The sequence below is a fragment of the Clostridium hydrogenum genome, assembly GCF_021432385.1.
Taxonomy (GTDB): domain Bacteria; phylum Bacillota; class Clostridia; order Clostridiales; family Clostridiaceae; genus Clostridium_S; species Clostridium_S hydrogenum.
The window spans coordinates 887,501-1,118,186 of record NZ_JAEACT010000002.1 but is presented as its reverse complement, the minus strand read 5'-3'; the positions used below and the strand labels follow the sequence as shown (position 1 = coordinate 1,118,186).

General features: G+C 29.6%; 193 protein-coding genes, 6 tRNA genes, 2 rRNA genes, 2 pseudogenes, 7 riboswitches and 4 other annotated features (1 of these 214 only partly in view). Of the genes and pseudogenes, 47 read left to right on the top strand and 156 right to left on the bottom strand.

The genetic code is table 11. The annotated features are described in order from the left end of the window. Positions 1-150: 150 nt before the first annotated feature. From galU to ytxC, 21 genes are all read right to left on the bottom strand, one after another. Positions 151-1,053, bottom strand: a complete 903-nt coding sequence (gene galU / locus CUEA01_RS04965) for a UTP--glucose-1-phosphate uridylyltransferase GalU (RefSeq protein ID WP_234119206.1) — start codon at positions 1,051-1,053, stop codon at positions 151-153. 80 nt (positions 1,054-1,133) lie between these two features. Next, complete coding sequence (locus CUEA01_RS04960; RefSeq protein ID WP_234119196.1) at positions 1,134-2,207, bottom strand: tetratricopeptide repeat protein; 1,074 nt, start codon at positions 2,205-2,207, stop codon at positions 1,134-1,136. 364 nt (positions 2,208-2,571) lie between these two features. Beyond that, positions 2,572-4,302, bottom strand: coding sequence for a phospho-sugar mutase (locus tag CUEA01_RS04955; RefSeq protein ID WP_234119193.1), 1,731 nt, complete (start codon positions 4,300-4,302; stop codon positions 2,572-2,574). A 149-nt stretch (positions 4,303-4,451) separates the two neighbouring features. Continuing rightward, entirely contained in the window at positions 4,452-5,069 is a 618-nt protein-coding gene (locus CUEA01_RS04950; RefSeq protein WP_234119190.1) for a 50S ribosomal protein L25, read from the bottom strand. A gap of 405 nt (positions 5,070-5,474) precedes the next feature. Continuing rightward, positions 5,475-5,930, bottom strand: a complete 456-nt coding sequence (locus CUEA01_RS04945; protein WP_234119181.1) for a DUF523 domain-containing protein — start codon at positions 5,928-5,930, stop codon at positions 5,475-5,477. A gap of 34 nt (positions 5,931-5,964) precedes the next feature. After that, on the bottom strand, positions 5,965-8,328 hold the full coding sequence (locus tag CUEA01_RS04940; protein WP_234119180.1) for an endonuclease MutS2: 2,364 nt from the start codon (positions 8,326-8,328) through the stop codon (positions 5,965-5,967). A 1-nt stretch (position 8,329) separates the two neighbouring features. Continuing rightward, entirely contained in the window at positions 8,330-10,684 is a 2,355-nt protein-coding gene (locus CUEA01_RS04935; RefSeq protein WP_234119178.1) for a DUF3656 domain-containing U32 family peptidase, read from the bottom strand. Between the two features lie 787 nt (positions 10,685-11,471). Then, the gene (locus CUEA01_RS04930) at positions 11,472-12,260 is read right to left on the bottom strand and encodes a hypothetical protein (RefSeq protein WP_234119176.1); all 789 of its coding nucleotides are present in this window, start codon (positions 12,258-12,260) and stop codon (positions 11,472-11,474) included. 109 nt (positions 12,261-12,369) lie between these two features. Continuing rightward, positions 12,370-13,113, bottom strand: coding sequence for a glycosyltransferase (locus CUEA01_RS04925; RefSeq protein WP_234119174.1), 744 nt, complete (start codon positions 13,111-13,113; stop codon positions 12,370-12,372). A gap of 138 nt (positions 13,114-13,251) precedes the next feature. After that, positions 13,252-13,530 carry a DUF3343 domain-containing protein gene (locus CUEA01_RS04920; protein WP_234119172.1) on the bottom strand — a complete coding sequence of 93 codons (279 nt, stop codon included), beginning with the start codon at positions 13,528-13,530 and terminating at the stop codon, positions 13,252-13,254. 82 nt (positions 13,531-13,612) lie between these two features. Next, positions 13,613-14,698 carry a hypothetical protein gene (locus tag CUEA01_RS04915; RefSeq protein ID WP_234119170.1) on the bottom strand — a complete coding sequence of 362 codons (1,086 nt, stop codon included), beginning with the start codon at positions 14,696-14,698 and terminating at the stop codon, positions 13,613-13,615. Positions 14,699-14,710: 12 nt separating this feature from the next. Continuing rightward, positions 14,711-15,853 carry an aminotransferase class V-fold PLP-dependent enzyme gene (locus CUEA01_RS04910; protein ID WP_234119168.1) on the bottom strand — a complete coding sequence of 381 codons (1,143 nt, stop codon included), beginning with the start codon at positions 15,851-15,853 and terminating at the stop codon, positions 14,711-14,713. Positions 15,854-15,958: 105 nt separating this feature from the next. Continuing rightward, complete coding sequence (gene zapA, locus CUEA01_RS04905; RefSeq protein WP_234119160.1) at positions 15,959-16,615, bottom strand: cell division protein ZapA; 657 nt, start codon at positions 16,613-16,615, stop codon at positions 15,959-15,961. A gap of 472 nt (positions 16,616-17,087) precedes the next feature. Then, positions 17,088-19,466 carry a phenylalanine--tRNA ligase subunit beta gene (gene pheT / locus CUEA01_RS04900; RefSeq protein WP_234119152.1) on the bottom strand — a complete coding sequence of 793 codons (2,379 nt, stop codon included), beginning with the start codon at positions 19,464-19,466 and terminating at the stop codon, positions 17,088-17,090. A 13-nt stretch (positions 19,467-19,479) separates the two neighbouring features. Then, the gene (gene pheS / locus CUEA01_RS04895) at positions 19,480-20,499 is read right to left on the bottom strand and encodes a phenylalanine--tRNA ligase subunit alpha (RefSeq protein WP_234119149.1); all 1,020 of its coding nucleotides are present in this window, start codon (positions 20,497-20,499) and stop codon (positions 19,480-19,482) included. Between the two features lie 49 nt (positions 20,500-20,548). Continuing rightward, positions 20,549-20,804, bottom strand: a binding site (T-box leader). Between the two features lie 47 nt (positions 20,805-20,851). Continuing rightward, positions 20,852-21,640 carry a TrmH family RNA methyltransferase gene (locus CUEA01_RS04890; RefSeq protein ID WP_234119147.1) on the bottom strand — a complete coding sequence of 263 codons (789 nt, stop codon included), beginning with the start codon at positions 21,638-21,640 and terminating at the stop codon, positions 20,852-20,854. A 213-nt stretch (positions 21,641-21,853) separates the two neighbouring features. Beyond that, entirely contained in the window at positions 21,854-22,213 is a 360-nt protein-coding gene (gene rplT / locus CUEA01_RS04885) for a 50S ribosomal protein L20 (protein ID WP_234119145.1), read from the bottom strand. A gap of 30 nt (positions 22,214-22,243) precedes the next feature. Continuing rightward, positions 22,244-22,441: a 50S ribosomal protein L35 gene (gene rpmI, locus CUEA01_RS04880; protein ID WP_234119143.1), complete on the bottom strand. Its 198-nt coding sequence runs from the start codon at positions 22,439-22,441 to the stop codon at positions 22,244-22,246. A gap of 18 nt (positions 22,442-22,459) precedes the next feature. Beyond that, entirely contained in the window at positions 22,460-22,987 is a 528-nt protein-coding gene (gene infC, locus CUEA01_RS04875; RefSeq protein ID WP_234119141.1) for a translation initiation factor IF-3, read from the bottom strand. 31 nt (positions 22,988-23,018) lie between these two features. Continuing rightward, positions 23,019-23,139 (bottom strand) — a sequence feature (ribosomal protein L20 leader region). A 38-nt stretch (positions 23,140-23,177) separates the two neighbouring features. Further along, entirely contained in the window at positions 23,178-25,091 is a 1,914-nt protein-coding gene (gene thrS / locus CUEA01_RS04870; RefSeq protein ID WP_234119132.1) for a threonine--tRNA ligase, read from the bottom strand. Positions 25,092-25,346: 255 nt separating this feature from the next. Next, positions 25,347-25,576: a binding site (T-box leader), on the bottom strand. 61 nt (positions 25,577-25,637) lie between these two features. Further along, positions 25,638-26,495, bottom strand: coding sequence for a putative sporulation protein YtxC (ytxC, locus tag CUEA01_RS04865; protein ID WP_234119128.1), 858 nt, complete (start codon positions 26,493-26,495; stop codon positions 25,638-25,640). A 325-nt stretch (positions 26,496-26,820) separates the two neighbouring features. Here ytxC and CUEA01_RS04860 point away from each other — a divergent pair, with 325 nt between their 5' ends. Further along, a complete protein-coding gene (locus CUEA01_RS04860; protein WP_234119123.1) occupies positions 26,821-27,519 on the top strand; it encodes a DUF6873 family GME fold protein in 699 nt (232 codons plus the stop codon). Positions 27,520-27,949: 430 nt separating this feature from the next. Here CUEA01_RS04860 and CUEA01_RS04855 read toward each other — a convergent pair whose 3' ends face one another. The 25 genes from CUEA01_RS04855 to CUEA01_RS04740 all read right to left on the bottom strand — a co-directional run bounded on the left by CUEA01_RS04855 (position 27,950) and on the right by CUEA01_RS04740 (position 44,858). Continuing rightward, complete coding sequence (locus CUEA01_RS04855; protein WP_234119122.1) at positions 27,950-28,141, bottom strand: alpha/beta-type small acid-soluble spore protein; 192 nt, start codon at positions 28,139-28,141, stop codon at positions 27,950-27,952. Between the two features lie 299 nt (positions 28,142-28,440). Continuing rightward, complete coding sequence (locus CUEA01_RS04850) at positions 28,441-28,641, bottom strand: hypothetical protein (protein WP_234119121.1); 201 nt, start codon at positions 28,639-28,641, stop codon at positions 28,441-28,443. A 701-nt stretch (positions 28,642-29,342) separates the two neighbouring features. Beyond that, positions 29,343-29,627: a hypothetical protein gene (locus CUEA01_RS04845; RefSeq protein ID WP_234119119.1), complete on the bottom strand. Its 285-nt coding sequence runs from the start codon at positions 29,625-29,627 to the stop codon at positions 29,343-29,345. A 177-nt stretch (positions 29,628-29,804) separates the two neighbouring features. Beyond that, complete coding sequence (locus CUEA01_RS24870) at positions 29,805-30,152, bottom strand: thioesterase II family protein (protein ID WP_329603986.1); 348 nt, start codon at positions 30,150-30,152, stop codon at positions 29,805-29,807. A 31-nt stretch (positions 30,153-30,183) separates the two neighbouring features. Then, positions 30,184-30,498, bottom strand: coding sequence for a thioesterase II family protein (locus tag CUEA01_RS24865; protein ID WP_268906141.1), 315 nt, complete (start codon positions 30,496-30,498; stop codon positions 30,184-30,186). Positions 30,499-30,514: 16 nt separating this feature from the next. Then, positions 30,515-31,216, bottom strand: coding sequence for a 4'-phosphopantetheinyl transferase family protein (locus CUEA01_RS04835; RefSeq protein ID WP_234119117.1), 702 nt, complete (start codon positions 31,214-31,216; stop codon positions 30,515-30,517). Between the two features lie 251 nt (positions 31,217-31,467). Continuing rightward, complete coding sequence (locus CUEA01_RS04830; RefSeq protein WP_234119110.1) at positions 31,468-31,872, bottom strand: acetyl-CoA carboxylase biotin carboxyl carrier protein; 405 nt, start codon at positions 31,870-31,872, stop codon at positions 31,468-31,470. Positions 31,873-32,498: 626 nt separating this feature from the next. Beyond that, on the bottom strand, positions 32,499-33,194 hold the full coding sequence (gene rsgA / locus CUEA01_RS04825) for a ribosome small subunit-dependent GTPase A (protein ID WP_234119108.1): 696 nt from the start codon (positions 33,192-33,194) through the stop codon (positions 32,499-32,501). Between the two features lie 8 nt (positions 33,195-33,202). Continuing rightward, the gene (locus CUEA01_RS04820) at positions 33,203-33,598 is read right to left on the bottom strand and encodes a ribosome small subunit-dependent GTPase A (protein WP_234119107.1); all 396 of its coding nucleotides are present in this window, start codon (positions 33,596-33,598) and stop codon (positions 33,203-33,205) included. Between the two features lie 25 nt (positions 33,599-33,623). Next, a complete protein-coding gene (locus tag CUEA01_RS04815; protein ID WP_234119106.1) occupies positions 33,624-34,430 on the bottom strand; it encodes a GNAT family N-acetyltransferase in 807 nt (268 codons plus the stop codon). Between the two features lie 345 nt (positions 34,431-34,775). Further along, on the bottom strand, positions 34,776-36,140 hold the full coding sequence (locus CUEA01_RS04810) for a thioesterase domain-containing protein (protein WP_329603985.1): 1,365 nt from the start codon (positions 36,138-36,140) through the stop codon (positions 34,776-34,778). 111 nt (positions 36,141-36,251) lie between these two features. Beyond that, a tRNA-Cys gene (locus CUEA01_RS04805) sits at positions 36,252-36,325 on the bottom strand. A gap of 6 nt (positions 36,326-36,331) precedes the next feature. Further along, positions 36,332-36,406 (bottom strand) — tRNA-Gly (locus tag CUEA01_RS04800). 13 nt (positions 36,407-36,419) lie between these two features. Continuing rightward, positions 36,420-36,495, bottom strand: a tRNA-Phe gene (locus CUEA01_RS04795). 15 nt (positions 36,496-36,510) lie between these two features. Next, positions 36,511-36,587, bottom strand: a tRNA-Asp gene (locus CUEA01_RS04790). Positions 36,588-36,594: 7 nt separating this feature from the next. After that, positions 36,595-36,670 (bottom strand) — tRNA-Val (locus CUEA01_RS04785). 76 nt (positions 36,671-36,746) lie between these two features. Further along, positions 36,747-37,643, bottom strand: coding sequence for an Hsp33 family molecular chaperone HslO (hslO, locus tag CUEA01_RS04780; RefSeq protein WP_234119099.1), 897 nt, complete (start codon positions 37,641-37,643; stop codon positions 36,747-36,749). Positions 37,644-37,663: 20 nt separating this feature from the next. After that, entirely contained in the window at positions 37,664-38,404 is a 741-nt protein-coding gene (locus CUEA01_RS04775; RefSeq protein WP_234119097.1) for a class I SAM-dependent DNA methyltransferase, read from the bottom strand. A gap of 117 nt (positions 38,405-38,521) precedes the next feature. Next, complete coding sequence (locus CUEA01_RS04770; protein ID WP_234119095.1) at positions 38,522-38,791, bottom strand: small, acid-soluble spore protein, alpha/beta type; 270 nt, start codon at positions 38,789-38,791, stop codon at positions 38,522-38,524. Positions 38,792-38,986: 195 nt separating this feature from the next. Next, positions 38,987-39,193 carry a hypothetical protein gene (locus CUEA01_RS04765; RefSeq protein ID WP_234119092.1) on the bottom strand — a complete coding sequence of 69 codons (207 nt, stop codon included), beginning with the start codon at positions 39,191-39,193 and terminating at the stop codon, positions 38,987-38,989. Positions 39,194-39,247: 54 nt separating this feature from the next. Next, positions 39,248-40,213, bottom strand: a complete 966-nt coding sequence (locus tag CUEA01_RS04760) for an ABC transporter ATP-binding protein (RefSeq protein ID WP_234119090.1) — start codon at positions 40,211-40,213, stop codon at positions 39,248-39,250. Continuing rightward, positions 40,214-41,191 carry an ABC transporter ATP-binding protein gene (locus CUEA01_RS04755; RefSeq protein WP_234119069.1) on the bottom strand — a complete coding sequence of 326 codons (978 nt, stop codon included), beginning with the start codon at positions 41,189-41,191 and terminating at the stop codon, positions 40,214-40,216. Positions 41,192-41,203: 12 nt separating this feature from the next. Continuing rightward, entirely contained in the window at positions 41,204-42,118 is a 915-nt protein-coding gene (gene opp4C / locus CUEA01_RS04750) for an oligopeptide ABC transporter permease (RefSeq protein WP_234119067.1), read from the bottom strand. A 12-nt stretch (positions 42,119-42,130) separates the two neighbouring features. Then, entirely contained in the window at positions 42,131-43,093 is a 963-nt protein-coding gene (locus CUEA01_RS04745; protein WP_234119065.1) for an ABC transporter permease, read from the bottom strand. A 55-nt stretch (positions 43,094-43,148) separates the two neighbouring features. Next, entirely contained in the window at positions 43,149-44,858 is a 1,710-nt protein-coding gene (locus CUEA01_RS04740; RefSeq protein ID WP_234119064.1) for an ABC transporter substrate-binding protein, read from the bottom strand. Positions 44,859-45,565: 707 nt separating this feature from the next. Between CUEA01_RS04740 and dapA the strand changes: the two genes are divergently transcribed. Together dapA and dapB are read left to right on the top strand one after the other, a co-directional pair. Continuing rightward, complete coding sequence (dapA, locus tag CUEA01_RS04735; protein WP_234119063.1) at positions 45,566-46,444, top strand: 4-hydroxy-tetrahydrodipicolinate synthase; 879 nt, start codon at positions 45,566-45,568, stop codon at positions 46,442-46,444. 24 nt (positions 46,445-46,468) lie between these two features. Then, on the top strand, positions 46,469-47,227 hold the full coding sequence (gene dapB, locus CUEA01_RS04730) for a 4-hydroxy-tetrahydrodipicolinate reductase (RefSeq protein ID WP_234119061.1): 759 nt from the start codon (positions 46,469-46,471) through the stop codon (positions 47,225-47,227). A 444-nt stretch (positions 47,228-47,671) separates the two neighbouring features. On the opposite strand, the gene CUEA01_RS04725 is transcribed toward dapB, so the two are convergent. The 6 genes from CUEA01_RS04725 to CUEA01_RS04700 form a co-directional block, all read right to left on the bottom strand. After that, positions 47,672-49,282: a peptide ABC transporter substrate-binding protein gene (locus tag CUEA01_RS04725; RefSeq protein ID WP_234119059.1), complete on the bottom strand. Its 1,611-nt coding sequence runs from the start codon at positions 49,280-49,282 to the stop codon at positions 47,672-47,674. A 635-nt stretch (positions 49,283-49,917) separates the two neighbouring features. Continuing rightward, positions 49,918-51,072, bottom strand: a complete 1,155-nt coding sequence (locus CUEA01_RS04720) for a pyridoxal phosphate-dependent aminotransferase (RefSeq protein ID WP_234119057.1) — start codon at positions 51,070-51,072, stop codon at positions 49,918-49,920. 10 nt (positions 51,073-51,082) lie between these two features. Further along, entirely contained in the window at positions 51,083-51,622 is a 540-nt protein-coding gene (locus tag CUEA01_RS04715) for a cob(I)yrinic acid a,c-diamide adenosyltransferase (protein WP_234119050.1), read from the bottom strand. A gap of 281 nt (positions 51,623-51,903) precedes the next feature. After that, entirely contained in the window at positions 51,904-52,293 is a 390-nt protein-coding gene (locus CUEA01_RS04710; protein WP_234119048.1) for a hypothetical protein, read from the bottom strand. 176 nt (positions 52,294-52,469) lie between these two features. Next, the gene (locus tag CUEA01_RS04705) at positions 52,470-53,759 is read right to left on the bottom strand and encodes a radical SAM/SPASM domain-containing protein (protein WP_234119046.1); all 1,290 of its coding nucleotides are present in this window, start codon (positions 53,757-53,759) and stop codon (positions 52,470-52,472) included. Between the two features lie 92 nt (positions 53,760-53,851). Then, entirely contained in the window at positions 53,852-53,989 is a 138-nt protein-coding gene (locus CUEA01_RS04700) for a hypothetical protein (protein ID WP_234119044.1), read from the bottom strand. A gap of 568 nt (positions 53,990-54,557) precedes the next feature. On the opposite strand from CUEA01_RS04700, the gene dapD reads away from it, so the two are divergent. Then, positions 54,558-55,268, top strand: a complete 711-nt coding sequence (dapD, locus tag CUEA01_RS04695) for a 2,3,4,5-tetrahydropyridine-2,6-dicarboxylate N-acetyltransferase (protein ID WP_234119042.1) — start codon at positions 54,558-54,560, stop codon at positions 55,266-55,268. Between the two features lie 879 nt (positions 55,269-56,147). Here dapD and CUEA01_RS04690 read toward each other — a convergent pair. After that, positions 56,148-56,831, bottom strand: a complete 684-nt coding sequence (locus CUEA01_RS04690) for a single-stranded DNA-binding protein (RefSeq protein ID WP_234119040.1) — start codon at positions 56,829-56,831, stop codon at positions 56,148-56,150. A 95-nt stretch (positions 56,832-56,926) separates the two neighbouring features. Beyond that, entirely contained in the window at positions 56,927-57,700 is a 774-nt protein-coding gene (pdaB, locus tag CUEA01_RS04685) for a polysaccharide deacetylase family sporulation protein PdaB (RefSeq protein WP_234119038.1), read from the bottom strand. 133 nt (positions 57,701-57,833) lie between these two features. Here pdaB and CUEA01_RS04680 point away from each other — a divergent pair, with 133 nt between their 5' ends. Together CUEA01_RS04680 and CUEA01_RS04675 are read left to right on the top strand one after the other, a co-directional pair. After that, positions 57,834-58,031 carry a hypothetical protein gene (locus tag CUEA01_RS04680; RefSeq protein ID WP_234119030.1) on the top strand — a complete coding sequence of 66 codons (198 nt, stop codon included), beginning with the start codon at positions 57,834-57,836 and terminating at the stop codon, positions 58,029-58,031. A gap of 149 nt (positions 58,032-58,180) precedes the next feature. Next, entirely contained in the window at positions 58,181-58,708 is a 528-nt protein-coding gene (locus tag CUEA01_RS04675) for a DUF4364 family protein (protein ID WP_234119028.1), read from the top strand. On the opposite strand, the gene CUEA01_RS04670 is transcribed toward CUEA01_RS04675, so the two are convergent. Further along, a complete protein-coding gene (locus tag CUEA01_RS04670; RefSeq protein WP_234119026.1) occupies positions 58,698-59,594 on the bottom strand; it encodes a YncE family protein in 897 nt (298 codons plus the stop codon). The two genes, CUEA01_RS04675 and CUEA01_RS04670, sit on opposite strands and share 11 nt — an antisense overlap. Positions 59,595-59,736: 142 nt before the next feature. Here CUEA01_RS04670 and CUEA01_RS04665 point away from each other — a divergent pair, with 142 nt between their 5' ends. Then, complete coding sequence (locus CUEA01_RS04665) at positions 59,737-59,976, top strand: TIGR03905 family TSCPD domain-containing protein (protein ID WP_234119024.1); 240 nt, start codon at positions 59,737-59,739, stop codon at positions 59,974-59,976. A 387-nt stretch (positions 59,977-60,363) separates the two neighbouring features. Continuing rightward, entirely contained in the window at positions 60,364-60,729 is a 366-nt protein-coding gene (locus CUEA01_RS04660; RefSeq protein WP_234119022.1) for a hypothetical protein, read from the top strand. A 234-nt stretch (positions 60,730-60,963) separates the two neighbouring features. On the opposite strand, the gene CUEA01_RS04655 is transcribed toward CUEA01_RS04660, so the two are convergent. Both CUEA01_RS04655 and argB read right to left on the bottom strand, forming a co-directional pair. After that, on the bottom strand, positions 60,964-62,124 hold the full coding sequence (locus CUEA01_RS04655; RefSeq protein ID WP_234119020.1) for an aspartate aminotransferase family protein: 1,161 nt from the start codon (positions 62,122-62,124) through the stop codon (positions 60,964-60,966). Beyond that, the gene (argB, locus tag CUEA01_RS04650; protein ID WP_234119018.1) at positions 62,106-62,993 is read right to left on the bottom strand and encodes an acetylglutamate kinase; all 888 of its coding nucleotides are present in this window, start codon (positions 62,991-62,993) and stop codon (positions 62,106-62,108) included. The genes CUEA01_RS04655 and argB overlap by 19 nt, the downstream gene beginning before the upstream one ends. A 196-nt stretch (positions 62,994-63,189) precedes the next feature. Here argB and argC point away from each other — a divergent pair, with 196 nt between their 5' ends. Then, positions 63,190-64,227, top strand: coding sequence for an N-acetyl-gamma-glutamyl-phosphate reductase (gene argC / locus CUEA01_RS04645; protein ID WP_234119010.1), 1,038 nt, complete (start codon positions 63,190-63,192; stop codon positions 64,225-64,227). Between the two features lie 25 nt (positions 64,228-64,252). Continuing rightward, complete coding sequence (gene argJ, locus CUEA01_RS04640) at positions 64,253-65,467, top strand: bifunctional glutamate N-acetyltransferase/amino-acid acetyltransferase ArgJ (RefSeq protein ID WP_234122123.1); 1,215 nt, start codon at positions 64,253-64,255, stop codon at positions 65,465-65,467. 254 nt (positions 65,468-65,721) lie between these two features. On the opposite strand, the gene CUEA01_RS04635 is transcribed toward argJ, so the two are convergent. The 3 genes from CUEA01_RS04635 to CUEA01_RS04625 form a co-directional block, all read right to left on the bottom strand. After that, complete coding sequence (locus CUEA01_RS04635) at positions 65,722-73,155, bottom strand: non-ribosomal peptide synthetase (protein ID WP_234119009.1); 7,434 nt, start codon at positions 73,153-73,155, stop codon at positions 65,722-65,724. 327 nt (positions 73,156-73,482) lie between these two features. Further along, positions 73,483-75,231, bottom strand: a complete 1,749-nt coding sequence (locus tag CUEA01_RS04630) for an ABC transporter ATP-binding protein (RefSeq protein WP_234119006.1) — start codon at positions 75,229-75,231, stop codon at positions 73,483-73,485. Next, positions 75,218-76,969 carry an ABC transporter ATP-binding protein gene (locus CUEA01_RS04625; protein WP_234119004.1) on the bottom strand — a complete coding sequence of 584 codons (1,752 nt, stop codon included), beginning with the start codon at positions 76,967-76,969 and terminating at the stop codon, positions 75,218-75,220. The genes CUEA01_RS04630 and CUEA01_RS04625 overlap by 14 nt, the downstream gene beginning before the upstream one ends. A gap of 235 nt (positions 76,970-77,204) precedes the next feature. Between CUEA01_RS04625 and CUEA01_RS04620 the strand changes: the two genes are divergently transcribed. Then, positions 77,205-78,098 carry a LysR family transcriptional regulator gene (locus CUEA01_RS04620; RefSeq protein ID WP_234119002.1) on the top strand — a complete coding sequence of 298 codons (894 nt, stop codon included), beginning with the start codon at positions 77,205-77,207 and terminating at the stop codon, positions 78,096-78,098. A 687-nt stretch (positions 78,099-78,785) separates the two neighbouring features. Here the strand turns inward: CUEA01_RS04620 and CUEA01_RS04615 are convergent. The 4 genes from CUEA01_RS04615 to CUEA01_RS04600 all read right to left on the bottom strand — a co-directional run bounded on the left by CUEA01_RS04615 (position 78,786) and on the right by CUEA01_RS04600 (position 85,627). Further along, positions 78,786-79,619, bottom strand: coding sequence for a polysaccharide deacetylase family protein (locus tag CUEA01_RS04615; RefSeq protein WP_234118983.1), 834 nt, complete (start codon positions 79,617-79,619; stop codon positions 78,786-78,788). Positions 79,620-79,750: 131 nt separating this feature from the next. Next, a complete protein-coding gene (locus tag CUEA01_RS04610; protein WP_234118981.1) occupies positions 79,751-80,641 on the bottom strand; it encodes a polysaccharide deacetylase family protein in 891 nt (296 codons plus the stop codon). A 184-nt stretch (positions 80,642-80,825) separates the two neighbouring features. After that, a complete protein-coding gene (locus CUEA01_RS25100; protein ID WP_329603965.1) occupies positions 80,826-82,895 on the bottom strand; it encodes a glutamate ligase domain-containing protein in 2,070 nt (689 codons plus the stop codon). A gap of 89 nt (positions 82,896-82,984) precedes the next feature. Beyond that, positions 82,985-85,627 carry a valine--tRNA ligase gene (locus CUEA01_RS04600; RefSeq protein WP_234118979.1) on the bottom strand — a complete coding sequence of 881 codons (2,643 nt, stop codon included), beginning with the start codon at positions 85,625-85,627 and terminating at the stop codon, positions 82,985-82,987. A gap of 771 nt (positions 85,628-86,398) precedes the next feature. On the opposite strand from CUEA01_RS04600, the gene CUEA01_RS04595 reads away from it, so the two are divergent. Beyond that, the gene (locus tag CUEA01_RS04595; RefSeq protein ID WP_234118971.1) at positions 86,399-86,935 is read left to right on the top strand and encodes an RIO2 family protein; all 537 of its coding nucleotides are present in this window, start codon (positions 86,399-86,401) and stop codon (positions 86,933-86,935) included. A gap of 280 nt (positions 86,936-87,215) precedes the next feature. On the opposite strand, the pseudogene CUEA01_RS04590 reads toward CUEA01_RS04595, so the two are convergent. The 4 genes and pseudogenes from CUEA01_RS04590 to CUEA01_RS04575 form a co-directional block, all read right to left on the bottom strand. Next, positions 87,216-87,626: pseudogene (locus CUEA01_RS04590) on the bottom strand (carboxylesterase family protein); the annotation flags it as partial. Positions 87,627-87,781: 155 nt separating this feature from the next. After that, the gene (proS, locus tag CUEA01_RS04585) at positions 87,782-89,224 is read right to left on the bottom strand and encodes a proline--tRNA ligase (RefSeq protein WP_234118970.1); all 1,443 of its coding nucleotides are present in this window, start codon (positions 89,222-89,224) and stop codon (positions 87,782-87,784) included. A 118-nt stretch (positions 89,225-89,342) separates the two neighbouring features. After that, positions 89,343-89,560 (bottom strand) — a binding site (T-box leader). A 36-nt stretch (positions 89,561-89,596) separates the two neighbouring features. Then, a complete protein-coding gene (locus tag CUEA01_RS04580) occupies positions 89,597-90,427 on the bottom strand; it encodes a GNAT family N-acetyltransferase (protein WP_234118961.1) in 831 nt (276 codons plus the stop codon). A gap of 278 nt (positions 90,428-90,705) precedes the next feature. After that, the gene (locus CUEA01_RS04575; RefSeq protein ID WP_234118959.1) at positions 90,706-94,989 is read right to left on the bottom strand and encodes a 2-hydroxyacyl-CoA dehydratase; all 4,284 of its coding nucleotides are present in this window, start codon (positions 94,987-94,989) and stop codon (positions 90,706-90,708) included. A gap of 351 nt (positions 94,990-95,340) precedes the next feature. Here CUEA01_RS04575 and CUEA01_RS04570 point away from each other — a divergent pair, with 351 nt between their 5' ends. Continuing rightward, positions 95,341-95,697 carry a tetratricopeptide repeat protein gene (locus CUEA01_RS04570; protein WP_234118957.1) on the top strand — a complete coding sequence of 119 codons (357 nt, stop codon included), beginning with the start codon at positions 95,341-95,343 and terminating at the stop codon, positions 95,695-95,697. Positions 95,698-96,178: 481 nt separating this feature from the next. Here CUEA01_RS04570 and CUEA01_RS04565 read toward each other — a convergent pair whose 3' ends face one another. The 6 genes from CUEA01_RS04565 to CUEA01_RS04540 form a co-directional block, all read right to left on the bottom strand. Next, a complete protein-coding gene (locus CUEA01_RS04565; RefSeq protein ID WP_234118949.1) occupies positions 96,179-97,375 on the bottom strand; it encodes a transglutaminase-like domain-containing protein in 1,197 nt (398 codons plus the stop codon). Between the two features lie 79 nt (positions 97,376-97,454). Beyond that, positions 97,455-98,105 carry a recombination regulator RecX gene (gene recX / locus CUEA01_RS04560; RefSeq protein WP_234118947.1) on the bottom strand — a complete coding sequence of 217 codons (651 nt, stop codon included), beginning with the start codon at positions 98,103-98,105 and terminating at the stop codon, positions 97,455-97,457. Between the two features lies 1 nt (position 98,106). Next, positions 98,107-99,357 carry a M16 family metallopeptidase gene (locus CUEA01_RS04555; RefSeq protein ID WP_234118945.1) on the bottom strand — a complete coding sequence of 417 codons (1,251 nt, stop codon included), beginning with the start codon at positions 99,355-99,357 and terminating at the stop codon, positions 98,107-98,109. 107 nt (positions 99,358-99,464) lie between these two features. Beyond that, on the bottom strand, positions 99,465-100,424 hold the full coding sequence (locus CUEA01_RS04550) for a restriction endonuclease (RefSeq protein ID WP_234118943.1): 960 nt from the start codon (positions 100,422-100,424) through the stop codon (positions 99,465-99,467). A gap of 98 nt (positions 100,425-100,522) precedes the next feature. After that, on the bottom strand, positions 100,523-102,106 hold the full coding sequence (locus CUEA01_RS04545; protein ID WP_234118930.1) for a glycoside hydrolase family 57 protein: 1,584 nt from the start codon (positions 102,104-102,106) through the stop codon (positions 100,523-100,525). Between the two features lie 129 nt (positions 102,107-102,235). Continuing rightward, positions 102,236-102,745 (bottom strand): DUF4912 domain-containing protein, encoded by a 510-nt coding sequence (locus CUEA01_RS04540; RefSeq protein WP_234118922.1) that lies wholly within the window; start codon positions 102,743-102,745, stop codon positions 102,236-102,238. A gap of 311 nt (positions 102,746-103,056) precedes the next feature. Between CUEA01_RS04540 and CUEA01_RS04535 the strand changes: the two genes are divergently transcribed. Together CUEA01_RS04535 and CUEA01_RS04530 are read left to right on the top strand one after the other, a co-directional pair. Continuing rightward, positions 103,057-103,752, top strand: a complete 696-nt coding sequence (locus CUEA01_RS04535) for a L,D-transpeptidase family protein (RefSeq protein ID WP_234118920.1) — start codon at positions 103,057-103,059, stop codon at positions 103,750-103,752. Positions 103,753-103,936: 184 nt separating this feature from the next. Further along, positions 103,937-105,271: an IS4 family transposase gene (locus CUEA01_RS04530; RefSeq protein WP_234118918.1), complete on the top strand. Its 1,335-nt coding sequence runs from the start codon at positions 103,937-103,939 to the stop codon at positions 105,269-105,271. A 570-nt stretch (positions 105,272-105,841) separates the two neighbouring features. Here CUEA01_RS04530 and CUEA01_RS04525 read toward each other — a convergent pair. Together CUEA01_RS04525 and CUEA01_RS04520 are read right to left on the bottom strand one after the other, a co-directional pair. Continuing rightward, positions 105,842-106,447, bottom strand: a complete 606-nt coding sequence (locus CUEA01_RS04525; RefSeq protein WP_234118916.1) for a retron system putative HNH endonuclease — start codon at positions 106,445-106,447, stop codon at positions 105,842-105,844. Beyond that, positions 106,434-107,588 (bottom strand): AAA family ATPase, encoded by a 1,155-nt coding sequence (locus CUEA01_RS04520; protein ID WP_234118914.1) that lies wholly within the window; start codon positions 107,586-107,588, stop codon positions 106,434-106,436. The genes CUEA01_RS04525 and CUEA01_RS04520 overlap by 14 nt, the downstream gene beginning before the upstream one ends. A gap of 616 nt (positions 107,589-108,204) precedes the next feature. Here CUEA01_RS04520 and CUEA01_RS04515 point away from each other — a divergent pair. The 6 genes from CUEA01_RS04515 to greA all read left to right on the top strand — a co-directional run bounded on the left by CUEA01_RS04515 (position 108,205) and on the right by greA (position 113,696). After that, the gene (locus tag CUEA01_RS04515; protein ID WP_234118911.1) at positions 108,205-109,062 is read left to right on the top strand and encodes a patatin-like phospholipase family protein; all 858 of its coding nucleotides are present in this window, start codon (positions 108,205-108,207) and stop codon (positions 109,060-109,062) included. A 96-nt stretch (positions 109,063-109,158) separates the two neighbouring features. Further along, a complete protein-coding gene (locus tag CUEA01_RS04510) occupies positions 109,159-110,082 on the top strand; it encodes an acyl-CoA dehydratase activase-related protein (protein ID WP_234118909.1) in 924 nt (307 codons plus the stop codon). Continuing rightward, positions 110,054-111,151, top strand: a complete 1,098-nt coding sequence (locus CUEA01_RS04505) for a 2-hydroxyglutaryl-CoA dehydratase (RefSeq protein WP_234118907.1) — start codon at positions 110,054-110,056, stop codon at positions 111,149-111,151. Before CUEA01_RS04510 ends, CUEA01_RS04505 begins: the two co-directional genes overlap by 29 nt. Further along, entirely contained in the window at positions 111,132-112,091 is a 960-nt protein-coding gene (locus CUEA01_RS04500) for an acyl-CoA dehydratase activase (RefSeq protein WP_234118905.1), read from the top strand. The genes CUEA01_RS04505 and CUEA01_RS04500 overlap by 20 nt, the downstream gene beginning before the upstream one ends. Positions 112,092-112,290: 199 nt before the next feature. Continuing rightward, positions 112,291-113,070: a PilZ domain-containing protein gene (locus CUEA01_RS04495; RefSeq protein WP_234118903.1), complete on the top strand. Its 780-nt coding sequence runs from the start codon at positions 112,291-112,293 to the stop codon at positions 113,068-113,070. Between the two features lie 161 nt (positions 113,071-113,231). Next, positions 113,232-113,696 (top strand): transcription elongation factor GreA, encoded by a 465-nt coding sequence (greA, locus tag CUEA01_RS04490; protein ID WP_234118901.1) that lies wholly within the window; start codon positions 113,232-113,234, stop codon positions 113,694-113,696. A gap of 117 nt (positions 113,697-113,813) precedes the next feature. Here greA and CUEA01_RS04485 read toward each other — a convergent pair whose 3' ends face one another. Both CUEA01_RS04485 and CUEA01_RS04480 read right to left on the bottom strand, forming a co-directional pair. Next, on the bottom strand, positions 113,814-115,694 hold the full coding sequence (locus CUEA01_RS04485; protein WP_234118899.1) for an LTA synthase family protein: 1,881 nt from the start codon (positions 115,692-115,694) through the stop codon (positions 113,814-113,816). An 84-nt stretch (positions 115,695-115,778) separates the two neighbouring features. Beyond that, positions 115,779-116,846, bottom strand: coding sequence for an AI-2E family transporter (locus tag CUEA01_RS04480; RefSeq protein WP_234118897.1), 1,068 nt, complete (start codon positions 116,844-116,846; stop codon positions 115,779-115,781). A 189-nt stretch (positions 116,847-117,035) separates the two neighbouring features. On the opposite strand from CUEA01_RS04480, the gene CUEA01_RS04475 reads away from it, so the two are divergent. Next, positions 117,036-118,346, top strand: a complete 1,311-nt coding sequence (locus CUEA01_RS04475) for a S1C family serine protease (RefSeq protein WP_234118894.1) — start codon at positions 117,036-117,038, stop codon at positions 118,344-118,346. A gap of 56 nt (positions 118,347-118,402) precedes the next feature. Here CUEA01_RS04475 and CUEA01_RS04470 read toward each other — a convergent pair whose 3' ends face one another. Genes CUEA01_RS04470 through CUEA01_RS04460 form a run of 3 tightly spaced genes read right to left on the bottom strand, consistent with a single transcriptional unit; the run spans position 118,403 to position 121,788 of the window. After that, on the bottom strand, positions 118,403-119,902 hold the full coding sequence (locus CUEA01_RS04470) for a HAMP domain-containing sensor histidine kinase (RefSeq protein WP_234118892.1): 1,500 nt from the start codon (positions 119,900-119,902) through the stop codon (positions 118,403-118,405). Continuing rightward, positions 119,899-120,570 (bottom strand): response regulator transcription factor, encoded by a 672-nt coding sequence (locus tag CUEA01_RS04465; protein ID WP_234118884.1) that lies wholly within the window; start codon positions 120,568-120,570, stop codon positions 119,899-119,901. Before CUEA01_RS04465 ends, CUEA01_RS04470 begins: the two co-directional genes overlap by 4 nt. A gap of 15 nt (positions 120,571-120,585) precedes the next feature. After that, positions 120,586-121,788, bottom strand: coding sequence for a YibE/F family protein (locus tag CUEA01_RS04460; RefSeq protein WP_407929244.1), 1,203 nt, complete (start codon positions 121,786-121,788; stop codon positions 120,586-120,588). Between the two features lie 250 nt (positions 121,789-122,038). Here CUEA01_RS04460 and CUEA01_RS04455 point away from each other — a divergent pair, with 250 nt between their 5' ends. After that, the gene (locus tag CUEA01_RS04455; protein WP_234118880.1) at positions 122,039-122,641 is read left to right on the top strand and encodes a flavin reductase family protein; all 603 of its coding nucleotides are present in this window, start codon (positions 122,039-122,041) and stop codon (positions 122,639-122,641) included. Between the two features lie 23 nt (positions 122,642-122,664). Here the strand turns inward: CUEA01_RS04455 and CUEA01_RS04450 are convergent, their stop codons facing one another. The 4 genes from CUEA01_RS04450 to CUEA01_RS04435 all read right to left on the bottom strand — a co-directional run bounded on the left by CUEA01_RS04450 (position 122,665) and on the right by CUEA01_RS04435 (position 126,674). Continuing rightward, complete coding sequence (locus CUEA01_RS04450; protein ID WP_234118878.1) at positions 122,665-123,039, bottom strand: phage holin family protein; 375 nt, start codon at positions 123,037-123,039, stop codon at positions 122,665-122,667. A gap of 127 nt (positions 123,040-123,166) precedes the next feature. Then, complete coding sequence (locus CUEA01_RS04445) at positions 123,167-124,678, bottom strand: glycosyltransferase family 4 protein (protein WP_234118870.1); 1,512 nt, start codon at positions 124,676-124,678, stop codon at positions 123,167-123,169. Between the two features lie 618 nt (positions 124,679-125,296). Continuing rightward, on the bottom strand, positions 125,297-126,238 hold the full coding sequence (locus tag CUEA01_RS04440) for an SPFH domain-containing protein (RefSeq protein ID WP_234118864.1): 942 nt from the start codon (positions 126,236-126,238) through the stop codon (positions 125,297-125,299). Positions 126,239-126,251: 13 nt separating this feature from the next. Further along, a complete protein-coding gene (locus tag CUEA01_RS04435; protein WP_234118863.1) occupies positions 126,252-126,674 on the bottom strand; it encodes an NfeD family protein in 423 nt (140 codons plus the stop codon). A 324-nt stretch (positions 126,675-126,998) separates the two neighbouring features. Between CUEA01_RS04435 and CUEA01_RS04430 the strand changes: the two genes are divergently transcribed. Further along, positions 126,999-128,909, top strand: a complete 1,911-nt coding sequence (locus CUEA01_RS04430; RefSeq protein ID WP_234118862.1) for an NAD(+) synthase — start codon at positions 126,999-127,001, stop codon at positions 128,907-128,909. A 140-nt stretch (positions 128,910-129,049) separates the two neighbouring features. On the opposite strand, the gene CUEA01_RS04425 is transcribed toward CUEA01_RS04430, so the two are convergent. Next, entirely contained in the window at positions 129,050-129,472 is a 423-nt protein-coding gene (locus CUEA01_RS04425) for a YaaR family protein (RefSeq protein ID WP_234118854.1), read from the bottom strand. Between the two features lie 459 nt (positions 129,473-129,931). Between CUEA01_RS04425 and CUEA01_RS04420 the strand changes: the two genes are divergently transcribed. Both CUEA01_RS04420 and CUEA01_RS04415 read left to right on the top strand, forming a co-directional pair. Further along, on the top strand, positions 129,932-132,877 hold the full coding sequence (locus CUEA01_RS04420; protein WP_234118852.1) for a vitamin B12-dependent ribonucleotide reductase: 2,946 nt from the start codon (positions 129,932-129,934) through the stop codon (positions 132,875-132,877). A gap of 392 nt (positions 132,878-133,269) precedes the next feature. Next, positions 133,270-134,109, top strand: coding sequence for a Cof-type HAD-IIB family hydrolase (locus CUEA01_RS04415; RefSeq protein ID WP_234118843.1), 840 nt, complete (start codon positions 133,270-133,272; stop codon positions 134,107-134,109). Positions 134,110-134,372: 263 nt separating this feature from the next. Here CUEA01_RS04415 and CUEA01_RS04410 read toward each other — a convergent pair whose 3' ends face one another. Then, positions 134,373-134,918: a TetR/AcrR family transcriptional regulator gene (locus CUEA01_RS04410; protein WP_234118841.1), complete on the bottom strand. Its 546-nt coding sequence runs from the start codon at positions 134,916-134,918 to the stop codon at positions 134,373-134,375. Positions 134,919-135,209: 291 nt separating this feature from the next. Here CUEA01_RS04410 and CUEA01_RS04405 point away from each other — a divergent pair, with 291 nt between their 5' ends. Both CUEA01_RS04405 and CUEA01_RS04400 read left to right on the top strand, forming a co-directional pair. Further along, a complete protein-coding gene (locus CUEA01_RS04405) occupies positions 135,210-136,847 on the top strand; it encodes a M56 family metallopeptidase (RefSeq protein ID WP_234118839.1) in 1,638 nt (545 codons plus the stop codon). 214 nt (positions 136,848-137,061) lie between these two features. Next, positions 137,062-137,236: riboswitch (Lysine riboswitch) on the top strand. A gap of 253 nt (positions 137,237-137,489) precedes the next feature. Next, positions 137,490-138,968 (top strand): amino acid permease, encoded by a 1,479-nt coding sequence (locus CUEA01_RS04400; RefSeq protein ID WP_234118830.1) that lies wholly within the window; start codon positions 137,490-137,492, stop codon positions 138,966-138,968. A gap of 112 nt (positions 138,969-139,080) precedes the next feature. Here CUEA01_RS04400 and CUEA01_RS04395 read toward each other — a convergent pair whose 3' ends face one another. After that, the gene (locus tag CUEA01_RS04395; RefSeq protein ID WP_234118828.1) at positions 139,081-139,464 is read right to left on the bottom strand and encodes a hypothetical protein; all 384 of its coding nucleotides are present in this window, start codon (positions 139,462-139,464) and stop codon (positions 139,081-139,083) included. A gap of 13 nt (positions 139,465-139,477) precedes the next feature. Further along, a complete protein-coding gene (locus tag CUEA01_RS04390; protein ID WP_234118826.1) occupies positions 139,478-140,923 on the bottom strand; it encodes an arginine--tRNA ligase in 1,446 nt (481 codons plus the stop codon). Positions 140,924-141,121: 198 nt separating this feature from the next. Here CUEA01_RS04390 and CUEA01_RS04385 point away from each other — a divergent pair, with 198 nt between their 5' ends. Next, a complete protein-coding gene (locus CUEA01_RS04385; RefSeq protein ID WP_234118824.1) occupies positions 141,122-142,270 on the top strand; it encodes an FtsW/RodA/SpoVE family cell cycle protein in 1,149 nt (382 codons plus the stop codon). Between the two features lie 114 nt (positions 142,271-142,384). Here the strand turns inward: CUEA01_RS04385 and CUEA01_RS04380 are convergent, their stop codons facing one another. Further along, on the bottom strand, positions 142,385-142,537 hold the full coding sequence (locus tag CUEA01_RS04380) for a DUF5412 family protein (protein WP_234118822.1): 153 nt from the start codon (positions 142,535-142,537) through the stop codon (positions 142,385-142,387). Positions 142,538-142,664: 127 nt separating this feature from the next. Here CUEA01_RS04380 and CUEA01_RS04375 point away from each other — a divergent pair, with 127 nt between their 5' ends. Then, positions 142,665-143,390, top strand: coding sequence for a TerC family protein (locus tag CUEA01_RS04375; protein ID WP_234118821.1), 726 nt, complete (start codon positions 142,665-142,667; stop codon positions 143,388-143,390). A 201-nt stretch (positions 143,391-143,591) separates the two neighbouring features. Further along, the gene (gene pyk, locus CUEA01_RS04370) at positions 143,592-145,010 is read left to right on the top strand and encodes a pyruvate kinase (protein WP_234118819.1); all 1,419 of its coding nucleotides are present in this window, start codon (positions 143,592-143,594) and stop codon (positions 145,008-145,010) included. 104 nt (positions 145,011-145,114) lie between these two features. Here the strand turns inward: pyk and CUEA01_RS04365 are convergent, their stop codons facing one another. Continuing rightward, on the bottom strand, positions 145,115-145,282 hold the full coding sequence (locus tag CUEA01_RS04365) for a hypothetical protein (protein ID WP_234118802.1): 168 nt from the start codon (positions 145,280-145,282) through the stop codon (positions 145,115-145,117). A 138-nt stretch (positions 145,283-145,420) separates the two neighbouring features. Then, positions 145,421-145,582 carry a hypothetical protein gene (locus CUEA01_RS04360; RefSeq protein WP_234118800.1) on the bottom strand — a complete coding sequence of 54 codons (162 nt, stop codon included), beginning with the start codon at positions 145,580-145,582 and terminating at the stop codon, positions 145,421-145,423. Between the two features lie 128 nt (positions 145,583-145,710). Here CUEA01_RS04360 and CUEA01_RS04355 point away from each other — a divergent pair, with 128 nt between their 5' ends. Next, positions 145,711-145,884: a hypothetical protein gene (locus CUEA01_RS04355; protein WP_234118798.1), complete on the top strand. Its 174-nt coding sequence runs from the start codon at positions 145,711-145,713 to the stop codon at positions 145,882-145,884. Between the two features lie 29 nt (positions 145,885-145,913). Here CUEA01_RS04355 and CUEA01_RS04350 read toward each other — a convergent pair whose 3' ends face one another. The 5 genes from CUEA01_RS04350 to CUEA01_RS04330 all read right to left on the bottom strand — a co-directional run bounded on the left by CUEA01_RS04350 (position 145,914) and on the right by CUEA01_RS04330 (position 151,980). Then, positions 145,914-146,336 (bottom strand): HNH endonuclease, encoded by a 423-nt coding sequence (locus CUEA01_RS04350; protein WP_234118796.1) that lies wholly within the window; start codon positions 146,334-146,336, stop codon positions 145,914-145,916. Positions 146,337-146,452: 116 nt separating this feature from the next. Continuing rightward, on the bottom strand, positions 146,453-147,025 hold the full coding sequence (locus CUEA01_RS04345) for a hypothetical protein (protein ID WP_234118793.1): 573 nt from the start codon (positions 147,023-147,025) through the stop codon (positions 146,453-146,455). Between the two features lie 165 nt (positions 147,026-147,190). Then, positions 147,191-147,802, bottom strand: coding sequence for a histidine phosphatase family protein (locus tag CUEA01_RS04340; RefSeq protein ID WP_234118784.1), 612 nt, complete (start codon positions 147,800-147,802; stop codon positions 147,191-147,193). A gap of 26 nt (positions 147,803-147,828) precedes the next feature. Next, positions 147,829-150,399, bottom strand: a complete 2,571-nt coding sequence (gene mgtA, locus CUEA01_RS04335) for a magnesium-translocating P-type ATPase (RefSeq protein ID WP_407929243.1) — start codon at positions 150,397-150,399, stop codon at positions 147,829-147,831. A gap of 527 nt (positions 150,400-150,926) precedes the next feature. After that, positions 150,927-151,117: riboswitch (M-box (ykoK) riboswitch) on the bottom strand. A 53-nt stretch (positions 151,118-151,170) separates the two neighbouring features. Then, positions 151,171-151,980 (bottom strand): hypothetical protein, encoded by an 810-nt coding sequence (locus CUEA01_RS04330; protein WP_234122121.1) that lies wholly within the window; start codon positions 151,978-151,980, stop codon positions 151,171-151,173. Positions 151,981-152,214: 234 nt separating this feature from the next. Next, a riboswitch (ZMP/ZTP riboswitch) is annotated at positions 152,215-152,295 on the top strand. Between the two features lie 62 nt (positions 152,296-152,357). Between CUEA01_RS04330 and CUEA01_RS04325 the strand changes: the two genes are divergently transcribed. Further along, positions 152,358-153,536, top strand: coding sequence for a phosphoribosylaminoimidazolecarboxamide formyltransferase (locus CUEA01_RS04325; protein ID WP_234118779.1), 1,179 nt, complete (start codon positions 152,358-152,360; stop codon positions 153,534-153,536). Between the two features lie 294 nt (positions 153,537-153,830). On the opposite strand, the gene CUEA01_RS04320 is transcribed toward CUEA01_RS04325, so the two are convergent. Both CUEA01_RS04320 and CUEA01_RS04315 read right to left on the bottom strand, forming a co-directional pair. Beyond that, entirely contained in the window at positions 153,831-154,571 is a 741-nt protein-coding gene (locus CUEA01_RS04320; protein WP_234118776.1) for a CBS domain-containing protein, read from the bottom strand. A 21-nt stretch (positions 154,572-154,592) separates the two neighbouring features. Beyond that, positions 154,593-155,471 (bottom strand): GNAT family N-acetyltransferase, encoded by an 879-nt coding sequence (locus tag CUEA01_RS04315; protein WP_234118767.1) that lies wholly within the window; start codon positions 155,469-155,471, stop codon positions 154,593-154,595. 408 nt (positions 155,472-155,879) lie between these two features. Here CUEA01_RS04315 and CUEA01_RS04310 point away from each other — a divergent pair, with 408 nt between their 5' ends. Continuing rightward, entirely contained in the window at positions 155,880-156,284 is a 405-nt protein-coding gene (locus CUEA01_RS04310; RefSeq protein WP_234118758.1) for an AbrB/MazE/SpoVT family DNA-binding domain-containing protein, read from the top strand. A 438-nt stretch (positions 156,285-156,722) separates the two neighbouring features. Here the strand turns inward: CUEA01_RS04310 and CUEA01_RS04305 are convergent, their stop codons facing one another. Further along, a complete protein-coding gene (locus tag CUEA01_RS04305; protein ID WP_234118756.1) occupies positions 156,723-157,508 on the bottom strand; it encodes an amidohydrolase family protein in 786 nt (261 codons plus the stop codon). A gap of 313 nt (positions 157,509-157,821) precedes the next feature. Here CUEA01_RS04305 and CUEA01_RS04300 point away from each other — a divergent pair, with 313 nt between their 5' ends. Continuing rightward, positions 157,822-158,157 carry a winged helix-turn-helix transcriptional regulator gene (locus CUEA01_RS04300; RefSeq protein ID WP_234118754.1) on the top strand — a complete coding sequence of 112 codons (336 nt, stop codon included), beginning with the start codon at positions 157,822-157,824 and terminating at the stop codon, positions 158,155-158,157. Between the two features lie 412 nt (positions 158,158-158,569). Here CUEA01_RS04300 and CUEA01_RS04295 read toward each other — a convergent pair whose 3' ends face one another. From CUEA01_RS04295 to CUEA01_RS04275, 4 genes are all read right to left on the bottom strand, one after another. Continuing rightward, a complete protein-coding gene (locus CUEA01_RS04295) occupies positions 158,570-159,433 on the bottom strand; it encodes a Cof-type HAD-IIB family hydrolase (protein ID WP_234118752.1) in 864 nt (287 codons plus the stop codon). A 10-nt stretch (positions 159,434-159,443) separates the two neighbouring features. Beyond that, on the bottom strand, positions 159,444-160,634 hold the full coding sequence (locus CUEA01_RS04290; protein WP_329603964.1) for an MBL fold metallo-hydrolase: 1,191 nt from the start codon (positions 160,632-160,634) through the stop codon (positions 159,444-159,446). Between the two features lie 145 nt (positions 160,635-160,779). After that, positions 160,780-161,127 carry a NifB/NifX family molybdenum-iron cluster-binding protein gene (locus tag CUEA01_RS04280; protein ID WP_234118750.1) on the bottom strand — a complete coding sequence of 116 codons (348 nt, stop codon included), beginning with the start codon at positions 161,125-161,127 and terminating at the stop codon, positions 160,780-160,782. Then, positions 161,108-161,596, bottom strand: coding sequence for a DUF134 domain-containing protein (locus CUEA01_RS04275; RefSeq protein ID WP_234118748.1), 489 nt, complete (start codon positions 161,594-161,596; stop codon positions 161,108-161,110). Before CUEA01_RS04275 ends, CUEA01_RS04280 begins: the two co-directional genes overlap by 20 nt. A gap of 153 nt (positions 161,597-161,749) precedes the next feature. On the opposite strand from CUEA01_RS04275, the gene CUEA01_RS04270 reads away from it, so the two are divergent. Next, positions 161,750-162,208 carry a GNAT family N-acetyltransferase gene (locus CUEA01_RS04270; protein WP_234118745.1) on the top strand — a complete coding sequence of 153 codons (459 nt, stop codon included), beginning with the start codon at positions 161,750-161,752 and terminating at the stop codon, positions 162,206-162,208. Positions 162,209-162,671: 463 nt separating this feature from the next. Here the strand turns inward: CUEA01_RS04270 and CUEA01_RS04265 are convergent, their stop codons facing one another. The 7 genes from CUEA01_RS04265 to CUEA01_RS04235 all read right to left on the bottom strand — a co-directional run bounded on the left by CUEA01_RS04265 (position 162,672) and on the right by CUEA01_RS04235 (position 166,731). Continuing rightward, positions 162,672-163,028 carry a protease inhibitor I42 family protein gene (locus CUEA01_RS04265; protein WP_234118737.1) on the bottom strand — a complete coding sequence of 119 codons (357 nt, stop codon included), beginning with the start codon at positions 163,026-163,028 and terminating at the stop codon, positions 162,672-162,674. Positions 163,029-163,111: 83 nt separating this feature from the next. Further along, positions 163,112-163,462: a VOC family protein gene (locus tag CUEA01_RS04260; protein WP_234118729.1), complete on the bottom strand. Its 351-nt coding sequence runs from the start codon at positions 163,460-163,462 to the stop codon at positions 163,112-163,114. A gap of 1 nt (position 163,463) precedes the next feature. After that, positions 163,464-163,706 (bottom strand): zinc ribbon domain-containing protein, encoded by a 243-nt coding sequence (locus tag CUEA01_RS04255; RefSeq protein WP_234118727.1) that lies wholly within the window; start codon positions 163,704-163,706, stop codon positions 163,464-163,466. 297 nt (positions 163,707-164,003) lie between these two features. Then, positions 164,004-164,393, bottom strand: a complete 390-nt coding sequence (locus tag CUEA01_RS04250) for a bacteriohemerythrin (RefSeq protein ID WP_234118724.1) — start codon at positions 164,391-164,393, stop codon at positions 164,004-164,006. 145 nt (positions 164,394-164,538) lie between these two features. Next, complete coding sequence (locus CUEA01_RS04245; RefSeq protein ID WP_234118721.1) at positions 164,539-165,135, bottom strand: TetR/AcrR family transcriptional regulator; 597 nt, start codon at positions 165,133-165,135, stop codon at positions 164,539-164,541. Positions 165,136-165,215: 80 nt separating this feature from the next. After that, complete coding sequence (locus CUEA01_RS04240) at positions 165,216-166,289, bottom strand: AI-2E family transporter (protein ID WP_234118719.1); 1,074 nt, start codon at positions 166,287-166,289, stop codon at positions 165,216-165,218. Between the two features lie 28 nt (positions 166,290-166,317). Next, positions 166,318-166,731: an Lrp/AsnC family transcriptional regulator gene (locus tag CUEA01_RS04235; RefSeq protein ID WP_234118717.1), complete on the bottom strand. Its 414-nt coding sequence runs from the start codon at positions 166,729-166,731 to the stop codon at positions 166,318-166,320. Positions 166,732-166,839: 108 nt separating this feature from the next. Between CUEA01_RS04235 and CUEA01_RS04230 the strand changes: the two genes are divergently transcribed. Continuing rightward, the gene (locus CUEA01_RS04230) at positions 166,840-167,592 is read left to right on the top strand and encodes an MBL fold metallo-hydrolase (protein WP_234118715.1); all 753 of its coding nucleotides are present in this window, start codon (positions 166,840-166,842) and stop codon (positions 167,590-167,592) included. 167 nt (positions 167,593-167,759) lie between these two features. Here CUEA01_RS04230 and CUEA01_RS04225 read toward each other — a convergent pair whose 3' ends face one another. From CUEA01_RS04225 to CUEA01_RS04175, 11 genes and pseudogenes are all read right to left on the bottom strand, one after another. After that, entirely contained in the window at positions 167,760-169,430 is a 1,671-nt protein-coding gene (locus CUEA01_RS04225) for an AAA family ATPase (protein WP_234118707.1), read from the bottom strand. A 262-nt stretch (positions 169,431-169,692) separates the two neighbouring features. Next, positions 169,693-171,312, bottom strand: a complete 1,620-nt coding sequence (locus CUEA01_RS04220; RefSeq protein ID WP_234118705.1) for a putative polysaccharide biosynthesis protein — start codon at positions 171,310-171,312, stop codon at positions 169,693-169,695. A 13-nt stretch (positions 171,313-171,325) separates the two neighbouring features. Then, entirely contained in the window at positions 171,326-172,279 is a 954-nt protein-coding gene (locus CUEA01_RS04215; protein WP_234118703.1) for an RluA family pseudouridine synthase, read from the bottom strand. A gap of 73 nt (positions 172,280-172,352) precedes the next feature. Beyond that, a complete protein-coding gene (locus CUEA01_RS04210) occupies positions 172,353-173,534 on the bottom strand; it encodes a M20 metallopeptidase family protein (protein ID WP_234118701.1) in 1,182 nt (393 codons plus the stop codon). A gap of 2 nt (positions 173,535-173,536) precedes the next feature. Next, complete coding sequence (locus CUEA01_RS04205; protein ID WP_234118698.1) at positions 173,537-175,630, bottom strand: cell division protein FtsA; 2,094 nt, start codon at positions 175,628-175,630, stop codon at positions 173,537-173,539. 304 nt (positions 175,631-175,934) lie between these two features. Continuing rightward, entirely contained in the window at positions 175,935-176,129 is a 195-nt protein-coding gene (locus CUEA01_RS04200) for a hypothetical protein (RefSeq protein WP_234118696.1), read from the bottom strand. A gap of 27 nt (positions 176,130-176,156) precedes the next feature. After that, positions 176,157-177,824: an Mbeg1-like protein gene (locus CUEA01_RS04195; protein WP_234118694.1), complete on the bottom strand. Its 1,668-nt coding sequence runs from the start codon at positions 177,822-177,824 to the stop codon at positions 176,157-176,159. Positions 177,825-177,842: 18 nt separating this feature from the next. Then, positions 177,843-178,601: a hypothetical protein gene (locus CUEA01_RS04190; RefSeq protein ID WP_234118693.1), complete on the bottom strand. Its 759-nt coding sequence runs from the start codon at positions 178,599-178,601 to the stop codon at positions 177,843-177,845. A gap of 414 nt (positions 178,602-179,015) precedes the next feature. Then, positions 179,016-180,179 carry a DUF5050 domain-containing protein gene (locus CUEA01_RS04185; protein ID WP_234118691.1) on the bottom strand — a complete coding sequence of 388 codons (1,164 nt, stop codon included), beginning with the start codon at positions 180,177-180,179 and terminating at the stop codon, positions 179,016-179,018. Between the two features lie 95 nt (positions 180,180-180,274). Beyond that, the gene (locus tag CUEA01_RS04180) at positions 180,275-182,275 is read right to left on the bottom strand and encodes an ATP-dependent helicase (RefSeq protein ID WP_234118690.1); all 2,001 of its coding nucleotides are present in this window, start codon (positions 182,273-182,275) and stop codon (positions 180,275-180,277) included. A gap of 515 nt (positions 182,276-182,790) precedes the next feature. Next, positions 182,791-183,426: pseudogene (locus CUEA01_RS04175) on the bottom strand (alpha/beta fold hydrolase); the annotation flags it as partial. Positions 183,427-183,611: 185 nt separating this feature from the next. Here CUEA01_RS04175 and CUEA01_RS04170 point away from each other — a divergent pair. Continuing rightward, complete coding sequence (locus tag CUEA01_RS04170; RefSeq protein WP_234118687.1) at positions 183,612-184,901, top strand: lactate racemase domain-containing protein; 1,290 nt, start codon at positions 183,612-183,614, stop codon at positions 184,899-184,901. Positions 184,902-185,075: 174 nt separating this feature from the next. Then, positions 185,076-186,554: a nicotinate phosphoribosyltransferase gene (locus CUEA01_RS04165; RefSeq protein ID WP_234118679.1), complete on the top strand. Its 1,479-nt coding sequence runs from the start codon at positions 185,076-185,078 to the stop codon at positions 186,552-186,554. Between the two features lie 157 nt (positions 186,555-186,711). Here CUEA01_RS04165 and CUEA01_RS04160 read toward each other — a convergent pair whose 3' ends face one another. The 13 genes from CUEA01_RS04160 to CUEA01_RS04100 all read right to left on the bottom strand — a co-directional run bounded on the left by CUEA01_RS04160 (position 186,712) and on the right by CUEA01_RS04100 (position 201,941). Then, the gene (locus CUEA01_RS04160) at positions 186,712-187,794 is read right to left on the bottom strand and encodes a HAMP domain-containing sensor histidine kinase (RefSeq protein WP_234118676.1); all 1,083 of its coding nucleotides are present in this window, start codon (positions 187,792-187,794) and stop codon (positions 186,712-186,714) included. A 21-nt stretch (positions 187,795-187,815) separates the two neighbouring features. After that, positions 187,816-188,484, bottom strand: a complete 669-nt coding sequence (locus CUEA01_RS04155; protein ID WP_234118674.1) for a response regulator transcription factor — start codon at positions 188,482-188,484, stop codon at positions 187,816-187,818. 16 nt (positions 188,485-188,500) lie between these two features. Further along, complete coding sequence (locus CUEA01_RS04150) at positions 188,501-189,187, bottom strand: ABC transporter ATP-binding protein (RefSeq protein ID WP_234118665.1); 687 nt, start codon at positions 189,185-189,187, stop codon at positions 188,501-188,503. Between the two features lies 1 nt (position 189,188). Next, entirely contained in the window at positions 189,189-190,271 is a 1,083-nt protein-coding gene (locus CUEA01_RS04145) for an ABC transporter permease (protein ID WP_234118663.1), read from the bottom strand. Positions 190,272-190,433: 162 nt separating this feature from the next. Next, positions 190,434-191,213: a folate family ECF transporter S component gene (locus tag CUEA01_RS04140; RefSeq protein WP_234118661.1), complete on the bottom strand. Its 780-nt coding sequence runs from the start codon at positions 191,211-191,213 to the stop codon at positions 190,434-190,436. A 78-nt stretch (positions 191,214-191,291) separates the two neighbouring features. Then, a riboswitch (THF riboswitch) is annotated at positions 191,292-191,388 on the bottom strand. Positions 191,389-191,503: 115 nt separating this feature from the next. Further along, positions 191,504-192,994, bottom strand: a complete 1,491-nt coding sequence (gene thrC / locus CUEA01_RS04135) for a threonine synthase (protein WP_234118659.1) — start codon at positions 192,992-192,994, stop codon at positions 191,504-191,506. Between the two features lie 15 nt (positions 192,995-193,009). Next, complete coding sequence (locus CUEA01_RS04130; RefSeq protein WP_234118657.1) at positions 193,010-194,299, bottom strand: homoserine dehydrogenase; 1,290 nt, start codon at positions 194,297-194,299, stop codon at positions 193,010-193,012. 609 nt (positions 194,300-194,908) lie between these two features. Next, the gene (gene ndk / locus CUEA01_RS04125) at positions 194,909-195,358 is read right to left on the bottom strand and encodes a nucleoside-diphosphate kinase (protein WP_234118655.1); all 450 of its coding nucleotides are present in this window, start codon (positions 195,356-195,358) and stop codon (positions 194,909-194,911) included. Between the two features lie 755 nt (positions 195,359-196,113). Continuing rightward, positions 196,114-196,812: a DUF4430 domain-containing protein gene (locus tag CUEA01_RS04120; RefSeq protein WP_234118647.1), complete on the bottom strand. Its 699-nt coding sequence runs from the start codon at positions 196,810-196,812 to the stop codon at positions 196,114-196,116. A gap of 30 nt (positions 196,813-196,842) precedes the next feature. Beyond that, positions 196,843-198,765: a DUF4430 domain-containing protein gene (locus tag CUEA01_RS04115; protein ID WP_234118645.1), complete on the bottom strand. Its 1,923-nt coding sequence runs from the start codon at positions 198,763-198,765 to the stop codon at positions 196,843-196,845. A gap of 11 nt (positions 198,766-198,776) precedes the next feature. Next, positions 198,777-199,460 carry an ECF transporter S component gene (locus CUEA01_RS04110; RefSeq protein ID WP_234118643.1) on the bottom strand — a complete coding sequence of 228 codons (684 nt, stop codon included), beginning with the start codon at positions 199,458-199,460 and terminating at the stop codon, positions 198,777-198,779. Beyond that, positions 199,441-201,081, bottom strand: a complete 1,641-nt coding sequence (locus CUEA01_RS04105; RefSeq protein WP_234118640.1) for an ABC transporter ATP-binding protein — start codon at positions 201,079-201,081, stop codon at positions 199,441-199,443. The genes CUEA01_RS04110 and CUEA01_RS04105 overlap by 20 nt, the downstream gene beginning before the upstream one ends. After that, positions 201,081-201,941 carry an energy-coupling factor transporter transmembrane component T family protein gene (locus tag CUEA01_RS04100; protein ID WP_234118637.1) on the bottom strand — a complete coding sequence of 287 codons (861 nt, stop codon included), beginning with the start codon at positions 201,939-201,941 and terminating at the stop codon, positions 201,081-201,083. Before CUEA01_RS04100 ends, CUEA01_RS04105 begins: the two co-directional genes overlap by 1 nt. 179 nt (positions 201,942-202,120) lie before the next feature. Then, a riboswitch (cobalamin riboswitch) is annotated at positions 202,121-202,309 on the bottom strand. Between the two features lie 122 nt (positions 202,310-202,431). On the opposite strand from CUEA01_RS04100, the gene CUEA01_RS04095 reads away from it, so the two are divergent. The 4 genes from CUEA01_RS04095 to CUEA01_RS04080 all read left to right on the top strand — a co-directional run bounded on the left by CUEA01_RS04095 (position 202,432) and on the right by CUEA01_RS04080 (position 206,154). After that, positions 202,432-202,929 carry a hypothetical protein gene (locus CUEA01_RS04095; RefSeq protein ID WP_234118635.1) on the top strand — a complete coding sequence of 166 codons (498 nt, stop codon included), beginning with the start codon at positions 202,432-202,434 and terminating at the stop codon, positions 202,927-202,929. Between the two features lie 205 nt (positions 202,930-203,134). Then, positions 203,135-204,178 carry a PocR ligand-binding domain-containing protein gene (locus tag CUEA01_RS04090; protein WP_234118632.1) on the top strand — a complete coding sequence of 348 codons (1,044 nt, stop codon included), beginning with the start codon at positions 203,135-203,137 and terminating at the stop codon, positions 204,176-204,178. A gap of 122 nt (positions 204,179-204,300) precedes the next feature. Continuing rightward, positions 204,301-204,645: a hypothetical protein gene (locus CUEA01_RS04085; RefSeq protein WP_234118630.1), complete on the top strand. Its 345-nt coding sequence runs from the start codon at positions 204,301-204,303 to the stop codon at positions 204,643-204,645. Positions 204,646-204,852: 207 nt separating this feature from the next. Then, positions 204,853-206,154, top strand: a complete 1,302-nt coding sequence (locus tag CUEA01_RS04080; RefSeq protein ID WP_234118628.1) for a D-alanyl-D-alanine carboxypeptidase family protein — start codon at positions 204,853-204,855, stop codon at positions 206,152-206,154. 359 nt (positions 206,155-206,513) lie between these two features. Here the strand turns inward: CUEA01_RS04080 and CUEA01_RS04075 are convergent, their stop codons facing one another. The 10 genes from CUEA01_RS04075 to CUEA01_RS04030 form a co-directional block, all read right to left on the bottom strand. Further along, the gene (locus CUEA01_RS04075; protein ID WP_234118620.1) at positions 206,514-207,551 is read right to left on the bottom strand and encodes an alpha/beta hydrolase family protein; all 1,038 of its coding nucleotides are present in this window, start codon (positions 207,549-207,551) and stop codon (positions 206,514-206,516) included. A gap of 59 nt (positions 207,552-207,610) precedes the next feature. Continuing rightward, positions 207,611-208,240, bottom strand: coding sequence for a DUF488 family protein (locus CUEA01_RS04070; RefSeq protein ID WP_234118618.1), 630 nt, complete (start codon positions 208,238-208,240; stop codon positions 207,611-207,613). 175 nt (positions 208,241-208,415) lie between these two features. Next, complete coding sequence (locus tag CUEA01_RS04065; protein WP_234118616.1) at positions 208,416-209,087, bottom strand: ribonuclease H-like domain-containing protein; 672 nt, start codon at positions 209,085-209,087, stop codon at positions 208,416-208,418. 521 nt (positions 209,088-209,608) lie between these two features. After that, complete coding sequence (locus tag CUEA01_RS04060; protein WP_234118614.1) at positions 209,609-210,424, bottom strand: MetQ/NlpA family ABC transporter substrate-binding protein; 816 nt, start codon at positions 210,422-210,424, stop codon at positions 209,609-209,611. A 17-nt stretch (positions 210,425-210,441) separates the two neighbouring features. Beyond that, entirely contained in the window at positions 210,442-211,083 is a 642-nt protein-coding gene (locus CUEA01_RS04055; protein WP_234122119.1) for a methionine ABC transporter permease, read from the bottom strand. Positions 211,084-211,085: 2 nt separating this feature from the next. After that, positions 211,086-212,048, bottom strand: a complete 963-nt coding sequence (locus CUEA01_RS04050) for a methionine ABC transporter ATP-binding protein (RefSeq protein WP_234118605.1) — start codon at positions 212,046-212,048, stop codon at positions 211,086-211,088. Positions 212,049-212,174: 126 nt separating this feature from the next. After that, a riboswitch (SAM riboswitch) is annotated at positions 212,175-212,283 on the bottom strand. Between the two features lie 194 nt (positions 212,284-212,477). Beyond that, positions 212,478-212,873 carry a PilZ domain-containing protein gene (locus CUEA01_RS04045; protein WP_234118603.1) on the bottom strand — a complete coding sequence of 132 codons (396 nt, stop codon included), beginning with the start codon at positions 212,871-212,873 and terminating at the stop codon, positions 212,478-212,480. A gap of 108 nt (positions 212,874-212,981) precedes the next feature. Further along, a complete protein-coding gene (pflA, locus tag CUEA01_RS04040) occupies positions 212,982-213,695 on the bottom strand; it encodes a pyruvate formate-lyase-activating protein (RefSeq protein ID WP_234118601.1) in 714 nt (237 codons plus the stop codon). 12 nt (positions 213,696-213,707) lie between these two features. Beyond that, positions 213,708-215,939, bottom strand: a complete 2,232-nt coding sequence (pflB, locus tag CUEA01_RS04035; RefSeq protein WP_234118598.1) for a formate C-acetyltransferase — start codon at positions 215,937-215,939, stop codon at positions 213,708-213,710. A 101-nt stretch (positions 215,940-216,040) separates the two neighbouring features. Continuing rightward, positions 216,041-216,119: riboswitch (ZMP/ZTP riboswitch) on the bottom strand. 72 nt (positions 216,120-216,191) lie between these two features. Next, positions 216,192-216,989, bottom strand: a complete 798-nt coding sequence (locus tag CUEA01_RS04030; RefSeq protein ID WP_234118589.1) for a ribonuclease H-like domain-containing protein — start codon at positions 216,987-216,989, stop codon at positions 216,192-216,194. 164 nt (positions 216,990-217,153) lie between these two features. On the opposite strand from CUEA01_RS04030, the gene CUEA01_RS04025 reads away from it, so the two are divergent. The 3 genes from CUEA01_RS04025 (at position 217,154) to CUEA01_RS04015 (ending at position 218,686) form a co-directional block, all read left to right on the top strand. After that, a complete protein-coding gene (locus CUEA01_RS04025; RefSeq protein WP_234118586.1) occupies positions 217,154-217,618 on the top strand; it encodes an Lrp/AsnC ligand binding domain-containing protein in 465 nt (154 codons plus the stop codon). A 73-nt stretch (positions 217,619-217,691) separates the two neighbouring features. Next, complete coding sequence (locus CUEA01_RS04020; protein ID WP_234118577.1) at positions 217,692-217,901, top strand: DUF378 domain-containing protein; 210 nt, start codon at positions 217,692-217,694, stop codon at positions 217,899-217,901. Between the two features lie 266 nt (positions 217,902-218,167). Beyond that, a complete protein-coding gene (locus tag CUEA01_RS04015) occupies positions 218,168-218,686 on the top strand; it encodes a hypothetical protein (protein ID WP_234118575.1) in 519 nt (172 codons plus the stop codon). Positions 218,687-218,949: 263 nt separating this feature from the next. Here the strand turns inward: CUEA01_RS04015 and CUEA01_RS04010 are convergent, their stop codons facing one another. From CUEA01_RS04010 to CUEA01_RS03980, 7 genes are all read right to left on the bottom strand, one after another. Beyond that, positions 218,950-220,683 carry a phosphoenolpyruvate carboxykinase (ATP) gene (locus CUEA01_RS04010; protein WP_234118567.1) on the bottom strand — a complete coding sequence of 578 codons (1,734 nt, stop codon included), beginning with the start codon at positions 220,681-220,683 and terminating at the stop codon, positions 218,950-218,952. Positions 220,684-220,894: 211 nt separating this feature from the next. Then, positions 220,895-222,208, bottom strand: a complete 1,314-nt coding sequence (gene argH, locus CUEA01_RS04005; protein WP_234118565.1) for an argininosuccinate lyase — start codon at positions 222,206-222,208, stop codon at positions 220,895-220,897. Further along, entirely contained in the window at positions 222,208-223,410 is a 1,203-nt protein-coding gene (locus CUEA01_RS04000) for an argininosuccinate synthase (RefSeq protein WP_234118561.1), read from the bottom strand. Before CUEA01_RS04000 ends, argH begins: the two co-directional genes overlap by 1 nt. A 320-nt stretch (positions 223,411-223,730) precedes the next feature. Beyond that, on the bottom strand, positions 223,731-224,738 hold the full coding sequence (locus CUEA01_RS03995) for an isocitrate dehydrogenase (NAD(+)) (RefSeq protein WP_234118558.1): 1,008 nt from the start codon (positions 224,736-224,738) through the stop codon (positions 223,731-223,733). Positions 224,739-224,861: 123 nt separating this feature from the next. After that, a complete protein-coding gene (locus tag CUEA01_RS03990) occupies positions 224,862-226,790 on the bottom strand; it encodes an aconitate hydratase (protein ID WP_234118550.1) in 1,929 nt (642 codons plus the stop codon). A 68-nt stretch (positions 226,791-226,858) separates the two neighbouring features. Continuing rightward, a complete protein-coding gene (locus tag CUEA01_RS03985; protein WP_234118537.1) occupies positions 226,859-228,214 on the bottom strand; it encodes a 2-isopropylmalate synthase in 1,356 nt (451 codons plus the stop codon). 296 nt (positions 228,215-228,510) lie between these two features. Continuing rightward, complete coding sequence (locus CUEA01_RS03980) at positions 228,511-228,957, bottom strand: hypothetical protein (RefSeq protein ID WP_234118535.1); 447 nt, start codon at positions 228,955-228,957, stop codon at positions 228,511-228,513. A 138-nt stretch (positions 228,958-229,095) separates the two neighbouring features. Between CUEA01_RS03980 and CUEA01_RS03975 the strand changes: the two genes are divergently transcribed. Then, on the top strand, positions 229,096-229,368 hold the full coding sequence (locus tag CUEA01_RS03975) for a hypothetical protein (protein ID WP_234118533.1): 273 nt from the start codon (positions 229,096-229,098) through the stop codon (positions 229,366-229,368). Between the two features lie 47 nt (positions 229,369-229,415). Here the strand turns inward: CUEA01_RS03975 and CUEA01_RS03970 are convergent, their stop codons facing one another. The 4 genes from CUEA01_RS03970 to CUEA01_RS03955 form a co-directional block, all read right to left on the bottom strand. Continuing rightward, entirely contained in the window at positions 229,416-230,144 is a 729-nt protein-coding gene (locus CUEA01_RS03970; RefSeq protein WP_234118531.1) for a lysophospholipid acyltransferase family protein, read from the bottom strand. Between the two features lie 43 nt (positions 230,145-230,187). Continuing rightward, a tRNA-Asn gene (locus CUEA01_RS03965) sits at positions 230,188-230,262 on the bottom strand. A gap of 7 nt (positions 230,263-230,269) precedes the next feature. Beyond that, positions 230,270-230,386, bottom strand: a 5S ribosomal RNA gene (gene rrf / locus CUEA01_RS03960). Positions 230,387-230,463: 77 nt separating this feature from the next. After that, a 23S ribosomal RNA gene (locus CUEA01_RS03955) occupies positions 230,464-230,686 on the bottom strand; it runs 2,684 nt beyond the window's last position.

Here is a 230,686-nt window from a genome sequence, read left to right as displayed (position 1 = left end):
AATAAAGTATTATTCTATATCTCAAATTATGCTATTATGTATTTTTATTACATCTTATGTTTCACAGTTTAGGATGCATAATTTACAAAGAAGGATGATTTACCTTAGCAAAGCTAAAGATAAATCATCCTTCTTTGTAAATTGTAATTACTATTTAATTTTTTCTTCAAAAAGTTTTTTAAATCTTTCCTGAGTCTTTAAATTATTCAAATAGTCAGCAAAAGTTTGTTTAAGATCATCTCTCTTTAAAGCATATTCAACTGTTGCCTCCAAGAATCCTAATTTATCACCCACATCGTATCTTCTTCCTTCAAAAACATAAGCATACATAGCTTCTGATAGCATTAGATTCTTTAATGCATCTGTAAGTTGAATTTCACCGCCTTTTCCAGGTTTCGTATTTTCTAGTATTGGAAATATTTCAGGTGTTATGATATATCTACCTAAAATAGCTATATCAGAAGGTGCTTCTTCTACCTTTGGTTTTTCTACTAAATCTTTTACTTTATATACATTGTTATCAATGTGCATGGCATTTATTATTCCATATTTATATACATCTTCATGATTTACTTTTTGTACACCTAATATACTAGTTTTATATTCATCATAACAATCAATTAGCTGCTTTAAACATGGCTTTTTAGCATCAACAACATCATCACCAAGCATAACTGCAAATGGCTCATTTCCAACAAAAGTTTTTGCACAACTTATTGCATGTCCAAGCCCCTTTGGTTCCTTTTGTCTTATGTAATAAATTTGAGCCATATTTGATATATCCTTTACCAACTTTAAAAGACTTTCCTTACCATGACTTTCAAGTTCATTTTCAAGTTCCACAGATTTATCAAAATGATCTTCTATTGCTCTCTTATTTCTTCCTGTTATTATAAGTATTTCTTCTATTCCTGAAGCTACTGCTTCCTCTATAATATATTGTATTGTTGGCTTATCAACTATTGGAAGCATTTCTTTTGGTTGTGCTTTAGTAGCTGGTAAAAACCTTGTTCCCAAACCTGCAGCTGGTATAATAGCCTTTTTTACTTTCATAATGTAAACTCCCTTCGATTCTTATAACTCATTTTTACATTTATACTAAATATTATAACACCATTATGGATTAATAAACTTTACTTTTCAAATACATTTTTTAACTTAATAACTATTTCATCATTAGAATCCATTTTCTTCGCAATCTCATAATGTAACTTAGCTTGAGTAATATCTCCTTTATTTAAATAGCACATTATAAGATTAGTACATATTTCTATAGATTTTGTCACTTCAAATGCTTTTCTCATATATTGAATAGCCTTATCATATTCATTAATTGCTGCATAATTTATACCAAGCTCATTAAACACTTCTACAACATTACTATCTAATGCCATTGCTTCATTTAAATAGTATATAGCTTTTTCATGATTTCCAATTATTCTATAATTCATACCTATATAATAATTTAAAATAGCATCGTCTTCAAATTCATCTAATAAACTAACAAATAATTTTAGCGATTCCTTTGGTTCATCATAAATTATAGCTTTAGCTTTTTCATAACTTCTTATAAAACCAATAGAATTTTTAAATTCACTTATTTTATTAGTTGCCTCACCACCATATTCAATATATGTGTTAATACAATACCAAGCACCTTCAAAATCTTTATTTTCATTTTTAATATAAGCTTCATATAAATATGGATTAGCATAATTCTTAAGCTTTTTAGCTTTCTCAATTATAACCAATTCCTCTTCTTGAAACTCACTCTTTTTCTCTCTAATAGTTTCACTAAGCATCATAATTTTATCAAAGTTTTCTTCTGTGCCTTCAATTTCAATAAGACCTTTAAGCATAATATAAGCATCTTCATAAGTTTTATTTTTTATTTCATCAACTATTATACCTTTTACATATTTCATAAATTCTGCTTTATTATTATTTAATATCTTTAAATAAATATTGTTAAACTTAAATGAAGAATCGCCTCCAAGTACATAAAACATACCTTCAACAAAAAATGATAATGGTATGTCCTTAAACTTTTCTCCACTTTTAACCTTATCTATAACTCTTTCTGCCCTTAATGGTAAATATATATTTTCTGATACTTCAACTTTAAAAATATTATATATACTTTCTTTTTTAAACTCTAAAAAAATTAATTTTGATACTTTTTCCTTAAATTCTTCTGATATACTCATATTCCACCACCAATAATTTTTCATTTATTTTCATTCGTGCACTAAAAATATTGAGAAACATTAAATCAGAGTAGAGAGTAGAGAGTAAAGAGTAGAGTGATGGATGATTTTCTTTCGTTTTACTCCAGAAAATCTAAAAACTTATTTTTGATTGCTTACGCAATCAATCGTACTATGAAATGTTGCTCAGCGAAGCTGATCAACATTTAAGTTTAAGATTTACCTGACGCAAGAAAAGGTAAATCATCCTTCACTCTACTCTCTACTCTTTACTCTCTACTCTAAATAATGGTTCGCAATATTTAAAAATACGACTTACTTAATTATTCATGCAACAGTCATATTTAATTATACCATACAAATGTTATTTGCTAGCTTCATCTATAATCTTCATAATAGCTTCTGAAAATTGAGTACTTCTTTCTTCAGCATTTTGGACACTGCTTCCTACAACAGCAGTATATATCTTCATCTTAGGTTCTGTACCTGAAGGTCTAACAACAAACCATGAACCATCTTCAAGAACAAATTTAAGAACATTAGATACTGGAAGTTTTATTTCCTTTTCGCAATTCTTAGCAATATCTTTTTCAATTCTTAGCTTATAATCAAATTTTTTAGCAACTTTAATACCATCAATTGTTTCCAAAGATGCATTTCTAAGATATTCTATTGCATTTTTTATTTTTTCTTGTCCTTCTTTTCCTTTAAGCTCTCTTGAAATTAAACTTTCTTTATAGAAACCATACTTTTTATACAAATCGTTAAGAGCATCAAACAAATTCATTCCTTTTTTCTTATAGTATAATGCCATTTCACAAACAAGCACCGCACCAATTACCGCATCTTTATCTCTTACAAATGTTCCTGCAAGGCAACCATAACTTTCTTCAAATCCAAACAAGTATGTGTTAGAACCTGTTTCTTCAAACTCTTTTATTTTTTCTCCAATATACTTAAAGCCAGTTAGTACATCTATAAGTTCTACTCCGTAATCTTCTGCAATTCTTGCAGCCAATTCTGATGTAACTATTGTTTTAATTACAGCCCCATTTTGTGGCAGTTCATTTAGCTCCTTTAAAGAAGAAACTATGTAATGTGTTAATAATGATCCCGTTTGATTTCCTGTTAAAACTTTATATTCTCCATTTGCATCCTTAGCAACAACTCCCAATCTATCACAATCGGGATCTGTTCCGAAAATAACATCTGGATTAACACTTTTAGCCATTTCAAGTGCAATATTAAAAACAGATGGCTGTTCTGGATTTGGATATGGAGCTGTTGGAAAATTACCATCTGGTAATTCTTGTTCTTTAACTACAGATACATTAGTATACCCTAACTCACTTAAAGCTCTTCTTACTGGAATATTTCCTGATCCATGTATAGGTGTATATATTATCTTTAAGTCCTTAGCATTTTCTTTGACTAATTCTTTTCTAATAGTAAGACTTTTAACCTTTTCTATATAGACCTTATCTACATCTTCGCCTATAATTACTAAAAGGCCATTATTTTTTGCTTCCTCAAGTTCCATTGTTTTGACATCTGAAAAATCTTTCAAAGCTTCTATACAAGAAAGTATTTCTGCTGCCCCTTCATCTGTAACTTGATTTCCTGCATCATTATAAACCTTATATCCATTGTATTGTTTTGGATTATGTGAAGCAGTAACAACCACTCCTGCCTTACTACCTAAATGCCTTACCGTAAAGGATAACATAGGAGTTGGTCTTAAAGATTCAAAAAGATAAGTTTTAATACCATTAGCACACAATACACTTGCTGTAGTATCAGAAAATTCCTTAGACATTATTCTTGAATCATATGCTATACTTACAGAAATTTCTCCTTTATAGTGTTTATTAAGATAATCTGCAAGTCCCTGAGTTGCCTTTCCAATGGTATATATGTTCATTCTATTGCTTCCTATACCTATTACTCCTCTTAGACCACCTGTTCCAAACTCTAAATCTTTATAAAATCTATCCTCAATTTCATTTTCATCCTTAATATCTCTTAATTCTTTTTTTGCACTTTCATCAATGTACTGTGAATTAAGCCATAACTCGTATTTGTCTCTATAATTCATGATATCACTCCCTAAATATTAGTTTGATACCATTATTATACTATAAAAAAATAGTTTTTAAATTGTTTTTTTTTAAATTCTTAAATTTTGTATGAAAATAAAAAAATAGTTAATAAACCTTTAGCGTTTGTAATACCTTCTTACATGCTTTAACCTTTATTGTTTGAATCTTCTTTAGTATCTTTCTCAACATCCTCTTCAATCTTCTCTTCAGCAGCACCGTTCCACGAATCCGTAATATTTACAAGTACAGCTTCTAAATCATCTACAATTGTTATTTCTTTTGCAAATTCAATATCACATACTCTTAAGTTCTCTCCAGCATTCATTGGTGAAATATCAATGCTAATATTTTCCGGTAAATTAGCACCTTGGCATTTCACTTTTATACTATTTTTAAATTTTTGAGCAATATAACCTTTAGCTTTTATTATATCTGTACCATCAAATACCACTGGAATTTCACTTATTATCTTGCTATTGTCATTTATATCTTCAAGATCTATGTGCATTAGCTTATTTGATACAGGTTCTCTCTGTATTTCCTTAATTAAAGTTTTATGATTTTGACCATTTATATTTACATTTAAAAAACCATATTGACCATTTTGAGATATTCTTTTGCTCAATTCCTTTGCATCAATATCAATCATTATATTAGGTTCATTTTTTCCATATACTATGCCTGGTACTTTACCATGCTTTCTTTCCCTTTTACCACTGCAACTTCCATGATTATTTCTAATTTCTGCTTTTAAATTTTCCATTTTAAACCCTCCTTATTTGTTTATTATTAACAATTAAATTTTGTTTTATACATAAAAATAAAAAATATGCTGTGCAATAACTAATTAACTGCACAGCATATTTTTTTAAGTAACCTATTTAAAACATTAAAATTGCAAATAAGGAGTTTATCCTGACAAATTACAATTTATCGAGGAGAAACTAAAGTACAAAGTACAGAGTACAAAGTACAATGAAGGACGATTTTTCTCCGTTAACACTACGAAAAACCTGAAAACTTATTTTTTTATTGCTACGCAATCACGCGATGTATGGCACTCAGCGAAGCTGATGACATTTAAGTTTAAGATTTGCCTGAGCAGCGCGAAAGGTAAATCATCATTCTTTGTACTCTGTACTTTGTACTTTGTACTCTGGTTTCAGTCCTACAAATCTTCTTCCGTAATCACTTCAACACCATTTTGTATAAGTAATTCAGCAGTAACTCCATTTCCTTCAACTTTATTGCCGCTAAATGTACCATCATAAATAATTCCGCAACCACAGGATGGACTCTTAGCTTTCAATATAGCCTTTGTGATTCCCTCCATTTTTACAATATTTAAAACTTCATGTGCTCCTCTTAAAAATGCCTCCGTATTATCTTCCCCATTTTTATTCATAACCTTAGCTTTTCCTAAAAGAACATCTTTTCCAGCTCCATTAACGATTTCTGCTGCCGCTCTTGGAGTTGAAAGTCCACCAAGCTGCTCCGGACAAACCGGAAGCAAAATTGATGATTTAAAAAGAGCTTTAACTTTTTCATCAGCATTGCTATCTCCAGAATACCTACAATTGACACCACATAAACAAGCTGAAACCAATATAGTATTTTCTCCCATTTCTTGCAACCTTTCTATAGATATCTATAATATATTATTTAAGCTCTACAACAGTAACTCCAGTTCCACCTTCACCATAATTTCCAAGCCTACAACTTTTTACATGAGGATGTCTTTTCAACATATCTGTTATACTGTTTCTAAGAACACCAGTGCCTTTACCATGTATAACTGTAACTGTATTTAAACCTGCCATACTTGCCTCATCAAGATATTTATCTACGGCATACATAGCATTTTCCGAATCCATACCTCTTAAATCAACTGAACTTGCAACTGATCTTAAATTTAATTTTGCCTCTCTCTTCTTTATAGCTTTAGCCTTCTTATCAGTTTCACCTTTACCCTCTCTAAGGTCCTCAAGCTTAACACTTATCTTCATAATTCCAGCTTGAATTTGAACTTCTCCCTTACTATCTGGATCTGAAATAACAGTTCCTTTCATATTTAAAGATGGTATAAATACTTCCTGACCTTGAAAAACTTTTTTTAATCCTTCACCCTTAGGCTTATCCTCTTTAACCAATTTACTTTCAGCATTTTCAAGTTTTTCTCTAAGCATTCTTCTCGATTCTTCAAGTTCTCTTCTAGCTTCGGAGGAATATCCTAACTTTTCTAGTTCACGCATATCCCTTAAAATTTGATCTGCTTCTGACTTAGCCTCAGAAATAATTCTCTTAGCTTCTCTTCTGCCTTCCATCAGTGCTTTTTCTCTAGTATCTTTAATTGAATATAGCTTATCTTCATATTTTCTCTTAAACTCTTCTGCCTCTGCTTTAAATATTTCAGTTTTTCTTGAATTTTCTTCTGCCTTCATAGTTCTATCTTGGAGGTTTTGTATTAAATCCTCAAACTTAAGTGTGTCCTTTGCTATTCCTTCTTTTGCAGTTTCAATTATATAATCCGCAAGACCTAATCTTCTTGAAATTTCAAAGGCATTTGACTTACCAGGTATCCCCATTAAAAGTTTATATGTAGGTCTTAAAGTTTCAACATCGAATTCAACAGATGCATTTTCAACACCTTCCGATTTTAGTGCATATGCCTTTAATTCGCTGTAATGTGTAGTTGCAATTAATTTGCTCCCTCTTTTTTTAAGATCTTCAAGTATTGCTACTGCAAGTGCTGCTCCTTCAGTTGGGTCAGTTCCAGCTCCAAGTTCATCAAATAAAACTAAAGATGTAAAATCTGCATTATTTATTATTTCAACAATATTTTTCATATGTGAGGAAAATGTAGATAAACTTTGCTCTATACTCTGTTCATCACCAATATCAGCATAAACCTCTTCAAAGAAACTTACTATGGAGTTTTCTCTAGCCGGTATCATAATTCCACTTAAAGCCATGAGTTCAAGAAGTCCCACTGTTTTTAACGTTACAGTTTTTCCTCCTGTATTAGGTCCTGTTATAACAACAGAATTAAATTCTCTTCCTAAATATATACTTAAAGGTACTACCTTCATGGGATCAATAAGCGGATGTCTTCCATCAACAATATCTATAATTCCCTTGTCATTTATATGTGGTGCAGTTGCATTTATACTGCTTGCATACTTTGCCTTTGCAAATATAAAATCAAGTTCTGTTACTATTCTTTCATTATTTTTAACAGTAACGATGCTGCCATAGATTTTGCTTGAAAGTTCTCTTAAAATCCTTTCTATTTCTGCTTTTTCTTTAAGCATAAGCTCTTTTATTTCATTATTTAAATTAACAAGTCCCATAGGTTCAATGAAAAGCGTAGCTCCACTGGCACTTTGATCATGAACAAGTCCCGGAACCTGAGCCTTATGTTCTGCCTTTACTGGTATCACATATCTATCATTTCTTATAGTATATAAATTTTCTTGAAGATAAGCTGCATTACTTCTAATCATGGCATTAACCTTATCTTTTACAGATGCATTTTTACTTTTTAATGATTTTCTTATATTATATAAAGTATTACTTGCCATATCTGCAATTTCATTTTCATCTATTATTGCTTTAAAAACAGCATCCTCTATACCTTTAAGCGGCACTATTCCCTGACAAATATCTTCAATTACTCTGTGCTCTTCTTCATTTTCCTTACGGCTTATATATTCATTAAACCTTCTAGCACATCTGAGCATGTTAGCTATTCTAACAAGTTGAACCGGCATAAGCGAAAATCCCTTTTCAGCTAAACCTACAGCTTCTCTTACATCATAAGCTCCCTCAAAAGGAGGTGCTCCCTTTTTCATTAAAAGCTCAAGTGCTTCTTTAGTCTCTTCCATATGCTCTTTTACTTCATGCAAATTTCCATATGGCTTTAGCTCATCAACCAATTCTTTAGAAGCATTGGTCTGAGTAAATTCCTTTATTATTTCTTTTATCTTATTGTATTCTAACACTCTAAGTGATTTTTCATTCAATTTATTCAACTCCTCTTTTATAACTTCCCCTTGTATATTCATTTAAATTAGCTTCGATTTCACCTTTTTTTATCATCTCTAATACTTTTACAACTTCGTCTTTATCTTCATCTATAAAATCTATTCTATAAGAATCTATACCTATATCTTTTATTTCATCAATTTTATCAATTAAATTTACTGGAATCGGGTTATATATATGACTTCTGCAATACCTATCTGTAATTACATCAAAACATACTCCCATTCTATCTTTCAACACATATTTTCCTTTAAGACAAGCATTATTACATTTGCTTTTTGATGATTTTCCTCCAAAAACACTTCCTACAGGGCAATACTCACTTACCATAGTCTCAATTTTACCATATATAAGCATTTGAGTTTTAATACATTTATTTTCATTAAGCTTTTTTATTTCATTTCTAGTAAGCTCAGTACTTAATGCACAGCCTACTAAATCTTTTTTATAAAATTCAAGAGCCAAACTATTAAATACATTTATTTTGTAGTCTCCTATTATAGGAAGCTTTCCACTAAATTCGCTTAAAATTCCGGCATTAGCTGTAACAATACCTTTTAATTTATCTAAATTTTTATTTATAATTGAAACAACAGCATTGAATTCTTCCTTTATAATGTTAGGAACTTTTAAATATACATTAACATCCTTATTAAAATTAATTTCATCAAGCAACGAACCTGAATTTTTAAAGAAAGCATCTAAAATAATATTATTAAATCCCATCGAAATACAAGTATCAAATTGTTCTATTGTACAAACATTAACCATAAATAAAGGGAGATTACCTTTTATTTGTTCAGACTTTACACAAGGTTTTAAAACATTAGTAGCTTTTCTTTTATATTTTTCTATTAAAATTTTTTCAAGCTTTAGTGCCGCTTCTCTTCTTGCGAGATTAATCTCAGATATTGGCATAAATCCATCTTCAAAAGCTTCAAATACTATTTCTTTAATCTCAAAAGGTGTATTTCCCATTTTATTTAAATTATCTTCTATTTTATCCTTTGAAATAGGCTTTTTCAATGCTTTTTGCACAACTTCGCCAAAAACCTCTACTTCAATTCCTTCTGGTCCTCTTAAATTTAAGTAAAGTGGCTTTGAAACCTTGAAGTTAACCTTCATTTTTACCTTTAGCTTTCTTTTAAACTCTTCTTCATAAGTTTCTTTTAGCCTCTTCAATAATTTTTCATCTGCAGTTTTATAAATATAGTCTCCTCTTTTATAAAATACAGGATAAATCTTAACCTTATCGCCTTTTAATGCAGTTGATACTTCTTCGTTGTTCTTTATAATTTTGCTTATAAGCGCACCTTTTTCAAAAGCTCTTACTCCATCCTTTAAACTTAAATCTGTTTCTAATAAAATACTATTATCCTTTAAAACCTTACCTACATATATACCAGTATTTTTAGGAAAATTATAGGCCATCATATCCTTTCCTACATTTCCAATAAGATATGCCTTGGCAAAACCTTCCCTATTAAATAATTTTAAAAGTTTCTTATTTTCAGCTTCAACATCATACTTTTTAGAAGATGCCGCTGAATCTAACGCTTTTCTGTAAGCTTCAACTACTCCAGCTACATATTCTGGTCTTTTCATTCTTCCTTCTATTTTTAACGAACTTACCCCTGACGCCACTATATCAGGTATTATATCTATGGTACATGTATCTTTTGTACTCAAGAAATATCCATTAGCACTTTCAGAAGTAGACGTATTTATCATAGTATATGGAAGCCTGCATGGCTGTGCACATCTTCCACGATTACCACTTCTTCCTCCAATAACAGAACTCATAAGACATTGTCCAGAATAGCATACGCAAAGCGCACCATGAATAAACATTTCCGTTTCTATATTTAAATTTTTAGATATATACTCAATTTCCTTTAAGCTCAATTCTCTAGATAATACAACTCTCTTGTACCCTAAATTTTTATAATATAGAGCTCCTTTCGCATTATGTATTGTCATTTGTGTTGAACCATGCACCTCAATACCTGGAAAATTACTTAATACATACTTTGCAACGCCTACATCTTGAATTATAAGTGCATCCACACCTATTTTATATAAAAATTTTATATAGCTATATATATCATTTAATTCATTTTCTTTTATTAAGATATTAACTGCCACATGAACTTTCACTCCATATATATGACAATAATCAACTACTTTTTCTAAATCCTCATCAGTAAAATTTGAAGCATATGCTCTTGCTGAAAATCTACTGCCACCTAAATATATTGCATCTGCACCACTTTGTACTGCTGCCCTTGCACTTTCTATACTTCCTGCTGGTGCTAATAGTTCGATTTTTTTCATGGAATCCTCCTAAGTATCTTTATTTACATACACATTTTATTATACATAATCTACAAATTAATACAACTAAGGCATATTAAAAAAAATAATAATTCCAAATTGAGAGATGGTTTTGAGTAATACAAGGAACTATAACTCGTTAATACTGGTTGTCTTAGCGTGTTATGGTGACGAAGTATTACACAAAACTAGCCAAAAGTTGGACTTGTTATTTTCTTTAATATGCCTAAGGCAAGACAAAAATATAAATCACAATTTGTAGAGCAGAGTACAGATGACGGAGTACAGAGTACAGTGAATGATGATTTACCTTTCGCTTTGCTTAGGTAAATCTTAAACTTAATGTTGTCAGCTTCGCTGAGCACCATGTATGGCGAGATTGCGTAGCAATAAAAAAATAAGTTTTCAGATTTTTCGCAGTGCTAACGGAGAAAAATCATCCTTCGTTGTACTCTGTACTCTGGTTCAAATTGTAATTTAGCAGAATGAATTTAGCATTAACAATTTCAATCTTCCAGATTATCTATCTATACTCATTTTTATGTATTATCCTAAAATTCCGTAGGTAGGCTAATATTTTTTCATAATTCATTTTTTCGAAATGGAGCACTAGAAATTAATTATAACTAGTTAAGAATCTTAATGGACTTACGTCCAAACCTCAGGGATGGGTTCTTTCCTTAAACAACTGTAAATGCAAAGTAAGAGCATTTTGGGACAATTTAAATAGCATCTTAGATTTATTGATGTTATTTAATGTTCCATAATACTCTTACTTCGCAATGTTTTACTCTTCTTTATCTAAATCTTCTTCTAAGTACTCCTTTTCACATGGATCATCATCGTCATCATCGTCATCATTTCTAAAGAAATCTTCTTTTTGAGGTGGATCAAATATATCAAATGGGAATTTTAAATTATTGAAATATTCACATGGATCGTCGGAAATTTCTTCACATTTCTTAGGTTTACAGAATCCACTAGAAGGAACAGTTAAATTTACAAGTCTAAATAATTTTATAATAGTAAATAATCCTATAGTAACATTAACCGAATTTGGAACAGGTGGATTATCTCCACTAGTAATAGGTATTGTATATCCAAGTGTTGCATCCAAAGGATAAGCATTTGCTTCTACTAATACAAAAGGTGCTACCTGCAAATTACCTAAACCACTAGCAAAATCAGTGAAAACATTAACATTTGAACCTGTTGAACCAAATAAACTTACTTTTTTATTAAATACACTTCTTGCAGCAAGAGTACTTATAATTGCACCACTTGACCCTCTAAATTCCAAGGTATAACTAAATGAAAATTTTAATTCAATATCATAATACCCTCTTCTAAGTAAGTTTGGAGTTTTATTTACCAAAATAATATTTGATATACTAAAGCTATTAGGAGCTATTGTAACTGCTGCTGTTGCATTAGGTGGATTAACTGGCACCTCTGGAGTTACTGTAGTATCATATGATAACTTTTCAATACAATCTTGTTGCCTACATTGATCATATACCTTATTAGCAATAATGCATTCTTCTTTTGTCTTATCTGTATAAGAACACTTTGCCATTATATTTTCCCTCCCTACATAGGTTTATAGAAAACATGTTCATAACATGATATTTAACCTTATATTCATATAATATGACATACAAAAAAATATGTGATTAAATTTACTTCTATACATTTATGGTTTTTAAAATATCTTTACAATGCATATTGCTAGATATATTGCCTAACTTTCTAGAATCTATTTTCCAGGTATGGTCTTTTAACTCTTTATGTTTTATATATACATAGTTATATCTGTTTCCAGAATATATGTTGATATTTTGTTTTGCACAATCTTTTAAAAAATTTGCATCTTCTGCCACGTTTAATTTTCTAAATTTAACTTTTTTAAATACTCTTTTTTTAAAAAATAAAGTTGAACCTGCAACATACGGACTGTATTTATTACTTTCATTAGGATACATAATACCAAGTGAATTATATTTCTCATAGTATATAAAATACGATGTTTTTCCAATAATGTCTGTATCTATATATTCAAAGGTATTCATAGAATCTGTCACATAATTTTCTCCATAGTAATCATCATCATCCATTTTAGCTAAAAAATCATACTTTGATATTGTGACACCATAATTCAAACATTCTCCAAGCGTTAAACTTTGATCTAGCTGCTTAACTCTAATGTTTTTATACTCTTTTGCAATTTTTAAATAATTGTCCAAATTTAGATTATTGTTATTTAATATTATTATCATTTCTTTATTCTTATAATTACATCTACCATAATTATTAAATATATTATAAATATACTTAATTTTAATTGTTGGAACTATTATTGAAACGCCTTTTTGATTTGAATTTTTAAATTTTTTTCTAACTTCTTCAACATGCTTTTTTTCATTCTCCATTTTAAACATCATCTTAATCACTTTTTTTAATTATTTTCATTATATTATATGAATTAACTTCCAAATATTAAAACAATTTATGAAAAATAGATTGTCACACTAATAATAATTTAAAATTAGTGTGACAATCTCTAAATGTTAAGAAACCTTATTATAATGCTTTTTTCCGCCAGATACTTCTATCTTATAAATACCTCTTATTTTTATTGAATCTTCTTTTATTTCATTTATAACAGTATCCATATATTGTTCTTTAAATTTTATGCTGTGTGTACATGAAGTTGAAATAGAACATGGAGTTTGAACTATTTTTGAAATTACTCCTTTTGTACTTAGCTTTCCATACACATAAATTGCATGGTTTTGAGATTTAAAAACAGCTAAATATTCATTTTCTAAAGCTTTTGTTGTACCCAATATATCAACCCCTTATTGCAAAAGCTGTGACGCTAAAAAATTATTCAACCGTAATTCTTAAAAACTACGCATGAAATAATTACTAGTTCACCAGCCCCAGTGATCTTCTAACCCATATCCATTCTTTTAATATATTTACATCACCTAAGGTCTTCAATATATTAATATGCTTTTGACCTACTAATGTATATACTATTTTTACACCATTTTTATATAAATCATTTAATATAGTATAATATACACTTTTTATATACATCACGCTCTGTTGCCTATCTTCTTCCAAATACAATTTTAAGTAACATTTTTCATTCTTTATGTTAATTTTGGCATAAAACTTACCATTATTAGTAGAAAATTTATACAAATCACCTACATCAGATTTCTCCTTAAAACGTTCAGGAACCATTTTAAACATTGGAACAAACTTACTACTTACATGTCCTTTTAAATTCTTCTCATACTCATTTGCTCCCCTTATTTTATTTTCAATATTGAATTTTATATTGTAATTTTTGTACAACTCGCTATATCCTAAACTTCTAAATTGTTCCATATACTTGCCATCTATTATTCTATCGATATTATTAACCTCATATTTCTTCGAAATCCCTATTATTTCATTTTCCATATCAGAATATAATTTTTTATATTTATTATCTACAAAATCTATATAATGTATAAAAGTGTAAACAGGCACCTTCCTCTTACTTTCTTCTATACTTATTAATGCAGAACCATAATTTTTCCCATCATGAACCATTCTAAGAACATATGTCTTATCACTCAAAATTACATTCATCAAATCCGAATTAAGGTTAGGTATGCTTTTTAGATATTTTTCTTTTTCATCGACCTTTTCCAAAACCTCACACCCAGATTTTAGACTTTTATTTGTATTAACCTCCTGTGGTTCTTCAAGTTGCTTATCTTTTGAGGTTTCTTTTGGTGCTGCTTTTGGAGTTGATTTTTTAGCTTCATTATATTTTCTACCATATACTTCAATTGCCTTACCAAAAAGCTTTATAAACTCCTTACCAAGTGTATAATTTTCTATCATATTATTCTCTAAATTTTTCTTATAAAATTCCAAAGAAAGTTCAACAATCTCTTCATAGGTCATACCTTTTTCTTTTGAATACTCCCTTGCCCAATTTTCAATATTACTCATCCTATTACCACCTTATATATTAATACTGTGTATTTCTTCTACAGCCCTTACTAAAGCTTCAATATCTTCAGGTGTATTAAAGTATCCTGGGCTAATTCTTACAGTTCCTTTATTTTGAGTGCCTATTATGTCATGCACTAATGGTGCACAGTGATACCCATTTCGAACTTCTATTCCCCTCGAATTTAACATGGCACTAACATCAGAACTATCCTTTCCTGAAATATTAAATGAAACCACTGCCCCCCTATTTCTCATATCTTTTCTACCATATATAGTTATATATTCTCTTGAATTAAATTCTTTTAAAAGCTGCTCTGTAAGTTCCATCTCATGCTTCCTTATGTTGTTAATTCCAGTTTTCTCTATAAAATTTATTCCCTCACACAAACCTGCAATTCCCGGAGTATTTAAAGTTCCACTTTCAAATTTATCTGGAAGAAACTCTGGCTGTTCCATTGAATAAGAATTACTTCCTGTGCCTCCACTTTTAAACTCTGAAACTTTAAGGTCTTCTCTTATATATAGTGCTCCCGTTCCCTGTGGTCCTAAAAGGCCCTTATGCCCAGGAAATGCCAAAATATCAATATGCTCTTTATTTACATCAATATCTAGTACTCCAGCACTTTGAGATGCATCCACCATATATATAATTCCTTTTTTATTTGCCACTTCACCTATTGCTTCTATATCTTGAATGCTTCCCGTTACATTTGATATATGGTTTACAACAATCATTTTAGTATTTGACCTAATTTCTTTTTCAATATCTTTCGTATTTACAAATCCGTCTTTATCCGCTTTAACAATACTGCACTTTACCCCTTTTCCCTTTAAATAACTTATTGGCCTTAATACAGAGTTATGTTCCATTACAGTAGTAATTACATGGTCTCCCTTTTTTAAAATACCTTTTATTCCAATATTCAATCCTTCTGTGGCACTGCATGTAAAAACAATATTAAATAAATTAGGTATATTAAAAAGTTTTGCAATTTTTTCTCTAGTATCTGTTACTTTACGTGATGCTTTGATTGTCATATCGTAAGATCCTCTTCCTGGATTGGCTGCATAGTTTCTCATACAATCCATAACCGCAGCATACACAGCTTCTGGCTTTGGAAAAGTAGTTGCTGCATTATCAAGATATATCATATATTAAACCACCTATAAATAACTATTCATTTTATTCTATGAAAAATACTTTTCAAATATAGCCAAATAAAAAAAAACCTATCCGATTTTAGAATAGGTTTTTAACTATTTACTTTTTTTACTTTCATTTTTCAAAACTTCTACAAGCTGCTTTTTCGATTTGGCCACTTCTATTTGATTTTCAAAATATTTATTTTCAAGATCAATTATTTTATACTTTAAACTATGCATATTAAACTTTAATTCTTTATTTTCATCTTTGCTTTTATTATATAACTCTCTGTATTTTTTTACTTCTGTTTCCATTATAGAAAGTTGCTCCATTAGCTCTTCAACCTGCTCACTACTATCTGTTTTTGAACTTGAAGCCTCTTCAACTTTTGCTAGTAATTCCTGTTTTTCATTTTCAGCTTTTAACAATTTTTCGTTTACATTTTTATTTTGAATTTCACTTTCTTTCTTTATTTCCTCAATCTTCTTTTGCAAAATTTCAATTTGTGATCTTACATTATTTTCTTCATTTTTCATTCTTTCAAGCTTGTCCACAAGTTCATCATTTTCAATCCCCGTTTTAAACATATCATCAGCAACATTTAATGCAGTTAAAATTGCCGCATCAGCAGTGCTTAGCTTTTCATTATTTTCAAGTATATTTTTTATTTTTTTATCAACATAATTTCCAACAGTTCTCAAATACTCCTCTTTCTCGTCTCCCTTTAAGTTATATTCAATACCATTTATTTTTATAGTGATAACATTCATCTAATAACACCTTCAATTCCACATATAGTTAATTATTTTATAATACCTTATCATTATTTCCAAAACTATATATTTGAAAAGTCTTTTATTATATTTTATCACATAATTACATATTATAAAATATAAATTTATGTACTGCACAATCGTGTTATTACAATACTTAAAAAATACGAACATTTATTTAGAGTACAGTTGACAGAGTACAGAGTACAGTGAAGGATGATTTTCTTCCGCTTTGCTACAGAAAATCTTAAAACTTATTTTTTGATTGCTTACGCAATCGCTATATTATCAATGTTGTTCAGCGAAGCTGACAACATATAAGTTTAAGATTTACCTAACGTAAGGGAAGGTAAATCATCCTTAACTGTACTCTGTCATCTGTACTCTGTACTCTGATTTAATTGGTTCGCAATAATTTTAAGTTATAAAGATTTGAAAAACAATCTTACTCTAAAATATGTTAATTTACCTATCTCAGTTCAGCACCAAGAACATGTTCAAGTGTTTTAACTATTTTATTGTGTGCTTTTTCAACATCCTTATCTACCAATGTTTTATTTTCATCTCTGTATGTTATTGAATAAGCTACGCTCTTTTTACCAATTGGTACTTGCACACCTTGATATACATCGAATAACTTAAAGCTCTCAAGTATGCTTCCACCTTGTCTTTTTATTATATCTTCGATTTGTTGTACTAAAATCCCTTCATCCACAAGCACAGCCATATCTCTTGTTACTGCAGGGAATTTTGGAATTGGCTTATACTTTCTTATTATTGAAGCATTTTCTATAAGCTCATCTAAGTTTAACTCCGCTATATAACAATTTTTTTCTACACCATAATTTTCGCTTACATCTGGATGAATTTCACCAATTATACCTAGTACATGATTTTTCAACTTAATTGAAGCTGTTTTTCCTGGATGGAAAGTCGGATTTTCACTTTCTCTTTCATAAGTTACCCCACTTATTCCAAGCACTTCAAGCAAGTTTTCCACAATACCTTTTAAATTAAAATAATCTACTTCTCCATACATTCCTATGGTTACAATATTTTTTTCTTCTGGTATTTTATTTTCATCTTCAGTAGGAAGGTATACTTTTCCTATTTCAAATAAGTCTGCATATTCATTATTTCTAGTATAGTTTCTCTGAAGAGATTCCATCATTGAATGAATTGTTGTAGTTCTCATTACACTAAAATCTTCACCTAATGGATTTCTTATCTTTACTACATTTCTTAAAGGACTACCTTCTTCAAGTAAAAGTTTATCAAAAACTTTAGGACTTATAAAAGAATAACTTATTGATTCATTAAGTCCATTTGCAAGAAGCACTTCTATAACTGTATCCTTTATTACTTGCTTTCTACTCTTACCCATTCTAATGCTAGGTGATTTTATTGTAGTAGATGGAATGTTGTTATAGCCATATATTCTAGCAATTTCTTCAGCTACATCTTCTCTTATATTTATATCGCCTCTAAAAGTAGGTGATAATACTTTTAAAGTATCTCCATTTATTTCTGTTGTAAGTTCTAATCTATCTAAGCAGTCCTTCATTTCATCCTTTGAAAGATTTGTTCCAAGGAAAGAATTTATCCATCTAGCATCAGCTTCAACATAGTGAATATCCTTTTTCTCTGGATATACGTCTATAACACCTAAAGCAACATCTCCTGCCTTTAACTCTTCAATTAAGTTGCAGGCTCTATTTAATGCTTCTTCTGCTAAATTAGGATCTAAATCTTTTTCAAACCTTCCAGAAGCTTCAGTTCTAAGTGCTAATTTTTGTGAAGTTACCCTTATATTTGTTCCATCAAAATTTGCAGATTCAAATACAATTTCAGTAGTATCTTCTTTAACCTCTGAATTTAAGCCTCCCATTATTCCAGCAAGTGCAATATTCTTATCCCCATCTTTTATCATAAGAACATCTTCATTTAAAGTTCTTTCTGTTTCATCAAGGGTTACAAATTTTTCTCCTGCCTTAGCTCTTTCAACAACTATTTTATTTGAACTTATCATTCTTCTGTCATAGGCATGCATTGGCTGACCATATTCAAGCATTACAAAATTTGTAATATCAACTATGTTATTAATAGGTCTAACTCCTGCAAGGGTAAGTCTTTCTTGAAGCCAAGCAGGTGATTCAGCAATTTTAATATTTTTAACTATTCTAGCAATGTATCTTTTACAAAGTGAATCTTTTACTTCAACACTTATTTCATCTTTGATATTTGAACTTTCATCTTCTTTAAAACCTAAAGTTGGCTTTTTATATTTTAAATTTAAAGTTGCTGCTGTCTCTCTTGCTATACCAATTACACTTAAGCAATCTGCTCTATTCGATGTAATTTCAAAATCAATAACAGGATTATCAAGTCCAAGAACTTCTTTAATATCTCTGCCTATTGGAGTATCTTTATCTAAAATCATAAGTCCATGAACAGGATTTTCTTCTGTTATTCCAAGCTCTTCGCTAGAGCACATCATTCCATTGGATAATATCCCTCTTAATTTACCTTTTTTTATTTTAACGTCACCTGGAAGTGTCGAACCATGAAGGGCTACAGGTACTATGTCTCCTTCTTTCATGTTATTTGCTCCTGTAACAATTTGTACTGGTTCTTCTTTTCCAACCTCAACCTCACATACAACAAGTTTCTCTGCATCTGGATGAGGTTCTATCTTTAATAATTTACCTGTAACAACATTTTGTATTTCATCTCCACTTGTTATTACTTCTTCAACCTTTGAACCAGAAAGAGTTAATCTATCCCCAAGTTCTATTGCATTTATATCAACTTTTACATAATCATTTAACCATTTGAAAGGTACTTTCATTTTTCATCCTCCTCTAGAATTGTTTTAAAAATCTCATATCACTTTCATATAACTGTCTAATATCATCTATACCGTATTTAAGCATAACCATTCTATCAAGTCCAAAACCAAAAGCAAAACCGCTATATACTTCAGGATCAATTCCAGCATTTCTTAAAACATCTGGATGAACCATACCACAACCAAGAAGTTCAATCCAACCTTCACCCTTACAAACTTTGCAGCCCTTTCCTCCACACGCAAAACAAGTAACATCCATTTCTGCCGAAGGTTCTGTAAATGGGAAATGATGTGGTCTAAATTTTGTTTTAACATTTTCTCCATACATTTTTTTAGTATACATTTCAAGAGTTCCCTTTAAATCTGAAAAAGTAATTCCCTTATCTACAACCAAGCCTTCTACCTGATAGAATATTGGTGAATGTGTTGCATCTGCTGCATCTGATCTATAAACCTTTCCAGGTGAAATCATCTTTATTGGTGGTTTTTGATTTAGCATTGTTCTAACCTGAACTGGCGAAGTTTGAGTTCTTAAAACTATGTTGTCATTTATGTAGAAGGTATCCTGCTCTCCTCTTGCTGGGTGATTTTTAGGTATATTAAGCATTTCAAAATTATACTTATCATATTCAACCTCAGGACCCTCTTCAATTACAAATCCCATATCCATAAATATGTCTTCAATAGCCTTTAATGTCAAATCTGTTGGATGTCTGTGACCTATGTTTCTTTTCTTTCCAGGCATTGATATGTCTATAACTTCACTTTTAAGCTTCTTTTCTTTTTCTGCATCTTTAATTTTATTTCCAGCTTCATTTATAAGATTTTCTAGATTTTGTCTAATCTCATTAGCAATCTTTCCAATAGCTGGTCTTTCTTCTGCTGATAAACTTCCCATACCTCTTAATATTTGTGTAAGTTCACCTTTTTTTCCGAGGTACTTTACTCTTAAGTTTTCAATTTCTGCTTTGTCAACACCCTTTTTTAAGTCTTCTAATGCATTTTTTCTTATTTCCTCTAACTTTTCTTTCATAGAATGTTTCTCCCTTCCTCTTTATAAAATAAAAAATTCCGCCCCTAATAAAAGGGACGGAATTGAATCCGCGGTACCACCCAAATTGGATAAACCCACTTGTTTTTTAACGGAATTACCGCTATTTATTACTAAATACAATAAAATTCATAAAACTACGCGTCTTACAACCTTCAATATATATCTTTCACAAATAGAACTCCAGAGTGAACTTCAACTTAAAAATCACTTGAAAAAGCTCTCAGTCTATGACTTTTTCTCCCTTAAAGCTATTTTATGTCTACTCTCTCCATCAAAGTCTTTATTAATTAACTTGTAATAAATATTATATCACTAATTTAAATAATTTCAACTATATATTTTTTCTTTGCCTTACTGCTTCAAACATCATTATTGATGCTGCCACACCAACATTTAGTGACTCAGCATCTCCAGGCATTGGTATTTTTACACTTGTATCTCCAAGTTCAAATATTTCTTTACTTATTCCGTTTCCTTCATTACCAACAGCTATAATCACTTTTCCTTTTAAATCTGCATCATAAAAATTATATTTAGTATCCAAGGAACTAGTTATTATTTTAAAACCATCTTTCTTTAAAGAATTTAAGATTTTAAAATTTTCATCTTCAAATATAATTGGAATTTTAAATATGGAACCCATAGTTGCTCTTAAAGTCTTATCATTATAAACATCCACAGTACCTTTAGTTACTATTACCCCTAAAGCACCTGCTGCATTTGCAGTTCTTATTATAGTTCCAATATTTCCTGGATCTTGCACTTTATCTACAAGCATATAAAAGCCATCTGTTGAAGTTACACTATGATTTTTATATCTAACTACAGCTGCTATACCTTGTGGCGTTTCAGTACTGCATATAGGATTAAATAACGTATCTGTGAGTTTATAAACTTTTGTGCTACTTTTTATAAGATTCTGAAATCCTGATTTTTCGTACTTTTCTTGCTGGCTTTCAGATACAAAAACATATGCTATTTCAAAATCTGATTTAAGCGCTTCTTCTACAAATCTAAAACCCTCAGCTAAAAAACTCCTACTTAAATCTCTATATTTTTTTTCTTTTAATTTTTTTACTTCTTTTATTACATTATTATCTTTACTTTTTATCAATTCCATATTATACAATCCTCTACAAATAAAATATGCAGCCTAAAGGCTGCATTTTTTATATCAGGCATCTTAAAGAAAATAATAAGTCCAACTTTCAGCTATTTTTGCGCAATACGTCGTCAATATAACACGCTAAGACAACCAGTATTAACGTATTACATTTCCTTGCATTCCACAAAACTATCTCTCAATTTAGACTTATTATTTTTTTAATATACCTTAAGCGTTAATTTGCTTTTTTGCTATTTCAACTAATTCTGAAAAAGCTTTAGGATCATTTATAGCTATCTCTGAAAGCATTTTTCTATTCATTTCAATTCCAGCTAATTTGATTCCATTTATGAATTTTGAATAAGAAAGACCATTTGTTCTTGTTGCAGCGTTTATTCTAGCAATCCAAAGCTTTCTGAAATCTCTCTTTTTTAATCTTCTTCCAACATAAGCATTTCTAAGTGCTCTTATAACAGTTTCATTTGCTGTCTTGAATAACTTACTTTTTCCACCATAGTATCCTTTAGCAAGTTTTAATACTTTTTTATGATATTTACGAGCATTAACCGCTCTCTTAACTCTAGCCATTTTTTAGTAAACCTCCTTAAACCTTTCCTATTATAGGTATGGTAACAATTTTTTCATTGTTTTTTCTTGTGTCTCTGATACATAAGATGTACTTCTTAGGTTTCTCTTAGTTTTTGCACTCTTCTTAGTCAATATATGACTTTTAAAAGCATTAGCTCTTTTTAATTTTCCAGTTCCAGTCAACTTAAATCTTTTAGCAGCTGACTTTTTTGTCTTCATTTTTGGCATAATGTGATTCCTCCTATTTTACGCTTTTTTAGGTCCTAATATCATTATCATATTTCTACCTTCTAATTTTGCTGGTTTTTCAATAATACAAACATCTTCAACTTTTTTAAAGAAATTTTCGAGAATTTTATTTCCCTTAAAAGCATAATCAGCTTCTCTTCCTCTAAAACGAACTGTAACTTTTACTTTATCTCCAGCCTTTAAAAATTTAGAGGCATTATTAGCTTTAATTTCAATATCATGCTCTTCAATTGTTGGACTTAATCTTATTTCCTTAATGCTGACTACCTTTTGATTCTTTTTATTTTCTTTTTCCTTTTTAGTTTGCTCATATACAAACTTACCAAAGTCCATTATTCTGCAAACTGGAGGAACTGCAGTAGGAGATATAGCAACTAAATCTAATTCTTTTTCCTCTGCCATTCTTAAAGCATCACGTGTAGGTATAACTCCTAATTGTGAGCCATCGTCACCTATTACTCTAATTTCCTTTTCTCTTATATCTTCATTTACAAGAAAATTTTTATTCTTACTTATGACTTTCACCTCCGAAAAATATGTAACTATTTAATATCAACATTGAAAATAAAAACAGGACGGTTAAGCCGTCCTGTAATAAACTAAAGCAATTTACTTTAAATCCATTAACCTCACTAGCAATGCTGTAAGGTGAGAAACGGCTGTTTCTTCTTTAAACCTTATTTAGTATAACACTAATATAATACTTTGTCAAATATTATAATGAATTTATTTTTTGATTTACTTCAGCATCAATTCTGAATACAAAATCGTCTAAATTCATTGCTCCAAGATCCCCTTCTTTTCTGCTTCTAACAGCTATAGTACCTTCTTGCATTTCTTTTTCACCAATTACAAGCATGTATGGGATTTTCTTAAGCTGAGCTTCTCTAATCTTATAGCCTATTTTTTCATTTCTTATATCTTTTTCAACTCTTATTCCAGCTTCTCTTAACTGCTTTTCTATTTTATCTACATACTCTAGCTGACCATCAGTTATATTCATAACTTTAACCTGTACTGGTGCAAGCCAAGTTGGAAATGCTCCAGCATAATGCTCTATTAATATTCCTATAAATCTTTCTATACTACCAAATACAACTCTATGAACCATAACTGGTCTATGTTTTTCTCCATCTGCGCCAACATAATTTAAGTCAAATCTTTCTGGCATTTGGAAATCAAGTTGTATAGTTCCGCACTGCCAAGTTCTTCCTATGCAATCTTTAAGATGGAAATCAATCTTAGGACCATAAAATGCTCCATCTCCTTCATTTACCTTATAATCTAAGCCTGCAGCTTTAAGTGCATTTATAAGTCCATTTGTAGCTGCTTCCCAGTCTTCATCGCTTCCCATAGAATCTTCAGGTCTTGTAGAAAGCTCAACATAGTATTCAAAACCAAATACCTTGTAGAAAGAATCTATAAGCTTTATTACACCTAATATTTCTTCTGTAATTTGCTCCTTAGTCATAAATATATGTGCATCATCCTGAGTAAAACATCTTACTCTCATAAGTCCATGAAGTGCACCTGACTTTTCATGTCTATGAACAAGTCCAAGTTCACCAAGTCTTATAGGGAATTCTCTATATGAATGAATATTATCTTTATATACAAGTATTGATCCTGGACAATTCATTGGTTTTATTGCATAATCAGCATCATCTATTTTAGTAAAGTACATATTTTCTTTATAATGATCCCAGTGACCAGATTTATGCCAAAGTTCCTCATTTAAAATTATAGGTGTTCTAATTTCATCATAACCTGCTTTTGCGTGAACTTCTCTCCAATAATTTTCAAGAATATTTCTTAAAACCATGCCCTTTGGATGGAAGAATGGGAAACCTGGACCTTCTTCATGTATGCTAAATAAATCAAGTTGTTTTCCTATTTTTCTATGGTCTCTTTTTTTTGCTTCTTCAAGCATATTAATATATGCATCTAAGTCTTCTTTTTTAGTAAATGCAGTTGCATAAATTCTTTGAAGCATTTTATTTTTTTCATTTCCTCTCCAGTATGCACCAGCAACTGAAAGAAGTTTTATAACTTTAACTTTTCCTGTTGATTCAACATGTGGACCTGCACAAAGATCAGTAAAGTCATCTTGTTTATAAAATGAAATTACAGCATCTTCTGGTAAATCTTTTATAAGCTCTACCTTGTATGGTTCATTTTTTTCTTCCATGAATTTTATAGCTTCTGCCCTTGGAAGCTCAAATCTTTCAAGTTTTATATTTTGTTTTATTATTTTGTTCATTTCTTTTTCTATTTTAGGGAACATATCTTCTGTGATTGAAAAATCAGCATCAAAATCGTAATAAAATCCATCATCTATTGCTGGTCCTATAGCAAGCTTAACCTCTGGATAAAGTCTTTTTACAGCTTGCGCAAGTATATGTGAACCTGTATGTCTTAAAGTCCATCTTCCATCTTCATCTTCGAAAGTTAATACTTCAAATTTACAATCTTTATCAATGGTTGTCATAAGTTCGTCTCTTTCGCCATTAATTTTTACTGAAATTGCTTTTTTATAAAGGCTAGAACTTATTGCTTTTGTAACTTCAGCAGCAGTAATAGGATTTTCAAATTCCATTACTTTACCATCTTTAAGTGTTACTTTAATCATTTATAACTCCTCCTAATTCTAAAGATATACATATGTGAAACTTGAAATTTATTTGTACCAAAATGCTGGCTCCTAGGCATTATGCTAAATATAAATTTGATAGTTTCACTATAAGTGGATGTGAAAAATTTCTTATAGGTTTACTATGCTGCATATAAAGCCTTATTACCGGCTCATAAAAAGAATACCTATATTTTTCACATGCTCCTATATATTATAAAATATAATTTTTAGCAAAAAAATAAAGCCTATCCCTAATGGGACGAGCTTAACCGTGTTTCCACCCAAATTAAAGGTATAGCAAATATACTAGCTAATCACCTTTCACTCAATTCTATAACGCAGAAATGCGGAGATGTCTACTATAAATTCAACACTCAACTCAAAGGTGGTTTTCAACAGTTTCAATTAAAGAAATCTTTCAGCTAATGATTTCTATCTCTTTTAATATCCTCCTGCTTACTCTTCCTTATCACAGTCTTCGTTTATTGATTCTTATTATATGACAAATAATTAATTAAGTCAATAAGTTATTACGACTATTTTTTACATATCGCAAAAAGCTACTTTACTTTCAAATACTTTTTCAATGGTTTCAATAAGCTCTTTATTTTTAAAGTTATCTCTACTATGGATTATTATTTTTTTTGGTGAAAGTGTAATTAACCCACTTATAAGAATATCATCAATACTTACAGCCCCTGTAGTCTTTACATCACATAATCCTTCTATAATTTTATTTTCTATATCTTTTCCGTATTTGTCTTTCAACAAGTAGTTTCCATATTTATCTACATAAATGTTTAATTCATCTATTTTACTTTCTTGAATATCTACAAAATACTTTAATAATTTTATGAACTCATCATATTCTTTTTCTACCATATAATTTTCTACAATTTTATCTATAATAACATCAAATTCATTTTCAATTTCTTTAGTTCTAAATGTTACAAATCCATTTATATTAATTTCGTGATTTTCTTTTATACAATCATTTATTTTTTGTATAATTTGATTTTTTCTATTAATAAAATAAATACCATTATCATTTACAGGTATATCTTTCAACATAGTTTGTATGCAATTGTGCTTAACATCTTTAATTTCATCATCACCTAAGAAAAAATACGTACTTTTCAACTTATTCTCTAATTTTTTACTACAAAATTCAGTTGCAGTATATTTATATAGCACCTCACTTAAATAGTAATAAAATTTATTTTCAATATTTTCATTATAATCCTCATCTCTACATATGACATTTACAAAATGAATATTATTATCGATACTTTCTGACATTCCCATGCGTATATTATTTTTTTCAAAATTGCAAACAATACTATTTATATTATTTATAATACTATCTGATTTATTACCACATACTATAGTTTCAAGAAGCACTTCTAATCACTCCTTTCCCAATATTAGTATGTGTATTAAAATCAAGTCTATGCAAATAATTTATTTTTATATTATAATAAAAGCAATTCACAGTTCACAATGCACAATTCACGATTAAGGATGATTTTCTTCCATTTCACTACAGAAAATCTAAAACTTATAGCTGACATAAATTTAAGAAAAAAACTATTTGTTCGTTCAGCCAGCTAAACATAACATTGTATTTTTATATAATTATAGATTTATCTGACGAAAGGAAGATAAATCAACCTTCATTGTGCATTGTGAACTGTGAATTGTGAATTGATAAAGGGTTGGTGATATTTTGAATAATGTTATTGTAGATTACAGAATAAGCAGCGGTGAAAAACTTATATTAGAGCAAAATGGATACAATGTTATTTTAACTTCTCCCTGCAATAATTTATATACAGCTATATGCGGACATCCTGATGTACTTATATGTATTATTGACAAAAACACAATATTAGTACATAAAGATACTCCTGTAGATTTTATAGAAAAACTAAAAAACTTAAATATAAAGGTTATTAAATCTAAAAATTCTCTTAATGAAAAATATCCTTTTGACATAATACTTAATGCAGTAAATTTAAAAAATACTTTTATTCACAATTTAAAGTTTACAGATGAATTTTTATATAATGAAATTTCTAAGAAGTTATTGATTAATGTAAATCAAGGCTACACAAAATGTTCAACCGCTGTAATTTCAGAAAATGCAATTATAACTAGTGATTCAGGGATAGCTGCTGCTGCAAAAGAGAATAAAATTGATGTATTGTTTTTACCTTACGGTGACATAGAACTCAATGGGTTTGAATATGGCTTTATTGGAGGCACCTGCGGTCTTTTAGATAACAATACTATAGCTTTTTATGGAAATCTTGAATACTATAAATTTGGAAAAGAAGTTTTAACCTTTATAAAAAAATATAATTTAACTCCACTTTATTTAAGGGAAGGTAAGTTAGTAGATAGAGGTAGTATACTGTTTTTTTAATCTATAGATATACCAGTCGGAACAACAAAATTACAAATACCGAATGTATCCTGCTAAACTATAACTTGTAGCGCAGAGTACAGATGACGGAGTACAGAGTACAGTGAATGATGGTTTACCTTTCGCTCTGCTTAGGTAAATCTTAAACTTAATGTTGTCATCTTCGCTGATCACCATGTATGGTGCCATTGCGTAAGCAATAAAAAATAAGTTTTTAGATTTTTCTACGCTCGCGGAGAAAAATCATCCTCCATTGTACTCTGTACTCCGTACTCTGATTTAAACCCTAATTTAACATGATGAATTTGATATTAGCAATTTTAATCTTCAAATTGCTTATTTATATAAAAGAAACCACCAATATTAATTAAAATCATAATATTGGTGATTTCTTATTAACCTTTTTTATTCAGTTGATTTTAGAATCGGATTACTTTAGGCCGTCTTCATAACTTTGAACCATTTTTTTAACCATTTGACCACCAACTGAACCATTTTCTCTTGAAGTAAGATCTCCATTGTAACCTGCTTTTAAGCTAACTCCGACTTCTCTTGCAGCTTCCATCTTAAATTTGTTTAATCCCTCTCTTGCTTCTGGTACTAAGTTACTATTTCTTGACATAGCCAATTCCTCCTCTTAATTAATATTTGTAATTTTCATTACGATATAAGTTTGCTCTTTTTTAAGAAAAATACGCTATTAAATTAAATGAAATTTATCCAAGCTATGGCTATGTACCAATATTTTTCATATAATTATAGTTAATATAAAAATTTATTAAATTCATTATCAACATATTCAGCATTACTAGTTTGTTTTTTGCAATGTTGTTCTCTATTTCTATCAAATATACCATTTATGTATTAAAATTAATTTTTTAATACCATCTTTGAACCGTAAACACTATCAATTCTTAATATTCAATTAGTATTCGAAAGCTGTTCAGTATATTTTGATATTGTTGCATCTAACAAATCACTATAATGATTTGTACAATTTGTATTCCATGCTTCTAAAAATATTCCCACTGTTTCACAATATTCACCAGCAAATGCTACATCAAATTTTTTATTTATTTCTTTAGTTATTTCACAATCAATTACGATAAGCGGTGGTTCCACCACTTACTGCTTTTTCTTCAAATAATTTAAAAATCAATTTATTCTTAGGATAACTGCCATATGTTAAATTAAACTCATTTAAAAATTCTGTTTTTCTATCTTTAATAGATACTTAATTTCATCTATTCTCACATCTAATCTATCTATAGAACAATTTAGTAGATTAATAAAATGTGAACTATACATCAAATTTTCACCCTAATCACATTTTTGAAGATTATAAATAATTTTAAACTGTATTAATTCTTCGTTTTTCACGAATGAAAATGTAATATTACTATTTATATGATTCAAAACACTTTCATCATATATGTTATTTCATAAACAAAATAAATCAAATTCAATGTCTGTTGATTCTGTTTTTAGCACTCCTATATCATTTAGAATTTTTTTACATTTATCAAGCATTCCTTAAATGTCACTGCATTATCTATATTGTCACTTAAAGCAACTACAAAATTCTCCTTGTTACTAACAATATTTTTGTATATTGGTGAACCAATTATAATGTCTCTACTGTTTTCATATCTATAAGCAAGGCATTTTAAGGCTGTAATCAGTATTATATACAAGAGAGTTCATTATTTTTACTTACCTTCATTTAGTTTTATTATTATAATACTCTATATTATTATTATTTATATGCACAGCTATATTAGGTTTGAGTCTTGATATATAAAAGGTCTTTCTTTTTTCTAAATCTAAAAAATCTTCTTTAAAAATTCCGCACATCTCTTATTTAAACATTTATCCAATGCTTGACTAGAAATAATTATTTCTATTTTTGCACTAACCTTTATACTTAAGATATCAGGTGTATTATTCGCAACTTCTGCATCCATAAAACCACATAGACAGATGAATTTCAATGCTCCAATTTTGCCTTTTCTTTTTACAAAGCTAGATTTTCTTGCCATTTCTTCAATTTTTTCTTTTGAAAAACATTTTTCAAGTTCATTTGCGAAAAGCCTTATATTTTCATCCAATTGTTTTCTTTTATCATTTGTAAATTACCTCAACAATGTGTTTTTAATTTTTTTGAAATAATAATATTTTTACATATAATGTGCTATATTTTCATAGGATTTTCTTAACTTGATGGCTATGTAGCTACACCAATATTATATTATATTTTATATTAAATCTCTCTTTAATATAGTCTACTATTTATTCAGTGTATTATTTATCAATTTTGTTATATTTTCAACATTGCTATTTATAAAAAAATGATTACCTTCAAAATTATAAATTTTAAAACCTTTACCTCCATGCTTTTTCCAAGCTAGTATTTCTTCAAAAGTATTATCATCCTGTTCTCCATTTAAAATCGAAATATCACATTCTATTTTAACTTTTCTTTCTTCATAAATATAATTTTCTAAAATTTTAAAATCACTTCGAAGGATTGGGAGAAATAATTGAAGTAATTCTTTATTTTCTATTACTTCTTTTGGTGTACCACCTAAATCAATAATTTCTTTTATAAAATCGCTATCTGATAACTTGTATATATTTTTCTTTTTTCTAACAATGCTCGGTGCTCTATACCCTGAAAAAAAAAATATGTTTAGGTTTTCTTAGCTTCTCACTAATTACTTTATAATATAATTCATAAGCTAAAATACTTCCCATGCTATGTCCATAAATAGCATAATCATCATTCATTATCCTTTCCTTAATCCATTTAAATATATCATTTATTGCCTCATCTAAAGTTTCATAAAAAGTCTCATTATATCTTTTTCCTCTTCCTTTAAGCTCTATTGGTATAAGCTGTATGGAAGGGCTTAGATAATCTTTCCATTTATAATATATAGCTTCTGATCCTCCCGCATATGGCAAACAAAATAATATCATTAGCATAACTCTCCTTTTAATTTGAGATTATTTTAAAATAGATATTAATTAATCTATTTTGATCTATCATTATTATATCATCCGAAATCTCCTTATTTAATGAGCATACAGCAATCTTGTAATTTAAATTTATATCAAATTTCTTAAATATATATTCATTATATTGATTATCAGCGCTCACTTTAATATTCTCATATTTATCTATATCGATAGAAAATGATTTTAAAGGTATTGATAATCCTTGTCCACAGCATTTAATATAACTTTCCTTCAATGTCCATATTTCATAAAACTTGCTTAAGCGAATATTTGAATTATTTCTATTAATATAATCGAATTCCATTTCAGTAAAAAAGCTTTTAGCTATATCTCTATACTCAATATGCTTTACTTCTTCAACATCAATTCCAATAGGTTTATTATCAATACCACATAATACAATATTCCCTGAATGGGATATGTTGAAATTAAATTTAGGGTAATACTCCATATACGGTTTACCATATTGATTTTTCTTAAAACTTATATGATTGTTACTTATATTTAGTTCCTGTATAATTATCGTTCTTATCAATATTTTCCAAATTAATGTTCTAATCTTATCCTTTTTATTTATAAACTTTTCGATTTTGCACTTTTTCTCTAAATCAAAAGTTAATTTTAGCTTATTTAAATTTTCTTCACTAATATCTAAAATTTTCACAGCATAAATTTTCATAAATCTCCTCATTGTACATTTCTGTCTTTTAATGCATCTTTCTTTTAAGATATTTGATTACTTATTATAATCTTCATTGAAAGATTTCTTTTATAATTTTCTGTCTAAAATTTCATTATATTCTACAAATTCAAGAAATTAAACATGATTATTGTATCTATTACTCTTACTTAGCATTTTATCCTCACCACTTTACTACTATGTATATGTACCTTATCATTGTTGTCCATCAATTCGTGTATAAATCAATTTTAATATGCTATTATCATTATCTTTTTGCCATAGTCAATCAAATCATTATTCTTAACACATATATCACTTATTATCCCTGAATACTCTGATATAATATCAATTGTAATATTTAGATATTCAATTTCACACAATATATCATCACATTTTACTTTCATCCCTATATAACCAAAAGGTTCAAGTGTTTCCTTATGTAATAATTTTACAACTCCAACATACTTTGATGTAATCTGATGATATATGAAAGTTTCTTTTGAGCATGAAATTTCATGAATTGCAATATTTTTATTAACTATATTATTACGTTTAACCATTTTAATTTTCATCTCATTATCTTTATATTCAAAATACGATATATTAAATTTACATACTTTTTCTATAATTTTTTCAATTTCATAAAAATCCATTTATAAATATCACCCTGCATATAAAAAAACATATATAATTATTTTACCCTTTCCATTAATCTGGTTTCAAACCAAAATTACCATTATTATTTACAACATAAAATTTATATTTATTATAAATTAATTTTATTACCATATCCTTATTTTTCTATAATGATTTACTTACTTTGATTCATTATTTAAATCAAATAAGTATAACCTTTTGCATAGATATTGCACATAATAAAACGTGACCTATAGCATATTTCTGTTAATAATAGAGTAAAATACAGATGAGTAATAAGCTATTTACCAAAGAAAAATCAAGAATACTATCTAAAAATGAATATGTTAAGAATGTAAGTATGAACGGCATTTCTTATATTTATAAATTTTAAACCAATTAGTACATTATACTAGTCCAAAATTTCAAAAATTAGCCAAAGGGCAATTACTGTCTAGATACAGTAATTGCTAGGATAATATCCCTCAAGAATATTTATGTAATATAAATTTTTGTAGTAAATTATTAGTTCATGCACCAATTTTTCTAAAATTATTCTGTGTTAAAATGATTTTAGAAGCTGCAATATCAATAATGCTTATTATAATTAATACTAAGCTATTTAATGAAAACTAATTTTCTTTTATCGATTACTACGTATCTTGGAGATTAATTTTTCTCTTTTAGTTAACGCTTTCTCCCTCTGATTTATTCGATTACTTAAATACTCCACTTCTACTTTCATCTTCAAATAATTATCATATCGATCCTTACTCAAAGTTCCATCCTGCAATGCTTTTTTAATAGCACAATCCGGCTCCTTATTATGCCTGCAATCATTAAACTTGCATTGACCTTCAAGCTTTTTTATATCATCAAATTCTATATTCAATTCATCTTGATCAAGCCATATCTGAAACTCACGCATTCCTGGTGTATCAATTATTATGCCACCTTCTGGCAATAATATTAATTCTCGATGTGTAGTAGTATGCTTACCTTTACTGTCTTTTTCTCTTACTTCTGCTGTCATTAATTTATTGCTTCTTAAAAGACAATTACTAATAGTAGATTTTCCTACCCCTGAAGAGCCAAATAATCCGATTGTTATACCACTATTAATATAGTGACGCAACTCTTGAATCCCCTCATTTTTAAGCGCACTAATGCAATGAACACTAACTCCAGGACTAATTTTCTGAATTTCACTTAATTTCTCATTTAAATCTGTGCACAAATCAATCTTATTTAAAACGACAACAGGCATTGCCCCACTATTCCATCCAACAGTCAAATATCTTTCCATTCTTTTTACACTATAATTATTATCAAGAGACATAACAAAAATTAAACATCTATATTTGCTGCAATAACTTGTTCCTCAGTCGTTCCTCCAATAATCATCTTCCTTCCATTTATATCTATTACCTTTCTTCCACCTGAAATTGGAGCCTTTCTAGTTAGACTACTCCTTCTAGGTAAAACACTATAAATTATCGCATCCTTACACTCATTTGCCAATTTTATTGCCACCCAATCTCCAACAGCAGGGAAATCACTTATACTTTTAGCATTATATCTAAGCTTACCTGAAACCTCTGCTATAACTTCCCCTTTTTTGCATTGAATATAATAATATCGTTTTTCCTGTCTAACAACTCTGGCATGCATGTATCCTTTTCTTTTTAGCCCTTTAAATTCATGTTCAAACTTGTCATCCCAACCATAATCTACTAAGCCCACTATATCTACCCCATATTCCTAAAAACTAATGAAATTTTATAAACACTACTTTGTAATCCCATGACTTCTGAAAATTATTTTTTTCTGCCACTTTAACTGATGGTATATTATTACTCCATGAATCCCAGTATGGAGTAATATGGAAGGCTAAACATTCCTTTAAGAATTCATTTGAAACTATGGTTGCTACACCTTTTCCTTCATGCTCTTCAATAGTCTCAATACCTATCCCACAGTAACTTTTGCTTACATATTCTGCTGTACACCAACTTATTATACTTCTATCCATTATTGCACAATATCCAAAACCGTTGCTAATAAAATTAGCTAACGATCCCCACATTCCTGTTACTTCATCTATAAGACAATTAAGATTTCCTAATGAGGCATTTTTTAACACATCGTTATCTATCTTTTTAACTACTATATTATCAACTTTTTTTACCACTGGAATATCATTTAAATCTTGTTTAAATAAAACTCTATCATATAAATTACAATCAAATTCCTTTAAACCTTCTAATAATTCCTTTTTCCATCCTTCTGAATAATAATAAATTTTAACTACTCCTAGTTCCTTTCTCCTGCTTTCACTTAAACAATTTTCTTTGAAAAAGTTTATTGCTTCTTTATACTTATCCTTATCCTCTACCTCACCTCCAAAATAAACACAATGTCCCTCACAAATTAAAAATATTGATATATTCTCAACATCATCAACAAATACTTGTGCTGGCGTATAACCTTCAACTATAGAATCAAACACAAAACTATGTGCATATAATTTATATATATCTTTCAATTTATATTTATTATTCTTCAATTCTCTCAAAATTTTCTCACTCCTCTAAAATTTTACATATCAATTTCTTTCCTAATTATAAGCTAAATATAACCAATTTTCAACAGAACCATATTAATCTTCACAACAAACATGTAAAAATACTCAAGCAATAGAATTTTTTCAATTAACTTGAAATATATAATGTTGTCAAAATTGGTTTAGTATTTTAGTTCACCAATTACAGTGTTAATCAGTTCAATGTAAAGTTGGGTACAAAGTCCCCAACTTATGCATTTTAATATAATTTTCAAATAAATATTATACTAAGTTAATTTTTAACAAAACAATACTTTCAATTACTATTATCATAAGCAAATGTTACTGTGATTATAGTTATAAAAGTTTATTAATACTATCCGCAATATATTCTACATTACCTTTTTTCATTATTGTATAATGATTGCCAGGTACTTTATTAATAATAAGATCATTTTCAAAGTAATTATTCCATTTACGTGAACTAATCTTCGATTCTTCTGCCTTATATAAAACAACTTGCTTTTTAACCTTATTTCGCGGTTTATATGCGTTTGATGCACTAATTAATTTCCTAATTATATTAATATTGATTGCTAATTGATCTAGTTCAAGTTCTTCAAAGTATGGTATTATATTTACTAACTCACTAGGCAATTTTAATATAATTTTACTTATCTCTTCCTTAGATAAATCATTTATAGCAATATCCCACTTCTCTTCTATAGTAGATTTAGCAGATATTCTTTCCTGAATCTTTTTATTATCAATAAAATTAATAAAATTCAACTTATCCTTATCTAAAGAAAGATCTTCTTTCAACATTTTATTATAATTCGTTGACTTTGAATTAATATATGAATCTATTAATAGAAAGTTTTTTATTTGTTCATTGTTTTTCTCTAACTGAAGAACCATTTCAAAGGCTATTATTCCTCCTAAACTCCAACCAGCAATATTATAACCACCATTTGGTTGAATATTTTTTATAATATTTATATATCTTTCTGCAATTCCTTCAATTGTCAAATTATTATGAATGTAAATCATTTCTTTATCAACTTTAATTCCCCAACATTTAATGTTGCTTTTTAGTTTTGACGACAAATCTATATATCCACCTACATCAGCACTCCCATCGTGTATAATAAATAAATTCTTTTCTTCTTCTTTTAAACAATCATCTGCTTTTTTAAGCAATATGATATTGTCCTCTCTTACTTTATTAACTGTATCATCCTTAGTTTTTTCTATACAAACCGCTAATTCTTTTAGTGTTTGATTATTGAATATATTCTTTATAGCTGATTCAATATTAAACTCTTTATTTATCCTTGACAAAAGTTTTATCGCTTTTAAGGAATGTCCTCCTAATTCAAAAAAGTTATCATTAATTCCTATATTAGTTACTCCTAATACATCCTCCCATATTCCTACAAGCTTCTCTTCTACTTCATTCCTTGCTACTTCGTATTCTGCTCCTGTATTAATCTTACCTTCTGGCTCTAGTAAGGACTTTCTGTCCAGCTTACCATTTGGTGTTAGCGGCATACTTTCCAGCTTTATAAAAAATGCTGGTATCATATAGTCTGGTAGTGTCTTCTTCAAGTTTTTCCTAAGTTCTCTTACACTATATTCACTTTCTCCTACATAATATGCACACAGATACTTATTTCCTTCTTCTCCTTTATCTAACACGACTGCTTCCTTTATGCCTTCTATTCTAATTATATAAGGTTATACTGTAAATCAACACAAATATTTTAAACATTAAAAAAAGAAGCCTACCTGTTAACCCTCTTACAAGTTACAGTTAAGCTTCTTTTAATAATTTGGAGGCGCCACCCAGATTTGAACTGGGGGTAAAGGTTTTGCAGACCTCTGCCTTACCACTTGGCTATAGCGCCATAATATGGAGCGGAAGACGAGATTCGAACTCGCGACGTTCACCTTGGCAAGGTGACGCTCTACCACTGAGCCACTCCCGCATTAAATTAAAAATGGTGGCCAAACCAGGAATCGAACCAGGGACACGAGGATTTTCAGTCCTCTGCTCTACCGACTGAGCTATCTGGCCATTTTACATTTTATTTGGCGACTTGGAAGGGGATCGAACCCTCGACCTCTGGCGTGACAGGCCAGCACTCTAACCAGCTGAGCTACCAAGCCGCAATTGTGGTGGGCACTACAGGGCTCGAACCTGTGACCCTCTGCTTGTAAGGCAGATGCTCTCCCAGCTGAGCTAAGCGCCCACAATTACCCTCGCAATTATTTAATCGCTAGGACAATTAGTATTATATATCACATCTACTTCTGTGTCAATATTTTTTATTTATTTATTTCCTTCTTTTTCTCAATTAATGAACCTATATCCTCATGAGTGAAAACATACTTTTTATTGCAGAAATTGCATACCATTTCTTCATCTTTACCTTCTTCGTATATTTCAGTTAAATCTTTCAAACTTATACTCATAAATGCTCTTTCAACTCTTTCTCTTGAGCAATCACATTTATATGTAGGTACAAGACTATCCTCAAATATTTTTAAATCCATACCCTCAAAAATAAATTCTAATATTTCTGAAATACTCATACCTTTACTTATCAATTCAGTTATAGAAGGTATTTCTTGAAGTCTATATGTTATTAAATCTGCTGCCAGTTCATCTGCACCTGGCATCATTTGAATTACAAATCCACCTGCAGCTTTAATTGATAAGTCAGTATCCACAAGAACTCCAAGTCCAACTGCTGAAGGTGTTTGTTCTGACACTGTATAATAATATGCAATATCGTCGCCTATTTCTCCAGTATAAATAGGAACCTGTCCAACATAGGGTTCTCTAAGCCCCATGTCTCTTATAACATTTAGACTGCCTTGCTTTCCAATTATACCTGATACATCTAATTTTCCTTTACTATTAAGTGGTAAATCAGCATTTGGATTTCCTATAAATCCTTTAACATGAGCATCTGCATAAGATGTTATTGTTATTCCATTTGCAATTCCGCCACCATTAATTTTTAATGTAAGTGAATCCTTCTCACCTTTTAACATGGCACCCATAAGTGCTCCTGCTGTTAACATTCTTCCATATGCAGCTGCTGCAGTTGGCGCACATTTATGCATAGCTACAGCTTCATTTACAAGCTCTGTAGTTATTGCTGCAATAATTCTAACCTCTCCATTTTTTGCAACTGCTCTAACTAACTTATCAGACATTTAAATCAACCTCCACTTAACTAATTCTTTTTAACTATATAGGTTATTCTCTCTGTTTCAGCTTTCACTGGCGTTTCTTCGTAGCAATCTATTTTATTAAGTACTGTAAAGCCTAATTCTTTTAAATAGCTTTCTAATATTTCCTCAGTATATGCTCTTTCTGTATGTTCTTCATCAAATCTTTCATAAAGTTCGCCTCTTCTTATAAAGAACATCAAGTACATGTTCACTATATCATCTTCAAGTGTATTTTCCCAAACATATACTACATCTTCATCATCATAGTCAAATATATTGTTTCCAATAACCTCAGTAAGTTTATAATATGAATTTATATCGAATATAAATATACCATCATCTTTAAGAATATCCCTAACCTTACTAAAATAATTTTTTAAATTTTCCTCATTTGTTATATAATTTGTCGAATCAAGGCAGCATGTAACCAAATCAAATTGTTTATTTATATTTAGTTTTGAAATATCTTGACATACAAATTTTGCTTTTAGACCTTTTTCTCTAAATTTTTCTTCTGCTTCACAAAGCATCTCATCTGATATATCAACTGCCCAAGTATTTTTAAATAACCTGCATATCTTCTCTGTTAAATTTCCAGTTCCACAAGCAAGGTCTATATAATCATTAAACTTAACATTATTTCTAACACAAGAAGAATATATGTACCTACCCCACTTTTCATAATCTATATCGGGTCTTATAAGATTATCATAAATATGCGCAAATTCTCTATAATGTTCCATTGAATCACCTTTTCGTAATAATTTAATTTATAACTTTAAAATATCCATTATATATAATATAGGATTTACACATATTAATCAAATATAAAAGCTAAATATGTAATATATTAATTAATTTTACTTAGATGAAATTCTTTTATCATCTTTAAGTATTTCTTCATTTTTAGGAATATTTAAATCCTTTTTTATTTTAGTCATTATTCCGCCTATTCTTCCAGTTTCCTCTGCTGTAAGAGATCCCCATCCCAATTTATTTACTTTATCTTTTAAGCCAAGTTCTTCAGCAATTTCATATTTCATTTTTTCCCTTTGTCTTTCTAACTCTGTAAGCTCCTTATTAGACTTTATTTTTGACTTTATAACTTTCTTTAGTGGTGTTTTCCCCATGACTTATCCCTCCAAAATAATATATTAATGTATATACCGTTTCAACTACCAAAATCAATTTGCAGCATAATGCTTAAATATTACCATTTTTATACAAATTAATTTTGAAGTTTCAAGCGGTTTATCTCTAACCATATATTATTTTTTGCACGAACTCAAATTTTATTCTAAAAAAATAAATTCTCTTTCGAGAATTTATTTAAACCACACCTTCGTTATAAATAATAATAAAAGAAAAATAATAACACCTATCATAGCAAAAATTGGCATAAAGACTTGGAAACCAGCTATAATTAAGGCAACAACATCACTATTGCTTATATCAAAATCCTGTTTTTTTACTTTTTTTCTTCGGCAAAAAAAACTTTTTTTAGCCTTACAGTCATTTTTAATTTCATCCATTATTCTTCCTCCTTATTTATACAAAAGTGTAGTACATATAATTTTCCGCATTAATTATACTAAATGACATGCTACAAAGTGTCCACTTGATGCTTCCTTATATTGAGGTATCTCTTCGCTGCACCTTTTAGTTGCATAAGCACATCTAGTATGGAACTTGCATCCTGAAGGAGGATTAGAAGCACTAGGTATATCACCTTTAAGCACAATTCTATTTTTCTTATACGTTGGATCCGGTACAGGTACTGCTGAAAGAAGTGCTTTAGTATATGGATGAATTGGATTTGAATAAAACTCATCCTTACTTGCAAATTCTACAAGCGATCCTAAATACATTACACCAACCTTAGTGCTTATATGCTTAACAACACTCAAATCATGGGAAATAAATAAATATGAGAAACCTTTTTTCTCTTGCAAATCACATAGCAAATTTACTATTTGAGCTTGTATAGATACATCAAGTGCAGAAACAGGTTCATCTGCAACAATAAAATCTGGATTTAATGCAAGTGCCCTTGCAATACCAATTCTTTGTCTTTGACCACCAGAAAATTCATGAGAATATCTTGAAATATGGTAAGGTGCAAGACCACATTGTGCCATAGTTTCAAGGACCATTTCATTTACATTTTGTTTTGTTGCAATTTTATGATCAATTAACGCTTCTCCAATTAAATCTCCTACAGTCATTCTTGGGTCCAGTGAGCTATATGGATCTTGGAATATTATTTGCATCTTAGGTCTTGTTTCCTTTAGTTCTCTTTTTTTCAATGCAAATATGTCTTTATTTTCAAATATTACTTTTCCGTCTGTTTTTTCGTGGAGTCTTAAAATTGTCCTTCCCATAGTGCTCTTTCCACATCCGGATTCTCCAACAATTCCTAGAGTTTCTCCTTTTTTTAATTCGAAGGAAACATCATCTACCGCTTTAACGTTACCTATTACTTTTTGAAAAACTCCTCCTCTTATAGGAAAATACTTTTTCAAATTTTCAACCTTTAAAATCGTCTCAGCCATCTATTTTCCCTCCTCATAAAGCCAGCAAGCAACTCTGTGAACTTCATTTACTTGTATTAAATGTGGTTGATCCTTAGTACACTTATCAATACGTTTTTCACATCTTTCACAGAAGTAACAATTTTCAGGCATTCCAATAGGATTTGGCACCTGACCAGGTATTGAGTATAATCTATCAATTTTATCATTTATTTTAGGTTTTGATTTAAGTAAACCTACAGTATATGGATGAAGCGGATTTTTAAACAATTCAAGTACTGGTGCCTCTTCAATTACCTTACCTGCATACATTACAACTACATAGTCTGCCATTTCTGCAACAACACCCAAATCATGAGTTATAAGCATTATAGCAGTTCCTAATTTTTCCTTAAGATCTCTCATAAGGTCAAGAATTTGAGCCTGAATTGTAACATCTAATGCTGTTGTAGGTTCATCAGCCAAAAGAAGCTTTGGATTACATGAAATTGCCATAGCAATCATAGCACGTTGCCTCATTCCACCACTTAGTTCATGTGGATATGCATCTACTATCTGCTCCGGTCTTGGTATTCCTACCATTTTCAAAGTATCTACTGCTATTTTTCTTGCTTCTTCTTTAGATATTTTTCTATGAAGAATTAAAGATTCAGAAATTTGATTACCAATAGTGAAAACAGGATTTAATGATGTCATTGGCTCCTGAAATATAATAGATATCTCATTTCCTCTTATTTTTCTAATTTCATCTTCTGATAGTTTAATCATATCTTTACCATCATATATTATTTCACCAGAAATAATTTTTCCAGGAGGATTTGGTATTAATCTTAAAAGAGACATTGCTGTTACACTTTTGCCACAACCCGATTCACCAACTATACAAACAGTTTCTCCCTCTTTAATTTTAAAGCTTACATCATTAACGGCTTTAACAACTCCAGCTTCTGTGTAAAAATATGTTTTTAGATTTTTAAATTCAACTAAATCTTTTGCCATACTTCCATCCTCCTACTTCTTTAGCTTTGGATCTAATGCATCTCTAAGACCATCACCAAGTATGTTTATTGCAACAACAGTTAAAAGTATAAGTAAACCAGGTGGTATCCAAAGCCATGGATAATGCTGCATAGTATACGAATCATTTACAGCTTGTATCATATTTCCCCAAGAAGCCGCTGGCGGCATAACTCCAAGTCCCAAATAACTAAGTGAAGATTCGTACAAAATATTGGAACCTATTCCAAGAGTAGCTGTAACTATTATTGTAGGTACTGTATTTGGTAATAAATGCTTAAACATTTTTCTTGAATCTGAAAGTCCAAGTGCTTCAGAAGCTTGCATATATTCTTGTTCTCTTAAAGACAATACTTCACCACGAACAAGACGGCAAAGTGACGGCCAGCTCAAAAATCCTATTATAAGCATCAAAAATCCTATTCTATCTTGAGGTGGCACTTTCAAGTCTGAAAGTATCGCACCTAAAACAATTAATATAGGGAAAGTTGGTACGCATAAAATAATATCAACTATTCTCATTAAAATTGAATCAACTATTCCACCGTAATATCCAGCTACTACTCCGAGTATACTTCCTATAACTACCTCTACAATTACAGAAACTACACCAACAGCAATAGATATTCTTCCTCCATACATTAATCTAGTAAGTACATCTCTACCAAGATTATCTGTACCCATTAAATGTTGAAGCGAAGGACCTGCTTTGGGATTTGCAAAATCAAGTGCCTCTTGAGTATATCCAGTTAAAAACGGTCCTACTAGTGTAAATAAAATCATAACTATCAATACAACTAATCCAGACATAGCTAACTTGTTTTTCTTTAATCTATTCCAAATAAGCCTTTTAGGGCTTACAGCCTTTTCTTTTTTAATATCTTTTTTAACATCAACTTTAGCTTCCATAAGTCCACCTCCTTATTTAAGTCTAACTCTAGGGTCAACTAATGCATAACAAACATCTGCCAATAAATTTCCTAGAAGTGTCAATACTGCTAACAGCATATTTATACCCATTAAAAGTGGATAATCTCTAGCATATATTGCATCCATAGTTATTTTTCCTATACCTGGCCATCCAAATATCTGTTCTGTAATTATGGCACCACCAAATAAACCTGCAATTGACATACCTATTAATGTAACAATAGGTATCATACCATTTCTAAGGGCATGTCTATAAATAACGACCTTTTCATTTAAACCTTTTGAACGAGCTGTTCTAACATAATCTTGTCTTATAACTTCAAGCATACTTGTTCTTACATACCTAACAAAACCTGCTATACTTGCAAAAGTAAGAACTAAGCAAGGAAGAAACATGTGATGTAGCACATCAATAAATTTAGCAATACCAGTTGCTGTGCTTCCAGTATTGACCATTCCTGATACTGGGAACCATTGAAGTCCTGCAGCAAAATAATTTATAAGCAACAATCCAAAAAAGAAGGTTGGTATTGATATACCTACTAAAGCAAATAGTGTAAAAAATGAATCAAAAAATGAGTATTGTTTAGTAGCTGATAAAACTCCTATTGGTATAGCCAAAACTATTGACAATATAAATGATACCAATTGAAGATAAAAAGAATTCCACAAATAAGTGTTTATAACCGTAGTAACCGGTTGTGTAAACTTATAGGAGTTTCCTAGGTTTCCAGTAACAGCATTTCTAAGCCAAATTAAATATTGAACTACTTTAGGCTTGTCAAGACCATATAAATGTCTTATTTGTTCTTGTTTAGCTGCTGTCATATGTGGACTAATCATGCCTGATACAAAATCGCCAGGTGAAATTGCAAAAATCATAAAAATCAAAAAAGAAACTCCAATTAGCACCGGAATCATTTGCAGCAATCTTCTCGTTATGTACTGTCTCATTAAATTTCCTCCATTTCTAAAATTATGCCTAGCATAAAGCTAGGCATTTAATAAACTATTTAATTTCTGCTTTCCATAATGAATATGAGAAATCTTTAAATGCTGACATATCAAGACCAGTAATTCTTGAACTTACAGGCCATGCAACTTTAACTTGAGCCATGAATATATAAGCCGCATCGTCATTTAATTTTTTCATAACATCTTTATCTATATTATTTCTCTTTGTTAAATCTATTGTTTTTAACGCTTTTGCTATTTCGCTATCAACATCTGAATTTGAGTAATGAACATAGTTTTGAGGTCCTTTACTTCCAAATAGTCCTGATTGATCTGGATCTCCTGTTAAGCCCCAAGCGCCACAATACATTTCAAAGTCGCTTTTTTTAACTTTATCATACATTGTATTTGAATCCATAGTTTCAGGAATTAATTTTACTCCAATTTTCTGCCAATCTGTCTTAGCAACTGGAACTAATGCATCAGCCAAAGCATGTGGTGTTCTTTGATAGAAATGGATTTCTAACTTCTTTCCATCCTTTTCTCTTATTCCATCTGAACCTTTTTTCCAACCAGCTTCATCTAAAAGTTTGTTTGCTTTAGCTACATTATATTCATATTTATTTACATCTGAATTGTAGATAGCTGAAACTGTAGATGTTGGTTCATTAGATACATCAGCATACTTGCCATATACAGTGTTTATAATTTGACTTCTTTGAAGTCCATAAGTAAGTGCCTGACGTACTCTCTTATCTTTGAACATAGGATTTTGAAGATTCATTCCTATATAGCTATATCCATTATCAGGGAATAAAGTTGTATTAACAAAACCTAAATCTTGAACTTGAGACATAATTTCTGGATTAGGTGCTTGAATATAATCTATATCTGTATCTCCAGTTTTAAGTTCCTGTAATCTGTTATCATCTGTTGTAAACTTAAATATAAGATTTTTAGTTTTTACTTTACCTCTCCAGTAATCATCATTAGCTACAAGATCTGCTTCTTGTCCTGATTTGAAAGCTGTTAGCTTGTATGGACCACTTCCAATTGGATTACTAAGCATTTTTTCAACTGAAGATGTATTTCCTGGTGTATATCCTTTTCCATAATAATTTTTATCCATAAGCTGTAGGCTACCAAGTGAAATTAATGCTGATGAATTAGGAGCATCTAAAGTTATTTCTAATGTATCTTTATCTACTACTTTAATACCTGATATACTGCTTGCTGTTCCATTGTGGAAAGCATCATAGCCTTTAATTCCGCAACTTGATAAATCACTTGGGCCATCGTAACTCTTATCAGCTATAACTTCAGCACAAAATTCTGCATCTGACACAGTTACAGGATCGCCATTTGTGTACTTAACTCCATCTTTTAATTTAAATGTATAAGTTAAGCCATCTTTTGAAACGCTATAAGTTGCTAAACCATTAATAGGTTGACCTTTGTCATCAACGTCTAAAAGAGAATCAAATATTTGATTGTTAATATAGGTATCATATTGGTTATCTTGATAAAGTGGATTAAATTTACCTTCTGCTGCCATTTCTCCAACAACTATTGTATCTTTTCTGTTTTTAGCTTGTGCTGGTACTTTACTTGGATCAGTAGCTTTAATCACCTGAACATTACTATTTGTTAAATTTTCCTTTTTTTCTGGTTTAGTGCTTGAGTTAGTTGATGATCCACATGCAGTTAATACTACTGAAGTAGCCATTACAGCTGCAAGTGCAGAAACTAATTGTCTTTTTTTCATTGTTTTTCCCCCTTAATATTGTATAAATTCCTGTTACCTAAAGCATAGCAATTTTACTTTAATTAAGCTTAGCGATTTTAATTTAAAATTAACTTAAAGATATTAAGTTGCATTTGCATTTATTCGAAAAACTAAATCAAAAATGTGGGCTTGCTTTTTATTTATGATTCATCTTACCACTTTTTTTTTTTCCGGTCAACCCATTATTTACACATACAACCGTTTTCAAGCTTCCATTATTTTTGTGAATTTTCTTTATATTGAATAAAAACACTTTTATAACCTTTACTTAATTTTATTTTTTTCTTTTCATATATGTTTATTTGGTAAATTATTTTTAACCGAACATTTATAATTACTTAGCTTGGCAATGTATTTTTCTTTTCTAATTTCACCGTTGCATTTGTAACTTTTTAATCTTTTTATGATTTTAGTAATAATTATAAATTTCATTGTATAAATATTACTAAAAAATTTTTTTATTTTTTTTAAAGTTTTATTTTTTTTATGCACTTAATTTATTAATCTATTAACATTATGATAAATATTTCAAACAATGTTTATTTTTCATCACTTTAACGTGCTAAATTATACTGATATCCTAGCAAAAAATTTATATATTTTTTTATGGAAGCGTTATATAATATTATAGGTAAGTAATTATAATATTACCTAAATAGAAAGCTTTATTAAGGAGTGAAATTCATATGTGTATTTTTAAAGGCTCCGCTGTTGCCATAATTACACCTTTCAATGATTTGGGTGTAGATTTTGACAAACTAAAATTCCTTCTAGAGTGGCATATAGAAAACAAAACTGATGCTATAGTAATATGTGGTACAACTGGAGAAGCTTCCACAATGTCTTTAGATGAGAAAAAAGAAACAATAAAATTTACTGTAGATGTAGTAAAAAAAAGAATACCAGTTATAGCTGGTACAGGAAGTAATAACACTGCTGATACAATAAAAATGAGTATGTGGGCTGAAAGTATTGGTGTTGATGGAATCTTAGTTATAACGCCATATTACAATAAAACTACTCAAAAAGGTTTAATAGAACATTTTAAAGCTATAGACGAAAGTGTCAATATCCCAATTATATTATATAATGTTCCAGGAAGAACAGGATTAAACTTGCTCCCTGAAACTTTGTATAAATTGCAAGATTCAAAAAACATTAAAGCAATCAAAGAAGCCAGTGGAAATATTAGCCAAATTGCAAAAATCAAGGCACTTTGCAAAGATAGATTTGACATATATTCTGGTAATGATGATCAAATAATACCTATACTATCTTTAGGTGGTATTGGTGTAATATCTGTACTTGCAAATATAATTCCAGAAACCATTCATAATATTTGTTATTTATATATGAAAGGTAAAACTGAGGCTGCTTTAAAACTTCAACTTGATTCCCTTTCCTTAATAAACACTTTATTTATAGAAGTAAACCCTATACCCATAAAAACTGCTATGAACTTGCTTAACATGAAGGTTGGTCCATTAAGATTACCACTATGTGATATGGAAGAAAAAAATTTAAATACTTTGAAGCTAGAATTAAAGAAATATGGTTTACTTTAATTTATATATAATGGAGGTACTTTTATGATAAAAATTTTACTTAATGGCTGTGGCGGTAAAATGGGCACTGCCGTAACAAACTCTGCTGAAGCCCAAAATAATATAACAATTGCCGCTGGTGTAGACAAAACATCAAAGACTAATTTTAATTATCCGGTTTTTAAAAGTATTAGTGAGGTTAATATACCTTGTGATGTAATACTTGACTTTTCAAGACCAGATGCCTTAGATGAACTTCTAGATTATTCTGATAAAAATAATCTTCCCATTGTAATATGCACAACTGGTTATTCTAAGGAGGAACTCAATAAAATTAATGAATTTAGCAAAACTCATGCTATTTTCCGCTCTGCAAATATGTCTATTGGTATTAATGCAGTTAATATTATACTAAAAGAATTAAGCCAATTATTATACGACAATTATGATATAGAGATAATAGAAAAACATCACAATCAAAAAGTAGACTCACCAAGTGGAACAGCGCTTTTACTTGCTGATACTATTAAAGATTCTATAAAAAGTGAAACTATATCATATATTAATGGTAGAAGCGGAATAAGCCCTAAAAAACACAATGAAATAGGAATCCATGCAGTTAGAGGTGGCAGCATTGTTGGAGAACACGAAGTTTTGTTTGCTGGTATTGGCGAAACAATAGAAATTAAGCATACTGCAATTTCAAGAGAGGTTTTTGCAGTTGGCGCTCTTAAAGCATGTGCTTTTATGGCAGATAAGAAAACTGGACTTTATGATATGAATAATGTTCTAAGCACAAAATAAAAATATTGCGGAGCAAAGTGTAGTGCAAAATCAAAGAACCTTTGGCAGGCGTAGAAAAATGATGTTAGTGAATAGCGGCTCAAAATCCTAAATAAAATTAATAAAACTAAGCGGCGAATTTTTTAAAGCTTAAGAGCTTTCGATAACTCGCCAAAAGATGTTCAAACAATCTAAAGCTCTAAAGCTTTAAAAAATTTTCCACTAAGTTTTATACAATTTTATTTAGAAATTTTTTCGCCACTATTCCCTAACATCATTTTTTTCCTACACCTACCAAAGGTTCTTTGATTAATCCACTACATCTTTGTTTCACAATATATAATTATTTTCCAACTCAAAACAGTAAGTATAACAATTTAAAAACTATTTCTTTGCACTATAACAAAATTCCGTAGGCACTAAGGAATTTTTTTCCTTAACCCATGTGCATTGCAAATTTTCTAATTACTCGCTTTTAAATGCTTCCTTAAAATAAGTCACTCCAAACTCAGTAGTATAAGCCCCTTTTACATTTTGCTTTTGTGCAACAACTATACTAGGTTCACATATTGGTATTATAGGCATATCGTTCATAAATATCTCTTGCGCCATCTTCATTTTGCTGAATTTATTATATTGTATATTTTCATCTTTTGCTTCTTTTATCAAATTATTATAAGCTTCACTATTATATCCTCCGATGTTACTACCCCTTCCTGTTACAAAGGAATCTAAAAATATAATTGGATCTAAGTAATCCGCATCAACTTCAAAGGCAACTAATGTATAATTTTTATTTGCAAGTTCACTAGTAAATGTATTATTATCATAACCTTTAGTTTCTAATTCTATATTTAAATTTTTTTTAAGCATACTTTTTATTTCTTCTGCCAATATTTTATTTTTCTCTTCATTTAAATAAATCAATTTTATTTTAGGAAAGTCTTTACCATTTTCATATCCTGCTTCCGAAAGTAATTTCTTTGCTTTTTCTAAGTCTCCAGTTGAACTATAATATCCACTGTTAAAAGCCTTTCCTTCATTATCTTTAATGGCCGATGGGATAATACTAGTTGCTGGCACTTCTTCATCAGATAATATATTCTCTGTGATAATTTTTCTATTAAGTGAAATACTTATTGCATTTCTCACCTTAGAATCTGAAATTGCTTTTATATCTTTATTTTGAGAATTTCCGTTTAAATTAAAGGCATAAAAGTACACTCCCAATGTTTTATAAACCTTTACCTCTTCCTTTTTAACTTCTTCTGGAGGCGAAGCTATTATATCTAATTTATCACTATTATACTTTTTATAATATTTTTGTGAATCAGTTTCAAATGTAAACTTTATCTTTTTTAATTTAACCTTTTTTCTATCCACATAATTTGAATTTTTTACAAGTTGAATATACTCCTTTTTCTTCCACTCTTTTAGCATAAATGGTCCATTTCCTATACATGTTTTATCACTAGTTGCCCAATTGCTATTTCCTTGAACTAAATCTGATCTAACAGGCATACAAATTTGTGATGCCGTTAATATTAAGAAATTTGGCATAGGTTTTTCTAATGTAACGCTTAAAGTAGAATCATCTATAGCTTTAACTCCAACTTCATTATCACTTACACTTCCGTTATTATATGCCTCTCCATTTTTTAGGCAATACAATTTATAAGCATTCTTTAATCCTAAATTTTTATTTAAAATTCTTTTCCAGGCATATTCAAAATCATATGCCTTAACTTGTTTTCCATCTGACCATTTTGCATCTTTCTTTAGAAAAAAAGTATATTTAGTTCCATCACTGGATACATTCCATTTTTCTGCCACTCCAACCACAGGCTTACTCTTATCATTTAATGTTGTAAGCCCTTCAAAAATATTTCCTATTATTGTTTTTCCACTGCTTGTAGTATTTACTGCTGGATCTAAATTTTCTGGTTCTTCAATTATGTTGTAGTTTAAATTTTGATCAACTTTCTTAGTTTTTGTTTGGCTCTTACATCCTACTGCTGTTAAAACAAAGATTAGTATTAATGCACACGCAAAAACCTTAGTCCTATTATTATCCATGAGTAGCACCTTCTTTAAAACAGTATGAGACTACCGCACTAATAGAACCATAAAAACAGAGTAGAGAGTAAAGAGTAAAGAGTAGAGTGAAGGATGATTTACCTTCCTCTCGTCAGGTAAATCTTAGAACTTAGATATTTCAAACTACTCTCTGCTCTAAATAAGGGTTCATATTTTTTTATATTTGAGTATGAAATAACTTTTAGTGCGACATCCCCATTAATTCATTACTTATATTTCCCCAAATATATTTTTTAATGTAAATCTTATCGAAAAAAATGGCTATGCTTTAAATATTCTGCACTGTCCCAAAATTCCGTAGGCACACTAATATTTTTGATTAACTGATTTTTTTGAAATGGATCATTAAAAATTAATTATAAATGATCAAGAATCTTAATGTACTTACGTCCAAACCTCTGGTATGGGTTCTTTCATTAAACTACTGTATAATGCGAAGTAAGTGTATTGCAGGATGATTTAAATAAAATTTTATAAATCTTAGGCAAAAAACTTTAAAAGCCTTAGATGTTTCAATTGTCTGAGCAGCTTTTCAGCGAGTTATTGAAACTTCTTAGGCTTTTAAAGTTTTTTACCTTAGATTTATTAATTTTATTTAATATCCTGCGATACACTTACTTCGCATTTATCCACTTTCTTATTCTATTCATACTTTCTTCAAGTTCTTCCATACTGCATGCATATGATATTCTAGTAAAGCCTTCACCATTATTTCCAAAAGCTGAGCCTGGAACCATAGCAACCTTTCCTTCCACAAGAAGGCTTTCACAAAATTCTTCACTCTTCATACCAAATTTTTTTATGCTAGGAAATATATAAAATGCACCCTTGGGTAAACTAACTTCAAAACCTATATCTTTAAGTTCTTTATAAACAAAATCTCTTCTTTTTTTAAATTCTTCTTTCATATATGCTGCATCAGGGAGGCTATATTTTAGTCCATCTAAAGCACCGTATTGCGCAATTGATGCTGCACACGTTGTGGTATACTGATGGGTTTTTAATATAGCATTAATATATGGCTCATCAGCACATACATAACCAACTCTCAGACCAGTCATTGAGAAAATCTTTGAAAAGCCACTTACAATAATAACTTTACTTCTTATATCTTCACATTGAGCTAATGAATAGTATTTATCTGCATAACATAATTCACTATATATTTCATCTGAAACAACTATTATATCATTTTCCTTAATGATTTTATGTAATTTTTCTTTTCCTTCCTTATCAAGAATTGCTCCTGTAGGATTTGATGGATATGTAACAACCATTACTTTAGGTTTTTCGTTTTTAATTATGCTCTCTAGTGCTTCAAAATCTATACTAAAATCATTGCCTGTTAGATTATAATATATAGCTTTTCCGCCCAAAAGTTTGGTACAACTTTCATATGCAGGAAATGCTGGATTTGGAATTAAAACTTTATCTCCACTATTAATTAAAGCTGCAAATACATCAAAAATGCCTTCAGTACCACCAACAGTTATGCATATTTCATCCTTATCATAATTAATTTGGAATCTTTTAAGATACTTACTTATTTCATTTCTAAGTTCCACTAATCCCGCATTTGAGGTGTATTGCGTTTTATTTTCGTTAATTGCAGCTATCATTGCTTCTTTAACCTTAGCTGGAACAGGAAAATCTGGTTGTCCTAATGTTAAAGAAATTGCACCTTCGACTTCCGCAACCTTATTTGAGAATTTTCTTATTCCTGAGATTTCTATATTTTGAACTCCATTAGATAATTTACTATTTAACATTTTATACCTCCTAATATTCTATACCTTTTCTCGCTGGAATACCTTTTTCAAAATAATGCTTTATGGGTTTCATTTCTGTAACAAGATCAGCTTTAGAAAGAATTTTTTCAGGAACATTTCTTCCTGTTAAAATAAGCTCCATATTACTTGGTTTTATCTCAATTAAATTTAATATATCATCTTCTTCTAAAATTTTATTACTAAGTACTCCCATAATTTCATCTAAAATGAGTATATCACATTTATTATTTTTTTCTGCATCTATACAAAAATCAATAGCTTCTTTAATTTCTTTTTTTAGTTCTAATTTTTCTTCTTCATTTAAATTCCAAAAAAAATCTCTCTTTTTTTCAAATCTATATATCTTAAAATAAGGCTCAAGCTTTTTTACACTTTCTAATTCCCCTGTAAAATCACCTTTTAAAAACTGAACCATATACACTTTCATTCCATTTCCCGCTGCCCTCATTCCAAGGCCTAATGCAGCAGTCGTTTTCCCTTTTCCATTACCAGTATAAATCTCAACATAGCCCTTACTAATTTTACTCATGTTAAATCCCCTTTACTTATCATTATATTTATATACATAATACAATCGCTTAAACTTAGTGTCAATGATTAATCATACTTAGAGTTTACCTATTTTTAAAAAAAGATTAATTAATTTTATTCCATTTATAACAAATTATAATAAAAATTTAAAGATATCTACTTATTAATAATACAAAGACAGTAAGTATTCTTGAGTCATAATACAAAATCCAGTTATTGCATTTATCATATTTTCAAAATAACAAACATAATAAAGATACGTAGCATTCACATTTAACACTACGTATCTTTTATAGTAGAATAAGTTTTAACTTTTGATAATATAAATCCAATGAAATATAATAATATTTCTATTTTAACAAACAAATTACTATGTTTAAAACATTTTATGGGATTTTTATGTTCTATAGTTACATATTTATATTTATTTTTTTTATAAATTCTTGCGGAATATCCAACCTTAGAATAGACAATCCATATTGAAATATTTTTGTATCCTAATATACTACATGCTTTTATAAAAGCTAATTCAAACTCTCTATCACCATGCGAAAACTCCAATTTTTTCCTATTCCCTACATGAGTATGAATAATTACTGGATATAAATTATTTTTAATACAGTACTTTATTAAAGCTAATTGTTTTAGTTTGTCAATATCAACTGACATCTTCTTAATATTTGATAAGTTTGATTCAAATACCTTGAATATGTTTATGTTATCTAAGTTATCTTCTTTAGCTAAGGCTAGGAAGGCAACTTCATGTGATTCAAAATTATTTGAGTTTTTATTAATATGTTGCTCTATACTTTCATTAATTAATATTTTCGTATTATCACCTCAGTTTAAAACTTATTTAAAGGTAACAAATCTTTTAAGTTGGAATGCTCTAAAAAGTTTACAATTTCTAAAATTATATCTTCCATAAATTTCCTATAAGTCTCACATATACTTATATCATTTGCTTTCGAAGAATTTAAAGATAAATTTCCAGGACATTTTGAACATATGTTTCTAGCATTACAATCATCACATTTATTAATATTATCCAATTTATTTTTAACCGATTTAAATTTAGAAGAAAAAAAAATATTATCATCACTTACATTTCCCATGTAATAATCGTTGTTTAATACAAACATATGGCATGGATACATATCACCATTTTGAAAAAATGTAATGGCATTAAAACCCGCATTACAATATCTTGAAATGTTACTTTTTTTAAGTAATTTAATCAAGACTCCAATTTTTTCAACAGATATGTTTTTATTATTTTTAAAATCATCTATAATATCTTTTAAATCCAATTTTGTTAAAGTATCTTTTTTTCCTTCATCAGCAATAATAATCATCTCAACATTAAACTGCTGTTTAAAAAAATTTCTAAGCCATTCTTTTGTATAACCCAGTTTTTTATGTTCATCAGTATAAGTACATTCAATTGCATTAATGTTTCCTCCATATGCCCTAAGTAAATCAATATTATTTTTAACTTGCTTAAAAGTACTGAAATTTTTATTTTTTGCTATTCTTAATCTATCATTAATTTCTTCTGGTCCATCTAAACTTACCGTTATACTAATATTATATTTTTTTATATAATCAATAAATTCTATTGGTAGCATTGTAAAATTACTTACCATTGTAAATTCATTGACTTTTTTAAATTTTTGTCTTATCCTATCGCAAATATGCATTATTACTTTATATGCTTGAAGTGGTTCTCCACCAAAAAATTGTACTGAATTAATTTCATCAATATCTAAAGCCAATTTATCTATAATATCGTCTGCTGTTTTTGTAGACATTGTGCCCACAGGTTGATTATATGTACCACCATTCGCATAACAATACTTGCAATTGAGATTGCAGGAATTAGTAACCATAAATTGTAGTTTGCTTATTTTTTTATTATCTACAAAATCAAATAGATAATTGCTTTTTTCATTATTTTTTTTAAAATTTTTCTTTAAAAAACCAAGTGTATCTTCTGAAATACAATTGCTTTTAATTTCTTCTTTTATTTGTTCTGCAATTTTAGGAGCAACTTTTATCAGCGAAAAGTTAGGAACATTATATATTGCACCTATACTTTCATTAAAACTTATCACATAATCACTTATATTATACATTTAAAACGTCTCCTAACTATACAATTTCATATTATGCAAAAATTCCCATACCTCAAAAAGATATGAGAACTTTTATTTTTCCAGTTTTAAAACTATAGTGTACAACCTACTAGACCTAGATGACCATTAGCTAAATGATCTTTCATTTCCTCTAAGGCTTTCATATCTTCTTCTGATATTACTATCTCCTCAGCAACAATTTCTCCTTTTTCCTTTGCTATATTTTTCATACTTTTCACCACCAATCTAATATTATCTTTAATTATAGATCAATATATATTTTAACAACATTTATATTGTTAATATATATTTTATCACTATTTGTGTTATTCGTATATTTTAACAATATTTATATTGTTAGTGATAATTATACTGATATTTTGTTGTATTGTCAATTAAAGTATACTTTTTTATTAAAATATATAAAAAATATATACTTTTTTTTAAAAAATTGATTTATATTAAACCAAATATCCCTAGCGAATAGAACAATTTATGCTGTATCAAGTATTCATTTTATAAAGTTTCTTACATTTAAATTTTATTTATTATAGTCGAACTATATTGTTTTTCAATTACTATTAGTTTTTATTAAAAACTTTGTATTTTTATAAAACTTTATTTAATATATATTAGGTTTTATGGTAAAATAATAGTGTTATTTGTAGGAGCATGTGAAAAACCTAGATATTCTTTTTTATGGGCCGCTCATGAAACTTCACGTGCGGTATAATAAAACCTATAGAATACCTTTTTTCACATCCTCCTGTACATATTTATAATTTAGGAGGTTTTTCAATGAATTACGATTTAACAAATCCATATGAAATAGCAAAATATATAAAAGATGCAAAAAAAGCAACTCCATTAAAAGTTTACGTAAATGGTGATTTAAGCAATGTTACATTAAACGATGTTGACTGCTTTGGTTCAAATGATTTTTATGTAATTTTCGGCGAAAGTGATAAAATATCTAATTTCCTTGAAGGGAACAAAGATAAAATAAAGAAATTTAAAATAGAACAAGATAGAAGGAATTCTGCAATACCACTTATCGACTTAACTAAAATAAATGCTAGAATTGAACCTGGTGCTATTATAAGAGATAAAGTGCTTATTGGTGAAAATGCTGTAGTAATGATGGGTGCTGTAATTAACATAGGCGCTGAAATTGGCGAAGGTGCCATGATTGATATGAACGCTGTTGTAGGTGCAAGAGGCAAAGTTGGTAAAAGGTCCCACGTTGGTGCTGGAGCTGTAATTGCTGGAGTTTTAGAGCCACCTAGTAAGTCACCTTGCGAAATTGGTGACGATGTTTTAATTGGTGCAAATTCAGTTATACTTGAGGGTGTTAAAATTGGTGATAAATCAGTTATAGCAGCTGGTTCAGTTGTTGTTGACGATGTACCTTCAGGCGTTGTTGTTGCTGGAACACCTGCAAAAATAATAAAAGTTGTAGATGACCAAACCAAAGACAAAACAAAAATAATGGATGATTTAAGAAAGTAATATTATTGTGGAACATTAAATAAAGGTCATAAATCTAAGAGGTTAATTATTAAAATCCTAAGAAGTTTCAATAACTCGCTAGTCGCTCAGACAAATTGAAACTTCTAAGTACACATGCTAGAGGTTTGGGCTTTAGCCCATGTAGGTTCCTTAACCATAGTGTACTAATTTTTAATGAAATATGCAATAAATTATGCATACTATTAAAGCCTCTAATATTTATTGACCTTTATTTAAATCGTTCCACAACAATATTACTTTCTTTAACCGTGGGTTTAAGGAAAAAATTTTAGTCCCTACGGAATTTTGGGATACTACATAAACATATTACTTTCAATAACAGTAGCAGTGCAATAAAAAAATAAGTTTTAAGGGGCTGTCGCAATAAGCTTATTTAATACGCAATTTAAAATTATTGCGAACCTTTATTCAGAGTACAGAGTACAGATGACAGAGTACAGTTAAGGATGATTTACCTTTCCTTACGTCAGGTAAATCTTAAACTTAAATGTTGTCAGCTTCGCTGAACAACATTAATAATACAGCGATTGCGTAAGCAATAAAAAAATAAGTTATAAGATTTTCTGTAGCTTTGCTACAGAAAATCATCCTTCACTGTACTCTGTACTCTGTCAACTGTACTCTGAATAAAGGTTCGTAATATTTAAAACTTGTGTATAAAATACTTTTTGTGCGACAACCCCATCGTTCTTTGTACTTTGTACTCTGCATAAATCTTTAATTTAAAAAATGCTTTTCCAAGTTAACATCATAAAAAATAGCCTACTAAGCATAAACCATTTTTCACAGTGCACAAAGAAAAGCATTACTTCATCGTTTAATCGATTTTTCCCAATATTTCATTTTGTTTAAGTTTTTTTAAATAGCATTTTTGCTTTGTGTCTCTTCAGTATCCATTTCAATTTCTTCAACTTTATCGTTTTCTTTTGAAACCTTTTCCATCTTTGAGATTGACACTTCATAAGCTATTTTTTTAATTGCCTCAGCCTCAGAAACTTTTTTCTCATATTCTCTGCTCTGTAATCTACCCCATATTCTTATATTATCTCCAACAGTTAAAGTTTCACAAAATCTGGAATTCCTACCCCATGCTATTGTGGGTATGTAGTCAGATTTATTGTAAGCTCTATTAACTGCTAAAAGCATATCTGATATTTCCCTACCAAATGGTGTAGTTCTATAAACTGGCCTTTTGCAGATATATCCATCTAAAAATATCTGATTTGGGTTCTTACTTCTTTCGGTACAAGGCTGAATATTTCTTGTAAATACTGTAAGTATAAGTCTATTAGCTCCATCTACAAATTTATTATATGATCTAAGCTGCCCCTCTACTATTATTTCCTTTCCAACCGACAAATCGAGTCCAGTAATTAATCTTTCGGATACAGTGACAAATAACCTATCCTTTGCATCACTTAGCCTTTGAACATCAAGGTAAAAGTTATAAAAACCTTCTCCATACATTTCATGACTAAACTCAAGTTTTGTGGCAATAATTCCCTCTAAATACAATTTGTTATTTAACATTAAGTTGTCCATTATAACCCTTCTTTCCCTTAGTATTTAAATCTATCCCCTAAATATAAATTAAATTTAAACTTCTTTTCCATTATAATACAATTTTAAGTCATATTTCAATAGTTATTTTTTATTTGTTTTCCATTATAATCAATATGGAAGTTATCTTTATATAGTAATTCTGAAACTTTAACGAATTTATATCCCTCCTCCTTTAACTTTTTAATTATTTTAACTAAATTTTCAGGCGTATATTTGGCATTGTTGTGAAAAAGCAATATGGAACCAGGTTTCACGTTTTTAATTACTCTATTAAATTCAGTTTCCGCACCTCTTTCTTGCCAATCAACACTATCTACATCCCATTGTATACATTTGTGATTTGTGCTTTCTACTGCTTCGATTACTGAATTATTATAAGACCCAGAAGGGCACCTAAATAACTCTACCTTTTTTCCTGTAAGCTTAAATATCTCATCATCTGCCATTGTAATATCTTTTACAATTTGACTTTTTGACATTCTTGTCATATCTGGATGCCTATAAGAATGATTTCCTATTTCATTTCCACGCTTTGCAATTTCTTTTGTTTCTTCCGGATAATCTTCACACCACCTCCCTATAAGGAAAAATGTTGCCTTTATATTATTCTTATCAAGTATATCTAAAATTTTTGATGTATTATCTTTTCCCCAACTAGAATCAAAAGTTATAGCTATACTCTTACTATTGGTGTCAACACTATATATTGGCAACTTTTTATTGTTTCCTAAAAATACTCCTAAATTACTATTATAAATATAAAAAAATGCTGCAATACTACAAATAGCAACTAAAATCAAAAAAAATATTTTTTTAATTTTAAGCTTAGTAGTTAAAATTATATGCACTAGCTTACCTCCAATATAAAATTTATTCTTCAAAATTAAATATATGAATAAATATATTGTTTTAGTAAAAACTAATTTATAGAAATTTTAATTATTTAACAGCTGAAATAAATAATTAGGGGAGGAATATTTTATGGCAAATGAAAAAATATCATATACAAATATAAATGGTCATAATCAGGAATTTGCATCCGAAAATCTATGTATGTCAAATAAGTTCCACTCAAGGGAAGTTAAAATTCAAAAATCAAAACTTCAAAAATATAAAGAAGATAATTTTATTGGAAATGAAAAAGGCGCGAAAATACCTATAAAGCACAAATTAAGCTAATTTAGGATTTTGGATTCTTTAAACCATAATATAAAATTTAATAATTTATTATAAAAAGCACCTATTAAGTGGTGCTTTTTATGGTATAATAAATATTGTTAATATAAAAATGGAAACTCTCCATTCACATTAGTTAAGGGGGAAAAAGGATGTTTGAAGACACTTTAGAACTAGCTGAGAACAAACTTCTTTTACTTTATATACTTAATGAATTAAAATTTCCTATTTCAAAAAACCAGCTTACAGAAATAATTCTTGAAAATAATTTTATGAACTATTTTATTCTTCAACAGTATATTTTGGAGTTGATTTCTTCAAATTTTGTTGAGTCTGTAGAGCAAGATGGTAAAAATAGGATTTCTATAACAGCTTCAGGTATAAAAGTATTAAACTTATTTTCAAATAGGCTTATGGATGATAAAAAATCACTTGTTGACAAATATATAAATGTAAATATGAACAATATTAAAAACGCAATAAGCATAACAGCAGATTATACAATAGAAAATAAAAATAGCTATATTGTTAATTTAAAGGCTAAAGAAAGTGATATAACTCTAATAGAAGTAAAATTAAATGTAGTTTCAAATAAACAAGCAAGGGAATTATGCGCAAAATGGAAAAACTCTTCTTCTGATTTATATACAAAAATAATAAGCCTGCTAACTAAAGATTAATTTTCCGAAACAGCAACATGCCTGTAGGTTCTTTTCCTATAGGTATTATTTTTTTTGTATTTGTCTTAATATCGAAACATATAAAATTATTGTTATAATTATCTCCTATATACAATTTTCCCTTATCCTCAATAATTCCCCTCAGCATTCCGCCAATGTATATTCTCTCTATTTCCTTTAGTTCCTTTAAACTTACTATACTAACAGTGCCATCCCCAAAATTTGATACAAAGCATAAATCTTTATCATAAAATATATCTATCGGCCACTTTCCCAAACTTATTTTAGATATGCATGATTTGCTTTTAAGGGAAATTATGTTTATACTCCCATTTAAATCAGTTCCTATATTGCTTTCACAGACAATCACACTTTCTCCATCATCAGTAAAAATGGATTTAGTTGGATATTCTCCTACTTTTATGTTATATATATCCTCTGTATTTTCACCATTAAAAACTGTTATATTTGAATTAATTATATTAGTAACAACAAAGTAGTTAGTTTTACTGTTAAAATCAATGCTGTGAGGCATATACCTGCATGGAATAAGTTCTTCTATAACTTCATTTAAAAGGTTGTACTTTACTATGCTATTTGAATCACCACATATCGCATATGCACTATCCTTAAAAGTTCTAACATCATTGCAATTCATCCCAATAAAATAATTTTTGCATACTTTCCTTTCTTTTAAATTAATTAATGACAAAGTATTACTATAATTATTAGCAGTAATTAGCTTATCTTTGTATTTGCATATACCGTGGGGACCTATTCTTTCATATCCCCCCTTCATGTTAATTTTATAAATCTCCCTCAAATTCTCCAACTCAACAACTGATATATCATCAGATCCACAATTACATATACAAATTAAGCTCACAATTTTTTCACATCCTCTTAGCGTAATTTCACTATTATAATATGAAAGGTATTAACATAGTGCTATAAATAATCTTGACAATATTTATTTTTTTACTGTATATTTATCTATAGAACATAAGCTAGAAAGGATGATACTTATTATGCATATTTTTAAACCCACTGGAGTTTGCGCAAAAGAAATTCATTTTGACGTAGTTGACAATAAGCTTGTCAATGTTAGTTTTGTTGGTGGATGCTCTGGAAATACACAAGGAATATCTAAATTAGTTGAAGGTATGGATGTAGACGAAGTTATTAAAAGATTAAAAGGTGTTAACTGCGGAGGAAAAGGAACATCATGTCCTGACCAACTTGCAAAAGCATTAGAGGAAGCAAAGTAGTAGTGTTTCGTGACATTAAATAAATTCAATAAATCTAAGGGGGATATTTTAAAAATCCTAAGAAATTTTAATAACTCACTATCGTTCAAACAATTAAAATTTCTAAGTCTTTTTAAAATATCCCCCTAAGATTTATAAGAATTTCTTTAAATCGTCACTTCAACACTACTACTTTGCTTCTACGTGAATTAAGGAATATTTTCCTCCGTGCCTACGGAATTTTGGTGTACATGAATATCTAGTTGCCTAATGTATAGGAACAAAAACATAGCCAAATAAAAAGTAAATATCTGTTTATCTAAATTTCACTGTATAAAATATTGAAATCACTATAAGATTTGTATATAATTTACCATATAAAGTAGTGAAAATCGGAGGTTTTAATATATGAAAAGGCCTAGTTGGATAACATTCATTGGATACTTCTACATTTTTGGGGCAATTGCATTAATCTTAACATTAGGAGTAAAACAAGATATTGATATTAATTTACGATTTGGGGTTCCATTTTTACCTGAAACGGCAGTAAGAATAGTTATTTCATTATTTTCAATAATTATGGCTTATGGATATCTTAACTTAAAAAAATGGGGATATTGGACTATGCTTATATATTCATCGCTATTCTTAATTATTAGTATAAAACAGGCTAATATTTATCATAGTCAACTCTTTATAGGCAATGCGGTATTTTCCGCACTAGTTATAGCCTACACATTTAGAAACCGCCATAGCTTTTATAGTACTATATAGATAAAGATAAACCTCTGTGACTTTTAATAGTTGAACTGGGTTTTCTATAGAGATAAAATGCTTGAAACATTAAAATTACAATTTATCATGATAGATTTGAAATTTTCAATTTTATTTTTATATTACCTATCTATAGGAGGATGTGAAAAAAGGTATTCTGTAGGTTTTACTATACCACACATGAAGCCTCATGAGCGGCTCGTAAAAAAGAATACCTATATTTTTCACATGCTCCTATAAAGAAGCTATAACTTTTTCAAATATTTCAAGTGCCTTATCTATTTCGTATAGATTTACGTTTAAAGGTGGTAAAAATCTTATTGTATCTTTTCCTGCGGTTATTAAAAGAAGCTTATTTTCAAAACATTTATTTATAACGGCTTTTATATCACATTTTAAGGGTGTTCCTATTAGAAGCCCCATTCCTCTAACTTCTTTAATAACTTCATATTTTTCTTTTAAAGCATTCAGCTTCGTAAACATATACTTACTTTTTTCTTCTACATTTTGTAAAACTCCATTATTGATAAGTTCATTTAAGACAGCAAGTGAAACACCAGCTGCAAGTGGATTTCCTCCATATGTATTGCCATGATCACCTGGCTCAAATACATCTGCCCTTTCATTGGCAAGCATAGCACCTATTGGAAATCCACCACCTAAAGCTTTTGCTATACATACTATGTCTGGTACAACACCAAATTTCTTATACGCAAAAAGGCTTCCCGTTCTTCCTATTCCACATTGAACTTCATCGAAAATCAAAAGCGCATCATTTTTATCACATAATTCACGAAGGAGTTTTAAATATTCTTTATCGGCTGGTATAATTCCTCCCTCTCCTTGTATGGGTTCAATTATAACTGCACAAGTTTTGTTACTTATTTTACTTTTTATATCATTTTCATCATTAAAGTTAACACTTACTACATCGGGAATAAGTGGTTTAAAAGTTTCTTGATACTTAGGCTGCCCTGTAACTGATAACGCTCCTAATGTTCTTCCATGGAAAGAATTATTCATATATATAATTTGCTTTTTATCTTCTCCGTGTATTGCTCCATATTTTCTAGCAAGCTTTATACCTGCTTCAATACCCTCTGTACCACTATTACATAAAAAAACTTTACTGTGATCACTATTTTTACACAATATCTCACTTAGTTTCATTGCATTTTCGTTCCAATAATAATTAGATATATGCATAAGCTTGCTACTTTGCTCTTGCACAGCTTTTACTATTGCTGGATGACAGTGTCCTAGACAATTTACTGCAACACCAGAAACAAAATCAAGATACTCTTCACCTTGTGTATCATAAAGTTTTGTACCAATACCCTTTTCAAAAACAATATTAAATCTTCCGTAAGTGTTCATTAAATAACTTTCTGACATTTTTCTTCCTCCTTATCATAAATGGTAGTTCCACTATAATCTAATAAATCATTAATTAAACAATGTTCATTTCTTCCATCTATAAGATGAACATTTTGTGTTCCATTTAATATAGCTTTAACACAGCACTCCATTTTAGGAATCATTCCACCTGATATAATTCCTTCCTTTATATAGTAATCTATGTCATTTATACTCAAATTATGAATTAAACTGCTAGGATCCTTAATGTCTTTATATACACCTGCAACATCAGTTAATATTATAAGTTTTTCAGCATTTAAAGCAGAACTTATAAATGAAGCTGCATAATCAGCATTTATATTATATATATTTCCATTATCATCACATCCTATAGGTGAAATAACTGGAACCTGACCATTTTTAATTAAACTTACAATAAAAGTTTCATTTATATTTACAACATCTCCAACATAGCCTATATCAATTTTCTCATCATTCTTATAAACATACTTTTTACAAGCTTGTATTATTTTATTATCAACGCCGCTTAATCCAACAGCTTTTACATCATTCAAATTTAAATTTAATGAAAGACTTTTGTTTATTTTGCCAGATAAAACCATTTGAACTATTTCCATTACTTTTTCATCCGTAACTCTTAGTCCCTCAATAAAATTGCTCTTTACTCCAGAAATTTCAAGCCATTTTGATATTTCTGGTCCACCACCATGTACTATAACTAGATTAATACCTATATTTCTAAGTGCTTTTACATCCTCTATAAAAGCATTTTCTGCTTCCTTATTTTTCATTATACTTCCACCATATTTAATTACAAATGTCTTACCCTTAAAAGCTTTAAGTTCCCCTAAAGGCTCCTCTAATTCATTTTCAATATTTTTCATATAACAACACCAACCTTAATTTTATTGTCGCGTATAATTATACACATTTTTAGCTAAGTTTTCAATAAATTTTGTGAATTTTATTGAATATTTAATCATTGTTATGTATAATGTTAATTGCATCAAATTTTCTTAATTTTGATTGCAAATTTAAAAATTATAATTGATTAAAATAAAAACTGGAGTGATGACGAAGATGATAAAAGCAGGCATTATGGGGTCAACAGGATATGCTGGAGCTGTTCTCACACAATTATTAATAAACCATCCCAATGTAGAAATAATTTTTCTAGCATCTCACAGCTATGCTAATAATACCTTTAACTCAATATACAGTAATCTAAAAGGTATAACAACACAAATATGCATAGGTGATGATGATGTAGAACTTAATTTAAATAAAATTGATATACTCTTTATGGCTTTGCCTTCAGGTGCAACCTTTTCCATAACACAAAAAGCCATAGATTTAGGTGTTAAGGTAATTGATTTAGGCGCCGACTATAGATTAAAATCAAAAGAAGTATATGAACAGTGGTATAAAATTAAACACGGCTGTACTGATTTACTTCCTAAAGCTGTTTATGGATTGCCAGAGCTCTATAAAAATGACATTAAAGCTTCTAATTTAATTGCAAACCCTGGTTGTTATCCAACAGCATCTTCCCTAGCTCTTATCCCTTTATTAAAATATGATTTAATAGAAAAAAGTTCCATAATAATTGACGCAAAATCTGGTGTAACTGGTGCAGGAAGAAAGGCTTCAACAAATAATCTATATGTTGAATGTAATGATAGTATAAAAGCTTATGGAGTTGCTTCACATAGACATACTCCTGAAATTGAACAAACTCTATCTGATGTTGCAAAAGAGGAAATAAATTTAATATTTACTCCTCACTTAGTTCCAATGAATAGAGGTATTCTAGCTACCTGCTATGCAAATTTAAGTAACAAAGTTAATATTGAAGATGTATACAAAATATATAGAGATTTCTATAAAGATAAACCTTTTATAAGAGTAATAGATGAACTTCCAGAAACAAGGTGGGTTAAAGGTTCAAATTATTGCGATATAGCAATAAGAATAGATAAAAGGACTAATAAAATTATTGTTCTGTCTGCTATTGATAACCTTATGAAGGGTGCTGCAAGTCAAGCAGTTCAAAATATGAATATAATGTATGATTTAGATGAAACTACAGGTATTAATATGATTCCAATGTTTCCATAAAAAATATATGAAAGAAGGAAGTATGATGAAATTTTTTTATGATAAATCCATAACTGATGTACCATTTTTTAAAGCTGCTGGAATACACAGTGGTTTAAAAAGAAAAAGAAATGATTTATGTGTAATATACAGCGAAAAGCCTTGTGTTTCTGCTGCAACCTTTACAACAAACAAAGTAAAAGCTGCTCCTGTTCTTTTAGATATGGAACATATAAAATCAAGCAAAACCTATGCTATTGTTGTAAACAGCGGCAATGCTAATGCCTGCACAGGTGATGACGGATATAAAAAAGCTCTTGAAATGGCTAGTACTACAGCACAATTTTTAAATTTAGAAACTAATGAGGTGCTTGTATGCTCCACTGGAGTTATTGGTGTTCCTCTTCCTATGGATATTGTTATACCTGGAATAAAAAAAGCTTGTAGTGAGCTTTCTCACGAAGGTGGAAATGAAGCTGCAAAAGCAATAATGACTACCGATACCATAGAGAAAAAAGTAGCTGTAGAATTTGAACTTGATGGAAAAACGGCCATTATAAGTGCTATGGCAAAAGGTTCAGGAATGATTCATCCAAATATGGGTACAATGCTTTCCTTTATAGCTTCAAATGTAAATATAAGTAAAGAAATGTTAAATAAAGCTTTAAAGGAAAGTGTAGAAGACTCTTATAACATGATTTCTGTTGATGGAGACACAAGTACCAATGATACTGTAATTGTGCTTGCTAATGGTTCTCTTATGAACAAAACTATTTCTGAGGAAAATGATGATTACAAAATCTTTAAAAAAGCACTTCATCATTTAAATATAGAACTTTCAAAAATGATTGCAAAGGATGGAGAAGGCGCTACAAAATTAATTGAAACAAAAGTTTTTAATGCCTGCTCTCTAAAAGATGCTAAACTAAGTGCAAAGGAAGTAATAAAATCAAGTCTCGTAAAAACAGCTATATTTGGAAGTGATCCTAACTGGGGTAGAATAATTTGTGCACTTGGATACAGTGGTGCAGCTTTAGATCCGTCAAAGGTTGATATATCATTTTCAAACTCTGTAGGCACAGTAGCTACTTGTGTTAAAGGCGCCTCTGTAGAATTTGATAGAGACCTTGCAGTTAAAATCCTTAGTGAAAATTCTGTTACAATTATTATTGACCTAAATGATGGAAATTTTAATGCTACAGCTTGGGGCTGTGACTTGACTTATGAATACGTGAAAATCAACGGGTGCTACACAACTTAAATCAGAGTACAGATGACAGATGACAGAGTACAGTTAAGGTTGATTTACCTTTCCTTACGTCAGGTAAATCTTAAACTTATATGTCGTCCAGCTTCGCTAAACAACATTAAGTCTATGATTGTGTAAGCAATCATAGACTTAAGTTTTAAGATTTTCTGTAGCTTTGCTACAGAAAATCATCCTTCACTGTACTCTGTACTCTGTCAGTTGTACTCTGAATAAGGGTTTGCATTTTTTAAGATTTATCTCATTACTTATATAAAATTAACTTTCTTGCAGTGTTCTATCATTTTATTCATAGATTTTAAATTCAATTCTGGCCACTGAAATCCTAATTTCGAAAGTATTTTTTCTGTTTTTTCACATACATTTATAACTGAATGATTTTCCACCTTCAGGCTTCCTTCCAACATTTGTGAATGTACTAAAAAATTATCAATATACCCTCTTAACTCAGCTTTATTATAATTATAATATATATAATCTAAAAAATCCTCAAAAGGAACTAATTTAATATCCATATTTAGCTTTCTAAGTAGCTTATCCATTAAAATTAAATCTACATAATTAGGATTAAATATGTGATATATTTCATTATTTAATTCACACCTATTATATAATAAAGTAATGGCCTTACTTACATAATCAACAAATGAAAAATCAATTTTAAAATCCATCTTAGGCATTCTTCCTAATTTTATATATGACTTCACCATTTCATAAAATCCATTTTCACCTATATTCTTTTGAAAAATTCCTGTTTCAGAATTAAACACAATATTTCCAACTCTAAATATATTAGTATTAATTTTATTATTTCTTGCCTGTAATATAAGTTTTTCTGCCATTACCTTGGTTTTCAAATAATAATTTTCGATATTATCATTCACTATATTATCATATTCGCTGAATAACAAATTCTCATTTTCGCTCTTGCCTAAACCAATACTAATAGTTGAAATATGGTTTAGAGCTTTATTACGAATATAGCCTGCAAATTCTATTATCCTCTTAACACCTAGTACATTTATATCATAAAATTCTTTATATTTACCATAGTGCTTTACATTAGCAGCAGAATTAATAATACATTCCACCTCTCTAGCTAAAGTCTCATAAACCTCTTTTTCTAAGCCGAACTTTTCAACGGTCAAATCACCATTTAAAATTTTAATATTTTTTAAATGCTGCTCACATATATTTTCTTTAAAATAAAATTCATAATTTTTTATTAACCTTTCCTTTGCTTCTTCTTTACTATTTCCCCTTACAATTAAATAAATAATCTTGTCATCTTGCTTCAATAATTCACGCAATATATGAATTCCTAAATAACCTGTTGCCCCTGTTAAAAGTATTTTATTATATTTTATTTCTTTTTTTACATTAATTTCATCATATAACCTATTTAAAATTTTATATTGATTCATGCCATAACAAATTTTTTCATTATCTAAATCCTTAGTTAATGCTGCTTCTTTTAAGAAATCTATTTTATGTTTTAAATTATTTTTATTAAATTTTAATTTTTTAGCTAAGCTTGCCACAGTTTTATTTTCAAATATATCATTAATTGTTATTTCAAAATCAATAATTAATTTAGACACTATTTTAATTGCTTTAATTGAATCACCGCCTAAATCAAAGAAATCATCATTTATTCCTATTTTTTCAACTCCAAGTACAAGTTGCCATACTTCAACTAAACTTTTTTCAATATCACTTCTTGGTGCCTCGTATTCTTCTCTTGCTATTTGCTTCATATCTATTGGTGGAAGTGCTTTTCTATTTATCTTTTCATTTGAAGTTAGCGGCATTTTTTCTATTTCTACAAAATATGCTGGTATCATATAATCTGGCAAGCTTTTCAATAGTTCTTGCTTCAATTCTTTAACACTAAATACTTTATTCTTAACCACATATGCACATATACACTTATTTCCATTTACATCTTCTCTTGCTACTACTGCTGCTTCCTTCACTTCTTTTAACTTAAGAAGCTGAGTTTCTATTTCTCCAAGCTCTATTCTAAAGCCTCTTACCTTTACTTGATTATCCTTTCTGCCTATATATTCAATATTTCCATCTGGCAGCCATCTTACTAAATCTCCTGTTTTGTACATTCTTTTTCCTATCGCAAAGGGATTATCTACAAACTTTTCTCTCGTAAGTTCTGGTTTATTTAAATATCCTCTTGCAAGCCCAATTCCTGAAATACATAATTCACCTGCAACACCTATTGGCTGTAAATTATTATTGTTATCTAAAACATATAATTTTGCATTTGCTATTGGTTTGCCTATTGGTATATTACAATACTCCTTCTTTACCTCAAATGCAGTTGCTAAAACTGTACATTCAGTAGGCCCATAGCAATTTATTATTTCATATTTATTTTTAATAAAACATTTTAATTTATCTCCAGCTACTATAATTCTTCTAAGAGACTTATTTCCCAATTTCATAAACAACTCACAAAATTGTGTAGGTAAAAATCCAATAGTTATTTTATTTTTTTCATAATATTCATTCAACCTAATAAGCTCTAATCTAATTTCTTCTGGTATTATATATAAAGCAGCTCCAGAAATTAAATATGGAAAAATTTCTTCAACAGAAGCATCAAAACTGTTAGATGCATACATTGCTGCCCTGTCACTTGAAGTAACTAAATGATATTTATTATGCCATAAAGCTACATTTACTAATGATTCGTGCTCAATTAATACGCCTTTAGGTTTTCCAGTTGTTCCTGAGGTATATATTACATACGCCAAATTTTTAGGAGTACTTATTCTTTTTAAATTACTTCCATCACCGACAAATAAGTCTCCATCTTCTAAATTAATTTCTGTACCTTTAAATTTAACTTTACTCTTTAAATAATCTTTTGTAAGTAATATACTTGTTCCGCTATCTTCAAGCATGTATTTAATTCTTTCCTCAGGATAATTTGGATCTACAGGCAAATATGCTCCACCCGATTTTAATATTGCAACAATACCTATTATTAGTTCAATGGACTTTTCCATCATTATACCAACTATATCATCTGCTTTTACACCTTTTTCTCTTAGTATCCTAGCAAGTTTATTTGACTTTTCATTTAATTCTTCATAAGTTATACTATTATTTCTATATACAACTACTGTATTTTGTGGAGTTCTTTTTACCTGTTCCTCAAATAAATCAACTATTGTTTTAAGTCTTGGATATTCTTCTTTTGCGTTATTAAAATCTATTAATAGCTGCCTTTTTTCATATTCAGAAATTATATTTACTTCTGATAGCTTTACTTCAAGATTTTCTGCAATTGCTTTTAATATGTTTACATAATGCTCTGCTAGTCTCTCTATAGTTTCCTTTTTAAAAAGTTTTGTACAATATTCAAAATTAAATTTTATTTCTCCTTCTTCCTTTTTTGCAATCAAACTAAAATCAAATTTTGACGTTTTTGTTTCAAAAGCATATGGTTTAAACTCTAATCCTTCTACCTTTACACCTTCGATATTCATATTTTCCAAAACAAACACTACATCAAACAATGGATTTCTAGCATTATCTCTAGGTATGTTTAAATTACTTACCAATTCTTCAAATTGATACTCCTCATTTTCAAATGCACCTAAGGCAGTTTCTCTAATTTCAAATAAAAATTCTTTAAAAGTTTTTTCTCCTTTAGGATAATTTCTCATTGCAACAGTATTAACAAACATTCCCATAAGGTTCTTTAAATCAGGATGTGTTCTACCTGCTACTGGCGTTCCAACAATTATATCCTCTTGCCCTGTATATCTAAATAATAAAACATTATAAGCTGCAAATAGAAGCATATATAAAGTTACTCCATTATCCTTTATAACTTTAGTTAATTTCTCGGTTAATTGTTTTTCTATTTTAAACCTTACGTTGTTTCCCTCAAAGCTTTTACAATTTAATCTTTTATAATCTGTTTGTAAATTAAGTACAGGTATTTCTTCTTTAAATTTGCTAAGCCAATATTTCTTTTGTTCTTGAATAACTTCAGTTTTCATTAAGTTTCTTTGCCACTCAGAAAAATCCTTATAATGTATATTTAAAGCTTGTAATTTTCCATCCAAATATAGGGTACTAAATTCTTTTTCAAAAACCCCCATTGACATTCCATCAAATATTATATGATGAGTATCTAGTATTAATATTTGCCTTTCATCAGAAATTTTTATAACCCCACCTCTTAAAAGTGGTGCTTTATTAAGTTCAAAAGGCTTTATAAATTCATTTGCTATAGCTTGTACTTCGTCTTCTTTAGCATTTTTATAGGCAATTTTAAATTCTACTTGCTCATATATTTTTTGTACCGGTTCTCCATCTATCAGTGCAAAATATGTTCTAAAAGAATCATGCCTTTTTATAATTTCCTTTAAAACCTTTTCAAGTTTATTTAAATCTAGCTTTCCTTTAACTTCCCATAGCATTGGAATATTATATGTCACTCCAACATTATTAAATTGACTTACAAGGTACATTCTCTTTTGAGCGGAAGAAACAGGATAATATTCCTTTTTTTCTATAGCTTTAATTGGTGTATATATATTTTTCTTAGCATTGCTAATATATTCATAAAGACTCTTTATAGTTGAATTTTTAAACATATACTTTAATGGTATGTCTATATTAAACTGTTTGTTTATTCTATATTTAAGGGCGGCAACCTTTAATGAATCTCCTCCATGTTTAAAGAAATCATCATTTATTCCTATTTTATTTACATTTAATAGGCTTTTCCAAAGTTTAAATAATTCTTTTTCAACATCATTTCTTGGCGCTTCATATTTTATTTCTGTACTTATACTATTCTCAGGTTTTGGAAGCAGTTTTTTATTTATCTTCCCATTTGTCGTTAGTGGCATTTGTTCCATTTGTATAAAATATGTTGGAAGCATGTAATCTGGCAGCTTGTCCGCTAATTCTTCTTTTAAGTCTTTAATATGAAACTTATCTTCTATAACTACATATGCACATACATATTTATTTCCGTTTTCATCCTGCCTTGCTAATACTGCTGCTTCCTTCACTTTATCTAATTTTAAAATTTGAGTTTCTATTTCACCTAATTCTATTCTAAACCCTCTTATCTTTACCTGATTATCTATTCTTCCTATATATTCTATATTTCCATTGGGCAGCCATCTAGCTAAATCTCCTGTCTTATACATTCTTTTTCCATCTTCAAAAGGGCTTTCCACAAATTTTTCTCTTGTAAGCTCTAATCTATTTAAATAGCCTCTTGCAAGTCCATCTCCAGAAATGCAAATTTCCCCTGTTACCCCTATAGGCTGCAAATTATTATATTTATCAACAATATATATTTTTGTATTTGCTATTGGTTTTCCAATTGGAATATTCTCATATTCATCATCAACAGTAAATGCCGCTACCAAAACTGTTGTCTCTGTAGGTCCATAGCAATTTGTCGTGCTGTAATTATTCTTAAAAAAAGATTTTAGTTTTTCTCCACCTGTCATAAGATGTTTAAGTGAATTATTTTTTAGTTTCATAAACATTTCGCAAAACTGTGTAGGTAAGAAGCTATTAGTTATGCAATTTTCCTCATAATATTTATTTAGTTTAATCAGATCTAACCTAATGCTGTCAGGTATTATATATAAAGTTGCTCCTGATAATAAATATGGAAAAGTTTCACCAATTGAAGCATCAAAACTATTAGATGCATACATTGATGCTCTATCCTTTGAGGTAACTGAATAATAATTTTTATGCCAAAAAACCATGTTAACTAGAGCTCTATGTTCAATTAATACTCCTTTTGGAACACCTGTTGTTCCTGAGGTATATATTACATATGCAAGATTATTTGAAGTAGTTATATTATTAAGATTTGATGAATCTTCTTTATAAAACTCGTCACCTTTTAAATCAAGCATTACACCGGAAAACTTTATTTCAGCTGCTAAGTTACCCTTACTAATTAATATTTTAGCTTTGCTATCTTCTAATATATATTCAATTCTCCTTTTAGGGTAATTAGGATCTATTGGTAAGTAAGCTCCTCCAGACTTTAATATTGCCATCATACCTACTATAAGTTCTATAGATTTTTCAACCATTATGCCTACAATATTCTCCGCTCCTATACCTTTTTTTCTCAATACTCGTGCAAGTTTATTTGCCTTATTATTTAATTCCTCATAAGTTATACTAGAACTTTTAAATACAACAGCTGTATTTTGAGGTGTTTTTTCTACCTGCTCCTCAAACAACTTAACTATTGTTTTATTTCTTGGATATTCCATTTTAGTGTTATTAAACTCATACATAATCTTTTTCATTTCAACTTTTGTTAATATACTTATTTTTAAAAGAGCTTTATATGGATTTTCAATAGTTTCATATAATAAATGTTCAAAATCCGCAATTACATTTTCAATAGGAAAATTTTTATCAAACATATCAATTTGATAATCGAAATCTATATTTACAGCCTCTTCACCTTTAAAATCGCTCACAAAAATTGTCAAAGCATTTTTTTCACATTGGTGTGTAAGTAATTTATATTCAGTCTTACAATTTGAAAACTGATATGAATAATCATGTTTTAAGTATGAAAACGCTATATCAAATAAACTTTTTTCATATTTTCTTCCATTGTCACTTTTTCTAACCGAACATTTTAAAGGAAATCTTTCATACTCATAGCATTCTACTAATTCTTTCTTCATCTTAACCATAAATTCCACAAAATTTAATCTTTGGTCAATTTTCACTTCAAATGGCAAAACATTTGAAAAAATTCCTACAGTAGCTTTTTCCTTATCATCTTTTCTATTTAAAACAGGTACTCCAATTGCAAATTCATCTTTTCCATAAACTTTTGAAAAATATATAAATACTGTTCCTAAAATAAAGTGAAACGCAGAACAACCATTTTCCTTGCTAAACTTTTCTATTTTATCATAAATGGAACGTTTTATAATCAAAGTCTTCTTAGAACTAACCAAATTACCCTTTAGTTTCTTAGGCATAATACTTTCTGGCAAACTTTCTAATTTTTTATTCCAAAATATTTCATCTCTTTTACAAGCTTTGGAACTCAAATATTCCTTATTTTTAAAAACAAAGTCTTTGTAATGGTATAATTTTTTTTCAATTTCTATTTCTCCAGCTAAAAGTTTATTGTAGATTTCAATTATCCTTTTATGAATAAGGGAAATTGACCATCCGTCTGTAATGATATGATGAAACTTTGTGAACCAATAATATAAATTTTTATTGACTTTTATTAATTGAAATTGAAAAAGGATATCGTTTTCTTTGAAGGGTTTTGTCATCTCTCGTTGCAACCATTTAAGAGAATATTCTATGGAATTGCTTTGGTTTGAGAAATCATGAAATGGAAGTTTATAATCAATATTTACTATATATTTCTGAATAGGCTCTTCACTAGTATCATCTATTATTGTTCTTAAGGCGTCTGCTTCTTTTATTAAAAAATTAACTGCTTTTTCTAAAATATCTAACTTTATTTCACCACTTATTTTCATATAACCACCAATATTAAATAATGAACTATCTGGATGCACTTTTTGTTCTAACCAAATATTTTTTTGATATTCAGTAAGTTCACATTTATCTACTTGTTTTAAATCCTTAATGTCATTTAACACCATAATTGCCTTCTTTCTCAAATTACTTTCATCATAATATTATCACGTCAACTTTTTTGTTTCAAACAAGATTGATTTGTAATATAGTTAACACAAATGACTTATTTTTACTTTTCATAAGAAGTAGCCTAAGTTATTATGTTAAATATAAGAAATTATATTATGAATTTTAGTAATCTAATTAAGTTTAATTATGAATAAATTTTTTCAACTGATGTATAAAAAATAAAGCGGTATACGAGTATTTAAAATTTCGAGCTACTCATATACCACTTTATTTTTAATGCAACTGCTCAATACTATTTTGCACTACACTTAGTTCGCAATGTTTAAAATTTGTGTATAAAATTAAACTGCTTCTTCCGAATTCTTAAATTGGCTTTCATAAAGCTTAGCATAAACCCCACCTTTATTTAAGAGTTCCTCATGATTTCCTCTTTCAACAATTTCTCCATTGTTCATTACTAAGATTACATCAGCGTCACGTATAGTTGAAAGCCTGTGAGCTATAACAAAGCTTGTTCTACCTTTCATAATCGATAAAAATGCACTTTGTATTTTTGCTTCTGTTCTAGTATCAACACTGCTGGTTGCCTCATCAAGTATTAGCATTGGAGGCTTTATAAGCATAACTCTTGCTATAGTGAGTAACTGCTTTTGACCTTCTGAAAGATTTGCACCTGATTCTGTAATAACTGTATCATAGCCATCTGGTAGCTTTTCAATATAGCTGTCAATATAGGCTTCTTTTGCTGCAGTTTCAATTTCTTCCTGCGTAGCATCTAACTTTCCATAAGCTATGTTTTCTCTTATGGTACCTTCAAAGAGCCAGGTATCTTGAAGTACCATTCCAAATAAACCTCTAAGATTCTCCCTTTTAATTTCATATATATTAGTACCATCAATTAATATCTTACCATTAGTTATATCGTAAAATCTCATAAGTAAATTTACCATAGTAGTTTTACCTGCACCTGTAGGTCCAACAATAGCAATAGTACTTCCTTTTTTTATGTCTGCATTAAAGTTATTAATTAGTGGTACCTCTTTTACATATGAGAAAGATACATCATGAAAGCTTATATTTCCTTCACAATTAGTGATTTCTTTTGTTTTATCAATATCTTCTAGTTCTGGAGTTTCATCTATTATTGCAAATACTCTTTCAGCAGATGCAATTGCAGCCTGAAGCTGGGTTGCCACACTAGTTACGTTATTTATTGGCTGCGAAAATTGAGTTGCATATGTCAAAAAACTTGATATTGTACCTACACTAAGTCCAGTCAAAACTGAAAGTAAGCCTCCAACAACACCAACTAAAGCAAAGGTAACATTATTTACGTATCTAGTTGCTGGATTTGTTAAAGATGAATAAAATTGTGCTTGTTGTCCACATTTATAAAGCCTTGAATTAATCTCGTTAAATTTTTCTTCAGCACGTTTTTCATATCCAAATACCTTTACTACCTTCTGACTTCCAATAATCTCCTCAGCATATCCATTTAATTCTCCTACAGTTCTTTGCTGTTCCTTAAACATTTTATTTGATCTCTTTGTTATAAAAGAAGCAATTAAAAAGCATAAAGGTGTCATAACAACTATAACTAAAGTTATTTTTATACTTAAAGTAAACATTAAAACAAGTGAACTTACTATAGTTACAATTCCAGGGAAAAATTGAGTTATTCCTTGAAATAAACCATCTGAAATAGCATCTATGTCATTTGTAAGCCTACTCATTATATCTCCATGGGGATTTCTATCAAAATAGCTAAGTGGAAGAGTACTAATTTTTTCAAACGCTTCATTTCTTATGTCCTTAACAGTTCCAAAGGCTATGATATTTGCTATAACTGTGAATATCCAAGTAAACAATGAACTAATAACATATACAACGGCTAAAATCATTATTATTTTTGATAAAGTACCAAATTCAACTTTACCTTCTCCAACAATCTTATTTATGCCCTTTCCTACAATAAAAGGCATAAAAGCTGCGAGTACATTACTGATAAGTGCACAAATAAGTGACACGACTAAGTATAATTTATACTTTCCAATATATTTTACTAATCTAAAAAAACTATTCTTCTTCATCGCGATCACTCTCCTTTGAAAGCTGAGAATTATAAATTTCCTTATATACATTGCAGCTTCTCATCAATTCTCTGTGGTTTCCGATTCCTGAAATTTTTCCATTATCTAAAACTATTATTTTATCTGATGCCTTAATTGTACTTATTCTTTGGCTTACCATAATAACTGTCATTCCTTTTGTACTTCTCTTAAGATCTGACCTAAGTGCAGCATCAGTAGCATAATCCAAGGCACTTAAGCTATCATCCATAATTAGTATTTCTGGTTTACGTACAAGTGCTCTTGCTATAGCAAGTCTTTGCTTTTGTCCTCCTGATACATTTACACCGCCTTGAGAAATTTTTGTATCATATTTTGTTGGAAATCTCTCTATAAATTCTGATGCTTTCGCTATGTTAGCTGCCCATTTAACTTCTTCCATAGTTGCATCTTCTTTTCCCCATCTTATATTTTCTGCAATTGTTCCAGAAAACAAAATTGACTTTTGTGGTACTACACCTATTTTATTTCCTATTTCTTCTTTAGGATATTCTCTAACATCAATTCCATTTATTAATACTTTTCCTTCAGTTGCATCATATAGTCTTGGAATTAAATTTATAAGAGTTGTTTTTCCAGAACCGGTACTACCTATTATTCCAACAGTTTCCCCCTTTTCTATTTCAAAAGAAAAATTAGATATGGAGCTCTTCTTAGCATTTTTATATGCAAAAGATACATTTTCAAATTTTATTAAAGCTGTTTTTTGTTTTGATATGTTATCTACCGCTAAATTTTCATTGTATTCTATGCTTGATTTTGTATCAAAAATTTCATTTACACGTACACCACTTGCAGAAGCTTTTGTAAAGGTAACAATAAGATTTGCAACAATAATAAGTGCAGATAAAACTGAGTTGGTATAATTTATAAATGCAATTATTTTTCCATTTGTAAGTAAACCATTATTTACTCTAATAGCTCCAAACCATAATATAAATAAAATAGAAAAATTCATTATCACACTAGTAATTGGATTCATTAATGCTGATATTTTTCCTACACGAACTGAAGTATTTGTTTGAATTTCATTTGATTTTTGAAATCTTTCTTTTTCATATTGTACCATTGAAAATGCTCTTATAACCCTTATTCCAGATAAATTTTCTCTAAGTATTAATGCTAATTTATCCAACCTTTTTTGAACAGTTTTGTAAAGTGGAAGTGTCCTTGACATAATTAAGTATAAAACAATTGCAAATATAGGTATAGATACAATCAATATTATTGCAAGTTTTACATCAAGAAATAATGCCATTGTAACTCCGCCTATGCATAAAAAAGGCACTCTTATAGCAAGTCTCATAAACATAGCTAAGGCTAGTTGCAGCTGATTTACATCGTTTGTAACACGATTAATAAGTGAAGCCGTTCCATATTCATCTATTTCATTATATGATAAAGTACCTATCTTTTTAAATAACTCCCTTCTCAAAATTGTTCCAAAACCTTGAGATGCTATAGATGAAAAATACTGACAAGTAAATGCTGAAGCAACCCCTAGTGTCGCTATAAGAAGCATTATTCCACCTATTTCTAATATGTAAGATGTACTTCTAATTTTTATTCCCTTGTCCACAATTAAAATCATAATTGTAGGCAACAATATTTCAAATATTGCCTCAAATAATTTAAATATCGGTGCTAAAATAACTTGTTTCTTATATGGTTTTACAAATCTTAGTACTAATTTAACCAAATTGTAACCTCCTCAAAATGCGATTTTTGTTGAATATATTTCTAATTTCATTTATTATTATAACAAAGACAAATGTATATTAAAAATACATAATATATATAGCTTATATACTTTTTTTATATAGATATACCATTTCAACTACCAAAATCAATTTGCATCATAATGCCAAGAAAACGTCATTTTGATACAAATTAATTTTGAAGTTTCAAGTGGTTTATCTCTAGAAGGAGACCTTATGGATATTAAACAATTAAAGTATTTTTACACAATAGCGGAAGAAGGCCAAATAACTAATGCTGCAAAAAAACTTCACATTGCACAGCCACCTTTAAGCTATCAGTTAAAAAGCCTTGAAAATGAACTAGGTGTAAAGCTTGCTGAAAGAGGAAGTCGCAGCATAAAATTAACAGATGCCGGGCTTATGCTCTATAACCGAGCAAAACAAATACTAAGTTTGACCGAAACTACTATAAGTGAATTAAAGGATTTTAAAAATGGAACCCACGGAACACTTTCTATAGGAACAGTTTCTTCTTCAGGAGCCGCCCTTTTAACTAGTAGGCTTAATACCTTTCATAACAAATATCCCTTCATAAACTTTGAAATACGTGAAGGAAATACATATGAATTACTGGATTTATTAAATAAGGGTATCATTGAAATAGGAATAGTTAGAACTCCATTTAATCCAACAGCTATAAACTGTATTTACTTACCCAAAGAACCTATGGTTGCAGCAATGATTAAAGATTTAAATTGGACTGATAATAAAATTATTAATATTAAAGAATTAGCAGACAAGCCTTTGATTTTTTATAAAAGATTTGAAAAACTCATATATGAAGCATGTCAAAATGCCGACTTTGAACCAAATATATTTTGCAAAAATGAAGATGCAAGAACTTCGCTGCTGTGGGCAAATGCTGGACTTGGAATAGCCATTGTTCCAAAATCTTCATTAAAACTTATAGGAGCTTCCGATTTAATTTATAAAGAAATTGATAATAAAGCCCTATCAACTCAAATAGCTGCAATATGGATTAAAAATGGATATATCTCTTCTGCTGCCAAAAATTTTTTAGACACTTTTTCAAAGGACTATATTTTAAATGAGGAATTATTTAAATAAAAGGCTATGTTTTAAATATTGTGAACAAAGGTGTAGTGCAAAACCAAATAACAAGGGACAGGTACATTAAAAATAATGTGGTATACGAGTATCTCGAAATCTTAAATAAAATTAATAAATCTAAGTGGCAAATTTTCTGAAAACTTAAGAACTTTCAATAACTCGCTGAGAAGAAGCTCAAACAATTGAAAGTTCTAAAGTTTTCAAAAAATTCCCCACTAAGGTTTATACAACTTTATTTTAAATATTTCTTCGACACTCGTATACCACATCATTTTTTTAATGCACCTGTCCCTTGTTATTTTGATACTTGTACCACACCTTTATTTCCAATGTTTAAATAAGTTCGTATTACAAAGTTTAGATGCAGGAACTTTTGGCAGTTGAACTAGTTTAAATAGATATTAAAAACTTACCCAAACAATGGTGTAGTACAAAAACTTAAATAATAAGTGGGAGCTCTGCATAAAAAAATGATGTGAGGAATAGCGTTGAAGAAACATTTAAATAAAATTTTGCGATTTAGTCTCTTAGATTTATTAATTTTATTTAAGGTTTCAAGATGCTATTAATCACATCATTTTTATGCAGAACTCCCACTTATTATTTTGTTTTGCACTACACCTTTGTTCGCAATAATTTTAAATTACGTATTAAATAAGCTTATTGCGACAACCACTCATTTTTTTATACAAGTTTTCCAAAAGTAAATCCTTGCGATTTCAAATATTGTATTATTGCTGGCAGGGCTTGTACAGTTGTTGTTTTAGCTGGAGCATCATGCATTAATATCAATACTTTATTTTTTCCTTGAACATCTCTTTCTACATGGTTAATCAATGCATCCACTGGTACAAAAGGATGTTCTGCATCGCCATTAAGGGCATTCCAATTTACAAATCTATATCCTGCAGCCGCTACAGCCGCCCTAAAAGGTTCTAGCCTATTTCCCCAAGAACCTCCTGGGAACCTCATGAATTTAGGTATGTATTTATCTCCAAGTATAGATTTTAATACTGTATCACATCTATTTGTATCTTCTAAAAATGCTTCAGGCGATTCCCTGTAATTTAAAAAATGGCTATAAGTATGATTAGCAACAGATTGACCATCAGCTACTTCTAATTTTGCAAGTTCTGGATACCTCTCAGCATTTTTACCTATTAAAAAAAACGTTGCTTTTATATTATTTTGATCAAGAATATTTAATATTTTCTTTGTATTATTTATCGATGGACCATCATCAAAAGTTAAATATGCTATTTTATTGGGATTGCTTCTTTGAAGTTCCCACGGGAAAACTTCCCCAGGCTTACAAGCTTCTATATTGCAATCATTAACACTACTCATAACAACTTTTTTTATTTTATTCTTTTTAATGACAACTTTTTTATGTTTCTTAATATGAATATTGGAAGCACTAACATTAGCCTTCTTAACATAATTGCTTTCAAATATACAAATAGCACATATACTAATTACCACTATAGTAGCAATTAAAATACTTTTTCTCTTTCTCATCTTCAATGTTTTTTTTATTTTTGTCAATAGTTTCACCTTCTATAATATTTATTACAATTAATATTATAACAAAGTAAAAAAACTATTAAAAATACATAATAAGTATCTGAGACATATATTATATGTATGTCTCACTTTTTTAATACCCCAAAAGTATATCCTTGACTTCTCAAATATTGTATTATTTCTGGAAGTGCTTGAACAGTAGTTGTTTTAGCAGCAGCGTCATGCATTAAAATAACGACAACATTTTTCCCATATGATTCCTTTTTTACGTTACTTGTCAAATAATTTACAGGTTCAAGATATCTATCCGCATCTCCTGTAAGTACATTCCAATTTATAAATCTATAGCCGTCATTTTCTACAGCTTGTTTATAAGGCTCCATGGTTCTTTTAAGGCTAGGCGTATTCTCATATAAGCCACCTGGGAATCTCATAAATTTAGGTATATATTTATCTCCCAATATATTTTTTAAAATCTTATCACATTTTTCTATTTCACCTATAAATTCTTCTGGCGTATACCTTTTATAATTTAGAGGATGGCTATATGTGTGGTTAGCAACAGAATTTCCCTCTGCAACCTCCTCTTTAACAAGTTCTGGATACCTTTCGGCATTTTGCCCAATTAAAAAGAAAGTTGCATTTATATTATTTTCTTTTAGTATATTTAATATCTTACGTGTATTAATGGATGGACCATCATCAATAGTTAAATATGCTATTTTTTTTGTACTATTTTTTTGATTTTCCCACGGTTCAACAAAACCTGGTTTGGCATCTGCAAGCTTGTACACTTCCATTCCTTTTGCAACATTATCTTTTTCCTCAGGTTTCACCTTCGTTTTTACGATTTTTTTTATTTTATTAATTGGGTTAGTTGCATTAACTCTTGAATTCTTGCTATAGTACTTACCAAATTCAAAAGAACCATACCAAAAAATTAATGCACTCATACAAATTAAAATAATAGCTATAATTCCTTTTCTTCCCAACAATGCCTCTTTTACACCTTTCAATAATTTCACCTTCTATACAATTTAGATAAGCATACACCTACATATAAGTATATTACTTTATAACAATATAATACATATGTTCAAACTTATTACAATATAATTACATAATTAAGTTACACACAAATAAGTATGGTTAATATAAGACATATTAACCATACTTAAGGCATCTTAAAATAAGATAAAATTAAATCTTTGTATATGAATTCACCATATAAATTAATTTAACTACAGGCAAGTCTCCCTTATTAAGTTCTCTTAAGATAGATTCACCGTTGCAACTTTCTATTAACTCAAGTATACTCCATTCATTCAAAGGCTTTAAAACATCTACTACACCTTTTTTATCACTTGGTATTATGTAGTTTATTATTTCTTTTTTCTCATTATTATCATCTATAATTTGGGATTTATATTCATTCATAAGTTTAAGCGCTTTTTCAAATGCCATATTTTTTTGCGAACTATTATACTTTCCCCAAATAAGTAATAACATAGCTCTTATTATTTTGTTCTTTTCATTTATATTTTCAATGATAGAAAAGTCTCTATCTTCTTTACATATCCTATATAAATATAGCACCTTTAGTCCAGGACTAAATTCATTCCAGTCTTTAACAATAGTATTGTAATCAAGTTTCCATAGCATTTCCAGTTTGTCATATATATCAATATTTTTAAACATTTCTTCTTTAATACAACTTTTTAATACATTTATATCACTTTCATTTTTCGCTAGTTTTACCTTCATTGCTTGTAATCTTCCATTTTTGAAGTTTACACCTTCTTCAAAGCTGACTGCTCTACCTTGAACAAGCTCCCTTACATTACAATGAATGTGATTCTTATTAAAGTACAAATCCTCTTTATCTTTTCTAACTATAAATCCAAAATCATTAAACTTTTTTATTTTAGGATTATATCCACCAAACCATTTTATAATACCAACTTCTCTAGGTTCTTCATATGTGATGATTTTTCTCATATAACCTATCATATATAATGAGCCGCATACCAAAATCATATCTTCATTTTCATAATAACTTACAGCTTTTTCATAAGCTTTTTTGTAGTCCTCTTCACTTTCACAATTACTATTATATTGCTTAATTATATCGCATAATTCTTCAGAAGTTTCAGCTCTATCATTTTTAGGCGAAACTGTTATAATTTTATATGCTTCAGGTGCTATTTCCCGAACCATATTATTAATTTCTTTATCTGCAAGTATTCCAAGTATTAATATAATTCTTTTAAACTTAAAATACGTATGTATGCTCTTTTTAAGTTTAACTATACCATCAATGTTGTGCGCACCGTCAATAACAACAAGAGGACTACTTTTAAGTATTTCAAGCCTTCCCTTCCACTTTACCTTCATCAGAGCATTTTCTATATTTGTGACTTTAATATTAATTCCAAAATCCATTAATTTTTCCGCCGCATATATTGCAACTGCAGAATTTAATAACTGATGTATTCCAAGTAAAGATAGATTAAGTTTATATTCATTCCTTAATGTCTTTACAGAAATTTTTTGAAAATATTCGCCATTAATTTGCACATTTCCTATGTATTTAGCGCATTCATTTGATACTTCTATAAGTTCTGCGCTTCTATTCTTTGCAACTTCCTTAATGACCTCATAAGCATCTTCAACCTGTGGATATAAAATAACCGGAGCCTTATCCTTAATAATACCAGATTTTTCGTAAGCTATTTTATCAATTGTGTCACCAAGTATCTTCATATGATCATAGCTTATAGATGTTATTACACTTAGTATTGGAGTTATAACATTTGTTGCATCAAATCTCCCACCAAGTCCAACTTCAATTACTGCATAATCAACTTTCTCCATATAAAAATAAAGAAAAGCTGCACAGGTTACAATTTCGAATTCTGTTGGATACTCTATTCCACTATCTTTAACCTTTTCTGCCGCTTCTTTAACCTTTTCAATAACTACACATAGTTTTTCCTTTGGTATGTTTTGTCTATTTATTTGAATTCTTTCTTCGAATTCTTCTATATAAGGCGATGTATACATTCCAACTTTATATCCTGCTTCTGTAAGTATTTCCGATATCATAGCTGTTGTAGATCCTTTACCATTAGTACCCGCTATATGTATACATTTTAGTTTTTTATGAGGATTATCTAGTATTTCCAAAAGTTTTTCTATTCTTGAAAGTCCCAAAATACTTCCAAATCTTAAAGTACCGTGTATATAGTTCATTGTGTCTTCATAATTCAAGAAAATCACCCACCAAAAATTATATAGTATAGATAGGCTAGCCTATCTATACTATATTGTAATAAATATACCTTAAAATATCAATGCATTTACAAGCTTTTTATTCTTTCTTCTACAGCATCTAACATCTTTTGGTACTTTTCTCCTTTAGCTTTTTCTTCTGCTACTACTGCTTCTGGTGCTTTAGCTACAAATCCTTTATTTGATAATTTCTTATTAACTCTTTCAATTTCACTTACTAATTTTTCTTTTTCCTTATTAAGTCTTTCAATTTCTTTTTCTCTATCAATAAGATCAAAAAGAGGTAAGAAAAGTTCGCCACCTTTTGTAACAGTTGATACTGCATTTTCTGGGACTTCTTCCTTTGAACTTATAAATACAACTTCAGAAGCTGAAGCCAATTTTTCAAAATAATTTTGTCCAGCTTCAAAGGCCGACTTGCTTTCCTTTGCTGAAAGTATTAACAATTTAGCTTTCTTAGAAGGTGGTACATTCATTTCCGCTCTTACATTTCTAAGTGACTTAATTGCCTCAATAATGTAATTCATTGATTCTTCAGCTACTTCATCATGAAGTTTTTCATCATATTCTGGCCATTTTGAAATGCTTATAGATTCACATTCTCCTTCAAGATGCTGATATATTTCCTCGGTAATATATGGCATAACAGGATGAAGAAGCTTTAAGCCTATAGTTAAAACATCATAAAGTACATTGAAGGCAACTCCTTTTGCCTTTTCGTCCTCACCATACATAACTGGTTTTACAAGTTCAATATACCAATCGCAGAATTCTGTCCACATAAAATCATAAACCTTTTGTGAAGCTATTCCAAGTTCAAATTTATCTATATTTTCAGTTACTTCCTTTGCAAGAGTATTTGCCCTTGAAATTATCCATTTATCTACTAAGCTGTATTCCTTACAGTCCTTATATTTTTCCATTATACCTTTGTCTAAGTTCATTAATACAAATCTAGAAGCATTCCAAATCTTATTTGCAAAGTTTCTCGCTGCTTCAACTTTTTCAGTCTTATATCTTATGTCATTTCCTGCAGAGTTTCCAACTATAAGAGTAAATCTAAGTGCATCTGCACCAAATTCATCTATAACATCTAATGGATCAACACCATTTCCAAGAGATTTTGACATCTTTCTTCCTTCTGCATCTCTAACTAATCCATGTATATATACATGTTCAAATGGTGTTTCTTTCATATTGTGAATTCCTGAAAATACCATTCTCGCTACCCAGAAGAAAATAATATCATACCCTGTAACAAGTGTATTCGTTGGGTAAAAATACTCTAAATCCTCAGTTTTATCAGGCCATCCAAGCGTTGAGAAAGGCCATAAAGCTGAACTAAACCAAGTATCAAGAACATCCTTATCCTGTTCTAGATTTTTGCTTTTACATTTACTGCATTCTACAGGTGGTTCAACTGATACTGTTATTTCACCGCAATCTTTGCAATACCATACTGGAATTCTATGTCCCCACCAAAGCTGCCTTGATATACACCAATCTTGGATATTCTCCATCCAATTGTAATAAATTTTATCAAATCTTTCTGGCACAAATTTAGTCTTTTTACTTCTTACAGCTTCTATTGCTGGCTCTGCAAGTGATTTCATTTTTACATACCACTGCTTAGAAATCATAGGCTCAACTACACTTCCGCATCTATCATGTGTACCTACATTATGAACATGCTCTTTTACTTTTACAAGCAAGCCTTGCTCTTTAAGATCTTCTACTATTAATTTTCTAGCCTCATATCTATCAAGTCCTGAATATTTTCCATAACCATCTGCTATAGTTCCGTCATTATTTAAAATTACTATTTCAGGTAAGTTATGTCTCTTTCCAACCTGGTAATCATTTGGATCATGTGCTGGTGTTATTTTAACTGCACCAGTACCAAATTCCATATCAACATATTCATCTGCAACTATTGGTATTTTTCTACCTACAAGAGGAAGTATAAGCATTTTTCCAACTAGATGAGAATATCTTTCATCCTTAGGATTAACTGCAACTGCTGTATCACCAAGGAGTGTTTCTGGTCTTGTTGTTGCAATTTCAAGTGCTTCACTGCTTCCTTCAACAGGATAATTTATATGCCAAAAATGACCATTTTGCTCTTCATACTCTATTTCTGCATCAGATAAAGCTGTTTGACATTTTGGACACCAGTTAGTAATTCTATTTCCTTGATATATAAGACCTTCATTATATAGCTTTACAAATACAGTTCTTACTGCTTTATTTAATTTTTCATCCATAGTAAAGCTTTCTCTTGTAAAATCTGCAGAAACTCCCATTTTCTTAAGCTGAGTTCTTATTCTATCTCTATATTTATCAGACCATTCCCAAACTTTTTCAAGGAAAGCTTCTCTTCCCATTTCCTTCTTTTTTAAGCCATCTTTTAAAAGTTCTTTTTCAACCTTTACTTCTGTAGCTATACTTGCATGATCTTCTCCAGGAAGCCATAAAGTACAATAGCCCTGCATCCTTTTTGTTCTAATTAAAAAATCCTGAAGTGCATTATCAAGTGCATGACCTAAATGCAACTGTCCAGTTATATTTGGAGGAGGCATTATTATTGTATATGGCTTTTTGCTCTTATCTATCTCAGGAGTAAAAAACTTTCCATTCTCCCAAAAGTCATATATCCTATTTTCAAATTCTTTTGGATTATAAGTTTTTGCTATATTTTTTGAATCATCCATTGTTTAACTCTTCCCTTCGTACTTAATTTTATTGCATTAAATGAAATTGCAGAGAGTATCGAACTCTCTGCAATTTAGATGCATTTCTGACAAAATCACTTAAAAAAGCACAGTAATCCATAAAAGGACGACTGTGCGCGATTCCACCTTTGTTCCTGTAACTTAAAAGTAAACAAGCTCTCAATAAATAACGGTCAGAAAACCGCTTCCACCTACTCATACATAATAAAACCAAATTGCAAATAATATTGATTTGAAAATCTATTTTTTTCACATATAGCAAAGTTTTATACAAGTTCAGCAGAAGTGCTCCAAAGCTACCTTCAAAGTATTTCACACGGAAAACCTTTCAGCCTGTAAATTTTCCTCTCTAGTTGTTTCCTACTTTTACTCCTCTTCATCAAAGCATACATATAATCTTGTATTTTATATTATAACCAATTTTTTGATTATGTCAATAGAAAAAAGAGTAACACTTATGCCCTTTTCTATATATTCTAATATTAAGGCAAACCTTAATTATAAAGGCAGAGTACGGAGTACAGAGTACAAAGTACAGTGAAGGTTGATTTTTCTCCGCTATCGCTGCAAAAAATCTTAAACTTAATTCTTGCGCATGGTATAAAACATAGTGTTCAGCACAGCTGATACTATTAAGTTCTAAGATTTACCTGAGAGAAACGAAAGGTAAATCCACCTTCACTGTACTCTGTACTCTGTCATCTGTACTCTGATATAGTATTACCTCAGAGTAAAAAGAAGGTGTAGAAATTGAAAGAAAAAGGTGAACACAATAATACTATAATAAAGCTTGATAACTGTATTTTTTTAGGCAAAGGTCACAGCGGCAGTGTATATTTAATGCCAGACGGCAGAGCTCTAAAAATATTTAAAGATCCAGATACCTGCAAAGAAGAGTATAGAACTCTTGAGAGGCTTAAAAATGGTCCATATTTCCCACAGCCTTTGGAATTTCACAATCACTATATGATAAGAGAATATATTAGTGGAAAAAATATAAAAACTTATATAAAAGAAAATGGTTTTTCTTACGAATTGGCTTTAAAAATTATAAATTTTTTAGATTATATTATAAAAAGTGGCTTTAAAAAAATTGATGTTAGATTTGCACATATTTTCCTTGAAAACAATGGATCTTTTAGAGTTATTGATCCTAGAAATTCTTACACAAGAAAAAAGTCATATCCAAACCATCTCATCGGAGACTTAAAAGATGAAAAATTGTTGCATGACTTTTTTAAGGTTCTGGAAGATGAAAGACCTGATTTATATAAAAAGTGGAAGTAGGGAAAGTAATAGTATTAAAGAAACATTAAATAAAATCCATAAATCTAAGTGGCTAATTCTGAAAAGCCTAAGAACTTTCAATAACTCGCTATCGCTCAGACAATTGAAAGTTCTAAGTCTTTTCAGAATTATCCACTAAGATTTATTGGATTTTATTTAAATTGTTTCTTCAACACTATTACTCTCCCTATATGTACTAAAGGTAAAATTTCCTCCGTGCCTACGGAAATTTGGTTTGGGGCTAATGTTTTCAATTCACAATGTATGAGAAAATTGTGTATCATTTTTCATTCAAAATATATTGTAGATTTTTCTTTCTTTTCTGATTTAGAAGCCATTTAAAAAGTTCTGGTTCCTCATACGCTGTGGTGCAGACTTCATGTCCTGCACCTTTATACACTTTAAATATTATATTGGGATTAGATGTTTTTAAACGGTCAACTATTCTTTTAGACTCCTCAAATTGCACTACAGTATCACTATCTCCATGTGCGACCCAGATTGGAGTATCTTTTAATTTAAGGGCTTTTTCAGGGGATATTGCACCTCCACTTATTGGAACTATCGCCGCAAACCTTTCAGTATTCAATATAGCAAAATTCCACGCACCATAGCCTCCCAGGCTATAACCTGTCAAATATACTCTTTCACTATCTATATTATAATTAGCCTCTACTTCATCCAGTAACTCTTTTAATACATTTGTATTCTAATTATAAATCATTTGCAAATTGCATATAGCTTTTATGACTATTAGTACAAAGTATATAACCATTTGCTATATGTCCACCATATAATTTTTGTAATTCATTAGATACATTACTCTTCCTAAAACAGGAATATATGTTAATATGCTTTGCCAAAGTAAACCATGGTTTTGGCCTTTTTACCGCAGCACACACATTTGCTATCAATATTTTCTTGATCAAATGGAATACATCTAGAAGTTAATCCTGTAACTTCCTTAATCTTATCTTCACATTCTCTTTCACCACACCACATAGCTTTAGTGAAGCCTGATTTATTTTCAGCATTATCTTTAAGTTCATCAATTGTTCTAGCAACGAAAGTTCTTTCTTCCATATTTTTTAACGCTTTTTCATATAAACTATTATGGATTTCATCAAGTACAGCTAAAATCCTATCCTTTAAATTATCTAAATTAACCATTTCTTTTTCTCTAGTATCTCTTCTAACTAGAACTACTTGGTTATTTTCTATATCCTTTGGTCCAATTTCAATTCTAACAGGAATTCCCTTCATTTCATATTCATTAAACTTCCAACCTGGCATTTTATCAGAATCATCTAATTTAATTCTCACAATACAATCAAGCATATTTTTTATTTCATTAGCTTTTGAAAGTACTCCTTCCTTATGTTGTGCAATTGGAACAATAACTGCTTGAATTGGTGCTACCTTTGGTGGTAATACTAAACCGCTATCATCTCCATGGACCATTATAATGGCTCCAATTAATCTAGTCGTAACCCCCCATGATGTCTGATAAACATATTGTAATTGTGAGTTTTTATCTAGATATTTTATATTAAATGCTTTAGCAAACCCATCTCCAAAATTATGAGATGTTCCACTTTGAAGTGCCTTTCCATCGTGCATTAGGCTTTCAATTGTATAAGTTGCTTTTGCTCCTGCAAACTTCTCTTTTTCAGTCTTTTGCCCTTTTATAACTGGAATTGCTAAATATTTTTCTAGCATATCCGCATATACATTTAACATATCTATAGTTTCTTTCTCTGCTTCCTCTGCTGTTGCATGAGCCGTATGTCCCTCTTGCCATAAAAATTCAGAAGTTCTCAAAAATGGTCTAGTTGTTTTTTCCCATCTAACTACTGAACACCATTGATTATATTTTTTAGGTAAATCATTATAACTTTGAATGATCTTAGAATAATGTTCACAAAATAATGTTTCTGAAGTTGGTCTTACTACTAACCTTTCAGCAAGATCTTCTCCACCTGCCCTAGTAACATAGGCAACCTCTGGTGAAAAACCCTCTACATGATCTTTTTCTCTTTGTAATAATGATTCTGGTATAAACATTGGCATATATACATTTTCATGTCCAGTTTGCTTAATTTTATTATCCAGGTATCTTTGAATATTTTCCCATATTGCATATCCATAAGGCCTAATAATCATACATCCCTTAACACTTGAATAATCAATAAGTTCTGCCTTCTTTACAATATCCGTATACCACTGTGCAAAATCTTCATCTATAGCTGTTATAGCCTCAACAAATTTTTTATTATTATTTTTTCCCATACTTTTCTTCCTTTCTTCACTATTAATTAAATATAATAAGATTTCAGTGGACATCCAGCCCCCTGAAACTTCGCTGCACTTCTATCGAAGTCACGTAAAAAAACACCAAGAAAAATCCACAAGGGACCTTTCTTGGCGTTACCACCCTAATTATTATAAAATACATTCCATAATTCTATAATCTCTCTTTATCTATAACAGGAATACCTGCTGCAGCCTACTACTATTTCGGTGCAGAACTCCAAGGCTGGTTCAGTATAAATTTCTAGGAATTTTCATCAACCATTCCCTTTCTAAAAGAAATATATACATACTACTCCTTTTCACAGTAAATAATCTTTTTGTTAATATTACAACAACTATTCTTGCCTGTCAAGCATTAGGCATATTAAAATCAAAAGCTATTTGTGTGAGTCTACCACATTCAACAAATCCAACATTTTTATATGCCTTATTTGATGCCGGATTAGCTAAATCTGTATAAAGAACAGGCAATCTATTCTCATCAAGTATAATTCTGCAAATTTCTGCAACAATTACTGCTCCAAATCCCTTTCCTCTCATATCGGGTCTTGTATATACTGCATTTATCCTAGCATTGCGCTTTGAGCGGTGTGCAATATTTGCCATTGAGATTATTCCATCATCATTACACCAAACATATAAGTTTCCATTTTCAATGTAGCATTTTGCATTTTGGATTTGCTCATCTGGTGTAGTTGTTTTGCCAAAACAGTCGTAAATAAATCCTGATAAAAATTGTGAAATAATCTTAACATCCTCCAATGCAGCTTTCCTAAGAAATCCACTTAATGGCTTTGGTTCTATAACTTTTTGACATTGAAATGACTCCATTTGCAATACAACGGAATATTTTATGTTTTTAACTCTAGAATAATGTTCTGCTAATTCAATTGCAATATCAGGTTTTGCTATAAAAACTAGCCTATCTGCATCCTTATAAAGTTCAGCAAAATCATTTTTTAACTCTTCCTTATCATACTTTGTAATTTGATTATCTGTCCATACCCATGCTGGAAATTGAAGAGCAGATTGTGCAATTATCATGCTTTTATTTTTATTTGTAAATAAATATGGCACTTCACTTTCTCTTATTAACTGGATTAAATTAAACTGTACTTCATCATTAACAAATGGTTTTGAATCAAGAGTATTATCTTGTCCACAAAATTTAATTAACAAATTAAACACCCCGCAAATATAGATAAGCAATTTGAAAAGTTAAAATTGCTTTTACCAAGTTCATCCTGTTAAATTACAATTTGAAAAGCAGAGTACAGTGAAGGATGATTTACCTTCCGCTTTGCTTAGGTAAATCTTAAACTTAATGTTGTCAGCTTCGCTGAGCACCATATATGGCGCGATTGCGCAGCAATAAAAAAATAAGTTTTTAGATTTTTCTACGCTCGCGTAGAAAAATCATCCTTCACTGTACTCTGTACTCTGTACTCTGTATTTATTTATCTTTCCGCTATTTTAGCCGATGCAACTTCATCCTTTGAAATTTGAATATTCTTATCTTCATCGCCTTCAATATTCTTAAATGCTGTAGATAACATTAACTTGATTCTATTAAGCTGGTTTACTTCACTGGCACCAGGGTCAAAATCAATTGGTGATATGTTTGCCTTTGGATATCTTCTTTTTAACTCTCTAATCATACCTTTTCCTGTAACATGATTTGGAAGACATGCAAAAGGCTGCATGCATACAACATTTTCAGTACCACTTTCTATAAGTTCTACCATTTCAGCTGTTAAGAACCATCCTTCACCCGTTTGATTTCCAAGTGAAACAATGTCTGACACACCTTTAGCCAATTCTTGAATAGATTTAGGTGCTTCAAATCTATTACTTTCATCTAACGCCTTTTTCATAGGCTTTCTAAACCATTCTATAGCTTTTATTAAAACGTCACCCACAAATTTAGCTTTTCTAGGTGTTCCTAAGTATTTATTTTTAAAGGTCTCATTATATGCACAATAAAGTACAAAATCCATAAGATCTGGAGCAACCGCTTCTGCACCTTCATTTTCTAAGGTTTCAATTATATTGTTATTTGCAGTCGGATGGAACTTAACAAGTATCTCACCCACAATACCAACCTTAGGCTTAACCTCATTAGTTAGTTCTAACTTATCAAATTCTCTAACTATATTGTATACATTATTTTTAAAGCTTTTTACTTTTGTATTTCTACTGTCTTCTTTACATACTTGCACCCATTTTTCATAAAGTTCATTAGCAGATCCTTTTACTTTTTCATAAGGTCTAACTTTATAAAGCACTCGCATAAATAAATCTCCATAAAGTATTGCCTTTATAGCTTTAATTCCTGTTGCCATAGTATAATTAATTCCAGGGTTTTTTTCTATTTTTTGAGCACTTATAGCAATTACAGGCACATTTGAAAAACCTGCATCTTCAATAGCTTTTCTGATAAAACCAATATAATTTGTTGCTCTACATCCTCCACCTGTTTGAGATATAAGGAGTGATGTATTATTAAGATCATATTTCCCTGATTTTAATGCCTCTATCATCTGCCCAACTACGATTATAGATGGATAACATGCATCATTATTTACATATTTTAAGCCTTCATCAACACATTTTCTATCAACAGAAGGTAAAACGACTAAATTATATCCTTCACTTTTAAGTGCTTGTTCAAGAAATTGAAAATGTATTGGTGACATTTGAGGACAAAGCACAGTATGATTTTTCTTCATCTCTTTTGTAAATACTATTCTCTTAGATTTACCTACTATTCTTTTAGGCTTTACATTATTTTTATCTCTTTCTTGCATAGCAGCCTTAAGTGAACGTATTCTAATTCTTACTGCGCCTAAATTATTTCCCTCATCAATTTTTATAAGCGTGTATATCTTGCCAAACCTATCAAGAATTTCTTCAACTTGATCGGTTGTTACAGCATCTAAGCCACAACCAAAGGAATTCAGTTGAATAAGCTCAAGATTATCTTCTTTTGCTATAAAGCTTGCCGCTGCATAAAGTCTAGAATGATACACCCACTGATCTACTACCCTAAGAGGTCTTTCAACTTCCCCTAAGTGTGCCACTGAATCTTCTGTAAGCACTGCCATTCCATAGCTAGTTATAAGTTCTGGAATACCATGATTTATTTCTGGATCTATGTGATAAGGTCTTCCAGAAAGAACTATTCCTTTTCTCCCTGTTTCCTTTAAATAACTTAAAACTTCTTCACCTTTTTTTCTAATATCCGCTCTAGCGCTTTCTTGTTCATCCCAAGCTTTATCTACAGCATTATTTATTTCATTTTTTGACACTCCAAATTCAATAAGTTCCTCTAAAAGTCTTGTTTTTAGCTTCTCCTTATTATCTAAAGCAACAAATGGATTTTTAAAAATTATATTCTCATTTCTTAACTCATCAATATTATTTTTTAACACCTCTGAATAAGAAGTAACAATAGGACAATTGTAATGATTATTCGCTCCCGCTTGTTCCTTCTTTTCATATGGAACGCAAGGGTAAAATATAAACTTTATTCCATTTTTAAGCAAACTCATTATATGTCCATGACTTAATTTAGCAGGATAACAAACAGATTCTGAAGGTATTGTCTCCATTCCTAATTCATAAACCTTTTTAGCAGATCTTGGGGAAAGTTGTACCCTAAATCCAAGCTCCGTAAAGAAAGTATGCCAAAATGGATAGTTTTCATAAATATTTAAAACTCTTGGTATTCCAACTACACCTCTTTTAGGCTCTTTTAAAGGCGTATATCCAAATATCCTCTTATATTTATAATCGTAAAGGTTTGGTATGTCATTCTTTTTTATGTCATTTCCAGCTCCACGTTCACATCTATTTCCTGTTATAAACTTTCTTCCATCAGAAAATTCATTAACTGTAAGTAAGCAATTATTTGCACATTTTCCGCATCTTCTCATGTCTACTTTTGTATTAAATTTTTCAAGCTCTTCTTCCTTTAAAAGAGTTGTAGCCTCTCCTTCAGTATACCTTGCTTTAGCTATTATTGCTGCACCAAAAGCACCCATAAGCCCTGCAATATCAGGTCTTACTGCTTCTCTTTCTGAAACAAATTCAAAACTTCTAAGAACAGCATCATTATAGAAAGTTCCACCTTGAACAATTACTTTTTTGCCTAACTCTTCTGGGTTTCTAACTTTAATAACCTTAAACAAAGCATTTTTTATTATAGAATAAGACAATCCTGCAGATATATCTCCAACTTTTGCGCCTTCCTTTTGCGCCTGCTTAACTCTTGAATTCATAAATACTGTACATCTTGAACCTAAATCAACTGGATTCTTAGAGTCAATTGCAGATTTGGCAAATTCCTCAACAGTCATATTTAAAGACTTTGCAAAAGTTTCTAAGAATGATCCACAACCTGATGAACACGCCTCATTTAAAGTAACAGCACTTATAACTCCATCTTTTATCCTCATGCATTTCATATCTTGTCCACCAATATCAAGTATGAAATCTACACCTGGGAGAAAAAATTCCGCTGCTTTAGAATGTGCAACAGTTTCAACCTCACCAATATCTATGCGCAATGCCGCTTTTATTAATCCTTCTCCATACCCAGTAGCTGCACTTTTAACTATGTGTGCACCTTTAGGCATCTTTCCATATAAATCTTTTAGTATCTTTATTGTACAATTAAGAGGACTTCCTTCATTACTCCCATAATAAGAATATAAAAGTTCCCCTGCTTCCGATATAAGTGCGGCTTTTGTAGTTGTTGAACCAGCATCTATACCAAGAAAACAATTTCCCTCATAATCTTCAAGGCTTCCCCTCTTAACTTTATTATTATCATGTCGCTTTTTGAACTCATCATAGTCTGCTTTATCCTTAAATAGTGGTTTTAATCTATCAACTTCATGTGTTTCTGCAGTACTTAACTTTAAAAGTCTCTTTTTTATTTCCTTGAAGCTGACTACTTGTTCATTTTTAGAAGATAAAGCTGCTCCAATAGCAACAAAAAGCTGTGAATTTTTAGGAAAAACTATTTCTTCTCCTTTTAAATTCAAGGTTTCAATAAATCTCTGCCTTAGCTCAGATAAGAAATATAAAGGGCCTCCTAAAAAAGCAACATTCCCTTTTATAGGCATTCCACAGGCAAGTCCACTTATGGTTTGATTGACTACAGCTTGAAATATGGATGCTGCTATATCTTCTCTTGCAGCTCCTTCATTTAAAAGTGGTTGTACATCAGTTTTTGCAAAAACTCCACATCTTGCAGCTATTGGATATATGCATTTGTGTGACTTTGCGAGCTCATTTAAACCTAAAGCATCCGTTTTAAGTAGTGTTGCCATTTGATCTATAAATGCCCCAGTACCACCTGCACAAGTTCCATTCATTCTCTGCTCAACATTTCCATTAAAATATGTTATTTTGGCATCTTCACCGCCAAGTTCAATTGCAACATCAGTCTCAGGAATAATCCTTTGTACAGTTTCAGTACATGCTATAACTTCTTGTATAAATGTTACATTTAGCCAGCTTGAAACAGACAATCCTCCTGAACCAGTAACCATAACTGTTACATCTTCATCTTTAAACTTATCGTAAGCTTCTGTTATGAGCTGTACAATTGTAGACTTTATATCAGAAAAATGCCTTTGATATTTACTATATAAAATATTTTCTTCATTATCTAATAATACAATTTTGACAGTAGTTGAGCCTACATCTAATCCCAAATTTAATATTTTCTTCATAGTTACCTTCCTATCAAATATTTTTATAAGGTTATCAGCTTAAATTTAAGTATGATACCCTTTTATAAATTCCGCAACAGAAATATTACACCAAATATGCAATATATAGTATATTGATTTCATGCTTACTACTTTATATTGTATATATTAATATTTCGATTCTATAAACATACTAATTATAACATATAATTTTATAAAATAACAAGATAATAATTAAAATCAACAAATAGAGATTCTTTATAAATACTACCTATTTAAATTATATTTTCTTGTTTTTTATTTTTTGTATATTATTACATATATTGGTTATAAATTAAATATACATTTATTTTATATGTAAGGAGGAATTAGATGTTGTATTTTGACAAGGCAACAGAATATTACAATAAAAAAGATTATAAAAAAGCTCTTGAACTTTATGGAAAATCTATTGAAATGAAAGAAAACGAAGCAACAGCAATGTATAATGCAGGCGTTTGCTTTATAAAATTAAAAAATTATACTAATGCAATTTCTTTAATTAAAGCAGCTATTGAAAGAAAACAAGATAGTAAATACTATTTTAATTTAGGCTATTGCTATGCTATGCTCTCTCATAATAAAAAAGCTTTGATGTATTTTAATACAGCTTGGGCACTTGACAATGACGACAAAGAATGTGAAAAAGCTATAAAAATACTTACTGATAAATTAAAGGTAGAAAAATAAAAGAAATTATATAATATAGAGTACAAAGTACAGCGAAGCTGAACAACATTTTAGTTTAAGATTTACCTGACGTAAGTTTATTAATACACAAAGTTTTATTCCACTACTATTGATAGTACTTCTACTAAGTTAAAGAACCTAAATGGGCTTACGCACAAACCCCTAGCAAGTGTATCCTTCATTGTACCCTGCTTTAGTTAATTCTCAATAATTTAAAAACTATTTTCTTGCACTACACCAAAATTCCGTAGGCACGTAGGAATTTTTTCCTTAAACCCATGTGTATTGTGAAATAAGTGTGTTGCAGGATGATTTAAATAAAATTATATAAATCTTAGGTAAAAAACTTTAAAAGACTTAGATGTTTCAATTGTCTGAGCATCTTTCCAGCGAGTTATTGAAACTTCTTAGGCTTTTAAAGTTTTTCACCTTAGATTTATTAATTTTATTTAATATCCTGCGATACACTTACTTCACAATATTACCACTCCCCTATTACCTTGTCGTCCTTATGATCTAAAGAAAACATTTTTCTATTAAAATAATCTCCGCCTTTTGCAAAGGTAGTATCTACATTTATCCATGTATTCAAATCTGGTATATATACTTGATTCCATGCATGACTTACCCATGATACACCATTGAAGCCTTCTCCCGTAACAAGCCTCACCTTAATATTATTTGCCCTCGCCATAGCTACATAAAGGCATGAATAATCAAAACATATTCCCTTTCTTGTATCAAAAGTCGGAATAGCTCCAGATTTAACATTGTAGTTATCATTAAGCACTAAATTTGCTTTATCATAATCATAAGCTATATTACTCCCTATCCAATTATATATTTTTCTAGCTTTATTTTCAGTTCCATTTTCGTTAGCCACAAGATTTCTTGCAAAATTATCAATTTCACTATTTGATTTTACACCATCATCTAAAGTTACTCCATTATAATAAACAATTGTATTGTTATTAACATTTTCACTGGCACCTTGATTGCCTTTTTGAATTGTATTATTGTTTTGTTTTACAACAATCTTAAATGAATTATCTATAATCTTAGGTAATCTTTTTGCAAGATTTGAATTGGTTACAGGAATAACTATTTGCTTGCACAAGTAATTATATGTCTTTGAAGTCTTAAGATAATTATCAAATTGTTTATTTATATTTAACATTGAAGCTATATTAAATATAAACAAAACAGTGATTAAGTAACAGATAGCCCTTGGAAGTTGAACAAATGCCCCCAAAATTCTTTTAATAATATTACTTTTATTAGAAAGCATTCCTTCCATACCATCGAAAATTTTAAAAAATGTTATTCTATTTATAAAGTTCAATATAATTTTAATAATTGAGTATGTTACATAAATAATTATTGGAATAACTATAAAATAAATAACCATAGGATTTTTATCTATAAAACTATAAATATTTTCCGGTAACTTATGAATAAGCTTATTCACATTTTGATTTAATACAATTAATTTACCATATCTTACACCAATAAATAGTGCTAATAAAAAAGATATACTATTAACTATTCCTTGCGAATCCCTTTTTAGGTCATAGGATGAAAACTTATATAAAAATCCTTTAATTAAAGGATACATAAAGCATAAAACTATGAAAATTGTTACGGGATTTGCCATAAAGAAAATCATCTCCTTACTCATTTATAGATAAACCATTTCAACTATTAAAATTCATGTGCATCATAATGCCCAGAAGATGGCATTTTGGTACAAATTAATTTTAAGTTTCAAGGTAGTTTATCTTTAATAAATCATTTAATACTGGTTTTATTTCCTCCCACAAATAGCCTTTCCTAAGCAAATAATCACAAGTTTTCTTTTTTACTTTTAGCTTATCATCTTCTTTTTTACTTAGAATTTCGTACTTTTTTCTTGCAAGTTCCATTAATGTATTAGAATATTGTTGCTTATCTATATTAACCTCATTAAGTTCTTTTTCAATCAAGTCTTCCCTTATGCCTTTTTTCATTAAATTATATTTAATTTTATTTTTTCCATCTTTTTTTATCTTCTCTTTAACATAACACTTAATATATTTATTATCATTGACAAAATCATATTTTTTAAGGAAATTTATTGCTTTATCAATTAAATTTTCTTCAAAACCTTTTTGCCTAAGTTTAATTTCCACTTCTTTTTCCGTTTTTAGAGTTCTTTCAATAATTTTAAGTGCAGTTTCCTTGCAATATATATAATTATCATCGCTAACAACATCTTTTATCTCATCCATGTCAACTAGTTTATTCTTTTTTAGTCCATGCGAATAAACTAGCTCCATGCTGCATGAAAAGGAATATTCTTCATCAATGTACACATTAACCCTATCTTTTTTATTTTTCTGAACTTCTATTTTAGTTATAACTCCCTGCACTTTAATCACTTTCCTTTGGAATCATTATATGAATTGTCGGATCATTTAAAACTTTCTTTGCAATGGTTATTATATCTTCAACTTTTATAATATCAACATTTTTTATGTCTTCTAAAAATTCATAAATATTTCTCCCATCGATGCATTGATGAATTACATAGTTGCCCAAATCCGTTGTATCTTCTATTGTTGAGATAACCGCTGTCTTTAAGACTTTTTTCATAAGAATAATTGAATTATTGTCTAAAAAATTCTTCTTACTTTTTAAATTGCTAATACAATTATTTATACATTCAATGGCTAAATTAACATTTTTCTTTTTAACTGAGGTATATATATACATAGTTTTCGCACATTCAGCTGTGTTAATCTCGGAATAGACATCATATGCCAGTCCTTTATTTTCCCTTATTTCCCTAAACAAAATGCTATTTGCACTCTCTCCAAATTTATAGTTAAGTATCTTAATTGCCATTTCTTCAATTCTTGTTAGGTTATAAAAAGTAAACATATATGTTATAGTACTTTGCTCTAAATCATTTTTATAAGAAAATTTTTTTAAAGGCAGATTTTTTTCAGTAACAATCTGTTTTTTCACTATAACTTTTTTATTCCAATCCTCAAAACATTTCTTAATTTTTAAAAATACCTCTTCATGATCAAGGCTTGAAACCAGTACTAAACAGGAATTATTAGGGGCATAATATTTATTATAAAAATCAATTAAGTCTTTATTTGAAAATCTCTTTATATTAGTCTCACTACCTATAGTATCATACTTAAGCGGTCCTTTTGAAAAACCTATTTCATGAACCTTTGCAAAACTGTAATCCTCAATATCATCTTTAATACTTCTAATCTCGGCTAAAATAACTTCCTTTTCCTTTTGAAACTCCTCTTCATCAAAAACAGCATTTCTAATCATATCTGAAATGAGCTTAAGTCCAAGATCCATTTCTTCTTTTAAAGCTGTAATACTGTATACCGTACAATCATAATCTGTATATGCATTATACTCCCCACCAAGAGATTCAAAAGCCTCATTTAACTTCTCATTGCTCATAGTTTTTGTTCCCTTAAAAAGCATATGTTCTATAAAATGCGAAATACCTTTTTCATGAACTTCTTCATATATAGAACCTATTTTAACTCCAACATGCAGAGAAAACAATTCGGTATTTTTTTTTATTGAAATTATTTCAAGTCCATTTTCTAGTTTGAATTTTTTTGAATCAAAAATATCATTATTCATTAATTTCTTCCTCCCAGCACATTAAAATTATACATTAAAACAAACAAAAAAGCACGCTATAAACATCATATAACGCACTTTTTATTTATCCTAATGTGTTACTTACTTTAAATATAAACTCTTTTTAAAGAAAGCGCTTTTTTTACTTCATCGCTCATTTTATCATAACATTCAAATAGCTTTTTTACTATATCATTAATTGATAAAAAAGCAACATAATATTTTTCACTAATTTCATTTCTAATCTGCAAACTTATAGGACTGTTTGATATAACTACATACTTTCTTATGTTATCATTATAACTAGAAAAAAGATCAAGTACATTTTGGCTTGTCTTAGTTTCATTGTCCTTAAGGCAACAAACTCTTATTATAGTCTTTGTAAGAGCAAGTTCATCTTCACTTATTATTAAATAAGAATTTTCTTCACTATTATCATAATTAGCGCTTACCTTGTAATTAAGACAAGTTAACATTTCCTTTACAAGTTGCTTAAATTTGTGCTCATCCATTTTTAAAAGCATATCTTTAACACACTCTGTAACGGAATTATAAATTTCTTTTCCCTTATCTAAGGCTTCTTTTACATTTCCATTACTTATAAGTAATCTCTCTATTTCTGAATCACAGTTAAACACCCTGAAAACAACAGAGTTTTGATTTAATGAATCTTTAAGCTCTTTAGATACAAAGTTCTCATTTATACGTTTATCAACCCATTTAATTCTAAGTGTATGAGCCTGTCCTGCATATAAATTTGGATTGTATTCATATCCTGATGCTACAATTCCTATGTAGTATTGACCAGTAACATTATTATATGTTATTATTCTATCGCCATTTTCTATTTCTCTAGAAAATCTCCAAACTTGACTTTCAATCTGAATTCTTATTCCTGGCATTTCTTTACTGTACACTTCATCACATCTAATTAGAAGTTTGTCCTTTGTTTCATAATCTAATGCATTTCCAATTTCATTCCATCCAATCGTAACCACAGCATTTTTAACCCAAAAATCTATTAGCATTTCTCCAGACTTATCATTGATCATCCACCAATTAGCCACTAAAATCCCTCCCAAATATCTCAAACGGTGCTGATTCTATTCTTTATTTAATATAAGCTTATACATGACTTTTAAGCACATATAAGCTTATGATAAAACTACTTTTTACAATAATTTCTGTAATTTACATTAGGGAAAATATTATCTATTTGCTCTATTTTCTCAAGTAGCTTTGATTCAATAGTGTTCTTAGTAATATTATCATAAATACTCATAAACCTATTCACATGAGTATTTACTCTTTTGACAGCATATTCAACTGTTGTATTATTCTTTATAATAAAAGGCCAATCTGAAGACTCCGCTAACATCAATTCTCTTGCAGCTTGATTTAACGCCCTTTCTTGAAGCTCACTTGGCTTAGTATACGTATTTGCAAGTCTTGTCATTATCTCTTCACATCTATGCAAATCCCGATATATCCAATGATTTGATGAGTTTATCCACACAGAATAATCTCCATTCTCGCCCCAACTTGATGGATTTGGGGTACAACACTGAACAATAGGATTTTGTATTAAATATTCAGATGGCGTTGTAAGTTCATATGATGTCCATTCTTCCGCACTTTTCCTTATAAAGGCATTTATAAATTCAGGTCCTTCAAACCACCAATGACCATACAATTCAGCATCATAAGGACAAGTAATAATTGGCGGTCTATCCATATGACTTGATATTTCGTTAATTTGCTTAGTCCTACACTCAGCAAAATGGGTCCCATGCTTTAAAACCTTTTCCATTGCTTCATCCCTGTTGTAAATCTCTTTGTGCTCAGTATTACCTGTTATCTTATAATATTTAAAACCCGTATCTATTCTTATACCTGCTGCATTTATATATGGCTTAATATAATCCATTGGCAGCGTATAACCTATATCTCTGTAGAATTCCCTATAACTAAAATCTCCAGGATACCCCATAAAATTACTCCAAACTTGATAAGACGATTCTATGTCTCTTCCAAAGGTACAAACACCATTTGGAAGCGCTATTGGAGCATTTGTACCATACTTAGGTTTAGGTGATGAATAGAGTACAGCCTTACTTTCAGAAATAAAATATTTTATTCCATATTCCTTCAAAACACTATCAAGCGAATAACTATATGCACACTCTGGAAGCCATATTCCATTTGGTGCATGACCCATAGTATCAATATATGATTCTACTCCTGTAGCTATTTGAGCTCGCACGGCCTCTGGATTTATTGAAATTAATGGAAGTAGTGCATGTGTTGCTGAACATGTTATTACTTCAAGACATCCAAGCTTATCAAACTTCTTAAAAGCATTCATTAAATTATTTTCATAACTTTTATATGTTTTTAGTAATCCATTAAATTTATCGTTATAAAACTGTGCTACTTTACTTTCATCGTAATTGTTTTTTGTTCTTATTAATTCTTTTTCAGAAAGTTCTATGGATTTTGTTAAGTACTCCATATATCTTTCATTAAGATATTCATCTTGAAGCATCGCCATTAAGGGTGGTGTTATAGACATTGTCATCCTAAATTTTATTTTGTCTTTGATAAGGCCATCAAAAACATTTATAAGCGGTATATAACATTCGCTCATTGCCTCAAATAGCCATCTTTCTTCAAGTGCATCATTAATTTCTGGATGCCTAATAAATGGCATATGACCGTGAAGTACAAAAGCTACATATCCTTTTTTCATTATTTTATTCCCCCTAGTAAGTTTACTTAAACCCTGATGATGAACAAACTGATAAATCATGATACTGCTTTAGTGTTTCTTGTATTTTTCTATCAAAATATTCACTATGATATTTATAAGAACATATAATTAAATTTGGATATTCTCTAATTTTTTTTTTCCCTCAGCGAAAGGATACGGCTTAGGTTCTTTATGAACATTTGGATTATTTGATTTTTCATCACATTTTGGCAGCATACTATTAGGTGCAAGGAAATCCGTTGAAACATCAACATAATAAACTGCTGAATCACTTGACTGATTTTCTCTAGGAGTTGTTACTGTATTAGAAACAGCTAGACATACAAAAGTATCATCTGTAAGTACTCTTCCAATCTTTACAAACAAATCCATATCATCTTTATCCATATGTATGTACCAATTATCTGCAAAAGCATCAATATAAATCATTTTCACCTCAGATGCAATTCCATTTGAAACCATACAAACCTTTAAAACAGGTTTAGAATTTCTCCATTCATTTTCCCCATATCTATCTTGAAATTCTTTTATGGAAATTGGCGAAATATTAAAATAACAAAATACATTGTGTGCGTTTTGTACCAATAATACTATTGAAGATTTATCATCATTTAACATATTTTCACCCCTATACAAATTTTAAAGATACTTATCATTTAATATGCCTAAAATCTCTCAGGAACACAGAAATTGTGCGAAAACAAATATGATTTATTAATTAAAATTATATAATAAACGAACTAGTTACTTAATATAGTTATTATACCGTAAAATTACAAAGGTGTCACGAATAATTTACATCTATACTTTAAAAACACTCATTTCTTCATCAGCTTATTAATATACTATATTAACCGAAGTCGGAGTACAAAGAATGAGGATTTTATTTTAGTCGTCTTAAAGAACTTTATAAGGGGGAAATATACAAAATGTCGCGTTTTAAAAAAATAGTTACAGTATTAATTATAATTCTAATTATTGAAATAATTTTAATATTTTATTTTTATAAAACAAGGGATCATTCTCTTTCAAGCTATGACCATAATAAGAAAATCACAATTTTAGTTGACATAACTGCAAATCAACTTGCTGTATTCCAAGATGATAAATTACTTAAAACCTATACTGTTGCCAGCGGAAAAGCTTCAACTCCATCACCAATTGGCACTTGGACTATAATATCTAAGGATACTTGGGGCGAGGGATTTGGAGGAAGGTGGATGGGATTTAATGTCCCCTGGGGAAAATACGGTATACATGGAACCCTTTACCCCACTTCTATTGGATGGAGTTCTTCACATGGATGCATTAGAATGCACAACGATGATGTTAAACAATTATATAAAATAACTCCCATAGGAACAAAAGTAATAGTAACTGGAAGTCCATACACCAATTTTAGTTCTAATTTGAGAATTTTAAAACCAGGTATGAGAGGCACAGATGTATTTGAACTTCAAGAAATTTTAAAATCTAAAGGATACTACGCAGGAAATCCCGATGGAATTTACGGTGAAGGTATGAAATACTATGTACATAAGTTTCAAAAGGAAAACCACCTTTATGTTAGTGACACAATTTATACTTCATTTTATAAAAAACTTGGGTTGAAACCGGTGGACTAGAAAGCAGAGTACAGATGACAGTGTACAGTGTACAGTGTACAGTGAAGGATACACTTACTAGGGGTTTGGGCTTACAATGTCCTCAACTTAAGAAAAAAATTTGGATTTTATAAAAATCCAAATTTTTTTTATTTTTAAATATATTTTTATATGTTATATTTAAAGCAAAAAGGAGCTTCTTCTGATGGTAAAAAAACTTGAGAGAATTATGCTAAGCTTTAAAGAAATAAAAACAGGAGAAACTAAGAAAATAGGTCAGTTAAAAAAACAAGCATTTACGAGAAATAGAAAACTAAATTTTGAGGATTTAATGAAATATATCATATGCAGGAAAGGATTAACTACAACTATGGAAATTAATAATTATTATAAAAGTATTGGTAAGAAAGAAGATGCTGTTACAAAACAGGCATTCTGCAAACAAAGATTAAACTTAAATCCAGAAGTATTTATTTATTTAAATAAAAACCATATTAAGCGTGTATATGATGATCCTAATTATAAATTGTATAAAGGTTATATAATAACTGCCATTGATGGTACTGTGTTAGAAATACCGAACACAGAAGAACTGAGGCAAACCTATGGATATTTAAACCCCAATAAAGAGGATGTAAGAAAAATGGCTCGTGCTAGGGCATCTGGTATTTATGACATTGAAAATAATATAATGATTGATGCAATTATTGAAAAATATAAAACCTCTGAAAGAGTTTTAGCAGGAGCTAATATTTACAATGCATTAGAAACATTGGGATATGATAGAAAAATTATTACCGTTTTTGATAGAGGATATTTTTCTACAGAAATGTTAATGTTTTTATTAGAGTGTCCTATTAAATTTCTATTTAGACTTCAAGGAAATACTTTTAATAAGGAAAGAAATTCTATGCAAAGTGATGATGAAATTGTTCAATTTAAAACAAATGGTAATAGATTAGCTTATATATCAGATAAAGCTCTTAAGCAAAAGGCTTCTATGCTCAAAGAAGTTCCATTAAGAATGGTTAAGATCAAGCTAAATACAGGTGAATACGAATATTTGGTTACAAATATTCTAAAAGAAGAATTTAATACAGAAGAAATAGGTGTTTTGTATTCAAAACGTTGGGGGATTGAAACAGCTTATGACATAATTAAAAATAAGCTTCATATTGAAAATATTTCAGGTAAAAAGCCAATAATAGTTGAACAGGATTTTTATGCTCAAATGTTGTTATTTAACTTGATTCAGGATTTCAAAAATGATGCTAACTATATTGTAGATGAAAGCAAAAATAAAGAAGGAAAATTAAAATATTGCTATAATGTCAATATGAATATATTAGTCGGCAAATTTAGAGAATATATAATTAAGATGGTTATAGAAGAGGACACGGCAAAACAAGAAGCTATGCAAACAGATATGATGAATGAAATTACAAAAAATTTAGTTCCAATTAGACCTGGAAGAAGTAATCCTCATATAAAATATAAAGGTAGAAATAGGTATATGCAAAATCATAAACCTAATAGCTAAAAAACAAGAAAATTAATATGTAAAAATAATCCATTTAATTTAAACAACTAAATGGATTATTTGTGTTATAATCTTTTAATAAAATAATCTTTTAATGAAATTCCATATTACTTCAATTTGTTGTAAGCTTCCTTAAGTTGATGACATTGTTTGGGCTTAAGCCCATGTAGGTTCTTTAACTTGGTAGATGCACTGTCACTAGTAATGCAATAAAACTTTGTATATTAATAATCTTTGCTACGAAAAATCTTAAAACTTATTTTGATTGCTTACGCAATCGTAACATAAATGTTATCAGCAGAACTGATAACATTTATGTTTAAGATTTACATGACGTAAGGGAAGTTAAATCAAGCTTCGTTGTGCTCTGTCATCTGTACTCTGATTTAATGCTTCGCAATAATTTTAAATTGCAGTAAACAATTTTTAGTTTAGCAACCTAACTTAATTTTGCTAATTTATTTGAAAATAAGCATACCCTTGTTCATATACGGCCGAAACTAAATAATTCTCAATACTTTCTTCTAAATTTATTTCTTTAGGTAACATCCCCCCCTCTCCCATCAAATCTTACAGCTCCATGTATTGTTTAATTAAGCTTGGAAAATTGTGACCATCATTTAAAAAGAACTGCAAGTATTCATCGTACTCCTCATAATTTTCTCTATAAACTTCTAAGATATCGATTAAGGCTTTTCTAGCTTCTTTTAACTCATAACTGTTTAAGTTTAAAATATCAATTGTATAATTTGCCTTTATATATTCCTTGCTATTTTCATCATTATTTTTGGATACTATTTCACCATTCGCAATGCTATAATAAAAATAATTGTTAGGATTGTCTATAACCGGATTTATAAGTTTATCATCATAATTATTCTTTTTATAAATTCCACAGCTATTTTTTTCATTACAAGAAACTATAATATTATCGTAGGATTGAAATTCTTTTGGAAACAAATCTCTTGGTTTTATATGCTCTATATGACCATCATCGTTTGTATATATCCTTTTTTCACAATAAGGACAATATTCTTCTTGTTCAAGAACTAATATATTTTCTTTAATTTTATTTCTAATATTGTCTTTATCATATTCTTTCCACGATTTAGGATTATATTTTTTCTTGTATTCTAATAAAAAGTTAGGTTCTTGTTCTTTGCTAACCTTGAGCATTCTTTTTTCTCCTAACCGATATATCCAATCTTATTCTCATAATATCTTTATCTAAATCTCCTAAATACGTTCTTAAATAATCAAATAAACTTTTAAATTCTTCTGTGTCATATAAGTTTTTATTTAAAAGCTCATATACCTTATTTAATTTATCAGTAATATCTGAATTTCTTAAACTATCTAATTTCATAGTTGAGCTTAAAATGTCACCTATATTTTTTCCATAAGTTTCACTTAAATTATTATTGTCAACTAGCTTAATACTGCCATTTTCTTTTGACATCACCCTAAGTTCAGATGCTTTTATGTTTCCTATAACATGCGGTGAATGAGTTGCTATAATTAATTGATTATTAACTCCTATACTTTTATATACATCAATTATCTTTCTTTGCCACTCAGGATGAAGTGATATTTCCGGTTCATCAATTAATATTATTGAGTTATTAACTTCTAAAAACTTTAGTGACAATGCCCTTAAAAACAATTGTTTTTCTCCTGATGATAAACCTGTAATATCAAATTCCTTACCTGAGCTATTTCTAAATATAGGTTTGGTTTCATTGGTCTCTGATAGCCCTACTAATTTGACATCTAATTTCATAATAGAAAATATACCATTTATATCCTCACAAACCTTGTCTATAACCTCACCTATAGTTTTATTTCTGTTTCTAAATATTTCTTTATTTATTTTTGTTGCTATAAATGATGGTATATTTTGAGTCATATTTTGATCAACTATATTTTGAAAATGTGGTGTGAAATTTAAAGTATTATCAACCTTATTAATCTTTTCAAAATTAATTTCTGTTGGCATATATACAACCTTAAATTCATTGGAACCACATACTGGTTCAAAAGCAAGAACTTTTGGATTTAATTTTCCGATTTCATTATTTTCTAACTTAACAGTTACTGTATATAATAATCTATCCAATTCCACTTTATCATTTTCCAATTCATTACATTTATCTATGTCAAATGAATCATAAATGCTTTTTAATAAAGTAGTCTTACCAGAACCATTTTCACCGATAACAACAATGGTATCTAATATGTTTCCGTTTTTATCTTTAAAATCTATCTCTAAATTATTAAATATTTCATGATTGGTAAATTTAATTTTTTCTAGTTTCAATTTATTCACCTCTTTCAAAGCTAAACTGTTTGAAACCTCAAGATTAATTTATACCAAAATGATCCCTTCAAACGTTATGGTGCAAATTAATTTCTGATAGTTGAAACAGTATCTCCTTTATATTCATTTTATCATATAAATCTAATTTAGAATTATCAATTTTCGTTTTCAATTCTAACATAGCTTTTTCAAGTAATATTTTTCTTCAAGTAGTGCATCTCTAAATCTTACCTTTTTATGATATAATTATATATAACAAAACTTTTAGAATAAAGATTAGAGCATATGAACTATTATCATACATGTGATTCAGCTAAGATGATAATATTTAAGTTTAGTTGTATATCTATAAGATTATTTAATACATAACTTAAAATTATTGCGAACAAATTAAACCAGAGTACAGATGATAGAGTACAGTTAAGGTTGACTTACCTTCCCTACGTCAGGTAAATCTTAAACTTAACTATTGTCAGCTTCGCTGACAATAGTAATGCCGCAATTGCATAAGCAATCAAAATAAATTTTTAGATTTTTCGCAGCGTTAGCTGAGAAAAATCATCCTTAACTGTACTCTGTCATCTGTACTCTAAATAGAATGTACGAGGTGATTATTTTGAATAATATTGGACTTGTTTTAGAAGGCGGGGGCATGCGCGGGGTTTATACAGGAGGCGTACTTGATTTTTTTATGGACAAAAACTTATATTTTCCGTACGTTATAGGCGTATCTATGGGCGCTTGTAGTGGTGCCTCTTATGTTTCAAAGCAGCGTGGAAGAACAAAAAGCGCAACTATAGACTATGTATCAGACCCTAGATACTTAAGCTATAGAAATTTATTAAAATACAAATCAATATTTGGTATGGACTTTGTATTTAACGAAATACCAACTAAATTACTTCCATTTGATTTTGATACATTTTTTAATTATTATGGAGAATTTGTTATTGGAGCTACTAACTGTAACACAGGTAAGGAAGTATATTTTTATAAAAAAGATTACAACTATGAAAATATATTGAAAGTAATACAAGCCTCCAGTAGTCTTCCCTTCGTTGCTGAGCCTGTAAAAATTAATGATTACATACTTATGGATGGTGGATTATCAGATCCAGTTCCTATAAAAAAATCTATTGCTGACGGAAATAAAAAAAATATAATAATCTTAACTAGAAACTCGGGATATATGAAAAAACCATTTAAATTTAAGTGGGTTACTTCAAAAAAATATTCTAAATTTAAGGGTTTATGTGATTCTATTATTAATAGGCCTGTATTATATAATAATACAATGGAATATATAGATGAACTAGAAAAAAGCGGTGATGTTTTTATTATAAGACCAGATTTTCCACCTGATGTAAAGCGAACTGAAAAAAACACTGAAAAACTTACAGCACTTTATTTACAAGGCTATAAGGATGCTGAAAAAAACTATGATAAACTTTTAAAATTTATTGATGAAAATTAATTTATTAATTTAATATATTAATTCTGTGAATATAAAAAATATCTTTGGTTAAAATATACAAATGTATTTTAATATTCACAGAAAGGAAGATTTTTCATGAAACTTGGCATTCCAAAGGGTCTACTTTATGAAAACTACAATAACTTTTTTAACACTTTTTTCTCTGAATTAGGTGCAGAAATTATACATTCTAAAGAAACAAATAAAGAAATCTTGAACCTCGGTGTTAAATACTGCGTGGATGAAGCTTGCCTTCCTATCAAAGTTTTCCATGGTCATGTCGCATGTATTAAAGATAAGTGCGATATAATGTTTATTCCTAGAATAATGCAACTAAAAAAATCTGAATTTATATGTCCAAAATTTTGCGGGCTTCCCGAAATGATAATAAATGATATTCCAAATATGCCACAAATTATTTCATATCCTATTAATGCATACGATAAGAGGAAGTTTATGCATTTCATACGAAACTGCGGTTTCTTATTCACAAAAAACATATATAAAATAAAAACAGCTTATAATCATGCCTGCTTAATGCAAGAAAGCAGCAAAGTTGGAATCTACGATAAAAATTACAATTTAAATATCGCCTTGGTTGGTCATCCCTACAATATATACGATAAGTATTTAAATTTAAATATTGTAAAAAAACTTAACTCACTTGGCATTGGAGTAATTACAAAGGATTCACTTGATGAATGTAAAATAACTAATGAAATATTATCATTATTTAAAAAACCGTTTTGGACTTTTGCAAGAGAATCTTATGGTTTTTCTTCTTATTGTGCCAAAAATAAACTTGTAAATGGAATTATATACATATCTTCCTTCTCCTGCGGTATAGATTCTGTATTAATAGAACTTATAAAAGATAATTTAAATGACTTTCCAATGCTCATACTAAAAATAGATGAACAAACAGGTGAAGCTGGCTTTGATACAAGAATCGAAGCCTTTTCTGACATGCTTGAAAGGAGATGCTTAAATTATGAAAATAACCTTTCCTCAATTGGGTAACACCTGTTTTGCTGCTAAAGCATTATTTGATGGTTTGGGTATTGAATATGTAATGCCACCTAAAAGCAACAAAAAATGCTTGGAATTAGGTTCTCTGTATTCACCAGAAGAAATGTGTCTCCCTTTTAAAATAATGCTTGGCGGTTACATAGAAAGTATAAAAAATGGTGCTGATACAGTTTTAATTACTGGAAGCTGTGGTCCATGTAGGTTTGGTGAATATTGTGAACTTCAAATGAATACATTAAAAAAATTAGGTTATGATGTTGATTTTATAGTATTAGACAAACCACATTCTATAGGCAAAAAAGAATTTTTAAGAAGAATATCAAAAATATCAAATGAAAGTAAACTAAGCACTCGTAAAAAATTAAAAATGCTATTTAAAACCTATAGAATAATAAATTTAATGGATTATATAGAAGCCGAAACACACAAAAAAGCTGGATATGAAATTAATACTGGTGAATGCAAGGCTCTTTTAAAAAATTGTAAAACAAGCGCACTTAACTATAATGATCCAGATAAACTAATAACTTTTCTTATGGAATGTAAAAAAGCTATAGATAACCTGCCTATTAGTATAGAAAAAAAGCCATTAAAAGTTGCTATTATAGGAGAAATATACACTATAATAGAGCCATTTTCTAATTTATATATTGAAGATAAGCTCATGGATTATGGCGTATCAACTTCTAGGCACCTAAGTCCTAGTTGGTGGTTTAAAGATGCCATGTTATCCGTACTAAAATTAAATTCTTTGGATTTAAGGATAAATTCAAAAAAATATTTACCATACTACATTGGAGGTCATGGAAGAGAATGCATAGGTGAAGCTGTTATGGCAAGCCATACGGGTTTTGATGGCGCAATACAAATTTTCCCGATGGGGTGTATGCCAGAAATTGTTTCAAAAGCAATACTCCCTCAAATATCAAAAAACGAAAATTTTCCCATTCTCAGTCTTATAGTTGATGAAATGACTGGTGAAGCTGGTTATGATACAAGAATTGAAGCTTTTATTGATTTATTAGAAAGGAGAAATAAAGATGTATTATATGGGTGTTGACGTCGGCTCTGTAAGTACCGATATAGTTCTTTTAAGTAGAAATATGGAGGTAATTGAAAGCGTATATCTTCGAACAAAAGGGAAACCAATTGATGCCATTCAAGAGGGCTTTAGAATTTTAAAAGGAAAATATGATAATAAACAAATACTTGGTGTTGGTACTACGGGAAGTGGCAGGCAAATTGCATCATACCTCATAGGTGGAGACATTGTAAAAAATGAAATTACAGCTCATGCAATAGCTTCACTTAATGTAGATAAAGATGTAAAAACAATATTAGAAATTGGAGGCCAGGACTCAAAAATTATAATTTTAAGAAATGGTATAGTAACTGATTTCGCAATGAATACAGTTTGTGCTGCTGGCACAGGTTCATTTCTAGATAGACAATCTGAAAGACTAGATATTCCTATATCTAGCTTTGGAGACCATGCATTAAACTCCAAAACACCAGTTAGAATTGCAGGTAGATGTGCTGTTTTTGCCGAATCAGATATGATACATAAGCAACAGCTAGGTTATAGTGAAGATGATATTATATGTGGATTATGCGATGCCCTTGTAAGAAACTATTTAAACAATGTTGGAAAAGGTAAAGAAATTCTACCAAAAATATTTTTTCAAGGTGGTGTTGCATCAAATATAGGAATAAAAGCCTCATTTGAAAAATTTCTTCAATGTGAAGTAACAATTCCTCCAAACCATAAAGTAATGGGTGCTATAGGCGCTGCAATAATTGCAAAGGAATTTATTGAAAAACACAATGTAAAAACAAATTTTAAGGGATTTAATTTGGCTGATGTTAACTTTATTTCAAGTAGTTTTGAATGTAAAGGCTGCTCTAATGGATGTGAAGTTGTAAAAATTAAAAACAAAGACATCACTATAGGTTGCTTTGGGGATAGATGTGGTAAATGGAATAAAGGTGCAGCCGTATAATTTTTACTAATACATTATTTTTTCATTATACATTATATAATCACTATTCCTACATATACCAAATGTAATTTTTTCTTGTTTATTTTCTCTTATCCTGTATAATAATATATAATATTGCTTTATATTTAAAGATACATTTAGCGCATGCATTTTTAAGTATTTAAAAAAGTATATTTATAACTACGTGAGGGTGAGATAGATGAGAAATTTTAAAGAACAAAGGAATTCTAAAAGAGTTAAGTATAAATGCATTGCAGATTTTTTTATTATTAATGGTGAAACCAAATTAACTAACGTTGAAATCATCGATATAAGTGAAACTGGCGCTAGACTACATACTTCTAAAAAAGTATGTGTAAAAGATAAAATTACTTTTAAATTTTCTATAGGAAATTTAAATTTAACCTGCAATGCTACAATTGTATGGTGTGAAACTAACTTAAATGGAGGTTTCCTAAGTGGTTGCAAATTTGATTTATTAGCAACAGATAAGCGACTTTTAAAACTAATTATAGAACAATTTTATAACAACAATTTTATATATGTGTATAAAGATAAATCCACTTATATTATAGAAAATCTAACGTGTAAAATAAATTTATCTACGCCTGACATAGACAGGCTTTTTCAATATGCAAGTTGGTTAATGGGCGAAATATCTACTTCAAATAAATTAAATGAAGTAATCTTTAATAATTTACTTAGCAGACTTGAAGAATATGGAAATAATCATGCAGATAATTTTAAAATAAGTATTTATGAAGTTTCTCAATTTAAGCAAATTATTGAGTTTACCATTTCCTCCCTTTATAGTGAAAATTCAAATATTGCTGCTATGCGACTAGAAGACTTAGATTTATCATCACTAGAAAACGAACACTCAACTAAATTAATAGATAAATTTAATAAGCTTCCTCATGATTTGCAACTTAGTACAATAAATACTATATCCAAACTTCTTTTAAACAATATTAAATAATAGAATTTTTATAACTTTACTATAAAAAGTTCACTAAATTATATTGAAATAAATCAATTTTAGCGATATCATTAATAGTGCAGTATTTTTACATGTTAAAATCAATACAAATAGCTTTTATTTTTTCTACAATAACAATTTTAAGATAGTAGGTGTTTACAATGAGTAATGTAATATTATCAGAGTCTGGTAAAAAAAAGCTTGAAGATGAACTTGAATATTTAAAAACAGTTAAAAGAGCAGAAATTAAAGAAGCTCTAAAACTTGCAAGAGCACAAGGTGATTTAAGTGAAAATGCAGATTATAGTGCTGCAAAAGATGATCAATCAATGAATGAAACAAGAATTCAAGAAATTGAAGATATTTTAAAAACTTCTACAGTCGTTGAATCCTCAGTAAATGAAGATATATTTGATTTAAACAAAAAAGCTCTTGTTAAATTTTGTGATGTAGATGAAGACGAAGAAATTACGCTTGTAAGTTCAGTTGAAGCTGACGTTAAAAATATGAAAATAAGCATAGATTCTCCATTAGGAAGAGCTTTATACAAACTTGAAGTAAGCAAAAAGGCTCTTGTTGAATCTCCAGATGGAAGCTATGAAGTTCAATTATTGAAAATTTTATAATATCATATACCTTATAAAACCAATTTAAAAAGCTAAAACTTAAAGTTTTAGCTTTTTATTTATAGTCTATGTTTTAAATAAGTGTTGATTTTCACACTTATTTAAAACATAGACTATTTATTTTACCCATTCTTTTAATAAATTGTGATTTAACAATTCATCAGAATATTCCAATTCCTTAACACTGTCATCTTTCTTTTTCTTAAGTTCTGGTGTTTCCTTAATTTTAGATCCTGTTTTTATATCATAATAAGTATTTGTCCAAGATACATAAAATGTATTTCCATCAGTGAAAGAAGCATTTCTAAAGGTGACTTTTCTATCAGTATTATTATTAAAAATATCTTTACCAAACATATAATCATTCTTAATATTAAACATATTTGCAATAGTAGGATACAAATCCATCTGACCTGCATAAGTATGATTTACACCACTATTTGCATTGTCTGGAAAATGTATCATAAGAGGTACTTTTTGATATTTATACCATGTTAAATCATCATTATTAGTCTCACCTGTAAATTTATAAAGATCATTCATATTTTCTTTAGGTATCGCAAAATGATCACCATAAAGTACAATTACTGAATTGTCTGCTATTCCTGAACTTTCAAGCTTATCTAAAAAATCTCCAAGTTGCTTATCTGTATAGTGTATTCCCTCTAAATAATCACCAAAAAGAGTATTTTTGTATTCACCAACATCAAGAGTATCCATACCATTTTCATATCCAGTTACATCATTATAAGGATAGTGACTACTTAAGGTTATAAGAAAAGAATCATATGGCTGCTTAAACTTTTTAAGTTTATCAAATGCTTGATTCAAAAATGATTTATCACTTAAACCAAGCCCAACATTCTCGTTTATATTATAGCTTGACTTTCCAAAAAAATCATCGAATTTTTCCGATTTATACATTACATTTCTATTCCAAAATCCTTCTGTATATCCATGAAGTGCTGCCGTATAATATCCCTTATCACCTAGTTCCTTTGGTATTGAATTGAAAGTATCTCCGGCATAAGTATAATATGCTGCACCAGATTCTGCTGGATAAAAAGAATTTAGTGACATAAATTCAGCATCTGCAGTTGTTCCCCCTGCTACTTGATAAAAATAATTATCAAAATACATACATTTATTAAGCCACTTGTTTAAATTAGGAGTTATTTCTTTTCCATTAATTTGCTTATTTATAACAAACTGTTGAAGTGCCTCAACTTGAATCATTATAAGATTTTTTCCTGCTGCTACGCCTGTAAATTTATTTGGTGACTCAGTTGTATTTTTTTTCAAATAACTTTTAATTTCATTTTTCTTACTTTCGGGAAGCTGCTTTGAATTTTTTATTTTTGTTGCTGCATAATTGTATGCATCAACTGCATGAAAATTCAAATTTCCAATCAATTTCGTTAGATAAATTTTATTGCTCATAGCTGTTAGCAAAGTTGGCTGCTCTACATTAACTTTTTTAAAAGTTCTTGCATCTACCACAGTTCCTGTCATAAACACCATAAAAAATACTATTATTCTTACCAATAATGATTGTATTTTCATATCAATCTTCTCATAATAAAATCTCATCAAAGGAACAATAATTAATATATCAACAAAATATAAAAAGTCCTGAACTTTGATAAGTTTATATACGGCATCCTTTACTCCTCCAAGAAGCTTTGCATTTTTAACAACGCCCATAGATATTATATCTTCGGAATACCTAAAATACACAATATCCGATACTAATATAATACTTATTATAATATCAATTACTACTAAATATATAAACCTTTTTTTCCCCTTAAATAATACCGAGAAACTTAAAAGTATCAAAATTGATGCAAAAATTGGTGTAAATACTTCTGGATCAAAGTATTGCGGTGAAATTTGTTTTCCATATTCAACTACTTTCATAAAAAGTACAATAAAAAACAAAAGCAAGTCAAGATTACTTTTTAATATATTTAAAATTCTATTACTTGTTTTGTACATTACTTTATTACCCCGTATTTTTTTTATAATCTTATTATTGTCAATTTCAACTTTTTTCAAATTCATCATCTCTTTTTCAACATTTTATTTCTTTTTCAATTTAAACACATTCTTTACACTTTTAGCATTTCCTGATAAATTAACTTCAAACACATCAAGTATAAACATAAATAAAGGTATTCCTAAAAGTAATCCCCAAGTACCTAAAAAATGGTCTGAAACAAGGAGTATTACAAATGTAAAGAATATAGGAATTTGCGTCTTTGATGACATGAGTTTTGGATTCAAAAAATAACTTTCAACTACATGTATTATTCCAACTAATATAAGTACATACAACACTTCTATTGGCCCATTTATGTTAAATGCAATAAGTGTCAACGGAACCAATGATACAATAACACCTGCTACTGGAATTAAGCTCAATACAAATATCATAACACTTAATGTTAAAATGTTCGGAAATCCCAAAATGGTGAGCCCTATAACTGATAAAATTGTATTTACAAAAGCTATAATAATTTGTGCTCTTATAACTTTGCCGAAGGAATTAAGAAAATTATTACCAAAATGTACAAAATACTTATACATAGTTGACAATTTACTTGTTTCAAACTTCTTTCCAAATACTAGAATTTCCTTCTTTTCAAGTATAAAAAAAAGGCTTAATATTAAAGCAAGAACAGTTTGCACACTCATAGCCCCTACGCTAGATGCAAATTCTATTACATATTTTGCTCCATCCTTAGTATAATTCTCAATATTTATATTTTGAATTATAGGTGTTACATATTTATCCAAAATTGCATATTTACCCACCTTACTTGAACTTTCATAGAAACTTTCTGCTTGATTTATAAGATTTTTAGCTTCATTAACTACAATTGGGATATATCTATATGATACTACTACAATTATTGTTATTATAGCAATATATAAAATTAATGTAACAAATTTTTCACTAACCCTTATATACTTTGATAATTTTAATGTAATAAAACTTTCAACACTATTTATTAAATATGTAAATAAAAATGTCAATAACACTAAATTTATCATTGGCTTCATAAAATATAACACTAGTATAAGTACTATAAAGAATACTATTCTTTTAAATGATTCTCTATGGACAATTTCTTTTATAAAATCCACTTGCACTCCTCCCTTACTCATAATAGTGTACTATTAATTAATGACAAATTCAATGTTAAATTAATCTTATATGGTTACTTTTTTAAATATTTTTTGTTAAAATTACTTAAACAAAATTGTCACATAAATGTCACATATTGAAGTTAATATTAAAGCATAGAAAACGTCAATTGTTTGGAGGTAACAAATATGGATAATTTTAATAACAACAATTTTAACAACGATAATAACAATGATACTAATTCAAATTTAAACATACCAGCTCAATATACAGTGGAAGATGATTTTACTCCACCAATGAAGCCAAAAAGAAAAAATAAATTTGCTTCATATATTGTTGTAGGTCTTGTATGTTCTATAGTCGGAGCTAGTGCATCAACAGCTGCTTCATTATACGTGCTTCCAAAATCAGGTTTATTTAAAAATACACCACTATATCAAAGCTTAGCACAAAATTATACTAGTGCTACGCAAGATACAACAATTAAAGCAACTGCAACTTCAACAGTTTCAAGCACAAGCGGAGCTTTAACCGGAGCACAAATAGCAAAAAAAGTTGGTCCTGCTGTAGTTGGTGTTTCAACTAAAGCTATGGTAGATTCAAGTCAAAACTCTGATCCTTATAGCTTTTATGGTAATAGTGGTAGTACAGAACAAGATGGAATGGGGTCCGGTATAATAATAAATGCGCAAGGCTATATTTTAACAAATTATCACGTAATATCTGATGTAGTGTCTGGTTCTGGTTCCATAAATGTAATATTTAATAATAAAAAGCAGGTTGCTGCAAAGGTTGTTAATTACGATGCTAACATGGATTTAGCCGTAATAAAAATAACTGATAATAATGTAAAGGTTCCTGGCATAGCAGAACTTGGAAGTTCAAGCAACATGAATGTCGGTGATCCAGTTTATGCAATAGGTAATCCCTTAGGAGAAGAACTTTTAGGTTCAGTAACTTCTGGTATTATAAGTGCAACTAATAGACAAATATCAACAGATGAAAATTCAAATGCAAAACAAACCTATATCCAAACAGATGCTGCTATAAACCCAGGAAACAGCGGTGGTGCTTTAGTAAATTCTTTAGGTCAAGTAATAGGTATAAATAGTGCTAAAATTGGAAGCAGTAACAGCAGTAGTACAAGTGTAGAAGGAATCGGTTTTGCAATTCCTATAGATTTAGTAAAACCTAAGATTGCAAGTCTTACAAAGCCTCTACTAATGCTTGGAATAAAAATTGAAGACTACCCTGCAAGTGAATTAAAAGCACATGGTCTTCCAGCAGGAGTTTATGTTGCACAGGTTGACGATTTTAGTGCCGCTCAAAAAGCTGGTATTCAAGCTGGAGATATTATAACTAAATTTAATGGTAAAAAAGTAACTAACTCTACCGAATTAAATACTGCTAAATCTGCTCTCAGTTCAGGCGATGTAGTAAAAGTTGAAGTTTATAGAGATGATGGTACAAAAACTTTATCACTTAAATTAACAGATTAAAACAAATATAAAAATACAGCGTAAAAGCAAGCTTACGCTGTATTTTTATATTTGTTTTAATCTATTTTCCTAAGGGTAAAGTAAAATTTAACGCCATTATCTGTGTTTTCTGCGCCACATTTTCCACCATGTAGTTCTACTATATTTTTTACTATTGAAAGTCCAAGCCCTGTACCTCCAATTTTTCTATTTCGTGATTTATCAATTTTATAAAACTTATCCCAAATTTTATCTATTTCCTCTTCGGCTATCTTCTCTCCATCATTATTTACTTCTATCTTAATTTCATTTTCTTCTTCAAACATGTTTATACTAATCTTGTTCTTTGCATACTTTATGGCATTGTTTATATAATTATTTAATACTTGTTCAATTCTATATTTATCAGCATTTACATTTAAATTAATAACATTAATATCTAAATCAATTCCTTTTTCACTAAATAATGTATAATACTTTTTAGAGGATTTCCACACTGTATCACCAATATCTATAACTTCTTTATTTAGCTTAAAATTTCCGCTTTCAAGTTGTGATAAATCAAGCATATCTGAGATCAAGTTTCCCATTTTTGAAGCTTCATCTATAATCACATTTAAATAATACTCCCTGTCCTCCTCCTCTGTAACTATATTATCCTTTAACCCTTCTGCATAACCTTCAATTAATCCAACTGGAGTTTTTAGTTCATGAGAAACACCTGCAACAAATTCCTTTCGCATTTTTTCAAGTTCTTTTTCCTTCTCAATGTCTTCCTTTAACTTTTCATTTGCAGCTTTAAGTGAGTTTAATGCATAATTTAGGTTTCCAGAAAGAAAATTCAAACTTTTCCCAAGGCTTCCTATCTCGTCATCTGAACTAACATCACATTTTTCCTCAAAATTAAGTTCAGCCATCTTTGAAGCAGTATTATTAATCCTTACAAGCGGCTTTGTTATCATATTTGAATATATAAATGATAAAATAAATACTAGAATAATTCCTCCAATAAATATATATATAAAGATCCCCTGCATTACAGATGCTGCTTCTGTTATTGGTGAAAATGATGATATTGCGAATATATATTCATTTGTCGCTACATTAGGTGCAACACAAACTATATTTTTTACATTATAAGTTTTACTTTCAAAAATATAAGTTTTACTTTTCCCAGATCTTTTCATGTCTATGAAAGACCCAGGGTCAGAAACCCATTTATACATTATTTCTTTAATTATATTTATATCTGTAGGATCACTTTCTTCTTTGGTTTTACTTGTCAAATATTTAAGATTTCCATATTCATTTAAAATTGCTATTGTACATTCATTTTTTTCTTCAAAGTTTTTCATATAGCTGGCTATATCATCTGAAGTCATACTTTTCATCTTGTTATTATAGTAAGATTTAAAGTTATCTGCAGCTTTATTTAAATTATCTTTTCTTTTATTCTCATATATTTTCTGAAAGAACATAGATTCAAATGCTAAAATAAAAATTATAAATATTGTAAAAAAAACAAGGGTCAATGAAAACATTTTTATTGTTATACTCTTTTTTAACCTCAGTTTCATTTCTTCACCTCAAACTTATAACCACTGCCTCTTACGGTACTTATAAGGTGTGCTTTATTTTGAAGTTTTTCTCTAAGTCTTTTTACATGTGTATCAACAGTTCTAAGATCACCATAATAATCATTTCCCCAAACATTATCTAAAATTTTATCACGTGTAAGGGCAATGCCTTTATTTCTTGAGAAATATATTAGAAGTTCATATTCTTTTGGTGATAAATATACTTCCTTACCATCTATAGTAATTTCATGAGAAACTTCATTTATAACAAGTCCATCATAGTCGTTTTCTGTAGCCACCTCCACGAAATTTGTTCTTTTTAATAAAACTTTGATTTTAGCAACAAGAACTTTAGGGCTGAATGGTTTTGTTACATAATCATCTGCTCCGAGATCATAACCTAATAATTTATCCTCCTCTTCGCTTTTAGCCGTTAAAAGTATTATTGGTACACTCGAATGCTCTCTAATACTTTTGCATACCCTAAAACCATCTACTAATGGAATCATTATATCCAATACCACAAGTGATACATTTTCCCTTCTAAAAATATCAATTGCCTCAATTCCATCTCCAGCTTCCAGCACCTCATAATTTTCTCTCTTTAAATATGTCATTACAAGTTTTCTCATTCGTTCTTCATCTTCTACTACAAGTATTTTTTCCATAACTTCTCCATCTCCTTAAATATCATCAACTTTCTTTTTTAATTCATGCTTTTCTTCCCATTTAAATATGAGAGCTGCACAAATAGCAGTAAGTGGTATTGTTAAAACAAGTCCAATACTTCCTGCAAGAGTTTTCACAACCTCAGAAGCTATAACATCTTGATTTAAAATTCTGTGCAATGGCAAATCGTAAGATGAAATCCATATAATGATGTACATAGCTCCACCAACATAAGCTAATATAAGCGTATTTGCCATAGTCCCCATTATATCCTTTCCAACATTCATGCCTGATTTAAATAGTTCTATTATACTCATTTTCTTTTGTTCATTAATTTCATTTATAGAAGATGCTATGGATATACTTACATCCATAACCGCTCCAAGTGCTCCCATTAATGCTCCTGCAAACAATAGCCCACTAAAATTAAAATTAGTATTTTGTGATATGTATATCATCATCTGCTCTTCTTCATCTGTAAATCCTGTTAGTCCTAAAAGATTTATACTTATAGTTGCAATAATAGCCGCAATTGCAACACCCATACAAGTACCTATTATTGCTGCAAATGTTTTTCTATTTCTCCCACTAATAATAAGTAAATTTAAAATACTCACAAAAACACATATAATTACGGATACTACTATTGGGTTAAAGCCTGCAATTATAAGAGGTATCATTATCTTTAGAACTGCAACTCCAGTTATTGCAAGTCCTACTATAGATTTTAAACCTTTTCCCCTTCCTACTACAACTAAAAGCAGTACAAAAATAATCGCAAGCATATATATATATTTATATCTTACAATATCATATATATATGAAGTGCTTTTAATATGCCCTTTATTATCTTCATCAATATTGATAAGTACTTCATCCCCCTTTTTAGCAAATGATTGGTGATAAGTTTTATCATTAACAAGGTTATCCATTTTTACAGTTTCGCCCTTATGATCACCATTTAATATTTTCACCATAACGTAATTCCTAGCTAAAGTGTTACTTTTAGAATTAATCTTCGCAGCACTATTTTTAACACTTGAACCATTAATTACTTTAATAACTTTTCCATGTATTTCTGCATTATCATCATTTATTCCTGAAAACAAAAAATTACATAGTAGAAATAAACAAATTACTATGCATCCTATACCTGCATACTTTAAAGTTTTTTTATTTGTAAAATTCTTTATATTTCTCCCTATATATTTTAGCATTTTGTTGTTTTGAAATTTCTTCATTCTACCGCTCCATACGCATTATTTTAAATTTATATATTTATTTTTCTTTAATATACCATAGTATTAGTGCTAAAAAAAGGTATTTTTAAATTATTAACGTTATGTTAAAATATAGGATGATGTGAAAAAAGGGGGCTGTCGCACAAAATTAGTTTATACACAAATCTTAAAAATTACGTATTAAATAATCTTAATGCGACAGCCCCATTTTAACTGGAGGATATAAATGAAAAAATTAAATTTTAAAGGCAGCGTTATGTTAAATCCTACCCCTGTAGTTCTTATTACTTCTAAAAACAAAGCTAATAAGCTGAATATTTTTACAGTTGGATGGGTAAGTACTGTCTGCACTAAAGACCCTATTGTTGCAATTGGTGTAAGACCAGAAAGGCTTTCTTATGAATATATTAAAGAAAGTGGTGAATGTGTTATAAATCTTCCCACAAGAAATATGGTTAAAATTGTAGACTATTGTGGTGTTGTTTCCGGTAAAAAGGAGGATAAAATCAAGCATTGGAATTTATCATTAGAAGAAGGTATCTCTATATCTACACCTTCCTTAAAAGACTCCCCAGTAGCTTTAGAATGCAAAGTTAAATCGATAACTCCTCTTGGAACACATGATCTATTCTTGCTTGAAGTTTTAAATGTAAAAGTAGATGAAAGTTTATTAGATTCAAATAATAAAATCTGCTTTAATAAAGCAAATCTTATATGCTATAATCATGGTGAATATTATGGTTTAACAGATAAACCTCTAGGCTCTTTTGGCTATTCTGTTAAAAAGAAAAATAAAAGAAAAAATAATAATAAAAAAGCACTCAAATAAGTGCTTTTTTATTATTATTAATTTTACATAACCCTTCCAGGTATAATAGCATCAATTACACCAATAACAAGTGCAGCTAGGATTGCACCTAAGATTGATACACTCATATTAGGAATTAGGTATTGCGTAAAATATATTATTATAACTGAAATTACAAACCCCTTAAATCCCTTTCCAAAAGGTGACGCATCAACTCCCATAACTGCCTCAACAATATAATCCAATACAGTAATTACCACTGAAGCAATTACAAATGTCCAAAATCCCCTTATTGAAAATCCAGGTGTCAAATATGAAGTTATACCTAAAACAACTGCAAAAAGTACCAATCTTATTATCCATCCAACAAAACTGTTGCCTGAATGTGTTTCTCTCTCACCATCCGTGTTTCTTGCCATTTAATATGTCTCCTCTCTTAAAATAGATTAACTTATATAAACATATAAAGTTTAACCAAGTTAGATTAATTTTATGCAATATGAAAAGAGAGGATTAAATATTTCTATAATTTACAATTACGGTATCTTAAAGTTCTTCTTTCTTTTTTCTAGTGGTCCTCTTCCTAGCAGTTGTCTTTGGTAGTACAGCTTCTTCTTTTTTAACTTCGGATTCACTGTTTACTGTTTTTCTCTTATATGTCCTTTTTGGTTTAACGCTTTTTTCCTCTTTGGTTTTTTCATCTAAAGGTTTCTTATCTTTTTCTGAAGCTTCTAACGTTTTATCAGTTTTAACACTTGAAGCAACTTTACTTGTTCTCTTTCTTGTAGTACGTTTAACCTTAACTTCTTTTTCAGTTTCTTTAACTTCATCAGTTCTTTTTACTTTACCTGTAATAGTTTCTTCATTAAATTCCCATTCTGTGCCTTTTACTTCTTCCCTAACACTATCATACATTCTCATAGTAAGGTTAGCCGCCATGTCCCAGGTATATTTTTCTTCTACAGTTTTCTTTGCATTTTCTCTTATATTTTTTGATAATTCTTCATTATAAAAAAGCTCTAAAACATTATCTTTTAAACTTTCCGAATTTCCGTTTATCATCTTCATACCATTAACTTTATGCTCTACAATTTCACTAAAACCACCAGTATCTGACACAACCACCGGACACCCTGCAATCATTGCTTCAATTGCAACTATACCAAAAGGCTCATACAATGAAGGAAAAACTGCAACATTTGCTACTTTATAAAGCTTATTTCTACTATCATTGTTCATATAACCTGTAAATAAAAATTTATCTTCTAATCCCATGTTTTTAATTCTACTCTCAAGTTCTTCTGTCATAGGGCCCGTTCCTGCTATAATAAACTTAACTTTATTATAACCTTCTACTATAGCTGGTGCCGCATTTACAATCAGTTGTATTCCTTTTTCAAACACATGTCTTCCTATAAAAAACACTATTTTTTCATCATCGTTTGCGTATCTTCTTCTAAACTGAAGCCAATTAAATTCAAAGTCAAACTCTTTTGTATTTACACCATTTGGAATCATCCATACTTTTTCCTCTGGCACAGCAAAAGTTTTAATTATTTCGTTTTTCATATAATTGCTGCATGCCATTACCTTTAATCCTTCATAGCTAAGCATCCATTCCGCTGATGAAATATATCTTTGCATTTCTGTTCTTATTCCATTATTTCTGCCCTCTTCCGTAGCATGTATAGTACATACTAAGGGTATCTTATACGACCACTTTAATACTTTTGCACAATATGCAGATAACCAATCGTGGGCATGAATTACATCTATTTTTCCTATTTTTCTAATTAATCTTATAGCTTCCTCAATCATTGCAAAATTTAAATGCATAACCCATTTTGTAAAATCATCAGTTTCTATGTTGTATGGAGCCACCCTGTGGACATATACGCCTTCGTCATTTTCTTCTACAGGTGCAGTACCTTCCTCACAAGTTATAACATGCACTTCACATCCAAGTTTTTGTAGTGCGTGGGATAAATTATAAACATGTGTTGATAATCCTCCAATATTTTTTGGTGGATACTCCCATGATAACATTAATATCTTCAATAGAATTCCCCCTAAGCTTTTCTTTTATTAATTATTTTATCAGACTTTTCAAAAAAAATAAACTATATAGTTTATTTAAAAAAATCCTCATAAAAAATTTTGTACATATTTTTCTATTTTTCCCATATATTATATAATACTAATTATAATCATTTAAATATTAAATTCAACCTTTCTTTATAATACCTATTGAAACTAGTTTAAGTATAAAAAGCTTCTTATTTCAAATTTTGTAATATAAACTTATTTAAACATTGGAAATAAAGGTGTGGTATAAATATCAAAATAACAAGGGACAGGTGCATTAAAAAATGATGTAGTATACGAGTGTCGAAGAAATATTTTAAATAAAATTGTATAAACCTTAGTGGGGAATTTTTTGAAAACTTTAGAACTTTCAATTGTTTGAGCAGCCTCTCAGCGAGTTATTGAAAGTTCTTAAGTTTTCGGGAAATTTGCCACTTAGGTTTATTAATTTTATTTAAGATTTAGAGATACTCGTAGACCACATTATTTTTAATGTATCTGTCCCTTGTTATTTGGTTTTGCACTACACCTTTGTTCGTAATATTTAAAATTTGCATATTAAATAATTTTGTGCCACAGCCCTTTTTAACTTTATTTAGAGTCTTTTTTAAGAAGATCTCCTATAGCTGCTATGCTTCCAAAAGATGATAAAGTTTCATTTGGAAGTATAAGTTTATTAGCTGGATTTTTAGCCATTTCCTTAAGCGCATCAACTTGTTTTAATGCTATAACAGTTTCATTTGTTCCAGATTGTATAATAGCTGTATTAACAACTTGTATTGCAGCTGCTTCTGCTCCTGCAACCTTTTCAATAGCTTTTGCTTTACCTTCTGCTTCAAGAAGTTGAGATTCTCTAAGACCTTCTGCACGTTTTATGTTTGCTTGCTTTTCAGCTTCAGCTTGAAGTATTTTGGCTTGCTTTTCACCTTCAGCTCTAGCTATATCTGATTGTTTTTGACCTTCAGCTTGAAGTATAGTTGCTCTCTTATCTCTTTCTGCTCTCATTTGTTTTTCCATTGCCTGTTGTATTTCAGCTGGTGGAATTATATTTTTTATTTCAACAGAAAGAATTTTTATTCCATATGCATCTGTAATTTCATCTACAACTAGAAGTAATTCTTGGTTTATTTTATCTCTTCCTGATAAAACTTCATCAAGGGTCATATTACCAACTATGTTTCTCATGTTCGTTATTGTAGAATATATAATACCTGATTTAAAGCTTTCAATATTATAAACAGCATCCCTTGCATTCATAACCTTATAGAATATAACATTGTCTATAGATATCTTAACATTATCCTTTGTAATTACATTCTCAGGTTCTATATCCAAAATTTGCTGCTTAGTTGAAATTTTTGCCCTTACATAGTCCACAAATGGAATCATAAAATTCCAACCTGGTTGAAGTGTTCTATGATATTGACCAAGTCTTTCAACTATAAAAACATAACCTGTCGTAACAACTTTTAAACAACTTAAAATAATGAATAATACTATTACTAAAACTATAATTAATATTATTTTTGACATTTTAATCTCCCCTTTATTTCTTTATTATAAATTTATTTCCCTCAATTTTTGCGATAATGAACTTTTCTCCACTTTTAATTGGATGTCCAATATTTTTTGCTGTCCAATAAATGCCTCCAACTTTTATCCTAGCAGTTTCCTCTATATCGCTTTCGGCAATCATCTCCTTTCCAATGTAATTTTCCTCCATAAGCGGAGTTCTTTTAATAGTCTTTTTAATAAGTTTTCTTGATAATGGATATCCAATAGCAAGGCATATTATACTAACAATTATAAAAACGACAACTTGGCTAATTATTGAGCCACCTAAAATATATACTATTATAGAAGCACCTGCTCCAATAGAAAACCAAACAAATAAGAACCCACTTGTAAAAATATCAATTACTAGCATTATAAATGCAATTGCTATCCATATTTTTAAAATAGTGTCCATTTACCTCTCCCCCTTTCAATAAATATAATTTACACTAGTATTTGAAATAAATAAAGTCTTATTTTCGTCCTTTTAAGTAGTATTTCATAACCCTTTAAGTGATTTTGTTTACAATATTCTTTCAATCTCACGTTATCACCTTTTTTGTACTTATATCTATAGATAAACCGTTTTAACTACCAAAATCAATTTGCATCAAAATGCCAAAAAACCGGCATTTTGATACAAATTAATTTTGAAGTTTCAATTGCTTTATCTTTATATAAATCAAATTTTCGTGATATAATAAGTTAATATATATCTATATAAGGAGTGTACTTGATAATGATAAATGATTTTATAAAGGTTTCCGCTGCGTGTCCAAAGACAAACGTTGCAGATATAAATTTTAATGTTGAAAATATAAAAAAATGTATAGATACAGCTGAAATCGAAAATTCAAAAATAATAGTTTTCCCAGAGCTTTGCATAACTTCATATACCTGTGCTGATTTATTCGAGCAAGAAATTTTAATAAAAAAATCAACTACTGCCATTGAAGCCTTAAATACCTACCTTTCAAATAAAGATATTCTTGTGATTGTAGGTGCCCCTCTGTTGTATAATTATGCCCTATACAATTGTGCTTATGTTTTATTTAAAGGAAAGATTCTTGGAATAGTTCCCAAAAGCTATATACCGAATTATACTGAATTTTACGAAAAAAGATGGTTTACTGATGGAATGAATATTAAAAGTAAATTTGTAGATCTTCCTTCAAATAAAAATATTCCTTTTGGTACTAATTTAATATTTCAATGCGGTGAAATTAAAGTAGGTATAGAAATATGTGAAGATTTATGGGTTACAATTCCACCAAGCAGCTTTCTAAGTTTACTTGGTGCAAACATAATAGTAAATCCGTCAGCTTCAAATGAAATAGTAAGTAAAGCTGACTATAGAAAAAGTTTAGTTTCTAACCAAAGTGCAAGATGCATTAGTTCCTATATTTATGCTTCTTCCGGTGTTTTCGAATCAACAACTGATTTAGTTTTCAGCGGTCACCTAATTATAGCAGAAAATGGCTCTATTCTCAATGAAAATAAAAGATTTCAAAGAGATAATGAAGTATTAACCTCAATCGTAGATATACATAGATTAACTAGTGAAAGGTTAAAAAACTTAAGTTTTAGAGACAGCATAAAATTCTGCCCTTTTGAAGCTCAAATTATTAATTTTGAATATACAAAAACAGAAGTAACAAATTTCAATAGATACATAGATCCTCATCCTTTCGTTCCATCTAACAAAAGCGAACGTGATATAAGGTGCAGAGAAATTTTTAACATTCAAACCTCTGGACTTGCAAAAAGATTTAGCCATACTAGACTTAACAAAGCTGTAGTTGGTATCTCTGGCGGACTTGATTCTACCCTAGCACTTTTAGTAATAGTTAAAACTTTTGATATGTTAAAAATTGATAGAAAAAATATAATAACTGTAACAATGCCTGGCTTTGGCACTACAGACAGAACATATAATAACGCCTTAAATTTATGTAAAAACTTAGGCACTGATTTACGTGAAATAAATATAGTTCCTGCTTGTTTGCTTCACTTTAAAGACATAAATCACCCTGTAGAAAACCATGATGTAACTTATGAAAATGTTCAAGCAAGAGAAAGAACTCAAATATTAATGGATATAGCTAATAAGGAAGGCGGTCTATTAATTGGTACTGGTGATTTATCTGAACTTGCACTTGGCTGGTGTACATATAATGGTGATCATATGTCAATGTATGCAGTAAACTGTTCTATACCAAAAACACTTGTTAGATATTTAGTTAAATATGTAGCTGAAAAAGAGGTAGATAAAAATACTTCTGAAATACTTATTGATATACTTGATACTCCTGTGAGCCCAGAACTTTTACCTAAAGATGCATCAGGAAATATAACTCAAAAAACCGAAGATCTTGTTGGTCCTTATGAATTACATGATTTCTTTTTATATTATTTCATTAAACAAGGTGCTGAACCTGAAAGAATACTTTTCCTTGCAAATAAGGCTTTTGAGGATAAGTATGATGAAAAAACAATAAATGATTGGTTTCAAAAGTTTCTACGCAGATTTTTCACTCAACAATTTAAACGCTCTGCTATCCCAGACGGCCCTAAGGTTGGAACTATAAGTTTATCTCCAAGAGGAGACTGGAGAATGCCTTCGGATGCGTCATTTAATACGTGGATTTAAAACAGAGTACAGAGTACAGATGACAGAGTACAATGAAGGATGATTTTCTGTAGCAAAGCTACAGAAAATCTTAAAACTTATTTTTTGATTGCTTAGGTAAATCATCCTTCACTGTACTCCGTACTCTGTCTTTTGTACTCTTACTTATACATATCAACTATAAGCCCCGTTATGTCGTCTATGGTTCCGGCTATATTTATTTTTTCTCTCTCTTCACTCATAATTTGCTCTGTAAGTTCTTGAAGCTTAGCATCTATAGTTTCTACTGTGATAAAATATTGTGTCTGCCAAAAGCTTATATCTTTTTTTACCGAATACATATAATTAAGTACAGATTCAAGATATTCTTTTATAAGATTTTTATAATCTTTTACATCTGCAAAACACTTAGTTATTGCAAGTCTATTTCCCTTTTTCTTTATATCATCCTGCATATCCTTAAGCTGCTGCTCAGATTTTTGCTGTTGTGCAAAATTAAAATTTCTAGAAAAATCCTTTTTAACAGTAACGTTTCTATTTTCTTTTCTTATGGGTTTATTACTACGTACTCCTGAAATCTCCATAAATTCACCACCCCAAATTTAAAATAGCTTTATAGATTTCATTTGGTATTGAACCATCTGAAATTCGACAACTTTTATCAAAGTCACCTTAATTAATATAATTATTTCATAATTGCATATAAATATCAATGTTAATGTTTGTAAAGCAGAGTACAGTTAAGGTTAATTTACCTTTCCTTGCGTCAGGTAAATCTTAAACTTATATGTTGTTCAGCTTTGCTGAACAACATTAATTCCGCGATTGCGTAAGCAATCAAAAACTAAGTTTTAAGATTTTCTGTAGCAAAGCGGAAGAAAATCATCCTTAACTGTACTCTGTACTCCGTCATCTGTACTCTGTTTTACAAATTTGCCTATTGAAAGAAATTTTATTTTATTTTATAATATCAATACAACATATTGTGTCATATTCCATAATATAATACAATATATAGTTTTTGATATTACAGGGAGGATACTATGAATATAAAAGATACACTTTTTAAAAGATTTTATACAAGGCAACTTGAAAATAATGAAGACAAAACTGTTTACGATTTATTCACTTGGAAAAAAGTAGATGTATTCATGAAAGACCATAAAACAGGAAAAATTCTAATAGATATGAAGGACTTAGAATTTCCATCAAGCTATTCTCAAAATGCTTGTGATATAATTGCTTCAAAATATTTTAGAAAAGCTGGAATTCCAAATGAAACTCATTATGAAAACAGTTTAAAAATGGTAGCCCATAGATTAGTTTCATTTTGGTGTGAATCACTTAAGGATGAAGGAATTATAGAAAATGATGTTGATAAAAAAATTTTCTATGACGAACTAGTATTTGCATTTTTAAATCAAATGTACGCTCCAAATTCACCTCAATGGTTTAATACTGGTCTTTCACTTATATATGGAATAACTGGAAATGATCAAGGTAACTTTTACTATGATTCAAATTTAAAAAAAGTTATTAAAAGCAAAGATGCCTTTTCACGAACTCAAGCATCTGCCTGCTTTATATTGTCTATAGAGGATAAACTCTTAGGGAACCACTCAATATCTGAACAATACGTTACGGAAACAAAGCTTTTTAAAGGTGGGTCTGGCACTGGCACAAATTTTTCTTCCATAAGAGCAAAGGGAGAGAAGCTTTCGGGTGGCGGCGTGTCATCAGGCTTAATGAGCTTTTTAAGAGGTCTTGACAGAAATGCAGGTGCAATAAAATCTGGAGGAACCACAAGGCGTGCTGCTAAAATGCTGTGTTTAAACGTAGATCATCCTGAGATAATGGATTATATAACCTGGAAGGCTAAGGAAGAAGACAAAGTAAGGGCCCTTGGTAAAATGGGCTATGATGCCAGCTTTGAGGGTGAAGCTTACGAAACTGTTTCAGGGCAAAATGGTAATAATTCTGTTATGCTTTCAAATGAATTTATGAAAAAAGTTTCTAATTTAGATATAAACCAAGATGAAACTATAGAACTTAAAGGAAGAATTGATTCTTCTGTAAATAAAAAAATTAAAGTTAAGGATATCTGGGAAGCCATAAATAAATCTGCATGGAGATGTGCTGATCCTGCTCCTCTCTTTTCTGATAGATTAAATGCTTGGCACACTTGCCCTTGCGGAGAAGATGGTATTTACAATACACCTTATAACAGAATAAATTCAACAAATCCCTGCGGTGAATATGCCTTTTTAGACGATACCTCCTGTAACCTTGCATCTATAAATTTATATAAATTTTATGATGATAAAAATAAGACTTTTGATATTGATGGTTATAAACACATAATAGGTTTAGTCCAGCTTGTTCTTGAGGCATCAATTAACTTTGGACATTTTCCTACTGAAGACATAGCAAGAAAAACATATATGTTTAGATCAACTGGTCTTGGGGTTTCAAATTTAGCTTCACTTTTAATGGTTATGGGATATCCATATGATTCAGAAGAAGGTCGAACTATAGCTTCAGCTTTAATTGGAATACTCACTGGTTATTCATATTATATTTCGTCACTTATGGCAGAAAAAATTAAGCCTTTTGAAAAATATGATACAAATAAAAAGTATATGCTTAAAGTAATTAGAAACCATGCAAGAGCTGCCGGAGCTTTAACAACACCTTTTGAAAATCTTGATTATGATCCAATAAAAGTTAATCACTCACTTCTTAAAAATATGAACTTTGAGTATATAAGTGATTGTCTAAAAGGAGTTTGGACTGATGCTTTAAGCTGCGGCGAAAAATTTGGATATAGAAATGCCCAGGTTTCTGTAATAGCACCAACGGGAACAATATCATTTGCTATGGACTGTAGTGCAACTTCTATAGAACCATTTTTCAGCCACGTCATATACAAAAAATTATCTGGTGGCGGATATATGACAATTACTAACCCTTTAATAGAAAAATCTCTTGAAAACCTTGGTTATCCAAAAAATGAAATTAAGGCTATATTAGATTATATTTTAAGAAAAACTATCACAACAGATAAAAATGGTTTTGAATACGAAGCTATAGCAGATGGTAAACTGGAAGGCGCCCCTTACTTAAAGGAAGAGCATTTGCCTATTTTCGATACAGCTAATAAATGTGGAAGTGGTAATAGATATATTTCACCTATGGGTCATGTTCTCATGGTTGCTTCAATTATACCTTTAATTTCTGGCTCTATATCAAAAACCGTAAATCTCCCTAAAAATGCTTCCATTTCGGATTTTAAAAATGTTATTCTAACTTCTTGGAAACTTGGCATTAAAGGCATAACTCTTTACAGAGACTCCTCAAAAGAAAGTCAACCTTTAAATACAAGTCTCAAGGAAGATGATCATGTACAACTTGAAGATATGACTTATAATGAACTTCTAAACAAAGTAAAAAATTTAAAAGCTCCAATAAAATATGCCAACCGTGAAAAACCTGTTGGGATAAGACGTGGAACAACTCATCCCGCTCAAATAGACGATGTTAAAATATATACTACTGTAAATAGAAGAGAAAATGGCGAAATATCAGAGATATATATTACTACAGATAGAGAAGGTACTATAATAATGGGATTATTAAATTCCCTTTCCAAAGCTTTATCTGTAATGCTCCAATACCACGTGCCAGCTCAAGATATTTCAAAAATGCTTAGAGGACAAAAATATGAACCTTATGGCTTTGTAAAAAAACATCCTTATATAAAAAGTGTAACTTCTATTTCTGATTTGGTAAGCAAAATAATCGATATAGAACTAGGTGACTTTTCAAGATGCCAGGTTAAACCAGAAGGATATTCTGTTTCAATAAAAGAAAAAAATACCGATGAAAGAGTTTATACTATGACCTGCGGCAATTGTTCTTCCACTAGAATGGTGAGAAACGGAACTTGTTATGTATGCTTGGACTGCGGCTCTACAACTGGATGCAGCTAAAGATATACTAATTTAAAAATCTAAATTGCTAATGCCAAATTGAATCCTGTTAAATTAGAATTTATCTATGAGAGTACAGATGACAGAGTACAGTGAATGATGATTTGCCTTTCGCTTCTCTCAGGTAAATCTTAAACTTAATGTTGTCAGCTTCGCTGAACGCCATCAATAGCGCAATTGCGCATCAATAAAAAATAAGTTTTCAGATTTTTCGTAGTGCTAACGGAGAAAAATCCTCCTTCATTGTACTATGTACTCTGTACTTTAGCTTCTCCTCGATAAACTGTATAAATAGTTTTTGATAAATATTTTTTAATAATACTATTTATTTATAAAATAAAAATTAGTATAATTAAGGAGAAATTAAGCAAAAAACGTGGGGGATAAAAAATATGAATAAAATAAAAGTAATCATCCTAGATATAGATGGTACATTGACTAACAATAAGAAAGTAATTACACCAAAAACTAAGGCTGCTTTAATTAAAGCACAAGAATTAGGAATTATCTTAATCCTTGCATCAGGTAGACCTACTTCTGGATTAATGGATTTTGCCAAAGAATTAAAAATGGATGAAAATCATGGACTTTTAGTTTCTTTTAATGGTTCTAAAGTTGTTGATTGCGAAACTAATAAAGTTCTGTTTAATGAAACCATGAACGTGGAACAAGGACAAGCAGTTCTTGAGCACATGAAAAAATTTGATGTTATACCTATGGTTGTAAAAGATGACTACATGTATGTTAATGATGTTTATAACAATATGATAGATTACAAAGGTGAACCTTTTAATATAATTAAATATGAAGGTCGTAATAATAAATTTAAATTATGTGAAAAAGATGATTTAGCTACCTTCGCTGACTATCCACTAAATAAAATTTTAACTGCTGGAACTCCTGAATATTTAGAGACTCATTACAAAGAAATGATGGAACCATTTAAAGACTCTTTGAGTTGTATGTTTACAGCAGATTTCTTCTTTGAATTTACTGCTAAAGGAATTGATAAAGCCAAAGCCTTAGATTCTGTACTAATTCCTATGGGTTATAAAAAAGAGGAAATGATTGCTTTTGGAGACGGCCACAATGATGCCTCAATGGTTAAATATGCTGGCACAGGTGTAGCTATGGCTAATGCTGTAGATGCCTTAAAAGATGTAGCTGATGAAGTGACCTTATCTAACGAAGAAGATGGCATTGCTTATACATTAAGCAAATACTTGGAATAATATAGATAGACAGCTTGAAACATTGAAATTACACATACTGAGTGTATCCTGTTAAACCAGAATTTGTAGATAAGAGTACAGCTGACAGAGTACAGAGTACAGTGAAGGATGATTTACCTTTCGATTCTCTTAGGTAAATCTTAAACTTAAATATTGTCAGCTTCGCTGAGAACCATATACGACGTTATTGCGTAAGCAATAAAAAAATCATCCTTCGTTGTACTCTGTACTCTGTCATCTGTACTCTGGTTTATTTGCTTCCATCATTTCTTAATACCGCTCCAAAATAAATCAAAGCTTTGATCTATAAATTCATCATTATCCTTTAAATTTTCATCAGAATTTATTAAATATTGAACATTTGCATTAAAAAGAGAAACTATAATCCAAAATAAATAATATATATCAGCATTTTTAATGATTTCTTTTTTAACCCCTTCCTTAAAAAATTCTACGAATACACTAATACCATCTTTACGGTTAGTATTTAATATATAAGGCGAGTTACTAAATTGTTGAATAAACATAAATTCATCAGTATTGTTAATTCCCCAGTTAATGTAATTGATAAAAATTTTTCTTATTTTATTTTTATAAGTTTTCTCTTCATCTATCCCTAATTTTATATAGTTAAGCAGCATATCTCTACATCTTAAATAAATACTGTTTATCAATTCATTTTTTGTATTAAAGTAATAAAACATCTGAACTCCCGCTTCTTTTGAAATCCTTGATGTAGGCGTTTTATCTAATCCATTTTCATTAAATAATTTAATAGCCACTTTATATATCTGTTCTTTTTTGTCCATAAATAATTCACCATCACTATTATCAATATACTAAAATAATAGCATAGCCGTTTTCACATTTCAAATTAGCAACAGTTCCACTTTTATTAAATTGACTATGTTTTAATTTAAATAGACTAACCAATAATTTTATCAAGAAACATTTTATTTAGAATATAAAAAAATATTTGTTGACAAAATCATATTACAATTGTAATATGATTTTGTAGTACAATTGTAATACACAAAAGGATTTAATTAATTGCTAACTCGAAAAGCTATTACATTCTATGAAAAAGTAGGTAATTTATTATGGATACTATTGTTTGGATTTTTAAACAAATTGCATATTTAAGCTTCAATGCAAGCATCCTTACTTTAATTATTATTTTAGTAAAAAAAATATTCAATAAAGCATTAACACCAAAATGGCATTATTATATCTGGCTATTACTAATTATACGACTGATAGTACCTTTTTATATAGAAAGCTCTACCAGCATATACAGTTTATTTTCCACTACAGCAAAAAAAATAAATTTACCTCAAAAAATTATTGAAAATATAACCTATACCAAGGACACAACTGATAAGTCAGCTACTTCTCTAAATAGTAAAGCTGCGCCTTCAGGTAAGCCTAATTTAAAAAAGCAAACTTCTTCTAATTCATTTTCTTTAAAAACAACTGAACCTAGAAATTATGATTTTATAATGAAACTCATAGTCTGCATATGGGTAATAGGTATGGTTATTATGCTCATATACACTATATCTATAAATGTATTCTTTGCTATAAAACTTAAGCAATATAAAAAATCAAGCAATATAAGGATACTTTCTATATTAAAAAACTGTAAAAAAATTATGCATATAAACCGCAACATTACTATATTCACTACAAATAAATTAAGAACCCCTTCTTTATATGGATTCTTGAAAATTAAAATTTTAGCTTATGAAGCACATATGGAAAATTTAAGTGATGATGAAATAAAATATATTTTTCTTCATGAACTATCTCATTATAAAAGAAAAGATATACTTTTAAACTGGATTATTGTATTGCTGCAAATCATACATTTCTTCAACCCAATAATATGGTATGCTTTTTATAAAATGCATGAAGATTGTGAAATATCATGTGATGCAGCTGCTTTAAAGTATGTAAATAAAGATGAGTATCAGCATTATGGCAATACAATAATAAAACTATTACGACTTTTATCAGAATCAAACTTTATTCCATCGTCGGCAGGAATTTCCAAAAATAAATCTGGCTATAAAAGGAGAATAATTATGATTAGCAATTTTAAAAAAAGCTCATGGATAACTACGATTATATCCCTAACTTTAATAACTTCAGTTGCTGTAACGGGCCTTACTAGCTGCAGTTCAGTTCCTGAAAAAACATCTTTAAGTAGCGATCAAAAAATGTCTGCAGAAGCATCAAATACTGATAATAAAACATCAGTTTCTAATAATACAAAGCAAAATGCTTCAACAGCAACTGGTAAAAGCACAAATAAAAATATGAATACCAATATAACAAATATAACAGACAAAACAACTACAAATGCAGATACTACTAATATAAAAGGTAAAGTCAAATTATATGCTGGCATTTATTTTGACAATAAACGCTTTGGAGACAACCCAATAAAAAAATACTATGAAATCGTCATTTCTAATGTAAAAGATGCTTCTTTTAACTTCACTATCTATAAGGTATCTGACGAAGAAAAAGAAGTCGCTTTTGCTACTAATACAGCAGTTTTCACAGGAGATGGAACAAAAGCTGTTTTTTCTGGAAAGAACTATACACTTAATTTTACGTTTCCTGATTACCATCGTGCATACCCTGCTGTGACAGACATGGAGGTATCTGGTTTTACGCCATTAGAAGGTAATACTTATGTTAATAATACAATACCAGGACATGAATTTGGTTAAAAGCTTATGAAACATCTGTAAATAAGCCTCTCAATCTTTATTTAAATCATTTATTCAATATTATTACTTTATTTAAGTAAAAGTTAATAAATATTTATATAATTTTTATCATCTTAACAACAAATTAACCTATAAATTAAACTATATGTAATTCCACTTAGCTTGACTTATTTTAACTTTAGGTAGATAATTAATTCCAAACTAAAAAGTACATAACTGAGATAGAGGCGCGAAACTTAATAGTAATATTATGGATGCAAGCTAGAGGAAATAATATGAAAGGATTTTTCGCCGAAGTAAATAACTAATTGCTTTAATGCTATTTACTGGGCTTATGCAAAATATGTATAAGACTGTCACAAATGATTTTGTGGAGAGCTATTTTCAATGATAATATACGTTATTTATTACATTTCATAAAATATGTAGTTTCGTATTAATGCCATGAATTTGCTTTCATGGCATTTTTTTATTTTGAAACTCCTTACATTATCTTAGTTAGCTACTTATAAAGATAAACCACCTTGAAACTTAAAATTTATTTGTATCAAAATGCCATCTTCTGGGCATTATGATGCACATAAATTTTAATAGTTGAATTGGTTTATCTATAAAAATTCAAAACGACATGGAGGACAAACAATGAGTGAACAAAATAACGAGTTAAAAAGGAGTTTAAAGGCTAGGCATTTAAATATGATAGCTTTAGGTGGTTCTATCGGCACAGGTATATTTCTTGCAATGGGTGACACTATACACACAGCTGGTCCTGGAGGTGCACTTGCAGCTTACGGACTAATAGGTCTAATGGTATATTTCTTAATTACAAGCTTAGGTGAAATGGCAACCTATATGCCAATATCAGGATCATTTAGTACTTACGCTAACAAATTTATTGATCCAGCGCTTGGTTTTGCACTTGGTTGGAATTACTGGTATAACTGGGCAATAACAATAGCAGCTGAAATGGTTGCAGGCTCTTTAATAATGAAATATTGGTTTCCTAATGTGCCCGGAATTTGTTGGAGTATTGTATTTTTAGTGATAATAGTAGGCTTAAATGTTTTATCCTCAAAAGCATATGGTGAGTCAGAATACTGGTTTGCTGGCATTAAAGTATTCACTGTTATTGTATTTTTGATAATTGGCGTTTTAATGATTTTGGGAATTATGGGTGGAAAGAAAATTGGCTTTCACAATTATTTTATAGCCGGTGGTCCATTTAATGGTGGTATCAAGTCATTATTTGCTATATTTTTAATTGCTGGTTTTTCCTTTCAAGGTACAGAACTTATAGGTGTTGCTGCAGGAGAAAGTGAAAATCCAGAAAAAACTATACCTAAAGCAATACACTCAATATTTTGGAGAATTTTAATTTTTTATTTAGGTACAATAGTAATTTTAGGTGCCATAATACCGTTTACTAGTGCAGGAGTTAGCACAAGCCCTTTCACAATGGTATTTGAAAAAGCTGGTATAGCCGGAGCAGCTTCTTTAATGAATGCAATAATATTAACCTCTGTATTATCTGCTGGTAATTCTGGTATGTATGCTTCAAGTAGAATGCTTTTTTCAATGGCTAAAGAAGGTATGGCTCCTAAAATGTTTGCTAAAACAAACAGCAGAGGTGTACCAGTAAATTCCTTAATTGCAACTACAATAATAGCTTCTCTCTGTTTTTTAACTGGAATATTCGCTGAAAGCACTGTCTATGTTTGGCTGGTAGCAGCATCCGGACTTGCCGGCTTTATAGCTTGGGTTGGTATTGCAGTATGCCATTATAGATTTAGGAAAGCATTTGTTCATCAAAATAAAGATTTAAAATCCTTAAAGTACAAAGCTATATTATATCCATTTGGTCCTATACTTGCATTAATAATGTGCGTTGTTATAATACTTGGTCAAGGATATTCATGTATAACTCCAAATGGCATTGACTTTCAAGGATTAATTGCCTCCTATATAGGAATTCCTCTGTTCCTTGCATTGTATATAGGTTATAAATTAAAATATAAAACTAAAATTATTCCTTTGGATCAGGTTGATTTAAACTTCTCTGAAGAAGTTCAAAATGATTCTACAGAAGTAGAAACAAATCTAAATGTAGAACAATACAACTAACATTATAAAAAAACTAGTGCATAAATATAGTTTTATAAAACAAAGAGGCAAACTATTAAAAGTTCTAAGTCTTTTAATAATTTGCCTCTTTGCTTTATTAATTTTTAAAGCACTATTTCTTATCCTTATCTCTGTTTTTCACCCTATTAGGCTTTGCCTTAGGTCTTATTACAACATCCTTTTTAGCATTCCTTTTTTCATATTTTGCACCTGAGCTCCAACCCATAAGGTCAAAGAAAGTAAAAAACGCTAATATAAATAAAGCCATGCAAATAAAATACGGTATTTGTTTTATACTAAACTGACCATTTTTAAATTTTACAGCAACTCCAACAACATTAGTTGCAAAGAACATAATTATTCCAAAGGCTAATGCTACCCATTTATTAATTTTAAACTTTGGAAGTACATATAATTTAATTACAAAGTTATAAAATAGCATAACCGCAATAACTATTACCAAAAGAATTATAATGTTAACTATTGATAAACCCATTTGAATCCCACCTTTACATTTTTTCGACTGTCTCAATTCCTAATAAGTACAGTGCATTTTTTATTACAATAGAAGTTGCTTCTACAATAACAAGCCTTGCATTTTTAAGTTCCTCATCATCTGTATTTATTATATTACATGAATTATAAAATTTATTGAAAGCTTTTGCAACATCAATTACATATCTTGTTATTACAAAAGGTTCAAGCTTATCCATTGCGCTTATTATAGCATCATTAAAACCATGAAGCTTTTTAGCAAGTTCAAATTCAAGAGCTGCCTTAAGCTTTTTATAATTAACTTCAGGTGATATTTTTCCAGCTTTTCTAAGTATACTTTTTGCTGTTGCATAAGTATATTGTACATATATTCCTGTTTCACCATCAAAACTTAGCACTTCATTCCAGTTAAAGGCAATATCCTTTTCTCTTTCGCTTTTAAGGTATGTAAATAATATTGATCCTATTCCTAACCTTTTAGCTGCTTCTTCTACATTTTCCAAGTTAGGACTTTTCTCATTTATTATTTCATTTGCCTTTAAAATTGCTTTCTTTAATAAATATTTAAGGAAATTATCTTCTTCTTTTCTAATTAAAAGCTTTCTGTCTGCAAATCTAACTAGACCAAAGCCCACATGTAAACAGTTTTTTGCCCATTCATATCCTGCAAGTTCAAGTGTTTTAAAAACCTGTTTATAATAGAGCGATTGCTCAAGTCCAATTACATAAATATTTTTGTCAAAATTATACGTTTTCTTTCTATACTCTGCTGCTGCAATATCCATTGACCTACATATTCTTGCACCATCAGATTTTTGAATTATACATGGCGGCATGTTGTATTCATCCAGCATCACAACTTTGGCACCATTACTTTCTACTAAAAGTCCTTTTTCTTTCATTTCATTTACAATTGATTCCACTTTTTCATTATAAAAACTTTCTCCATTAGCAGAAATAATTTTACCAAACTGAGTTTCAAAGTCACCAATATGATTTATTTTTACACAATTATAGCCTTCAAAAGAAAATATTTTGTATAAAGAATTTCCTATAGCAGTACTAAACAAATGTCCTATATGAAAAGGTTTATCTATATTTGGAGATGAATATTCTATTGTTATAGTTTTTCCCTCACCAATTTTTGACGAACCATACTTATCCTTTTCCTTTAAAATACTTTCAACAGTATTTTTAATATATATACTTTTATCTACAAAAAAATTTATATACGGTCCATTATTTTGTATTTTTTCGAATCCATCAATTTCCATTTGTTTTGCTAGCTCTTCTGCAATAATATTAGGTGCTTTTCTCATAACCTTTGAAAATTGAAAACAAGGTAGTGCAAAATCGCCCATTTCAGATTTTGGAGGTACCTCAATTAAGCTTTCTAGATTTTTTATCTCCATATCAATCTGGAACTTAATTCTTTCTGCAATTATTTTGTGATAATTCACTCAAATTCCTCCTTAGGCATCTTAAAGAAAATAACAAATCCCACTTATATTTTTTAACATGCCTTAACACCCTCTTACTATATCAATATTCTTTCTAATTTTCAATATAATTTAATAAAAATTAGACAATCTTGTTACAAAATCATGATATAATTAAATAGAAATTAATTTACTATAATAACCATGGAGGTAACCACGTTGAAATCATCCTTTTTTAAATTATTTGCAAAATTAAACATACCAGAAAAATTAAGCTTATTAAAACAATTGGACTTCTTCCTCTTAATTAATGCAGTAATAATTGTAGCTTTTGGAATATTAAACATTTATACAAGTACATACAATTCATCTGGAACTTACTTCTCAAACCGTCAAATTGAGGGGCTTATAGGAAGTATTATTGTATGCATTTTTCTTGTTTTTATAGATTATAAATCCATAATGAGATATTCGGAAATACTATATTGGATTGTAATAATCGTTTTGATTGCTACATTAAAATCACGTCCTATAAATGGTGCACACTCCTGGTTTTTAGGAATGGAACCTGCTGAATTTGCAAAGATTTCCTTAACCTTAATATTAGTTAGAAAAATAGATGTTATGGAGGGAAAGGTAAATAATCTTAAGAACTTTTTAATATTAGCTTTCTATACCTTAATACCTTTTGCCTTAATTTATAAACAACCAAACTTAGGTATGTCTATAATTTGTTTGTGTATAAGCTTAGGTATCCTTTTTATAGCTGATTTTAATCTCAAAGTTATATTAGGATTTTTTGCAGCACTAATTCCTGCTTGTGCTATAGTAGTAAAGTGTGGGCTATTAAAATCTTATCAATTAGCTAGAATAACCTCACTTCTCACTCCAGATTCGGCAATAAATTCTGCTACGGCACAAGCCGATTCACTGTATCAACTTAAGCAGTCTCTTACTGCAATAGGTTCTGGTGGAATATTCGGTAAAGGCTTTCTTGGAAGCAACTTTGCAAGTAATGGCTTTATACCAGAAATTCATACAGATTTTATATTTGCTTCTGTAGGAGAAGAATGGGGACTAGTTGGGGCAGCTTTCTTATTCATATTATATTTTATTTTTCTTTATAGAATAATAAAAATAGCTAAAACCACTCGTGATCTTAGCGGTAGGCTGATTTGTGTAGGTATCTTTGCATCTTTTATATTTTCTATATTTCAAAATGTCGGAATGACTATAAAACTTATGCCTGTTAGTGGAATAACTTTGCCTTTTATGAGTTACGGGGTAAGTTCGCTTTTAGCTAATTTTATACTTTTATCACTTGTCTTAAATGTACAACTTAGAAAGGATGCTTATCATTTTAATTAGTAAAAGCTATGTTTTAAATAAGTGTGAAAATCAACACTTATTTAAAACATAGCCTTAGTTAAAAAGAAAATCAAATAAATTATCCTTCACTGTATCACAATAATTTTAGGCTTTCTACTCACTTCCAAAATAATAACTGCTGTCAATGCACATCTTCTTTCCATTAATATTAACTATACTATTATTATCCCACTTAGCATAAACGCTTTTCGCATTCATATCCCATAATATATTGCGTGCAATATCATTTTCCTTATTATATACCATATTATATTTATTTTACATTGAAATATTATACTAAAAATACTATAATAATAATTGTAATTATTTTATACAGTTTTAAAAACCATATAAAAAGTTAATATTTATTCAAGTAAATTTAAGGAGGAACAAAATGTCGGACATACTAATTATGATAGGAGGAGCCCTTCAAATTACCTTACTTGATATAGTTTTGAGTGGTGATAATATAGGTGTAATAGCCCTAGCAACACGAGGTCTCCCTAAAACATTAGCAAAAAAAGCTTCTGTAATAGGAGTTACTGCTGCAATACTTCTTAGAATAATTTTTGCATGCTTAGTAACGTACATACTTATGATACAGTGGCTACCTATAAAATTTATTGGAGGTCTTCTCTTAATAAAAATAACTTGGGATTTCATAAAACCACAGGCTGAAGCTGATAATGCCGAAGTACATAGCTCTTCTAGATTATTAACAGCTGTAACAAGTATAGTACTTGCTGATATTACAATGAGCCTAGATAATGTACTTGCTATCGCTGCTGCATCAAAGGGAAATATAATTCTAATAATCTTTGGTCTTCTTTTGAATATACCAATAATATTTTTTGGAAGTCAATATGTTGCAACTCTCATGAGAAAATACAGTATAGTTATATATATAGGAGGTGCAATACTTGCACATACATCATTTTTAATGCTTCTTGAAGATAATTTGATCTCTACGAGAATACCTCATGCAGTTGTAGTATACTTACCATACGTAATGGCAATTCTAACATTTTTATATGGTGTATATGTAACTATGATAAAAAGTAAATGTACAAAAAATTCACCTCAGCATAAAGAATCAGCTGTAGATAAAAGCAAAAATTAATTAATATTCTTTGAATAATTGCTTTCTACATAAAACTATCTCTTAATTTGGACTTATTATTTTTTAATATCCCTAAATCCCCCTTTATTTTTTCATCTAAAAACTCTATAATCAATATAAGGATAAAATTTCACATTAATCTTTTACATATGTTTTTATAGAAATTATTTGTGAAAATACTAAACTATAGGGGTGATTTACATGCAAAAAACAAAAATGATATTTACAATTGGACCATCATCAGATACTAAAGAAGCTTTAACTAACCTTATTAATGTTGGAATGAATGCTGCTAGATTGAATTTTTCACATGGAACACATGAAAGTCACAAAGAAAAAATAGATATAATTAAGCAACTTAGAAAAGATTTAAACAAACCAGTTTCTATCGTAGTCGACATAAAGGGTCCAAAAATAAGGACTCATAATTTTGAAAATGATAAGGCTGAAATCAAAAAAGGTGAGCCATTTTCTATAATATGTGACAAAGAAATACTAGGTGATTCAACAAAATGTTCAATCTCATATGAAAATCTTTATACTGAAGTAAAAAAAGGCGATACAATACTCGTTGATGACGGACTTTTAGAATTTAAAGTAGACGCGGTTAACGGTAAAACAATTGAATGTACTGCCGTTGTAAGTGGTACAATTTCAAATCATAAAGGTGTTAATGTTCCAAATGTATCAATTGGTCTTCCTGCTATTACAGAAAAAGACATATCTGACTTAGAATTTGCCTGCAAGGTTGAAGCAGATATGGTTGCTGCTTCTTTTATTAGAAAAGCTCAAGATATTATAGATGTAAAAAATGTTTTAAATAAAAATGGCGGCAAAGATATAAAGGTAATAGCTAAAATTGAAACTCAAGAAGGCGTTGATAACATAGATGGGATTATTGAACAAGCAGATGCAATCATGGTTGCAAGAGGCGATATGGGTGTTGAAATCCCAATTGAAAATGTTCCAATCATACAAAAAATGATAATACAGAAGTGTAACTTGGCAGGTAAATTCGTTATAACTGCTACTCAAATGTTAGATTCAATGATAAGAAATCCAAGACCAACTAGAGCAGAAGCTTCAGATGTTGCAAATGCAATTTATGATGGTACAGATGCGGTAATGCTTAGTGGTGAAAGTGCTAGCGGACTTTACCCAATAGAGGCTGCAACAACTATGTCAAAAATAGCTCAAAATGCTGAAAAACACATTGATTACGCAAAATTTCTTAAAAAACTTAGAGAAACTTCATTAACAAATTTATCAAATGCTATAAGTCTTGCTACTTGCTCAACAGCTGCCGAAGTAAATGCCGCTGCTATTATAACTGCGACTCAAAGTGGACTTACTGCAAAAATGGTTTCAAAATATAAACCTGCTTGCCCAATAATTGCTGTTACACCTTATGAAAAGGTTGCAAGAAGCCTATCTTTAAATTTTGGTGTAACACCTATTATATCTAAAAAAGTTACATCTACCGATGAATTAATCGATGAATGTATAGCTAGAGCTTTGGAAGAAAAGCTTATTAAAAAAGGCGATGTAGTAATTATTGCAGCTGGAATACCTATAGTTAAATCCGGTTCAACAAATATGCTTAAACTTCAAATCGTGTAAGAATTAAAGATAAACCAGTTCAACTATATACAAAAGACTGCTTTCAAATTATTCTGAAAGCAGTCCTTTTTTAATGACTTAACCCTATAGTGAAACTACAAATATCAATTCTTTTCTAAATCACATAAAATATTTCTTATGGATTTTTCCCTAATGTCAGCATTTTTATTTCCATTTCTCTTCTCTTTAAAAAGGAAGTTTCTATAAGCCCATAAACTCATTTTAATATTCCATAATTCTTCATCTGTGCACAAAATCAAATTTTTTTTCAAAATAATCACTCCCTACAGGGTTTACAATAAAATCTCAACTTGTACATGTATTTTAATTTCAATAGAGTATTCCCTATAAAGAAGTATTATCATTTTTCCTTTTTTTATACAAATTTTGATTAAAATGTTATTTTATAACTACTTAGTTAAATTCTCTTTAATTGTCTCATTATACTTCTTGTGATCTTTTGAAGCATGATAAGTTGACTGCTCTCTTGAATATTTAACTTCAACTGGCTCTGGTTTATCTTCAGCATGTGAAAATTTTTTTGTTACCTTTTTTCCTGTGCTATGTGACACATTTATCATCTCCTTTAAAATTATGTTTACCTTTTACTTGAAATTTTATTCTTAATTTTGTATAATGAGAGATAACGTTATTTTATAAATATATATAATGAAACCAGTTTAGCAAGGAGGACTTATTTATGGAAAAAGTATTGGGTGATTTTACATTTAGAGGAAAAAGTGATTCTATAAATGTATATGATAAAGAAGGTAAGCTTATAAAATCTCAAGTTATAAATGGAATCTTATTTAAAGAAGATTTTGAAAGAATAACTGAAGGTTTATACAAGATTTTAAAAGAAACTTCAATCTAAAAAAGAACCGCTGCGCGCGGTTCTTTTAATTATCTGCAAACTAAATTATCTATTTCTTCCCAGGATTCATCATAATTATCACTTAACATATAATCATGATACAGTTTTCCACCCATAATTCTTTTAATAATATCTATTGTCTTATATCCTTCTTTATATAACCTAAAATCACTTGTTATAACTTTAGCCTGTCTCTTATTAATATGAAGCAATTCCATAAAATCCTTCATTTTATAGTAATCATTTGTAAGTATTTTTTCTATTCGTCTTTGCATATCTAGCTTGTATTCTAAATCAACTTTTCTGTTTTTATGAGGTCCATTAACACCTCTGTGATGTTCAGCACATAAATATACATAATTAAGAGGAAAGTCCAAGCCTCCTTGACTTTTATAAACTATATGGTGCCTCTCTCCATCTTTGCCACAAACTACACATCTTTCTCCTCTCAACGAATCACTCCCCAAATGTAATTTATAATAATATTTTACAACAAATATTAATTAATTTAAAGATTAAGGCTAAAAATTTATATGTTATATCTTGAAATTATTCTCAATAAATACATTTATAATTTTTTTAAATCTCCCATTAGTGCATCATAATTTTTTTCAGCCATTTCAACTTTATTTTTTAAATCAGTTACATTTTCTTTAAAATTCTTATTACTTCTTTCAAGATTATCTAGTTCCTTTAAAATAGCCTGTTTAAGTTTTGGTATTACATTTATTATTCTTTTAATTCCATATACATATTCATCGTCATAAAGTCTAAAACATTGAAATAAACCTGAAGTAAGCCTTCCCTCTGAAAATATAAAAATATATCTATCAGCAATTTCATCTGATAAATCAACTTCAATCTTATGTCTATATAATCTATACACAACATCTTTTTCTTCTATAAATACAGGAAATATTGTTGAAAAAAGAAACGCCAATTGCTCTCCTTCTAAGCCATCTCCTATACCTAAATTTGAGAAATCGCATAAATTAATTTTATCTGTGATTTCATCATCAAATATATAATCATGTATTTGATTTCCCAATTTACTTCTCAACTTTTGTTCTTTTTCAGTAGATAATAATTTGTCTATTGAGTTAACTATACTTTCAAGATGCTTTGTTTTTTTTCCTAACATAACTAATTCCTTCTTTCCTAATCTGTAGCTAGCCAATCTGAAACATGGAAATTATTAATTCTTATATTTTAATTATACCTAAACTTATAGATATATACAATTCCGTACACATAATTTGTCAGGATAAACTTAGTACTTGTAATTTCAATGTTCTAAGTTGTATATCTATAATAAATGTTCTTGGCTATTTATCTTTACTATAATTCTTCTGTTATCAGAAATTCTCCATATGTGAATTCCAGTATCCGCACTAGCTGCACTAACCTTACAATTTATAGATAAGTCTAAAAAGCTTTGAAATAGCATAGAAATCATTCCACCATGACTTACTATTAAAATTCTTTTATCCTTTTCTTCTACGTTATATTTATCAATTAATTTAGCCAAGAAAGCTTCTGCCCTAGCTCTAAATTCTATTGCTGATTCACCCTTTTCAATTCTGTCATAATATTTTCTTCCACCTTTAGGCATAGGATATTTCTTTTCTGCTTCTTTTATAAGAAGTCCCTGCAAAATTCCGTTATTCCACTCCATGAGCCCGTCATCATATTTAACTACTTTACCAATTTCTCCTCCAATAATCTCAGCCGTTTCCGCTGCTCTTTTCAATGGACTACTGATAATTAAATCAATCTTAAATTTTTCATATATCCATTTAGCTGCTTTATAAGCCTGTGCTCTACCCAAATCTGTAAGTTCAAAATCTGCTCTTCCCTCATACCTTTTTTCGATATCTGCAGTAGATTGTCCATGTCTAATAACTATTAATTCTAACATATTAATTTACATCTCCTTCCCAAATTTTATTCAACATCAGCATATTTTTTTACATACCAAGCTTTTATTCCTTGAGTCAGTATTACATAGCATAACAATGTCAATGCTAACAAAGGATAATAGAGCAGAGGTAATTTTACAAAGCCAAATGCACTTGCAAATGGTGAATTAATCAGAAATGCACCAAAGGTCATAATTAGTATTGAAGTTATTATTAAAGGCTTACTTGCTATACTTTGAATAAATGGCACCTTATTTGTTCTGATTACATGAATTATAAGCGTCTGAGTAAATAGTGATTCTAAGAACCATCCTGTTTGAAATAAAGCTGGATTATGCCATGCTTTGAATATATAGAGCATCATAAAATAAGTTGTATAGTCAAATATTGAGCTAATTGGTCCTATATGAAAAATATATCTTTTAATTTCATCAACAGACCACTTTCTTGGTTTTTCAATCCATTCATCATCAACTTTATCTGTAGGTATTGCTGTTTGAGATATATCATAAAGCAGATTATTTGTAAGCACCTGTATTGGAAGCATAGGCAAAAATGGTACAAATATACTTGCTCCAATAACACTAAACATATTTCCGAAGTTTGAGCTTGCAGTCATTTTAATGTACTTAACAATGTTACCAAATACTCTTCTTCCTTCAAGAACTCCCTCTTCAAGCACTAAAAGACTATTTTCAAGAAGTATTATATCAGAAGATTCTTTTGCAATATCTACAGCAGTATCTACTGAAATACCAACATCTGCTGTTTTAAGTGCTGGTGCATCATTTATCCCATCTCCCATAAATCCAACAACATGATTTTTACTTTGAAGCGCTTTTATAATTCTCTCTTTATGCATTGGCGACAATTTTGCAAATACAGTAGTTTTTTCTGCTGCTACAGCCAATTTTTCATCTGACATTTCATCAATATCGCTTCCGAGTAAAATTGAATCAATAGGTAAATTTACTTCCGCGCAAATCTTTTTTGTCACTATATCATTGTCACCTGTGAGTATTTTTACATCAACACTGTTCTTATGAAACTTTTCAATTGCTTCTTTTGAGGTTTCCTTTGGCGGATCTAAAAATGCCATAAAACCAAGGAGCGTAAGATTTCTTTCATCTTCAACTGAATATTCCTTTTTATAGTTTTTTGAGTTTTTATATGCAACTGCTATAACCCTATAACCTTCTTTATTTAAATCTGTAACTATCCTTGTAATTTCCTTTGTCATCTTTCCTACAAAGGGTTCTGTTCCTTCTTTTGTTTCATATTTATTGCATAAGCTTAATACCTCTTCAACTGCACCCTTACAAATTAAAACGTCTTCCAATCTTTTATTTCTAACAACTACTGACATTCTTTTTCTCATAAAATCAAATGGAATTTCATCAATTTTTTCATATTTATTTTCAATGTTAAAATCTTCTCCATCATTTCTGTGTTCAAGTATAGCTACGTCCATAAGATTTTTTAAGCCAGTCTGATAAAAGCTATTCATATAGCCATATTTAAGAACTCTTTGGCTCTCTTTGCCGTATATATTTATATGCTTTTGTAAAACAACCTTACCACAAGTTATTGTTCCAGTTTTATCTGTGCATAATATATCCATAGCACCAAAGTTTTGTATAGCATTTAACTTTTTTACTATAACCTTTTTTTTAGACATTGTTATAGCACCTTTTGATAAGTTTACAGTAACTATCATAGGAAGCATTTCTGGAGTTAAGCCAACTGCAACCGAAATTGCAAATAAAAAAGCCTCCCACCAGTTTCCTTTAACTATCCCATTGATTAAAAATACAACCGGAGCTAAAACGAAAATTAATTTAATCATTAGCCAGGTAAATTTGTTAACACCTTTGTCAAAGCTTGTCATTAATCTTTCTTCAGTAATTTTACTGCTAAGCTTCCCAAAATAAGTTTTACTTCCTGTCGTTTTAATAGCGGCTATTGCTGTTCCGCTTTCAACATTAGATCCCATAAAACACAGTCTTGGATTTTCAAGTGGATTTTTATATTCATCCTCTGTTAAAAATTTTTCTACTGGCAGTGATTCTCCCGTAAGTGCAGATTGATTAATAAATAAATCCTTTGAGGTTAAAATTTCTACATCCGCTGGTATCATGTCACCTGAGGATAAATGAATAATATCACCTGGTACTAACATTTTTAAAGGTATTTCCTTTTGAACTCCATCCCTAATTACCGCAGTAGTTATATTTACCATTGCTTTAAGCTGCTCAGCAGAATTATCTGCTTTCATTTCTTGCACAAATTTTAACACCACGCCTAAAAGTACCATTGCACACATAACCAAAGCTGCTCTTAAATCTCCAGTAACATAAGATATTATAGCAAGTACACCTAGCAATATTACAAGAGGATTTTTTACATTTTCAAGAAGTCTTTGAAGCACAGATTTCTTTTTTTCACTTTCTACTTCATTTAAACCATACTTCTCCAATCTCTGCTCAGCTTCTTTTTGTGATAAACCTTCAACTGCTATATCAATTTTATTTATTATTTCTTTTAATTCCATAACGATAACCTCCTTTACTATAGATAAACAATTTAAAAAATTTATATTTCCAGCACCAAATTGATCCTGTTAAATTACAATTTGAATCAGAGTACAAAGTACAGAGTACAGAGTACAATGAAGGACGATTTTTCTCCGTTAGCACTACGAAAAATCTCAAAACTTATTTTTTTATTGCTGCGTAATAGCGCCATATATGGTGCTTAGCGAAGCTGGCACCATTTAAGTTTAAGATTTACCTGAAAAAAGCGAAAGGTAAATCATCATTCACTGTACTCTGTACTCTGTACTCTGTCATCTGTACTCTGCTCCAAAAATTGTAATTTATCAGAATAAACTCAGTATTTGCAATTTCTATTTTTCAAGTTGTTTATCTTTGAGTATCGCTCCCTAAACAGCGATTACCCATTAGAATAACGATTAAATTTTCTTTTTCAATTTTAAACTTATCACCATCAGGACCATCTTCCATGAGTAACCACCTCCTTATTTTTAAGCAAAATAAAAATCTCTCCATCACAACGAATGAAGAGATTAAAAAATCGCAACAAAAAAACACTTATATTAAAGCTTAATTTTCTCCATTCGTTGAGTTTTAGCACTACACAGCTTTGAGCATAAGCATTCATAAACTAGTATGAATGTAGTCAGCTACATTAAGTAAAACCTTAATTCGGCAGTACCTGCTGACCCATGGGCGTCTCTCGACATTTCTGGGCAGTAGCGTATATCCATGTAGTAACCTCACCTAACGAGATATTAAATTTTATTTTCTAATATATAATACTATCCTTTACCTAATTTGTAAACAACTTTTTAATATTTTTTTGAACTTATGGTAACTGCTACGAGACTTACTAAAAATGTAATAAGTGAAAGCACTACCGCAATAAAAAGAAAACTTGTTATCAAAACATTATACCTAATTATATCAATTGCTGAAACATATTTAAATAAACCAAACATATTAAGCAAAAACAATATAATAAATATTATGCCAAGTCCTCTTGAAGCGCCTTTTATATCTGCAGTACTAAGGGATATGTGTGAGGATATGCATATAGCTATAAGTAAAAATATATAAAATCGTGGATTACCAAAATTTTTAATTGAAAATATAGACTTTACTAATCCAAAATATGAATTAATAATACCTTCTATAATTGCTTTATTTAAATTTGTAATATGAAAATTTCGAACTACAATATTTATGAAATCATTATATGCACCATTAATTGTAAATTTCATCAAAATAATTATTGATGCAATACCTCCAAAAATAGGCGCAATACCTATGAAAAAGTTTCCTATCTGCTGATAAATACTTCGTGTATTATATGAGTGATTAACATATCCAAGCACTCCATTTGCATCAGGTTCTTGAAGCAACTTTATTTCATTTATTTTATGACCAAATATCAATGCTAAAAAAGCATGACTAAGTTCATGTATTGGTACTCCAATTACTCCTGTTATCATTACAGCTTTACTTCCAAAACTTCTTTGAAAATTTTTTATAGAATTATTTCTAAGTATTCCAAGAAAAAGCCCCACTAAAATAATAATTCCTGTAAAATATGCTGTTTCTAATACAGTTCTAGTTAAAACCTCAATAAGTACATTCATCTTCTGCTTCCTTTCGTTCTTCATGATTTTATCTATAAATTTAAAGTTTCACAATGGTATATCGTTATAGATAAACCAGTTCAACTACCAAAATCAATTTGCATCATAATGCCCAGAACATGGCATTTTGATACAAATTAATTTTGAAGTTTCAAGTGATTTATCTTTAATTATAGCACAAAATTAAGCTTATATATTTGACTTTTATAGCTTATGTATTATATAATTCTACTAAAGGTATCATGTAACTGGCGGAAATGGAATTAACCATAGGGAGCATGATATATATCGAAATCGACCGCCTGGGTGAATATTATAATTTACCCAGGCTTTTTTGCGTTTAAAACATAGTCAAATAAATATTTTGGAGGGAAAAAATGAAAAATTCTGAAATCACATTAAAGTATGGTTGTAATCCACATCAAAAACCAGCTAAAGTTTACATTTCAAAGGGCACATTACCTTTTGAAATCTTGAATGGTAAACCTGGTTATATAAATTTCATGGATGCTTTTAATTCTTGGCAGCTAGTTAAGGAACTAAAAATAGCAACTGGACTTCCAGCAGCAGCATCTTTTAAACATGTAAGTCCTGCTGGTGCCGCAGTTGGTATTCCTTTAAATGAAACATTAAAAAAGTCATATTCTGTAGAGGATATTGATTTATCGCCTGTTGCTACTGCCTATGCAAGGGCAAGAGGCGCAGATAGGATGTCCTCCTATGGAGATTTTGTGGCAATAAGTGACATTGTTGATGTTCCTACAGCAAAAATCTTAAAACGCTCTGTATCAGATGGCATAATTGCACCAGGTTACACAGAAGAAGCTCTTGAAATATTAAAACAAAAGAAAAAGGGTAATTACTGCATAATTAAAATAGACTTTGATTACGAGCCTGAAAACATAACAGAAAAAAGAGAAATATATGGCATAATTTTTGAGCAAAAAAGAGATAATATTGCAATAACAGAAGATTTACTAACCAATATAGTAACTGATAACAAAAATTTAACTGAAGAAGCAAAGCGTGACCTTATAATATCAATGATTACACTAAAATATACTCAATCAAATTCTGTATGTTTTGCCTTGAATGGTCAAGTTATCGGCGTTGGTGCAGGTCAACAATCAAGAATTCACTGCACAAGACTTGCTGCTTCAAAAGCTGACATATGGTTCCTACGTCAGCATCCAGCAATACTTGAACTTCCATTTAAAGAAGGTGTTTCAAGGCCAGAAAGGGATAATTTAATAGACCAATTTCTTCGTGATGATTTAACTGAAGCGGAAACTAAAGATTGGGGAAATATATTAAAGAATATACCTAATAGGTTATCCCTTGAAGAAAAGGCTTCCTGGCTATCAAATTTAACTAATGTCTCTCTTGGTTCAGATGCTTTCTTCCCATTTAGAGACAACATTGATAGAGCAGCAAAAAGCGGAGTTAAATACATCGTACAACCTGGCGGCTCAATAAGAGATGATGTTGTTATAGAATCTTGTAACAAATATGATATGGTAATGGCATTTTCCAATGTTAGGTTGTTTCATCACTAAATTACAATTTGTAGAGCAGAGTACAGATGACAGAGTACAGAGTACAGTGAATGATGATTTGCCTTTCGCTTCTCTCAGGTAAATCTTAAACTTAATATTGTCAGCTTCGCTGAGCACCATGTATGGTGCGATTGCGTAAGCAATAAAAAAATAAGTTCTCAGATTTTTCGTAGTGCTAACGGAGAAAAATCATCCTTCGTTGTACTCTGTACTCTGTACTCCGTACTCTATGTTAAATTGTAATTTAACACATTTAGTATTATCACTTTTACTATTTCAACTGGTATATCTATATTACTTAGCTGCCACATCCCAAGCCGTTATTAGACCTAGAATTTTTTCCTTAACTTTTCCTGTTTCTGTAATATAAATTACTGCCAGCCTCTTCTTTCCTTGCAGCTTTCTTTGAAACATTTCTTCAATTTCTACAGTTAATGTACCTTCAGGCACAAATGGGAAAAATTCATTTTCATGCTTTTGAATGGGAATAAACTCTTCAAATTCTTTTATTTTAGTTTTTCTATTAATTGAAATATATTCATTTTTAACCATATAAGCAAATACAGTACTTTCACTAAACACACCAAGCATCATATTATCCTTATCTATAACTGGTACATGGGTGTAATTATTTTCCTTCATCACATTCATAACATCAAAAACATATTCCTCCAAAGTAATCGAATAAATATTTTTCCCCTTTACAGCAATTGTACTTAAGGCAGTAGGTGGATTTAATAGGCTATCCCTTATTTCTTTATATCTTTTAATAATTTTATCATGTGGTTCTGCAATTGGATCTAGTTCACTATTATATGGATTGTGTACTATTGAATTTCTAAGCCTTGCAAAAAGCATCAAATCATCTTTATTCTTTAAAAATAGCTTACTTCTTTTTGCCATGCGTTTAATTAAATCTGTATGTCCTATTCTCTCATCTTCATTGAGACAAGTCCTCATATATCTATCTAATTCATTGTAAATTATAATAAACTTTTCTGCATTTGATTTACTATTTTCGTATATATCCCCCATAGAATAAGTCTCCTTTACTATTCACTGTAAATTCAATTTTAGAACTAACATTCTGCAATCTATTTTAAAATCTAAATTATTTAGAGCTTTATCTAGCGGATAATTGCTCACATCAATATCGCCTATTATCTTTTTTATACCATTTTCATTTAAAATTCTAATGCCTTCTACTAATAAATCCTTTACATATCCATTTCCTCTTTTTTCTTGTAAAACCCCTATATAGTTTATGGCTCCAACTCTCTCATCAAATTTTTGTGGCACCACCAAACCTACTAGTTCATCACTATATGTATATGCTAATTTCCACCATTCTGCATTAAAATCTATATCTTTTAATATGTTGAAATAGTCTATTGCCGCCTTCCTACTTCCAAATTTTCTTACACAATCTAAGTCATCTTTATCTAGTGTACCTTCTGTAACTTTTTCAATAACATCTATATATTCATCAAAAGTCACTTCCGATAAGCTTTTAAAAATCAATTTTTTCGATAGTTTATTAAATCCATCCTCCTCCCATACAAAGCTTTTCTTTTCTTGTGTAATTTTAAATCCATTTTCAGTTAACATATTTACATATTGCTGAAAATTTGTTCTATCAGAATATAAATGGCATTGAACTTCATTAAATCCATTTGACTTCATTTTTTTCAAACTAATCTGTAATAATTCATTTTGAAAGCTTCTATTGTCACTTGTAAAACTTATATCTAGTATAATCAATTGTTCATCAATAACACCATATACTATTCTTCCCCAAAAACTGTTATTATCTTCAATAACAAAGCACCATTCTAATTTAGTCTCTCCATTTTTTATTAAAGCTAATACTTTATGATATTCAGCAAGTTCTGAAAGTACTTTTATATCTTCTTTTTCAATGTTTCTTATTTTCATTAATTTTCCCCCATTTTCTTATAAAGGAGGATGTGAAAAAAGGTATTCTATAGGTTTTACTATACCACGCATAAAGCCTTATGAGTGGCTCGTAAAAAAGAATACCTATATTTTTCACATGCTCCTATAGATAAACCATTTCAACTATTAAAATTCATGTGCATCATAATGCCCATAAGATGATTTTGATACAAATAAATTTTAAGTTTCAAGGTGCTTTATCTTTAAAACATTATAAAACCTTTAATCTAATTTTACTATATATTTTTTTATTTTACAGCAATAACTCTTATATTTTTGTAGGACTTTACAATTTTACTTTAAATTTCATCAAAATATTGAAATATTTATTTCAAAGTTATATAATTACATTGTAATTACAAAATAATTATATAAGGAGTGATTTACATGAATTTATCAGTTATTCAAATAGGAAATTCTAAAGGTATAAGAATTCCACAATCTATTATAAAACAATGCGAAATTGAAGACGAAATGGAATTAGACATACAAGATAATTGCTTAGTACTTAAACCTATCAACAAAAAAAGTTATGATATGACCTTTAAAAATATTTCTCAAATGGATGATATGGACATACAAAAAATGCTAAAAAAAATTGATGAAACTACCTTAGCAATTTCACTTGTTGGCGCGGATAAAGAAACAAAACAAAGAGTATTTAAAAATCTATCCGAAAAAGCCCTCAATGTTATATCTAATTTAATTGATAAATATGACAATATGGATGCTAAAGAATTGATTATAGAAATGCATAGATCACGTATTAGCAGTATTTTTTTGGAGATGTAATACAAAGATTATGTTGCAGTAAATATTAGTTCATAGTGAAATCTAAAATATTGTGAAGTAATAGTTAAATTTTTTCGCCTAAAAAGAAGGCGAAAAAGCTAATAGTTAAGGGTTTTAACTTGCTTTGCTCGTTAAAAGGTGAACTTTTTCACTTATGTGAAAAGCAAAGGATGATTTTCCTTCGCTTTGCTATGGAAAATCTTTAATTTAAATTTATAATTTTTCTGTAGCAAGGCGGAGGAAAAATAACCTTAACTTTCGGATTTATCCGAAAAGTTAATCTTTAACGTGCGTAGCATCATTAAACCCTTCACTTTTCACGCAAGTGAAAAAGTTAGTCTTTTAATGAGCAAGGCGAAATTAAAAACCTTCACTTGATTTAGTTCGCAATAATTTTAAGTTACGCATTAAAATATTTTTAGTCAATATACAATTATCTTATATTTTTAAAAGTCTTTCTATGTTTTCTCCCATAACTTTATTTATAATTACCTTATCAGTGCAGGCACGCTCTACAGTATACCTACCTACTGCTAAATCCCCAAACGGAAGATCTGTACTAAACAAGCATTTATCCGGCATTTCCTCTATTGCCATCTTTAAAGGAGCTACAGCATAAGCAGCTGATAAATCAATATAAATATTTTCAGTTTCTTTTGCCATTTTAATTACCTCTAGCCAGTTTACTCCTCCTAAATGTCCTATTATTACCGGAACATTTTGATATTGCTTTGATAATTTAAATATCCCCCTTATATCCTCTAAATCTAAAGGCCAAAATGCATGAATCCAAATTGGAAGATTTGAGAAATCATGTGCTGCTTTAAACATGCTATCTAAAGTTTCAACTTTTCCAGAAGGTATTGTAACTTCTCCAATGCCAATAAAATTATTTCTAACCACATATTCCTCTATCCACGAAGCTGTTTGTTCATAATCTAAGCCTGCTGGTACATTTCCAAAACCATAAAACCTTGATGGATATTTTTTAATAACCTCACACTGCTCCTTGATGGATTTTATTTTTGTTTCAATAGCATTTCCTCTGCCAGAAATAATATCATAAAGCTTATTTAACTCTTTTTCATAGTCCTCTAAATTATTAGCCATTTCTGGATGTATTGAGGTAGAAAAAAGAATTGTTTTATCAATCCCAGCCTCATCCATTAAAGCTATATGTTTTTCTGTTGGCAAAATAACATGTGCATGACTATCAATTATCATTTATATCACTCCTACAACTTATATTTCATCTAGGAGTATATCATCCTTAAATATTAAATATAAGTACGCACAAATTTGAAATGTAATATCAAAAATGATACTATTAAGTTATAAAAATGCTTTGAGTATAGATATACAACTTGAAACATTGAAATTATAAATACCAAATGTATCCTTATGCTAATATTTTCAATTCACAATGCACAGTTCACAATTAAGGATGATTTGCCTTCCTTTAGTCAGGATAAACTTGGAATTTCCAATTTCAATGTTCCAGATTGTATATCTATAGCTAAAAAATTTGGAGGGCAAAATGTCAAAATCAAAAAATTTAGTAGATACTTGTCCAATGGATATAACTATCAATATATTAAGCGGCAAATGGAAATTGGGGATTTTATGGAACTTATCTAAAAATATAATTAGATTTAACGAACTTCAACGCCTATTACCTGGTATAACACAAAAAACTTTAACTATGCAACTTAAAGAATTAGAAAAGTACGGAATAATTTACAGAAAAGTTTACGCGGAAGTTCCTCCAAGGGTTGAATATGGGCTAACAGAAATTGGAGAAAGTTTAAAACCTATACTTTCACATATGTGCGAGTGGGGAAAAGAATACAAACGTGCTGTTACACTAATTTAAATATTGCGAAGCAACTCAAGTGAAAGTTTTTAACGATGCTTTTCACGTTAAAAGGTTAACTTTTTCACTATGTGAAAAGTGAAGGTTTTTACATAACTACGCTTGTCAAAGGTGAAGGATTTTACCTTTGGTAAAAAGTAAATGTTGATTTTCCTCCGCTTTGCTATGGAAAATCTTTAATTTAAATTTATAATTTTTCCGTAGCAAGGCGGAGGAAAAATAACATTAACTTTCGGATTTAGGTCTGTAGTCTACTGAGTTTTAGTAATGTTACTATTTAAAGTACTTATCTATGATTAAAGAACCTACATGGTCTTATGCCCAAACCCCTAGTATGTGTACATTTAACGTGCACAGCATCGTTAAACCCTTCACTTGCCTTGGTTCGCATTAATTTTATATTATAATTTAATTAATTATGACCGCATGCCACATTTTCCTTTAGTATAAACTTATCAATAACTTTTCCCACCCCATCATTATTGTTTGTATCTGTAACATAATCCGCCTTATCCTTTATAAATTCTCTTGCATTGCCCATGGCTACTCCAAGCCCAGCATACTCTATCATAGATAAATCATTTTCACTATCGCCAATACAGATTATCTCTTCTCTTTGTATTTTATAATATTTAGCTAAAGCTTCAACTGCTTTTCCCTTTGAAACGTGTTTAGCAGTAATTTCAATATTATTTGTAGATGAACTTACAACTTCAATATCCTCTAAGCCTTGAAGCTCTTTTTTTAAGGCGCTAATCTTCTTAGCACTTATATGTATTATTTCACATTTAATAATATCATCATATTTCTCTTCTAGTTTTTTCATAAGTTCATGTCCATCTTTAAAATACTCAAGGTTTAATTTACCATTACTAGATAACTTCATAGATTTTAAAAATAACTTATTTATGAGTACATATGTAAACTTGCTTCCACAAATAAAGCTATTATGAGTATTAAAATTTGCCTTAACCCTATACTTATTGCATATACTTACAATATCTTTTAAAATTTCAATACCAATAGGTCTTTTATAAATAATTTCATTTGTACACTTTTCTTTTATAATAGCTCCATTTGATGCAATGACAGGTGATTTTACTCCTATAAGGTTTGAATAAAATTCTGCATTTTCATATACCCTGCCAGTAGTTATAACTATTTGAGCACCAAGCTCATGAGCTTTTTTAATTGCAGATTTATTAAAATCGCTTACTCTCTTCTTACTATTTAGAAGTGTGCCATCCATGTCAATACATACTAATTTATATTTCATAAATTTTCTCCTATATCTTTATTCTAAATTCATCAAAATCAAATATTCCGCTGCCTTGTTTTAACATATTTTTATCCTCAATATCTTTAAATGCTTTTTTTATATCATACATTAAAGTAATTGATATATTTATATCATTATGTGCTGGAAGCAGCCTTGCTATGCCTTTAAGCTCGCTAATTTTATCAACTGATTTCTTAAAAAGTACAGGATCAGTGGTTGGGTAAAACGCATATAAAGTTCCCCTATAAATTAAATCACCTGTATATAAATATCCCCTTTCCTCTTCAAAAATACAAATATGTCCTGGTGAATGTCCCGGGGTATGAATTATTCTTAATTTTCTCTGTCCAATATCGATAATATCATTATCATTTAATATCCTTTTAGGTTCTCCTCTGTAAATTTTATAATTATCAATGTTAAATTCTATTGGCAATTTTTTGTTAAAAGGTTTTTCCATAATATTCTTCTTAATTACATTAATCGGAATACCTATGCCATTTCTTAACCAATCTACTTCATTTTTATAAACATAAATAGTATCAAACAAACAATGCCCACCTATATGATCCCAATGAACGTGGGTAGTAATCACTATTATAGGCAGGTTTGTTAGTTTTTCAACTTCATTTCTTATATTGCCAATTCCAAGACCCGTATCAATTAAAAGTGCTTTATTTTTGCCTATGAGCAAATATGAATGAACCTTCTCCCAGTGTCCATATTCGCTTATAGCATAAGTTTCATTATCTATTTTTTCAATAGTAAACCATTCATCTTCTGCTCTATATTTCATAACCCATTTAAGTATAATAGGTTGAATTTCTGGATATGTAAGTTTTTCTGGTAAATAGTCAAACAATCCTATTTCTCCAATTTCAAAATCAGGCAATTCCCCTAATTCTTCAATTTGTGCATAGTACACCCTTCCGTAATCCTTGTCTTGTCCTTCTCTTTTTACTGAATAATCGCATACTGGGGTTATTTTAAAATTAATTGCTCCAGTTTCTTCTTTTAATTCTCGTTCTGCTGTTAAATTAATTTCTTCATTTAATTCCCTATGTCCACCTGGAATTTCCCACGTATCTCTTTTTTTATGTTTTGCATATACAAACTTGTCATCAAACTTTGAAACTATAACCGCAAATTTTAATTGTTCATCTTTAACAATTCCTAAATCATATATCTCTGTTACCATAGTATCTCTCTTTTCTATATTTTAACAAACTTATTTAAAACATAGCATAATTATAGCATTTATAGTAACAAAAAAAGTTCAAAGATACATAAATTTAACTTTAAATTCATATATCTTTGAACTTTTCTAACATTCTACTGCTGTGTTAGTGATTACAATGATGATTACACATTACATTTTTATCTTCTAATTTACCACTAATATAGCTTTCCATAACATCCTTACATTCACCTTGAGCTCCCTTTATAACCTTGAAACCTTTCGCTTTTAGAGGCTGAAGTGCACCCATTCCTATTCCACCAGTTATAACTACATCCACATTATGTTTAGCAAGTAAATCTGCCAATCCCTCATGCTGATGTGCAAGCTCAACTGTTGACACTTCCTCAAGCTTTTCAATCTTGCCATTTTCTATTGTTCCAATCATAAAACTTTTACTTTTACCAAAATGCTGATTCAATTCACTTCCATTATTAGGTATTGCTATTTTCATTTAAATTTCCTCCAATACTTTTATTATTTTTGCACCTCTTATGACACATTCTATGGCAGAAATCACTTTTTTTGCTGCACACCACTTCTTTTGAACCACATGATGGGCAGGCATCTTTATCTTCCTCGTATTTTATTTCATAGATATTCCCACAAGCTGCACATTTAAACTTACATAAATTTTTTGTATAATTTCCGCCACTTATATTTATTGCTTTTCCCTGAGTAAGTGCCAAAGCAATTTTTTTTCTTGCACTATCTATTATATTTTGGAAGGTCTGCCTTGAAACCTGCATTCTTTCAGCACATTCTTCTTGATTTAACTCTTCTATATCTTTAAGTCTCATAGCTTCAAGTTCTTCAACCTTTAATAATATTTCTTGAAGTTCACATTTTCTTACTCCTGCTGGCATAAAATATGTATACTTAGGCAAGTTTTCAACTTTTCTATATTTAATTGGTCTTGGCACTTAAATTCCTCCTTAAGGTATAATTGGCATTTGCCATTATTATATATCTTATTTTTGTTATTGTCAAATGCCAATTACTATTATTGAACATTTATATAAATTACTTTATAATGATTATATGGTTATAATTACATATAGGCAGGTGACTTTTTAATGAATTTATGCTTAAAAGAAATTAACGAAGATAATTGGGTGGAATGCATTTTTTTAACCACAAATGAAAATAATAAACACTTTGTTTGTGAAGAATTTGTAGCTTCAAATGCCTTATCTATTGCTCAATCAAAAATTGAAAAAGGTTGGATTACTAAAGCAATATATGATGATGATAAGATGATTGGATTTACTATGTACGGATATTGCTATGAACACAACTTTTATGAACTCTGTAGAATCATGATAGATTATAAATATCAAGGAAAAGGATATGGAAAAACAGCTTTAGGAATAATTATTGAAGAAATGAAAAAACTTAAAGATTGCAGTGAAATTTATTTATCCTTTGATCCAGAAAACAAGATTGGAAAACATCTTTATGAAAGTTTTGGATTTAAAAACACAGGCAAAATTATTGATGGAGAATTATTATATTGCCTAAATTTAACACAATGATTAATAAATAAATATTGCAAAGCAAAGTGTAGTGCAAAATCAAATAGCCTTTGGTAGGTGTAGCAAAATGATGTTAGTGAATAGCATCTTAAAATCTTAAATAAAATTAATAAAACTAAGCGGCAAATTTTTTAAAGCTTAAGAGCTTTAGATAACTCGCAAAAAGATGCTCAGACAATCTAAATCTCTAAAACTTTAAAAAATTTTCCACTAAGTTTTATACAATTTTATTTAAAATATTTTTTCAATGCTATTCCCTAACATCATTTTTTTCCCCACCTACCAAAGGCTATTTGATTAATCCACTATCTCTTTTTTTCACAATATATAATTATTTTATAACAAATTAATATAGTAATTCTAAAGATTTCTGTAATGAATATTGTTTCTGTACTACACCAAAATTCCTCTTAGATTTATTGATGCTATTTAATGTTCCAAAATGCTCTTACTTCGCATAATTTTAGATTACATTTATTTCATAAGTTACTTCTTTATCACTAGCTTCCATAGAGTATGCCCTACTATACCTAAGGGTTATAGTTCCCATGCCTGTATCTACCGCCTTTATAATCCATACTGCTTTTCCTGGTGCTCCAACCTTACCGGTATTTGTTGGCAAATAAAACTTTTTTATAACCTTATATGTGCCTGAATTATCCTTAATCAATTTCCATGAATATCCTGTAGAAGGGTTCTCATCTAAAATTATCCATCCATTACTTCCTATTTTCATGATATTAACGCCATTTTCATCAAGCAGCGTACCATAAGTTTTTTCTATTCTTTGAGAATTACATATATTATAGTAGTAATACATAATATTTCTCCCAAGTAAATAAGTAGTTTCATCTAATATTATATTTAAATTATTTGATTTGTGTGCTATATTGGGGATATATTTTAACTTGAATAATCTGTAATTCCTAATCTATTTCCAAAAGGATCTTCAAATTCTACAGCCATACCAGTTTGAATTTTAAAAGGTCTAGATAAAAATTCTACTCCACTTTTCAGTAATTTTTCATATTCCTTCTCCACATTTTCAACCTGAAACCAAATAGTAGGTTTTATATCCTTAAAAATATTTTTATCCTTCAAAATAATTGCTGGTTCCAAGTCACCAACATTAAATGCTAGCATACCTTTACTTGAAAAATCAAATTTTAACTTTAAACCTAAAGTGTTTTCATAATATTCTTTTGCTTCTCTTAGATTATTTACCCCTAAGAAAAAATTATCATAATTATTCATATTATCTCCTATCTTTCCAAGCTGGAAGCTTATCCATCATTTCTTTTGCTGCCAGTTTTGCCGCATTTTCATCAATTCCTTGTGTATGAACAATAAAATTAGTCATTCCAACCAGTTTTTCATCATAAGATTGCATTGAGCCATCTTCTCTCATGCAATATTTACAATAATTTTTATTTGTATCTCCCATAGCATAATCTTCTTTTTCATTCATTGGCATTCCGCATGCAACACAATTTTTCATAATATCAATTCCTTTCATCAATTCTATTGACTAATCACTCAATGACTTTAAACTCATTTTACTACTTAGTTTTTAATATGTCAATAAATATTTATACGAGCAGAGCAGAGTACAGTGAAGGATGATTTACCTTTCGCTTTCTGCTTATCTAAATCTTAAACTTAATGTTGTCAGCTTCGCTGAGAACCATATGCTATATCTATAAGAATAGGGAGCTCCGTATAAAGATGATGTTATTAATCGCATCATTTTTATAGAGAGCTCCCTATTCTTATTTTGTTTGTACTAAATTTTTGTTTATTTACCTATTTGACTATCCTCTTCTTTAATATGCTCACCAATCCACTCAACAACAAAGTCTAGTAATTTTATTATAGCCTTATCCTGATTACTATCAATCTTTTTTAAATCAATGCTATAAATTTTTTTAATAAAATCATCATGTGCTACCTTTTGAGCGAAAAATTTTCTATAGCCTATACTTGCCATATAGTCTTCTTCAAACTTAAAGTGATATTTTGTATAATCCTGTAATTCTTTGATTATTGCAACAATCTTATCATACTTATCAATTGAAAATTCATCCTTTAAAAGATCATAAGCTTTATTTGCTATTTCAAATAATTTTTTATGCTGCTCATCTATCTTGTCTATTCCAATAACATATTCACTATTCCATTTTATCATCTAACTTACACCTCATAACTATATTTTATTATAATTTTAAATTTCACAATGGTTTATCCTTATAGATAAACCATTTCAACTATTAAAATTCATGTGCATCATAATGCCCAGAAGATGGCATTTTGATACAAATAAATTTTAAGTTTCACAATGGTTTATCTTTAATAAGCTTCATAAAATAATCCAATAGCTCATCGCCGCATCTTTCTATTACTGATTCTCCTGGTGCAAATAAGTCACCATTAACCAAATAATAATTTATAAGTCCATTCCAATTATTAAATAAAAAATAAATTGGTAAATCAACAATTTTATGCTCTTCTATTTCCTTATTTAAAATCTTACTTAAGTGAAAAGACAACCCAGATTGAAGGGATATAAATGTGGTTCTTGATGACTTTGGAAGCATCCTTATTTCAATAACAAGCCTAGTATAAAAAGTTTCAAACTCTTTAATACCTTGAAGATGCGCACTAAGCACTTCTCTAACTCCAAAGCAGTTTTCAGCAAGTTCATGTGTACGCTTCATCATTTTAGCCTCAAAATCCTCAATTACTGCAGTTATAAGTTCCTCTTGAGTTTTAAAATGGGCAAAAACCGTTCCGTGCGAAACACCTGCCTTTTTTGCAATATCAGATGTTCTTGTTAACATAATGCCTCTTTTACCAAATTCCTCATATGCTGCATTAAGTATTTTTATTCTTGTTTGCTCCTTCTGAATCTGCCTTTGCGTTTCTTTCATTTTTATCTACTCCATAATGTTTAATAAATTCACTACAATAATATATACTTTATTAATAGGTATGTCAACATTTACATCTTTTATTTTCCTATTTCAATTTTCTTTTCAGAATACAATTTATATATTCCTTTTATCACTATACTTAAAGTTACAAATAGTGGAGTTCCAACAAAAGCCCCTAATACTCCAAACAAAGTTATACTGATCAATGTTATAAAAACTATTGCTAAAGGATGTATATTTAGTTTTTTTCCTATTATATTAGGTGATACTAAATTTCCCTGTATTTGATTCACAATAATTGCTACTATAATAGTATTTATGACCATAGTGCCACCGCCAGTAATAAGCGCAATTAGTAGTGCGGGGATAATTCCAATAAAAGAGCCTATATACGGTATTAAAACCGTAACCATGAAAAAAAATGCCATTAAAAACGAATTAGGCAGCCCTACTATCAAATATGCAAAATACATCATTACACCTGTTATAAGAGCAATTATTAGCTGTCCAGATATATAAACAGATAAAGCATTATCTATTTCTATAAGCATTTCCTTAACTTCATTTCTATAGGCATCTGGGATTATAGATAAAAACTTGTGTGCAAATTTTTTATCATCTTTTAAAAAGTAATATAAAATAAACGGAATTATTATTATCTTAGTTCCTACATTTGTTACCTGTGAAAATACATTTATTAAACTTGTTCCTGTATTTAATATTGATTTTTTTACTCCAGTTAATATTTTCTGAGTAATTTCAAATTGTGAAAGCACACCACCTAATTTTTTATCTAAATCATCAAAATAGCTGCTAATAGAATTTATATCATAAGAAAATGAACTTGTAAATTCATCTTTTACCTTTAAACCACCATATACTAATGCAGCAGCCAAAATAACTGAAAATAATAACATAGTAATTATAATTAATACACTTTTATTAGTCTTTATAATCTTTATATCTTTAAATTTATTAATTATAGGTCTTAATGCATAATATAAAAATAAAGATATAATAGTAGGAAACAATAAAACTGATGAAATTTGTTTTAATGGTGATAATACATAACTTACTTGCCCTAATAAAATTATTATTATTAATATAAGCATTATATTTATTAGCGTAAAAAAGTACTTATTGATTTTCAAATATATACCTCCTCCCCATAAAATTTAATTACTTTATAACTTCTATCGATGAATTTATTTTGTAATTTCCATACTTCAATATTTCATCCAAAAAACTCACAACCTCGTCTTTGGTGTCTGCTTTTAACTTTAACAAATAGCACCCTTCTCCACTTATTCTATTAGCCTCAACTATCAAGTCATTCTTCTCAACATATTTTTTAAAAACAGCATGATTAGTAGTTTTCATAAATACAGTTACAAAGCAAATTAACTTTTTACTATCTAAATCAGAATTGACTTTAACAGTATACCCCTTAATAACTTGCAATTTTTCCATTTTATCTATTCTATTTTTAACTGCTTGTCCTGTCATATGAACCTTTTTACCAATTTCTCGCCATTGCATTCTTGAATTTTTCTTAAGCAAATTTAAAATTTGTAAATCCGTTTGATCAAGCATAAATTATAAAATCCTTTCATTATTAAACTCTTTTACTATTATACTTTCCCCAATCAAGAAGTATTTACTATATAATAACTATATCATAAATAGTTGGAGGTATAAACTGTGAAAATTCAATTAATACGTCACTCTACAATAATAATATCTACAAATAACAAAACAATCCTTGTAGATCCTATGCTAAGCGAAGTAAATTCGCTTTCTCCAATAGAGGGAGTCCCAAATCAAAATAAAAATCCACTTACACCACTACCCGTGGCTATTGATTATATTACAAACTGCGATGCTGTCCTTATTACGCATACTCATAGAGATCACTTTGACAACGCAGCTATTAATTCACTTTCTAAGGATATTCCAATATTTTGTCAGCCAGATGATAAATCCAAACTAGAAAATTATAATTTTACTAATGTACATTCTATCCAAGATAATTATACTTGGAATGATATAACCATTAATCGCACTTCAGGTATGCATGGTCACGGCGAATTAGCAAAAGAGTTAGGTCCAGTATCTGGTTTCGTTATTTCCTCACATCATGAGAAAACTATATACATTGCAGGAGACACAGTTTGGTGTAATGAAGTAAAAAAATCCATAGAGAAATTTAAACCTTATGCCATTGTCTGCAACTGTGGCTGTGCTCAATTTTCATTTGGAGATCCTATAACCATGACAGCCACTGATATATATGAAATATCCAAAAGATATCCTAACCTAAAAATTGTAGCTGTGCATATGGATGCCTGGAATCACTGCAGATTATCAAGAGAAGATTTGAGAAATTATATAAAAGTTAATAAATTTAATAATTATATTGCTGTGCCAGAAGATGGGGAAAGTCTTGTTTTTTAGTAACAAGACTTCACTTTAGACTTTAAAGGAAATATAAGCTTATTCATGTCTCATAATGCCTTTAACATATAATTTTATTTTCACTGCCATTAAATTCAACTTTAAAAAACATTCCTGTTTTTATTTACATTGTATCAAACTTTCTAAAAAAATAAGCCCTAAATTTTTTAATTTTCTCTCACCAACACTTCTTTACCACTAAACACAATTCCTAATTCTAAAATATCCTTTGTTCCAAATTCTTTCATTTCTACATCATACTTTTTATCTTTAATTTGCTTTAATGCATTTTGCGCTGCCTCTTCTATAGTTTCATTTTTCCTCTTATTTACCTTTTTAAATTCAATAATAATACCAAGTTTACTTTTATCCTTTGGTATTATCATAACATCATATCTTCCATATCCACTTTCTCTGTTTGATTTTACATCATGGGTTCCTTTTAATGAAACAAGCATTCCAAGTACAAAGGCATGATAAAATCTTTCGCTTTCTCCTGATGTATCAAAATAACTTAATGTACTTTCAACTATATCTTGAAACATCATTTCAAAGTTTTCCATATCGCCTATAGTTAAAGCCTTTAACATTTGAGAAAACTCATCATTATTAACCCTTTCCTTAAACCACTTTCTTATTATTTCTTCATAAACGTATTTTACTTCATTATTAGGAATATCTAATGTACAATAGGTTCTGCCATCTTTAATTTCTGTTTTCACCGCTCTTAAATACCCACTAAAAAGAAGGAAACTCCATAGGTTTTCTGTACTTTCATTTATTTCATTCATAACAATGTTTTCATCAATTATCTTTATCAGCTTTTCTCCTCTGATTAAAGCTTCTAATTCTTCTTTTACTGAGGCAGTTCCATTTTTAAGCATATCACGTATTAAATCGTTGCTGCTTGTATTTGCCCAATATGCTATAAAATTATGTGCAGCATCTTTTACATAATTTAGTATGCTCCATGGGTTATATATTGTCATTCCTCCAAAGTTATATCCATTATACCAAGTTTTAATTAATTGAATTTCGGTATCAATTTTATAGTAAGATAATGTTTCTTCAACTTCTTTTTCTGTAAAACCAAAATATTTATTATAAAAGGAAGAAAGCAAATTATAAACTTTTATGTTATTCAAACCTGAAAATATACTTTCCTTGGCTACTCTTAAAATTCCTGTAAGTATTCCTTTTTCTAAATAAGGATTATCCTTTAACCCCGCACTTAAAAAATTTCTCATAAAGGATACTGCTTCATTATAATATTTATTCAAATAAGATTCTTGAAGTGGTATATCATATTCATCTATTAAAATAATTACTTTCTTACCATGATACCTATATAAAAATTCACTTAGTGTTTTTAATCCTTCAACATAACTTATAGTTTCAGCTTTGCCGCTCAAAATTTCTAAGAATTCTTTTTTCTCATATGATTTTAAATTTTCATCCTCTAAAATATAATCATGTCTTTTAAACTCACTTATTACTAATCTCTTAAATCCCTGCATGCAAACATCCCATTCCATATGCTTTTGGTCTTTAAAAGTTATACTTATTACAGGATATTTGCCTTGATACATCATTATATCTTTATACTTATGTATTTCCAAATCTTTAAACAAAACACTATTATCTTCTTGTGTAATTTCAAAAAAAGTCTGTAGCATAGTCATATTAAGTGTTTTACCAAATCTTCTTGGTCTAGGTATTAATATTGCTTCACTTCCGTCATCAATTATATCTTTAATAAAAATACTTTTATCTACAAAATAATAATTTTTTTGTATTATGTCCTTAAAATTACTGATACCTATAGGAATTTTTTTCATAATTTACTTTCCTCCTTCCTTATAAAATTAAAATGCATATAAGTTGTAAAAGTTCTAATACATTCTGACTTCTAAAAAATACTATAGTCGAACCGATTCATCAGTGATATTTTATAAGCTACAATGTAAGAATTTTATTGCAACTTATAGGAGCATGTGAAAAATATAGGTATTCTTTTTTATGAGCCGCTCATAAGGCTTTATGTGCGGTATAGTAAAACCTATAGAATACCTTTTTTCACATCCTCCTATATAGTTTACACTATTTTATTAATTCCATAATCGGTCTTGGTATAAGTTTTCTAATTTTGCTTGGGAAAGAATCCAAATCACTTTTTCTTATCCCTCTAGTAATAGCAAGACAAGCAATATAAACAAAAACTCCTGCTATTACGGCAAAAACAAATGCAACTAAATTATCAAAATATGCTTTTTTAATTACTAAAGTTAATGCTAAATTAATTACTGTGTAAACAATGCATACTGCTCCACCCATTATAATTGATGATATAAGTGGCTTTACTGCATGTTTTAACATTCCAAATTTTACTCTCATAGACTTTTTCATAAGCCTGTAGTTTAAAAATATAGTCGTACTAAAACCTAAAAAGCTTCCTATAATAGTCCCATAAACATTTATTGTTGGTATAGCAATTAAAATATAATTAGTTACTATTTTCACGACTATACCTATTATAGAATATATAGTTACATTGTATATCTTTCCTATACCTTGAAGTATGCTTGTTTGTATTTGAACTAACGACATTAATACTAATATAAAGGATCCTAAGAACATAATCCTAAATCCAGCACTAGTACTTGGGTAGATAACTTTATAAATTGGTAAACTCATTATAGAAAATCCCACTGCTGAAGGAATTGCGATTAAAAAACAAACTCTAAATGCATAATTTATTCTATTTGAAAGTGCCCTTTTATCTTTAACAGCTACTGCTGCAGAAATAGCTGGCAAAATCGTCACAGAAAGTGTACTTATTATAGCAATTGGAACATTCATAAGTGTTTGGTATTGTCCAAGCATTCCAAACAGACCAGTTGCCTTATCATCAGCAAAGCCACCTGCTAAAAGTCTTGATTTAGTATTGCCGGTATCAACCAAATTGCCCGCATTTTGCATGCCAATACAAAGTGTTATTGGTACTCCATAGTTAGCTATTTTTCTAAGTATTTGTTTGCTTGAATGCTTTCTTTTTGCTTGCTCGTAGTATTCCTTAGGTATTCTAAAGTGCTTATTTTTTTCATATGTAACAATTAAATAAATTGCCGAAACAAGAGCTCCAAATGTAGTTCCAACAGTAGCCCCAGCACAAGCAGCCTCAACTCCATATCTTAAAAGCAGTGCGGCAAATACAAGCGACAAGGTTGTATTAACTATTTGCTCTAAAAGCTGTGATACTGCTGTAGGTGTCATATTTCCTCTTCCTTGAAAATATCCTCTATATGCTGAAGATACAGAAGTACAAAATATTGAAGGACCTAATGCCATAACTGCAAGAGAAGCTTTGGGCATTTTCATAAGACCTGCAAGTGGTCTTGCTAAAGCAAATAACATAATTGACATAATAGTTCCAATTATAATAAGTACAAATCTTGCCAGCTTAAAGCTTTTTACTGCATCTTTATAATTTTTTACTGCAACAAACTCAGATACAAGCTTTGATATTGCAACAGGTATCCCTGCATTAGTAAGCACAAATATAAATGCATAAATTTGATATGCCGCATAATATATACCATACGGTGCTGAACCTCCAAGAATTTTTACTAAAAACGGAACATATAAAAGCGATAAAATTTTTTGAATTATAGTTGCCATGGATAATATAGCAAATCCTTTTGCTGTAGACTGCTCTTTCATAAAAAACTACTCCTTAAAATCTAAACACATCTTTTTTTATTTTCTTAAATATTGGTGGAAGAGATTCTGCTATTGTCTTATTTTCCATGTAATTAAGTTTTTCAGGACAATCCCTAAAAATTAGTTTATACGCATATAAAAATTGGTAGTTAAGGCCAAATTTATTGTTGTAATAACTATTTATATTTTTATCTCCGTATTTTACATCTCCAATTATAGGATTTCCTAGATGACTTAAATGTGCTCTAAGTTGATGACTTCTCCCTGTTAACAAATCTATCTCTATAAAGGAAAAGGAGCCACAACTTTCTACAGTTTTTACACTCATAGCAATTTTCTTTGTATCTTTTCTCTCTTCATCAAAAACAACAGATATGTTTGAATCCTCATTTTTATGTATATATCCTTCATAAACTCCATCTTTTATCCTACCCTTTACAAGTGCAGCATAATATTTCTCAATTTTTTTATCCCTTATCATCTCATTTAAAAGCTTAAGTGATTCAAAGTTTTTACCATAAACAACTATACCAGAAGTATTCATGTCCAATCTATTACATGGTGCTGGGATAAATGTAACTTCTTCTTCTGGCCTATAGTCTCCTTTATCAAATAAATAAGACAGAACATAATCTGTTAATGTTGGTGCCCCATCTGCCTTATTAGAGTGCACCAAAACTCCCGGCCACTTTTCAACTAAAAGCATATTATCATCTTCATACACAACTTTAAAATTATTATCTATTCTTGTAAACTTCTTTTTCTCAGGTTTTGACTGTATATATTTTACTACTAGCGTATCACCTTCTAGAAGGGAATATTTTTCCTTACACTTGCTATCATTAACTCTTATATCTCCCTTTCTAAATGCCTTATAAATTGCACTTAGTGGAACATCTTTAAGCCATTTTCTAACAAATTTATCTGCTCTCTGTCCTGCTTCATTTGGTCCAATTGTTATTTTCATACTTTTCTCCTTTAAGTAAATGGCTACCATGCTTAGATTTCTTTAATGCACTAGAGTAACCCACTATTATTTTTTATTTTGAAAGTTGTTTTAGCATCTCTGCTGCTGCCTTACATTGAAGTGCTGCTCCCATATAAAGACAATTTTCATCAATATCAAACAAACTTCCATGCGCTGGATTTATTATTCCCTTACTTTCATTTCTGCTTCCAAGATAATAAAATACTGACGGTCTTGCCATTGAAAAATAAGCAAAGCTTTCTACTCCCATACTAGGATTCTCCAAAGAAATTACATTTTCATTTCCTATAAGCTCACGTGCAGAATTTTCAAAAACGCTTACCATTATATCATCATTATACAAGCATGGATAACTTTCATCTATATTAATTTTAGCTGAAACTCTCATAGAACTTGCAATACCACTAACTATTTCGTTTAATCTTTTTTTAGCAAACTCTCTGTCCTCAGTTTTCATAGTTCTTATTATACCACCAATTTTAACCTCTTCAGGAATTATATTTTCTGCTGTTCCACCTTGAATGTATCCAACCGTTAAAACTGCTGGATGTACAGGTGAAATTTCTCTACTTATAATAGTTTGAAGAGTAGTTACTATGCTACAAGCTGCTACTATAGGATCAACTCCAGAATCCGGATGAGCACCATGTGCACCCTTTCCCTTTATTGTTATTTGAAATGGATTTGAGGCTGCATTTACAACTCCCTTTTTTATTCCTATTTTTCCACACTCAATATCTTCTGAAACATGAAGTCCTATTACTGCATCTACATGTGGATTTTCAAGAACACCTTCGGAAATCATTACCTGTGCTCCTCCAGTAGTCTCCTCTGCAGGTTCAAAAAACAGCTTTACATTTCCACAAAGTTCATCCTTCATACTGTTTAAAAGTTTTGCTGCTCCCATAAGTATTGTAGTATGTGCATCATGCCCACATGCATGCATTTTACCATTAACTTTAGACGAATACTCACAAGCCTTTTTATCATTAAGCGGAAGTGCATCCATATCTCCTCTGAGTGCAACTGTCTTACCAGTATTTTTACCTTTTATAATAGCACATATTCCTGTCTTTGCTGTTTCCCTGTACTCTATTCCTTCTTTTTTTAGAAATGCCTTTACCTTTTCACTTGTTCTAAAAAGTTCAAAACCAAGTTCCGGATTTTCGTGAAAATCTCTTCTAGTATTAATTAATTCACTCTCTAATTTTTTTGCTTTTTCTAAATAATCCATAACTATTCCCACCTAACCTCAATATTATCTTTATCACTTAATTCATCAAAAAGGCCAACCTTTTCTCCATTAAGTTTTAGAACTAAATTTCCATGTGGTGATGACAAATCAAAATTAATATAATCAAATATATCAACAAATTTATATTTATTTTTTCCTTCAAGCCTTATTGGTTCTTCATTTACAACAACAACTATTATATTAATAGCTTCATTTGAAGTAACTTCTTCCGGAGTAATTTCTTTTTCTACTGAAACTGCTGCTTCAGAAGTTTTCTCAATTTCAGTATTTTCATTTTTCGATGCACTTTCACCAATTTCCTCTTTACTTATATTATTATCTTCTTCATATTTTTTTATATATGTAGTATAGATTTTATCTCCTTCTTTAATTTCATAATTATCAGCTAATCTAACATCATTAATGTAGTATTGTTTATTTAAATCTCCGTCAAAGTGTTTTATGTAGTCAAGTATGGTTTTAGGATAAATTGTTTCAACTTCAGCTTCTTCTGGTATTTCATCTGAAATGCTAGCTCTTTCTCCATTTATTAAAAGCACTGGTTCTAAATTTACAATTTCATCATTCATAAAGAAACCTAAGCTATATAAGTTTTTAACATAGTCCTTAATTAAAGGATGTGCATCTGTACCATCTTCAGCATATTTAATTTCTATTTTATCATTTTCCTTAATTTCAGAATCTATATTAGAAACAATTCTATTGATTTTTATTTCTGAACTTTTAGCAACTGTACCAAATGCAACTCTCTTTGCACCATTTAATGTAAATCTTACATTCTTTCCATTTTTGCCAATAAGCAATTTAGGGTTTATTCCAGCCTGAACTACAACATCCATAACTGAATGAACACGTGAATTAAACAAGCTTACTATGCTGTCATTAAGCATCACATCAATAAAATCACTTCCAAGTCTTCTTATAGCTATAAGTGCTATACCAAGTACTGTAACACCTGTACTCCCAAGAGACTCGTCACTGCAAATGCAATCCGTTACAGCTTCTCTTCCCTTTATTGCTATTCTTTGATTTGGAATTCCAAGTTTTTCACTAGTTAAATCCTTAATTAAGGGTGTATGTGCCCCTCCACCAACTAAAAACACTGCATTAGGTGATTTCCCACCATTTAATTCTACTATCTTACTTGATATTTCCTCTGAAAGTTTTTCTGCAACTGGCCTTACCACCTTTATAACATCTTCGCTCTTCACAGAATTTTCAAGTCCAAGTACATCTGTATATTTTATTTCTTCACTAGTACAGCAGCTTCTTTTTATAACCTCTGCTGTGTTAAAATCCACAAGATAATTTTGTGCTATAGCTTCCGTCACTTCATCTCCTGCTATAGGAACCATTCCATATGCACTTATTGTATCCTTTGAGCTTATGGCTATATCTGAAGTACCAGCTCCTATATCAACAAGTGCTATATTTAAAAGTCTCAAGTTTTTTGGAACTGCTGCCTCCATTGCCGCAATAGGCTCTAAAGTAAGACTGCTAACGTTTAAGTTAACCTTTCCCATTACAGCATAAAGACTATCAACAACAGATCTTGGAAGAAAAGTTGCAATAACCTCTGCTGAAATATTTTGTCCTTTATGGGATAACAAATTTGAAATAGCATAACCATTTAAATAGTAACTTTTAATGCTGTACCCTACGCAATACAGCTTACCCAAGGAATCTTTGTTTATTTCATTTTCTGCATTTTTTACAGCAGTAAGTTCAAGACTTCTGATTAAATCCTTATCTATTTCCTTATCTTCTTCAATTTCTAATTCTGATTTTATCACAGTGGTTCTTAGCATTCTTCCAGCAGCTGCTATCGCCACATTTTTTAAAGTAGAGCCTATTTCCTCTTCAAGTTCTGTCTTAACCTTGTTTACTGCTTTAGCAACTAAGTTTATATCATGTATTTGCCCATCAACCATGGCTCTTTCTTCATGCTCAGTAAACTTCTCTGCTATTATTTGAAATTTTTTATCTTTTACAACACCAACAGTTCCAATAACAGTTCTGGTGCCAATATCAAGCGAAAATATTAAATCATCAACATTTATATTCATAAGTACCATCCTATACTTTTATTTTAACATATCATAATAAAATTATATAATAAGGAATGGAAATATTCAATTCTATGTTTGTTGGACACCTATAATTCTTTTTTTATACATAACTTTATCACAACCAACTATAATTCCTACTAAAGATATATCACTGTGAAATTCCAAATTTATTTGTACAAAAATGTCGGCTTCTAGACATTTTAGTACAAATGAATTTCTATAGTTGAACTGGTATATCTATATAAAAAAAAGTATCAATATAACTGATACTTTTTCCTCTCAATTTGGACTTATTATTTTTTTAAGATGCCTAATTAATTTCTGAAAGTTGATTTTTTATACATTCATATTCACTTGCCATAGATTCTATACTTGATGAGCATCTTCCTTCACCCAAGCCTTGAAAATCATTAGATATGCTTGATGATAATGTTTTAAGTTCCCTTATTAAATTATCTAAATCCGTTACTATACCCTCTATCTTATATCTTGTAGTGTCATCCATAAAATTTCCTTTCTTTATTTACAAAGATTATCTACTTGCCATTTTAAACAACGTTCTCTCAGCTCTTTGAAATGTATCACATGCATAATTTAAGTAATCTATATTTTCTCTAAATTTATCGCTGCTATACTCCATATAACTTGATTTCAATAAGGTTAATATATTTTTCCTTAAATCTACATTAAAATATAATTCATTTACTCTTTCTTCTATGTCGCAAGCCCTCCTTCTTAGTACTTCGAGCCTATCTGCAGCTTCTCTTAGCTTGTCAAAGTCCACATATATACGCGTTCTAGTGGATGCTGCCCCATAACCAAACGCACTTGAAAAGCCTCCTTTTATAATATTTCCTACTTTCTGAACACCTTCACTAAAAACATTAGCGTCTTCATCTACAATTGCTACTGCTGTGCTTTCTATATCCTTAACAAATTCAAAATTTTCTCTATCAAAAAACTCGCTTTCTACATCATCCTCAATTTTTTCTACATCATCCTCTAAATCACTTACAAATTTTTCCTTCATATTATTTAATTCAGCTAGCATTTTATCAAAAACATTATCGAGTTTAATATATCTTTCCAGTGTTTCCTCTAATACTTCAACAGTAACCTCTTTACCATACAAAACACTTGTAAGTATATCTGAAATCATTCCCGGGGAGCCTTCTTTAAACTCACCTACAAGCTTCTCAAATATAATTTTTTCTAAATTCTTGCCAAGATTATTTTTATTTTTAATTATCCAATCTAAATACTTATCTAATGGTCTTCCATTTCTTATGTTCCAATCATATAAGCTTTGTGTTAAGGCTTCCGTTAGCATTGATCCACTGCTTCTATTTTCTTTTACTAAATTATTATTCTTGTCCCAAAAAAATGCCTGCAGCGCATGCGGTATAAATGTATCTGTACCCACATTTTGTCCTGCTCCTTGATTATAATTATTAACCTTCACAATCTTATCATCAAGTTCTAGATAATATGTTTCGTTCATTTTGCAAAACACTCTATTTTCCGAATGAAACAAGAGTGCTCCTACTTTATCGTCTGAAGCTACATAATTTGTTATTCCCGATTCTCTTAATCTCTCTCTTTCACTGGCTGAAATAGCTTCATCTATACCTGGTGCATCAAATGCAATGCCTGTAGCATTTGGAAATTGTGAACATGCATATAATGCATTTGCTCCTCCTTTTGAATGACCTGTTACATATATTTTTGCACTTCCTACACTATTAGCTGCTACAAAACTTTTTACATCTTGAAACTGCCTTGATTTCCCCTCTATTCCCATAGTGTAATTGTCTGTCCAATCTACTCCTAAGAAGCCATCCTGCTGTCCTTCTGGTGTATTACTTTCAGAGCCTCTAAATGCAAAATGAGCATTTCCTTCTGGATCTTTAAACGAATATGCAACAAATCCATCAAAGTTTCCAGATGCATTTTTATTTTCATAGTTGGTAAATGTTAAATTGCTTAACTCAGGATCAGATTGTATTTCTTTAAAGATTTCTTTTACATCGGATGGAGCTAAGGAACCATCATATTTTAAATTAGTATTTTCATACTTTTTTGCAATATTGCCTAATGTAAAGCCTTCATAATCATATGCATCACTAGGTTTATTAAAAAGTTGTATATAAGAAAATTCACTCAATATAAAGTTTCTTCTTTCCTCTGATAAATTTTTCAATTATACTGTTCACCTCCCCTAGTATCTAAATCTTTTTATTAAATCATCTTTATTTCTTACATTACTTAATTCAGTGCTATAGATTCCATTTACTAATTTTTTTGATTTATATAAATCATCATTATCTAACATTTCGTAATCAATTTTATTATTCATAATTAAATCTTTATATTTTCTATCAACAAAGAATACAGTAAATAAATATTCTTTAATCTTATTATCTAAAATTGTAGTCTTTAAAATATCATATGCCCTCTCTCCTTCCTTCTGTTTATCTAATGAGCCATCTAAGAACACATAATACACCAATCTTATAGCTCCCTTATCTGGGTAATTTTCTGTTACTTCTTTATAATTCATTTTCTTTGTATTTTCATTTATTTCTTCAGTCAACTCAAAATCATATTTGGTATTTTCACCATACACTTCTCTTAACCTATTTCCAACAATTGGGCTTCCTTCTCTTGACCATTTAACATCCATATAATTATCGCTAAATTTACCGCCCCTATAGTCTATCTCAAATTTTAGACTCTTATCTTTTTTTGGATATGCCACTGCATTATCGTAATTTGATATTCCACCTTCATCTCTATGCATAATTGGTACTTCCACCACAAAATCTTCTTTGTACGCATCCTTTATATATTTCTCCATTTTTATTTGTACTGGTCCTTCTTTTTTTGTATCACTTTGTCCACAACCCACCATAGTTCCTCCTATTAAAGCAAGTATCAAAATAATTGATATCTTTTTCCTTTTTATTTTTATGCTCATTACTTTTATCCTTTCATTTATGGATTTTTATATAATATAATTTAATATACTATCAGCTTTTAAGCTTGTTATTAGTTTGAATTTATTTTTAATTAGTTTATTTTTATTTCATTTAACTTTATCTAATTCCAATTTTGTAATTTATATACTTTACTACTATAATATTATTTTTATTTACTTTTTTCAAGTATGTTTTAACAAAATTAAATTTTTAATTAAATTCTTATTATAGATAAACCATTTCAACTATTAAAATTTATGTGCACCATAATGTCAAGAAGACGGCATTTTGGTACAAATAAATTTTAAGTTTCAAGGTGGTTTATCTTTATATAGAAAGTTCAAATATATTTGTATTTTACAGAAAAAAATAGAGAGTTCACAGTAATTTAAACTGCCAACTCCCTAATTTCTTTATTGTACCATTGTTTTATTTGTAATATCTATAAAATAAATAGAATCTCCTATTACATTTATATAATTCATAGGTGTACCTTCTGATAACTTAATTATATTTTCTCCATCCAAGTCCATCCTATATATAGCGCCGCTGCTCAAAGAAAAATAAATATACTTATCACTAACATTAATCGATATTCCTTCATTATGTACTTTAGTATTATTGTTTCCATCTAAATCCATCTTAAATATTCCATTGGTGGCCAATTTAGTGTAGTAAATGAAATTTCCTTGAACAACAAGTGTATTTACATTATCATCATTTAATTTAGTTCTCTGCCCACCATTTATAGATACTTTATATACCTTTCCATCATCAGAACTGTTTCTATAATATATCCATCCATTTTCTACATTAAGAAATTGTGCAGCATCATAAGTTATATTGGTTTTGCAGCTTCCATCAAGCTTAGTTTTACATATCATATAATTTTTATTAATATAATATATAAACCCATTTGTAATATTTATATTATGAATTCTATCTTCATCATTTAATTTAATTCTTTCCGTTCCATCAACTTTAACTCTATATATTTTACTGTTATCACCTTGATTAATGTAATATACATATCCCTCATAAACATTTATGTTACAGGCTTCGTCATCAGATAATTTAATTTTATTTGTACCATCCTTATTCATTCTATACAATTTATGATCAGTTGAAAAAGCATTATAGTATATATAATTTCCGTCTCCCGCAAATAAACCATTATCAATAATATTGCTGTTTGTATTTCCTCTTTCCTCACTTTTAATACTAAAATTCAATGTAACTGTATTTCTTATACTATTGTTATTTTTATTATGTACTTTTGTCCCAATATTAAGTTTATACTTTTCTCCAAATTTATATTCATCCTTTGGAGGACTAACTATTATCGTTTTATTATCTTGTCCAAATTTAACTGGGGCATTGACGTTATTCCCGTTACTATCCGTTACAACAATATCCTGCTTAGTCAAGTCATCAAGTAAAACTTCATCGTTAAAGTGAATTGTCCAAGTTTTGTTTGAATCTACAATTTGATTATCAGTAAATGCAGCTGCTTTTACACTTGTAGATATCAATAATAAGAGCATGAAAGTAATTATGGTTATAAATTTCTTACACATTTTAGCATCCCTCAAAACTACCATTATTTTTCGTTTGTATTAATATTATGGCATTTTATATAAATAGAATCAATACTAGGCATATTAAAAAAATATCACTCCACCTTTTTAACCAAATCGCAATTAACGAGCACCGTAGTATCAAACTTGCGAGCTGCATTTTCAAACTGAATCTCCGTAACCTCACTAGTCATATTTAATACTGTACCCCTGCCAAAAGCCGCATGTTCCACAATATCTCCCTTTTTAAAAACAAGTTCTACCCCGTTTTCTTGAAGTTTACACTCACCAATAAATCTCGATGGCTTTCTCACGCTTCCCTTAACTTCATTTGTTATGCAAAGCCATAAATTATCTATTGCCCTTGTAATTCCAACATAAAAAAGCCGTCTCTCCTCTTCTATATTATCTGGAATGCTGTTTTTATGAGGGATGTTGTCCTCTACGCAGTTTACTATAAATACATTTTTAAACTCCATGCCCTTTACACCGTGAATAGTGCTTAAAATTACCCTATCCTTATCTCTATGAAATTTATTATTCTTCATCATTTCTTCTACTTCAGCTACATGCGCTAAAAAGTTAATTATAGTGCCATAACCATCACAAGAACTTTTAAATTCTTCCATTATATCATTAAGTTCATTTATATCAATTTTATATTTTATTGAATACTCTTTTATGTAATCAGCATATCCCAAATCTGAAATAACATACTGTACGGCACTCAAAAGTGACATTTTATTTAATGAGGCTATATTTTTATCAAGCTTATCCATGGTATTCAGCTGAAAAACAGGTATATCTTCTATATCTTTTAATATATCGAAACAATTTTCTTTATAACTATGGCTTCTAACTTTTTCAAGTGCAAGCTTACTTATATATCTAAAAGGTTTATTTATTATTCTAAGAAAACTTTCCCTATCGTATTCATCTATACTTAATTTTAAATATGCAATTAAATCCTTACATATAAAATGGTGAAAAAAATTATACTCCCTATCTAAAAATCTAAATGGAATATTTCTTCTTATAAAGCTATCAATTAAACTTCTACTTTCAACATTTGTTCTATACAGGACAGCAATATCAGAATAGTTACACTCTGAAGCATTTCTTACTTTCAGTACTTCTAAAGCTATTTTTTCTGCTTCTGAATTTTCATTTTTACTATTGATAATAGTTATGTTACCTTTAAAGTCCTTAAAAAAATTAATATCTTTTGAGTTTCTCATAACATTATTCCCTATAAGCTCTTTTGATATCTCAACAATATTGCTTACGCTTCTATAATTAGTATTTAAATATACCTTTTCTCCGCCATTAAATATCTTTTCAAAATCTACCATGCATTCAGGCTTTGATCCCCTAAATGAATAAATGCACTGATCCTCGTCACCAACTGCATAGATGTTACTTGTAGAATTGAACATTTTAAGAAGTTCTATTTGAAGTGAATCCACATCTTGAAACTCATCTACAAGAATATGCTTAAAAAGCTTACCATATCCTTCAAGAAGTACACTATTTTCCTTAAATAGTTTTATGCACTGAAGCTGCAAATCGTCAAAATCCATAAGTCCATTTTCTTCTTTATATATGTTATAACCTTCAACACATTCTTTAAATACTTCTCCATCCACATGTGCTTTAAAATTATTTATATCCTCCTGTTTGCTTTTCATTAAGGATATATCATTTACAACTTCTTTTATTTTATCATCACTTATTTCATCCATGTATTTTAGCAAAATTCCTCTAATAAGCCTGTACTTTTCATACTCTTCAATTATCCTAATATTGCCCTTATATCTCTTCAATATTTTATAAAACAATCCATGGAAGGTTCCAAAAAAAGGAGTATTATTTTCCCCATAAATTTTTATGTATCTCTCTTTCATATTTTTAGCTGCTGCTTTTGTAAAAGTTATAACAATGATATTTTTAGGTGCTATACCCTTATTTTTTATTAAATACGATGTTCTATTTATTATAACAAGTGTTTTACCTGAACCAGGTGCTGCAACCACAAGAACATTTTTTTCATTTGTAACAACAGCTTTTTTCTGCGAATCGTCTAATTTATATTTCATAAATACTCCTTGCTTTTTATAGATATAAGCGGATGTGAAAAATATATTTTATAGATATACTTCACATAAAACCTTATAAGCGGCTCATAAAAAGAGCAACTATATTTTTCACATGCCCCTATATATTAATTATGTACAAATTACCTATTTATAATAACATGTATATTTTTTTATGCAAATTGGAGTTGTCACACAAAATTATTTTATGCACAAATTTTAAATAATGCGAATTAAATCAATTCACAATTCACGATGCACAATTCACAATGAAGGTGGATTTTCTGTAGCAAAGCTACAGAAAATCTTAAAACTTATTTTTTTTTATTGCTTACGCAATAGCACCATTTATGGTGCTAAGCGAAGCTTATAATTTAAGATTTACCTGACGCAAGGAAGGCAAATCATCCTTCATTGTGCATTGTGAACTGTGAATTGTGAATTGATTAAATTAGTTCGCAATAATTTTAAGATACGTATTAAATAGTTTTATTAAGACGCTCTACATTAAAAAAGCTTTACTCTTCAATAAAATTAATCATTTCTTTGTTAAATTTGTCACGCTCGTCATAGAATGATCCATGACCGCTGTATTTAAATGGTATAAGTTTTGAGTATTTAATCATTTTATTTTGTATTTCACCAAGTTCAAATGGAACAACCTTATCATGAATACCATGAATAATTAAAGTTGGGACATTTATTGTTCCTAGATCAAAAAACAGCACTTCATTTATCCAAGTATTTGCAATTTCCGCAGTTGCCCAGCCGCCAGCCTGTAATCCTAATTGAAAGAACCAGTCTGAGAATGGTTTAGTTATATACTGAAAGAAAAATGTATCACCGAAATCCGTCAGCATTTTAGGACGATCATTATATGTTCCCTGAATAATTTTCATCACAGCCTCTTTTTCTAACCCATATGGGAAATTGGGACGCTTAATAAGACTAGGAGCTGCTGCTGCAATAAGGACAAGTTTAGCTACTCCAAAACCTTTATGGCGTGCCATATACCTAATAGCTATAGCCCCTCCAGTTGAATGTCCTGCGAGTGTAAAATCACGCAACTTAAGTGCCTCAACAATGCACCTAACATCATCTGACAATCTATCGTAGTCGTATCCAGTCCAAGGCTTATCTGAATTACCAAATCCCTATGTTTTAAATAATTTTTTAGAATCAATTAATGTCATAAGCTCATATCATCATTATTTTAAAACATAACCTTTCCTTTAAATTTGTGTTGACATATTATTTATCAGTAGTAAAATCTAAGTAATTATTAATTATTATTGAATATTAATACATGCAATAACAATATTAGAAAGAGGGCTATTCGATGGACAAAATGATGAAATATGGGGACTTGGAAATTGATGTTCCTGTAGATGAAAAAAATGTGATTGAAATAATTAAAAGTAATGAATTTAAAGTCACAAAATCAGAAACTGAGGTTATAGATGATGCAATAGAGCATCCAACAGACAGTGCACGATTAAAAGAATTAGTACATGCTGGTGAAACTGTATGTCTAGTTATACCTGATATTACAAGAGCTTGGCAAAGAACAGATATATATCTTCCTAAACTTGTTTCCGAATTAAATGCTGGCGGAATTAAAGATGAGGACATAATTTTCCTCTCAGCTACAGGTACTCATAGAAAACAAACTAAAGAAGAACATGAAAAACTTCTAGGCAAAGAGCTTTCTAAAAGATTTAAAATAATAGATCATGACTGCCTAGACAAAAACAATCTAGTTTATTTAGGGACAACAAATTACGGTACACCTGTTTCTATAAATAAAATAGCATTAAATTGTGATCACATTATAATAACAGGCTCAATAATATACCATTTTTTAGTAGGATTTAGTGGTGGCAAAAAAACTATTCTTCCAGGAATAGCTTCCTATGAATCAATAATGTCAAATCATGCTTTATCCTTAAGTAAAAATTTTGGTGGTGGTACTTATCCAACTGTACGTTCTGGTAACATAGAAGATAATCCTATCCATATAGATATGCTTGAAGCTGCAAGTTTTGTAAGGCCAACTTTCATGTTTAATGTAGTAATTGGCGAAGATGGAACTATTGTTGGTGCAGTATCTGGTAACTACATATCTGCACATGCCAAGGGTCGAAAAATGATAGATGATATGGATGGTGTTGCTATAGAAGAAAAATCCGACATTACAATTGCATCTGCCTGTGGTTTCCCAAAAGATATTAATTTATATCAATCTATTAAAACTTTAATAAATTCAAGAGCTGCAACTAAAGATAATGGTACTCTAATAATTTTATCAGAATGTCGAGAAGGACTTGGCGGAGACAAAGAAGTTCAAGATATGCTCTTAAATTATAACAGTACAGCTGAAAGAGAAAAATCTCTTAGAGATAAATATAGCATTTCCAAATACGTTGGATACTATTTCAGCGAAACTTCAGATAAATTCAATGTTATATTGGTATCAAAATTGGATCCTGATTTACTTAAAAAAACAAATATAACCGTTGTTAAGAGTATAGAGGAAGCACTTGCCTTGGCATATAAGACAAATGACAAAAATGCTACAATCACACTTATGCCTCATGCAGCTAATACTTTACCTAAATTAAAAGATTAATTTAATATTTGCAATTTTAATTTTGAAATCATTAATCTCTGTATATACAAAGGTATTGTAATAATATTGAGATGGTATTAAAATATATAGTAAACATGCTTACATAATCTACATGTAAGCATTTTGCTTAAAATAAATAGTTTTATTTATATATTTTATGATGGGAGAATTTTTATGGAATACAGAAAAAATTTTGATGTAAGGACTGGACGAAATCTTACTATGCTTGTAGATTTTTATGAACTTACAATGGGAAATGGTTTTTTAAATAATGAAGTTGGAGAAAAAACAGTTTATTTTGATATGTTTTTTAGACAAATTCCTGATAACGGTGGATACTGCATTATGGCTGGAGTTCAACAGTTGGTGGAGTACCTTTCTTCACTTAAATTTTCGGAAGACGATATAGAATTTTTAAGAAATAAGGGTTGCTTTTGTGAGGATTTTTTAAATTATTTAAGAAATTTTAAATTTTCCTGTGATGTTTGGGCTGTGCCAGAAGGAAATCCTGTTTTTCCTAACGAACCACTTGTTACAGTTAGGGGACCTGCAATACAGGCACAACTTGTAGAAACCATGATTCTTTTAACAGTAAATCATCAAACTTTAATTGCTACTAAAGCTAATAGAATTTGTCGTGCTGCTAACGGAAGACCTGTTATGGAGTTTGGTTCACGAAGAGCTCAAGGCTATGATGGTGCAATATATGGTGCTAGAGCAGCTGTAATAGGCGGCTGTTCGTCAACAGCATGCACAATTTCCGAGGAAATGTTTGGAATACCCGCTGTAGGAACAATGGCTCACAGCTGGGTACAATTATTTGAAAATGAATATGAAGCTTTCAAGGCTTGGGCTAAAGTATACCCTGATAACTGCCTAGTACTTATAGACACTTACAATGTTCTTAAATCTGGTCTTCCTAATGCCATAAAAGTATTCGATGAAATACTTAAGCCTCAAGGCATAAAACCAGCCGGAATAAGAATAGATAGTGGTGATATAACCTATTTAACAAAACGCTGCAGAAAGGCATTAGATGAAGCTGGTTACCCTGATGCTAAAATTGTTATTTCAAATTCATTAGATGAACATATAATTTCTGATGTCCTAGCACAAGGTGCAGCTATTGATAGCTTTGGCGTTGGTGAGAGACTTATAACTGCAAAATCAGAACCAGTTTTTGGTGGTGTTTATAAACTAGCAGCTATTGAAGATAACGGCAAAATAATTCCTAAAATTAAAATAAGTGAAAATGAAGGAAAAATAACTAATCCCGGTTTCAAAAAAATATACAGAATTTTTGATAAATCAACAGATATGGCAATTGCAGATTTAGTAACTCTAGCAGATGAAGTTATTGATGAATCTAAGCCTCTCGTAATATTTGATCCAATTTATACATGGAAAAAGAAAAGATTAAAAAATTACTACGTTAAAGATTTAAGAGTGCAACTATTTAATAATGGTAATTTACAATATGAAAGTCCAGATGTATTAGAAATTAGAGATATAGCTAAAACTGAAACAGAAAAACTTTGGCCTGAAGTTTTAAGACTTGAAAATCCTCATACTTATTATGTTGATTTGTCTTCAGAGCTTTGGAGTTTAAAGCATAATTTATTACAACACTATTCTGATACTTTTAACGAATAATATGAAAAAAAGCTGCATTAGTAATTTTAAAATTCACTAATGCAGCCTTTTTTATAGATAAACCAGCTCAACTATTAAAATTCATGTGCACCAAAATGCCAAGAAACCGGCATTTTGGTACAAATAAATTTTAAGTTTCAAGGTGGTATATCTTTAACTATACTGGTATTCTCACCTCCATAATTGTTCCCTTATTTTCTTCACTTGTACATCTAATACTTCCACCAAGTAATTCCACAATTTTTTTTACAATAGAAAGACCAAGACCATTTCCACTTTTTTTATGAGATTCATCACATTGATAAAATTTTTCAAAAATCTTAGATTGTTTTTCTATGCTTATTCCATCGCCTTCATCCTTAATAGTTACACTCAAAAATTTTTCTTCTATTTTGCCACTAATCCATATTGTACTATTTTCACCTGAGTATTTAATGGCATTATCAATTAAATTTGACCATACCTGCATTAAAAGGTCTGCATCACTTTGTATAGTGAGCTTTCCACAATCTATTTCATAATTTCTAATCTTATCTGGCCATTTTTCAGAAATCATTATTATGGACTTCCGAAGTTGCTCATCCACACGGACTATATCCTTTTTTACAACTATTGTCTGATTATCAATTCTCGACATACGAAGCATATTTTCGCATAAGCGTGATAGTCTTAATGATTCACTATTTACAAGTAAAAGATACTCTCTTTGCTCTTCAATTGTAAGTCCCCCTTCAAGTAATATTTCTGTAAATCCAGTAATGGCTGAAAGAGGCGTTTGAACTTCATGAGCTACATTGCTGATAAAGTCTTTTTTCATATAGTCCATTCCATTTAACTCAGCAGTCATTTTATTAAATCCAAGTGCTAACTCATCTATTTCGTTGCTAAATTCATATTTACCACGATATTTTTTGTTTCTATCTATATGAACTTTAAAATCACCTTGAGCTACTTTTTTTACAGCCTGGCTAATTATTTTAATAGGTTTTGTAAGATGCAGTGAGCCATGCCACATCAAAAGACTACCAACTAGCATAGTAATTATGCAAATCAAAAATCCCATGATAACCAGCACCTGCATAGTAAGCACTCCATGATAAAATAGCCTCATTCCTGCAAAAACAAAAGCAAATGAAAAAATACAAGCAATGCATAATATTATGCTAAAAATCATTGAAAAATAAATCCTTAAAGACATTCTAAATTTTCTATCTTCTATTTTCTTATTTTGTTTTTGCATATTCTATCTTCCTCCTGGATTCTAGCAGTTTGCTTTATATCCTACTCCCCTTATAGTTACAATTTTAAAATCAGAATAGTTCTCAAATTTGCGTCTTATTTTTTTTATATGTGAATCTATAGTTCTGTCATCCGCCTCAGAATCCATACCCCAGATTTCATCCATCAATTCTATTCGAGTAAATATTTTATTGGGATTGCTAAGAAGCTTAAATAGAAGATAGAATTCCTTTGGTGGCAAATCTAAATTTTCTTCTCCAATTTTAACAGTTAGTGCATCATAATCAAGTAGTACGTTCCCAATAACTAGCCTTTTTTTATTAACAAGCTCTGCCCGGCGAAGAAGTGCATTAACCCTTAATACCATTTCCTTCATATTAATAGGCTTTATCATATAATCATCTGTTCCAACTTTAAAGCCCTTTTCTAAGTCTTCCATTTGCCCTTTTGCCGTTACCATAAGAATTGGCATGGTTTTATAGTATATCCTTAATTCTTTTGTAAGCTCATAACCATCCATATTTGGCATCATAATATCACAAATTACTAAATCTATATGTTCTTTATCCATTACCGTCAATGCTTCTTCACCATCAAAGGCAGAAATTGTTTGAAAATGTTCCTGCCTTAACTTTGCACACATCATTTTATTCAACACTTCATTATCTTCAACAATTAATATTGTAAACATCCTTATATCACTGCCTTCAATTTTTCTTTATTAGTTTCCCATTTTCTAAGCGGTATATACTGTCTACAAGATCCAATATCCTTTCATCATGAGTTACCATTATAGCTGCTGTATTTTTCTTTTTAACCTGCTCTTTTATCATCTCAGCTATTTGTCGCCCCCTAGCTCCATCTAAACTAGCTGTTGGCTCATCTGCCAAAATAATATCAGGCTGATTCATAAATGCTCTTGCAATTGCAACACGCTGCTTTTGGCCTCCAGACATTTGTTTAGGATATTTCTTTCGACAATCATCTATTCCAAGTTCTTTAAGAAATTCATTAACAACTTTATCTTTATCCAGCTTGGTTTTTGAGGAGTCCATATTTGCCATAAGCTTTAGCTGCTCCTCAGCCGTAAGGTATGGAAGAAGTTGATGGTTCTGAAAAATGAACCCTACATGTTCTCTTCTTATTCTTGTCCATTCTTTTTGCTTTTTATTTGACATATTTATATCATCTATAATTATATCACCTTTATCTTTTGAAAGTAACATTCCCGATATACCAAGTAACGTACTTTTTCCAGAACCTGAAGGACCTACTACTGCTACAAATTCCTTTTTTCTAATTTTAAGAGATATATCATCCAAAATAAGATTTGTTCCACTACCGTCTTTATATGATTTTGAAATATTTTTTAATTCCATAGCATATTCGCTCATTTTAATTCCCTCCAATTATTGTAATAGGATCAACCTTTGCAATCTCTCTAATTGATACTAAACTGAAAACTATTGATATTAATATAAATGCCAGTGATACCATTGCTGCATCTGATGCTTTTAAATAAAACGGCATACTCCTTGGAAGTACCTCTGCCATTCCAAAAGCCAATACATTTCCAATTACTACTCCAGAACATGCAAGAATTAATACCTGTGATATTTCTGTTATTGCAATTTCTAGCATATTCATACCAATTGCTTTTGTAACTCCAAACTCTTTATGTTTTTGAAGAGTAATGATATAAAAAAATATACCTAGTATCACTGCTGAAACAAAAACTAAAACCCATAAAATCATTTTAATAGTCATTTGTTCTGCTTTATATCCCGGAATGTTTTCTACAATTGTGGCTTTATCCACTACTTTAACTCCATTTAATTTGATTTTATTTACATCATTACCTTGAACTGCAATTGCATGATATTTAACTTGGTACATTGGATTCACTGACTTTCGAAGTTCTGTATAAGTAGCTGTGCTTATAAAACCTATAGGTGAGTGTCCGTACATTTCATCCTTTGAAAATCCAACTACAGTTAATTCTATGTCTGTTGATGAATCTTTAACTATATCTCCAATTTTAATTCCTGAATCCTTAAAAGAATCATCAAGGACAATTGAATTAATTTTATCTGAAAGTTTTTTTCCTTCTATTACATTTGGATTTAAAAACTCATCTGGATTAATTGCAAAATAAGTAACATCGAGTTTTTTTGTATCTCCCTTTTTATTCAAGTCCATTCGCTGAATATCAAGAGTTGTAACCTTGCTACTTGTACTATTCTTCACTTTTTTTAGCAAGTCTTGGTCAAGGCTAGATACGTTAATTAAATTTTCAGAATCAGAACTTATGACATAATTAAGTGCATCTGCATTTTCAATTCCAGCACTAACTGCCCTTGCTAAACCATTTGCAAGTCCTGATAAAAATATCACCATAAATATCATCATTACAAGAATCATTTCTATTAATGCGTATTTCTTTTTACTATAACTAATTTCTTTCCATGCTAACTTCATAAAACTTACCTCCTATTTTCATATGCTAGTTTATAAATTACTTTTAAGTACAATATTAATTTATCACAGCAATATGACCTGAATATGACCATTAAATTTATAAAATAAAAAGACTTGCTGCATTAAAAAATTATTAATGCAGCAAGCCATTTTATAAATATATTACGCCATTTTTTTAATTACTACTTTATTATAAATATAAAGCAATACAGACATAAAATATGCCTCCACTGGAGCAAGTAATATTTCCTTTACAATTCTAGGTATCCATAAAACCATAAATGGTGCTTTATCTAGTCCAGGAATATAACTTTTTAAAATGAAGGTATCTATTGTAGAAACTAAAATTCCAGTAATAACTACCACTATAGATAATCTAAAAAAGTTTTCATATAATTCTTCATTTTTAAACTTATTTTTAAATAGCTTTCCTAAAATCATAAATATAAATCCTAAAGCAGCTATTATAACAAGTCCAATACCCAAATACTGCGTGTATTTTCCTACAGATAACAGTTTAGCTAGGAAAAATGTTTTTGGCATTAAATTTATGATTGCACTGTTAACTAACCCCAAAACTCCAATAAAGCTTACAACTGCAATATACTTATTTCTAATTTTGCTATAATCAATTTTCTTTGAATATTTCCAAAGAATTGCTGGAAGTGCTGTACTTATTGCTGCTGTTAAAGTGAGTAATGGTATATACCCACCCTCTGGTCTTATCATGTAAGATAGCAAATCAACAATAGGTCCTACTAAAACACCAACAAATGGTCCAAAAATTATACCTGGAAGTTTACTGAAAATTCCATCGAAGCTTATCCTCAAAGAAGGTGCTCCACCTACTGGAATTATAACATTTAATGAATGGATAACTATAGAAATAGCTATAAATAGACTCGTGGTTACTAAGAGCTTAGTACCCAATTTTTCTTTCATATGAACATCACCTCTAATATTTATTAATCTCATCTGTTATATTAAAGATAGGTGTTCCTCACATACCATCTTAAACACAACAGCGGAAGCGATATTATACCGCAAGCTAAAATAGCTTTTCGTTTAGAAGCAACTTCCCATCCTCTAACACTTTACGCATAATACCTACTCTGTATAAAGATAAACCAGTTTCAATAGTTGAACTGATTTATCTATAATATTTAAGAGTACACCGAAATTTAAAAATTCAGTGCACTTTAACAAAGTCACTTTAATAGATTATGAAAAGTTTATATACCTAAAAATCTTTCAACAATACTTTTCATTTCATCTTTTTCACAAGTATCTTTGTGAATTACTTCTCTTTTATTTATATCTTTTATGCTTTCAGGAATATCTGAATGCATAATTGTACTTACCTTTTCCATTAGCTCAAAACTATCATATTTTGAATATTCATCATCAATTGCTGTCATTACTGCATTAGTAAATTTATATGGGCTAGCCGTTGAAGCTATTACTGTTTTTGTGTTATCTGAAGTTTCTTTCTTATAAGCTTCATATACACTATATGCAACAGCAGTATGTGTATCAAGTAAATAATCATTCTCACTATACATTTTTCTTATTGCCTTTTTAGTATCACCCTCAGTTGCATATCCACCCCTAAAATCCTGAAGTTTATCTTTCATATTGCTTGTTATTTCATATTTTCCACTTGCTGAAAGTTCTTTCATAAGTTCTGATACTTTTTTTGAATTTCTATCACATATAAGATATATCAATCTTTCAAGATTGCTTGATATAAGTATATCCATTGACGGAGATATTGTAGTCATAAACTCTCTATTCTTATTATATACACCTGTGCTAAAGAAATCAAAGAGAACTTTATTATCATTTGAAGCACAAATTAATTTATTTACTGGAAGTCCCATAAGCTTCGCAAAATATGCTGCTAAAATATTCCCAAAATTTCCTGTTGGAACAACAAGATTTATTTTTTCACCAACTTTTATATCTTTATTTCTGCATAAAGAACTATAAGCATAAAAGTAATATACAATTTGAGGAACAAGTCTTCCTATATTAATTGAGTTTGCAGAAGAAAACCTATATCCCTTTTCTTTAAGCTCCTCAATAAAAGAAGTGTCCGTAAACATCTTTTTAACTGCACTCTGAGCATCATCAAAATTTCCATTTATGCCCACAACATGAGTGTTTTTTCCTTTTTGAGTTACCATTTGCAACTTTTGAACTGCACTTACTCCGTCTTCTGGAAAAAATACAATTATTTCAGTGCCTTCTACTTCTGCAAAACCCTCTAGTGCAGCCTTTCCTGTATCACCAGAAGTGGCTGTTAAAATTACTATTTTATCTTCAATACCCTGCTTTTTAGCTGAGGTTTTTAATAAATATGGCAAAATTGATAATGCCATATCCTTAAAGGCTAATGTTGGTCCATGATATAACTCAAGAAAATATGCATCTCCAGCTTTTTTAAGTGGTGCTATCTTTTCAGTGTCAAATTTATTATCATAAGCTTTTTCTATACAATTTTTAAGTTCGTCCTCAGTAAAATCAGTAAAAAATCGGCTCATAACAGCATATGCTGTTTCCTTATAATCTAATTTTATAAGTTCCTCAATAGTACAATTTAACTTTGGAATTTCATTAGGTACAAATAGTCCACCCTCCTCTGAAATTCCTTTTAAAATTGCTTCAGAGGAAAGTACCTTGTTTTTATCATTTCTTGTACTGCTGTAATAAATATCTTCCACTTTTATCCCTCCAGATTATTGTATATTTTCTATTCTTATTATGTTGTCAATTTGTTTAACATTTCCGGACTTATTAATTTTCTCAATTGCTCTATTTATATTTCCTTCAAGGGTTGTATGTGTAAAATATACTACAGATGTATAATCTTCTCTTTTACCTTTCTGCATAACAGATAATATGCTTACTCCCTCTTCACCAAAAATTGTTGAAATTTCACCAAGCACGCCTGGTAAATCTTTAACTGAAATTCTTATATAATATTCGCTTCTAGTATTTTCCATAGGACTAGGTTTTCTATTCCAAAAATTATTTTTAACAACACTTATTGCTGAAACATCTGCACTTCCTCTTAATATAGATATTACATCTGAAACTACGGCACTTCCAGTTGGAAGATCTCCTGCTCCTCTTCCGTAAAGCATTATATCCCCAACTGCATTTCCACTTATGTATATACCATTAAATGAATTATTTACATTTGCTAGTGGATGCCTCTCAGGTATCATTGTAGGATGAACCCTCATTTCAAGCTCTCCTTCTCTTTCCTTCACCATTGCAATTAATTTTATAACATATCCAAACTCTCTTGCATATTCAATATCAATAGGTTTTATTTTTGTTATACCTTCTCTATATATGTCCTTTACATTAACCTTTGTTCCAAAAGCAAGAGAAGTTAATATTGCAAGTTTATACATAGCATCATAAGCTTCAATATCCGAAGTAGGATCTGCCTCTGCAAAACCTTTTTCTTGAGCTTCCTTTAATGCAGCTTCAAAAGTCATATTTTCGAAGGTCATTTTTGTTAATATATAATTTGTTGTACCATTTATTATTCCTATTACTTGCTCTATTTTATTTGCAGTTAAACTCTCATTTATTGCATGTATTATTGGTATTCCACCTGCAACACTTGCTTCATAATAAAACATAACGCCTTCTTTTTCCGCTGTTTGAAATAATTCATCGCCTTCTGTTGCAAGGAGCATTTTATTTGCTGTAACTACATGCTTTTTATTTTTCATTGCTTTTAATATGTATTCCTTAGCTGGATTTATTCCACCTATAATTTCTATTACTACTTCAATAGTGGCATCATCTAGTATTTCATCTGCATTATCCGTAAGAAGCTCTTTTGGAACATCGATACCTCTATTTTTATTAACATCTCTTACCAAAATTTTTGCTACCTCAATATCATATCCCGATCTTTTTCTTATTTCATCTTTATTGGTATTTAAGATCTTCCAAACTCCTCTTCCAACATTGCCCAAACCTAAAATACCTATTCTAACTTTTTTCAAATCGACCCCTCCTACTGATTACTATAGATATACCACTTCAAAAATCTAAATTGATAATTTCAAATGTATCCTTATAACAATTTTTTTAATTCACAATTCACAGTTCACAATGCACAATGAAGGGTGATTTTTCTCCGTTATAGATAAATCAGTTCAACTACCAAAATCAATTTGCATCATAATGTCCAAAAGACGACATTTTGATACAAATTAATTTTGAAGTTTCACATGGTTTATCTTTAACACTACGAAAAATCTTATAACTTATTATTTTTAAGATTTTCTGCTTCAGCAGAAAATCATCCTGAATTGTGAATTGTGCATCGTGAACTGTGAATTGAAAAAATATTGTTACAAGGATAAACTTGGCATTTACAATTTCTAGTTTGGAAGTAGTTTCACTATATATACACTACTTAATATATTAGCATGTTTCACTGAAAAATACAATTGTTTGCGAGCCATCTACAAATTTTTATACGTAATAACTTATAATTATAGATAGGCAATTTAAAATATAGAAATTACAAATGCCAAATGTATCCTGCTAAATTATAATTTGTAAGGATACACTTGGCATTTGTAATTTCGATTTTCTAAGCAATACATCTATACATTAAGAGAAATATTTTCCTTAAAAGCAAACTTATCTGCACTTTCTGGAAACCATAGTTTTATTTCTCTTTCCGCATGTTCAAAACTATCAGAAGCATGTACTAAGTTCATTGTTCTATTATCTGCATAAATTCCTCTTATACTTCCTAATTCTGCCAATCGTGGGTCTTTATTGCCATTTATCTTTCTTACAATATCAATTGCATCTTCACCTTGAATAATCATTGCGCATAACTTTCCACTTGTAATATAATCTATTAACTCCTTAAAAAACGGCTTTCCCCTATGTTCCTCATAATGTGCCTCCGCAAGTTCTTCACTACACTGAACAAGCTTTAATTCAATTATATCAAGTTCTTTTTTTTCATAGAAACTTATAATTTCTCCCATTATTTTTCTCTTGATTCCATCAGGTTTAATCAAAACCAATGTTCTTTCTAGCATAGCTAACACCCCTTTAAATATTAATAAATTAGTAAGCTTTTCTTTTATAAATAAAGTAAAAACTAATTGATATTGTTATTTTAACCATATAATCAAAATTTATTTATAAAATCACAAAAGTTAACATCAACAAATTTACTATAATACACTGAGGTCTCGTTTACTAATATAATTTATGGTTACATTATAACTCCTTTACTGGTAAATTTAAAGTATTTTCAGAATTTTGCCAAAATATTTGTGAATAAAACTGTTCTGGCACATTACGATTCTTGACTATTTATAATTAATTTTTAATGATCCATTTGAAAAGAATCAATTAATCAAAAATATTAGTGTACCTACGGAATTTTGCTGTAGTTCATAATCAATATCTATTACTAAAATCATTAAAATTACTGTATTAAGTTATTACAAAATAATTATATATTCTGAAATAAAGATGTAGTTGGATTAGTCAAATAACTTTTGGTAGGTGTAGGGAAAAAATGATGTTAGTGAATAGTGGTGAAAAAATTTCTAAAATAAAATTGTATAAAACTTAGCGGAAAATTTTTTAAAGCTTTAGAACTTTAGATTGTCTGAGCATCTTTTTGCGAGTTATCGAAAGTTCTTAAGCTTTAAAAAATTTGTCGCTTAGTTTTATTAATTTTATTTAGGATTTTGAGCCGCTATTCACTAACATCATTTTTCTACGCCTACCAAAGGTTATTTGATTTTGCACTACACTTTAATTTGGAAAGTTTATTATTTAACTAGTTTGATGAGTATTTCCAAGTCACCTTATCACCTGTTTTAAGTTTATATCCGCCACAGCCAATATCTGGTGACTCTCCATTTACATAATAAATCCATCCACTGTTTTTTCCATGTTCTTTTTCTCTTAAACCATCAATGGCTGATATATATAGCATGTATCCAGAACCAGTTGTTTCTCTACTTATATTGTTTGCTTTTAAGACATCTAAAGTTACATCTCCAACTGTCTTTCCATTTACATCCTCATAAGTGGAAATAATTGTTTTTCCATCTAAAGCATTTACTATTGTAATATTAGCTTCCTGCTTAACTTCTACACTTTTAGCTGATGAATTTGAATTAGTAGTATTTGAGGATATATTGCTGTTACTACTCGAAGCTGAAGTTTTACTAGATGCTGTAACAGTCTTTTGTGTACTACTTGTACTTACATTTGAAGTTGTACTTTTACTTCTTGCTTGTGCTGTAGTTTTATTTGAATTATTGTCCTTACTATCACTTTTTGCAGTACTTGTATCAACTTTTTTGTCTCCACTATCATTACTTGCTTTTTTTACAGTTTCTTTTTTGTTTACACCTTGTGTAATATTTTTATTGCTAGAAAAACTAAGGTTATCTCTTACAGCATTTCCACCTATAATTAGTATTATTGATACTATTATTACAGAAGCACTTAAAAGTATTTTCTTTTTCATTCTATATCCTCTTTTCCAATTCACAATTGCTTATCTATATTTAACATACTTTCTTCTATAAACCACAATTAAGCACGCACCTGAACTAGCAATAACTATTCCTAATAGAACTAAAAGTTTAAAATCAAAGAAATATCCTGTTTGAGGAAGCGAAGCGTAACTTTTATTTACTTTAGCCTCACTAATTTTGCTTTGACCTGCATTTGTATTAGAAGCCGTTGAATTACCTGTAGTAGTATTTTCTGAAACACTGTACACTGGAAGTTTATATGCATCTATACCACTGCTATAATAATTATATGCTGCCTTCTTTTGATTAAATTCATTTAATGCTATTAATGCTCTAAAAGCCTCTTCAGTTGAAAATTCATTGCTATCAGAATCTTTAAGCGTATGTTTATAGCTTCCATCAGAAGTTTTATATGAAAGTAATGCATTTACTAAATTACCATTTGCTTTTTTGAAATCAACTGTAGAATTTGACAATTTTGTAGCTCCATATGGATTTACATTTACAGATAACAAGCCTAATATAACAAAAGCATTTGTTTCACTTGAGTTTCCATAACTTCCTGGAACATTTCCGTTAGCATCTTGTATAGAATTTAAATGTGAAATTGCTGAATCCACTGCTGAAACAACATCCTTATCGGAAGAATTATAATAAGGTGATAGAGCCGAAATAGCAGCTCCTGTCATATCAGCATCTGCTGTTTTTACACTAGTATCATAAGACCATCCAACTACATTTCCACTTTCATCTTTAATTGCACTTTTTAAAATAAAATCTTTAAGTGCATTTTTTGTTATTTTATAATTTGCATCACTTATATTTGCATATTCATAAGCCATAAGACCATAAACAGCATCGTTAACTAGGAAATCATCTATATTTCTATTGTAAAGTTCCGAAACTAAATTAACACCTGCAAAATTATATGGAGTATATCCTGCTGCTGTTAATCCAATTATTAGTTTTTCTATTTCAGTATTATATGATTTTTGAATACCATTTTCTTTTATATTGTTTGCTGCTGTTTCAATAAAATCATGATGTATACTGCTTTGCATTCCTAAATTATTTAAATCTAGTGCTGCCCATTCATCCGTATAATTTTTAACTAAATTCTCGGTTAACTTTAATTCACTAGAAACATCTAAACTATCAGTATTGTTTGTTCCATTGTCTCCAGTTTGTGTGCTACCTCCTTGATTTGAACTTGGAGTTCCAGTTGCGATTGTAAATTCAAATTTATCTGCTGCCACTTTAGGAATAGAATTAGCACTATAATCGCTTAAGTCTAAATAATAATTTCCTGCTTCTAAACCATTATTTATTGAAATTTGATTTTTATCTAAAATGACCGGAATTGTATCTCCCTTTTCATTTGTAAGTTTAGCCGTAATACCTTCAATAGGAGTAACAACTGGCTTATTTGTATTCCAATCAATATCTTTATTATTTACGCTTATTGTAATTGGCTTATTTGCATCCTTAGTTGAAAATTCTATATCATTTGCAAGATATGTTGTACCCCAAAGTGAAAAATAAACCACTAGTTCATCTCCTGCACTTAAAGTAGTCTTATCAATTGCTGTATCTGGTGAAACATAAGTACCATCTGATTTTTGGATTGCATACATCCATCCAGAGCCTTTTTCAATATCATTTGTTTTTAAATTATTTATGCTATTAATAAACTTGCCATACTGGCCATCTTCAATGTCATACTTGATATTTTTAGTATTTAAGGTTTCTTCTAATGCATCCAATGCGCTAGTTTTCTCTGATACGCCACCTGCTATTTGCTTATCTGTCCCATCTACAACTACATTTATAGTATTTGCAGCTGCTTTTATATTAAGCCCTGTAATTGAAGAACTGTATGCAAAAATAATTGCAAAACTTAATATAAAACTTATTACTTTGTTACTTATTTTTTTTGTTTTCATACTTTTTCCCCCTATACTTTTTTATAAGTTATTTTTTTCTTAAATCTATTGAGTATTTTATAAAACTTATCATAAAAAACTATACAAAATATAAAATTTCCAACAGCATGCATTACATCAAAAGTTATGCCTGCTAAATATGCTAAAAATACTGTTTTAACATTTATTGGTCTTATATATCCAAGTACATGCCATATATCCATTATCCAGTCAAACATAAAACCATATAAAAAACATATTATTGCAAATATTTCTACAGGCATTTTCTTTTCTTTTTTGCCCATGATACCAGAAAGATACCCAACAAGTCCCCATGAAAACATCTGCCAAGGTGTCCATGGTCCCTGTCCTAAAAATATATTTGATATAAAGGCTGTTGTACTTCCAACAAGGAACCCCTCAAAGGGGCCAAATACCATTCCTGTTATTGCTACTATAAAAGTTACTGGCTGAACATTGGGTATACCTGTAAAAACAACCCTTGAAGCAGATGCAAAGGCAGAAATTCCTCCAATAAGTGCTATTTCTTTAGTTCCCATAGAACTTTTTTCAAAATAAAAATAAGCAAGAATTATAATAGAAAAAACAATGCCTGTAACAATTGCTGGAAATGTATTTTCACTGCCATACTTAAAAGCTGCTGCCATAAGTGCTATAACTAGAGACAATATAAGACTAGAAATTAGTTTCTTCATAATTGTTTTTCTCCTTACAAATAGTCCTTATATCATCAACTACAAATATATTAGAATTAATATCTCTAAAAAGTTTATTTATATTAGTTGTATAGTAAATACCTTGATTTAAAACACGATTTTTGCTTCCTTCGGCTATAACTTTTCCCTCAAACATAAGTATAAAATTATCACAAAATTTAGCCGCAAAATCCATATCGTGTGTAATCATAAGTATTGTGCCCCTACTATCATTTAAACTTTTTAAAATGCCACCAAGCCTATCTTTTGCTTCTTCATCAAGTCCCCTTGTAGGCTCATCTAATATCAATATTTCTGGTTTTAAAACAAGTACAGATGCAATTGCTGCTCTTTGTTTTTCACCACCACTTAAATCTCTTGGATTTTTTAGCTTCAATTTATATATATCTAGTGCCTTTAAAGTATCATCTATCAACTTTTCATCTTTAAGTCCATAATTATTTAATGTAAACTTTAATTCCTCATAAACTGTGTCCTTAGATAAATAATCATTGGGATTTTGAGATACATAACCTATTTTAATTCCTAGTCTTTTTAATTTTTTAACTTCTTCCCCGCATATCTTTATGCTTCCTTTATATTGCGTAAAGCCCATAATTGCTTTCATAAGTGTACTTTTTCCTGCACCATTAGCACCTATAATTCCATTAAAGCTTCCCTGCCTTATATTGAGATTAATATCATCAACTGCCTTCATTTCATCATATTTGCATACAAGTTTCTTTATATCAATTATACTTTTACTTTCTTTAATTAAATTTTCTGTGCAACTATAAGCTATATTATATTTACTTAAGTTCCCCCTAAGCTCCCTAAAACTATTTGGCATTTCATTTATATTTAAAACTCTTGCTGCTTTTAAAAATGATGGTAAAAATCTATTTACTTCATCAGAAGTATTCTCATACATATCACTTTTAGAACCACAAAATATTATACTACCTTTATCCATTACAGCAATCCTATCTGCTATTTCAAAAAACTTATCTGTTCTCTGCTCAATAACTATAATTGTAATTCCAAGTTCCTGATTTATTTTTCTTATTAAATTTACAATTTCTTCAGAAGCAGCTGGATCAAGTTGTGAAGTTGGTTCATCAAATACAATGCATTTAGGCATATAAACTAAAGCTGAAGCAATAGAAACTTTTTGTTTTTCTCCACCTGATAAAGTCTTTATAAATCTATCCTTTAAATTTAAAATATTGCAAAACTGCATAGTTTCAATTACACGCCTTTTTATAATACTTCTTTCAATCCCTATATTTTCAATTCCAAAAGCAATTTCCCTTAAAACCTTATCCATTAAAATTTGCTTTTCTGGGTCTTGAAATACCATAGTTATAAGCTCTGCTCTTTCCCTATCCGTAAGTTCTTCTAAGCCTTTATTGTTAATAGTAACCTCTCCAGATATTGTACCTCCATAGAAATTAGGAACTGCTCCAGTAAAACATCTTGATAATGTTGATTTTCCAGAGCCTGATTTGCCACATAAAAATAATATCTCACCCTTTTTTATTTGCAAGTTTATATCCTTAATAGTAGCTTTCTCTTCATCTGGATATGAATAGCTTAAATTTTTAACCTCTATGTATTCCATTAAACTTCCCCCCTCTCTACGCTTAATCCTTTGTTTATTATAAATGAGTTAAAAATAGTTAGAATGAAAAATATATATACAGACAGATTTAAAAATGAATTTCTTGTGATTCCATATGCATAAATATCAAAGCTATCAAATTTTAATATATGCAATATTAAAAAGGCTAAAAAGTAAGTAAAATATACTACAGTGAAAAAATAGTCTCTCCTTTGAAACTTTTGTTTATCATAGGTAGTCCTTTTACCACTAAGAAATCCTCTTACATATGCAGCTTCTGCAATATTAAAAAAGGTTTCAAGCGAATCCTCTAAAAGAACAGATAAAACTTCTAGATTGCTTTTTATTCTCTGCTTTATATTTCCTCTCTCAAAATCAACGCCTCGTGCACTATATACCATTTTTATACTTTTAACTCTTTCTTTCATTATTGGGAAAAATTTAATTCCTATCATCATTGCAAGTGATGTTTTGGGAACTTTAGACATAAAATACGATACAGCACTATCGGAATCTACAAGCAATCCCAGCATCATAAAAATGTATATTACAACTAATAGTTTAAAGGTCAAGGAAAATGCATATACTATAGACTCCAAAGTAAAATCTCTTCCAAAAGCACTAAATACAACAAAACTTCCCTTAGATACAAAAAACATATTTATTGCCATGTTCATAATAGCAAAGGGAATAAAATATATTAAACCAACTTTTAATTTTTTTACTGCTCCCCTTTTTATAAAGACAATTAATATAAAGACAAATATACACAATATGATTAGTGGGTTATCTTCTAAAAACGTTATAATGATAAACACTAAGCATAAACTAACAGGACTTATAACATGAATATCTTCCAAACTTATCCTCCCTTATTTCAAAGTAAATTGAATGCGGATTTACTGCATTTTACTGCTGAAAATCTTTACTATCAAATCTTTATAAATAAAAAAAGAACCTTAAAGGTTCTGCACATAACAAAAAAAGCCCCAAAAGGCCATTATTTTTCAAAACCCTTAACCTTCCCACCGAAGGCAGAAATCGCTCATTAAAAATATAAGATATCCTGGCTTACACTTCATCCTATAAGATTGCCTTCCCCAATTTATAAAGTTACTAAACCGAGTGGCGTATAATCCTTCGTCTGTGTTTACAGTAGCGGGGGCTGCTGAGGCATTTAACCTCATTCCCTTATATTTGAGCCAATATAAATTTCACTGGTATTATATTATCATAATTATATATTTTTTTCAAATTCATTTTTTTACTTTAAAAATTCTATATTTTATTTTATAATTCTAATATAAGGCATAATTTTATTTCATTAATCGTAGTTGTGGAGATGATATTATGAAAAACAAAATAATAAATTCAATTATTACATTATGCATATGCTTTCTCATAGCACCATTAGTTCTATATTGCATTTTAGGTATGTCATCTTTTAAAAACATGCTGTATCTAATTCCAAAAGCGCAAATAATTACAATGTATATGATTGTTAGTACAATTGGTTTAATACTGTATGTTTCATGGAAATTCACAAAAAAACTTTTATTGCAAAAGCTAAACCTAAGTCCAATTATAAAATCTGAACTTATATCTATTGAAAAATTAGATCAAAAATCTATGAGTTTAGGATTTATGGAAATAGATATCGAAACTGAAGATATCTATATAGTTAAGTTTAAACATAAAAATAAGATAATTGATACAATTATTAAAAAAAATGATATAAAAAAAGATTTATCAACAAATGAAAATCCATATGTTGAATACCAATGCATAAAATTCGTAAATTTTTTTAGTAAAATTAAGAACATAAAAGTTCATACCAGTAAGAAATAAAAAATGAAGCATCATAAAATTGTGTAAAAGACAATTTTATGATGCTTCATTTTTTACATTACAAAAAGCTTTAGGCGTCTCCACCATAAAAAAGTCTAAAAAGAATATACATGTAAAGTTTCCAAAACAATAGCGTATAAATGCTACTCAAGTTATGGTAGACTGATTATGCAGATATTTTAAATTTTAATTCGGAGGATGAATTATGATAAAAAAATTAGGTAACGGAAATTTGGATTTAACTGCTCTTGAAATAGAAGATGTTATAGATATAAAATTGCTACAAACCTTTCAGGATAACTTTGCGATCGGCATGAATATAGCAAGTGTAACTGTAAATAAAATTGGTGAACCTATAACTAAGCCAAGTTCCTACACAAATTTTTGTACAAATTTCACTCATTCTACCAAAATAGGAGATGACAGATGCGCTGCATCCCATAAAAAAGGCGGCGAAGAAGCTGCACGAACAGGCAGACCTTATATTTATACTTGCCACGCTGGACTAATAGATTTTGCTGCTCCTATACTTATAGAAGGCACACTTATAGGTACAATTTTAGGTGGACAAGTATTAACAGCTCCTCCCGAAGAAGATAAATATAGAAAAACTGCTAAAGAAATAGGCGTTGATGAAAACGGCTTTGTTAATGCTGCCAACAATGTTTATATGACTAAAGCAGAAAATATCAAGGCTGCTGCAGAGGTTCTTTTTATAGTAGCAAATTCACTTTCAAAAATAGGTTATGAGCAACTTAAATTAAGCAATATGGCTGAAAATCTTTCTTTTAACTTTAACCAAGTATCTGCCACTATGGAAGAGCTTAGTGCTTCTTCTGTAAATGTCACTAATAATCAACATAATTTAAGCGATGAAATAGTTACTGTAAAAGATTTATCTATAGAAATAAATTCAGTACTAGATTCTATAAAAAGTATAGCAGATCAAACAAAAATGTTAGGCTTAAATGCAGCAATAGAAGCAGCAAGAGCAGGTGAGTATGGTAAAGGGTTTGGAGTTGTTGCTACAGAAATAAGATCCTTATCACAAAATTCAAAAGAAACTGCTTTAAAAATAAGAGAACTTACAAATAAAATTCAAGTCTCTGTTGATAAAACAATAGAAACCTCTAATGAGACCCTATCCACTACAGAACAACAATCAGCTGCTATACAAGAAGCTACTGCCAACTTACAACAAATAACAAACTTAGCAGAAGAATTAAATTTAATGGCAAAGAGCAAATAAATTTACTAAGGCATATTAAAGAAAATAACTGCAAGTTGGACTTGTTATTTTCTTTAATATGCCTAAAATAACATGTATTATTTTTTTAACTTAGGGCATACTTACCTTGAGGAGTGATTTTCGTGAATGTTACAAGTATATCTTTATCATATTGGTTTCTCGGTATAAGTTTAATAAGTTTGTTATTTTCGTTGTATTTTAAAAACTTAGTTATTAAAACTTCCCCAGGAAATAAATCACGTGATAAAATAATAGGAACTATGAAAGACCCTATGGCTTGGCGTGAGAAGAATAACATTTTAGCATACATATCAATATTTTGGACTGTAGTATCTTTATTATTATTTATTTATTTCAAGTTTTTAAATGCATCTCAACTTATTTCGATTTATTATGTTTTTGCCTATGTGGCTATTATTGCATTATCTCTAATATTAATAAAAGTAAAAAGCAAAAGTTCTGAATAAAATGCAGGGTAAATGAGCCCTGCATTTTTATTTGTAGAGCATAACAGTAAATGATGGAATTTTCATCTTAAGAGCGATTTAAATTCCTTTATCTCTAAGAAAATATATTAAAAACGTATTATATTTTTTGAAACAACCTTTTTTTTACTCCTCCTATTATGTTATACTCATTAAGTAAAATCTAAATTAAAATTGGAGCGATGAACATTGAAACATAAATTTATATCTACATTACTTAGTTTATCATTAATATTTTCTGCTTCTTCTAATGTATTTGCTGCTAGCACAGTCAATGCATCAGCACCTGAATTAGCTGCTAAAACTGCCGTGGCAATAGATGCTTCTACAGGAGAAGTTATATATTCCAAACAACTCGATGAAAAAATTTATCCAGCAAGCACAACAAAATTACTTACGGCAATTTTATTTACAGAAAATAAAAAGCCATCTGACATACTCAGTTATTCAAAAAGTGCTTTTGATCAACCTACCGCTTCTATAAACAAAGATTTGCATCCTTTAAAGGTTGGCGAAAAAATATCCGCTGATAATGTTATGAAAGGTCTTTTAATGTATTCTGCAAACGACATGGCGTATGTTATTGCATCAAATTTACTAAATAATATAAATGATACAGATGCAGATACTACAAATAAATTTTCGGCTATTATGAATAAAAAAGTACAATCCTTAGGTCTAAAAAACACCCATTTTGTTACAGCCAATGGACTTCATGATCCAAATCACTATAGTACAGCTTATGACATGAGTCAAATTGCCAAAGTTGCATTTTCAAATGATTGGATTTTAAAAACTATATCTACACAAAAATCAACTTTTGCAACTGTTGATGGCATTAATTTGCCCCTTGAAAATAGGAATAAACTTATACTTCCAAAGGAATCTGTTTACGATCAAACTTGCATTGGAGGTAAAACTGGCTATACTTCTGAGGCAGGTAAATGTTTGATAGCTATATTTAATAGAAATGGCAGAAAAATAATAGGTGTTGTAATGGATTCATTATATGACCAAAAAGACCTTCAAGCATCTAAAGATATGGAAAACTTAATTAATTATAGCTATACTTTGACTCCTACAACACTTTATAAAAGTGGTTCAAAATATACTACTGTTAAATTATCATACAAGCCATTTAAATTATTTGGCCCAACAAAAACAGTAGATGTGCCTTTAATTGTAAAAGAAAATGTGAATTATTTTAAAAATCCAGTAAATGATGCTGAAAAAGTTTTAGTTCAAAATATATCTAATATAAATCCTTGGAAGTTAAACACTGATACTTCAGTTGGTACTTTAACTTTAAAAGAAAGAGGCGTCACTAAAAATTATAAACTTTATTCCAGTCTTTCCACAAAGGATTTAATATCAGATAATAAATTACTATACGGCGCTTCTGCTTTAGCAATAATTGCAGCACTAGCTATTTTAATTACTTTAATATATAAAATAGTAAAACTATTTACAAGGAAAAAGACTTATTTTTAATACTATATAATGAAACTGCATCTAAGCTTTAAATATACCAAGATAATGTATACAATTTTTAACAATTTGAACTTCTGTTAATCAATGCAAAGTTCACAATGAAAGTTGATTTTCTGCACTTAACCAAAATTCCGTAGGTACGGAGGAATTTTTACCTTAACCAACTGTAAATGCTAAGTAAGAGTGTTCTAGAACGATTTAAATAACTTCTTATAAATCTTAGAGGAATATTTTCAAAAGACTTAGAACTTTCAATTTGTTTGAACGACTGTGAGTTATTGAAAGTTCTTAGGCTTTTAAAAATATTCCTCTTAGATTTATTGATGTTATTTAATGTTCCAGAACACTCTTACTTAGCATTATAGCCACTTTTCAAGCCAATAATAACATTTGTTTTTTACATCCTGTGGGAAAAAACTATTACTATTAAAAATTATGTTACTAAATTTATTTGGAATTCGCATATCCAAATAATTTTCTTTGATTTTCTCATACAATTTCTCTGAATAACTATTCAAAGCACTTTCTTCACTTTGAGTAATCATAAACGGTCTTGGTGCAATACCACACAATATATTTTCTATGTTGCCGTATTGTTTCAATTTTGGAATAGTTAAATACATATCAAAACTTTTTATAAGTTTAGCTACAGAATCATTATACAAATCATCTGGAAATCTTAAGTTATAATTAATACATCCTACTTTTATTCTATCATCAATATACATTGAGAGCATAGCAAGCATTCCACCTTCAGACGCACCTATGACCCCTATTTTTTCAGAATCAACTTCTTCTAACCCTTGAAGTACATCTACAGCTTTTCGCATTTCTAAAAGTTCTTTACCCATTTCAGTGTATCCTTCGTATAAACATTTATTACACATATACATTCTATAAAACTCATTTGTAAAATTAATATTTTGAAAATTGCTTTCTGAAGTTCTAAATTCACCATAATTAACATCTAAATTTGATTTTTCAAAATTTCTACTTTCATAAGGAAATCTATCTGGACATATTACTACATAACCCTTTTGACATAGCTCAAGACCATAATTAAGTTCAATATCCCCAGCTATTCCAGCGGCAGTGCTTTTACCATACTTATAATCCTCTAATTTTTTATTAGCATGAATGGCTAAAATTCCTGGCTTGTTTTTATTTTTATTTTTAGGGATAAGTAAGTATGCTTGTACCTTTTCGTTTAGCCTTACAGTGTATTCTATTAGCTTTCTGCTGTATTGATCAAATTCTTCTTCTTTAAGTACGTTTAAATTAAGTTCTTCCCCTTGGTCACAATCGTAATACCCTAAGAGTTCTTTAAACTTTTCAGGAGTTAATTTTAAATTTCCACTCTTTAGCTTGATATCTCTAAAATTATCGTTTAAATTCATAACAACCCTCCTATTAAGTAAACGTTATCTCAATTACATATTAATTATATTGTTAAAAATTACATTTTGCAACACTTTAAACATATTTCTCTATTTCTAATTCTATATGCTTCTTCTATCATTTCATTTCTAAAATCGTTCTCATTCATATCCAGGTCAACATTTTTCTTTATACTGTTTATTGATAATTCAGCTACCATTTTTATAAGCTTAACACCATACATTTTTAAAAGTTCACTTTCTATGTCCTCCTGATTCTTAATCACCTCTTTATTTATTATATGCCTAACTTCTACTTCCCTTTTTTTTAAAACATAAGCTATTATAATCCCCCTATTACAATTTACAGGTTCAATTTCACTTCCCATAATTGCTATATTAAATCCCTTTGTTAATCCATTTTCTATTCTAGATATTCCTTTATTAAAATTATCACTACATCTTACTTTTTCGAAATCAACTGCTCCATCCTCATTAATCGTTTTTAAGTTAAATTCCTGCTGCATTGGAATATAATATATACCAATATCATTTAAGAGAGCTTTTATGTTATTATGTTTATATTTTTCCAAGCAATCTATTTCTCCCCTAATATCTATTACACAATTAATTTTATATACTTTTAAAATAGAAATAAAATCATTAAATTCTATGTCACCATGTCCAATGGTATAGCAAATTTTTTTCATATTTTCATCTTTCCTTAAACTTATTTTTTATTTCAAGTTATTAATTTTATCCCTTATTATAAATATAGTCAAGTTTTAAAAGTTATGCTACCTTTACAAAAGAATCAACTAAAACAACATAAAAAAATATCCGTTTATATTTCAACGGATATTTTTTAATACGCCAAAAGTATTTTTATTTACAATCCTCTTTTTTAATATTCTTCGTAAATTCATACCAATTAACCATTATATAAAACAAGCTTGTGACATCTTGCTCATTATAGCTTAATATTTTTTCAACTTTTTCTTCTGGCATTCTTTCAAAATATTCATTATCTTTAATAATTTTAGCAAAAGTTTTTGCTAATGTTGCACCGCTTATAAGTTCAGTTTCTCTCGGGATAGAAAATATTTTTTCTAAATTTTTAAGTCCAATGCACTTACCTGAAATTTTTTCGTATTCTTTTTGCAAATCAACCGATTTAAAATATTCATTTACCTTTATATCGATATTATTTTTTTCAAAAAGATAATTAATCATTGTGAAGTCGTTATTACCAGAAAATGTAACAACATATTCCTTATTCAATTCATTTTTTGCTTTACAAAAATATTTTTCAGCTAATTTAAGTATCTCATTCGCATCTTCTTCATTTTCTATCATATACTGAGTTAATTCAATCTGACTTAACTCTTCATTATAATAACCACATCCAAAAACTCCAACGCATATAGGCTTTTTATAAACATAGTGCTCTAAGTCAAAGAATAAAGCTTTCTTATAAACTTCCTTATTATTACCATCTGCCAAACAATTATTTTTAAATATATCACTAATATGTACTGTTTTATTTTTTGTTATCATTTTATCACTCTTTCAGAATTGTTTATATATATCATTGTACCATAAAATGTAATTTTTTAAAACCTCATACTAGAGATATTATAGATAATCAATTTGAAAAGTTAAAATTGACTGTCGCACTAAGATTATTTAATGCATAATTTAAAATTATTGTGAAACAAAGATGTAGTGGATTAATCAAATAGCCTTTGGTAGGTGGAGGAAAAAATGATGTTAGGGAATAGCATTGAAAAAATTTTTTAAATAAAATTTTATAAAACTTAGTGGCAAATTCTTTAAAGCTTTAGAGATTTAGATTGTCTGAGCTAATTTTTGCGAGTTATCTAAAGCTCTTAAACTTTAAAAAATTTGCCGCTTAGTTTTATTAATTTTATTTAAGATTTTGAGATGCTATTCCATAACATCATTTTTCTACGCCTACCAAAGGCTATTTGATTTTGCACTACACTTTGCTTCAGAATATTTAAAAATATGATAAAATTTTATATATCCAAAAATTCCATTATTAAAAGCTTATTTTGTTAAAAAGCAGGAATTATGCTTCCTTTATATTTTTCTTCTATATATTTTTTTACTTCTGGTGAATTCATTGCATCATCTAAAGCTTTAATATATTTTTTATTTTCATTTCCCTTTTTAACTGCAATTACATTGGCATAAGGTGAATCTTTTGATTCTAATGCCAAGGCATCCTTTGTTGGATTTAAATTATCCTGAAGTGCATAGTTCGCATTTATAACAGCTGCTGCAACATCTCCAAGCGCTCTAGGAACTTGTGCTGCATCTAGTTCTTTAAAATTTAACTTTAATTTATTTTCAGTTATATCTAACTTTGTAACAAGATCTTTTGATGCCAATTTTATAAGTCCATTCTTTTGAAGTAATTTTAATGCTCTAGATTCATTAGTTGCATCGCTAGGTACAGCTATTTCGTCTCCAGTTTTTAAATCCTTTAAACTCTTAATCTTTTGAGAATATATTCCTAAGGGTTCAATATGAACTTTTACTGTAGCAACTAAATCAGTATGCTTTTCCTTATTAAATTCATTCAAATAAGGTATATGCTGAAAATAATTTGCATCTATATCTCCATCTTGAAGTGCTGTATTTGGAAGCACATAATCTGTGAAGGTTTTAACTTCAAGTTTATATCCCTTTTTAGCTAAAATACCTTTTACTACATTATTCAAAATTTCTGCATGTGGTACAGGCGATGCACCTACAACAATAGTCTTTTTATCATCTGCATTAGTTGCTGTCTTTGATGTTCCACAACCTGCCAAAGTAGTTAATAACACAAGTCCTGTTAAAATTATTGATAAATATTTCTTTTTCATTTTTAAACTCCCCCTATTTATTTTGTCATTCTTTTGTATATAAAATTGCCTAAAGATTGTAAAATTTGAACTAAAATCATAAGTATTATTACTGTATATATCATAACTTCATTGTCAAACATATAGTAACCATAGTGCATAGCCGCATCACCAAGACCGCCTCCACCTATAGCACCTGCCATAGCAGAATATCCTATTATACTTATTACAGTAAGTGTAATTCCAAGTACAATTGATGGTAAAGCTTCTTTAAGCATGACCTTAAAGATTATTTGTAAATTACTTGCTCCAAAAGCTTTTGCTGCTTCTATTACTCCTGGGTCAACCTCTTTAAGTGAAGATTCTATAACTCTTGCTGCAAAAGGAAAAGAACCTATTGTAAGTGGGACTATAGCAGCTGTAGTACCAATTTGCTTTCCTACAATAATTTTGGTAAGAGGAACTATTGCTATCATTAAAATCAAAAATGGAAATGATCTTAACATATTTATAATAAAATCTAATATCTTATATACAACTTTATTAGGTCTTAAGCCTTTTTCATCTGTCACTACTAAAATAATTGCAGGTATGAAACCAATTATTACCGCAAGAACCGTAGATACACCTACCATATATATTGTCTCTAAAAGCGCTGGGAATAATACTTCATTTAATATTTTCATTCTATCACCTCCCACTTAACGCCTTTTTCCGAAAGATAATTACATATATTTTCTTTATTTTCTATGCTTGCATTAATTACAAGACTTCCCAAAACATCTTCCCTAAACTTTTCAAGCTTCCCCCATACAATGGAAAAATCTATATCAAGCTTTCTTGCCATAGAGGTAATAATTGCCTCCTCGCTTTCTTGCTTTGCAAATATTATTCTTATGTTAACACCAGTTTCTGGAAGTATATCTTCATCTTCTCCAATTAATTTTTTAATTTCCTCACCAGGATTTAAAAATAAATCTTGAACCTTTCCTATTTTCTTTATAATTCCTCCATCCATAAGTGCTGCTCTTTCACATATTTCCTTTACAACTTCCATTTGATGAGTAACTATAACTATAGTGATTCCGAGTTCTTTGTTTATCTTCTTTAAAAGTTCAAGTATTGATTTAGTTGTACTAGGGTCTAACGCTGAAGTAGCTTCATCACATAGTATAACTTCAGGCTTCAACGCAAGTGCCCTTGCAATTGCCACTCTTTGCTTTTGCCCTCCACTAAGTTCTCTAGGCTTACTCTTAGCCTTGTCCTCTAATCCTACAAGTTTAAGAAGTTCAGTAACTCTTTTTTGTATTTCTTCTTTTTTCCATCCCCAAACTTCTAAAGGAAGTGAAATATTACTAAATACATCTTTTCTTTCAAGTAGGTTAAAATTTTGAAATATCATTCCTATTTTTTCTCTAAATATTCTAAGTTCCTTTCCTTTTAACTCTTTTACTTCTTTGTCACTTACTTGAACTGATCCATCATCATATGTTTCAAGACCATTTATACATCTTAACAAAGTTGATTTACCAGCTCCACTATGTCCAACAATGCCAAATATCTCTCCGCTATTTATTTCAAGATTGATACTTTTAAGTATTTTATTACCACTAAAGGACTTAGAAATATTTTGTATTCTTATCATAAACTCACCTGCCATTTAAAATTTTAAAACGCTGAAGCATTTAATGCTTGTTTTTCCAATTTGCATCGTTATTGAAATCATATAAATAAAGCTCGAGAATAAATCCCGAGCTTAAAGTCGTTATTATTCTCATCTCTCAGCTAATAAAGCTGCAGAAATTAGCACCGCGTATTAAAATGATAATATCGGTTGCTGGGTTTCATAGGGTCAGTCCCTCCACCTCTCTTGATAAGATATTCATTTCCTATATATTCCTATAATTCAAATTGGATTAGTTATCTTGTTGTTATGTCTATTATATCATCAATATTTCTTATGTCAAATTTTTAGGCTATTTTTAAGCATTTCATAAAAAAAAGCATTTCAAATTCAAACATTCAAAATAATTTAACTTTTTATTTACTTTTCAGCAATAAAATAAATTTATAATTATTCATTATTTTTTATATATTCTTTTATATTATTTATTTGATTTAATGTTAGTGATATAAACTCACACCCCGCAACATAGAACTCATCATTTAGGTTAATCCACCTTACTACAGCTAAGCACCACATAGATAGTTTATCTGGCAAGGCAAGTGAAAAATTTATAAAATCACCTTTTTTTAATGGTATTACACTTTTAAAACAAATTCCATATTCAGATATATTACATGCCTTTAAAAGCGTATCATTCCCTCCATATTTCTCATACACACTCTCATCATTTATTCTAGGATACATAACCTCCATTTGAAATTTTACTCTTTTTAGAAATCTTTTCTCCGATTTATACTTATATTCTTTGCCACCATTTAAATTTGATTTTGAAACCAATGACATTTTAACCCCTCCATACCATATACCATACTAATAACATATTATCTATCGTAATAAAATAAAACCACTTGAAACTATAATTGTAATTTCAAGTGGCTTTTGTAATATCATCTATATTTTGAGAATATTTTTTACATAATTTTCATACATACTTGCTTTTTCTTTATCCATAGGTTTAACATCAGTTAAATTATATCTAACACCTAACTTTTCATATTTAGAAACACCTAAAGTATGGTATGGCAAAATTTCAAATTTATCTATCTTTCTAATTTTAGTTATTATACTCACAATTTGATCCATACTTTCATAGTTATCAGTAATTCCCGGAACCATAACATGCCTTATCCATATGTGTGCCTTTGAATTATTTACTGAATTTAGAAATTTATAAAACTCCTCCATACTGCCACCAGTTAATTTTTTATAGCCTTCTTCATTTACATGTTTCACATCCAAGAGAACCGTGTCAGTATATTTTAAAATTTCATCATAGTTTCCAATTCCAAAGCCAGCAGTATCAATAGCAGTGTTAATTCCATTTTCTTTACATAATTTTAAAAATTCAAGAAGAAATTCTGGCTGCATTAAAGGTTCTCCACCTGAACAGGTAACTCCTCCTCCAGACCTTGTAAAATAACTTTTAAATCTTTTAACCTTATTTAAAAGCTCATTTGCACTAATTTCCTCTCCATTATTTAAATTCCATGTATCCGGGTTATGACAGAAGGCACATCTAAGTCTGCATCCTGCAAAAAATACTACCACTCTTATTCCAGGTCCATCTACTAATCCCATGGTCTCTATAGAATGAATTTTCCCCATAATAATCACCCTTTATATATTTTTATGGAAGGTTCTTTTTATTACTTCAAGCTGCTGTTCTCTAGTAAGCCTTACAAAATTTACTGCATATCCTGATACTCTTATAGTAAGTGTAGGATATTTTTCTGGATGATCCATTGCATCTAATAATGTTTCTCTATTAAGTACATTTACATTTAAGTGATGTGCTCCTTGTACAAAATATCCGTCTAGTAATGCCTTTAAATTGTTTACCTTGCTATCATCATCTTTTCCCAAGGCATCAGGTGTTATTGAAAATGTATTTGAAACACCATCTTGGCACACATTCCTATAAGGTACTTTAGCAACGCTATTAAGAGATGCTAATGCTCCACTTTTATCTCTTCCGTGCATTGGATTTGCTCCTGGTGCAAAAGCTTCTCCTGCTTTTCTTCCATCTGGAGTTGCTCCTGTCTTTTTTCCATACATTACATTTGAAGTTATTGTAAGTGCAGATAATGTATGTTCTGCATTTCTATATGCTTTTGTTTTTCTAAGTTCTTTAATAAATTTATTAACTATTTCAACAGCCATGTCATCTACTCTGTCATCATCATTTCCGTATTTAGGAAAATCCCCTTCAATTTCAAAGTCAATTGCAATGCCAGCTTCATTTCTTATAGGTTTTACTTTAGCATACTTTATAGCACTTAATGAATCTGCCGCTACAGAAAGTCCTGCAATACCACAAGCTAGGAATCTATGAACATCTGTATCATGAAGGGCCATAAGTCCTGCTTCATAGGCATACTTATCATGCATATAATGTATTAAATCAAGTGTATTTACATATAAATTTGCAACATATTCCATTACTTTAAAATAATTTTCTTTTACCTTATTGTAATCTAAAACTTCATCTTTTATTCTTTCTATACTTGGAACTACTTTATCAAATTTCTTTTCATCTACTCCACCATTTATTGCATAGAGAAGTGATTTTGCAAGATTACATCTAGCTCCAAAGAACTGCATCTGCTTACCTATTTGCATTGCAGAAACACAGCAAGCTATTCCGTAATCATCTCCATATATAGGTCTCATTATATCATCATTTTCATATTGAATTGCGTCTGTAGCTATTGACATCTTTGCACAATACTTTTTAAAAGCTTCTGGCAATTTTTCAGACCATAAAACTGTCATATTAGGTTCTGGTGCTGGATTTAAATTTGTAAGTGTGTGAAGAAATCTAAAAGAATTTTTAGTAACTAAGGTCTCTCCGTTAATTCCCATTCCTCCAATAGATTCAGTAACCCAATTAGGATCACCTGCGAATAATTCATTATATTCTGGTGTTCTTAAATGTCTTTCTACTCTAAGTTTAATTACAAATTGATCTATAATTTCCTGTGCTTCTTCTTCTGTTATAACTCCATTTTGCAAATCTCTTTCAATATATATATCTAAAAAAGTTGAAACTCTTCCAAGTGACATGGCAGCACCATTATTTTCTTTTATTCCAGCCAAATACCCAAAATAAGTAAATTGAACAGCTTCTCTTGCATTTACCGCTGGATTTGAAATATCTACGCCATACTCTGCAGCCATGTTCTTCATCTTTTTAAGTGCCTTTATTTGTTCAGCAACTTCTTCTCTTCGTCTTATTAAAACTTCTGACATATCACCTTTTAATTCTTTTAAATCTTTTTTCTTTTCTTCAATTAAAAAATCAATTCCATATAAAGCAATTCTTCTAAAATCACCTATTATTCTTCCTCTTCCATAAGCATCTGGAAGTCCTGTTAACAATCCCACATGTCTTGCGACCTTCATTTCATCTGTATAAGCATCAAAAACGCCCTCATTATGAGTTTTTCTATACTTAGTAAATACTTCATTAACTTCTTCATCTATTTTATAGCCATATTCATTCAAGGCCTGCTTTGCCATTCTTATACCACCAAATGGATTAACCATTCTTTTAAGTGGCTCATCAGTTTGAAGTCCTACAATTACTTCATTTTCTTTATCAATATATCCAGCCTTAAAACTATCTATTCCAGAAACAGTTTTGGAATCTGCTTTTAAAACTCCACCTTTTTTAAGTTCTTCTAAAATCATATCTTCACATTTTTTCCAAACCTTTTTAGTTTTTTCTGTTGGAGCTACTAAAAAACTTTCATCTCCCATATAAGGTGAGTAATTTTTCTGAATAAAATTCCTAACATCAATTTTCTCATTCCATATGCCTGTTTTAAATCCATTCCATTCATTTCTCATAATTTTATCCATCCTTTTCCAAAATTTTTTGATAATTCTTAAAATTTTGCATCAGCCTATAAATTATGGTAATTATAGATATAAAAAAACCACCTAGGCTAACACTTTGCCCAGGCGGTCGGCATTTTCAAAATCATACTCCCTGTGGTTATTCCACTTCCGCCGGTTATATGATTCCCTTATTAAATTTACACTATGTTACTAAAATATCATATTTAAATTTTCATGTCAATATTTTTTTAGACAAGCACATTAATAGAAGTCTTGGACAATTTCCTGCAATTTTTCATTACTTGAATTTCCTTCAAGAAGACTAGCAATTATCTTTGAAGCTACCTTTTTAGATATTTTTTCAAAATTTAAGTCAACTATAACTTTATTTTTATTTAAAAGATATTTAATATAACCCATCTGCTTATCTGTAATATGATCTTCTCTAATAAAACCTTTTGTATTTTCAATCTTCCATACAACATTAAATATTTGTGGTAAGTTATAAACATCTTCAAAATTATGAAGCATCATAATTTTTCTTAAGTTTTCTTCTTTATTTTTTATATATTTTTTATATAATTCTACACTTATTCCACCATCAATTGTATCTTTTCTTTCAATACCTATATATCTTTCAACAGATTTTAAATTACATCTAGTAAGCCCAAGTTGCTTTTGATAAGGCCTTATCATCCTATATAAATCAATATGTTTTTTTGGTAAATTAAACTCCATATCATATCTTTGTGATCTATATTTTATAAATGGCTCATCAAAGGCTTTTCCATTATATGAACACCATATATCAAATTCTTTTAATATTTTTAAAAATTTTTCTAATACCTCTTTTTCATCAGTTAAGTTTTCTCCAAAATACTGTTTTATAGTAAAAATATTATTTTTCTCATAATAGCCAACTGAAATTAGTATTACATTATCTTGTTCTTTATCAAATCCTGTAGTTTCTATATCAAAATATGCTATTTTTAACATATCATACTTTTTAAGTATTTCTATAGGCATATCGATTTCGCTACTTTGCTTATGAGTATACATATATTTTCCACCCCAATTATTAATTATCCACAAGAATTTATTATACACCATTTATTTTTATAATAAAATACTACTTTAATCATATTATATTAAATTTAATTTGGTATATTAGTACTGAATTTGATATAATAATATTGTTACTTAATGTATAGGAGTTGATTTAAATGAATTTACAAATTAGCGGATTAGATGATTTGGATTTGCAAATATTAGATATTTTAGTTAAAGATTCACGAACACCTTATTTGGAGATAGCAAGGCAGTGCCATGTTAGCGGTGGTACAATACATGTTAGAATGAAAAAAATGGAAGAAATAGGTATAATTCGAGGTACTAAGTTAATATTAAACAATACAAAACTCGGATATGATGTATGCTGTTTTATAGGAATTTATCTTGATAAAGCTGCCACATATACAAATGTAGTTGAATCCATGAATGAGATAAAAGAAATTGTAGAACTTTATTACATAACAGGTGATTTTTCAATTTTGGCTAAAGTCATCTGCAAAAGTATAGATGATCTTCAGGATCTTCTTATAAATAAAATTCAAAAAATAGATGGTATTCAAAGAACAAATACCTTTATATCACTTTCACAACCTATAGACAGAAATATTGAATTATAATTTATAAACATAAAATTAAAAAAACTGCACAAAATAGTGCTGTAAAACTATTTTAAAGGAGATGTAAAATACAATGAAAACATTAGATATTATTGCGCTTATTTTCGTAGTAATAGGTGCTGTAAACTGGGGTTTGATTGGTTTCTTTAACTTTGATTTAGTATCAGCATTATTTGGTACAATGTCTACATTTACAAGAGTAATCTATTCAATTGTCGGCATTGCAGGTCTATATGCAATATCTTTCTTTGGAAGAGATAGAGAAGTTAGAGTTGAAAAATAATACAAGGTAGGCATATTGCAGAGCATTAAATAGAATTAATAAATTTGAGGGATGAATCTTTAAAATTCTAATAACTTTCAATAACTCGCTAAACACTTATATAAATTGAAGGTTATAAGTCTTTTAAAGGTTTGTCCCTAAAATTTTATTTAAAACATAGCTTTCTTTAGCACATTTGCCTATTTTTAATTATTAAAATAAATATAAGTTCTAAATACTTTTTTTATAAGTATTATATAATATAGTATTTTATCAGGTATTATTGAATGAGAATATTATATCATAAAAAACTTTTATTTCTAATTTATGTAATCGTACTTGCATTTTTTATTCTGCTAATTTCTACATACAACCCAAGCAAAGCCTCTTTTATAAAATATAAAAATTACGAAAAACAAATCGATAAAGAAATGGATTCTATATCCTCATCAGACTCTAAAACTACAGAAAGTTACTATGCTAATAATTGTTCAAAAATACACATGCTTTTTAATACAGAAAAGTGTTACTTACAAATTAAGTACTTATATTCAAAATTTTCGTGGGATAGCGGAGATTCAAAAACAAGGGAGCTTTATTTAATAAAAAAACAAATAATATTAAATTATGTAGAACTGTACAAGAACAAATTTTCTCACCTCATAAACGGTAAATCTTATACTGATGATACATATATGAAAAATATATCAAATCTTAAACACGATTATACTTTAAAAGATGCAGAAGAATGTGAAAAATTAAATATTCACATTGATGATTATGAAAGTACAGACTCCTCTAATTAAAGATAAACCAGAGTACAAAGTACAGAGTACAGAGTACAGTGAAGGATGATTTACCTTTCCTTACGTTAGGTAAATCTTAAACTTATATGTTGTCAGCTTCGCTGAACAACATTAATGCCGCGATTGCGTAAGCAATCAAAAACTAAGTTTTAAGATTTTCTGTAGCTTTGCTACAGAAAATCATCCTTCACTGTACTTTGTACTCTGTACTCCGTACTCTGTCTTTTGGTTAGCAATGTTTTAATTTTGTGTATAAACTAGTATCATAAAGTTTTAACTATATCTAAAAGTTTGATGGCCGCCTTTTTAGGTCCATTCTGTTCTTTTCCCTTTATTCCAAGACAAGTCCTTATTTGTCCAACTTTAACTCCTGATTTAAAAAACTTATTGAAATACTCTAATATAAGTTTATTAGTTTCATCTTTTCTCTGAACAGGTCCAAAGGGATTTGCAAAAAATGTTTTAACAAGACCCTTTTCTGTTGTAGTACCTTTGGCCATTCTTGCTCCTTGTTTAAATACTTCTATAGCCTCTTTAGCTGAATCAAAGAAGGTTAATTCCTCTCCATCTTCGTAGTTGTTAGCATACAAAAATATATCGATTGGGTATCCCCTTGTAATGTCATTATAAGATGCTACTGGAATAACCAATCTTGCATTTGTTTTATCAGGGTTCATAAATATGCTTCTATCTATTTCTCTAAATGCATATCCTGGATCAAGATCATCAAGCCTTACAAAAGCACCTATTTCTGTTCCATAACCCATAGGCTTATTATCACCATTTAATTTAACAACACCCATGTCATCAAAAATAACTGTCATATCGCTTATATAGTCTTCTCCTAATTCTCTAAAGGCCTCAAGACTTTCAGATTTGCCTGCTCCACTGTCACCCATAATAACAGCATTAACTATATTTCCATCTTTTGTTACAATGTTTACCATAGCGCCATGTATTGGTAAGTATCCCCTCTTAATCATAATTAGATTATGAAGTGTGAGCGTCATTTTCTTCATATAGCCAAAATAATCTATTTTTTCACTATAGTTTATATATCCAAGCATTATATCATTTTCTTTATCATCATAAAATATCGTTCTTACATTTTCACTATTATCTTTTGCTCCAAAAACAAATAATATATCAGGTTTTGAATTAATATATTCCTCTTCCTTAGCAATTTCAAATAAATTACATAATGTAATTCCATGTGCCATAAAATCTCTGTGAAAATAAACAAAGGCAAGAAGAGTTCCTACTTTTATAGGGAAACAAAACCAGTGTTCTCTATTTATTCTGCAATTCAATGGATTTTCAAACACTTCTGAAAATGTACCATCTCTTGTTATTTTTTTAGGATAAGATATAAACGGTGGATCTATAAGTACAGAATCAATCACCGGTACACCATTTAAGCATTCATATCCTTCTGGAAATTTCCACTTTATAGAATTAACAATCAATCCTGCATTTGCACCTGCTGGAAGCTGCCTATAAACTTTTGGCTTAAATCCTTGGATATTCTCTTCTATTTTTCTGTAAGTATTTAATATAAGCTGCGAAAATTGAGTATTAGAATCAATAAAGCTTGCATTTTCTAATCCCTCATTTACTTTATTGTTGTGAACAATAGTATACCTTTCAAGTCTTCTCCAGTATCCATATATGTCCTCAATAATTTTTATAATAGCATCTGGATTTTCTAAAAATGATTCATATTTAGAATTAATCTTAATTATTTCTTCTCTTTTAAAAACAAGTAGCAATTTAAAAATTTCTATAATTTCTTTTGCTAATTTAACATCATCATTTTCAACTATAGTTTGTTCAATATACTTATAATCATTAGAATTTCTCAGTCTCACATTATTTATAAATGCACATATTACCCTTCTAAATCCATCACTATTTAACACTTTTTCTGAAGTATCACAATACTTCGCTGTAAAATTAATTATTACCTTATCATTACTCATAGAAAATTCTTTCTGCATGTTTCTATAACCCCCTATCGAAACAAAAATGAAAGTCAGCTATCTTATATAATTCATTTTTAGCTGTAACATTGAGTATTATATCACAACTATGAATTTTTTTCACTACCAAAATTGCATTTTTTGCACATTTTATAATGATAAAATTTGAAATTTTAGAAAATAAACCATTATTATAAGAGCATATACAACCCTACAATAATGGTTTTTTTTACATTAAACTTTTATTTCCCTTTTTCAATATTTCATTGTAATCTATAAAATCATATATATCTGTTTCAAATATAGGATTAAATTGTTTAAATTCTTCTATAGCCATTTCTTCTATACATTTTTTATTTTCTTCACAATATATAACAATTTCCCCAGATATTTTATGAGCATCCCTAAAAGGTATTCCTTTTTTAGCTAGATAATCAGCCACGTCTGTGGCATTTAAAAAACCACCTTTTACAGCCTCTTTCATACTTTTTTCTTTTACTTTCATAGTTGAAATCATTCCATCCATAACCATGAGGCACATTTCTAGAGTATCTGCCGCATCAAAAAATTGCTCTTTATCTTCTTGCATATCCTTATCATATGCTAGTGGAAGAGCTTTCATTATAGTTAGCATTGCAACTAAACTGCCATATACTCTTCCTGTTTTTCCCCTAATAAGTTCAGCAGCATCAGGATTTTTCTTTTGAGGCATTATACTACTTCCCGTTGAAAATTTATCATGCATTTCAATAAAGCTAAACTCTTTGGTACTCCACATAATAAGTTCTTCGCTGAGTCTACTCAAATGCATCATACAAATTGAAAAATCAGAAAGAAGCTCTATTATATAGTCTCTATCACTGACACCATCTAAAAAATTATCTACAGGTTTACAAAAACCAAGTTCCTTTGCTGTAAATTCTCTATCCGTATTGTAAGTAGTTCCTGCCAGTGCACAGCATCCAAGTGGACTTTCATTTAAGTTTTCAATTGCATTTTCAATTCTGTTTTTATCTCTTTTAAGCATGCTATAATAAGCAAGCATATGATGAGTAAAAGTCACTACTTGAGCCCTTTGCATATGAGTATATCCAGGCATAATATAGTGATTTTCTTCACCCTTTTTCTTCAAAGTATCCATAAGTGTGTCAATGCACTTTATTATATTCATGGATACCTTCTTTGCATACATTTTCATATCAAGAGCAACCTGGTCATTTCTACTTCTAGCTGTATGCAATTTCTTACCTGCATCGCCTATTCTATTTATTAAATTTGTTTCTACAAAACTGTGTATATCTTCATAGTCACCGCTTATTTCAAGCTTACCCAATTTAATATCATCCAATATGCCTTCTAGTCCCTTAATTATACATATGCATTCCTCTTCGCTAATAATACCACATTTACTTAACATTTTTACATGAGCGATACTTCCAGTAATATCTTCTACATATAATATTTTATCAAAACTGAGGGAGGCATTAAACTCCTCCATAAGCTTGCTTTCACTTTCCCTAAATCTTCCACCCCAAAGCTTCATTATTTATCACCTAAATGCTTCATGGCTTTTATTTTACTTGGAAGACTAAATAAATTTATAAATCCTTCTGCATCCTTATGATCATATAAATCACTAGCACCAAAAGAAGATATTCCTTCATCGTAAAGAGCATATTTCGAATCAATTCCAGCAACTTTGATGTTACCCTTGTATAATTTAAGTTTTACTGTTCCTGTAACATGTTCTTGAGTTTTATCTACAAAAACATCTAGAGCTTCTCTAAGATTTGTAAACCACAAACCGTCATATACAAGTTCTGAATATTTATGCGCAAGAACTCCCTTATATTGAAAACTATATTTTTCTACAGTTAAATATTCAAGTTGTTTATGAGCCTCATAAAGAACAGTACCTGCTGGCGTTTCATAAACTCCTCTTGATTTCATTCCTACAAGTCTATTCTCTATAAGGTCAACAACACCAATTCCATTTTCACCAGCCACCTTATTTAATGTTTCCATTAACTTAACAGGTGATAATTCTTTTCCATCCACTTTGACTGGAACACCCTTTTCAAAAGTTATGCTTACATAAGTAACTTCATCCTTTGCCTTTTCAGGAGGAACAACCATAGAATACATTTCTTCCTTATGCTCATTTTTAGGATCTTCAAGATCTCCACCTTCATGACTAACATGCCATAAATTTTTATCTTCTGAATAAATCTTTTCTTTTGTAACCGGCACTTCAACACCTTTTGATATTGCATAATCTATTTCAGCTTCTCTTGAATCAATATCCCATAATCTCCATGGTGCAATAATTTTTATGTATGGGTCTAAGCTTGCAATACCTGTTTCAAAACGAACTTGATCATTACCTTTTCCCGTACATCCGTGACATATATATTTAGCTCCCTCTGCATGTGCAATTTCAACTAACTTCTTAGCTATAAGTGGTCTTGCAAAAGATGTACCAAGCAAGTAACTTCCTTCATACACAGCGTTCCATTTTATAGCCTGATATAAATATCCTGTTACAAATTCCTCTTTAACATCTTCTACATATATTTTTGCTGCTCCACTTTTTACAGCTTTTTCTTTTACTTTTACCATATCATCATCTTGACCGACATTAACACAAACAGCAATTACCTCAACATCATAATTATCCTTAAGCCATGGAATTATTACAGACGTATCGAGTCCTCCGGAATATGCTAAAACAACTTTTTCTTTCATAATAAAAAACACCTCTTCTATAAAAATTTCTTTTGAAAACAATATCCAATTTAATATTTATTATTATACATCTTTATTAATATTTATGCAATATTAAAATATAAAAAACTACTTATTAAGAAACAATCTAATTATATTATATTAAATAAACTATTTATTATGTACTAGTCCAAAATTGAAAAGGAACGTAGGAACTTTTTTCTAAAATTATTGTAGGATGCAAAGTAAGTGTACTTCAAGATAATTCAAATAAAAAGCTATGTTTTAAATAAGTGTGAAAATCAACGCCTATTTAAAACATAGCTTCCTTTAGTAGTATGTTAACCTATTTTTTTTACAACTTCCTCAGTAAATTCATCAGTTGATGCTTTTCCTCCAAGGTCAACCGTTACAACTTTGCCTTCTTTTAACACAGCTTTAATTGCATTATCTATTTTATCAGCTGCTTCCATTTCACCAATGAATCTAAGCATCATTACACCAGATAATATTGCTGCTGTAGGATTTGCTATATTTTTCCCCGCAATATCTGGGGCTGAACCATGAATAGATTCAAATACAGCTATATCATCACCAATGTTTGCACCTGGTGCCACACCGAGACCACCTACAAGCCCTGCTGCCATATCTGATAATATATCACCATAAAGATTAGGCATAACAAGTACATCATACTTTTCTGGAGTCTGTACTAATTTCATACTCATAGCATCTACAATCATATCTTCAAACGGAATATCTTCATGGGCAGCTGCAACCTCTCTCGCACAATTTAAAAATAATCCATCGGAATATTTCATTATATTTGCCTTATGAACTGCCGTAACCTTTTTTCTGTTTTGCTTTTCTGCCATATCAAATGCAAACTTAGCAATACGTGTACTAGCTTCTTTAGTTATTATTTTAATACTTTCAGCTGCATAATCTCCTATTTTATGTTCTACACCAGCGTAAAGATCTTCAGTATTCTCACGAACTATTATTAAATCAACATTATCGTATCTAGTTGGTATTCCTTCATAAGTTTTTATTGGTCTTACATTTGCATATAAATTAAAAGTTTGTCTTAAAGCGACATTTACACTTCTAAATCCAGAACCAATTGGTGTTGTAACAGGTCCTTTTAATGCAATTTTATTCTTTTTTATACTCTCTAGTACATAATCTGGCAATGGTGTTTTATATTCATCCATTACTTTAGCTCCAGCTTCAACTACATCCCATTTAACTTTAACTCCAGCAGCTTCTATAACCGAGCGAGCTGAAGTTGTAACCTCTGGTCCTATACCATCTCCAGGTATTAATGTTATATTATGTTCCTTACTCATTTCTTTGCCTCCAATTACTAACTATTTGCCTTTTTTATTGACTATGTTTTAAATAAGTGTTGATTTTCACACTTATTTAAAACATAGTTTCCTTTAGTATGCTTAGCTATTTTTAAAAGAATGTTAATGTGATGTGTTGGCTTTTATTTGATTTAGTTTACCTCCACAAATAAGCATATCCTTTTGTCTTTCAGGTAAATTTAATATCATTTCGTACTCTTCATTTTTTGTTTCATTTTTTACTTTAACATTCCCACTCTTTATTTGGTTTATAATATCTTCTATAATAAGTTTATCTTTTTCATCAATTTTATCATAGTCAGAAGCATTTTCAAATTCCAAAGGAACTATTCCATTATTGATAAGATTAGCCTTATGAATTCTTGCAAAAGATTTAGCAAATACTGCTTTAATTCCAAGATATAATGGTGCAAGTGCTGCATGTTCTCTACTTGAACCTTGACCATAATTTGTTCCACCTAATATGAATCCACCGTTATTTTCCTTAGCTTTCTTTGGAAAATCCTTATCACATGGTGTTAAACAGAAATCTGCTAAATGTGGTATATTGGATCTAAAAGGTAAAAGCTTTGCATTTGATGGCATAATATGATCAGTAGTTATATTATCCCCAACCTTTGTAAGTACAATACCTTCTAATTTTGAAGCTATTGGTGCTGCCTTAGGAAATGGCTTTATATTAGGTCCGCGAACAATTTCAACATCATCAGGGTTTTGAGATGGTGCAACAATTAAATTATCATTTACATGGAACTTATCTGAAATAGTCGCATCTAATTTACCTTCAAAAGTTAATGGATCTGTAAGATAACCCGTTAAAGCTGATACTGCTGCTGTTTCTGGACTTACCAAATAAACCTTTGCAGAAACAGTTCCTGATCTACCCTCAAAGTTTCTATTGAAGGTTCTTAGTGATACTGCATCTGTACATGGAGATTGTCCCATACCTATACAAGGACCACATGCACATTCAAGTATTCTTGCTCCTGAAGCAACAAGATCTGCTAATACCCCATTCTCAGCAAGCATCGTTAAAACTTGTTTAGATCCCGGTGCAATAACAAGCGATACATCCTCTGCAATTGTTTTTCCCTTTAAAATTTCTGCAACCTTCATCAGGTCAAAAAGTGATGAGTTTGTGCAGCTTCCTATAGCTATTTGATTTACTTTTAGTTTATTTATTTCAGAAACTCTTTTAACATTATCTGGACTATGTGGGCATGCAACTAGAGGTTCTAATTTTTCTAAATCTATCACTATTTCTTCATCATAAATAGCATCTTCATCTGGTTTAATTTCTTTGTAATCTTCTGTTCGTCCTTGGGCCTTCAAAAATTCAAGTGTATTTTCATCGCTAGGAAAAATAGAAGTAGTTGCTCCAAGTTCTGCTCCCATATTACATATAGTTGCTCTTTCTGGTACGGATAAGTATTTTACACCATCACCAACATATTCAAATACCTTTCCAACTCCACCTTTTACGGTAAATTTTCTTAAAACTTCAAGTATTATATCTTTTGCAGAAACCATAGGTTTAAGTCTTCCCGTAAGATTAACTTTTACTATTCTTGGCATTAATATATAATACTCTCCTCCGCCCATTGCAACTGCCACATCAAGCCCACCAGCACCTATTGCAAGCATTCCCATTCCACCTGCTGTTGGTGTATGACTGTCTGAGCCAATAAGAGTTTCTCCTGGTACATCAAATCTTTCAAGATTAACTTGATGACATATTCCATTACCTGGCTTCGAAAAATATATTCCGTGCTTTTTTGCAACTGTTTGTATATATAAATGATCATCTGCATTTTCAGGTCCTGTTTGAAGTATATTATGATCTATATAAGCTACAGATCTTTTAGTTTTTACTTTTCCTATGCCTAAGGCTTCAAATTGAAGATATGCCATTGTACCAGTTGAATCTTGAGTAAGGGTTTGATCAATTCTTATTCCAATTTCTCTTCCCCTTTCCATTTCACCTACCACTAAATGCTCTTTTATTATTTTTTCAGTTAATGTTAAACCCATTATAGTTATCACTCCTTGTATAATAATATTTTAGAGTGCATCAAGCCATCTAAAATGTTTCCTGCTTTTTAACTAGCCCTTGTTTTTTCTACATCTATTAATTCTTTAAAATACCTTTTAACTTCAATTTCAAGCTCTTTATTTAAAATAGCAGTTGTTCTTCCACTTTCATATTGATTATCTACCCATTCTTTTATTTCTGCAACTCTTGGATCCTTTTTATTTATCTTTTCTTCATCCTTAAGTTTAAAATAAGTATTAATCCATGCTGCTATACCTGCTAACCCTGAATATTCATTAACAGCTACAAGCACAGGTCTATTCAATATTTTATCTGTATCAAATATATTATAAATTTCCTCATCCTTTAATATACCATCAGCATGAATTCCTGCCCTTGTAACATTAAAATCTTCGCCAACAAATGGAGTTCTAGCAGGTATATCATATTTCATTTCTTTTTTAAAATATTCTGCGATTTCAGTAACAACTGAGAGATTAAGCTTTTCACTACCTTTTATCTGGCAATATTGAAATATCATTCCTTCTAAAGGGCAATTTCCAGTTCTTTCGCCAATGCCAAGTAAAGTAGTATTCACAGAAGAACATCCATACATCCACGCTGAAACTGCATTAGGCACAACACAATAAAAATCATTATGACCGTGCCATTCTAAGGCTTCTGATGGAACATTACAATATTTTTTAATTCCGCTTATAATGCCTGGAATACTTCTTGGAAGATCAGCTTCTGGGTAATTAACTCCCAATCCTAATGTATCACAAGCTCTAATCTTAACCTGCATTTTGTATTTTTCTGATAAACACATAAAATTATTTATTAGAGGTATTACAAATCCAAAGAAATCTGCCCTTGTTATATCTTCTAAATGGCATCTTGGAATTATACCGTTACAAAGAGCCTCTTCAACAATATTACTATATTTCTTTAAAGCTTCTTCTCTATTCATTCCTAATTTTTTAAAAATATGATAATCAGAACAAGACATTAGTATTCCTGTTTCCTTTATTTTCATATCTTTTACAAGCTTAAAATCATCCTTGTTAGCTCTAATCCACGTAGTTATTTCAGGAAATCTATACCCTTTTTCCATGCATCTTATTAAAGCTTCTCTATCATGGTTACTGTATACAAAGAATTCAGTTTGCCTTATTACACCAGCATTATTATCTAGTTTATTTAGATAATCATATATCTGAATCATTTGTTCAACTGTGAATGGCGTCATTGATTGTTGCCCATCTCTAAAAGTAGTATCCGTTATCCATATATCCTCAGGCAAATTCATTGATATTCCCTTGTTATTAAATGTTATTTTAGGCACATCCGAATATGGAAATATATCTCTGTACAAATTAGGTTCCTTGCAATTTTCTAATTCACTAAAACTATTGATTTTCATAACTTCACTTCCTACTCAAATAAAAATGATTTTTTTATTTTAAATCCTTCATTTTTTATTTAGTTGTTTGGTTTATTGTTTTAATAATTATTCATATTTTTGCATTTTATCTTACATTTTCGTTTGCATATCGCCTAATTTTCATTAACAACAATAAACTCTTACGAATATTTTAGCACAATAAAGTTATTATTTCAATTGTGAATTTTGAGTTTTTTGAATGATTTTCATTTTATTTATTCATTTTTTTGTATATTGTAGATAAATCCAAGATTCAAAAGTTATTTAAATCATAACTACTTTATTCTAAATTGAACTTTTAGTTTATGTTTTTCAGCCCTTACTACAATAAAACTAAAATCATTTTTGCTAGTTAAAGTCCCGATACATTCGCCAATGACATCATCAAATTTATATATAGTATCTCCATATGCTGTTTTTAAAATATATCTTCTTCCTTCTTTATTTAGATGCAAATTTTCCCATTCCTTAATTTCAAAATCCCTATTTTCTATTTCAAAAATTGCACCTTCATTTTTCATTTTATTTACTAGAGCATTATACCTTACATTTAAGACAACATTTCTCATTTTCTCTTTATCTAATTTATCATTATAGGTTTTGTTTAATTCCTTAAATTCTTCAATATCGATTTTTGTTTTAGCAATCATATCTTCAATTTTTTTTAATTCCTCTTCTTTTTGAATTAAAAATCTATTTTTATTTTTAGCTTTATCGTCCATAAAATCCTCCCTTATGATTACAATTATCTATATTTATATTATCGTTTTTTTTATTTTAAAATAAATCAAGATTTTTTTGTCAGTATGTTATATAATTTAATTATGGCATTATTCTAATTAATTTAGGCAGGTGATACTGTGGTTAATAAAATTATAGAAAATTTTTTAGGTACTACCTATGAAAAATTAAAACTTGACTTTGAAAAAAAAGCACTTATTGAAGAAATGTATGGAACACTAATAAATGATAAAGAAAACATTTTTAAAGAACTTGAAAATGATGCCAATACTCTAAAAAATTTAAATAACACATTAGAAACTAATTTAAATGATATATGTATTGAAAATGAAAACCTGACTACTTCCATATCAACTTTAGAACAAATCTTAACACAAAATATATATAAATAGAAATTAAAGAACCGAAATACTAATTTAGCATTTCGGTTCTTTAATTTTTATTTATTATCCTTAATATTTTCAAGTTCCGTGTTTATTTTCTCTCTTAATATTTCTGGTAACTTAGCTTTTTCACTTCTATCCATTTCTTCTATATAAATTGGCTTTAAAAAAGAAACGTTTATAGTCCCTGATTTAATTTTACCATGCCCATCTTCAAATATTTTATATGAACCATCAACAATAGTTGGAACCACAGGTGCATTTGCTTTAGTAGCTAATTTCAAAGCACCTTTTTTAAATTCTCCTAAATTACTTGATTTGCTTCTAGTACCCTCTGGGAAAATAGCCATTGAATAGCCATTTTTTACATTTTCTACACCTGTATTAATTGCATTTAATGAATCTCTAATATCTTCTCTATTTATAAATACACAATGCATTTTTTTCATCCAGCTACTTACAATTCTCAATTTTAATATTTCCTTTTTCGCTATAAAGCCTAAAGATTTATCTATATATGCAAGCATTGCTAAAAAATCAAAATTTCCTTGATGATTAGAAACAAATACACAAGGCTCATCAGGTATATTTTCAATACCCTTTACATTAACCGTAACTCCAGCCGCTTTTAGCATATTTCTTGACCATTTCATTATAATTTTATGAAGTTCCTTCTCATATTCTTCATTAGGTTTAGTCTTCTTTATATGATTAAGCCTAACTTCCATAAGCAATGTTATTAGCATATAAACTCCAAAATAAATATAAAAAAATATCGTTCTCATAATATTACCTCACTAAAGTAAAAATTATTCCAAAAAATAAAAATGGCTCCGCGAAAAGGATTCGAACCTTCAACCTATCGGTTAACAGCCGAGTGCTCCACCATTGAGCTATCGCGGAATACCTTATCTGGCAACGACCTACTCTCACACAGAGCTGCCCCTGCACTACCATTGGCGCGTTGGCTCTTAACCTTCGTGTTCGGAATGGAAACGGGTGTTACAACCAAGCAATTATCACCAGATATATTTTTATGATTAACTTCATCAGTCAATTTTCTTGAAAGTATTTTGTACTTTCAAAATTGCATAGTAATTTATATTGGTCAAGCCCTCGACCTATTAGTATTAGTCAGCTAAAAATGTTACCATCCTTACACCTCTAACCTATCAACCTGATGTTCTTTCAGGGGTCTTACTAACTTATGTTATGGGAAATCTTATCTTGAGGGGGGCTTCACGCTTAGATGCTTTCAGCGTTTATCCCTTCCCGACATAGCTACTCAGCCGTGCCGCTGGCGCGACAACTGATACACCAGAGGTCA

Bases quoted from the DNA above. Each gene is read 5' to 3' on its own strand.
- galU (WP_234119206.1), bottom strand. From the start codon at position 1,053: ATGAAAGTAAAAAAGGCTATTATACCAGCTGCAGGTTTGGGAACAAGG.
- CUEA01_RS04960 (WP_234119196.1), bottom strand. From the start codon at position 2,207: ATGAGTATATCAGAAGAATTTAAGGAAAAAGTATCAAAATTAATTTTT.
- CUEA01_RS04955 (WP_234119193.1), bottom strand. From the start codon at position 4,302: ATGAATTATAGAGACAAATACGAGTTATGGCTTAATTCACAGTACATT.
- CUEA01_RS04950 (WP_234119190.1), bottom strand. From the start codon at position 5,069: ATGGAAAATTTAAAAGCAGAAATTAGAAATAATCATGGAAGTTGCAGT.
- CUEA01_RS04945 (WP_234119181.1), bottom strand. From the start codon at position 5,930: ATGGGAGAAAATACTATATTGGTTTCAGCTTGTTTATGTGGTGTCAAT.
- CUEA01_RS04935 (WP_234119178.1), bottom strand. From the start codon at position 10,684: ATGAAAAAAATCGAACTATTAGCACCAGCAGGAAGTATAGAAAGTGCA.
- CUEA01_RS04930 (WP_234119176.1), bottom strand. From the start codon at position 12,260: ATGGCAAAGTGTTCTTATACAGATAAGACAAAAGAAGAATGCATTATT.
- CUEA01_RS04925 (WP_234119174.1), bottom strand. From the start codon at position 13,113: ATGGAGAATGAAAAAAAGCATGTTGAAGAAGTTAGAAAAAAATTTAAA.
- CUEA01_RS04915 (WP_234119170.1), bottom strand. From the start codon at position 14,698: ATGAGTAATATTGAAAATTGGGCAAGGGAGTATTCAAAAGAAAAAGGT.
- CUEA01_RS04910 (WP_234119168.1), bottom strand. From the start codon at position 15,853: ATGATATATCTTGATAATGCAGCAACTACTTTTCCAAAGCCAGAAGCT.
- zapA (WP_234119160.1), bottom strand. From the start codon at position 16,615: ATGAATGTTATCACTATAAAAATAAATGGTATTGAATATAACTTAAAG.
- pheT (WP_234119152.1), bottom strand. From the start codon at position 19,466: ATGAAAGTACCTTTCAAATGGTTAAATGATTATGTAAAAGTTGATATA.
- pheS (WP_234119149.1), bottom strand. From the start codon at position 20,499: ATGAAAGAAAAGTTAGAGGAAATAAGAAAAAATGCATTAGAAGACTTA.
- CUEA01_RS04890 (WP_234119147.1), bottom strand. From the start codon at position 21,640: ATGGAATTGATAAAAAGTAAAGATAATAATGTAATAAAAGAAGTAAAA.
- rplT (WP_234119145.1), bottom strand. From the start codon at position 22,213: ATGGCTAGAGTTAAGAGAGCGGTTAATGCTCGTAAATATCATAAAAAA.
- rpmI (WP_234119143.1), bottom strand. From the start codon at position 22,441: ATGCCAAAAATGAAGACAAAAAAGTCAGCTGCTAAAAGATTTAAGTTG.
- thrS (WP_234119132.1), bottom strand. From the start codon at position 25,091: ATGATTAAAGTAACACTTAAAGATGGTAAAGTAATGGAATTTGAAAAT.
- CUEA01_RS04855 (WP_234119122.1), bottom strand. From the start codon at position 28,141: ATGTCAAGAAATAGTAACTTAGTACCAGAAGCAAGAGAGGGATTAAAC.
- CUEA01_RS24865 (WP_268906141.1), bottom strand. From the start codon at position 30,498: ATGATATTATTTTGTTTGCCATATGCGGGAGGATCAGAAGCTATATAT.
- CUEA01_RS04835 (WP_234119117.1), bottom strand. From the start codon at position 31,216: ATGAAAATTTATGCTGTGAAAATTTTAGATATTAGTGAAGAAAATTTA.
- CUEA01_RS04830 (WP_234119110.1), bottom strand. From the start codon at position 31,872: ATGGATTTTTATGAAATTGAAAAAATTATAGAAAAAGTATGTAAATTT.
- rsgA (WP_234119108.1), bottom strand. From the start codon at position 33,194: ATGTCTCTTGATAATAATTATAGTGTAAAAAGAATGGAAAGATATTTG.
- hslO (WP_234119099.1), bottom strand. From the start codon at position 37,643: ATGTCTGATAAGTTAGTTAGAGCAGTTGCAAAAAATGGAGAGGTTAGA.
- CUEA01_RS04775 (WP_234119097.1), bottom strand. From the start codon at position 38,404: ATGGAACATTATAGAGAATTTGCGCATATTTATGATAATCTTATAAGA.
- CUEA01_RS04770 (WP_234119095.1), bottom strand. From the start codon at position 38,791: ATGGGGAAAACACCACTAAAGAAAGTTATAAAGTCAAAAATAAAGTCT.
- CUEA01_RS04765 (WP_234119092.1), bottom strand. From the start codon at position 39,193: ATGGATGAAATTAAAAATGACTGTAAGGCTAAAAAAAGTTTTTTTTGC.
- CUEA01_RS04760 (WP_234119090.1), bottom strand. From the start codon at position 40,213: ATGGCTGAGACGATTTTAAAGGTTGAAAATTTGAAAAAGTATTTTCCT.
- CUEA01_RS04755 (WP_234119069.1), bottom strand. From the start codon at position 41,191: ATGGCAAAAGATTTAGTTGAATTTAAAAATCTAAAAACATATTTTTAC.
- opp4C (WP_234119067.1), bottom strand. From the start codon at position 42,118: ATGGAAGCTAAAGTTGATGTTAAAAAAGATATTAAAAAAGAAAAGGCT.
- CUEA01_RS04745 (WP_234119065.1), bottom strand. From the start codon at position 43,093: ATGAGACAGTACATAACGAGAAGATTGCTGCAAATGATTCCGGTGCTA.
- CUEA01_RS04740 (WP_234119064.1), bottom strand. From the start codon at position 44,858: ATGAAAAAAAGACAATTAGTTTCTGCACTTGCAGCTGTAATGGCTACT.
- dapA (WP_234119063.1), top strand. From the start codon at position 45,566: ATGTGTATTTTTAAAGGCTCCGCTGTTGCCATAATTACACCTTTCAAT.
- dapB (WP_234119061.1), top strand. From the start codon at position 46,469: ATGATAAAAATTTTACTTAATGGCTGTGGCGGTAAAATGGGCACTGCC.
- CUEA01_RS04725 (WP_234119059.1), bottom strand. From the start codon at position 49,282: ATGGATAATAATAGGACTAAGGTTTTTGCGTGTGCATTAATACTAATC.
- CUEA01_RS04720 (WP_234119057.1), bottom strand. From the start codon at position 51,072: ATGTTAAATAGTAAATTATCTAATGGAGTTCAAAATATAGAAATCTCA.
- CUEA01_RS04715 (WP_234119050.1), bottom strand. From the start codon at position 51,622: ATGAGTAAAATTAGTAAGGGCTATGTTGAGATTTATACTGGTAATGGA.
- CUEA01_RS04710 (WP_234119048.1), bottom strand. From the start codon at position 52,293: ATGTCAGTTGATATTGACAAACTAAAACAATTAGCTTTAATAAAGTAC.
- CUEA01_RS04705 (WP_234119046.1), bottom strand. From the start codon at position 53,759: ATGTATAATATAAGTGATTATGTGATAAGTTTTAATGAAAGTATAGGT.
- CUEA01_RS04700 (WP_234119044.1), bottom strand. From the start codon at position 53,989: ATGAAAAATATAGCAAAGGAAAAAGGAGAAATTGTTGCTGAGGAGATA.
- dapD (WP_234119042.1), top strand. From the start codon at position 54,558: ATGAATTACGATTTAACAAATCCATATGAAATAGCAAAATATATAAAA.
- CUEA01_RS04690 (WP_234119040.1), bottom strand. From the start codon at position 56,831: ATGGACAACTTAATGTTAAATAACAAATTGTATTTAGAGGGAATTATT.
- CUEA01_RS04680 (WP_234119030.1), top strand. From the start codon at position 57,834: ATGGCAAATGAAAAAATATCATATACAAATATAAATGGTCATAATCAG.
- CUEA01_RS04675 (WP_234119028.1), top strand. From the start codon at position 58,181: ATGTTTGAAGACACTTTAGAACTAGCTGAGAACAAACTTCTTTTACTT.
- CUEA01_RS04665 (WP_234119024.1), top strand. From the start codon at position 59,737: ATGCATATTTTTAAACCCACTGGAGTTTGCGCAAAAGAAATTCATTTT.
- CUEA01_RS04660 (WP_234119022.1), top strand. From the start codon at position 60,364: ATGAAAAGGCCTAGTTGGATAACATTCATTGGATACTTCTACATTTTT.
- CUEA01_RS04655 (WP_234119020.1), bottom strand. From the start codon at position 62,124: ATGTCAGAAAGTTATTTAATGAACACTTACGGAAGATTTAATATTGTT.
- argB (WP_234119018.1), bottom strand. From the start codon at position 62,993: ATGAAAAATATTGAAAATGAATTAGAGGAGCCTTTAGGGGAACTTAAA.
- argC (WP_234119010.1), top strand. From the start codon at position 63,190: ATGATAAAAGCAGGCATTATGGGGTCAACAGGATATGCTGGAGCTGTT.
- argJ (WP_234122123.1), top strand. From the start codon at position 64,253: ATGAAATTTTTTTATGATAAATCCATAACTGATGTACCATTTTTTAAA.
- CUEA01_RS04630 (WP_234119006.1), bottom strand. From the start codon at position 75,231: ATGAAGAAGAATAGTTTTTTTAGATTAGTAAAATATATTGGAAAGTAT.
- CUEA01_RS04620 (WP_234119002.1), top strand. From the start codon at position 77,205: ATGGATATTAAACAATTAAAGTATTTTTACACAATAGCGGAAGAAGGC.
- CUEA01_RS04615 (WP_234118983.1), bottom strand. From the start codon at position 79,619: ATGAGAAAGAGAAAAAGTATTTTAATTGCTACTATAGTGGTAATTAGT.
- CUEA01_RS04600 (WP_234118979.1), bottom strand. From the start codon at position 85,627: ATGGATGATTCAAAAAATATAGCAAAAACTTATAATCCAAAAGAATTT.
- proS (WP_234118970.1), bottom strand. From the start codon at position 89,224: ATGGGAAAAAATAATAATAAAAAATTTGTTGAGGCTATAACAGCTATA.
- CUEA01_RS04575 (WP_234118959.1), bottom strand. From the start codon at position 94,989: ATGAAGAAAATATTAAATTTGGGATTAGATGTAGGCTCAACTACTGTC.
- CUEA01_RS04570 (WP_234118957.1), top strand. From the start codon at position 95,341: ATGTTGTATTTTGACAAGGCAACAGAATATTACAATAAAAAAGATTAT.
- CUEA01_RS04565 (WP_234118949.1), bottom strand. From the start codon at position 97,375: ATGAGTAAGGAGATGATTTTCTTTATGGCAAATCCCGTAACAATTTTC.
- CUEA01_RS04555 (WP_234118945.1), bottom strand. From the start codon at position 99,357: ATGAATAATGATATTTTTGATTCAAAAAAATTCAAACTAGAAAATGGA.
- CUEA01_RS04545 (WP_234118930.1), bottom strand. From the start codon at position 102,106: ATGAAAAAAGGATATGTAGCTTTTGTACTTCACGGTCATATGCCATTT.
- CUEA01_RS04540 (WP_234118922.1), bottom strand. From the start codon at position 102,745: ATGTTAAATGATGATAAATCTTCAATAGTATTATTGGTACAAAACGCA.
- CUEA01_RS04535 (WP_234118920.1), top strand. From the start codon at position 103,057: ATGTCGCGTTTTAAAAAAATAGTTACAGTATTAATTATAATTCTAATT.
- CUEA01_RS04530 (WP_234118918.1), top strand. From the start codon at position 103,937: ATGGTAAAAAAACTTGAGAGAATTATGCTAAGCTTTAAAGAAATAAAA.
- CUEA01_RS04525 (WP_234118916.1), bottom strand. From the start codon at position 106,447: ATGCTCAAGGTTAGCAAAGAACAAGAACCTAACTTTTTATTAGAATAC.
- CUEA01_RS04510 (WP_234118909.1), top strand. From the start codon at position 109,159: ATGAAACTTGGCATTCCAAAGGGTCTACTTTATGAAAACTACAATAAC.
- CUEA01_RS04505 (WP_234118907.1), top strand. From the start codon at position 110,054: ATGAAAATAACCTTTCCTCAATTGGGTAACACCTGTTTTGCTGCTAAA.
- CUEA01_RS04500 (WP_234118905.1), top strand. From the start codon at position 111,132: ATGTATTATATGGGTGTTGACGTCGGCTCTGTAAGTACCGATATAGTT.
- CUEA01_RS04495 (WP_234118903.1), top strand. From the start codon at position 112,291: ATGAGAAATTTTAAAGAACAAAGGAATTCTAAAAGAGTTAAGTATAAA.
- greA (WP_234118901.1), top strand. From the start codon at position 113,232: ATGAGTAATGTAATATTATCAGAGTCTGGTAAAAAAAAGCTTGAAGAT.
- CUEA01_RS04485 (WP_234118899.1), bottom strand. From the start codon at position 115,694: ATGTACAAAACAAGTAATAGAATTTTAAATATATTAAAAAGTAATCTT.
- CUEA01_RS04475 (WP_234118894.1), top strand. From the start codon at position 117,036: ATGGATAATTTTAATAACAACAATTTTAACAACGATAATAACAATGAT.
- CUEA01_RS04470 (WP_234118892.1), bottom strand. From the start codon at position 119,902: ATGAAACTGAGGTTAAAAAAGAGTATAACAATAAAAATGTTTTCATTG.
- CUEA01_RS04465 (WP_234118884.1), bottom strand. From the start codon at position 120,570: ATGGAAAAAATACTTGTAGTAGAAGATGAAGAACGAATGAGAAAACTT.
- CUEA01_RS04460 (WP_407929244.1), bottom strand. From the start codon at position 121,788: ATGCTAAAATATATAGGGAGAAATATAAAGAATTTTACAAATAAAAAA.
- CUEA01_RS04455 (WP_234118880.1), top strand. From the start codon at position 122,039: ATGAAAAAATTAAATTTTAAAGGCAGCGTTATGTTAAATCCTACCCCT.
- CUEA01_RS04450 (WP_234118878.1), bottom strand. From the start codon at position 123,039: ATGGCAAGAAACACGGATGGTGAGAGAGAAACACATTCAGGCAACAGT.
- CUEA01_RS04440 (WP_234118864.1), bottom strand. From the start codon at position 126,238: ATGTCAAAAATAATATTAATTATAGTTTTAGTAATAGTATTATTCATT.
- CUEA01_RS04435 (WP_234118863.1), bottom strand. From the start codon at position 126,674: ATGGACACTATTTTAAAAATATGGATAGCAATTGCATTTATAATGCTA.
- CUEA01_RS04430 (WP_234118862.1), top strand. From the start codon at position 126,999: ATGATAAATGATTTTATAAAGGTTTCCGCTGCGTGTCCAAAGACAAAC.
- CUEA01_RS04425 (WP_234118854.1), bottom strand. From the start codon at position 129,472: ATGGAGATTTCAGGAGTACGTAGTAATAAACCCATAAGAAAAGAAAAT.
- CUEA01_RS04420 (WP_234118852.1), top strand. From the start codon at position 129,932: ATGAATATAAAAGATACACTTTTTAAAAGATTTTATACAAGGCAACTT.
- CUEA01_RS04415 (WP_234118843.1), top strand. From the start codon at position 133,270: ATGAATAAAATAAAAGTAATCATCCTAGATATAGATGGTACATTGACT.
- CUEA01_RS04410 (WP_234118841.1), bottom strand. From the start codon at position 134,918: ATGGACAAAAAAGAACAGATATATAAAGTGGCTATTAAATTATTTAAT.
- CUEA01_RS04405 (WP_234118839.1), top strand. From the start codon at position 135,210: ATGGATACTATTGTTTGGATTTTTAAACAAATTGCATATTTAAGCTTC.
- CUEA01_RS04400 (WP_234118830.1), top strand. From the start codon at position 137,490: ATGAGTGAACAAAATAACGAGTTAAAAAGGAGTTTAAAGGCTAGGCAT.
- CUEA01_RS04395 (WP_234118828.1), bottom strand. From the start codon at position 139,464: ATGGGTTTATCAATAGTTAACATTATAATTCTTTTGGTAATAGTTATT.
- CUEA01_RS04380 (WP_234118822.1), bottom strand. From the start codon at position 142,537: ATGGTATATAATAAGGAAAATGATATTGCACGCAATATATTATGGGAT.
- CUEA01_RS04375 (WP_234118821.1), top strand. From the start codon at position 142,665: ATGTCGGACATACTAATTATGATAGGAGGAGCCCTTCAAATTACCTTA.
- pyk (WP_234118819.1), top strand. From the start codon at position 143,592: ATGCAAAAAACAAAAATGATATTTACAATTGGACCATCATCAGATACT.
- CUEA01_RS04355 (WP_234118798.1), top strand. From the start codon at position 145,711: ATGGAAAAAGTATTGGGTGATTTTACATTTAGAGGAAAAAGTGATTCT.
- CUEA01_RS04345 (WP_234118793.1), bottom strand. From the start codon at position 147,025: ATGTTAGGAAAAAAAACAAAGCATCTTGAAAGTATAGTTAACTCAATA.
- CUEA01_RS04340 (WP_234118784.1), bottom strand. From the start codon at position 147,802: ATGTTAGAATTAATAGTTATTAGACATGGACAATCTACTGCAGATATC.
- CUEA01_RS04330 (WP_234122121.1), bottom strand. From the start codon at position 151,980: ATGAATGTACTTATTGAGGTTTTAACTAGAACTGTATTAGAAACAGCA.
- CUEA01_RS04325 (WP_234118779.1), top strand. From the start codon at position 152,358: ATGAAAAATTCTGAAATCACATTAAAGTATGGTTGTAATCCACATCAA.
- CUEA01_RS04320 (WP_234118776.1), bottom strand. From the start codon at position 154,571: ATGGGGGATATATACGAAAATAGTAAATCAAATGCAGAAAAGTTTATT.
- CUEA01_RS04315 (WP_234118767.1), bottom strand. From the start codon at position 155,471: ATGAAAATAAGAAACATTGAAAAAGAAGATATAAAAGTACTTTCAGAA.
- CUEA01_RS04310 (WP_234118758.1), top strand. From the start codon at position 155,880: ATGAATTTATCAGTTATTCAAATAGGAAATTCTAAAGGTATAAGAATT.
- CUEA01_RS04305 (WP_234118756.1), bottom strand. From the start codon at position 157,508: ATGATAATTGATAGTCATGCACATGTTATTTTGCCAACAGAAAAACAT.
- CUEA01_RS04300 (WP_234118754.1), top strand. From the start codon at position 157,822: ATGTCAAAATCAAAAAATTTAGTAGATACTTGTCCAATGGATATAACT.
- CUEA01_RS04295 (WP_234118752.1), bottom strand. From the start codon at position 159,433: ATGAAATATAAATTAGTATGTATTGACATGGATGGCACACTTCTAAAT.
- CUEA01_RS04290 (WP_329603964.1), bottom strand. From the start codon at position 160,634: ATGGTAACAGAGATATATGATTTAGGAATTGTTAAAGATGAACAATTA.
- CUEA01_RS04280 (WP_234118750.1), bottom strand. From the start codon at position 161,127: ATGAAAATAGCAATACCTAATAATGGAAGTGAATTGAATCAGCATTTT.
- CUEA01_RS04270 (WP_234118745.1), top strand. From the start codon at position 161,750: ATGAATTTATGCTTAAAAGAAATTAACGAAGATAATTGGGTGGAATGC.
- CUEA01_RS04265 (WP_234118737.1), bottom strand. From the start codon at position 163,028: ATGTATTACTACTATAATATATGTAATTCTCAAAGAATAGAAAAAACT.
- CUEA01_RS04260 (WP_234118729.1), bottom strand. From the start codon at position 163,462: ATGAATAATTATGATAATTTTTTCTTAGGGGTAAATAATCTAAGAGAA.
- CUEA01_RS04255 (WP_234118727.1), bottom strand. From the start codon at position 163,706: ATGAAAAATTGTGTTGCATGCGGAATGCCAATGAATGAAAAAGAAGAT.
- CUEA01_RS04250 (WP_234118724.1), bottom strand. From the start codon at position 164,393: ATGATAAAATGGAATAGTGAATATGTTATTGGAATAGACAAGATAGAT.
- CUEA01_RS04245 (WP_234118721.1), bottom strand. From the start codon at position 165,135: ATGAAAGAAACGCAAAGGCAGATTCAGAAGGAGCAAACAAGAATAAAA.
- CUEA01_RS04235 (WP_234118717.1), bottom strand. From the start codon at position 166,731: ATGCTTGATCAAACGGATTTACAAATTTTAAATTTGCTTAAGAAAAAT.
- CUEA01_RS04225 (WP_234118707.1), bottom strand. From the start codon at position 169,430: ATGAAAAAAATTCCTATAGGTATCAGTAATTTTAAGGACATAATACAA.
- CUEA01_RS04220 (WP_234118705.1), bottom strand. From the start codon at position 171,312: ATGAAAGAGCAGTCTACAGCAAAAGGATTTGCTATATTATCCATGGCA.
- CUEA01_RS04215 (WP_234118703.1), bottom strand. From the start codon at position 172,279: ATGAAAATAACAATTGGACCAAATGAAGCAGGACAGAGAGCAGATAAA.
- CUEA01_RS04210 (WP_234118701.1), bottom strand. From the start codon at position 173,534: ATGGATTATTTAGAAAAAGCAAAAAAATTAGAGAGTGAATTAATTAAT.
- CUEA01_RS04205 (WP_234118698.1), bottom strand. From the start codon at position 175,630: ATGGTACTTATGAATATAAATGTTGATGATTTAATATTTTCGCTTGAT.
- CUEA01_RS04200 (WP_234118696.1), bottom strand. From the start codon at position 176,129: ATGGATGACACTACAAGATATAAGATAGAGGGTATAGTAACGGATTTA.
- CUEA01_RS04190 (WP_234118693.1), bottom strand. From the start codon at position 178,601: ATGAGCATAAAAATAAAAAGGAAAAAGATATCAATTATTTTGATACTT.
- CUEA01_RS04185 (WP_234118691.1), bottom strand. From the start codon at position 180,179: ATGTGTAAGAAATTTATAACCATAATTACTTTCATGCTCTTATTATTG.
- CUEA01_RS04180 (WP_234118690.1), bottom strand. From the start codon at position 182,275: ATGAAATATAAATTAGACGATTCGCAGAAAAAAGCTGTTGTTACAAAT.
- CUEA01_RS04170 (WP_234118687.1), top strand. From the start codon at position 183,612: ATGGACAAAATGATGAAATATGGGGACTTGGAAATTGATGTTCCTGTA.
- CUEA01_RS04165 (WP_234118679.1), top strand. From the start codon at position 185,076: ATGGAATACAGAAAAAATTTTGATGTAAGGACTGGACGAAATCTTACT.
- CUEA01_RS04160 (WP_234118676.1), bottom strand. From the start codon at position 187,794: ATGCAAAAACAAAATAAGAAAATAGAAGATAGAAAATTTAGAATGTCT.
- CUEA01_RS04155 (WP_234118674.1), bottom strand. From the start codon at position 188,484: ATGTTTACAATATTAATTGTTGAAGATAATGAAGTGTTGAATAAAATG.
- CUEA01_RS04150 (WP_234118665.1), bottom strand. From the start codon at position 189,187: ATGAGCGAATATGCTATGGAATTAAAAAATATTTCAAAATCATATAAA.
- CUEA01_RS04145 (WP_234118663.1), bottom strand. From the start codon at position 190,271: ATGAAGTTAGCATGGAAAGAAATTAGTTATAGTAAAAAGAAATACGCA.
- CUEA01_RS04140 (WP_234118661.1), bottom strand. From the start codon at position 191,213: ATGAAAGAAAAATTGGGTACTAAGCTCTTAGTAACCACGAGTCTATTT.
- ndk (WP_234118655.1), bottom strand. From the start codon at position 195,358: ATGCTAGAAAGAACATTGGTTTTGATTAAACCTGATGGAATCAAGAGA.
- CUEA01_RS04120 (WP_234118647.1), bottom strand. From the start codon at position 196,812: ATGAAAAAGAAAATACTTTTAAGTGCTTCTGTAATAATAGTATCAATA.
- CUEA01_RS04115 (WP_234118645.1), bottom strand. From the start codon at position 198,765: ATGAAAACAAAAAAAATAAGTAACAAAGTAATAAGTTTTATATTAAGT.
- CUEA01_RS04110 (WP_234118643.1), bottom strand. From the start codon at position 199,460: ATGAAGAAACTAATTTCTAGTCTTATATTGTCTCTAGTTATAGCACTT.
- CUEA01_RS04105 (WP_234118640.1), bottom strand. From the start codon at position 201,081: ATGGAATACATAGAGGTTAAAAATTTAAGCTATTCATATCCAGATGAA.
- CUEA01_RS04095 (WP_234118635.1), top strand. From the start codon at position 202,432: ATGAAAAACAAAATAATAAATTCAATTATTACATTATGCATATGCTTT.
- CUEA01_RS04090 (WP_234118632.1), top strand. From the start codon at position 203,135: ATGATAAAAAAATTAGGTAACGGAAATTTGGATTTAACTGCTCTTGAA.
- CUEA01_RS04075 (WP_234118620.1), bottom strand. From the start codon at position 207,551: ATGAATTTAAACGATAATTTTAGAGATATCAAGCTAAAGAGTGGAAAT.
- CUEA01_RS04070 (WP_234118618.1), bottom strand. From the start codon at position 208,240: ATGAAAAAAATTTGCTATACCATTGGACATGGTGACATAGAATTTAAT.
- CUEA01_RS04065 (WP_234118616.1), bottom strand. From the start codon at position 209,087: ATGATAACAAAAAATAAAACAGTACATATTAGTGATATATTTAAAAAT.
- CUEA01_RS04060 (WP_234118614.1), bottom strand. From the start codon at position 210,424: ATGAAAAAGAAATATTTATCAATAATTTTAACAGGACTTGTGTTATTA.
- CUEA01_RS04050 (WP_234118605.1), bottom strand. From the start codon at position 212,048: ATGATAAGAATACAAAATATTTCTAAGTCCTTTAGTGGTAATAAAATA.
- CUEA01_RS04045 (WP_234118603.1), bottom strand. From the start codon at position 212,873: ATGTCATTGGTTTCAAAATCAAATTTAAATGGTGGCAAAGAATATAAG.
- pflA (WP_234118601.1), bottom strand. From the start codon at position 213,695: ATGGGGAAAATTCATTCTATAGAGACCATGGGATTAGTAGATGGACCT.
- pflB (WP_234118598.1), bottom strand. From the start codon at position 215,939: ATGAGAAATGAATGGAATGGATTTAAAACAGGCATATGGAATGAGAAA.
- CUEA01_RS04030 (WP_234118589.1), bottom strand. From the start codon at position 216,989: ATGTATACTCATAAGCAAAGTAGCGAAATCGATATGCCTATAGAAATA.
- CUEA01_RS04025 (WP_234118586.1), top strand. From the start codon at position 217,154: ATGAATTTACAAATTAGCGGATTAGATGATTTGGATTTGCAAATATTA.
- CUEA01_RS04020 (WP_234118577.1), top strand. From the start codon at position 217,692: ATGAAAACATTAGATATTATTGCGCTTATTTTCGTAGTAATAGGTGCT.
- CUEA01_RS04015 (WP_234118575.1), top strand. From the start codon at position 218,168: ATGAGAATATTATATCATAAAAAACTTTTATTTCTAATTTATGTAATC.
- CUEA01_RS04010 (WP_234118567.1), bottom strand. From the start codon at position 220,683: ATGCAGAAAGAATTTTCTATGAGTAATGATAAGGTAATAATTAATTTT.
- argH (WP_234118565.1), bottom strand. From the start codon at position 222,208: ATGAAGCTTTGGGGTGGAAGATTTAGGGAAAGTGAAAGCAAGCTTATG.
- CUEA01_RS04000 (WP_234118561.1), bottom strand. From the start codon at position 223,410: ATGAAAGAAAAAGTTGTTTTAGCATATTCCGGAGGACTCGATACGTCT.
- CUEA01_RS03995 (WP_234118558.1), bottom strand. From the start codon at position 224,738: ATGAGTAAGGAACATAATATAACATTAATACCTGGAGATGGTATAGGA.
- CUEA01_RS03990 (WP_234118550.1), bottom strand. From the start codon at position 226,790: ATGGGTTTAACATTAACTGAAAAAATAATAAAAGAGCATTTAGTGGTA.
- CUEA01_RS03985 (WP_234118537.1), bottom strand. From the start codon at position 228,214: ATGAAAATCAATAGTTTTAGTGAATTAGAAAATTGCAAGGAACCTAAT.
- CUEA01_RS03980 (WP_234118535.1), bottom strand. From the start codon at position 228,957: ATGGACGATAAAGCTAAAAATAAAAATAGATTTTTAATTCAAAAAGAA.
- CUEA01_RS03970 (WP_234118531.1), bottom strand. From the start codon at position 230,144: ATGAGAACGATATTTTTTTATATTTATTTTGGAGTTTATATGCTAATA.